Origin of the sequence: Mesorhizobium sp. ISC11 (assembly GCF_037162595.1) — a bacterium.
GTDB lineage: Bacteria > Pseudomonadota > Alphaproteobacteria > Rhizobiales > Rhizobiaceae > Mesorhizobium > Mesorhizobium ciceri.
Genome location: NZ_JAVSPW010000001.1, coordinates 6260581 through 6439071 on the forward strand (window position 1 = coordinate 6260581; position 178491 = coordinate 6439071).

Below are 178491 nucleotides of genomic sequence, written 5' to 3' on the forward strand. Positions count from 1 at the left end.
GACCTATGACGCCCCGGGCGGCGTCAAGTCGAACACCATCACGCTGCAGGGTGGCGACGTCAACGCCCCGGTCGTCATCTCCAATGTCGGCCCCGGCGTCAAAGGGACCGATGCGGTCAATGTCGACCAGATGAACCAGGGCCTGACCGCCGGCAAGAGCTATACGGACAACCGCGTGGCTTACGCTATCGATACGTCCAACGACTACACCGACAAGGTAGCCGCCACGACCCTGCAGCAGGCCAACGACTATACCGACCAGAAGCTCGGCCAGCTCAATTCGGACATCAACGGCATCCGCGACGAGGCCCGGCAGGCGGCCGCGATAGGTCTCGCCGCCGCCTCGCTGCGCTACGACGACCGGCCCGGAAAGCTGAGCGTCGCGGCGGGTGGCGGCCTCTGGCGCGACGCCGGCGCATTCGCCTTCGGTGCGGGCTACACCAGCGAGGACGGCCGCATCCGCGGCAACCTGTCGGGCACGGCAGCGGGTGGGCATGTCGGCGTCGGCGCCGGCATCAGCTTCACCTTGAACTGAGGCAGGGATGAAAGGACTTGTTGCCCTGACCTGCCTGGCGCTTTGCGGCGGCCTCGTGCCGGCCGCCGGGCAGGTTGCGTCGACCTACAGGATCAAGCCTTCGGACGTGGTGCTCCCGCCCGAGGTGAAGCTCGGAGACTACCAGCGCACCATACGCCCATTCGACAACTGGACGCTGATCTGCGACGAGAACCTCAAAGCCCGCAAGAAGGTCTGCAACGTCTCGCAGATCATCGAGGACGCGTCCGGCAAGATGGCCTTCAGCTGGTCGCTTGCCGCCACCCAGGACGGCAAGCCGTACATGATCCTGCGCACCGCCCCGAACGCCAGGAGCGATGGCCTTGTGTCCGTGAAATTCGATGGACAGAAGCAGCCGATCGACGTGCAGCTGAACGGCTGCAACGAAATGGTCTGTGTCGGCATGTTGCCGGTCGGCCCCGTCATGCGCCGGCAGATATCGCAGAACGCGACGCCGGCGATCTCCTACTCGACGGTCGACGGGCAGACGATCACCGTTACCGCAACGCTCAAGGGGCTGTCAGACGCCCTTTCACCACTCAAATAACCGAGGCGCCACCATGAGCCAGCAGGACCAGTTCACGTCCGCCAAACGCACTCCGAGCGTCGAGGCGGATCGGCAGAGGCGGGCCGAGCCCCCAAGGCGCTGGCCACGCGCGGCCGGATATTCACTGCTGGGATTGGTCGTGGCGGGGCTTGGCTTCGCCGCCGGGAATTACGCCGCGGTCGCCAATCTGGTCGGCGGCGCGACGGCCGCACCTGCAGCAACAGCGGCGGCCCCCGTGCTTCCGGACACGCCCTTCCTCGAGCATGTCAAGCAGGCCGGTGTGCAGGCCTGCTCGACCGTCTATCCAGTGCTCGGACAGATCCTGACGACCGGCACGAAATACAGCGTCAAATCCCTGTGGAACGACCAGGCCGCCGACAAGCACGCCATCCAGGCCTTTGTCGGCATGGACTATGCGTCGGAACGCTATAGCGGACCGGCCGCCGGCATCGTCTTCGCATCGCCCACCGCCACGGGTTGCGAAGGGGCGATGGTGCGGGTGGCGCCATTCGCCAGCCCGTGCGCCGACATCCCATCCATCCTGCCGCAGGGCAGCAAGATCACCGACCATCTCGGGCAGGTCGAGGTCTACGAGCTCGGCGGCAATGCCGGTGAAGCGCTTCTCCTGCCGACGGGCAAAAGCTGTGTGGTGATCTCCCTTGCTTCGGCGGCGAAGTAGGACGCGAAGCGAGTGAGGTCAAGGAAAGGATGCCGACCATGAGATTGCAGGCTTTGGCAGTTTTGGGCTTGACCTTGTTGTGGAGCGGACAAGTCGTCTCAGCCGACCTTGTGGCCCCATCGGAACCGCAACAGGAGGAAAAGGGTATATGGGCGGCCATTGCCTATTCGCAGGCCGATAGCAAATACGGCTTCTTCTGGGGCGCCGACAAGCGGCAGGAAGCGAAGGACATCGCACAGAAATATTGCGAGAACGCAGGCGGAAAGGCCTGCAACGTCGTCACCGTCTTCCGCAACCATCGCCATTGGAATGATGACGACGAGACCGGCTTTCCCTACAAGCACTGCGGTGCGCTTGCCGTGGCAGACAAAGTGGAGAACCGTTTCACGCCCTGGGGCGTGAACTCGGCCGAGACCCGTCGGGAAGCGGAGGATCTCGCTTTGCAGGCCTGCGAGGCGACGGGAGAGAAATGCAAGATCCGCGAATGGGTCTGCACATGAAGCTTGGCCCGAAGGCCGTCTCCGCATGTGGAGCAATTCTATTCTCATTGGTGTCGCCGGCGTCTGCCCAGCAACAGGTGGCGGCTGTCCCGGATGGACCCTCATCGCTGCGTGAGGTCTATCAGGACTGGAGCGTGACCTGTTCGGTACGGGAAAAGGCGAGAGTGTGCTCGCTTGCGCAAGACCAGGTCCAGCAGAACGGGCAGAGGCTTCTTGCCATGGAGATCGCGGCACGCCCGGACGGTTCGACGACGGCTACCCTGCTTCTGCCCTTCGGCATCCTCCTTGATCCGGGCGTGACGCTGCAGATCGACGATCAACCGCCGCTGTCCGCGCAGCGCTTCAGGACCTGCCTGCCGACGGGTTGCGTCTCCGTCTTTACGGTCGATCGGCCGACGCTTGGAAAGCTGAGGGGAGGCTCGGTGCTGAAGCTCAATGTCACGACGGACGCCGAGACCCCGCTGAGCTTCCCTGTGTCGCTTCGCGGCCTGACCGCGGCGCTCGACCGCATGGTGGCGTTGAGCGCAAATTAGGGTGCGCGCTGACCAGCTTTTGGCCGCAGTGAGCCACATGAAGCGTACGCCGGCCGCCGCGATGGAGTATTTTTGGGCGCGGCATCCAAAGGGGCGTGCCTGAAAAGGGCTCAACTTCAGGTTGGATCATCGACAGCCGCTATCCGAACCGGCCATGATTCTGGCCATACCGGCCCACTGGCCTGCCGTTTTTTGTGCTTTCCCACTGAATGCGGCGTCCGGATACAACCGCAGCGAGCCGACGTTATGTGCTATTTTTGCTACATCTCGCAGCCTTGTTGCCCAAAAAGGCTATTTAGCGATCTCTAAATCAATAATCGCTCACATATTTCGTGAATCTGTGAATAATCCACCGACGGGCAGGCCTTGGCTTGGTTAGCGCTCTGAAAAGGACGCTGGGGAAACGTTAGGGTGGGATTAATGAATACGACAAACATGTCGACCATAGGCAGGCGCCTTGGTCTTTTGATGGCGGCCACCATGCTGACCTGCGGCAGTGCTCACGCGCTCACGCTCAAGGAGGCGATGGCTGTCGCTGTGGAGTCCAATCCCGAGATTGGACAGGCGATCGAAAATCGCGAAGCCATCGAGTTCGAGTTGCGGCAGGCCAAGGGCCTTTATCTTCCCAGTGTCGATGTCGAGGCATCGGCTGGCGTTCGCCGGCTCGACAATCCGTCCCGGCGCTCTCTTTCCATCGAAGGCGATGCGCTCTATCCGGCTGAAACGGATCTTACCGTTTCGCAGACGCTTTATGACAGCGGCGGAAGGCGGGCCGAATTGAACCGTCAGGCATCGCGCGTCGACGGCGCTTCGTTCCGCGTTCTGGAACGGTCCGAATTCATCGGGTTGTCCGTTGTCCAGGACTATCTGGAATACATGCTGCAGGCCTCGATCGTTGCCGAAGCGAAGAAGAATCTCGGCTTCCACCAGGCAATTCTCGGCGACATCCGGCAAGGCATCTCGGGCGGCGCGCTGAACGAGGCCGACCGGCAACAGGCCGAGGAACGGCTGTTCGCCGCCAAGGCGCGCATGCAGGAGGCGACCGAGGAACTGGAAGCGGCCAAGATCCGCTTCTTCAAAACCGTCGGAAAGCCACTGACCAGCCCTTCGAGGCCCGGCGATGTTTCGGCCGCACTCCCGCGCTCGCTCGACGACGCGATAGGGTTGGCGCGGGAAAGCAATCCGCGCGTACACATGGCCAACAGCGACATCGACGCGGCGGCCTCCCTCGTGGACGCTGCGCGGGCAAAATTTGGCCCCTCCATCATCGCTGAAGGTCGGGCCCGGGCAGGAACCGACATTGACGGCGACGATGGCGACACCACCGACCTGCAGGCGCGCGTGGTCCTGCGCTGGAACCTCTACCGCGGTGGCATCGACAAGGCCAACGAGCAGGAGCAGATCCGCCGCACCAGTGAACAGCGTCTCGCGCTGCATCAGGTCCAGCGCGAAATCGAGGAAGCCGTTCGCACCTCATGGGATCGCCGTTTCCGGCAAGCCGATCTGGCAAAGACCCTGAGGCAACAAGCCGCTGCCAATGAGAAGCTGGTTGCTTCCTATCGCGAGCAGTTCAAGGTCGGACAGCGCTCGCTGCTCGACGTGCTCGATGCGCAGAATACACGGTTCAACACGGCAACGCTGGCGGATACCGCTTCCTACGCATCGCTGTTTGCCCAGTACCGGCTCCTGGCCGCGACCGGACAGTTGCTGAAAACGATGAATCTCGAGCCGGCAAAGCAAGCGACGGCCTATGCACGCACCGAGTTCGCAGCACCGGAAACCGCGGACACAGAAACCTATGCGCGGACGCCATCGGAGCAGAAGAACGACTTGCCATTCGATATTCTCGCTCCGGTGAGGAAGAAATAGGACAGCACAAGGTCCAGCGAGCGTCCTGACGGGCAGATCGTGAACCAGCAACCCAACATCCTCTCCCCGAAGGAGGCGTTCAAGGCCTGCTTCTCGGCCGTTGCCGGATATCTCGGCAGGCCGAGCGCGGAGACCGTGCTGTTTGCCGGCGTGCCGCTCTCGGACACGCGAATTGCGGCCGACGACATCAGGCACCTTGCCGAACGCATCGGCCTGGAAGTCACCGAGTTCAATCATCGCGATTTTCTCAGGGGGCGTATCGACCTGCCGGCCATCGTCTTTCGCGTCAGCCAATTGCCCGTCGCCCTGCTGGCTCTAGGCGAAGGCGATGCGTATATCACCGCGCCCCAGGAAGACGGCCGCACCACGATCGGCCGGTCGGAACTGGCTGCCAGCTACATCAGCGGCGGCGCTTCCTTTTCGATCACCTATGCCAATGCCGCCGAGACCATGTCGGTCGGCTCGGCGGCCAGGATCGAGCGAAGACATTGGCTTACAGGGACGATGGGCGCTTTCTGGCGCACCTACTCGAAAGTCGTCCTGGCGGCGGTGTTCATCAATCTGCTGGCCATAGCCTCGCCGATCTTCACCATGAACGTCTACGACAGGATCCTGCCGAACAAGGCGATATCGACACTGTGGGTCCTGGCTCTCGGCATCGGTGCGGTCATCCTGTTCGACCTGCTTTTGAAGACGGCCAGGGCTTCCCTCATCGACTATGCCGGGCGCAAGGCGGATCTGCGGATATCCTATCTGCTGTTCGAAAAAGTGCTGAACTCGTCGCTTTCGGCGCGCCCCGGCTCGACCGGTGAATACGCAAACAGGGTCACGCAATATGAGTTCGTCAGGGAGTTCTTCACCTCCAACACCATAAGCGTGTTCATCGACACGGCATTCGTCTTCGTCTTTCTCCTTGTGATCTATGCAATAGGCGGCTGGCTGGTGATCATACCGGCGCTGGCCTTCGTGATGTCCGTCATCGTCGGCCTGGTCACCCAGCGCCGCATCGGCAAGCGCGTCGCAGCCTCGATGAACGAAGCATCGCAGCGCCAGGCCCTGCTGGTCGAATCGATCTCGACGCTGGAGACCATCAAGTCGCTGCGCGCCGAGGCGTATCTGCTGCGGAAATGGGGCGAGCACTCCAAGAACGCCGCCAACACGTCCGAGAAAATCAAGCAGCTTTCGGCGGCAGCGGGCAACATCACCCAGTCCATACAGCAGCTGGTGACCGTCGCCCTGGTCGTGGCCGGCGCCTATGCCTTCTCAGAAGGGCATGTTTCGACAGGAGCAATCATAGGAACGGTGATGCTGGCGAGCAGGGCCGTGGCGCCGCTCGGCCAGATCGCCATAACGTTGTCCCGGTTCCGCCAGGCCATGCTCTCGCTGAGGATGGTGAATTCGATCATGGCTCAACCAGAAGATCGACCCGACACGGTGGGCTTCGTCAACCGCCCCATCCGCAAGGGGGCGATGGTGTTCAGGAATGTCGGGTTTGTCTATCCAGGCTCGGAAAACGAAGTTTTGACCGGCCTGAATTTCTCGGTCAAGCCGGGTGAGCGGATCGGCATCATCGGCCGCATAGGATCGGGAAAGACGACGATGGGTCGGCTGGTCGGCCGGCTCTTCCTGCCGACTTCCGGTGAGTTGCTGCTGGATGGGATCGACATTCGCCAGTATCACCCGTCCGAGGTTCGCGCCGCGGTCGGCATCGTTGCGCAGGCCGGCGACCTGTTCTCGGGCACCATCAAGGAGAACCTCCTGATGGCATGCCCCGAGGCTACAGACGAACAGATCATCGAAGCGGCAAAGGCTGCCGGCGTCGATGATTTCGTTTCACGCCACCCGCGCGGCTACGACATGAATGTCGGCGAGCGCGGCACCAATCTTTCGGGCGGCCAAAGGCAGACGGTGGCGATCGCGCGCCTGCTGCTGACCAAACCGAAAATCGTCTTTCTGGACGAGCCGTCGGGCTCGATGGATCTTGCTTCCGAACGCCAGTTGATCAAGCAGCTCAAAGTCGCCTTTGACCGCGACACCACGCTGATCGTCTCCACACATCGGTTCAGCATGCTTGAACTGGCCGACCGCCTGATCGTTATCGAACAGGGCAAAATCGTTGCCGACGGACCGAAGGACCAAGTCATACAGGCGTTGCAGAAAACAAGCGCCTGACAAAACAATTATTGCTGCATCCAATGCGTTGGGGCGTGGGAAATGCTTGCCAGGGAAGATCGACCGCCGCTGTTTGCGTCGGCGTCCATATTCATCATCGGAGCGCTCTTCGTCGTTTTTGTCGCCTGGGCGTCCTTTGCCGAAGTCGATGAGATCGCACGCGGCGACGGCAAGGTCATACCTGCTTCCAAGACCCAGATCATCCAGGCGAGCGAGGCCGGTGTGGTTCAGGAAATCGCCGTGACGATCGGCCAGGTCGTCAAGAAGAACGATCTCATCATCCGCCTGGACAACACGCTCAACACGTCCAGCCTCGGCGAGCAGCAGGCCAAGGCGCGCGCGCTCGAAGTTCGCATAGCGAGGCTGAAATACGAACAGGCCGGCAATCTCTCGGGCCCATTTCCGTGCCCGCAGGACATCCAGTCGGTCGCTCCGCAAATCTGCGACAATGAACAGAAGCTGCTCATCGCCCGGCGCGGGAACTTCGACAACAAGCTGTCCGTGCTCAAGTCACGCCTCGATCAGCGCGAGAAGGAACTTGCCGAGGCGGAGGCCAATTCCGATCGTCTTTCTAAGAACCTGGTCGTCAGCGACCAGGAGGCAAAACTCGTCGACGCGATGGTCAAGAAAGGCCTGATGGCAAGGACCGAGCAGCTCCGGGTAGAGCGCGAGCAGACCGAACTCAACGGCCAGCTGAACCTTGCCGGCGAAACGATAAAGAAGATCAAATCGTCGATCACGGAAGCTCAGCTTCAGGTCGAGGAACTCGGCCTGCAACTGCAGCAGGAGGCGCTGGACGACCTTACCCAGGCGCTGGCGGACCTTTCGGTGGTGGATGAGACCATAAGGGGAGCCACCGACAAGGTCGCGCGCACCGATATCCGGTCTCCCGTGGACGGCATCGTCAACACGCTGGAACTGAACACGGTCGGCGCCTTCGTCCAGCCTGGCGCCGTCGTGGCCGGCATCGTGCCAACCTCCGAAACGTTGCTGGTGGAGGCACGGGTCTCGCCGCGGGATGTCGCCTTCATCCGGCCCGACCAGGAAGCCCTTATCAAGGTCACCGCCTATGATTTCTCGATCTTCGGCGGCATCGAGGGCAAGGTCTCCAACATCACAGCCGACAGCCTGGTCGATCAGAAAACGGGGGAGCCCTATTATCAGGTGCGCGTGGCGACGGACAAATCGACGCTTCAAAGAGACGGCAAGGCCTATTCGATCATCCCCGGAATGATCTGCTCGGTCGACATCAAGACCGGGCGCAAGACGATCCTGCACTACCTCCTGAAGCCGATCAACAAGGCGCGTGAGGAGGCGATGAGTGAGCGGTAGCGCCAGCCCTCATCATTCCGATCGCGAGCGGCTGCTTGCGCCAGTCGCCGCCGAGGATTTCGGGCTGGAGTTTCGGGTCGTGGCGCGAGGCGGCATACGGCGCGGCATTCGTCTGGAGCGGGCATTCTGGATGTCGCTGAAGCAGATGGCCGAAAGCAGGAAGTGCACGATCGGAATGCTCATCGACGAGATCGCCGAAAGCCAGGCCCAGACAGGCAATCTGACATCCGCGATCCGGGTGGCCTGCATGCGTGGGTTGGGGGACGAAAACCTGACCTTGCGAAGGCTTGCATCGATCAACACCATCAACGCCATACTGGTCGCGTGCCCGTCTCCGGCCTTTGCCCTGGCTTCTTCGAAGAAGATACTGTCGTTCAACGCGCCGTTCCAGCAACTGGTCAAGCGCCAATTGCCGATCGCCCCAAGCGATGACGCACGGCACGACCTCAAGCTGGCGCTGGATCTCAATGTGGCCGACATCTTCACGCGGCTCGACGCCAATGGCGAATCGCCGGTGGCCACCGGTTTTGTCATCGGCGCGGGTGACCGTCGTTACCGGGGGCAATTGAATGCGGTGCGGGCTCCGGTGCTCGAGCCGGAGCTGCTGATGGCGTTCGTCTTCGGCGGCTGAATGCCCGCCAGTCCTTGGCGAGAACCTATGGCTTGGACTGGCCGAAACCCTATGGCTGAAAACCTTCGCCGGGTGCGACGGTTGCGAAACCGCCCTTGATGTCGGCCATCTGGGCGCCGCCCGGTCTTGAACCGTGGATCCAGGCCCGGTCGGTGCTGAACGAATAGAGCGGGACGTAATCCGGGAGATCGCTGTCACGCATAACGGTGTTGCTGAGGCTGTCGAGAATGAAGGTGCCGCTGCCTGTGCTCACCGACAGCACTGCGTGAAAGAAGCCTCTCTTGCGATCCTGGAGGACGACAAGCGCCATGCTTTGCGTCGGAATGCCGGCCCTCAGCAGGGCCGTCATCTTGAGGATGGCAAAATCCTCGCAATCGCCGGCTCGCCGCTCGAGAATCTCCGAAGGCTTCGCCCAATAGTCGAGCTTGCCGTAGACGAGGCTGTCTTTCCTGTAGGCGATCAGGCGATTGACGCTGCTGTTGACGAAGGACAGCTTCTCGCTGAATCCCTTGCCTTGAGCGGCGGCGATCATGCCGGCAAAAGCCGTGCTCTTGTGCTCGCAGGGGCTGCCTGCCGAGCAGGCGGTGATTGCCCGGTAGACAGGCGCCCAGCGCGCCGCGACGGGAAAATTGCGCATGGACAAGGCAACCGATCCGAAGACCCCTGGAATAATCGACGCGGTCTGCACCGGATCTATCCCGGCGTCATCTCGCGCCGTTGACGAGCCGTCCCCGCGGCCGACATCCGGGCCATAGCTGCCGGTGACCATGCCGATCCGGTAAGCGTCCGCAGGCTGCCAGGGCTGGGGCCTCGTCAGTGAAACACCGCCGAGACAGGGCGGCGTCTGGACCTTCTCCTGAGGCCTGCCGGGTGCGGGGATATCGCTGGCGAATGACGGCCCCGCCAGGCCGACAAGCCCGATTGCCAGCAGGAGCATCTGGAGCCCGGTTTTTCCCGGAACCGATTTTTGCTTTTTCATAACGCCCACCTTTGACTGTGGACGCTACCAATCTTGTCTCAAATTATTGGAAAGGAAGGTGGATAAATATCCAGCAACTGTCTTCATCTATTTTATTTAAAATTCTATTCAATTTTATACTTTGATTTACCAAAAAATCCCGGCCAGTACTCCGTCAGGGAAGCCTCTGGGAGCCAGCATATATCAGGTTATATTGTCGCGGTTTACCACGTGTAAAAAATGCCGAGCAATGCATATCATAATATATGAAATAGATTAGGGGGCAGTTGCAAAGTAGAAATGGCCGCTGTCTCTATCCGGTAAATATCGGAGGGGTTTCAGCCATGACGAACAATATCGAGTTGGACAGCTTTTCGGGTTCCTTGAACGAGCATTCCGCGTCCAGTGAACACGGCGATCAGACATCGCCGGCGGAGATCCGGGTCGCACAGGCAAATTCGACGCAGCAGGCCGCACCGGCAGCGTCCGAACCGGTGCCGGTCGATGTCGGCGGCGGAGCGCCCGTCAAGCCGGAAGCCCCCGCGGAAGCGAAGACGCTGCCGGCAGCTGCGCAGCACGAATATGTAGCCGACGCCAGCCACGTGGTAAGGCTTCCGGCCAACGCTTCCATCGACAACATCAAGGTCGACGGCCAAAACCTTGTGCTCGAGCAGGCCGACGGCTCGGTGATCGTGATCAAGGATGGCGCCCTGAACGTGCCGACCTTCATCATCGGCGACGTCGAGGTGCCGCGCGTTGCGCTGCTGGCGGCGCTGGAAGCCAGCCATGTCGATGTCGCCTTCGGCGCCGACGGTTCCATGTCGGCTGGTCCTGGTGGTTCGAATTCAAGCGCGGGCGGAGATTTCTCGGTTCCCCCCGGCGGCATCGGCGACGGGTTCGACCTGTCGGCATTGCTGCCGCCGACCGCCTTGCAGTTTGGGCTTCTGGATCGCCGCGAACTGTTCCCGTCCATCGTCGACAGGCCGGTTTCAGTGGTGGCCACGTCACTGCTTGCCCCGACCGAAGCGGCCAGTGAAACTGGCCTCGATGGCAACCAGACACAATCGCCCGGCAGCGACGCGCCAAGCAATTCCGAAACCTCAGGCATCGGAACGATCAGCATCGACGCACCGGATGGAATCGGGTCGATCGTTATCAACGGTGTCGCCGTCACCGGCGTCGGCCAGCAGATCCCGGGCCAGTTCGGCTATTTGGAGATCGTCTCCTACAATCCGAGCACGGGTGCTATCCAATACAATTACACGGTGACCGAATCGGTCACTCATCCCGAGCACACGAACGGGTTCGATCCCAACGACACGGTTCCGGACAATTTCAGCATCACTGTCACGGACGTCGACGGCGATTCGGCCAGCACCACCTTTGCCGTCGCCATTGTCGACGACGTGCCGACAGCGGTTGCCGATACGGACAGCGTGACGGAAGACGGCGCGACGGTCGCGGACGGCAACGTGATCACGGCCAGCGGCGGCGCGGACGCGAATGTGACGGACGGCGTCGCCGACGTTAAGGGCGCGGACGGGGCGACGGTAACGGGCGTCGAGGCAGGCACGGTTACATCGGCCTCGGGCCATGTCGGGTCGGCCGTGGCGGGCAGTTACGGTTCGATCACGATCGATGCGGACGGCCACTACAGCTACACGCTGAACAACGGCGCTGCGGCGGTCCAGGCGCTGACCACCGGCCAGCATCTGACGGACACGTTCACGTATACGCTGACCGATGGCGACGGCGACACCTCGACGACAACGGTCGAGATCACCATCAACGGCACCAACGACGTGCCACAGGTCGTCGTCGACCAGGGCAATCCGGCCGGCGCGCATGACCAGGTCTATGAAGCAGGTCTGGCGGCGGGTTCGGCGGCCGGCGACGGCAGCACGGTTGCGACAGGCACCTTCACGGTGTCGGACGCCGACGGGCTCGACGACGTGCAGAGCGTCACCATCGGCGGCGTCACGGTTGCCATTGGCAGCCTTAACGGTTCGGTCTTCCAGGGCGACCACGGCACGCTGCTGATCACCGGCTACAACCCGGCAACCGGCGTTGCTGCCTATCAGTACACGCTGACCAGCCCGACCACGGACGTTCCGGCAGTCACCGAGACCGACAGCTTCTCGCTCACCGTCTCTGACGGCACCTCGTCGTCGGCTCCGGCAGCCATCGTCATCGACATCGTCGACGACGTGCCCAATGCGGTCAACGACACCAACAGCATCAGCGAGGACGCGCTTTCGCCGGTCAACGGCAATGTGCTGACCAACGACCTGCATGCCAACAACCAGCCGGGCGCCGACACGCCGACGAGCTTCGTCAGCTGGGATGGCTCGACGACGGGCGCGCACGGCACCTTCGTGGCCAATCCCGACGGCACCTACACCTATACGCTCAACAACGCCGATCCGGCGGTGCAGGCGCTGGACGCCGGCCAGACGCTGACCGAGACCTTCAACTACACGATGAAGGATGCCGACGGCGACACCGATGCGGCAACGCTGACCATCACCATCAACGGCACCAACGACGTGCCGCAGATCGTCGTCGACCAGGGCAATCCGGCCGGCGCGCATGACCAGGTCTATGAAGCAGGTCTGGCGGCGGGTTCGGCGGCCGGCGACGGCAGCACGGTTGCAACAGGCACCTTCACGGTGTCGGACGCCGACGGGCTCGACGACGTGCAGAGCGTCACCATCGGCGGCGTCACGGTTGCCATTGGCAGCCTCAACGGTTCGGCCTTCCAGGGCGACCACGGCACGCTGCTGATCACCGGCTACAACCCGGCAACCGGTGTTGCGGCCTATCAGTACACACTGACCAGCACGACGACGGACGTTCCGGCAGTCACCGAGACCGACAGCTTCTCGCTCACCGTCTCTGACGGCACCTCGTCGTCGGCCCCGGCAGCCATCGTCATCGACATCGTCGACGACGTGCCGACGGCGCATGCCGACACCAACAGCGTGTCGGAAGGCGCGTCGGTCGGGGGCAACGTGCTGACGGACGGGACGGCGGACGTTCTGGGCGCCGACGGTGCTGCACCTGGCGGCGCGGTGACGGGCGTGGCAACCGGTTCGAACGTGTCGAACCCGGTGAGCGGCAATCTCGGCGGAGCCGGGATCGCGGGCCAGTACGGCACGCTGGTCCTGGGCGCCAACGGCGCCTACACCTACACGGCCAACCCCAACGCGGTGACCACCAATGCGGTCGATCACTTCGTCTACACCATCACCGACGGCGACGGCGACACCTCGACGGTGACGCTGGACATCACCGTCAACAATGTGACGGTGACGGCATCCGACACCGATGCTCTGGTCAGCGAGAAGGGCCTTGCAACGGGCAGCGACGCGGCCGGCAACAGCGAGATCTTCAACGGCGCGATCACGCCGGCCGGCGGCACCGGCCCGTACACCTATACGCTGACCTCGCCGGCCAGCGGCAGCTACGGCAATCTGGTGCTCAACGCCAACGGCACCTACACCTACACGCTGACCCAGACCTATGACGGTGCGACGACCAACAATGGCATCACCACCGAGCAGGACAAGGACAGCTTCACCTATACGGTGACCGACGCCCACGGCAACACCACCACCGGCTCCATCCTGGTCGACATCGTCGACGACATTCCCACGGCGCATGCCGACACCAACAGCGTGTCGGAAGGCGCGCAGGCCTCGGGCAACGTGCTGACGGACGGGACGGCGGACGTCCTGGGCGCCGACGGCGCGGCACCTGGCGGCGCGGTGACGGGCGTGGCAACCGGTTCGAACGTGTCGAACCCGGTGAGCGGCAATCTCGGCGGAGCCGGGATCGCGGGCCAGTACGGCACGCTGGTCCTGGGCGCCAACGGCGCCTACACCTACACGGCCAACCCCAACGCGGTGACCACCAATGCGGTCGATCACTTCGTCTACACCATCACCGACGGCGACGGCGACACCTCGACGGTGACGCTGGACATCACCGTCAACAATGTGACGGTGACGGCATCCGACACCGATGCTCTGGTCAGCGAGAAGGGCCTTGCGACGGGCAGCGACGCAGCCGGCAACAGCGAGATCTTCAACGGCGCGATCACGCCGGCCGGCGGCACCGGCCCGTACACCTATACGCTGACTTCGCCGGCCAGCGGCAGCTACGGCAATCTGGTGCTCAACGCCAACGGCACCTACACCTACACGCTGACCCAGACCTATGACGGTGCGACGACCAACAATGGCATCACCACCGAGCAGGACAAGGACAGCTTCACCTATACGGTGACCGACGCCCACGGCAACACCACCACCGGCTCCATCCTGGTCGACATCGTCGACGACATTCCGACGGCGCACGCCGACACCAACAGCGTGTCGGAAGGCGCGCAGGCCTCGGGCAACGTGCTGACGGACGGGACGGCGGACGTTCTGGGCGCCGACGGTGCTGCACCTGGCGGCGCGGTGACGGGCGTGGCAACCGGTTCGAACGTGTCGAACCCGGTGAGCGGCAATCTCGGCGGAGCCGGGATCGCGGGCCAGTACGGCACGCTGGTCCTGGGCGCCAACGGCGCCTACACCTACACGGCCAACCCCAACGCGGTGACCACCAATGCGGTCGATCACTTCGTCTACACCATCACCGACGGCGACGGCGACACCTCGACGGTGACGCTGGACATCACCGTCAACAATGTGACGGTGACGGCATCCGACACCGATGCTCTGGTCAGCGAGAAGGGCCTTGCAACGGGCAGCGACGCGGCCGGCAACAGCGAGATCTTCAACGGCGCGATCACGCCGGCCGGCGGCACCGGCCCGTACACCTATACGCTGACCTCGCCGGCCAGCGGCAGCTACGGCAATCTGGTGCTCAACGCCAACGGCACCTACACCTACACGCTGACCCAGACCTATGACGGTGCGACGACCAACAATGGCATCACCACCGAGCAGGACAAGGACAGCTTCACCTATACGGTGACCGACGCCCACGGCAACACCACCACCGGCTCCATCCTGGTCGACATCGTCGACGACATTCCGACGGCGCACGCCGACACCAACAGCGTGTCGGAAGGCGCGCAGGCCTCGGGCAACGTGCTGACGGACGGGACGGCGGACGTTCTGGGCGCCGACGGTGCTGCACCTGGCGGCGCGGTGACGGGCGTGGCAACCGGTTCGAACGTGTCGAACCCGGTGAGCGGCAATCTCGGCGGAGCCGGGATCGCGGGCCAGTACGGCACGCTGGTCCTGGGCGCCAACGGCGCCTACACCTACACGGCCAACCCCAACGCGGTGACCACCAATGCGGTCGATCACTTCGTCTACACCATCACCGACGGCGACGGCGACACCTCGACGGTGACGCTGGACATCACCGTCAACAATGTGACGGTGACGGCATCCGACACCGATGCTCTGGTCAGCGAGAAGGGCCTTGCAACGGGCAGCGACGCGGCCGGCAACAGCGAGATCTTCAACGGCGCGATCACGCCGGCCGGCGGCACCGGCCCGTACACCTATACGCTGACTTCGCCGGCCAGCGGCAGCTACGGCAATCTGGTGCTCAACGCCAACGGCACCTACACCTACACGCTGACCCAGACCTATGACGGTGCGACGACCAACAATGGCATCACCACCGAGCAGGACAAGGACAGCTTCACCTATACGGTGACCGACGCCCACGGCAACACCACCACCGGCTCCATCCTGGTCGACATCGTCGACGACATTCCCACGGCGCATGCCGACACCAACAGCGTGTCGGAAGGCGCGCAGGCCTCGGGCAACGTGCTGACGGACGGGACGGCGGACGTTCTGGGCGCCGACGGTGCTGCACCTGGCGGCGCGGTGACGGGCGTGGCAACCGGTTCGAACGTGTCGAACCCGGTGAGCGGCAATCTCGGCGGAGCCGGGATCGCGGGCCAGTACGGCACGCTGGTCCTGGGCGCCAACGGCGCCTACACCTACACGGCCAACCCCAACGCGGTGACCACCAATGCGGTCGATCACTTCGTCTACACCATCACCGACGGCGACGGCGACACCTCGACGGTGACGCTGGACATCACCGTCAACAATGTGACGGTGACGGCATCCGACACCGATGCTCTGGTCAGCGAGAAGGGCCTTGCGACGGGCAGCGACGCGGCCGGCAACAGCGAGATCTTCAACGGCGCGATCACGCCGGCCGGCGGCACCGGCCCGTACACCTATACGCTGACCTCGCCGGCCAGCGGCAGCTACGGCAATCTGGTGCTCAACGCCAACGGCACCTACACCTACACGCTGACCCAGACCTATGACGGTGCGACGACCAACAATGGCATCACCACCGAGCAGGACAAGGACAGCTTCACCTATACGGTGACCGACGCCCACGGCAACACCACCACCGGCTCCATCCTGGTCGACATCGTCGACGACATTCCGACGGCGCACGCCGACACCAACAGCGTGTCGGAAGGCGCGCAGGCCTCGGGCAACGTGCTGACGGACGGGACGGCGGACGTCCTGGGCGCCGACGGCGCGGCACCTGGCGGCGCGGTGACGGGCGTGGCAACCGGTTCGAACGTGTCGAACCCGGTGAGCGGCAATCTCGGCGGAGCCGGGATCGCGGGCCAGTACGGCACGCTGGTCCTGGGCGCCAACGGCGCCTACACCTACACGGCCAACCCCAACGCGGTGACCACCAATGCGGTCGATCACTTCGTCTACACCATCACCGACGGCGACGGCGACACCTCGACGGTGACGCTGGACATCACCGTCAACAATGTGACGGTGACGGCATCCGACACCGATGCTCTGGTCAGCGAGAAGGGCCTTGCGACGGGCAGCGACGCAGCCGGCAACAGCGAGATCTTCAACGGCGCGATCACGCCGGCCGGCGGCACCGGCCCGTACACCTATACGCTGACTTCGCCGGCCAGCGGCAGCTACGGCAATCTGGTGCTCAACGCCAACGGCACCTACACCTACACGCTGACCCAGACCTATGACGGTGCGACGACCAACAATGGCATCACCACCGAGCAGGACAAGGACAGCTTCACCTATACGGTGACCGACGCCCACGGCAACACCACCACCGGCTCCATCCTGGTCGACATTGTCGACGACGTGCCGACACTCGGGGTCTTTATGCCGGCCTTGATCCCCAACGAAGTTGGGTCAGTCAACGGCTTGTTCTCCCTTGTCTCGGGCGCTGACGGTATTGATCACTTCAACATAACCGGACCGGCCATCGCGGGCATCGTTTATTCGTCGCTCACTACCACCGACGCGTTCGGGAACACGAGCACTACGTTAACTGCGAGCGTGGACTCTGACGGTCCGGGAGGCAACCCGGCGGTGCCAGTCTATACGCTGACGGTTAACGAGGACGGGACCTACAATTTCAACCTCGTCACACCTGACGCCGGCACAACAATCACCTATTCGCTCCAGAACCTTCCAGCAGGTGGACCCAATTGGCGCGAAACCAGCGATGGCCATATCGAATTTTCAAGCCCTGGCGGAATCAACTCCAATAATAATGGATTCGGAGTCGCCAACACCTTCGTTGGCGCAAATGAGACCTTCACAATGGAGTTCCATAACCCTGGAGCCATCGGAGATAATCCCGCAAGCACCAATGCTGAACTGAACGACTCTGTAAATCTGGTCGTCAATTCGTTGAATGGAGCCGGGGGAACCTACCATTGGGTCGCCACAAACACGCTCACTAACACCTCCGTATCCGGTGACATCGTCATCACGTCGACCGGAACATTTCTGATTGACCCGTCGATCAGCTTCAACCAGCTGCAGATCAGTGCGGTCAACGTCCCCGGACAGGGCGCGCAGTTCTCGAGTGTTTCGCTCACACAGAATGTTTTGCCGCACGATCAGAATTTGACCTTCACGATTTCGGCAGTAGATGGTGACGGCGACATTACAACGACCAGTTCGCTCGGCGTGCACGTCACAGCCAACGCGGCTGATGGAACTTACGCGCTCACCGGCACATCTGGCGACGATGTAATTGCCGGAAGCTCTCATATCGATACGATCATAGGCGGCTCCGGGACCGATATTGCCGACTACACCGGGAGCGCGGCTATATCGGTAAACTTGACAGATGCAGGTGGCGCCGCCGGTGTTCATGGCACCCCCAGCAATCCGAGTGATGGCAACATCACCGGGGGCGATGCCACGGGAGATACGCTGACTGGCATCGAGGGCTTGATCGGCGGTTCCGGCGATGACTATCTCTACGGAAACTCCGGCGCCAATTACCTAGCCGGCGGATTGGGCAACGACACGCTCAGAGGCGAAGGCGGCGCCGACACTTTGATCGGCGGCGCCGGAAACGACCTGCTGGTCGGTGGTGCCGGGAGTGACACGCTCACCGGCGGGACGGGCGCCGACACGTTCAGACTTGAGAACCTCGACATCAAGGATCTGATCACGGACTTCAATGGCGGCGACGGCGACAAGATCGACCTGACAGCGCTGTTCGACTCGACTCCTGCGAATGTCGGCAACTTCGTCAATTACGACGCAGGGACCGGCGTGCTGAGTGTCGACATGAGCGGATCGGGAGATCCGGTCAATTTTGTCCAAGTGGCGGAACTCACGAACCACCCCGCGGCCAACACGATCACGCTGCTCTACGACGACGGCATAACCCAGCATCAGACAACGGCAAACCTGGTCTAACGGCATAGCGCACAACCACGCGATTATGTTATACGTCGCTAATATTTAGGGGAGCTCAACATGAAACGTTCTGCAAGACTGCTTGTTTCCGCTGCGACGCTGTTGCTGGCAGTCGGGTCGACGGGGTATGCCGCCGACATCATCGAAGGTCCGACAGGCGATTATTGCCGGGTCGTCGGCACGTCCAATCTGGTCTTGAACGACAACATCGTCGATCTGAAGCAACAGGTGGTGAAGCTGATGGACGAGTCGGTCGCCGCCGCCAACAGCTCGGAGTGGATCAACTCGTCCCGGCCCGTCTTCGTCTGGGCATCGGAAGCCAAGGTCGCCTGCGGCATGGCTTACGGCTACCTGAAGACGAACTACAAGGACGAAGACACCCTCAACAAATGCGAGTGTTTTCACGATCGCATGGTCGAGTACATGCACTGACCGGATAGGCGAACCGACGCCTGTTGGCCATCATGACAGCCGACGGATCCTTCCTGAAGGCGGTCGCGGGCGCGATCGTGTTGTTTGGCTTTGTCCAAACGGTCACGCCGGCCAGTGCCCACTGGCTGGAACGACCATCCGTGAAACCACAGCTTTCGTCCGGCCTGAAGCAACCAGTGCGCTGTGATCCGGCCACGGAGTGGACCCGGCAGGCTTTCAAGGCATTTGCGAGTTGCCAGGCATCGATCTATGGCCTGGAGCCGATGCTGGCGCATGCGGTGATGGAGATCGAAAGCGGCTTCGATCCCGACGTGCAAGGCGGTGACGGCGAAGTCGGCCTGATGCAGGTGATGCCGGCGACGGCCAGGATGCTCGGCTTTCGAGGTTCACTGGACGATCTGAGCGCGCCGGCGGCCAACATCGCGCTGGGGGTCAAATATCTTGCACAGGCCAACAGGCTCGCCGCGGGTGATCTCTGCACCACCGTCATGAAGTATCGCGCCGGGCACAATGAAAGCCGGTTCTCGGCCCTTTCAGTCCGCTACTGCCAGCGTGCGCGGGCAATCCTGGCAAGGGAAGGGATCGAAGTGACCGGCCCCTTGCCGGTGGCGACATTCGGCTTTTCCGCGTTTTCGCCAGGCGGGGAGGGTGGAGCCCCTGCCCAGGGAAAGGGCGTTTGCGTGCGCCGCGTGTTCGTGCCCGGGCCGCGATACATGAAATGCGCCGACTATCGAAGTGCCGGGCAAGCAAGGCAGATCAGGGCGCTCAGAGGCAGGCTGTTCGGCGGCTAAAAGAACTACAGACGGCACTGCAAGTCCGCCGTAACATGCGTTGAAGACCAGACCGGGAACAATATCCGGCGGCACATAGGGGGGAGCATTCATGGAAGCTGGCCGACAGGTCCACCGTCCGCGGACATGGGCAATCGCCTTGGCGCTCGCCGCGATCGTGTCGGGCTGCCAGTCGAAGGGCGGCGTGTCCGAAGTGCTCGATCCGGCGGCGGTTACCGCGCCTGCCGGGCAGAACGGCGCCGCCGGCGCCGGTCCCGTCCAGGCGACCCAGTCGCTGGGCACCGGGTCGACCAAAGTCACGATGCTGCTGCCGCTGTCCGCCCCTGGAACGGCCGGGGAAAACGGCAGGAAGATGCTCGATGCGACCAAGCTGGCGATGACGGATATCGGCAACGGATTGCTGGCGCTAACGGTAGAAGACACCAAAGGCGACAGCGCACTGGCCGGCAAACTGGCGGTTACGGCCATTACGACGGGGTCTAAAGTCGTCATCGGCCCGACCGAGCTGCCGGCGGCCCAGCATATTGCCACGCTGTCGGGGTCGAAGCGGCCACCGGTCCTGGCGCTCGCCGACAATTTCGCTGGCGGCCCCGGGGTCTATGCCGTGCTCCTTGGCGAAGCGGACAGCGCCGCCGCGGGCGCCGCGGGACTGGCCGCGAAAGGCAGCAAGAAGTTCGTACTGCTTGTCGCGGATGGCCCAAACGCCGGCGCCATGGAGAAGCGGGTCGCAAACAGCCTCAGCATCTACGGCGCGGCGCTCGCGGTCACTCTCCGATATTCTGCCGGCGACGGCGCGAAGACGGTCGACGAAATGGGCTCACTCGTGGACGCCCCCGACGCCGTCATCGTCGCCAGCGGCAATGGCAGTCCGTCGCCTGTCCTTGCCGCCCTCAAATCGAAGGGCATTCCGGGAAAGACGATCTCCGTCGTCGGGACGAACCGTTGGCTGGAGCACCCCATGGATCCGCTCTTCGAGGGGGCGTTTATCGCCACGCTCGATCCAAGCGAAACCGGGCCGATCGCCGACCGCTTCAGGACGACATACAACTATCCGGCTGACGTCAATGTGGCCTACGCCTATGATATGGTTGCCCTGACGGCAGGGATTGCCAGCGCGGTCGGGCCCGATGGTTTCAGCAAAAAGGTTCTTGAGAATCCAAACGGCTTTCGGGGGTCAACCGGCCTGTTCCGGTTTCGGGCCGACGGATCCAGCCAACGCTCGATGCCGTTCTATCGGATTGAAAAAGGTGCGCTCAAACTGGTTGCCAAATCGACGTCGGGTTTCTGACCGGCGCAAATCCCTGGGATCCTGTTCAAGCTGATGGCCAGGCCGGGCCGCAGCCGCTTGGCGATCGCACTTGGAAGCCTCCTGCTCCTGGCGGGGATACTGCTGATCATTCAGGGCGGGGCGTTGCTTTCGGTCGATCGGCCTGTCCGTGCCCGGTCGCGGGATGTTGACGATACCCAGCCTATCCGGCCGGTTGCCCGGGTTGCCGGCGCACAACGCCTGGAGCCGGCGCGCAAGGTTGCTCAAGACCTGATCGCTCCGCCACGGCTTGGTCCAGCTGAGATCGAACGGACCGAGCCCCGTCCGCCGCTCAGCGAGCTCGGTCTCGCCGTGCCCCCGAAATCGCCGATGCCCAGGGATTGGCGGGAGGTCTTGCTCTACCGCCCGGTTGCCACATCATCGGCGATGTTCGAAGCCATGGGCCGCAAGGTGGTCATCAGCGGAGTGCGAGGCATCGATCTCGACAGCTCCTGCTCGTTTCATGACGTCACCTGGCCTTGCGGCGTGCGCGCCCGCGCCGTTTTCAATTCCTGGCTGAGGGGACGTGCGCTGCACTGTTTCGTACCGCCGGACGTCGAGCGTTTTGCCGTCGCCGCACCGTGCAAGCTGGGCAAGCAGGATGTTGGCGCCTGGCTTGTCTCCAACGGCTGGGCCACGGCGCTGCCGAGCGGCATCTACGGCAAGGCGGAGGCGACAGCCAGGGACGCGGAGATGGGCATGTTCGGCCCGGCACAATAGGCTGTCATTCAATCCCTGATGTTTTGTTTGTTAACCGCCACGGGCGCAGCCTTGATGGGGTCATCGCGCAATCGATTAAATTGCAATGTTCCTTGAAACTGAAATTGCAACACACCGGCCTTATACAAGTCCATCCACAGGAGATCGGCCAGTGACAAAGACTATGGCGAGCACCACCGACCAGGCATGGAAAGGCGTCGCTTTGCTGACCTTTCTGGGAACCGCTGCAATCCTGGGCGTTTCCGTCGGTCTCAATTATCTGCTTCTGTTCTCCGAGGCGCTGACGCCATTTGGGCGCAGCATGGTCACGGCAATCCTGTTGCCTGTTGTTCTTGGTGTTCCGCTTTTTCTGTTCGTTGGATTGAAACAGATCGAGCTTCGTCGCTATCGCCGGGAACTCGACAAGTCGGCAACCTTCGACACCACGACCGGCTGCCTGAACGGAGCGGTCTTCACGTCGATGGTCGAAAAAAGAACCGCAAGGCCGTCGGTGCCGGGGCCGAAATCCGGCGCCTTCCTGGTCATCCATTCGGAGCATCTGCGGTCCATCAACCTGCGCTTTGGTCTTGAATGGGGCGATCAAGCCTTGCGGCTCATAGCCTCAACCATACAATCGTCAGTGCGCGCGGAGGATCTGGTTGGACGCATGGGGACGTCGATGTTCGGGGTTTTCCTCGCCGGCGCGACCGAAGCAGAAGCCAGGGAAATCGGCGAGCGTATCAGGGCGCGCATCGCACAAGTCTATTTCGCGCCAAAAGGCACCGAGGATGCCTTGACGGTCAAGGTCGGCGGCGTGGTGTTCGAGAACCAGGTGGAGTTCGCGGACATGTTCCGGTCCGCCGAGCAGCGCATGGCCGGCGTCCAGGACGGAGCGGCGTTTGAGCTGACGCATCTCCATAGCTGATAGTCGCCGGGAACCGGAGCCAGGGAATTGTCGGACGCGGACGCCCTCACGCTGCCGGCGGGGTAACCCGTGAAGACGCCGCCCAGGTTTCGGCGATGGCGACGATCGCCGCGTTGATCGGTCCGCTCGGGATCGCCGGCATCACCGAGGCGTCGACGACAAAGGCATTGTCGAAGCCGTTCAGCCGCAAGTCAGGATCGACGACGGCCTCAGTGTCACGACCCATCCGGCAGGTGCCGGCCGGATGGTGATGGGTGGAAGCAGCCCTGGCGATGAAAGCATCGAGTTCGGCATCGGACCGAACCGGTGCGCCTGGCAGGATCTCCGTATCGCGCCATTCGTCCAGGGCCGCATGATGGCCGACCATGCGCGCCCGCTTCAACGCCATCCTGAATGTCGCGCGATCGTGTTCGGTTTCCAGATAATGCGGATCGATGACCGGCGCATCGTTGCGGCCCGGGCCGCTCGGTGTGATGCGCCCGCGGCTTGTCGGATGGGTGACGCCGCAAAGGATGGTAAAGGCCGAGCCATAAAGCGGGGCATTCAGGCCCTCGGCCGCCGACGGAGCGACGACGCAGGCGAGCACGATATCGGGACTTCCCGTCGAGCGGGTCGGGTCGTCGCTGTGCAGATACATCAGCGATTCGGAGTGCTGCAGGCGGGAAGGCGGCACCGGCTTTTTGGTGCTGTAGACATTTCCAAGAGCCAGCAGATGATCCTGCAGGTTGCGGCCCACCTCGCTGCGATCGGCAAGGCAGCGTATGTCAGCCTGCTTCAGCGTATCCGGGCAACCAATGCCCGACCGCATGAGGATGAGCGGCGTGGACACGGCGCCCGCGCAAAGGACAATCCGGTCGGCACAGAGCGTTCTGGTCTGGCCCTCGCAGACCACGCTCACGCCCGTGACCTTGTGGCCGTCCAGCACCAGATGCTCGACCTCGTGGCCGGCGAGCAAGGTCAGGTTCGGCCGCGCCATGACCCGCGGCGGCAGATAGGCGTCGGCGACGCTCAGGCGCTTGCCGTCGCGTATGTTGAGTGAATTGGGGCTGGTGCCGACCAGCTCGCCGCTGTTGTGGTCGCTCAGGGCGGGAGCCCCCATGGATCGCCCGGCGGCGATGTAGGCACGCACGACCGGACTGACCTCGGCGTCCGGCAGATAGACGTCCAGCGGGCCGCTCCTGCCGCGTGTTGGCCCGTCGAAGGCGGTGAAGGCTTCGCTGCGGATGAAGCCCGGCAACAACCCCCGATAGGACCAGCGCTCGCCGCCGGCCTGTGCCCAGGATTCGAAATCATCGGCATGGCCGCGCACATAGGCCATTGCATGCAGGCAGCTCGAGCCGCCGACGATTTTGCCGCGCGGCCATTCATGGACGCGGTTGGCGGTGAAGGGCTGGGGCACGGTCCGGTAGCTCCAGTCGTAGGCGCGGCCCTGGAGCATCGTCCATTTCAGCGGGTCGGCGATGTCGGGATCGGCCGGCATCGTCCCGGCTTCGATGAGGCCGACCTGGTACGACCGGTCTTCACTGAGACGGCTGGCAACAACCGAGCCAGCGGATCCCGCGCCGATGACCAGCACGTCGAAATGACGTTTCAATTTGAAATTCCCCGCACAGGCTCGATGTCAGAGGTGATGCGATCACGCGGCAAAGGCGCCGGCATTCGACCGTTCCATGATCTGTCTCTGCACCGACAGAAGGTGCGCGCGCATTGCGGCCTCTGCCGCTTCGGGGTCGCGCTGCGAGATCGCTTCGGCGATCAGGCGATGCTCGCCGTCGCGGTGGGCGATCCGCTTGGGGCAGGTGGGTGCCGCGGTGCGCGCAACCTTCACCCGCGCATCGACACCGACCTGGCGCAGCATCTTGTAGAATTCCGCGGCGAGGTGGTTGCGGGCCGCGGCAACGATCGCGAGATGGAAAGCGAAATCGACCTCACCCGACGGGGCGTTCTCCGGCGTGGTTGCCGCGTCGAGGATCCGCGCCGTCTCGAAAGAGGAGGCGCGCAGCGACGCCAGTCGGGCAAGGCCCGGCTCCATGATCAGGCGCAATTCCAGGACCTCGATCGGATTGGTTACCCTGACCAGTTCCTCGCCATATCTCGGAAGGGCGGTCGGCGCCCGCCTGGCTCGCGCCGGTTTGAGGTCGCCCGAAAGGCGCAGCACTTCAAGCGCCTTGCGAAGCTGATGGCGCTTGACGCTCAGATGTTCCGCAAGATCGCGCTCGGACGGAAGCTTGCCGCCGCCCTGCTGCAACTGGCGGACCGCAGCGATGATGTCGTCGAGATCAGATGGTCCGACCTGCGGCTCGAATGCGCTCAAAACCAAATCTCCTGTCCGATCGGCAGACCGCCGACTCAACGTCCCGACATCATATTGTGACACGAAAACCTGTTCGACGGCACTCAACCAATTCAACCAATCTACAACTGTACGCAATGGTTGACAACACCAGTTGCGCGATGGTTGACTGCCCAGGTCGACGGTTGCCATCGCGGCAGACGTCTTTCTCCCGAGGATCACGCATGCCGGCTGGCGAAACCTTTGACTACGTCATTGTCGGTGCGGGATCGGCCGGCTGCGTGCTGGCGAACCGGCTGAGCGAAGACCCTGCCGTGTCGGTGCTTCTGCTGGAGGCGGGGGATTGGGACCGCGATCCGATGATCCACATCCCGCTCGGCTGGGGCAAGATACTGACGGAGCGCCGCCACGACTGGATGTATTTCTGCGAGCCCGAGGCCAATGTCGGCGGCCGCAAGGTCGAATGCGCGCGCGGCAAGGTCATCGGCGGCTCTTCCTCCACCAACGCCATGGCTTATGTGCGCGGCAATCGCGGCGACTACGATCGCTGGGCGGCAAGCGGCCTGACGGACTGGTCGTTCGACAAGGTGCTGCCCTACTTCAAGAAGCAGGAGCGCTGGGAAGCGGGCGAAAGCCGGTACCGTGGCGGCAGCGGGCCGCTGAACACCCAGTTCTGCCGCTACAAGGACGAACTGATCGATGCCTTCGCCACAGCCAGCCGTGATGCCGGATACCCGCAGACCGATGACTATAACGGCGCCATACAGGAAGGCTTCGGCCGGCTGCAGATGACAATTGCCAACGGCCGCCGCTGCTCGACCGCAACCGCCTATCTGCGGCCCGCCATGCGGCGCGGCAATGTCAAGGTGCTGACCGGCGCGATGGCGACGAAGATCCTGCTCAGGGATGGCCGCGCAGCCGGCATTGCCTACACCAGAGGCGGGGCGAGCCATGAAGTTCTGGCGCGGCGCGAAGTTCTGCTTGCCGGCGGCGTCATCAATACGCCGCAGCTGATGATGCTGTCAGGCATAGGCGACAGCGGCGAGCTGGCGGCGCATGGCATCGAGACGAAGGTCGATCGTGCGCAAGTCGGCAAGAATCTGCAGGACCACGTTTCGGTTATCGTGATGTATCGGCGCAAACAGCCTGGACCGTTTCTCAAGATGATGCGGGCCGATCGTATCGGGCTGGATTTCGTCAGGACTTATCTCACCGGAAAGGGCTTTTCGGGAGATGTGCCTGGCGGCGTCGTGGCATTCCTGAAAAGCGACACAAGCCGGCCGTTGCCGGACGTACAGCTGCTTTTCACCGCCGCGCCGCTTGGGGCATGGCCTTACATGTCGCCGTTCAAGGCGCCGTTCGCCGACGGCTTTGCGACCCGGATCGTTGCGGTGCAGCCGGAGAGCCGCGGCAGCGTCAAGCTGGCGTCGAGCGATCCGGTCGCCGCGCCCCTGATCCATCAGAATTTCCTGTCCTCGCAGCGCGACTGGCAGTCGCTTCGCGCCGGCTTTCGTGTTGCACGCAACCTTGCCAGCCAGCCGTCCATGACCCCGTTTGTCGGCGCGGAGTTCTTCCCCGGCCCGAAATGCGAGAGCGACGAAGAGATCGACGAGCATATCCGCAAGACCTCGATCACCGTGCATCATCCGGCCGGCACGTGCCGCATGGGCGTCGATGCGGCATCGGTGGTCGATCCGGAATTGCGGGTGCGCGGCATTGCCGGGCTTCGTGTCGTGGACGCCTCGGTCATGCCCGACCTCGTCTGCGGCAACATCAATGCGGCGGTCATCATGATCGCCGAAAAGGCCGCGGATCTGATCGGCAGCCGCGCTCAACAGAGCGTGGCGGCCTGATAAGGCGGCCGGAGTACAACCAAAGTCTTTTGGTTGAGACTGAAAAACTGCGTTGGTTGGACTGTCATGCACATCAGCATGGCCGTGACGAAGCGGTTTCACGCCCTGATTGTGAGCTGAATTTCGTGCATTTCCAGGCTGTTTCTGCCTATTTCTGGGCATTTGCCTCTCAAGAATGCACCTCAACCAAAAACTTATAAAATTCGCAATTTGGGTATTGTCGAGCAAAACCAATGCGAATACGGTTGAGTTGGTTAGAAGTATTTTCTTCGTGACGAGAGGTGTCCGATATGTCCCTGGCGCAACCAGCTAACGATGTGCTCACCAACAAGAAGGCTGCACTCAAGGGCCTCTATGACGCCCTCTACGCAAAGAACATGTTTCCGTTCTGGGCGACGTCGGAAGGCGTCGACCATGACGAGATCAAGCAGTTGATGGCGACGTCGAAAGCCGTTCCCTTCGTGTGGTCCTATTCGGACATCGAGCCCCTGCTCCAGCGCGCCGCCGAACTGGTGACCATGGACGACAGCGAGCGCCGTTCGCTGATCCTGGTCAATCCCGGCCTTGCGCCCAAGCGCGCATCGGTCAGCACCATGTACACCGCCTACCGCCTGAATGATCCCGACGAGATCATGCCGCCGCACAAGCACTCGCCGAGTGCTATCCGCTTCGGCCTGACGGGCAAGGGCAACTTCACCGGCGTCGAGGGCGAAGACGTGGTCTTCGGCCCGGGCGACATGGTGCTGACGCCCAACGACGCCTGGCACAATCACGGCACCGTTGGCGGCGAGCAGGCGGTCAACCTGTCGGTGCTCGACCTGCCGCTGGTCGAAACGCTGCATGCCGTCCATTTCGACCACAAATACACCGAGATGGTCGATGGCAAGGAAGTCGAGAAGAAGGTGCAGACCGCCCGCTATCCCAGCGACTACTCACAGCGCATCTATGGCGAAGGTGGCCTGATGCCGCGTTTCGTCGACCACAAGCGCGGCGGCGGCCTGTCGTCGCCGATGTATGTCTATCGCTGGGAGAAGATGGAAGCGGTTCTCGACGCCCACAAGGATTGGGATGGCGACCCCCATGAAGGCATCGTCATCGACTATGTCGATCCGACGACCGGCGGACCCGTCTTCCACACCATCAATTTCTACGTGCAGATGCTGCGCCCCGGCGAGAAGACCTTGCCGCAGCGTGAGACCGCCAGCCTGCTCTTGGCGCCGTTCCGCGGTAACGGCCATTCGATCATCGACGGCAAGCGCTATGACTGGAACCAGTTCGACACCATCGCCATACCCGGCGGTTCCTGGGTCGAGCATGTCAACGGCTCGTCGAGCGAGCCGGTGATCTTCTTCGGCGCCACCGATGCGCCGACGCAAAAGGCGCTGCTCCTCTACAAGCGCTGGGGCCGCAACCAGGCCGGCGATCTGCTCCGTCTCGTCTAGTTCCGGTCCTCCGGCAGGCAATGTCCGCGCCGCCATTGGCGGCGTGGACATCGAAATGGAATTTCAGCAGCAAGGGCGTATGCATTTGGTTTCGGCGTTCAACACAAAGCAGATCGGCCATGTCGACTGCCCAGGCGGCGGTCAGGTCTGGGTCGACGGCAACATCCTCTATATCGGCCACATGCGGCCGCCGAGCGGCACGACGCTGGTCGACATTTCCGACCCGCGCAATCCGCGCAAAATTACGACGATCGATGTCCCGCCCGGTTGGCACTCGCACAAGGTTCGCGCCAAGGACGGACTGATGATCATCAACCACGAGCGCTTTGGCGACGCCGGCCCGGCTGATTTCGGCGGCGGACTGGCGCTCTACGACACCACCAAGCCGGCACAGCCGAAGCTCATCTCGAAATGGATAACCGGCGGCAAGGGCGTCCACCGCTACGATTTCGACGGCCGTTACGCCTACATATCGCCGACCGCCGACGGTTATGTCGGCAACATCGTGATGATCCTCGACCTGATCGATCCCGCGAAGCCGGTCGAGGTCGGACGCTGGTGGATACCGGGCCAGTGGACCGGGGGCGGCGAAGAGTATCCTTGGCACGACTATGTCACGCCGCGCTGTCACCATCCGCTGCGAATGGGCGACAGGCTCTATGTCAGCTACTGGCATCATGGCCTGTTCATCCTCGACATTTCGGACATCACCAAGCCGAAGCTGGTCTCGCACGTCAATTCGAGCCCGAGCTTTCCGCATCCCACGCACACCTGCCTGCCGATTCCACAGCCGCTCAAAGGCCGCAACATCATGGTGGTGGCGGACGAGGATGTCGCCAAGCTTCGGCCATCGCCGCCGGCCTTCACCTGGATTTACGACATCACCGACGAGACCAACCCGTTGCCGATCTCGACCTTCCAGGTGCCGGGCCTCGACACGGACGGTTCACCGCAGCCGCAGATGACCGGCTGCCATCAGCCTTCCGAGCGGTTCAATGGAACCGTCATTCCGTTTGCGTGGTTCGCGCAGGGGCTGCGCCTCGTCGACATCGCCGATCCGTTCGCGCCAAAGGAAGTCGGTCATTTCATGCCCGACGCGCCGGAGGGCGCGGAGCGTTCCTCGTCCAACGACGTGACCATCGACGACCGCGGCATCGTCTACCTGATCGACCGCATCCGCGGCGTCGACATCATCGAAACCAGCGTTCTCTAGGGGGATATGTTGAGCGACAGCACGCGAAAGTCCGCCAGCCACTACGCCATCGGCAACAAGAACCCGAACCTGCCGTTTCATCCGGCGGTGCGTGCCGGCGATTTCATCTTCGTCTCGGGCCAAGTGCCGAAAGACGAGAACAACAACATGATCAGCGGCACGATCGAAGAAGAGACGCTGGCGACGCTGAAGACCATCGCGCGCGTCATCGCGCATGAAGGCGCGACGCTGTCGGATGTCGTGCGGATCACCACCTATCTCGAGGATACGCGCGATTTCGGCCGCTACAACAAGGCGTTCCTCGAAGGGATCGGCGACGCCGTTCTGGCGCGCACGACCGTCGAGGCAAAAGCGGTCATCAACACCAAGATCGAAATGGACGCCATCGTCTACAAGCCGCTGCCGGCGAGCAAGTAGGCCCTGGACACTAGCGAGGAGAAGACATGTACAAGCTGTTAGGCCGCCAGACATCAGGCAACGTCCAGAAGGTGCTCTTCATGCTCGAAGAGCTGGGAGCGTCCTACAAGCGCGAGGATTATGGCCGCCAGTTCGAGAACACGCAGACGGCGGAATACAAGGCGCTCAACCCGACCTCCAAGGTGCCGACGCTGGTCGACGGCGACACCGTGATCTGGGAGTCCAACACCATCCTGCGCTATCTCGCGGCATTCGGCGGCGAACAGTTGAATGGCGCTACGCCGGCGGAAAAGACCGAGGTCGAGCGCTGGATGGACTTCCTGCTGGCGGCAGTCAATCCGGGCTACCTGGCGGCCTTCAAAGGCGCCAAGCTCACGCCCGAGGAACAGACCGCCGAATACAAGGAACAAGTGAAGGACCTTGTCGCGCAGCTCAAGATCGTCGACGGCCACCTGGCCGGCAAGGACTTCCTGGCGCTCGGCAAGCTGACCCTTGCCGACATTGCCTGCGCGCCGATCCTGAAGCGCTGCGTCGACTTCAAGATCGACCGGCCGTCAATGCCCAATCTGGAGCGCTGGGTGGCCGCGATCGCCGCTCGGCCGGCCTTCAAGGCGGCAACCACTGCTGCTCCCGCAAAGGCCGCATGATGATCAAGCGCGCCGCTCTCATCGGACTGGGAACGATGGGTCCAGGCATCGCCGCGCGGCTTTCGCGCGGCGGGCTCGATGTGACGGCGTATGACGTTTCGCCAGGGGCAATCGAGCGCGCCCGCGGCATGCTCGATCTTGCCGGCGGCGTGCTCGACCGTCTCGACATCGAGGCGCCCGGGACTGGTGCCGGCAAAGTGCGTTTCGTCGAGACGATCGCCGAGGCCGTCGATGGCGCCGAACTGGTGATCGAGAACGTGCCCGAGAATATCGACATCAAGGCGCAGACCTATCGTGACATCGATCCGCTGATCGGCCCGTCCGTCATCGTCGCGTCCGACACGTCGGGCATTCCGATCACCAAGCTGCAGGCGCATATCTCGCATCCCGAGCGGATGGTCGGCATGCACTGGTCGAACCCGCCGCACATCATCCCGATGATCGAGGTGATCGGCGGCGAGAAGACCGCGCCTGAAACCGTGGCTGCTATCCGCGATCTCATCCGCTCGATCGGCCTGCTGCCGGTGGTGGTGAAGAAGGACGTTCCAGGCTTCGTCGAGAACCGCGTGCTCTATGCGCTGCTGCGCGAGGCGGTCGATCTTGTCGAGCGCGGCGTCATCGAGCCGGAAGACCTGGACACCTGCGTGTCGTGGGGCATCGGCTACAAGATCGCCGTCATCGGCCCGATGGCGCTGCTCGATATGGCGGGGCTGGATATCTACAAATCCGTCTCGTCCTTCCTGAACGCCGATCTCTCCAACCGCGACGATGTCGCGCCGATGGTGCTGGAGAAGGCGGCTGCGTCGAAATTCGGCATCAAGTCGGGCGAGGGCATGTTTGCCTACACGCCCGAGCAGACAAAGGCGCTGCAAGGTGAACGGGCGCGCAAGCTCGTCGCGGTGCGGCGCATCCTGGAAGGCCGGGAGTAGCCAATGTCACATGGTGCGCACAGGGCCAGCCGGTTTGAGGAGTTCCACCGGTCGGCTGTTTGTGTGAAGGGCGCCTTCGCCATCAAGATGGTGCGGGTGCGGCAGAAAACAGCGCGCGGGGCGACAAGCCATGCGCATTGAAATCATCCGAGCCGCCGGCGACAGGCCGGCCCATATCCGCCATGACGATCTAATCTCCGCCAAGGGCGTTTCGGTGGTCATGGCCCGTCAGCTGATCCTCAGGAACATCGATCTTTCGGTGCCAAAGGGATCATTCGTTTCCCTTATCGGTCCTTCCGGATGTGGCAAGAGCACCTTGCTCAAGGTGCTGGCCGGGCTGGTGCAGCCTACCCAGGGCAGCGTTTCGATCGCCGGGCTCGCGCCGGTCGAGGCGGCGCGCAAGCGGATGATCGGCCTCGTCTTCCAGGACGCCAACCTGCTCCCCTGGAAAAACGCCGTCGACAATGCCTCGATGCTGCTCGGCATCGCCGACAAGTCGCTCTCGCGCTCGGATCTGCGGGCGCGCGGGCAGGAGATGCTGGAACTGGTGGGGCTGGGCGACAGCGCCCACAAGCGGCCAAACGAGCTGTCGGGCGGCATGCGGCAGCGGGTCGCCATTGCACGGGCCCTGGCGCTCGATCCGGCGGTCCTGCTGATGGACGAACCGTTCGGCGCGCTCGATGCCATCACCCGCGATTCGATGGGCCAGTCGCTGCTGGAGATCTGGCAGCGGACCGGCAAGACGATCGTGCTCGTCACCCATTCCATCGACGAGGCCATCCATCTGTCGCGCCATGTTCACGTGCTGGGGATCAAGCCGGGACGGATCACCGAGAGCCTCGACATTGCGCTGCCTTACCCGCGCGACCTGTCGGTCACCGAAGATCCGGAGTTCGTCAGGCTGGTGGTCCAGTTGCGAACGATGCTGCGCTCCAGCCATCAACCGGGAGGCGCGTCTTGAGCGACCAACCCATAATCGACCTTTCCGAGCCGCGCCTCGCCTCCAGCTGGAGTGCGGCGACCGGCAGCTGGCTGCCGGCTGTCATCCTCCTGCTGGTGACGATCGTGCTGTGGGAAGCCGCGGTGCGGATCTTTGCCATATCCGCCTTCATCATTCCCGCCCCGTCCGAAATCGCGAAGTCGCTGGTGGCGCAATGGGGCACGCTGATGCAGGCGACGCTGGTGACGGCGGGCGAGATCCTGTTCGGCTTCCTGGTCTCGGTCGTGGTCGGCATTGCCATTGCGCTGGTCATCGTGCGCTTCGATTGGTTGGGACGCGCGCTGTATCCACTGGTGGTGCTGTTCCAGAACGTGCCGAAAGTAGCCCTCGCGCCGATCTTCATCCTCTGGTTCGGCTATGGGCTGGCGCCCAAAATCGGCCTGATCCTGGTCATCGCCTTCTTCCCGGTGACGCTGTCGATGCTGGCGGGCATGCAATCGGTCGACCGCTCGCTGCTGTCGCTGATGAATTCCGTCGGGGCCAGCCCGACGCAGATCCTGTTCAGGATCCGCGTTCCGCACTCGCTGCCGAACCTGATGGCCGGAACCAAGATCGCCGCCACGTTGAGCGTGATCGGCGCCATCGTCGGTGAGTTCGCCGGGGCGTCGGACGGTCTCGGCTACGTCATCCAGTTCGCGTCGACCCAGCTCGACACGGCGCTGGTCTTCGCAGCGCTGCTGCTCGTTTCCGTGCTTGGCATCGCCTTCTACTACGCCGCCGAAATCCTAGAACGCATCGTGGTGCCGTGGGCGCCGAAATTCAGCCAATCCTAGGCCCGCTCGATCAACCAAATTCATAAAAGGGAACAAAAATGCTGAGACGCTCACTTATCAAGGCCGCTACCTTCGCGGCGTTTGTCACGGCACTCGGCTTCTCCAGCGCGGCTCTGGCGGCGGACAAGGTCAACGTCCAGCTCGACTGGGTCGTGCGCGGCAATCACGCCATGTTCTTCGTCGGCAACGAAAAGGGCTTCTTCGCCAAGAACGACATCGATGTGGCCGAGATCCGCAAGGGATCCGGCTCGCCGGACGCGATGCGGCTGGTGGGCAATGAGAACGCGGATTTCGGGTTCGGCGATCTTCCCACGCTTGCCGTCGCACGGTCGCAGAATGTCCCGGTCGTGGCGCTGGCAGCCGTCAATCAGCACTCGCCGCTGGGGATCATTTCGCTGGCCAAGACGCTGAAGCTCACCAAGCCGTCCGACCTCAAGGGACTGACCATCGGCATTCATCCGGCCGGTTCCACCTACATCTTCTTCAAAGGCTTCCTGGCCGCCAACGGCCTGACCGAAAAGGACATGACGCTGAACAGCGTCTCGCCTCCCTATGAAAGCTATTTGCTGCTTGGCCGGGTTCAGACGGTCGTCGGCTATATCGATGCGGAGGTTCCCGAACTGGAAGCGAAGGCCGGGGGCCCCGGCTCGCTCAGCATCATGATGGGGGCGGACTATGGGTGGAAAGCCTATGGCTCGGGCCTGTTCACCTCGCAGGCGATGATCAAGGACAAGCCGGACGTCGTGCGCCGCTTCGTCAAGGCATATAGGGAGGCCTTCGACTATGTCGTGGCTCATCCGGAAGAGGCCGCCGAGATCACGGCCAAGGCAGCGCCCGGCTATGCGGACAAGAAGGACGTACTGCTGGCGCAGATCAACGCCGACATCGCCTCGACGTTCACCAGCCCCGACACCAAGGAACACGGTCTCGGCTGGATGACGAAGACGCAGTGGGAGGAGACTCTGAAGACGCTGACGGACCAGGGCGTGCTCAAGGCGGCTCTGTCGGCGGACGACGTCTTCACCGACGCGTTCCTGGCGAAAGAATAAGAGGCTCGCGATGTTCGAACGGACGCAGGAATGAGCGCCTACCGGCAGACCAGGCTGTCCTGCGCCATGGCGCAGGACACATCACGCTCGCCTTTCACCGCATCGGTGCGGTCGAGCGTGATCTGCACGCGGGTGGCATATGCTCGGCTCGCCAGACCGCACCACAGCCGCTCGACGGGCAGGTTCTCGCGCTTGTCGTTGAGGATCGTGAACGTGCCGGTCTTCGCATCGAACCAGAGCTCGACGCGGGTCTTCTTGCCCGGCTCGATCGTTGCGATCCCGGCCGAATACCAGTGGGCGAAGTCGGCGTTGCAGGAGAGGCCTTCGCTGCCCGCATTCGAAATCGTCAACGGAACCATGTCGAGCCCGTCAGTGCCGGTGCGGACGGCGACATGGTGCAACTCAACCGCGTTGGCGAAGGACGATAACGCCAGCATCACCGGAAGGGCATAACGGATCTTCACTTTGCCTGAGCTCCACAATGTAATTTTTCCTAGGCAGTCTATCTCGCTTTTGCGCAATAACAATAAGAATATTGATTGGTGAAACAACAGAGAGGGTAACATGTTAAAGCTTCTTAAGAGCAGTGTAAGTGCAGTTATATTGACCAGTGTCTTGTTGAGCGGCGCGCTTGCCGGCGAGGTCAAGTCGATCGCCATCCTCACGCCCGAAGAAGGCACGGACTATGGCTGGAACCAGCAAGGCATCGATGCCGCCAAGGCGGCTGGCAAGGCCGCCGGCGTCGAAGTGGTCGTGGCCCAGGGCCTCGGCTATGGCGATGTTCGTCCGACCTTGCGGGAACTTGCCTCCGACGGCGCCAGCCTGCTGATCGCGCATGCCAGCGGCTACAACACCTCGGCGCCTGAAATCGCCAAGGAATTGAAAGTTCCGGTGGCAATCGTCGACACGCCAGCCGGCCTGGAGAAGGGCCTTGTCGCCGACTATACGCTGAGCGGCCACGAGGGCGCCTATCTCGCCGGCCGTCTCGCCGCCAAGGTGTCGCGTTCCAAGTCGGTCGGCATCGTGGTGTCGGGCGAACCGCCATCGTGGAATTCGCAGTCGGCGGCGTTCGCGCAAGGCGTGAAGGCGGAGAACCCGGACGTCAAGATCACCTACGCGGTGATCGGCCCGGCCGCCTACAGCGATGCGGCCGGCGGCAAGCGCGTCACCGAAAGCGTGATCGCATCGGGCGCCGACATCATCTTCGGCCAAGGCAACGGTTCGAGCTTCGGCATGCTGCAGGCGGTCGAGACGACCAAGGCAGCCGATGGCGGCAAGGTCTATTTCATCGACGTCATCGGCGACAAGTCACCGATCGACAAGGGCTTCCTGCTGTCGTCGGTGGTGTGGAATATCGAGCCGGTCTATGCGGCGATGATTGCCGACCTGAAGGCGGACACGTTCGGCACCAAACACTATACGATCGGCCTCAAGGACGACTCGGTCAAGTTGCTGAAGACCGCTGCGATCCCGGACAATGTCTGGACGGAAATCCAGGCGCTGCGCGAGGACGTCATTTCCGGCAAGATCAAGGTCGAGCCGGTCTATGACGCGGCCGCCGTAAGGGCACTGATGACCAGCGTCGCCCAGTAAGGCGATCATGGTCGGCTGCCGGAGGGGTGATCCGTTCACCCCTCCGGACGATTCCTGTTTTTTGGTGCTGGGCTTCATGAGCGGTTTTTCTTCATCGTCCGTTGCCGGGCGCGACATCGTCGCGCTTGAAGGCGTGACCAAACGGTTCCCCGGCATCGTTGCCAATGACAGCGTCGACCTGTCGATCCGCCCGGGCGAAGTGCATGTGCTGCTGGGCGAGAACGGCGCTGGAAAATCGACATTGATCGGCATGTTGTCCGGCCTGCAGCAGCCTGACGAAGGACGCATACTGGTCGACGGCAAACCGACGCCGATCACCTCGCCACGCCATGCGCTGGCACTCGGCATAGGCACCGTATTCCAGCACATGATGCTGGTGCCGACGCTAACGGTGGCGGAGAACCTCCTGCTTGGCGGGCCGTGGTGGCAGCGCCCCAGGACCGAGGAACTGGCGGCGCGCGTCGCCGAGATCACCGGCACGCTCGGCATCACCGTCAAGCTTCAAGCCAAGGTATCGGAGTTGTCGCTCGGCGAGCAGCAGCAGGTCGAGATCCTGCGCGCGATGCTGCGCAACAGCCGGCTGCTCATCCTTGACGAGTCCACCTCCATGCTGACGCCGAAAGGTATCGACGAACTGGGCGCGCTGATGCGCCGCCTTGTCGAGCAGGGCCTTGCGATCGTCTTCATCACCCACAAGCTCAAGGAGGCGGCTGCCTTCGGCGACCGCATCTCGGTGCTGAAGCTTGGCCGCAAGGTCGGCGAGATTCCACCCGAGCGGTTTCGCACGCTGGGCGAACAGGAGATCGTCTCGGAGATCGTGGAATTGATGTTCGGCAAGCAGAAGGATGACCCGGAAGCCGTCGAGCGTCCTGTCCGCACTGCCCGCGCCGGCGCTGACCCGCTTCTTCAGGTGACGGACCTGGCGGTAGCGGCGACGGACAATGCGCCGGGCCTGTCGTCGATCTCCTTCGACATCCGCCCGGGCGAGATCCTCGGCATAGCCGGCATCGACGGCAACGGCCAGAAGCAGCTGGCGGAAGCGCTGGCCGGCCAGCGTACAGCCACAAGCGGCTCGGTGCGGCTGGACGGCGCCGCCATCGAGACGCTGAGCGTCGGCGAGCGCCGCCGGCGCGGCCTTCGCTACCTGACCGACGACCGACTGGGCGAGGGCACTGTCGGCACCTTCCCGGTCTCGATCAATTTCTTCCTCAAGCAGGTCGGCGCGGCCCCGTTCTGGCGCAACGGCGTCGAGCAGCGCGCGGAGATCGACAAGCGCGCCGCCCAGCTCGTGCGCGAATACGACGTGCGCACGCCGAGCCTGAAGACGCCCGTCGCGCGGCTGTCCGGCGGCAACATCCAGAAGGTGCTTCTGGCACGGGAACTGGCTGAAGGCGCCAAGCTGGTGATCTTCAACAAGCCGACCTATGGGCTCGATCTCGCCAACACATTGGCGTCGCGCCAGCGCATTCGCGATACGGCGGCGCGTGGCCTTGCCGTGCTGCTGATCTCCACCGACCTCGAGGAATTGCTTGGCATGTGCGACCGCATCGCCGTCATCGCCGACGGCGCTTTGGTCGGCACCGTCGAGAACGTAGACGACGCCCGCACAAAGGTCGGTCGCCTGATGATCGGACTTGCCGCATGAGCATCGACACCGCACCCACGGTCAGCGCCACCGCACTCGATGCCACGAGCGGGGCAGCGACGCGCCGCGACATCCTGCATCGGCTGCTGATGACGCTCGGCCCGATCCTTATCGCGCTGGTCATAGCCGGCTGTATCCTGCTTGCCGTCGGCGTCGACCCGCTGGCCTATTATGGCTTCGTGCTGGAGAAGGGACTGTTCTCGCCGCTCGGCATCCAGCAGACACTGACGCGCATGGCGCCGCTGCTGTTTCTCGCCGCCGGCCTGATCGTCGCCTTTCGCGCCGGCATGTGGAATCTGGGCGGCGACGGCCAGTTCCTGCTTGGCGCGGTGACGGCGGCTGCCAGCGCTCCCGTGTTCGTGCAGATCATGCCAGCCTGGCTGGCGCTGGTCTGCTCGTTCCTCATCGCCATGGTGGTGGCGATGATCTGGTCGCTGGTGCCGGCGCTGCTGCGTGCCTATCAGGGCGTCAACGAGATCATCACCACCCTGATGATGACGTTCCTCGGCACCTCGCTCGCCAATGTGCTGGTCAAGCTGGCGTTTCGCGACCCAAGCACGACCGTGCCGCAGACGCGCACGCTGCCGGTGGAGGACCGGCTGCCGCGCCTGTTCGAAACGACCATCACCAGTGGCCTGCTGCTTGGGCTGGCGGCGATCGTCATCGTGCATCTGGTGATGACGCGCACGGCGTTCGGGCTGAAGCTGAGGATCGTCGGCGCCAATCCACGAGCGGCGGTTCACTCGGGGCTCGGCGTTCCCGGCCTGACCGTCGCCGTCTTCGCCATTTCGGCCGGGCTGGCCGGGCTTGCCGGCGCCGTCGACATCATCGGCGTCCAGGGCAATGTCCGCGCCGACTGGAATCCCGCCTACGGGCTTGCCGTAATACCCGCCGTGTTTCTCGCCCGTATGAACGGCTTTGCGGCCATCGGCTTCGTATTCCTGCTTTCGGTGCTTTCGATCGGCGGCGAGAGCGCGGCGCGCCGGCTCGGCGTGCCCAATCATTTCACGCTGGTGCTGGTTTCCATCGTGCTGATCGTGCTCGCGCTCGCCGAATATTTCGATCACCGATACAACCAGTCGCGGAGGGCCTAGGGCATGACCGGGCTGTTCAGCGAGGTCTTTCTCAGCGCGCTGCTGTTCGGCGCCGTCACCGCAGCGATCCCGCTGCTGCTTGCCGGGCTCGGCGAGCAGATCTCCGAGAAGGCTGGCGTGCTCAATATCGGCATCGAAGGCATGATGCTGGCCGGCGCCTATCTCGGCTTTGTCGGCGCTTTCTATTCCGGGTCGCTGTGGCTGGGCTTTCTCACCGGCGCCGCCGGGGGTGCTGCGGTGGCGCTTGTCATGGCGCTGCTTTGCGTGCGCATCGGGCTCAACCAGATCGTCATCGGCATCGCGCTGACCTTGGGGCTGGAAGGCCTGACGGCGCTGCTCCACCATTTCCAGTTCTCGCGCAGCTACCCGCGCCTGCCCGCGGCGGATGCGACTGTCATTCCGCTGCTTTCGGACATCCCGGTCATCGGGCCTGCATTCTTCAAGCATCATCTGATCGTCTATCTGGCGGTCGCGCTGGTTTTCGGCATGGGCTACATCTACCGGCGCACGCAGCTGGGCCTCAATTTGCAGGCGGCAGGCGACAAGCCGGCCGCGCTCGATGTCGCCGGCATCGATGTCGTGCGGACCCGCACCATCGCCGTGCTGACGACCGGAGCGCTGGCCGGGCTCGGGGGCGCGTATCTCGCCAATGTCGGGGCCGGCCTGTTCATTCCGTTCATCACCAATGGCGCGGGCTTTCTCGGCATCGTGCTGGCCATGCTGGCGCGCGGTCGCCCGATCTGGGTGCTGTTCGGCGCGTTGCTGTTCGGTGTCTGCCTTTCGCTGACGACGGCCATGCAAGTGGCCGGCATCAACATACCGACCGACATCATCCAGATGCTGCCGTTCCTGGCGGTGATGATCATGCTGGTGCTGTTCGGCCGGCGCGCCAGCCTGCCGGCGGCGCTCGGCATTCCATATGAGCGCGGCGCGCGCTGAGGACAATTCATGCGCGGACGGGACCCGCGCCAATAAAGGAGGCAAGAATGTCGGATACCAAGGTCTACCTGCTCGACGGCGGCTCGCTCGTTCTCGACGGCTATCATGTGTTCTGGAACCGCGGCCCTGGCGGCGAAGTGCGCTTCCCCGTCTATTCGATCCTGATCGAACATGCCGAGGGCCGGTTCCTCATCGACACCGGCTACGACTACGATCACGTGATGAAGGTGCTGCCGTTCGAAAAGCCGATCCAGGAAAAGCACCAGACCATTCCCGGTGCGCTGGCGCTGCTCGGCCTCGAGCCGAAGGACATCGACGTCGTCGTCAATTCGCATTTCCACTTCGATCATTGCGGCGGCAACAAGTATTTTCCGCACGCCAAGAAGATCTGCCACCGGACCGAGGTGCCGCAGGCGTGCAATCCCGAACCTTTCGAGCACCTCGGCTATTCCGATCTGAGTTTTTCGGCGGAGGCTGCCGAAGCGCGTGGCGCGACCGGGCAATTGCTTGCGGGAACGACACGGGCGAATTCGACCTTTGAAGGCATCGATGGCGACGTCGAGCTTGCCAGGGGCGTCCGGCTGATCTCGACGCCCGGCCATTCGATCGGCCATTACAGCCTGCTGGTCGAGTTCCCCAAGCGCAAGCCGATCATGTTCACGATCGATGCGGCCTATACGCAGAAGAGCCTCGAGACGCTGTGCCAGGCGGCCTTCCACATCGATCCGGTGGCGGGCGTCAATTCGATGCGCAAGGTGAAGAAACTCGCCGAAGACCATGGCGCCGAGCTGATGTACTCGCACGACATGGACAACTTCAAGACCTACAAGACCGGCACGCAATTCTACGGCTGACCGCCGCCAATCCGGAGACAAGACGATGCGCTATCTCGAACACGCCGATCCGGTCATCACCCTGACCGCGGGACCGGTGAACGCCTATGCCGAAGTGCTGCGCGGTCTCGGCCGCACGGTGCTCTACGACTACGACCCGGCGTTCCAGCTTTTCTATGAGGGTGTGGTCGACAAGGCGCAAAAGGCGATGCGGCTGTCGAACAAGCCGGTCATCCTGCATGGCGAGCCGGTGCTTGGCCTGGAGGCCGCCGCGGCCTCGCTGATCACGCCGGACGATGTCGTGCTCAACCTTGCCTCCGGCGTTTACGGCAAGGGGTTCGGCTATTGGGCGAAGCGCTATTCGCCACATCTGCTTGAGATCGAGGTGCCCTACAACGAGGCGATAGATCCGCAGGCGGTCGAGGCAATGCTGAAGGCGCACCCGGAGATCACCGTCGTTTCCGTCTGCCACCACGACACGCCGTCCGGCACCATCAATCCGATCGACGCCATCGGCGCGCTGGTCTCAGCGCATGGCGGCTATCTCATCGTCGACGCCGTCTCGTCCTTTGGCGGCATGCAGACGCACCCGGAGGACTGCAAGGCCGGTATCTATGTCACCGGCCCGAACAAATGCCTGGGCGCGCCTCCCGGCCTGACGATGATGGGCGTCAGCGAGCGGGCCTGGGCCAAGATGAAGAGCAACGAGGCAGCCCCCCGCGCGTCGATGCTGAGCATCGTCGATTGGGAGCATGCGTGGTCGCGGGATAAGCCGTTTCCGTTCACGCCGTCGGTCTCGGAGATCAACGGGCTCGATGTCGCGCTCGACCTCTATCTCAATGAGGGACCGGAGGCGGTATGGGCGCGCCACGCGCTCACCGCCAAGGCCATGCGCGCGGGCATTGCTGCGATGGGCCTGTCGATCTGGGCGGCCAGCGACAGCATCGCGTCGCCGACCACGACCGCTGTCCGCACGCCCGAAGGTGTCGACGAGAAGGCGCTTCGCCAGGCTGCCCGCGCCCGTTACGGGGTGGTGTTTTCGTCTGGCCGCGGCGAGACCTTGGGCAAGCTGACGCGCATCGGCCATATGGGTCCGACCGCCCAGCCGATCTATGCGATCGCGGCGCTGACGGCACTTGGCGGCGCCATGAACGCGGCCGGCCAGAAACTGGCGATCGGCAGGGGTATCGACGCGGCGCTGGCCGTGATCGACGCCGACGCCTGAACAGATATCACCACGGATTGAGGGAGCATTTTCATGACTGAACGGCTTGCGGGGAAGACGGCCCTGGTTACGGGCGCTGCGCAGGGTATCGGCAAGGCGATCGCCGCGCGGCTCGCCGCCGACGGGGCAACCGTCATCGTCAGCGACATCAATGCCGAAGGCGCCAAGGCGGCGGCCGCGGCAATAGGCGGAAGGGCGAGGGCGATTGCCGCCGACATTTCCGATCCGGCCTCCGTCAAGGCACTCTTCGCCGAAATCCAGACCCTGACCGGGGGCATCGACATCCTGGTCAACAATGCCAGCATCGTGCCGTTCGTCGCCTGGGACGATGTCGACCTCGACCATTGGCGCAAGATCATCGACGTCAATTTGACAGGCACCTTCATCGTCAGCCGCGCCGGCACGGACCAGATGCGTGCGGCAGGCAAAGCTGGGCGGGTGATCAGCATCGCATCCAACACCTTCTTTGCCGGCACGCCGAACATGGCGGCCTATGTCGCGGCCAAGGGTGGCGTCATCGGCTTCACCAGGGCGCTCGCCACCGAACTCGGCAAATACAACATCACCGCCAATGCGGTGACGCCCGGCCTGATCGAGAGCGACGGCGTCAAGGCGAGCCCGCACAATGAGGCGTTCGGCTTCGTCGAGATGCTTCAGGCGATGAAAGGCAAGGGGCAGCCGGAACATATCGCCGATGTGGTCTCGTTCCTGGCCTCCGACGATGCGCGCTGGATCACCGGCCAGACGCTCAATGTCGACGCCGGGATGGTGCGCCACTAAAGCATTCCGCACCCCAAACCCCTGTACGCTTTCGGGCGATCTGCACCCAGGTCGCGACGGGCGGACAGGCGCGGCCAAAAAATGTATTCGCAAGGCCGCAGTCGGCCAATCAAGGAAAAATCACAGTGGACTTCGGATTCGACACGTCGGTTTTCGACGGGCTGACGATTGCAATGCTGGTCGCCGGTCTGGCCATGACCGGAATGGCCTCCGGCGTGCTCGCCGGTCTGCTGGGGGTCGGCGGCGGCATCGTCATCGTCCCGGTGCTGTTCTGGGTGCTTAGCCTGTTCCACTTTTCGCCTGCTGTGATCAGCCATCTGGCTGTCGCGACGTCGCTTGCGGTCATCATCCCCACCTCGATCTCGTCAATGCGGTCGCACAACAGGCGCAACAATGTCGATCGGCCTCTGCTCACTCTGTGGGGACCGGCCGTTTTCGTGAGTGCCCTGATCGGTGGCATCACGTCGAAGTTCATCCCGGGCGCCGGCTTGCGGCTGGTTTTCGGCGTCGTCGGCCTGCTGGTGGCCCTCAACATGGCGTTGCCGAAGCACCTCGTGATCTCCGATCACTTGCCGCAAAGCGGCTGGATCAACCGCGCGATCGCCTCTGTCATCGGCTTTGTCTCTTCGCTCATGGGAATCGGTGGCGGCACGCTCTCGGTGCCGACGCTTTCCAGCTTTTCCTTTCCTGTGCACCGGGCCGTCGGCACATCGTCGGCGCTTGGCCTGCTTATTGCGCTTCCGGCAGTGGCTGGCTTCATCTGGTCGGGTCTCGCAATCGCAGGCAGGCCTCCGCTCAGCCTGGGTTACGTCAGCCTGCCGGCGGTTGCCATCATAGCGCCCGTGAGCTTCCTCTTCGCACCCTTGGGCGCAAGGCTCGCCCACGCGCTCAATCCGCGCTACCTGAAACTTGCCTTTGCATTCTTCCTGGCGATCACGGCCGGGCGAATGCTGCTGTCTTGAATTTCGCTGGGCGGCGTACGCCTATTTTTCCCGCATCGCCCGGCGGAAGTTCTGCGTGATCGGCTCGGCGAGATAAGAGAGAACGGTGCGAGCCCCCGTCCGGATCATCGTCTCGCTCGACATGCCGGGCAGCAGCTTGCGGCCCTCCAGCTTGCCGAGTTCGCTTTTGTCGATCACAACCGTCGCGGCGAAATACGGTGCGCCGCTGCGCTCCTCAACCATGCGGTCGGCCGACACGATCTCCACGACACCCTCGAGCGGCGGCAGGTTGTAGCGGGCGAAGGCCGGGAAGCTGACGCGCGCGGGCTGTCCGGGTGCGATCGTCTCGACATCCTCCGGTTTGACCATGGCTTCGACCACGAGTTGTTGTCCGAGCGGTACGATCGTCATCAATGTATCGCCGGGTTTCACGACACCGCCCGCGGTGTGGACCTTCAGATCCATGACGATGCCGTCAACCGGTGCGACGACATCGGTACGGGTAAGCACGTCCCTGGCGGCACGCTCCTCCTGTCTCAGGTCGAACAGTTCCGCCTCGACCTTGCTCAACTCATCGACGGACTCGTTGAGCCGCACCGTATCGAGGTTCAGGATCTGCATGTCGATCTCGGCCATGGCGCTTCTGGCGCGGGCGATTGCGGCGATATTGGTGGCGCGCTCGCCCTCGATCTCCTGCTGCTGGCGTCTGAGCAACAGGTTCCGCTCGCGGGTGGTCAACCCCTTCTTGAGGAGACTCTCGAGGTCTTTGGTCTCACCCTCGATTGCCTCGATCTGTTTGTCCTTGGTGACGATAAGCTCTTCCAATCCCTTTATCTCCTCCTCGGTCTGGTGGCGGCGCTGGCTGAGGATTTCCCGCTCGTCCGCCAGATTGTGGTGCTTCGCAGCGAACACGTCACGCTGTGCGGCCACCGCGTCCCTTGCGGCGGTGGCGGGGTTGGCGAGCAACGCCGGATCGAACTCGATCTCGGCCCTGCCGTCACGCTCGGCCCTGAGACGCGCGGCCAGCGCCTCGCGCGTTGCTATCCGGTTCTGAATCAGGTCGAGCTGCGCCTTTGCCTGCGTGTCGTCGAGCCGGACGAGGATCTTGCCGGCCTTGACAATATCCCCGTTGGCTGCGTTCAATTCCGCGATGATGCCGCCCTCGAGGTGCTGGATCAGCTTGCGGTCGCCGGCGACCTTGATAACGCCCGGCGCCACAGCGGCGCTGTCCAACGGTGCCAGGGCCGCCCAACCTCCCGCGACGCCGAAGAACAGGAACATGATCGCGAACCCGGTGCAGGTCACGCCAGTGAGACGCAGCGGCATCGGTTGCAGCAGGGTGGGCGGCGGAAGGGGCAGCGGCACGACGTTCAATTCCGGGGGGCGGCTCATGCTTCCTTGACCTCTTTGGTTTCCTTGACCACTTCGAGGGCAGGCAACTGGGCAGCCTTGGGCAGATGGGCCACCTTGCTGACGCGGTTGGCGAGTTCGTTGAAGACATGGTCGCGCGGCCCGAAGAGATCTTGCTGACCCCTGTTGAGGACCAGTATCTTGTCTACCTTCTCCAAGATGTTGGCGCGGTGCGCGATCAGGATAACGGTTGTGTTCGTCGCCTTGGCCACGCCGAGAGCGGCAATCAATGCCTCCTCGCCCTCCCTGTCGAGGTTGGAATTGGGTTCGTCGAGGATAAGCAGCGTGGGGTCGCCGTAAAGTGCCCGCGCCAGCCCGATGCGTTGGCGCTGCCCGCCCGACAGTATCGCACCCGCCTCGCCGATCTCGGTGCCGTAGGCCTTCGGCAGCCCCTTGATGAGTTCGTGGACGCCGGCCAACTGCGCTGCCTTGATCACGTGCTGGAAGACCGCCGGATTGACCGTCGCAAAGCGGGCGATGTTGTCGGATACGGTGCCGGCGAAGAGTTCGATGTCCTGCGGCAAATAGCCGACATAACGGCCACGGTCTTCCGCCGCCCATTGGGCAACATCCGTTCCGTCCAGCAAGGCACGCCCCCCCGACGGGCGCCAGGCACCGGCAAGTATGCGCGCCAGGCTCGTCTTGCCGGCCCCGCTCGGACCGATCAGGGCCATCGCTTCACCCGGCTCGAGACGGAAGCTGATGCCTTTCAGGATGTGCTCGCCACCCTGTCGGGCAAGCACAAGGTTGTCGGCCTCAAACCTGCCTTTCGGACGGGGCAGTGGCAGGACCGGTGTGGCTTCCCGGTGCTGTCCGGCGACCGCGGTGAGGCGTTTGTAAGCGGCACGCGCTCCCACCGTCGCCTTCCATGTGCCGATCGCTTGCTCGACCGGCGACAAGGCGCGACCCATCAGGATCGAGGCGGAGATCATGATGCCTGGCGAGGCCTCGTTGCGAAGAACCAGATAGGCGCCGAGGCCGAGTATGGCCATTTGCAGGGCCAGCCGGTGGCAACGCGCGATGGCCGCGATGACGCCGCCACGGTTGGCGGCAAGAACCTGTCCCTTGTTGGCCTCGTCCTGTTGGGCCTTCCAGCCTTCCAGCAATGGCTTCAACATGCCCATCGCCTGGACGACCTCGGCGTTGCGGATCGCCGCCTCGGCTTGCACATAGGCCCGCGACTGTGCGCTTGCGGCCTCGGTCAGCGGCTTGCGTGTGAGGTATTCGTTGAGCAGCGCCAAAGCAAACAGCACGATCCCGCCGCAAAGCGCCAACCAGCCCAGCCATGGGTGCATGAAGAATATGGCAACGAAGAACAACGGTGCCCAAGGCGCGTCGAGGATCGGGAAGATGCTGGGGCTGGTGAAGAAGTTGCGCACTTGATCCAGGTCGCGCAGCGGACGGGCGTTGGCTTGGCCTGGCGCCGAGGCGGCATATTCCACCGATGCGGTCAGGAGAACCGGTGCCAATCGCGCGTTCATCCACGATCCGACGGTAGCCAGCAGGCGCCCGCGCACCACCTCCAGCCCCGCCATTGCCGCGAGCGCCCCTGCCGCCATCAGCGACAGCATCACCAGCGTCTCCAGGCTGTGGCTGGACAACACGCGGTGGTAGACTTGGAGCATGTAGAGCGCTCCGGTCAGCATCAGCACGTTGATGCCGCCGCTGAACCAGACAAGCGGCCGGATGGCACGTCTGGCCTCTTTCATCACCACCTGCAGGGCAGGGGGCTGTTGTTTGGTTTTCATCGTTATTTCTCTGGTGTGCGGGATGACATCTCGTGCGGGAAGGTTGGGGGCAGCATTGGCTGCCCCCCGTTGGCCAGTGTCAGGCGACGTCGACAAGTATGTGCTGCATCGCCGTCTGGTCCGCGTCCGCGTCCGCCACTTTGAAGGCGAAGTCGAGGTGGGCATCCGGCGTCTGGGTCGAGGTCGAGGTGAAGCCGATGTCCGTGATCTTCAGCACGTCGTTGTCGGTGGGGTCGAAATTCACCAGGTTGGTGGTCGCATCGCTGCCGCCACCGGCGCCGGTCGTCGGGTTCAGGTTGATTGCCGTGTTGTTGCCGGTGATGCCGTTGCCCGACTGCATGATCTGGACACCCTGCAACACGAAGTGCTCGCCGGCTGCGTTGTAGTCGTTCTGCTCGATGATCACGAGGCCGTCATTGTTGTCGAGCGTGAACTCGCCGCTGTACGGGGCCGGGACGTGACCCATCTTGAAGATGTCGGCATTCTGCACGTACATCGCCCTCGTAATCGAGACATCGTCGAGCGTCGACGCCGTGCCCTTGTCGTCGATCAGGTTGAGGATCAGCATCAGATCCTCGCTGTTGCCGATGCCGTCGAACTTGATGGCCATGGTGCCGGCGGTCGCTGTCGGCTGGGTAGCTTCGTTCTGACTGTTGATACCGACGTTGCTGTCGAAGAACCGCAATGTGAGCAGTTCGCCTTTCTGGATCGTGTCACCGGCGACACCGTTGGTACTCTGCGTCGCGGATACCCAGCTTTCATTGGCGTTGCTCACCATCTCGTGACCACCTAGGGTGAAGGTGGCGTCGCCGGATGACCCCTCGCCATTGGCTGTCAAGCTGAACGGGTTGGCTTTGTTGATCAAGTTGCCCGTGAACTGCACGTAGAAGTTTTCGTTAGCCGGCGTATTCGGATCATCAGCCTGCAATTTTTCCAGCACGATCTGTGGGTGGCCCGTATTGCCGAGGGGCTCCTTGGACAAGAGTTGGCTGGTGTGGATAACGTCGAAGCTGAAGCCTTCGAGAGGGTCGGTCAGGTGGATGGTATAAGTATCGGCAATCTTGTCGAAGACGAGGGTGCCGCCCGCCGTTCCGGTCTGGGTGCCAGCCGCCGGATCCTTGTCGTAGGTGAAAGTGAAGTTGAACGTCGCGGAGGTAAGGCTCTCCGACGCCAGCGTCACCTCCGAGGTGAGAATGTTACCGCCGCCGCCGCCGGTGATCGTGCCGGCGAGCCCGATCCGGACGCCGGCAAGCGCGCCATTCTGGTCGACAAAGTCAGAACCACTCGCATAGAACGCGGCCGGATGAGCATCCGCGCCGATGTCGTACCCGAAGGCTCCGGTGGCCGACGCGTTGAGCGTGTTGGCCAGAGTCTCGGGGGTCCCGATACCGTTGCCGGCGTTCTGGTCACCGTCGAACGGCACTGTGATCGTCGGCGCATCATCCTTGAAGACGAGGCTTGTACCGATGTTGACACTGTCCGAGGCCTGGTCGCCGTCACCGTCGGTGATGATCGCCGTCAAGGTTACGAGATCATCGGCTGCCAGCGATGTTTGCTGATCCGGTCCGGTGTCGGGCGAGTGTATGACGGCACGTGCCTGATCGAGCGTCACGGTCCCGTCAACAGCCACGCTCACCGTGAACACAATATCGCCAGCGGCTGAACCGGCACGACCGACCACCTCGCCGCCTTCGACGAAAAGCAGGACGGACAGGCCGGTCAAGGTGTCAGTGAGGCCGCTAACGTTCGTAACCTGATTGATGCCGAGCGCATAGCTGATAGCGTCACTATCCGCGCCGGCGTTTGGGGTGAAAACGGTCGCGAAATCCGCACTGTTGGCACCCAAGTTGGACTCGTCGACGGTCAGCGTCGGCTCGGCGCCGCTGGTCGAGATGCTCGGGCCATCATCCTTGAAGTTGAGGTTCTGGCCGATGTCGAGGCTGGCCGACAGGTGGTCGCCATCCTTGTCGGTGACAGTCGCGGTGAGCGTGACCAGATTGTCGGCGGCCAGGCTGGTGCTGTCGTCGGGGTTGCTGGCGTCGGCATGGACCACCGCCCGGAGCTGGTCAAGGGTGACGGCGCCGGCGGCGCTGACGGAGACGGTGAATACGAGGTCGTTGGAGCCGATGGTGTGGCCTTCAACGACGCTGCCATTGAGCGAGAGGATGACCGCCTGACCGGTCGCCGTGTCGATCAGACCCGAAGGGCCTGCCACGACGCCCAGTGCGTAGGTCAGCATGCCGGCCCCGTCGGCACCGAAGCCCGAACTGAAGTTGGCGGCAAAGCTCTGCGTGTCGTTGGTGGTAAGAACCGACTCGTCGACGGTCAGCGTCGGCTCGGCGCCGGTGGTCGAGATGCTCGGGCCATCATCCTTGAAGTTGAGATTCTGGCCGATGTCGAGGCTGGCCGACAGGTGGTCGCCATCCTTGTCGGTGACGGTCGCGGTGAGCGTGACCAGATTGTCGGCGGCCAGGCTGGTGCTGTCGTCAGGGTTGCTGGCGTCGGCATGGACCACCGCCCGGAGCTGGTCGAGGGTGACGGCGCCGGCGGCGCTGACGGAGACGGTGAATACGAGGTCGTTGGAGCCGATGGTGTGGCCTTCGACGACGCTGCCATTGAGCGAGAGGATGACCGCCTGGCCGGTCGCCGTGTCGATCAGACCCGAAGGGCCTGCCACGACGCCCAGTGCGTAGGTCAGCGTGCCGGCCCCGTCGGCGCCGAAGCCCGAACTGAAGTTGGCGGCAAAGCTCTGCGTGTCGTTGGTGGTAAGAACCGACTCGTCGACGGTCAGCGTCGGCTCGGTGCCGGTGGTCGAGATGCTCGGGCCATCATCCTTGAAGTTGAGATTCTGGCCGATGTCGAGGCTGGCCGACAGGTGGTCGCCATCCTTGTCGGTGACAGTCGCGGTGAGCGTGACCAGATTGTCGGCGGCCAGGCTGGTGCTGTCGTCGGGGTTGCTGGCGTCGGCATGGACCACCGCCCGGAGCTGGTCAAGGGTGACGGCGCCGGCGGCGCTGACGGAGACGGTGAATACGAGGTCGTTGGAGCCGATGGTGTGGCCTTCAACGACGCTGCCATTGAGCGAGAGGATGACCGCCTGACCGGTCGCCGTGTCGATCAGACCCGAAGGGCCTGCCACGACGCCCAGTGCGTAGGTCAGCATGCCGGCCCCGTCGGCACCGAAGCCCGAACTGAAGTTGGCGGCAAAGCTCTGCGTGTCGTTGGTGGTAAGAACCGACTCGTCGACGGTCAGCGTCGGCTCGGCGCCGGTGGTCGAGATGCTCGGGCCATCATCCTTGAAGTTGAGATTCTGGCCGATGTCGAGGCTGGCCGACAGGTGGTCGCCATCCTTGTCGGTGACGGTCGCGGTGAGCGTGACCAGATTGTCGGCGGCCAGGCTGGTGCTGTCGTCAGGGTTGCTGGCGTCGGCATGGACCACCGCCCGGAGCTGGTCGAGGGTGACGGCGCCGGCGGCGCTGACGGAGACGGTGAATACGAGGTCGTTGGAGCCGATGGTGTGGCCTTCGACGACGCTGCCATTGAGCGAGAGGATGACCGCCTGGCCGGTCGCCGTGTCGATCAGACCCGAAGGGCCTGCCACGACGCCCAGTGCGTAGGTCAGCGTGCCGGCCCCGTCGGCGCCGAAGCCCGAACTGAAGTTGGCGGCAAAGCTCTGCGTGTCGTTGGTGGTAAGAACCGACTCGTCGACGGTCAGCGTCGGCTCGGTGCCGGTGGTCGAGATGCTCGGGCCATCATCCTTGAAGTTGAGATTCTGGCCGATGTCGAGGCTGGCCGACAGGTGGTCGCCATCCTTGTCGGTGACGGTCGCGGTGAGCGTGACCAGATTGTCGGCGGCCAGGCTGGTGCTGTCGTCGGGGTTGCTGGCGTCGGCATGGACCACCGCCCGGAGCTGGTCGAGGGTGACGGCGCCGGCGGCGCTGACGGAGACGGTGAATACGAGGTCGTTGGAGCCGATGGTGTGGCCTTCGACGACGCTGCCATTGAGCGAGAGGATGACCGCCTGACCGGTCGCCGTGTCGATCAGACCCGAAGGGCCTGCCACGACGCCCAGTGCGTAGGTCAGCGTGCCGGCCCCGTCGGCGCCGAAGCCCGAACTGAAGTTGGCGGCAAAGCTCTGCGTGTCGTTGGTGGTAAGAACCGACTCGTCGACGGTCAGCGTCGGCTCGGCGCCGGTGGTCGAGATGCTCGGGCCATCATCGTCGAAGTTGATGTGGGAGCCGACCTCTTCGCTATAGGCGTTGGTGCTCGTCGCCGAGAAATGGAACTCGGAGATGTCGCACCCCTCGTTTGCATCGACCCCTTTGACCGTCAGCCGATCCATTGGGCTGCCGGTGGTGATATCGACGGTGGTGGTGTTGTCGAGCCCGGTGATGGTGACGGCGTTTCCGGTCCCGCTGAGCCCGGTGACGGTGATGTTGCCGCTGCCGGTCGCATAGGTGCCATCGACAGTGATGACGGACGCAAACCCCGATGTACCCGTCAACTTGATGCCGGTGATATCCACGGGGCTGGTCGTGGTGCCGTCAAAGAAGTTCGTGCCTTGGTCGTTGCCCGTATTGTTGAAGGCGCTGACGGTGACGTCCACACGCGCAGTCGGAGTGGAAGGTGTGATCTGGCTGATCGTGAACCCGGCCTGCGTGATGGTCTCGATGTGGTTGCCGTACTGGATTTGCGACGCACTCCCTGCGTTCAGGGTACCGCCGGTGACAAAATCGACCTGCAGCGTTTCGTTCGGATTGATGCTCTGGTTGTTGATGCCGAAGCCCTGTTCGCTGACGTTGGCACTGCCACCGTTCAAACCGATTACCAGCAGCTGCTTGGAAGCGTCATTGGCCGAATTGATCAGATAGAAATCATTGTTGCCGGGCGCGGCGGCTGAGCCCAGAAAACTAGCCACGGAGGTGCCGGTGACCGACGCGAACACCTTGTTGGTCAAACCGATACGGTCGTCCGGATTGGTCGCGTCCGGATTGAGCAACGGCACATACTCGACCGTGTACAGGTCCGCATTGGTGGCGCTGGTGCTGACCAGCCCAAACGAGAAAGCGAGCGGGCCGGTTGCGGCCGGTGCGGCGGACGGGTCAGAGGTGCCGATGACACCGATTACGACGTTTGCATGGGTCGGGTCTGCGTCTTTGAACAGCCAGACATAATTGCCATCGACCGTCTGAATGCCGCTGTTGACGCCGACGGTGGTGGAAAACGGGGTTCCGGTGAGATTCTGGGAGAGGACGACCGAGGTGATGGTTTCTCCCGCGCTCGCCGAGGCCACGACGAAGTTGGCCTGGAAGGCGACCTCCGGCGAGGTCAGCCCACCCGGATCGTCGAGACTTAGGAGATATTGCACCGTGGGGTTGGTATCGTAAGGCGGAATGGCCGGATTGATATCATCGTCCGTAAAACCGGTGGTCTCGTCGAGGACGATGTCCTGGGTCAAGATGTCGAGTGCCATGGAGATTCTCCTTGGTTCAAAATTCTCTCTGGAAAAGGGATGCAGCCCCTAATGCCGGAAATGCACCTACCCCGGTGCAGCCGGTCGCATACTGAAATGCGCCCCTCCAATTTCATTGTGCCGCCGGCGCAGAGGGCGCGTCCATTCCCGCTTCGATAGTATTGCGGTCAATGTCCGCACCTGATCGAACGATATATATCCATCGATAGGTCAGGTTGACCGGCGCTGCGGGAGGTCGCGCAGGCACGCGCCAGATGCCGTCAGACGGCTCTGCGGCCGTTGCCGTGCGTACAATGTCGGTGCGAGTGGAGAGTGTTCAGAGCAGGCCGGTTCGGCCCATTCCCGGACGCTCGGCGGCTTTGCCGTGCGTCATCCAGGCCAGTTCCGCCCGGCCGCCTAGGTGCAACTTCTCGTAGACGTGATGCAGGTGCATCTTCACCGTGCCTTCGGATAAATGCAGCCGCTGCGCGATGGTCTTGTTGCGCAGCCCGCGCGAGACGAGATCGGCGATTTCGGTCTCCCGCCCGGTCAGCCGGGACATTGGCTGCGGCTGCGAACCGGGCATCAGCAGCTGCTGGACGATCTTGTTGTCGATCCACTTCTTGCCCGCCGCCACCGCATTCACGCATTCGATGAGAAAGCGGTGGCTGATGCCGTCCAGAAACAGGCCATCGACGTCGAGCGTCTGTATTTCCCTGACATCGAGCCTGCCGGTTGGCTGTACGATGAAGATGATGCCGAGAGCGCTGTTGCCGGCCTTCAGCCGTGAGGAAAGACCTGATGTCTGCTGATCCGCGAGATCCACGCCTACGATGACCATATCAGGCTGATGGCGCTCCACATGAGCGAGAACGTCCACAGGGCGGCGACACTGGGCGACAACATCGTGTCCAGCCTTCTGCAACACCCATTCCAGACCGGCGAGATATACCCCCCGCGGGTCCGCGACAACCACTGTTGACATGCGAACACCGTCCGTAAAAAACGCAACGAACTTGGTTAAATACCCGTAAAATCAGGAAACCAGAGCCCACATCGATTGTCAAGGAATAGCTAATATACATATTGCTATAATCTACGACGGACCGGCGGGCTCCCTCGCAGCGTAGCAGGCCGGCTGACGATTCTGCGGAGGCGATGCTGGACCTGGTTGAAATGCCAGCATTCGATCGCACGATGATCCGCGGAATCGAAGTCGAAATCGCCGGACGTCTCACCGCACTCCTGGGTGAGAAATTTGCTAGCGCCAGCGCGCTACCGCCTTTCCCCCCACGCGTCGAGCTGCCAATTCAGGCTTCGACGCTACGGCTGAACGGGCCGAGCTTGTGCGGTGAGACGGCGTTACCTGGTCGACCGCAAGCGAGCATTTGCCGGTGAAGGCTGACAGCGAAAGCAATCCGACGGCGGCTTCAAATATTCAGGTTGAACTGCGGGTATGCCGTCGGCAACCGGGGGCATTCCGAAAAACGCTGCGAAGTGAAAGTCTCACCCAAGATACGGATGAGGCAAGAGACATCTGACTGAGCGGGTTGCTGCTCGCAGGAAGCCGTCCCTGCGGTCTGTGCTTGGATGGTTTCGTTTCCATGGCGCGAGGTGCGCTGTTCTTCAGCCGTTGTCGTCGAATGTCGCAGCAAAGTGCCTTGCGACTGGGAGGAGACCTGGAATGAACGACATCAAATTCACGTCCGGCCTGAGCGTGGTGGCAGATGCCCATGTCGCCTTTCGCGGCACGCCCTTCGTCGAACGGACGGCGCCACTGAACCAGAACGCACTCTGGATGCGCTGGGACAGGAACATGGTCGTCGATTGCTACTCCGATATGGTCGAGGAACTGGCGGCTATCCGCAACAGGGTGGCCATGGGCGACATGTCACCACTGTCGAAATATGTCATTGCCGGTCCGGATGCCGAGAGGATGATGGATGCGCTCATCCCGCGCGACATCAAGAAGCTGCAGGTCGGCCAGATCTACTATGCACCGTGGTGCGACGAGAACGGCCATGTCATCGGCGACGGTCTGGTTTTCCGCATGGATGAAACCACCTTCCGCGTTTCCGCCGATCCCGGCCTTTCCTGGTGGAAGCAGCATGCCGAAGGCCTCGACGTCCGTGTCACCGACATATCCGATAGCTACGGCATCCTCACCTTGCAGGGACCGCGTTCCCGCGAAGTGCTGGAGGCTGTCACCCAGTCCGTGCAGGAATTGCCGTTCTCTCGCTTGGCCATCGTCACAATTGCCGGCAGACGGGTCGAGATCCTGCGCCAGGGTTTTACCGGCGAGCATGGCTATGAATTGTGGGTCAAGGCGGATGACGGCGCCGCCGTGTGGGACGCGGTCGAGGCGGCAGGCAAGCCTTTTGGCATCCTTCCTGCCGGCGCCTGGGCGCTCGACATAGCACGTCTCGAAGCCGGGCTGCTGATCGTTGGCTACGACTATACAAGTGCCGGCCCAGACCATGGCGGCGCCGGCATTCAGGCAGCTGGAAAGTATCGTGCGTCGCCCTTCGACCTCGGCCTGGGCCGGCTGGTCGACTTTCGCAAGGCCGATTTCATCGGCAAGGCCGCGCTGCAGCGCATGTCGAACACGGGTGACCATCGCCAGCTCGTCGGGCTCGACATCGACTGGTCGCAAGCCCTCGACGGCAAGGGGCTTGAGAGCAATGCGCCCGGAAATCTGCGGCGCGTGCAGTGGTATCCGCTGAAAGCCTTTCGCGGCGGGAAGGAAGTTGGGCACGCCAGCAGCGTCGCCTGGTCACCTTCGACCGGCAGGATGATCGGCTTCGGCCATCTGCGGCGTGAGGCCGCCGAGACCGGCACCGAGCTCACGCTGAAGTGGAACAAGGATGGCGTGGCGGCCGATGTCAGGGCGCGTGTCGTGGCGCTGCCGTTCCTGTCGCTCAAACGCGCCGCCAACGGGTAGCGAAACGCTGTTTCAGAACTGAGAGTCCTGTCGTTGCATCCTCCCGCGACGACAAGCCGGGCAGCTGGTCTGCCCGGCTCCCATTGCCGCGGCCTAGGGTGCCGCGAAATCGTGAAGCTGGTCGGGAGAGACCTGGAAAGATCATGAACGACATGCGCCAAGAGCTTATCCAGACGCGAGGTTCGGCTACATTTGCGTTCGACGCGGAGGTGTCGATTGAACTGGCACCGGCGCAGGCACGCACCTTTGCGCCACCAGCCGACTGCTTCCCGCTTGGCTCGCGCGTCTTTCTTACTCACCTTCCCGGCAAGCCCGAGGCTTTGCAAATCGAAGCAGCGCGCCGGATCAAGGAGTTGGGCTTTGTGCCGGTGCCACATCTGGGCGCGCGGAACTTCAATTCGGAGCAGGACTATGTCGATCTTGTCACCGCCCACAGTCGAAACGGGATAAGTGAAGCGCTCTTTCTTGGCGGCAATCCGGCTCTCTTTCCGGGGCCGTTGGGAGAGGCAACCCAGTTGCTCGCCCATCCCGTGGTCAAAGACAGTGCGATACGAACCGCCTTCGTCGCCGGCTATCCGGAAGGGCATCCAAGCATCGTCGAAGCCGTGCTGACGGACGCATTGCGGCGCAAGCTCGAGATCTGTGCCGAGCGGTCGCTGGAAGCCAGGGTCGTATCGCAATTCGCCTTCGATGGCGACATGATCGCCGCCTGGGCGAGCAGTCTGCATACGGCGCATCCCGGGCTGCCGGTTCATGTTGGTCTGGCCGGTGTGACCAGCCTTACCAAACTCATCCGGTTCGCCATGATGTGCGGTGTCGGCCCTTCGATCGCGGCGCTGCGGCGTTCCGCCAGCGGCCTCTTCAACATCGTGGCCGACCGGAACCCAGCCGAGATCTTACAAACCATGGCGGCAAGCTACCCGGCGCCGACCGCGCCACTACACCTCCATTTCTTCCCATTCGGCGGATGGGAAAAGACGCTTGCCTGGTTCGCCGATTATCGCGAGGCGTGCTGGCCGCGGGTCAACGAACGATGAATTGTGCAGCGCTTCGACTGTCGTTCATTCTGACGCTGTCCTGCGAAGACCAGGCCGGGATCGTAGCGGCAGTGACGACCGAACTCGCCAACCTTGGCACGAACATTGCTGAAAGCAGCCAGCATTGGGACAGGGCCTCGAACCGTTTCTTCATGCGCATTGCCTTTTCGGCGCCCGCCTGGGTGTCTGCCGATGCCATCACCAAGGGACTTGCGCCTGTGGTGGATCGCTTCGGCCTGAGCAGCCGCCTGCTTGAGCGGAGCCGTCGGCCGAAAATCGTCATCATGGTCTCGAAGTTTGACCATGCATTGCTTCACCTCATCTACCAGATCCGTGTTGGCTGGCTCGAAGCCGAGGTCGCAGCGATCATCTCCAACCACGAAGACAGCCGCGAAACTGCGGCATGGGCTGGCATTCCCTACCACGTCTTGCCCATCTCGAAGGAGAACAAGCAGGAACAGGAAGGCCGGATACTGGCGGTGATCGAGGACGTCGGCGCCGACCTCGTCGTCCTGGCTCGCTACATGCAAGTGTATTCCGACGACCTCGCGGGGCGCCTGTTCGGCAAGGTCATCAACATCCACCATTCGTTCCTGCCAAGCTTCAAGGGCGCGCGGCCGTATCACCAGGCTTTCGAGCACGGAGTGAAGCTGATCGGCGCCACGGCTCACTATGTGACCGCTCAACTCGACGAGGGGCCGATCATCGAGCAGGAAACCGAGCGGGTAACGCATTCCATGAGCGTCGAGGATTTTATCGCGGCCGGCCGTGACATCGAAAGCCGCGTTCTGGCGCGTGCCATCAAACGGCACCTCGAAGCCCGCGTGATGATCAACGGACGAAAAACGGTTGTGTTCGCGTAAGGCGGCAACACCGACCCGTGTGTGGCGATGCTCATATCAACAGGAGAACCAGATCATGAAAAATGGAACGGCGCATCTCTTTATCCCGGGTCCGACCAACATTCCCGACGCTGTGCGGCGGGCCATGAACGTGCCGATGCAGGATATGCGCGCATCGGATTTTCCGGAACTGGTGCTGCCCTTGTTTCGCGACCTGAAGCAGATCTTCAAGACCGAAACCGGCAGCGTCTTCATCTTTCCGGGCTCAGGCACCGGCGCCTGGGAAGCGGCAATCTCCAACACGCTCAACCGCGGCGACCGGGTGCTGATGTCGCGCTTCGGCCAGTTCTCGCATCTTTGGGTCGACATGGCCGAGCGCCTTGGACTTGAGGTCGATTGCATCGATGTCGAATGGGGTGAGGGGGTTCCGCTCGACGCCTATCGGCAACGGCTGGGCGACGACAAGGGCAGCAAGATCAAGGCGGTATTCGCCACCCACAACGAGACCGCGACCGGCGTGACGTCCGACGTCGCCGGCGTGCGTGCCGCGCTCGACGAAACGGCTCACGATGCGCTGCTGTTCGTCGACGGCGTCAGCTCGATCGGCTCGATCGATTTCCGGATGGACGAATGGGGCGTCGACCTCGCCATCACCGGTTCGCAGAAAGGGCTGATGCTGCCTGCCGGTCTCGGCATCCTGGCGGTGAGCGCCAAGGCTCTGGAAGCGCACAAGCAGTCGCGCATGGAGCGTTGCTATTTCAGCTTCGAGGATATGCAGGCTTCGTCCAAGACCGGCTTCTTCCCCTATACGCCGCCAACGCAGTTGCTGCTTGGCCTGAGAGCCAGCCTCGACCTTATCTTTGCCGAGGGACTGGAGCAGATTTTTGCCCGGCACCACCGGCTCGCCGAAGGTGTGCGCCGCGGCGTGCATGCGTGGGGACTAAAGCTCTGCGCCAACGAGGAAAAATGGTGGTCGGATACGGTTTCGGCGATCGTCGTCCCCGAGGATGTCGATGCCAGACAGGTCATCGCCAACGGATATTCCAGATATCGCACATCCTTCGGCGCGGGCCTCAGCAAGGTGGCTGGCCGCGTGTTCCGCATCGGCCATCTCGGCGACCTCAACGAGGTCATGTGCCTCGCCGCCCTGGCCTCGGCGGAAATGTCGTTACGCGACGCCGGAGCCCGAATCGAGGCCGGCTCCGGTGTTGCCGCTGCGCAGGAATGGTACCGCGCCGAGATCGGCCGGACCTTGCAGCCGCGGCACGAACGCGCGGCTTGAGAGGATCGTAGCCATGAGCAAACCGAAGGTAATCGTTACCCGGCGCTGGCCGCATGAGGTCGAACAGCGCCTTGGCGACCATTTCGATGTCACGCTGAATGAAGCCGATCGGCCCTATGAGCAACAAGAGCTTCGCCAGGCCCTGCTGCTTGCCGATGCCGTGCTGCCGACCGTAACCGATCGGCTTGGCGCGGATCTCTTTGCAGGCGGGGTCAGGGCAAGAATACTTGGCAATTTCGGTGTCGGCTTCAACCACATCGACATTGCCGCCGCCAGCGCAGCAGGGCTGATCGTCACCAACACGCCCGCCGTGTTGACCGATGCCACCGCCGATCTCGCCATGACGCTGCTTTTGATGTGCGCGCGCCGTGCCGGAGAGGGCGAGCGCGAGCTGCGCTCCGGCAAATGGACCGGCTGGCGGCCGACGCATCTCTGCGGCACCCAGGTCAGCGGCAAGACCGTCGGCATCATCGGCATGGGAAGGATCGGCCAGGCCATGGCCAGGCGCTGTCACTTCGGCTTCGGCATGGAGGTCGTCTTCTTCGACAGCCAGCCGGTTCCCCACCCCGGCATGCCGGCGCGGCAGCTGGCGACTGTGGACGAGGTGCTGGCGGCCTCGGATTTCGTGTCGCTGCATTGTCCGGGCGGTGGCGAAAACACCCGCCTCATCAACGAACGTCGTCTTGCCCGCATGAAGAAATCAGCCTTCCTGGTCAACACCGCGCGTGGCGATGTGGTGGATGAGGACGCACTGGTCCAGGCGCTGCGTGAGCGTCGGATTACTGGTGCCGGGCTCGACGTGTTCGAGACGGAGCCGTTCGTGCCGCGCGCCTTGACGGAGCGTGAAGATGTCGTGCTGCTGCCCCATCTGGGTAGCGCCACCAGCGAAACGCGCATCGCAATGGGCATGCGGGTGATCGACAATCTGTCGGCCTTCTTCGAAGGCCGCACCCCGCCTGACGCAGTGAACTAGCTCCCCGTTTCAGTTCCAACACCAGGCATGGCGACGCCGAAAACCGTGTCCGCCTTTTGCCGCCAGGAGACGAGCAGAATGACCGGCTTTTTCCAGAGGAACCTCAAGCTCCAGGATGCGGTGGTCGCCGATGCGATTGCACGCGAGATGGGCCGGCAGCGGTCCGAAATCGAGCTGATCGCATCCGAAAATATCGTTTCGCCGGCTGTGCTGGAGGCACAAGGCTCGGTGATGACCAACAAATATGCCGAGGGCTATCCGGGGCACCGCTACTACGGCGGCTGCCAATATGTCGATCTGGCCGAAGCGGCTGCCATCGACAGGGCCTGCCGGCTGTTTGGCGCGGCGCACGCCAATGTGCAGCCGCATTCCGGCGCCCAGGCCAATGGCGCGGTGATGCTCGCCATGCTGAAGCCGGGCGACACCTTCATGGGTCTGTCGCTCGCCGCCGGCGGGCATCTGACGCACGGTGCCCGGCCGACACTGTCGGGAAAATGGTTCAACGCCGTGCAATACGGCGTGCGCCAGAGCGACTGCCTTATCGACTATGAGGAGCTGGAGGCCAAGGCGCGGGAAATACGGCCAAAGCTGATTATCGCGGGTGGATCGGCCTATCCGCGCATCATCGACTTCAAGCGCATCCGGGCGATCGCCGATGCCGTCGGCGCGCTGATGATGGTCGACATGGCGCATTTCGCCGGCCTGGTCGCCGGCGGCGTGCATCCCAACCCGGTCGAGGTCGCCGATATCGTCACCACCACGACGCACAAGACGCTGCGCGGCCCGCGCGGCGGCATGATCCTGACCAACAACCAGGACATCGCCAAGAAGCTGAATTCGGCGGTGTTCCCTGGCCTGCAGGGAGGCCCGCTGATGCATGTCATTGCTGCCAAGGCCGTTGCCCTGGGTGAAGCCTTGGAGGACGGGTTCAAGACCTATGCCCGGCAGATGGTGGCGAATGCCAGAAAGCTGGCCGCGACGCTTGGCGAGCGCGGATTCGACATTGTCTCCGGCGGAACCGATACGCATCTGCTGCTGGTCGACCTGCGCGGCAAGGGCCTGTCCGGCAAGGACGCGGAGGAGGCGTTGGGCAGGGCAGGGCTGACCTGCAACAAGAACGGCATTCCTTTCGATCCGGCGCCGCCTGCCGTCACCTCCGGTATACGGCTGGGCACACCGGCCGCCACCACGCGCGGTTTCGGCGAGGGCGAGTTTGCCCGTGTCGGCAATCTCATAGCCGACGTGCTGGATGCGGTCGGAACGCAATGGGGCGCCGAACAGGAGAAGGCGGCTCGGCGGTCGGTCGAGGAGCTTTGCGAGGCATTCCCGATCTACGAGCCCAGACCCGGTTGACCGTCCGGGGAGCGCGCCACAGGCAGATACATGGCTGCCGCGGACAGGGCATTAGCCACAGATATGGTTTTGCGTAGCAGCGCCATTCGTGACGAGTTGCGCCTGTCCTAACGTCATCGCGAAATCACCGCATACATCCACCGCCAAGTTTGTCGTCCGAGCCATTTTGCAAGCAATTTCCGTCGATTGACGGAAGTGGCGCCTTCGGCTGCGGACGGCAGGAGGAGCTTGGATCCATGGGTGCGGCGTTTTCCGGGGAGCGGGTTGCCAGCCTCGAAAGATACCCTGGCTTTTTTTGATCTTTTGAATGGAGAGGAAAATGAACATCAAGAGCCTTCTTTTCGGCTCAGCTGCGGCTCTGATCGCAGTTTCCGGTGCGCGCGCCGCCGACGCCGTCGTTGTTGCCGAGCCGGAACCCGCTGAATACGTCAAGATCTGCGACGTCTACGGCGCTGGTTACTTCTACATCCCCGGCACCGAAACCTGCCTGCGCATCGGCGGCTATGTCCGCTACGACGTCGGCGTGGGTGATGCCGGTTCGTTCGATGGCGTCAATCACGTTCCTGACAGCATGGGCGAAGACGACCACTCGACCTACTGGAAGAATGCCCGCTTCAACCTGAAGACCTGGACCGGCCAGGAAACCGAACTCGGCACGTTGAAGACCTACACCGAGACCCGCTTCAACTTCGGCAACAGCTTCGGCGACTATGCCAACCAGGCCACGACCAACGACAGCCGCAACAACTGGCAGGCCCGCAACACGGGCATTACGCTGAACTTCGCCTGGATCCAGATCGGTGGTCTGCGCGTCGGTAAGGACGACCCGGCCTTCGACACCTTCATCGGTTACGCCGGCAACGTCATCAACGACACGATCGTCCCCTATGGCGGCTTCGACAGCAACGTCGTCCAGTACTACTTCGACCTCGGCAACGGTTTGTCGGGCGTGGTTTCCCTCGAAGAAGGTAGCGGCAGCGCTGGCCCGACCGGCGTCCCGCCTTTCGCGTACATCAGTTCGGGTTACGACACGATCGACAGCTATGTCCCGCATGTCGTCGGCGGCGTGAAGTACACGCAGGGCTGGGGCGCGATCACGGGCGTCGCTGCTTATGACAGCACCTTCGAAGAATATGCCGGCAAGGTTCGCTTGGACGTGAACGCTTCGAGCGCTCTGTCTCTGTTCTTGATGGCCGGCTACGGCACCGACAAGAACATCGACCGCAACTTCTATAAGCAGTGGGGCGGCAACTGGGCAGTCTGGGGAGGCGGCACCTACAAGTTCAACGAGAAGACCTCGTTCAATCTCCAGGTTTCCGCTGACGATGACAAGAATTACGGTGTCGCGGCAAACGTTGCCTACGATGTCGTCCCCGGCTTCACGGTCACGGCCGAAGTTGACTATAACCACGATGGCAAGTTTGGCCAGATTGACAACCGTAACTGGGTCGGCGCTACGAAAGAGAATAGCGTCGGCGGCCTCCTCCGCTTCCAGCGCGACTTCTAGCGGATTGTTGTAGCACTTCGCCGAAATATACGAATGCTCGCTGGGCAAGCCGGCCCAGTGAGCTCATCGGGTGGCTCCTCTCAAAATGCTTGAGTCCGTACCTCCAGGACCGAAGCGCGCCGCCGATGCGAAGGGCGCCTTTGACCAAGGCGCCCTTCATTCCGGCTATGTCCACCAGTGTGATCCCACCCGAGTGACGACGACTGGCCAGCGCGGCTCGACGTCGATCTCGACAAGCCGTTGACCAGCGAGCGTTCAAGGGCGGCCTCTCTGCAGATCGCCTGGCGGATCGCCTCGGCTAGCCTGGGCCTGTGCGCGTGGAAGCATCGGTCTGCCGCCATGAGCAGGTTGATTGGCGGTATCTTGCGTCACGAGGCCATAGCTTCGACAATTGGAGACGCAGCCGGAACGCGGATCGACTTCATTTGCATGGCACCGGCAGTCTGACAGGGGGAAGCCGATATGCGCCTGCCACCGATCGACCTTAGCCGCGAGAACACCTTCGGCGAACTAACCTATGAGAATGGCGGCGACTACGGGCCGATCGGTGGCGACTATCTGGCCTTCATGCTTGTCCACGTCGGATCCCTGACGCTCGAGGCGGATGACAGCGTCCTGCAACTGGAGGCAGGACAATGTGCTCTGTCGCTCACGCGTGATCGCTACATGACGTCGGTGGCGCCGGAAACGCTGACCCATGTCAGCTGGTGCGATGGCCGGCCGCAGAACGCGGCGTGGCTGTACAAGGAGCGCGAGAAGTTCGCGCCGTTCATCGTCGCCTCGCCGATGGTCCACACCCTCATGCAGTTGGGTGTTGATCTTGGCCTCGGCGAGCGTGGCGGCCGCAGTGGTGTTCGCGAGTCGCTGACCAACGCCTTGCTCCACGCCTTCATCTACGAGGCCGAGGTGATCGAGGCGGAGCGGCCGATCCCGCAGACGATCCTGCAGGCACGCCGTTTCCTCGAAGAGAACTTTGCCGCCGATCTGTCGATCGAGCGGGTGGCGCAGCAGGTGCGCGTCAGCCCGCAATATCTGGTCTCGGCGTTCAAGAAACATCTCGGCATGACGCCGGCCAAATATCTGTGGCGTTGCCGCCTCGATTACGGCACGCATCTGCTGCAGCGGACAGGACTGTCGATCAGCGAGATCGCCTACCAGGTCGGCTACAAGAACCCCTATCATTTCTCGCGGCAGGTCAAGCTGGCGTTCGACTGTTCACCGACCGAGCTCAGAGAGCAGAAGCGCAACGCCTGATGGTTGCCCACGTGCCTCCGGGTGACGAGGCAAGCATTGCCTCCAGAACCGGCGGGTGAACTGGCGATATGCTTTCCTCAAGAGCGGACATGGCGGTTTTCCAGGCACAAATGAATTGTCGGGCAATCAGGGTTGATCCGGCGTCAGGCAACGGACCGATGTCTTGCAACCTGGTTGCCGGTCGCGCCTTGGCCAGATCCGTTCACCGACAACAGACATTCCAGGCTGGACAGCACCATGAGCAATTTCTCTCATCTCGATCCCGTTGCGCTCAACGACTGGCATGTCGTCGCCTGTGTCGAGGACTTGCCGATCGATCGGGCGGTGAGGACGGTCCTGCTCGGTGAGCCGATTGCCGTTGGCCGGCGCGAGGGCAAGGCCGCCGTCTGGCAAGGCCACGCTACCGTCGAAGCTGCCCAAACAGAGCTACCTGTCATCGAGCGGTTCGGCTATGTCTGGACGACGCTCGGCACGCCGGAGCGCGACCTGTTCGAGATTCCGGAATTTTCCGAAGCCGATCGCCGCCACATCATCCAGGGCGTCGTAAGGGTAAACGTATCGGCGCCCAGGGCCGTCGAGAACTTTCTCGACATGGGGCATTTCCCATTCGTCCACACCGGCATTCTCGGCGAGGAGCCGCACACCGAGGTCAAGCGTTACAAAGTGCAGGTTTCGGCCGAGCCACCCGAAATAATGGTCACCGATTGCGAGTTCTACCAGCCGCAGGCGAATGCGGGTTCGACGACAGGGGCCGATACGGAATACATCTACCGGGTGCCGCACCCGTTCTGCGCCGTCCTTTACAAGACGGGGTCTCGGCAACGCGACCGACGCGACGTCATCGCGCTGTTCGGACAGCCGGTCGAAGAGGACTGGGTGCTCGTCCATATCGTCATCTGCTTGCTGGATGAGATCCGCGACCTCGCGACGCTGAGGCGATTTCATCAGACCATCCTGGGTCAGGACAAGCCGATCCTGGAGAATCAGGTTCCGAAGAGGCTGCCGCTGGATCCCCGTTCCGAGGTGCCGATCCGCGCCGACGCCGCGTCGGCCGCCTACCGCCGCTGGCTGCGCGAAAGGGGCCTGCGTTATGGCGTCGTGGCCGGCAACGGTATCGGCGCACACTAGAGCCGGATGATTTCAGGTCGAATCGACCTGAAATCGGAATCCGCCTCTAGATCAAAGAGATAGAGCATGATGTCTGGACAAACGGTTTCCGTTTGTCCGTGAAAACCGCTTCACACTTTTCGGCACTATGCTCTAGTCATGGGCGCATTTTCGGACATGATTAATTGTGGATATGCGCGAAAGAAATCGCAGCCATTGTTAGCCGACCTTCGCCGTGGAAGTTTCGGACCTAAGCCCGAAGACCGGCTGCCAACAACGCCATGGGGACGTTGTCCAGGCGATCGCCGCCTCCAAGTAGGCAACCGGAAAAGACAAGAACATCCGGATGACGACAGGGCGGCATTGGACAGTTCTCGGACTGGAATGAGAGGATCAAGCGATGACGAATACCATTACGCGACGCACGGCAATCCTGGGCACGGCGGGCGCCCTGCTTCTGTCGGGGCTTGTACGCTCATTCGCGGATGTTCCAAAGACGCTGAAACTGGCTGTTATCCTGCAGGACCTGCCTGACGTCGGCTGGGACCGGACACTGCTCGACGCGCTTGAGCAACTGAAACAGGAAAGGCCCGAGGGGCTGGAGATTGCATGGGAACATACCGATCCGCTGTACGGAGACGATGCTGAGAACGCCATGCGTTTCTACGCAGAGAGTGGTGAATACGACATCATCTGGGGCCATGGCACCTATTCGGACCAGGTCCAGAAGCTGAGCGTCGAGTTCCCCGACCTGATGTTTGTTGTCACCGGCTCCGGCAATCACCCAGCCGGGCCAAATCAATACTGGATCTACAAGCGGCTGCATGAGCCTTCCTACCTGCTTGGGATGCTGGCTGGCCATACCACCAAGACAGGCATGGTTGGCATCGTCGGCACCTTTCCAGCCAATGACGTCAACGACCAGATCAATGCGTTCTTCGAGGGTGCAAAGTCGATCAGGCCGGACATCCAGCATCGGCTTTCGTTCATCGGCTCGTGGTCCGACAATGCGCTGGCGGCTGAGCATGCCAATGTGCAGATCGCGGCCGGCGCCGACGTCGTTTTCATGCTGACCGACAATTTCAAGCCCTGCCAGGAGCACAAGATCATGTGCTTCGCCAACATCAACGACCAGAGCAAGGTCGCGCCCGACGCCATTGCGTCCAGCGCCATCATCAGCTGGAAACCCGATCTCAACTGGATCATCGGCGAATGGCTGAAACACAAGGCCGGTGCGCAATTCAATGGCAACGCCGAACCGAAATGGTTTTCGATGGCCGAAGGCGGCACCGACATCGCACCCTATCATGATTTCGACGGCAAGATCCCGCAGGCGGTGAAGGGCGAAATATCTGCCAAGCGGCAGGAGATTCTTTCCGGCAAGTTTGTCGTTCCGCTCAACACCGCCGAGGTGAAGTAAGACACATCAACCAGGCAGCCCGGTGCGACCCAATGGAAGACCTGCTGAACGTTCAGAACCTTACCAAGCGATTTGGCCGCGTCATTGCCAATGACGGGGTTAATCTCGATATCCGCAAGGGTGAGATCCACTGCCTTTTCGGTGAAAACGGGGCAGGCAAGTCGACGCTGTCGTCCTGCCTCTACGGCTACTACAAAGCCGATAGCGGCGAGATACGCTTCAAGGGCGAGGTGGTGGAATTGAACTCTCCCGCCGATGCCTTGCGGTTAGGCATCGGCATGGTTCACCAGCATTTCGTGCTGGTGTCGAACTTCACCGTGCTCGAAAACATCATCGTCGGCAGTGCCGATGTCGGGTTGCTGCTGAGGAAGGCCGATGCCCGCCGCAGGGTTCTCGGCCTCTGCAGGGACTGCGGCATCGACATCGACCTCGATCGCGAAATCTGGCAATTGTCGGTCGGTGAACAGCAATGGGTGGAAATCCTCAAAGCGCTCTATTTCGGTGCCGAGCTGCTGATCCTGGACGAACCGACGGCGGTCCTGACGCCGCAGCAATCCGACCAGCTCTTCGTCATCCTTGATGGGATGCGCAAGCGTGGATTGTCGATTGTCCTGATCAGTCACAAGCTGCGCGAGGTGATGCAATCCGACAGGGTCACCATCCTGCGCAAAGGCAAGGTCGTCGCTACGGTGGACACCGCCAATACGACAGCCGAGGCGATTACCGCCCTCATGGTCGGGCACAAGGTGACGAAAAACGTCAGGGACAATTCCGTCACGCCGGCGGGAGAAATCCTCTCGGTCGAAAAGGTGTCGGCGGTTGGCGAATGGGGCGAGGATGTCCTCAAGGACGTGACGTTTACCGTCGCCGCCAACGAGGTTCTCGGGCTGGCTGGCGTTGCCGGCAACGGCCAGAAGGAACTGTTCGAGGTATTGATGGGAGTCCGCGCGCTTCAATCGGGCGGTTTCTCGCTGGAAGGAAGCCCGGTCACCGCGCCGACGTCTCGCCAGATTCTCGACAGCGGCGTGGGTTTCATTCCGGACGATCGTTTCCTCGAAGGGTTGATCCCGGAGTTCGGAACCGCCGAAAACCTTGTCCTCGGCTGGCAGCGATCGCCGGAATATTGTCGTGGTCCGTTCCTCGATCGCCGCAAACTGGCTGAGTTGGCGAGGCGCAAGATCGACGAATACAAGGTCGCGACCGCCTCGGCGGACCTCCCGGTGGAGCGACTGTCGGGGGGCAATGCGCAGCGTGTCATTCTTGCCCGCGAGTTCCAGCATGCGCGGCGGCTGTTGCTGGCCAACCAGCCGACGCGAGGGCTCGACGTTGCGGCCTCCGAATTCGTCTACGAGAAAATCCTGGAAAAGCGGGCCGCGGGCTTTGCGATCCTCCTGGCCTCAGAGGAACTCGAAGACCTGCTGCGCCTTTGCGATCGCATAGCGGTCATGTTCAAGGGCCGGATCATGGGCATCGTGCGACCCGAGGAGACCAGCCTCCTCGAACTTGGAATGATGATGGCAGGCGATGCCAGCCAGCTTACGCAGGGAATTCAATGATTTCATTTCAACGACGCTCGGGCAGCAGCCTGGGATGGAACGTCGTCTGCTATTCGGCGGCGATATCAGGTGCTCTCCTGGCTTCCGCTGTTTTGCTGAGGCTTTCCGGCGGCGATCCTGCAAGGGCCTTCACGGCCCTGATCGTCGGCGCATTCGGCAGCCAAGGCGCATTGCTCGGTTCGCTGGCGAAGGCGACCCCGCTGTTGCTTGTCGGGCTGGGCACGGTGTTCGCATTCAGGGCCAAGATCTGGAACATCGGCCAGGAGGGGCAGGTGTTCGCCGGCGCGATGGCCGCCTATTGGGTGAGTTTCTGGATAGCGCCATTGCCAGGCTGGCTGGCCGTCTGCACACTCGCGCTGGCCGGAATGGCGGGCGGCGGCGTGCTCGGCCTGTTGGCCGGCGCACTGAAAACCAGGTTCGGCACCAGCGAGATCATTTCGACGGTGATGCTGAATTACGTCGTCATGTACCTGCTCGCCTACCTTCTCGATGGCGGCCCCTGGATGGCGACAGGCGTGACCGTATCCTATCACCAGTCGCCGCCCATCGATCCAAGTCTGGAGTGGCCGATCCTCTTGGCCGTTGGGGCGGGAAAGCTGCATGTCGGCTTCCTGTTCGCTCTCGCCGCCTCGGCATTCGCAGCGGTGCTGCTCGACAAGACGTCGCTGGGCTACGAAATCCGCGCGTTCGGCTCAAACCCGACCGCGCTGACGTTTCGCGGCACCAATGTGCGCCGGCTTCTGCTGACCGTCATGCTGATGTCGGGGGCCCTGGCGGGACTGGCTGGCGCCGGCGAGCTTTTCGGTGTCTCGCACCGGCTGCGTGCCGAGACGCTGCTTGGCATCGGCAGTTCGGGGATCGTCGTTGCCATGGTGGGAGGACTGCGCCCGAGCGGCGTGATGATCGCCGCCCTGTTCTTCGGCGCGCTGGAAAGCGGCACGATCTACATGCGGCTGAAGAGTGGCACGCCGGCAGGCCTGGTGTCGGCGATGGAAGGGCTGGTGCTTTTGTTCTTTCTCAGTGCCGCCGTCGCAACGCGCCTTCAGATCGTGAGGAGGGAAGTCCATGCTTGAGCTGCTGCAGGGCCCGCTTCTGATAAGCCTCCTGGCGGCGATGGTCCGCATTGCCACGCCATTGCTTTTTTCGGCAATGGGCGAACTTGTCACGCAGCGCGCGGGCATCTGGAACATCGCTGTCGAAGGCACCATGCTGATTGGCGCCATTGTCGCCTACATGGTTGCCTCAACAACCGGATCGCCTTGGCTGGCTCTGGCGATAGCCATCCTGGCCTGCGCCGCGAGCAGCCTGATCATGTCGTTCGTCACGATTGTTTTGAAGGCCGAGCAATTCGTAGCCGGCCTTGCCCTTAATCTCCTGGCATCGGGCGTGACGCTGTTCTGGTTCCAGGCCTATATTGGCGGCCGCGAGGCGCCGACCTTCATCGGCTTCGACCAGGTTCCGATCCCCTATCTGTCGGATATTCCGATCCTGGGGCCGGTGCTGTTTTCCCAACGCCTGCTGACCTATGTCAGCTTCCTGGTGCCCATCCTCGTCTGGTTCTTTCTCTACCGAACGAAATACGGCCTTGAGGTGCGCTGTGTCGGCGAAAATCCGAAGGCGCTTGACGTCAAGGGCCTGCACGTCGGCCTCAGGCAGTGCCTCGCGATCATGTTCGGCAGCATGATGTCCGGCTTCGGCGGCGCCTTCCTGATGCTTGGCTATTCGGATAAGTTCGTTCCCGATCTCATTGCCGGCCGCGGCTGGCTGGTCGTGGTCGCGATCATCGCCGGCAACTGGATGCCGTTCCGGATCGTTGGAGCGATCTTCATCTTCGCGTTTCTGGAGGCGTTGGGCATCCATGCGCAAGTGGTGGGGATTCCTGTCCCCCACCAGTTGTTCCTCGTCTTGCCCTATGTGGCGTCACTTGTGCTGCTTGCGGGCTTGCGGTCGCGCACCCATCAGCCAGTGGCGCTCGGCATTCCCTACAACAGGGAATAGACCCTGCTGCTCAACCCGCCGGACGGAAAGGCCTTGCTAGCGAAGCCGGGAAGTGTAGCGCCAGCATTTGCCGGTTTCGCGAGATCAGCACCAGAACGATGATTGTCGCGAGATAGGGCAGGGCCGAGAGCAGTTCGGACGGCACTTCCAGTCCGAGCGCCTGTCCCTGCAGCTGGAGGATCGTCATGCCGCCGAACAGCCAGGCGCCAAGCAGGATGCGCAGCGGGCGCCATGTGGCGAAAACCACCAGCGCCAGTGCGATCCAGCCTTTGCCGGCAGTCATGTTCTCGACCCAGAGCGGTGTGTAGGCGACGGACAGATAGGCGCCCGCCAGGCCAGCCATCGCCCCGCCAAACAGCACGGCCATGTAGCGGATCCTGATCACGGGATAGCCGATCGCATGCGATGTCTGCGGTGACTCGCCGATCGTTCGCAGGATCAGCCCGGCCTTCGTGCGGTAGAGAAACCAGCTGATGGCAGCGAACATCACCAGAGCCAGGTAGACCATCGGATCGAAGCGGAAGAGCAACGGACCGATCAGCGGCAGATCGGACAGAACAGGGACGTTGATGCCGTGCAGCGCCTCGATAGGCTCGCTGCCGAAGCCGCGGCCAAGGAAGGCCGACACGCCGGAACCGAAGATGGCCAGCGCCAGTCCGGCCGCATACTGATTGGTGAGGAAGGTCAGTGCCAGAACGCCGAACAGCAGCGAGGCGGCGGCACCTGCCAGGGCGCCGGCAAGGATCGCAACCGGCATTGGATAGCCCGCTGTGACGGCCCAGAAAGCCAATGCCGCGCCCATCAGCATCATGCCTTCGATGCCGAGGTTGAGCACGCCGGACTTCTCGACCACCAGTTCGCCAAGTGCCGCGAATATCAGCGGCGTGGCGGCGATGACGGTGCCGGTGAAGATGGCGATGAACAAATCCATCAGGCTGTCTCCAGCGCGTGCGTGTCTCGGGCCGGCCGTATCAGGCAGATGCGATAAAAAATGAAGAAGTCGGCGGCGAGCAGGAAGAACAGAAGGATGCCCTGGAAGATGCGCGTCAGCGCCGAGGGCAGGCCCAGCGTCATCTGCACGCCTTCGCCGCCGAGGAAAAGCAGCGACATCAACAGCCCGCCAAGCACGATGCCGAAGGCGTTCAGCCGGCCGATGAAGGCGACGATGATGGCCGCGAAACCGTAGCCGGGCGAAATCTGCGGCGAGAGCTGGCCGAGCGGCCCGGCGGCTTCCGCCATGCCGGCGATGCCGGCGGCCGCACCACCCGCCATCAGCCCGATCCAGACGGCGGCAGATTCGCGAAAGCCGGCATAGCGGGCGGCAAGCGGTGCCGCTCCGCTCACCGACATCTTGTAGCCAAGGAAGCTGCGGTCAGTGAACAGCCACATCACGAACACGGCGACGACGGTGATGAAGATCGAAGGGTTGAGCCGATAGGCCGGGTCGAAGGATTCGAACAGGGCGGCTGTCGGCAGAAGTGCCGTCTGCGGGTAGTTGAAACCGGCCGGATCGCGCCACGGTCCATGCACGAGATAGGACAGGAACAGCGTCGCGATGTAGGTCATCATCAGCGTGACCAGGATCTCGTTGGTGTTCATGCGGGCGCGCAGGAAGGCAGGGATCGCCGCCCATGCCATGCCGGCGCCCATGCCGGCAACGAACATCAACGGCAACAGCAGCACGCTGTCCGGGTTCGGCCAGAAAAGACCGACGCCGCTCGCCGCAATCGCGCCCATGGTGAACTGGCCCTCGGCGCCGATGTTCCAGACATTGGCGCGGAAGCCGATAGCCAGCCCACACGCAATGAGGATCAGCGGCGAAGCCTTGAGCAGCCATTCCGACAAACCGTTGAGGGAATTCAACGGCTCGACAAAGAAGGCGTAGAGCGTCGGCAGCGGATCGTGTCCGAGCGAGGCAAAAAAGATCGAGCCGACGACCAGCGTCAAAACCGACGCCAGCACCGGCGCCGCGACGCGCATTGTTGCCGAAGGCTCCGGCCTTTGTTCAATCCTGAAGCGCAACGTCGCCACTCCCAATTGCCATTTGATCCGTGCCCATCGTTCGACCGGTCATCAGCAGCCCGACCTCTTCGCGGTCGGTCGTCTTGCGTACCAGCGGCGGTGACACGCGCCCCTGGCAGATCACCAGAAGCCGGTCACAAATCTCGAACAGCTCGTCGAGTTCTTCGGAGACGACGAGCACCGCCGCGCCGGCGCGGCTGAGGTCGACGATGGTCTGGCGGATGAAGGCGCTGGCGCCGACATCGACGCCCCAGGTCGGCTGGGAGACAAGCAGAAGCTTCGGCTCGAGCGCGATCTCACGGCCGACGATGAATTTCTGCAGATTGCCGCCCGACAGGCTCTGTGCCGTCGAAGCCGGACCGTTGGCCTTGACCTTGAACCTGTCGATGATGCCAGCTGCGAAGGCGCTGGCTTTGCGCCGGTCGACCAGGCCGTTGCGGACGGTGCCGAAGCGATGGGCGGTCAGAACCGCGTTCTCCCACAGCGTATGCGACGGCACCGCGCCACGGCCCAGCCGTTCCTCGGGAACGAAGGCGAGACCGAGCTTACGGCGCTCGTCGGCACGAAGGCGAGCGGCAGCGGTACCGCAAATCCTGATCGCGTCGTTGTTGTGATGCGTGCGTTCGCCGCTGAGCAAGGCGATAAGCTCCGCCTGGCCGTTTCCGGACACTCCCGCCAGGCCGACGATTTCCCCGCCATGAACGTTGAAGGAGACGTCCTTCAGATCCACGCCGAAATGGTCTCTTGCCTTGACCGAAAGGTTGTTGACCTCAAGCACTGGCTTCTCGCTCGGGGTCGGCGGGCTGACATGCATTTCCGGCAGCTTCGAGCCGACCATCATGCGGGCGAGCTCGAGCGAGGTCGTCTCTTTCGGCCGAGCGGTGCCGGTGACCTTGCCGTTGCGCAGCACGGTTGCGGTGTCACAGAGCTCCTGCACCTCGTCGAGCTTGTGGCTGATGTAGACGATGCTGCAGCCTTCAGCGGCGAGTTGTCGAAGCGTCTCGAACAGTTTGACCACCGCCTGTGGCGTCAGCACGGAAGTCGGCTCGTCGAGGATAAGAAGCTTGGGCGCCTGCAGCAGACAGCGCACGATCTCGACACGCTGCCGCTCGCCGACAGAGAGGTCATGCACCTGGCGATGCGGATCGATCGGCATACCGTAGCGAAGCGAAAGCTCGCGGATCTTGGCGGCAAGCGAGGGCAGATCGAAGGCGCTGCTTGCCGAGAGCGCAATGTTCTCGACCACTGAAACGGATTCGAACAGCGCGAAGTGCTGGTAGACCATCTCGATGCCGAGCGCGCGCGACGTCGCCGGGTTGTGCGCCGCGATCGGATTGCCGTCGCAGAAGATCTCGCCGGAATCGGCCTGCGCCGCGCCATAGATGATCTTCATCAGGGTCGATTTGCCGGCGCCGTTTTCGCCCAGCACCGCGTGGATTTCGCCGGGCTGGATAGACAGCGAGACGTCGTCATTGGCGACGACGCCGGGATAGCGCTTGCAAATGTTGCGCAGTTCTAGACGCGGATGCATGGCGGGTCCTGCCGTGGCGTGAAGCGAGGTTGGACGGGAACCAGGCAGAGAGACGCCGAAGGTCGGTCTCGGCGCCTCCCTGGTTCTTTGATGGCGTTCAGCTCAGCTTGCCGATCATGCCTTTGACGAACCAGTTCATGCCGCGAACATCGTCATCGGCCAGGACGGAGCCTGCAGCGACCTTGAGGTTGCCGGCCTGGTCCTTCAACTCGCCGCCATAGGGGTGCACCTTGCCGCTGCCGATGTCGGCCTCGAGCTGCTTCAGCTTGGCCTTGGTGTCGGCCGGTATGCCGTCATTGTAGGGCGCCATCTTCACGACGCCCGCCGCCAGTCCATCCCAGCGCACTTCCGGCTTCCAGGTGCCGGCGGCGACGGCCTTGGCGGCGCCGACATAGTCGCTGGTCCAGTCGAGGACAAAGGACGTCAGCTGTTTGCCCGAAGCGAACTTGGCCATGTCGCTGGCGTAGCCGATCGACCAGGCGCCGCCTTCACCCGCGACCTGGACGCCCGTCGCCGTGTCGGTCATCGAGCAGATGACATCGCAGCCTTGCGAAAGCAGCGTCTTGGCGGCCTCCTTCTCTTTGCCCGGATCGAACCAGGAATTCAGGAAGATGGCGTTGCAGGTGGCGTTCGGATTGACGCTTTGCGCACCGAGCAGCAGCGCGTTGGCCGGGCCGACGATATCCGGAATCGGAAAGCCGCCGATGAAACCAATCTTGCCGGATTTCGACATGTAGCCGCCGGCCGCGCCGGCGACGAAAGTGCCCTCGTAATATTTGGCTTCAAAGGTACCCAGATTGGCAAGGTGGACGATGCCGGAGCAATGTTCGAAAGCCACCTTGGGGAACCGCGGCGCCACTTTCTGCATGGGCGTTCCGTGCGAAAAGCTGGTGCCGAAGATCAGTTTGTTGCCGGCGCTGGCCAGCTCGCGGAAAATGCGCTCCGCATCCTGCGGCATGAAGATGTTGTCGATGACGGTGAGTTCGGCCTTGTCGCCGAACGCGGCTTTGATCGCCTCGACGCCAAGGCTGTGCTGCTTGGTCCAGCCGATTTCGGCGATCGGCGAGACGTAGACGACGCCGATCTTGAGCACCTCTTGAGCCTTGGCGACCGTGCTCAGCCCTCCAGCACCGAGCGCAGCACCCAGCGCACCGCTGTATTTCAGGAATCCGCGCCTTGTCAGGTCGTTCATGTCGGTAACCCTCTGTTGGTTTTTTTGGTTGATGCCCGGCTTGTCGATGCCCGGTCTTTGTTAGGGAGATGGACGTGCGCGTGCACCGCGCCGTCGCCATTCCCGGATGGTTTTGCCTGCCTCAATCCAGCCGATATCGTTGCTCCGTCGGCCTTGCCGTCGAGATAGGGTGCGAGCGCTTCGGCAGGCGTCATCTCCGGAAACACCTCGCGATCCATGATGTAGCCGCGCACCACGGTGCGGTGATGCGTGTCGATCAGGTCCATGGCCTGTTTCAGGCGGCCCTTTTCCAGGAGGTCGACGACCCTCGAATGATCGTCGAGCAGATTGCAATAGTCGAAATCGGCTGAAATGAGCGAGCGCAGCAGCGTCGTGCGGCGCACCAGCTGGGCATGGATTTCCTGCATCACCTTGTTGCGGCTAAGGCGCACGAACACCGTGTGGAATTCCTGGCCGAGCACGTCGGCCAGCGCATCGTTGCCGGCGGCGACTGCCTGGCGCTGGCGTTCGACATGCTGGCGCAGCTCGGCCCATCCGGCGGGGCCAAGGCGATCGCTGAGCTGGGCCGCCACCCCCTGTTCGACAAGGGTCAGCGCGTCGTAAATCTCCATTGCCTCCTGCATGCTTGGCCTGGCGACGAAGGCGCCGCGGTTGCGCTCGATCTGCGCCAGCCCGTCATCGGCGAGCCGTATCAGGGCCTGACGCACCACGATGCGGCTGACATCGAATATCTCGGCAAGCTCGCGCTCGCCGAGCTTGCAGCCGGGCACCAGCCGATGGTCGATGATGGCGCGGGTCAGCGTGTCCGCGATCGTCTGGGAGCGGCTGCTCAAGGCACGGTTCTCCGCCTTTGCGACGACATGATCAGCAGGCTTTCCATGATGAAGACATGACGCTTCGGGATGTGCCATATCCCAGGTTCAGGTTTTCCATATCGGAATTCAATCATCATAGTCTGTCAACACAAAAAATGATTTTGGCTGACAAAAAATCATTGATTGGTATCCAATCTTGTGATTTCGTCATTGCGAAACGTCAGGCTAGGTTCGTGGTGAAGGGCTAGCCGAGTTGGGAGGGATGCCGATGGCAACCCGTTGCGTCGACCGCGAGCTTCTGAACGACTGGCATATCGTCGCTGACCAGGAATCGCTCAGCCAGGATGTGCCCTTTTCGACCCGCCTGCTTGGGGTCGATCTCGTCGTTCGAAAACATTCAAACAAGATCGAAGTCGTTCGCAACGATACCGGCGACGTGTTGAAGAGCGCCGAGCGCTATGGCTTCGTCTGGACCTGTCTGGACAAACCCTGGCGCGACATCATCTACATCCCCGAGGCCAACGAGGCGGATCGACATCTGGTCAGCGGCGGCTCGATCGCGGTCAAGGTGTCGGGCCTTCGCGCCGTCGAGAATTTTCTCGACATGGGGCATTTCCCCTTCATCCACACAGGCTGGCTCGGCGAGGAGCCGCATACCGAGGTCGTGCCTTACAAGGTGGAAATCACGCCCCAGGACGAGGTGCTGGCGACCGAATGCAAATTCTACCAGCCCATCGCGTCGCCGACCGCGAAGGAAGGGTTCGTCGTCGAGTACATCTACAAGGTGATCCGGCCCTATACGGTGGCGCTCTACAAGAGCAATCCGATCCAGAAGGGGAGGCTGGATGTCATCACGCTGTTCGTGCAGCCGGTCGACGAGGAGAACTGTGTCGCGCATCCCTATCTCTGCTACCTCAAGGAGGGCATGGATGCGGCGACGGTGCGCAGTTTCATGCAATTGATCTTCGCGCAGGACAAGCCGATCCTGGAAAACCAGGTCCCCAAGCGCCTGCCGCTCGATCCGCGCGCCGAGACGCCGATCCGCGCCGATGCCGTCTCGGTTTCCTATCGGCGCTGGCTGCGTGACAGGGCGGTCACCTATGGTGCGATACCGGCACAGATCTGATGACGTCCGAGGGTATTTGAAGGGATAACATGATGACGAAATGCGCTGATCCCGTGATCCTCAATCTCTGGCATCCCGTGGGCGCCATCGCGGAAGCTGCTCCCGGCGCCGTCCAGGAGACCGTTCTGCTCGAGGAGCGCCTCAGCTTTGCGGTGGACGCGGATGGCGAGCCCGTCGTCTGGCGCTCGCGTCCCGATGTGCAAAGGGCTGACCATATTCCACCCGCCGACAGGCTGCCTGCAATAAGCGCCTATGGCTATGTCTGGACTTCGCTCGGGTCGCCGCCGGCCGAGCTGTTCCCGATCCCCGAATATCAAGAGCCGGACCGCCGCAAGCTCAATGCGGCAACGTTCGGCGTCAACGTCTCGGCGCCGCGCGCCATCGAGAACTTTCTCGACATGGGCCACTTCCCCTATGTGCATACCGACATACTCGGCGTCGAGCCGCATACCGAAGTCAAGGAATACGACGTCGAGATCTCCGTCGATCGCGACGAGATCCTGGCCACGCGCTGCCGCTTCTTCCAGCCGATGGCGTCGACGGCGTCCGATGGCGGCGCCGACGTCGACTACGTCTATCGCGTGCCGCATCCCTATTGCTCGGTGCTCTATAAATCGAGCCCGGTCGACGAGACCCGGCGCGATGTCATCGCCGTCTTCCTGCAGCCGGTCGACCAGGAGCATGTGCGCGCCCACATGCTGCTTTGCGTGCTCGACGAAGACAATGAAGACAAGGTGATCAAGCGTTTCCAGCAGACGATCTTCGGCCAGGACAAGCCGATCCTGGAAAACCAGGTGCCGAAGCGCCTGCCGCTCGATCCGCGCGCCGAGACGCCGATCCGCGCTGACAAGTCGGCCATCGCCTACCGGCGCTGGCTCAGCCAGAAGGGCGTGACCTACGGGGTCATCCCGGCTGCAGCCTGACAGACATTTTGGAGACGATTGATGTTGGAAGAAGCCAGAAGCCGGTGGCATCCGATCGCCGCTGCCCATGATTTGCCGTTTCGCCACGTTTTCCACGGCCAGTTGCTCGGCCGGGAATTCGCCGTGTGGCGGGCCGATGACGGTTACGTCAACATCTGGGAGAACCGCTGCCTGCATCGCGGCGTCAGGCTGTCGATCGGCATCAATGACGGGCGCGAACTGAAATGCCAGTATCACGGCTGGCGTTATTCGAACCGCACCGCTGGCTGCACCTATATCCCGGCTCATCCGGCCGATGCACCCGCCCGCACCATCACCAACCGCACTTTTCCGGCGGTCGAACGTTATGGCTTGGTCTGGTCCTCGGAAGAGCCGCGCGGGGAGGTGCCTGAGATTGCCGGCCTCGCCGAAGGCAAGCTCGTCGCCTTGCGCGGCATCGCGGTCAACGCGCCGGCCGACAAGGTCGTCGAGAGGCTGAGAGCCTATCGCTTTCAACCCAACGGAGCGATCGATGGCGAGGGCGCCGACATTCTCGTCGAAGCCGCCCAGGATTTCGCTGTGGCGCTTCGCTCGCGAGCCAGCGGCGCCGAGACGCAGGGCGTTTTCTTCGTGCAGCCGGTCGATTCCAACCGTTCGGTGATCCGCGGCGTGCTCGATCAGGAGGCCGAGGGCGCCGCGCGCATTGCCATTCTGCGTCACCACAATGAGCGGCTTTCCAAGCTGCGCGACGAGGTCGAGCGCGACGTGGCGAACGCGCCGGCGCCGGCGCCGCTCGAGCCGGTCTACGAACGGGTCTCGGCCGAACTCGCCGAAATGCCTGAGGTGACCACGCATGGCCGCAAGGCTGCGCTGCGTGTCAGCGTGGCCAGAAAATGGCAGACCGCTGACGGGATCGCAGGCTTCGAGCTTCGTCCGATCAAGGGCATCCTGCCGACGTTCCAGCCTGGAGCTCATATCGACGTCCACATGCCCAATGGCGAGATCAGGCAGTATTCGATCACCAACGGTCCTGGTGAAACCGACAGCTTCACCATCGGCGTCAAGCTGGAACGGGACTCCAAGGGTGGCTCGAAATGCATGCATGAGACGGTGCGAGAGGGCGACGTGCTGGCGATTTCCGAGCCACGCAACAACTTCCCGCTGCGCCGCGATGCGATCAAGACGCTGTTCGTCGCCGGCGGCATCGGCATCACGCCGCTGCTCGCCATGGCGCAGGCGCTGAAGAACCAGGAGCTTGCGCACGAGCTGCATTATTTCGCGCAAGGCGAGGAACACCTCGCCTTTGCCGATCGGCTGAAGCATCTCGGCGATGCGCTGAAGCCGCATCTCGGCCTCTCGCCCGACGCGACCGGCGCCGAGCTTCGACAACTCCTCGCCGGTTATCGCAATGGCATGCATCTCTACATCTGCGGCCCGGGACCGATGCTGGAAGCCGCGCGCAAGATCGCGGCCGAGCAGGGCTGGCCGGATAGCGCCGTCCATTTCGAGTACTTCAAGAACACCAACAAGATCGACGACAGTTCGAGCTTCGAGGTCGCGCTGGCGCGCTCCTGCGTCACGCTTCAGGTGCCGGCGGGCAAGACGATCATGCAGGTCATGCGCGAAAGCGGCATCGATGTTCCGTCGTCTTGCGAGCAAGGCGCCTGCGGCACTTGCGTGGCGACGGTGATCGAGGGCGAACCGGACCATCAGGACGTCTACCTCAACGATGCCGAGAGGAAGGCCGGAACCAAGATCATGACCTGCGTTTCGCGCGCCAAATCGGCACGCCTCGTGCTGGACATCTAACTGTTTGTTTTACGCAATTCCGGACGGAAAACCGTTACACACATTTCCTGGAATTGCTTTAGGAGCTGCCGATGATCACGCTTTACGACTACGAACTGTCGGGCAATTGCTACAAGCTGCGGCTGCTGATGAGTTTTCTCGGCATCGACTACAAGACCGTGCCGGTCGACTTCTACCCCGGCCGCGAACACAAGTCGGAATGGTTCCTGAAACTCAATCCGCTTGGCCAGCTGCCGGTCATCGAGGATGAAGAGCTGATCTTGCGCGATGCCCAAGCGATCCTTGTCTATCTCGCCTCGAAATACGATCCGTCGGGCACCTGGTATCCGCGGGACAATCCCGCTCTGCTGGGCGAGATCAGCCAGTGGCTGGCCTTTGCAGACGGTATCACTTCGACGGCGTCGGCCGCCCGCCTGCACGATGCGCTGTTTTATGACTTCGATATCGACGCCGCGCGTGCCGGCGCGCATCGCCTTTTCCGTATCCTCGACGAGCATCTGTGGTTCGGCGAACAGCAGGGCCGCAACTGGATCTGTTCGGCCAGTCACCCGACCATCGCCGACATCGCCTGTTTTCCTTACATCATCCTGTCGGAGGAAGGCGGGGTTCCGCGCCAGGACTATCCGGCTATTCGGCGCTGGTGCGACCGTGTCAAGCGCATCAAGGGCTTCACCGTCATGTCGGGTGTGTTTCCCGCCGGCCCCGGCAAGATCGCCGCATAGTCCTGATCATAAGCGCCGCGTTCTGGCCCGGCAAAATAGAGATTTGGGAGAGAAAAAGAATGAAAACCCGCGCCGCTGTCGCTGTTGCCGCCGGAAAGCCGCTGGAGATCATGGAGGTCGACCTCGAGGGCCCGCGCGAGGGCGAAGTGCTGGTCGAGATCAAGGCGACAGGCATTTGCCACACCGACGAATTCACACTGTCGGGCGCCGATCCGGAAGGTCTGTTTCCGGCCATCCTCGGCCATGAGGGTGCCGGCGTGGTGGTCGATGTCGGCAAGGGTGTCACCTCGCTCAAGAAGGGCGACCACGTCATCCCGCTCTATACGCCCGAATGCCGGCAGTGCCCGTCCTGCCTGTCGAGAAAGACGAACCTCTGCACGGCGATCCGCGCCACGCAGGGCCAGGGCCTGATGCCCGATGGTTCGTCGCGCTTCTCGATCGGCAAGGACAAGATCTTTCACTATATGGGCTGCTCGACCTTCTCGAACTTCACCGTGCTGCCCGAGATCGCGCTGGCCAAGGTCAATCCGGACGCGCCCTTCGACAAGATCTGCTACATCGGCTGCGGCGTCACCACCGGCATCGGTGCCGTGATCAACACCGCCAAGGTCGAGATCGGCGCCACCGCGGTCGTCTTCGGCCTCGGCGGCATCGGCCTCAATGTCATCCAGGGCCTGAAACTTGCCGGCGCCGACATGATCATCGGCGTCGATTTGAACAACGACAAGAAGGAGTGGGGCGAGCGGTTCGGCATGACGCATTTCGTCAATCCGAAGGAGATCGACGGCGATGTCGTGCCCTACCTCGTCAACATGACCAAGCGTGGCGCCGACCAGATCGGCGGCGCCGACTACACATTCGACTGCACGGGCAGCACCAAAGTCATGCGTCAGGCGCTGGAAGCCTCGCATCGCGGCTGGGGCAAGTCGGTGGTCATCGGCGTTGCCGGCGCCGGCCAGGAGATCTCGACCAGGCCGTTCCAGCTGGTCACCGGCCGCACCTGGATGGGCACCGCCTTCGGCGGCGCGCGCGGCCGCACCGATGTGCCGAAGATCGTCGACTGGTACATGGACGGCAAGATCCAGATCGACCCTATGATCACCCACACGCTCAAGCTCGAGGACATCAACAAGGGTTTCGATCTCATGCATGCCGGGGAGAGCATTCGCAGCGTCGTGGTTTACTGACCGGCTCACACGACACGCCCGCGTCGAAGGCTCTGTGTTCCCAAAATACCGTGCCTCCCCGACATCGGGCGTTAGGCCGGCGGCGCGACTGACATTCCGGATGTCCGCGTCGCCGGTCGGTTCGACCCCACCTGATCCGCCCGGGTTGCCGCGATCATGGTCGATGCCGTAGACACCGGCCCATTGGTGTTTGAAATCCGTGGAGAGGGAATATGCCGGAACCCATGAAGACCATCTCCCAGTCAAAATCCCATGGCGGAGTGCAGGGCATCTATTCGCACCTGTCGACGAGTTGCTGCTGCGACATGACGTTTGCCGTTTTCGTGCCTCCACAGGCCCGGGAAACGCCTTGCCCCGTGGTGTGGTATTTGTCGGGACTGACCTGCACCCATCAAAATGTCATGGACAAAGGCGAATACAGGCGCATGGCCGCCGAACTTGGCCTGATCGTCGTCTGTCCAGACACCAGTCCGCGCGGCGCCGACATCCCTGATGACAAGGACAATTGGCAGTTTGGCGGCGGCGCCGGCTTTTATCTTGATGCAACGCAGGAGCCTTATGCGAAGAACTACCGGATGTATTCCTACCTCGTCGAGGAACTACCCACGCTGATCGCCGCTAATTTTCCGGCAGACATGTCGCGCCAAGCCATAACGGGCCATTCGATGGGCGGACACGGCGCGCTGACGATTGCTTTGAAAAACCCGCAGCGGTTCAGGAGTTGCTCGGCATTTGCGCCGATCGTGCAGCCAAGCGCTGCCGGCTGGTCAAGGCCGGCTTTCGAAAAATATCTCGGCACGGATGAGGCCTCGTGGCGGGCCTACGACGCTACTTCGCTTGTTGAAGACGGGCGCCGCTTCCCGGAATTTCTCGTCGATCAGGGAACATCGGACGGGTTCCTGAATGACGGGCTGAGACCCTGGCTTTTGGAGGCGGCCTGCGCCAAAGCCGGCATTCCGCTGACGTTGCGCATGCAGGACGGATACGACCATTCGTATTTCTTCATTTCGACATTCATGGACGACCATTTGAGATGGCATGCGGAACGGCTTGCATAGGTCGAGGTCCGAGCGATGCAATCGGATTAATCCTCGTCCAGCGAGGACCGCGTTACTCTTTCTCGTCTCTACCGGGGCGAGGAACACGATGGCGCCGCATTGAAATTATTGAACAATTTCAACCGGAAGCGCTACCAACGCGTATAAATTTTTAGCCATTTCAATGGTTTAACTGGATTGTGGTAGCGGGAGACCGTTCTCTCCGCTTTCAACACTCTCACCTATCCCCTTCGAACTAATTGTCGCTGCATAGGCGACACGAGGCTACAACGTCGCGCGGCATAACAGAAGCCGTAGTTTGCGCGAGTGGCGCAACGCGGTCGCTTGGGCTAGGGATGTGTCCTCGCTCTCGGGCAAACGTCAATGATTTCCGACGACAAATTCATCGAACTCATTACCGCTGCAATCAATCGGCTGACGATGGAGAGCGCCGAGGTCCAGTGGAACGTGAAAATCGAGCGCCGACAGTTTGACGTTCTCGCCACCATTCAGGCCGGATTTTATCACGTGCTGATCGGGTTCGAGGTAAAGCACAAGAGGCGATCAATCTCGGTTGAAATGATCGATGCCTTTGTAACCAAAGCCAAGGACGCGAAAGTCCATAAGGCGGTTTTCGTTAGCACCAGCGATTATCAAGAGGGTGCAATTCGAGTTGCCAAGCGCCATGATGTTGATCTCTTTAAGATCGCCTTCCCGACCAATGAATTTAGGCTACCTCCCATCACCGTGTTGGCTGAAGATGGGTCGCCACCATTCGTGGTTCAACCCGAGGTAAGAGACCTAGGCGAGACAGATGCTCATCGGGTCGTTCGCGTTACCCTCGAATACCGCGATGGATCGAAGGCAAACCTGCCCGACGAGCCTTCTCAGATGACCTACTATCTTCGAAAGACTTCAGTGGAGGGAGGGAGCAGTTTGCTGGAAGCGGTGGACCCGCTCGCATCACAGCCATTTACCAACGGAACGTCACTCGTCCGCCGGGTGGTATTTGGTCGCTCGGTCACTCCACCGGACAACTACTTTTTCAGGTCCGGGATAGTCGCGGCGATTGAGGTGGAAATCATGCGCATCCGTGCCCGCGTACTGGACGCTAACGTCAGAGTGGAGCTGTCGGCTGTTTCCGCTCAGGTTTCATACGAGAACGTGCTAACAGGCCAGAAATTTGAAACGGACCTTTCGACTTTGCCACTTGGCGGAACGTCATTCGAGGCCGGAAAGTTCTATTTCCTGTACCATCCCCTTCGCTACTATTACGCGGACGAAGTCGTCGGAGATCGTATTACGCTGTATCTCGTTGAGAGCTTTCAGGACGGCGATCTGGTCGCGGCTATCTTGGGCGCGAGCCCTAAGCATTCAGCTTTCTACATTCCGCTGGCCGACAAGACGATTACGAAAAGGTTGGAGGAGCGCCTAGCAAAAATGAAGTCTTCTCGGTAGCTCATCGGCGACTAGCTACAATCGATCACTGATGTTGTTGTTCTGGACGTTGCGGGGATGTAGCGAGACATGGTCGTCCCTGTGGAGAGACAACCCGCGTAAGTGGTAACTCGATGTGCCCTCCTTAGCAGATAGCCTATGCATCTCAGCCGGTTGGCTATTTGAGCATCCGAGCATTTCGACATGTCCTCAGCTTCGCAACGGCAAGGGGCAAAGTCGGGAAGGACAAATTCAGCAGCAAGTGTGTCCCGGCACCAGCCACCGGGTGTCCCTGACGCGAAAGCCCCCTCTTCCGTAAGAAACAAGCGCTGGATTTGGACCCGTTGGTGCTGCGCTCTCTTTCTCCCAAAAATAATAGTCATTTCCTCCCAGAAATTCCTCCCTGTCCCAGCGTTTTGAGGCCAATGTCTGGAGAAGCCCTCTAACATGGTGATACGCCAAATGATGGGAGATACAAATGATCGGACACTCAATTCATATCAGCTCCGCTATCTCACGCGACTTTCTAGGCGAAGGCGAGATGGATGTGTCCCGCCACGCGCAGCGACGAATGCAGCAACGCGGACGGCGACCCGCCGAGATTTGTTTCGTGCTTGAGCATGGCACTCACACATCCGCAGGCGTCATGCTCACAGGGCGAGATGCCGCATTGCTTGAAAAAGAGGCGCGCTCGGTGATCGAAATGGCGCAACGGTTGAAAAACGTGGTGATCCCCTGCGGGGGTGCAACTGTCAAAACCGTGTTCAAGGCACGGCCAAAGCAACAGTCGCGCATCCTATAGGGGGGCGACCGACCGATCAGCCAGTTCGGTTCAATCTCCCGCTATCAAGAACAGGCGCGCCGTGAAGGGGAATTTGATGTCTGGAAAAGTTATAGACTTTTATTCGAAACGCCCGCTTGCCGCCACGTTCGATGGAATACCCGCGAGCACGGTAGACGACACAATGTTAAGGAAGGGGTCTGCGAAGGCCAATCTAATCCTCACGCTCAATGAGGAAATGAGAACGCCTCGAAAGACCAAGCTCTGCGTTGATGATCGTGTGCCTGTGGCGCAATACGTGGACAAGCTCTTTCGGGAAGCCAAGCTCAAAAACTCTACTCGACAGACCATTGAGGCGCGCATTCCTGCCAATTTGGCCGGGTATAAGCTTGATCGTTTAAAGCTCGACAGCCGCCTTGAGCGAGCTGTTGCCCGTAAGAAAATCAAGCGCGATCAATGTCCTTACCTTCAGCACTATGTTGAGATCGTGAAAACCTTGGCATCAGTGCTTGATATCGCCGAACATGAAGCCCTCTACGAGGCTTTCCGCGACACAAGCCTTATGCACATCGGCGGCGTTCCCGCTGGCAATGAAAATGTTGAATTTTCTGATTTACTACACGAGGTTACAAAACAGCTTGCCCGATCCCCACTCTTTGATCGCTTCTTCCAAGAGCTTAGGAACCTCCCCGGCTGCTACGATGCGACCACTCATCGCTTCGTTCCCGCGTTCAAACCAACTTTCATGACCATCCCCAAAACAGTCGCACCGACGAAGCCCTGCGATATACCATTGGCAGAAGAGTTCGACGCCATGCAGGCGTCTTATGAGGACGAGTTCAACACTTGGGAGTTTTCTTCACCACTGCCATCCACTCCCATCCTTGAGGTTCTATGCGGCGAATGGACAGGACAGCTCATGATTGAGCGCAAGCCTATCGCCGAAGAAGGTATGTCGAAGGAGGCTGTAGCTGAGATCGTCTCTTGGCGTGATGGTCCGCATAAGATCGCTGACCCGTATCCCCTCACCGCAAGGGTCGCTCTGTTTACCCAAGTCCGTCTGGCAATCGGGCCTATGAGCAGCCCTGACGATCTCGGCCCGATTTGGGAAGTATGCTCCAGAGTACAGGTATTTGCCGAGGGAGTGGATCGGCTTCTTACGTGTGACCGCTCCCTCACGCCGCTGGCAGCTCTAGCAGAATACGATCTCGACGAGTTTGTAGGAACCTGCGCTCTTCGCCTCAGTGGCGGGTGGCATCGAGTGACCGGCCTTGCCTCTGGCCGTTGGCAGGCGAGCGAAACCTCTCCGCGCGATGCCAGCCAACAATCCGCCGGAGACAGCACCGAGCGGTGGCTCGGAAGCGAAACTCTGACGCCGGGGATAGGTCTCTGTTACGACGACGGCGTCTATGTGAAAACCTTTGTGGGTGCCAGCAGTGTGTTTCCATCGTGGTCAAGTTGGAGACCTGAATTTTGCACGCACTGGCACCGGGTTAATGGATACACGGTCGAGCAAGTCGTATCTGTGCTTGAGCGGACCGACAGGTCTCAGACCCAGAATGTTCGGTTTTGCCACGGCAAACCGGGTTCGCGAAAAATCGCGTTTAACAACGACAGCTTCAGGTTCCGGGGGGATGCTCGCAGGCTCGAGATAGCTCTAGCTACGGGTGCCATTGAGGAGGACATCACGTTTTCTTGTCGTCGCTTGAAAGAAGCGCTGCACCGCCGCTTGGATGAGAAACGGAGCGCGGTGCTGGAGGTCGATGCTGCCATTCGGGCTGCTGTGTCAGGCGTCATCCTAGAAGGTGATGGGGACGAGAATGCGTTACGGTAGCATTGAATACATTTACGCCAACCCCATCGCCTCAGCGCTAGTGGCTAGTGCGAGCTTTCGGCATTGGTTTGTTGCCAAAACATGTTTTGCCGAACATGCCTCCACTGCTCGCCTTCTGTGGAAAGAACAATGGGCGCAGCGAACACCCGGTTCGCTGGATTGGTGGAGAAGCTATTGGACAACTCGTTGCTGTTGCGGAGGTTGCGGGCAACGCGAGACCGATCTGCTCGCGGTGTTTGAGACACCACGGCAGTTTCGCTTTGCGGTTCATGTCGAGGTGAAGTCTCCCGCAGACAGGCTGGGTAAGGATCAAGTCGGAAGCTATAAGCGAAGAGCTGAATGCTGGGCGGGTCGCGGACGAGCGCCGAAAACTGTGATGGGCCACGACGCCGCAACTACATTTCTGGTCTGCGGACCCTCGTTTCTTTTTCGATTTCCCGAGGCACGGAGGTTTCCGGTTATCGCCCCATACGCCGAGGTTGGAGCACACGTTGAACCTTATCCAAGCCTGCCTGAGTTAGACTGCCAATGGCGTGAAGAGAGAAAACCGCATCTCTTTTAGCACCATTGTGAGCGTGCTCCCGGGGAGACATTTCTGAAGCCAATCGCTGTGATCCGGGTCGATTTAGTTGGTATGCTGGGCGCTGGTCTGCCATGCGTAATGGTGGGCCGCAGGCTTATGGCCTCCCTCGAAAACAGGGAGACCAACATGCAACTGCCTCTGTTCGACCCCACCCCGTCGATCATCGAACAACTCGCCGAGCAACATCGCTATGACCGGCCCGCACAGCTCACGATCCCGATCTATGGGGCGCTGGCGCTGATCCAAAAAAGCGTGCGCCGGGGTGAGTTGTCCTTCGCATTGTCCGCCGCGTCTACCTTGCTCGACCAGTCGCCCGACCGTCTGTTCCGAAGGTTGGTGGCCATCGCTACCGAGGATGTCGGGCACGCTGACCTATCCGTGGTCGAGTTGGTCGTGTGCGGGGCATCGAGCAAGACCCTACGCAAACGCCTCGGTGACGACTGGCGGGTGGCGGCTTCTCTCGTGTCCGCCTTGTGCCGTTCGACCAAGGATCGCTCGACGGACGATTGCTATATTGTCGCAAAGAACCATCCCGAACTGGCTGACCTCCGTGCCTCGCTCGGAGAGCTGACCGCCGCCGAGTTGATTGACCTGCTTCGCGACCCCTGCGCTCTATTCACGCGAGCGATGGCGGCATGGCGGGCGGCGGGAGCCGATTGGAGCGAGCGCCACAACGCGGTCGGCAGGCCCGACCCGAAGGCCGTGTTCGAGGCCCTGCGCAATACCGGCACCAGCGCCGCGACCGCGACTTTGGCCACCCGCGCATTTGCGCAAACCCGCGAAGCCTTGCCCTTGGTTCTAGCGGTGCTGGGGCCTTTGCGACCTGCTGGTTCTCTCAAAGAACTCGATGACGCCTTCCCGCCAGTTTCCGTGGGCCGTGACGGGCTTCCGCTATGGAGGCATGACAAATTCAGCCACGCCGGTATCGCTGCCCTTAAGGGCTTCCTTGGCCGCCCCTGCGAGTTCAATCGCTGGGTCTGCGATCATATCGAACCCCGGCAGCGTTTGCGTTTCGCGGGTGAGGCCCTGTTCCGCGTCGAAAGCCAAATGTGCCTGCGCCGGGTTCAGTATCCCGCTGCGCTCACCTTGCGCCGCCTTGCCGACGAGGGCTTCCACGGACTGCGCCTCGCAGACCCGAAAGTGCCGCTGGACCTCCTGCGCAACGATCTCGGCCTTCTCGATGAGTTTCGCTATGACCTTTGAGCCGCATACTAACAAAGGGAGCTTGATCGCCGTCAGCCACGATGCACTGCCGGGCGACATGCCCCTCGGTGTCCAGCGTCTGGTCTCCAACTCCCTTTCCAATGCGACCAAGCGCGCATACGGGCTCGACGTCGCCCATTTCGAGGGGACCGGTAGGCGGCTCCCTGCGTCCCCGGAAATGGTCGCGGCGTATCTGGCCGAAGGCGCTGAGACTTATGCCGTGGCCACCTTACAGCGGCGGCTGGCCTCGATCAGCAAAGCCCATCGTGCCATCAGTGCAGAGGACCCGACTAAGAGCGAATTGGTCCGCGCGACATTGCGCGGAGTGCGCCGGACCCTCGGGGTCAAGCAACGGCAGGCGCAGGCCATTCTCCGCGATGACCTGTTCGCAATTCTCGACCGCCTCGGAGATCGCACGAAGGATGTGAGGGATCGGGCGATGTTGTTGTTGGGCTGGGGTTGTGCCCTGCGCAGGTCGGAACTGGTGGCTCTGGACGTTGCGGATATAGCGTTCACAAGCCAAGGCGCGCTGGTGACAATCCGCAAGAGCAAGACTGATCAAGAAGGTGCCGGGCGCGAAATTGCTATGCGTTTCGGGCGCACGCGGCACTGCCCGATTGCCGCTCTGAAACGCTGGCTGGAGGTCGCGAGGATCGAGGCCGGGCCGATCTTCCTCGGCATGGACAAGCACGGCAACATCGTTCCAGAGCGCGTTTCCGGTGAGGCCGTCAGCGACGTGGTCAAGGTTCGTGTCAGTTCAGCAGGCTACGATCCTGCCATCTTCTCCGCTCACTCTCTGCGCAGCGGCTTTGCAACCTCGGCAGCAATGGCGGGTGCGACAAGCTATAAGATCAGGCAGGTTACGGGACACCGCAGTGACGCCGGTCTTGCACCTTACCTGCGTGCTGTCGATCTGTTCGATGACAGCGCAGCGGCTCGGGTTTTGTGAGATAGTCGTTTTTCGACAGCGCGCTTTGACTGTCAGCCTTTTACGTGCTCGATGAACTCGATTGACCTCCCCCCGCTTGTGATGGCATCAAAAACTTCTAGGCCCGACATTTTCATCAATTCAGACCAGATTTCCTGCATATCCTTATAGGCCCTTTCGACAAATTCTATGTCTACAAATTTCTCCCATTCACCCTGCAGATAACTGCTTTTGTCGAGTTCCTCTTGAGTAGTGATAGCTTCGAACTCTCGCGTAAGTTCGATGGGTTTGCCGTGCGCCAACGCATCCCGAAATTGCTTTAGCTCTGTGACAGTTTGATAGGGACGCTTGCCAAAGTCGGCACCAAAGCCGAGCTTCTGAGAAACCAATTTCATTTTTTCCTTCGTAGGCAAAGCTTCATCCCACGGGTTCATAACTTTAGAGCCTATAAAGTTGACGTTCGCCTCAATCGCGAACGCAATCATAGTAAGACATGCCATTACTTCATGCCCCAATCCCTCGTGATCACGTGCTTTGAAACGTTCCCTAATTCGGGCGCGAAAATAATAAGCGGCGTTGGAGAGATCGTTGTGAATGTAAACTTTCTTGTTTTCTTTAATTCTCACCCTAACTTTTTCTATGGTTTTGCTCATGCCGATATCCAATCAATCAAGGCGACGGGAGCTGCCCCCCGCAAGTTGGGTCCGAGACACGCTTAACCTCATTTGGCTAAGACGGCGAGAACATTTCGGAGGTAAGCAAAGGCCGACGGGGAATACATCCCATAGGCGAGACGGATGATATGGCGGGATGAGTAAGTGGTGAAACACCAGATGGTAGTTGGTTGCCTACACGCTGGCCTCAGCATGAAGCGACGAGATACCGTTCTAACTCACTCGGGATAACTTCAATTAACTAGAGCTACGAGCGGGCACCGAAGGGTACACAGCGTGGCGGGATTTTTGGAAGCCGCAGCCGTTGCCTTCGTCAAAGCTGTGGCGGGTAGCTGGGAAAATTTTTGGGATTTTGTCGCTTGCCCAAAAATGGGCAGCTACAGCCCCCGAGAGGCTTTTTGAAGTGGCACGACGTGTCCGTCGTGCAACTAGTGACATTGCCTTTTCCTATAATGTCGACGACCGTGGGCGGGCAACCGGCGAGCTAGCTGCTGTTCAAAACTTGGTCGGCGAATGCGTTCAGTTTATCATCCGCGCGGTGACCGACGCCCCGGCAGACAGTCGCGAAAAGCTTGTGCCCCGTGAACTGCCGGCATCATTGCCGCAACGTTGAGGGACGGAAAAGTGGCAACAACTCGCATTGGAGTTCAAACGACGCAACACCTCACAGCGGATGGTAGAATAGTGGCATGGTTCTTTGTGGTCGGACCATTCATCTCTGGGCGCTGAATACCTGCTCGTGGGGTGGGAAGCTGGACCGCGACAGCGACGGCAGGCCATGCGAGAGTATTTGCTGAGAGCAAAGGGGGACATGATGAATTTCAGGTTCTTCGACCTCTCGACTATTGAGGGTGCCCTATGAGAGTGAAATTGGCTTTGCTCTGGAGCGTATTGGCGGCGGCTTCCGCTAACGCCCAACAGGTGCTTGATGACAGTGTGGGCAAGGTTGGGGAAGCGAACGCTAAGACCGCGATGGCCGCCGTAATGTCCAAATTGAAGGATCCGATGTCCGCGCAGTTCATGTCGTTTAGGCATCCTGACCCGATGTATGCCCAGTATCCACAAAACGTGGTCTGCGGGTTGGTCAATGCGAAAAATGGGTTCGGTGGGTACGGCGGTTTCTCTCCCTTTGCCTATCAGGTTCTGACCAAGTCGACCATTATACTGACGCCTGAAATTCTATCGAGCGTGGCTGGTAACTTGTCAATTTTGGCGTTTCGATCAACAAGTTGCGCGTCGGCCCTCGGGGTCGAGCTCCCGGTGGACCAGTAGACCCGGCCCCCCCTTGGTGTACCCCACCACCCGTCTGCTTGCTGGGTCCAGCGTTTGTATCCGGCGACATGGGATCGGTTCTATTCAATCGCAATTAGGCCGATGCAGAACCCATCTCGTTTAACAGCGTCCTGACTTGTGCAACCGAAAGCCAAGGTTTGCGGCGATGGATCATCCGATGGCAATTTGCGCATACCAGCGCGAGGTCGCTCAAAGCCGTTTTGTCGCCCTCACGGAGCGTATGGAGGGGTCGAATGTGATGCACCTCGATGAAGCCGTCGCCATGCGGGCCATACCGGTCCCCGAAAGAAAGGTCGCAAGCCTCGCAACGAAGCTCGTGCTTCTCCTCCAGCGCCTTCTGCTTGCGAGCCTCCACTAGCTTTCTGTTGCGCTCTCTTCGCTGGTGCATGGCAGTCAGCAGGCGGCCTTCCTCCGCTTCCTCCATATAACCTAGGTCAGGCTGGGCCGCCCCCTGCAGCGCTCCCGCGAGGATGGCAGCGCGGATAGCGGACGCGACGGCGTGCAGTCGTTCGGGAGCTTGCGAGAACTCTGTCCAGACCAGCTCTTCCTCTCGTCCACCATGGCTCAGACCGGATTTGCCCACGGCAGCGAATGCGGGATCGAAACGGCGGAAATTCATCACCTTCATGTAGACGCCGTTTGGGTTCCGGAACTCTGTGTCCCCCGAAACACCGAGGATCGCGGCCAGCTTGCTTAGCTCTTCCGAGAGCTTAGCGATCTTCCTGCTGGTCTTGCCGGGCGGAGAGGTTGGGTTCTCCATATAGAGGTCGAGCGCTAGGATCAGTTCATCGCGCGTCCAAGTCGGATTGCGAGGCTTCGCTTCAATGGAGCGCATGTCGAAACCGAGATTGCGTAGCACGTGTGCCACCGTGCTCTCGCCGCCCGAAAAATCTTCAGAGCGCAGCGGCATAGGCTGCCCGGGAAGAAAGCCATGGGCTGCTCCCGCGATGGCCTTTGAGTGGTACTCACGATTTCCGACGACGAGAAAGTACTTTCGGGCTTTACCAAAACCATACTTTTCCAAGAAGCGCTCGGGACCGATCTCATCGTATTCGGATATAGCCAACTCAACGGCTGACCGGGTCAGATCAGAAAGGCTCATGTGCTCCCCCCGAATTTCCGAGCAAAAATCTGGATGGCTGTGACAGTGGCCCGGCTATGCGGAACGTGACCGGGTTTGATATCAGCTTCAAGGTGTGGTTTCCGCTCAGCAGATAAAACTCGAAAATAAGGCTGACAGCCTCGTCCAGCGCGGCCCTGTGTGAGCAAGCCATCCAGCGTGGCTAAGCAGGTGGAGTTGGGCCATCACCTGCCATCCCGACTGCGGCTGACGACCATCCAGCGCTACGACAGTACACGAACGATTGTAAGGGTGCTCACAATCAATACACTTAAATTTCTGCCTCAGTTGCTTACGTTCCAGCCTTAGTGTTTGTATGCAGCAGGGGGACGCATTTCCATGAAAGTACTAGGCACACCAAAACCAACTGATGAACAGCTCAAAATCATAGCAGACACTCGAACGGGAACGGAAATCATCCGGGGTGCTGCGGGTAGCGGCAAAACAACCACTGCGCTCCTCCGATTGCGAAATCTCACGGACATGTTCCGAGCTCGGCACAAGCGCATGGGGATCGCAGAGCCGGTAAAGACCTTAGTGTTGACGTACAACCGCACTCTTTGCGGTTATGTCGAGGCTTTAGCCGAGGAGCAGGCCACCCGTGGTGGTGGTGTATCGCTTGAAGTACGCACTTTTGCCCAGTGGGCTCGTCAGTTCGCTATACACCCAAACATAATCAATGACCGAACCGGACGTATTTCACGATTGGCTGCCCTTGAGGGTGTCAAGTTGCCCTCAAAATTTGTGGCATCTGAGGTTGAGTACGTAATGGGGCGGTTCTTGCCCGGCAGCAGCGGAGCTTACTTAGATGCGGAAAGAGCCGGACGCGGCATTGCACCTCGCGTAGAGCGTCCAAACAGAGAGCTGATCCTGAAGGTCATTGAAAAATACAGGGCAGAGATAGCCAAAGCAGGCTTTCTAGATTGGGAAGACCTTACCGCCGCTGCACTTAGCGCGCCTCCTCGTGGATATCAGATTATTGTTGTAGATGAGGCGCAAGATTTTTCCGCCAATCAAATAAGGGCGTTGCGTCGCCATTTGGCTAACGAGTACGCCCTAACTCTTGTCATCGACACCGCTCAACGCCTTTATCCGCGCGGATACACTTGGTTGGAAGCCGGTATTGTCGCGAGACAGGCACAATTCTATCGACTAGCGCAAAATCACAGAAATACCGTTGAGATTGCAGAGTTTGCCAGCGGCATCGTGTCGGGACTGAAAATAGATGATGATGGTACCTTACCCGACCTGACTAAAGCGACGAGGAGAGGTCCTTTGCCTCTGGTGCTAAAGGGAAAGTACAGCGGTCAGCTTGACGCAGCAATCGATAATATTCGGAAGAATGTGGACCTTAAGAGTGAAACAGTGGCCTTCCTGAAACCTCTAGGAGGGCTTTGGTTTCGTGAAGTTGAGGGCAGGCTAAAACGCGAAAAGCTGCCGTACGACGATATAACGAGGTCTAGGGAGTGGCCCGACAATGACACAAACATAGTGCTGAGCACGATGCACAGCGCGAAGGGGCTTGAGTTCGATCACGTGGTCATCCTCGGTTTGAGTGAAGAGGTCACCCCTCATGGATCAGATGAGGACGACGACCAGCTTCTGACGTTACGACGGCTGCTTGCCATGGCTGTAGCTCGCGCTCGAAAATCAGTGACAATCGGTTACAAGGCGAGCGAAGCCTCGGGCCTTGTCCGCTATTTTCGGAGCGGCACATTCACGGAAAGGGCAGTCTGAATGCCCACAATTCCTGAGATTGTGAACGAACGCGGTATCCGTGAGGTCCTGCATTTTACAACTAACTTAGGGCTAACTGGGTGCTTGCATTCAGGGAAACTGTTCGCCAGAAGCCATCTAAAAAAAGAAGAAAATCTCAAGAGCATACTTACTCTAAATGCTCCCTTCCGCTCCGAAGAAGAGGATTGGTTTGACCAAACCGTCAAATGGATCGACTATGTAAATCTAAGCATTTCGGAAATTACGACAAACCTGTTTAAACATTCTTTGAAGTGGCATGCGGGTAGAGACCTTTATTGGATAATTTTGTCTTTTGACCCGGAAATTCTGGCGCACGATGGAGTATATTTTTCTACCACAAATAACATTTACGACCTGACAGTGAGGGGCCTTGGACCAAAGGGGCTACTGGCCCTGTTTGATGATGTTGTGCCACGAAAGCGACATAACGGATGGAAGGCATATCGCGGGCGGCGAGCCGCGCACCTTTCGACATGCGAGCAGGCAGAAGTGCTATATCCCGACGCGGTTCCGATGGAATATCTTCGTCGTGTATACGTTCGCCAAGGCGAAGAAGCCGACCGGGTGGCTGCCGTGCTCGGAAATTTTGGCAGAGCTGATGTAGAGGTGATTGTCGATGAAGCGAAATTCCGCGGAAATCCAAATTAGATGAGGGGACCAGAATTGGCGGTGGCGTCGAAACAGCGGACGGCAGTGATTGGTTCAGCCCTGTGGGCCGCCGCTGGCGACGCTATGGGCTGGATCACAGAGCTGGGGAGTGAAGATACGGTACGGTACCGGACCGGGAACCATATTGTCGATGCCCCTGTCGAATGGAGGCGCAGGATTGGTGGACGTTTTGGTCCAACAGTCGTTCTTCCCGCCGGAACGTACTCGGATGACACCCAGTTGCGACTGGCTGTGTCTAGAGCAATTCGCGGGAGCGGAGAGTTCGACGTCGAGGTTTTTGCTAAGGTCGAACTCCCCGTTTGGGCATCCTATTCCCTAGGCGCGGGGAGAGGCACCACTGCGGCTGCCGCCAACCTAACTAAGAACAGTGTAAACTGGTTCAATAATTTCTTTGGCTCTGGTCAAGAGCGGGGCTATTTTCAAGCGGGCGGCAACGGAGCAGCGATGCGGATACAGCCGCACGTTTGGAAAGGCGATCCCTCTCGACCAGATACATTTTTGGCAGATGTCCTAAGGGATGCCGTGACCACACACGGACATCCAACCGGGTTTTGTGGTGCTGTTTTTCACTCACAGTGCGTAGCGTATGCACTCTCGTCGGGACGGGTGCCGGGACCCCGTGAATGGGTCGAATTCATTGGAGACCTTGAATACTGCACGTCCATTATCCGCTCAGACGAGAAATTGGGCCTCTTTTGGCTGGGGGCTTGGGAGGAAAGGGCGCGAATAACACTCCCAGAGGCAATAAAGCGTCAGATTGACTTCGGCCTCAGTTCAGTTGCTCGGATAGAAAAACTGCTCGGAGATAGAGGGAGCAACTACAGCGAGATACTCCAAGTTGTTGGTGGTTTCGCGGATGAAACTCGCGGCGCTGGATTTCACACAGCCATAGCTGCTGCAGCTCTAAGCACCTTTGCGGACGTGATGTCTAATGAGGACGTGCTGCGACTGGGTGCGAACTCGGTCGGCAGTGATACAGATACCATTTCATCGATGTCAGGCGCTATTATAGGCGCTGTTCGGCCAACTTCTCCAAACTGGCCTCTGCAGGATGCAGAATATCTAGTTAGCGAAGCAACCCGATTGGTTGATGTGTCTCAAGGGAAGCCCGCGCAAAGTTTTGGCTACCCCGATCTCATTTCTTGGTCGCCCCCCGGCACACAAAGCGATGCCGTCGGTTTAATTGGTGATCATTTCGTCCTCGCGGGTCTTGGTACGGCTGTTCCTTTTGGGCAAGAATGGCAAACAAATGATGCCGTTTGGCAATGGATGCGTTTAGAATTCGGGCAGACTGTTTTCACTAAGCGTCGTCAGAAACCACGCAAGTTGGATCGCCGGAATTTACCGTCGGCCTCATCCACCGAAACGCGTGCGCCCGATCAGCCCGGCCTTTTTCCAGAGCAGGCCGTCAAACCAGACGAACGGAAAATTGACCCCAGAAAAAATTACTCGCTACGCCGGAATGCTGACGCAAATGATCGTTCTGGAAATTTAGATGACATAACGAGCTTTGTGATCGAACGAGACTTCGCCCCTGAGGTAATCGGCGCAGCATTCCTAGAGCTTTCTGAAAGACCAGATGGCATAAACCTCTCGGTCGCTTTCGCAGCAATTATCTCAAAGGCCCTGATAGCTCGTCGCAAAAGAGGCAGGCGATAGGCGGGCCATTGTGGATATTGCGATTGCGCCTTTGCCTTGCTCTTGCTCGCGTGTCAGATCACATGAGCAACGACTACTGAGCCTTGAACTGACCGCGAGGATCGTCGCGGGCATCCGGCACCAGTTCGTAGCTCTCCAGATTTGCCATATCCAGAAAATACTTCGACTTTCGTCTTGGCGCTCCCCGAAGCCAATCAGCCAGTTCTGATTGCGTGACCTTCAGCCAATCTGGAAATTCGTCGGGGCTGCCGAACTGTCCTTCAATCAAACCGACCAAAGCGCTGATGTAGACGACACGACCAACGGCGGGAAACTCGTAAATCTCAATTCGTCGGCCGTGAACTATCCGCAAGCCATTGATCTGGCCTGTTGATTGAGGCGGATAGCGGCTTTGGAATTGCAGGATTAGCGGTATTTGGACGCTGTTTTCCTGCAATTCGGTTTTGCGATTCCCTTGTGGCGCGGAGCGTGATTCACTCGGTTCGGCGGCGGCGAATCGAGGGGACAGCGAATGTCCAGGCCACGCGAGAAGCGCGAGACGGGAGAGCAGGACCTGTTCCGCTCCCGGCTCGACCAAATCATCAACATGAAGCACGAGCTGGTGCGGCTGGCGCAGGCGATCGACTGGCCGGTGCTGGAGGAGCGTTTCGGCGCCGTCTATTCGGACGGCCCCGGCATGCCGCCGCTGCCGACCCGGCTGATGGCGGGGCTGGCGATCCTCAAGCACACCTTCAACCTGTCGGATGAGGTGCTGTGCGAGCGCTGGGTGGAGAACCCTTATTTCCAGTATCTCACCGGCGAGACGTTCTTTTGCCATACGCTGCCGTTCGACCGCTCCTCGATGACGCGTTGGCGCAGCCGTATGGGCGAGGAGCGGATTATGGTGCTGTTGCAGGAGAGCCTCAGCCTCGCGGTCAAGACCGGGGCGATGAAACCGGCCGACACGCGCCAGGTGATCGTCGACACCACCGTGCAGCCGAAGAACGTCATGTTCCCGACCGACGCCAAGCTCATCCATCGGGCACGCGAACGGCTGGTGCGGCTGGCCAAGAGGACGGGTCTCCATTTGCGCCAGAGTTATGTGCGGGTCGGCAAGCTGGCGCTGATCAGCCACCAGCGCTATGCCCACGCCAAGCAGTTCAAGCGGGCCAACAAGGCGCTACGCAAGCTCAAGACCTATCTCGGCCGGACCATTCGCGACATTGGTCGCCAGATCGCCGGCGATCAGGGGCTGGACGCGCTGTTCAAATGGCCGCTCTACCAGGCCGCCACCGTTCTCGAGCAACGCCAGCGCCAGCGCGGCCGCAAGATCTACAGCCTGCACGCACACGAGGTGGAATGCATCGGCAAGGGCAAGGCGCATGCGCCCTACGAGTTCGGGGTGAAGGTGTCGGTGGCCACCACGCTGAAGCGCTCCAGGGGCGGCCAGTTCGCCCTGCATGCAAAAGCACTGCCCGGCAATCCCTATGACGGCCACACGCTGGCAAGCGTCATCCCCGACATGGAAAAGACCATCGGCAACGAGATCGGCCGCATCCTCGCCGACGCCGGCTATCGCGGCCACAACGCACCGCAGAGCCACAAGCTCAGGGTCTTCACCGCGGGCCAGAAACGCCGCGTCACCCCAGCCATCAAGCGCCAGATGCGACGGCGGTCGGCGGTCGAGCCCGTCATCGGCCACATCAAGAGCGAACACAGAATGGGCCGCAACTACCTCGCCGGCCAGCAGGGCGACACCCTCAACGCCATCCTGGCCGCCGCCGGCTACAACTTCTCCCTCCTGCTCAGGTGGCTGAAGGGGTTTTTGTCGCTCTTGATTGCCCTGCTTCAAATCCGGCCGAAGCCGGTCGCCGCTTAGGGCTCGGATTGTTCACGGTCGACCAATTCCCCGACTGCCTTGGAGGCGATGTTCAATCAGCCGGTTCGCGATTTCCAAAACGATATTATCCTCCGGGTATCGCTCATCCACGAGAAGCCAATTTACAATCTCCTGTCTTCGGTCGTTGTCGGTTGAACCGTGGAAGGCACCAAGCCCCATGTTGCAAATGGTACAACAGGGGACCAGTTTGCACTGGCCAAACCTATCCCGGATTGCCTTCTTGGTGACCAATCCGCCGTCAGCGAACCTGTGAAGCACGTAAACCGGGGGTTGATGATCAAACTTCCCGTCATTCGGCATCCCGCAGTAAATGCACTGTGCGCCAGCGATCCTTTCATATGCACGCTCGAAACGCAGTTCAGCTTGGCGTCGGTTGTACCGTTGCTTTACCCGGCCCATAGGACCATCCAAACTCAGAGCGTTGAGACCCAGCGCCATCCAATGATATGAATGGGACACGATCAAGTTGTAAGGCAAAAAAGGAAACAGTTCCTTGGGTCTCTTCGCCGAGGTCGGGATAATCCACGAAGCCAGTACGAACACAGGAAGTTCCGATGAGCGTAAGGATCGTGGTGGCGGTAACGGATGGCGACTGGTTCGACCAGTTGCGTCGCCAACCCGATCTTGCCGAGGTCAATTTTTGGTCTCCCTCGCCAAAATCCTTCCGCGCGTTGCAACCCGGCGAGTTATTCCTGTTCAAGCTCCACTCACCGATCAACATGATTGTCGGCGGTGGTGTCTTCGCTTCATCGACGATCATGCCTTTGTCACTTGCATGGGAAGCGTTCGGGATCGCGAACGGCGTCACCAGCCTTACAGAGATGCGCTCTCGCATCCTGCGTTATCGCAAGGTCGATCCTGCGACGGCAGGTCCGATAGAAATAGGATGCCGCATCCTCACACAGCCTTTCTTCTTCCCAGAAAGCAGGTGGTTTTCTCCGCCAGCATCGTGGTCACCGAACATCGTCAGCCTTCGTGGCTATGATACCTCGGAACCAGAAGGGAAAGCGCTGTGGGAGGCCGCACAGGCCGCTATGGCCCCTTCGTTTGGTCCTTATTCGCTCGCGGAGGAGCAGGCGCGTTACGGCGAACCGACGTTGATCCGTCCGCGTCTCGGTCAGGGGGCCTTTCGGTTAGTCGTTACCGACCTATATGGTAGGCGCTGCGCAATCACTCAGGAGCGCACCCTCCCGGCCTTGGAAGCCGCCCATATTCGGCCATACGCCGACGGCGGAGAGCATTCCCCAAGCAACGGCATCCTTATGCGGCGGGACATTCACAGCCTCTTTGACCAAGGCTACGTGACCGTCACGCCCGAACACCGCTTTGAGGTCAGCCGCCGCATCCGAGAAGAGTTCGACAACGGGCGGCATTATTACGAACTGCATGGCTCAGCTATCACATTGCCAGCGATCCAAAATGCGAAACCGGAAGCAGAGGCGCTGAGGTGGCATAATGAGAGCCGGTATCTTGGCTAAATGTCGCCAGATTTTCGGAAGGGCTTTCTGTAGCCTTCCTGATCGATGGATGGGCAGCTGGGGGCGTGCGAACCATTTGTCTCCAGTTTCCCCGGTGTCGTTTTCGAAGAAACCTCTTGCTGCCATGTGCGCAGGCACGGCGGTAGTCATTGCACTGATTGTAAGTGCCGAAGCTAGTGCGAAGGAGTGCCCTCCCGGACATGCTGCAAACGAGCAGGATGACTGGAAATGGATTGCCAATAACGCTCGCCGCAATGCCGACTGGTACGTGGTGGATCATGGTGTGCCCGAAGTGGCACCAGCAATAGGCGACGTCTCGGTGGTCTATCAGGGTGGTGGTGAGTACGAGGGGCAGTACCTCGTGATTGTCAAGCAAGAAGGCCAAGCCGGAATTGTCTTTATGATGCTTAGGCCACGCTTCGATTTCTGTGCCGACGTGTCTTCGCTCGACGATGCGAGACCCGATCTGTTCGAGGTCGTTGTCGCCAAGTTCAATGGCAGGAAATTCTGAACAGAAGCGGCAGAGCGAAACGCCGCAGTCCCCCAATCCGGTCGGTGTCCGACTAGGTCAACGAGGTCCGTTGTTCAGAGCCGCTTCGATGACCCCTTTTGAGCCATTGCAGATCATTTGCGGATAGTGCAGCCAAACGTGTCGTTAGCTCTAGGAGCGGGCCGCGCCGCAATGCCCCGGATGGGATTTCTGGGCTGAAAAGCTCGGCGGGATCGACCCCACTCCTGCGCCCGAGGCTCACGGACCCGGAACCGCCAACAACGCTGTCGCGAGGTGTGCGATCTTGATTTTTTCCGAGTAGCCACCTGATTTCTTGGGGGTCTTAACGATCTCGTGTACGAATGCGCCCCCGACCAGTTTCTTAGCGTAGGCCACGGGAACGTCATGCTTGAGGCAGAGTTTCACGAACCGCTCGATTGCTTGCTCCAGCATAAGGGGAAAATGGTCGGCTGCTCTGAATGCAATCGCCCATGCGACGCGATACAGGCAGTAGTCGGCGATGGCCTCAGCGACAATGGCCTTGTTGATCTTGGCTATGTAGGCAACTCTGCGCTCGCGTAGTGTGCATTCCTTCTTGTGCATGTTCTTCGCTTCGTAGGTCGGCGAGACCAGCAGGTTCTTGGTCCCCGGAACGAACCAGAGATAGTATCCGAGGAAGCGCAAGCCGCCATCGTCCAGCGTGTCCTCGGATAGGTGGAACGTGAAATCTCCAGCCGCACTCTCCTCGAAGGCGAGGAGCAGAGCATTCTCTGCGAGCTTCAAGTCGTCGGCGTTCTTCGCCAGCAGGCAAATGTCGTCCACATACATGGTGAGCACGACCCCTGCGGGGACAACGATGTCGAGGGCTGACACGACATAGGCGGCGACGATATTGGAGCACGCCGAACCCTGCGGCAGCACGGTCGGGCTGGGGATAGGATACGTATAGCTATTAGATGCGCATCCCGGTGCATTACATGTGGCTTGCGTCCCTCCTTTTTTCGGTTTGAGTTTCAGGTTGTCGGGGATCACCACGTTGGTGATTATTGATTTCGGCAGAGGCAGGAGCGTCGTCAATGCATCACGCGAGAAGCTGTTGAAGAAGTCCCTTAGGTCGAGCGTCATGCCGTGGTGGTAGCCACTCAGGATCAACTTCCTAATAAGCTCTACCGCGTCAGCTTGTCCGCGCTTGCGCACGCCGTACTGAAAGGGTTTTGGCTCCCAGCGCGCCGATATCACTCGCAAGACCATGTGTTGAGCAGCCCGGTGCAGGGGGCCGAAATCGTGCAGGAGACGAAATCCCTGTCCGCTCGCTTTCGGTTCATGCCAGCACGCGACTGGTTCTGTGATTGGCTGGGATAGAGACAGCTTCTTTGAGAGGTCGAGGCAGGTGGAAATGGGGAGGCGCTTCCACCTCGGGAGACGCTTCGCCTGTTCGACCATGCTGACAAATCGACAGGCAATGGATGCGAAGTAGACCTCGGCCTTCTTCCTGAAGGCGCTTTCGGTTGGCGCTGATCTCAGTTGCTTGTGCAGCTTGCGCTCGCGTTTCGAGCAAATGGCATACTCAAGAAGAGCTTCGTCCTCGTGCTCAGCGCCCAGTTCGGTAAGAGGAAAGGCGACGCCATCGCATAGTACCTGCCCGGCGAGTGTCGCGCTCATGACCTGAACGCTTTCAGTTCGGAAACACGGTAGTAAACTCTGCTGCCGAGCTTGGTCCATGTCGGACCGTTCCCGGTACTGCGCCAACGGTTCAACGTTGGGACGCTGACGCCCAAGTAGCGGGCAGCCTGTTCTACCGTTAGCCGAGGATCGTCGGCGTCCTCAGCCTGCCGCTGGGCGATCTGTTGCTCACCAAATTGGAAGTTGCGGGTGTTTCTGCGAGATTTCATGTCGGGCGCTCCGCTTGGCTGGGCGCTCGATACGGATGAAACTACCGTTCCGACATGGTCAATCGAGTAATGGAACGCCTATCCGATCCGGTCTGAGCGATCAAGTTCGATTTCCTTTGGTAGCATTCAACCATAACTAGTAACCTTTAATTGTCCGATAGTTAGCCTGTGAGTAACGGGGAAAAGTGGCGAGGAGTGAATTCGATTTCAGAGTTTTATCAATCGCTATCACATCGACCCCTTTGACTTACGGAGCGTCCCGCATAACGTGAGGGGGCTGTTGAGTAAGTGCTGCTCGTGTGACGAGTAGCCGTCAGATCGCGAGATCAAGCGGACATGCCTGCAAGTGCGCATCAGTTAGTGGCGCACAACGCTCCGATTGGAGAGGTGTGTCGTGATCCATAGTCCCTAGAATAAGAAAGCGCCGCGAGTTTGACTTACAGACCCGCGAGTGCTGGCATTGAACCGCTTGTGGAGTAAGCGCCCGTCCGCTGAATGCGGCGGGCCGTCGGACCGGGAGGGCACCCGGACAGGCACCTAGCAGCAGCATGCAGACGCATGCACCGTCAGGTGGAGCCTTCGAGTGCCCCTCAAACTCAACAAGCGGCGGAAGACGATCCGTCAAGATGACTATCAGCATGCGGGCCGGGACCGCGACAAAGTGGCGAGCTTCCCGATGGCACTCGACCCGCTGGACCGACTGGTGGTTTTCCTAGCAATGCGAACAGCGGAGCAGGATCACCGGAGTGCACAGGGGGAGGACCAATCATGCGAGCCGTAACGTACAGTCGCTACAGCACTGACCTCCAGAATGATCGCTCTATTGAGGATCAGGTCGCCCTATGCACGGCTTACGCGGTTCGTCATGGGTATCATATTGTCGGACATTATGAGGATCGCGCGGTATCTGGAGCGTCACTTCATGGCCGCAAGGTCCACGAACTCCTAGCGGCGGCGGAGCGACGAGAGTTCGATATGGTGCTGACCGAGGCTTTCGACAGACTGGCCCGCGACACTGGCGATAGTATTTTCGTTCTGAAGCGCCTGAACTTTCTCGGGGTCAAGCTGGTATCGGTAAACCAAGGCGAAGCGGAGACGCTTAATCTGGTGATCCACGGGTTGATGGGTCAACTCCAGCGGGAGGAAGGAGCTAGAAAGGTTCGCCGAGGCATGGCCGGGGTCGTGCGGGAAGGGCGAAACCCCGGTGGGCGACCCTATGCCTACCGCCCGGTTGCCGGGCAGGTGGGGCGTTTGGAAATCGTGGAGGAGGAAGCTGCTGTAGTTCGCCGCATCTACGCCGAGTTCCTTGCCGGAAGCTCCTCCCGAACCATTGCGCATGGCCTCAACCGCGACAGCGTGCCGCCGCCTCGTCGCAGCCTGTGGAATGCATCCACTATTCACGGCAACGCCAAGCGCGGCATCGGCATCTTGAACAACACCATCTATGACGGTCGCCTGACATGGAACAAGCTCAGGATGGAGAAGAACCCCGACACGGGCAAGCGTGTATCACGTGAGAACCCATTAGATCAGCGGCAAGAGGTCGAGGTCGCTGAACTCCGCATTTTGGACGTGGGGGTATTCGAGGCGGCAAGAGCGCGCCGCGAGGCTACAAGGAAGCCGCGACCCGAAATGCACCGCCGACCCAAGCGACTGTTGTCGGGCCTGCTTCGCTGCGGCGTCTGCGGGTCAGGTATGTCAACGTCAGGAAAGGACAAATCCTGTCGTGTTCGTATTCGTTGCTCCGCGCACAGGGAGAGCGGCAACTGTCCCGATGCCAAGACCTGCTATCTCGACAGCGTGGAGGAGTTGGTAGTGAGTTCCCTGCTTGACGAGCTTCGGGAGCCTTGGAAGGTTACTCTCTTCATTGAGACCTATGTGGCCGAACGCAAGCGTCTGGTCGCGTCATCACATCGCAACCGTTCGACGCTGGGAGCCAAGCTCGCGCAGGTTCAGCGGGAGACCGACCGCATAGTAGAATTCGTCGCTAAGGGTGTCTTTTCGGAGGAGGATGTTCAGAAACAACTTCCCGCACTTCGGGCAGAGAAACAGCGGTTGCAGCAGGAACTGGAGCGCGTTCCAAACGAGGTCGAGAAAGTCGTGCTGCATGACCGGGCGTTGTCTCAGTTCGAAGTCAAGCTCGCCCGCTTGCGGAACGAACTCCAGCGAGGAATTGACGACGGCAACAGTGAGGGAGCAGATGCTATCCGGGAACTGGTGGACAGCGTCACAGTCTACCCGAACCGAAAGGGCGGTGTGAGCGTCAACATTCGGGGAAAATTGGACGCTCTGGTAGGAGCAAGAGGCTTCGGAAGCCTCGGTATTGTTAATGGTGATAGCGGAGGACCTTTCGTTCCGCCTTCAATATTGTGCACCGGCCACTCTGTCGGTGGGAACGGTGGTAGCGGGAGAGGGACTTGAACCCCCGACCCCAGGATTATGATTCCCGTGCTCTAACCAACTGAGCTACCCCGCCAGGGCGGCGAAAGGCCCGAAATCCGCCTCAAATCGAAAGGCATGTCAGGGGCGTTCGCCAAGGTCGCGCGGATATAAGGTTGGGAGGGTGAGCCTGTCAAGCTTCGAAGCAACCGGCTTGCCGGCTTATCGTCATTATCGAAAAGCTTTGCCGCGGCGACATTTGGTTGTCGCCGCCGGGGTTGAGTTCGAAGGGGCACGTCGCTATGTCTCGGCCACGAGTTTTTAGAGTTTGAAACAGATGAAGCCGCGCATAGCAGTCCTCGGTTGCGGATACTGGGGCAGCAACCACATCCGCACTCTCAAGGCGCTCGGCGCGCTGCACGCGGTCTCCGATACCAACCGGGCCCGCGCGGAAGGCTTTGCCAGCGAGCAGGACTGCCTGGCGATCGAGCCGGACCAGCTGTTCGTCCGTGACGATATCGACGCCATCGTCATGGCGCTGCCGCCGCAATTCCATGCCGACCTTGCGGTACGTGCCGTCGAGAACGGCAAGGACGTGCTGGTGGAAAAGCCGATCGCGCTGACGGTGGCGGATGCCGAGCGTGCGGTGCAGGCGGCCAAGGACAATGGCCGCGTCTTCATGGTCGGCCATGTCCTGCGGTTCCACCCCGCCTTCGAGACGCTGAAAGGGCTGATCGACAAGGGAGAGCTTGGCGAAGTCCGCTACATCCACTCTCACCGGCTCGGCCTCGGCAAGTTCCACACAGAGAACGACGCGCTGTGGGACCTGGCGCCGCACGATCTATCGATGATCCTGGCGATCACCGGCACAGAGCCGATCGAGGTGCGCGGCGAGGGGGCCGCCCTGCTCGACAATCTCAGCGACTTCGCGCATCTGCACATGCGCTTCCCCAACGGCCTGCGCAGCCATCTCTTCACCTCGCGTCTCAATCCCTATCGCGAGCGGCGGCTGACCGTGGTCGGCACCAAGGCAATGGCGGTGTTCGACGACGTCGAGCCATGGGAACGCAAGCTGGCCGTCTACCGCCACGCGGTGTGGCAGGACAGCGGCCAATGGGCCTTCACCACCAATGAGCCGTCCTATGTCGCGGTTGCCCAGGGCATGCCGCTGACGCGCGAGCTGGAGCATTTCATCCAGTGCATCGAGACGCGTGCCGAACCGCGTACCAGCGGCGAGGAAGCGATCCGGGTGCTGCGCATCCTGACCGCCGGCACGGTCACCCACACCAAGTCGAATTCCTGAAGCGCGGATTATTCGGCAGGAAACTTATTCGGCAAGAATCTTATTCCGCGGGAATCTTATTCCGCGGGAATCTGGGCCGGCCGGGCGGCAAGCCGGGTCAGCATGGCCTCGGCCTCGGCGCCACGCTCCGATCGCTCGATGAAGCCGCCGCCGAACACGCGGGCCTCGTTGCCGTCATCGGAGTAGAGCACGCAGGCCTGGCCCGGCGCGATGCCGGACTCGCCGTCTACCAGTTCCACCCATGTGGCACCGGCACGATGATGCAGCACGGCCGGGCGCGGCGGCCGCGTCGAGCGGACCTTGGCGAACAGTTCCAGGCCGCCGGCAGGGACGTCTGTGAGCGGTCCGTCGCCCAGCCAGTTCATATTGCGCAGATAGATCTTGTGCGTCTCCAGCGCCTCGCGCGGGCCAACCACGACGCGAGCCCGGTCGGCATCGAGATGGACGACGTAAAGCGGCTCGCCGGAAGCGATGCCGATGCCGCGGCGCTGGCCGATCGTGTAGCGCAGGATGCCCTCATGGCGGCCGAGCACGCGGCCGTCGATGTGGACGATGTCGCCCGGATTGGCCGCAGTTGGCTTCAGCTTGGCGATGATGTCGGAATACTTGCCCTGCGGCACGAAGCAGATGTCCTGGCTGTCCTGCTTGGCGGCAACCGCCAGCCCCATCTCCTCGGCGATGGCGCGAACCTGAGGCTTCGACAGGCCGCCGAGGGGAAAGCGCAGATAATCGATCTGCGCCTGCGTGGTGGCGAACAGGAAGTAGCTCTGGTCACGGTCGGCGTCGACCGGACGGTAGAGCGCGCGCTGGGCGCCATTGGCGCCGGAACGGATGTAGTGGCCGGTGGCCAGCGCGTCGGCGCCGAGCTCCTTGGCGGTGGCCAGGAGGTCGGCGAACTTCACCGTCTGGTTGCAGGAAACGCACGGGATCGGCGTCTCGCCGGCGACGTAGCTCTCGGCGAAGGGATCGATGACCGCCTTGCGGAAGCGTTCCTCGTAGTCGAGCACATAATGGGGGATGCCGAGCGTCTCGGAGACACGGCGGGCATCGTCGATGTCCTGCCCCGCGCAGCATGAGCCGGCCCGGTGCGTCGCCGCGCCGTGGTCGTAGAGCTGCAAGGTGACGCCGACGACGTCGTAGCCCTCGCGTTTCAGCAGGCCGGCGACGACCGATGAATCGACACCGCCGGACATGGCGACGACGATGCGGGTGTTTTCGGGACGTCCGGGAAGATCGAGACTGTTCATGATGCTTTCGTTCTGCGCGGCGCCTCAATGCCAATGTCGAGAATATAGGTCAAGCTTTACCGGCGCGCCAGCGTGCAGGGCGATTCACCGTTTGTCGCCGATCTTCGCCAAGGGATGCATTTTCCCCCGGCAAATCAGGGTTTGCGGGCAGATGTTTCAAATGCCGGCGAAAAGACTAACGCGGCGTTCATGATCCTTACCTAGTCATTAGGGTCTGCTTAGGCAATTTTTAAAGCTGTGGCGGTAACGTGGCGGGGATTGGGTCTTTGAGTTTTTTGTAGAGAGTACGATGACCGATCTGGTTAGACCGAGAGTCAAATATGTTATCGGGCCTGACGGCAGCCCTCTTACGATTGCCGATCTGCCGCCGACCAATACACGTCGCTGGGTTATCCGGCGTAAGGCGGAAGTGGTTGCGGCCGTGCGCGGCGGGCTTTTGAGCCTGGACGAGGCATGCCAACGCTACAAGCTCACCACCGAGGAATTCCTGTCCTGGCAGGCGTCGATCGACGAATACGGCCTTGCCGGGCTGCGCACGACACGCATCCAGCAATACCGGCACTGACCATTGCGAATTTAGACGAAGGGCGCGGCTAACTCCGCGCCCTTCTGTTTTTCACGGTCACCGTTCCGCTCAGAGCGACAGCACAACCTTGCCGATCGGCTTGGTGGCAAGGAAGGCGTGAGCGGCCCCCGCCTGGTCCAGTGGGAAGCTCTTCGCCACATGGACGGTGAGCTTGTGGGCATCGATCAACCGAGCCAGTTCCAGCAGGCCCTCCCTGTCGGGCACGACCGACATACGCTCGACCCGAATATCGCGCGCACTGGCCTGCGCCCTGGTGTCGTTGCTGACATCGAGCAATGACACCAGCACGCCGCCACGTTTGAGCACCTTCAGTGAGCGTTGGGCGTGGTCGCCGCCCATTGGATCCAGCACCAGATCGATGTCGCGAACATGTTCGGTGAAATCGCCCTTGGTGTAGTCGATGACCTCGTCGGCGCCGAGGTTGCGGACGAAATCGAGCTTGCCCGGGCTGGCCGTGGCGACGACGTAGGCGCCGCGCGCCTTGGCGATCTGCACCGCCAGATGACCGACGCCGCCGGCTCCCGCATGCACCAATACGCGCTGCCCCGATTTCAGCCCGCCGTGGCGAACAAGCCCTTGCCAGGCGGTGAGGCCGGCCAGCGGCAAGGCGCCTGCCTCGAGGTGGCCCGCGCCCTTCGGCTTCAGTGTGATTTGATCGGCAGGTACGGCAACCAACTCGGCATAGGCGGCGGCCTGCTTGGGAAAGCGCGGCATCCCGAACACCTCGTCGCCGATCTTGAAGCCGGTGACGCCGGCGCCGAGTGCTTCGACAGTTCCCGAGATATCCCACCCCAGGATGAAGGGCGGCTCGCCGAGCAAGGGGTAGTAGCCGGCACGGACGGCGCCATCGACCGGATTGATGCCCGCGGCCTTGACACCGACCAGCACTTCGCCGGCCTCTGGCGTGGGATCGGGCTGATCGGCGATGACAAGGACGTCGGGTCCGCCGACGGAATTCTGGATAGCGGCACGCATTGAGATATCTCCTGCTCGGTTGATGCCACTATCATTTGGATAGTAATAGTCCCTTGTCCAGTATGTACCTTTCTGATACATACGCACCTCATGGATAGTGAAGATGATTGCGGTTTCGGCTATGACGCGTTCCGGCGAACGTGTCCTTCGCACACGGTGCTGGAGATGCTGGCCAGCAAATGGGTCTATCTGGTGGTTTGCGCGCTGCGCAAAGGCCGGCTGCGCAATGGCGAGCTTGCCCGGAAGCTTGACGGCATCACGCCGAAGATGCTGACGCAGACGCTGCGCGTGCTCGAGCGCGACGGATTGGTACGGCGCGAGATCTTTCCGGTCATTCCGCCGCGGGTCGAATATGAATTGACCGAGCTCGGTCAGAACCTGGCGGGACTGCTTACCCAGATCAGGTCATGGGCGGAGCAGCATGCGCCGGATATCAAGGATGCCCGTGCAAGGGCAATTGCCGAGAATGAAGGGGATTGGGCCGCGTAGGGCGGTTTTCATTCTTCTGGGCGTATTCCGCCGGGCCGCAAGCCGCGACAATGCGCCAGTCCGATGGCGAGCGTTGACGTCGCCAGGGGCAGGGTTTTAGCCGATCATGGCGCTGCGGCCACCGACTTCGGCTTCGCGGATCTTCGTGTCGCGCGATTCCAGCATTTCCGCTTTGGAAAGCTCCGCTTCAGCTTCGCCGAGTAATGATTCGGCGGCGCTTCGCTGCTGGGCGAGGTCGCTTTGGGAATTCCTGAGATTGTCGCGGCGCAGGCGAGCCGCCTTGGCGAAGGTCGGATAGGCGAAATGGTTGATGTCGGTGATGCCGGCCTTCTTTTCCTCGGCGGTAATCTGAAGCTCCAGCTCGACGGCCATGCGTTCGAACTCGGCGATCATCATGTCGAGCTGCAGCAGCTGCCGCCGCTTCTCATTCACCTGAAACTGTTTCAGCCGAACGAGGTTTTCACGTGACTTCATGATTCGGTACTCCCGGAAACGCACACCCGCACTTATCGTCCAAACCACCTGGAAACGCCCAGGCCGCACCCGTGTCCACCGGCTTTCCCCCAACTATGGGAAACAAAACCCTAAAGTTTTTTGCCGGCGGTAACCATTCGTTTACGGGCATTGTTAATCATACGGGTCAGGACTTAAGGCCGGGTAAAAATTCCGGCCACCGATGCGGAAGCGACGTCGATGAGTCCCTGGAGTCGCTTAGTCCAGGTTGTTAATGTGTTGCATTAGGAATTTGGTTCTGAGATTCGTTATTAGATTCAAGAGGGTGTAGAAAGAGGTTAAAAAATCTGGTACCGTCATGGACGGGAAATTAGGATTTGTTAACCATTCAATGGCAGCCTCTGCACAAGGCAACCACTGCTCCGGGTCCGGACGGGTCGTGAAATGGTCCGGCAGCAGAAAAGGGGAATAAAATGCGTGTTCTGCTGATAGAAGATGACAGTGCAACCGCACAAAGCATCGAACTGATGCTGAAATCGGAAAGTTTCAACGTCTACACGACCGATCTCGGTGAAGAGGGCGTCGATCTAGGCAAGCTCTACGACTACGATATCATTCTTCTCGACCTCAACCTGCCTGACATGTCAGGCTACGAGGTCTTGAGAACGCTTCGCCTTTCCAAGGTCAAAACACCTATTCTCATCCTCTCCGGCATGGCCGGCATCGAGGACAAGGTGCGCGGCCTCGGCTTCGGCGCAGACGACTACATGACCAAGCCATTCCACAAGGACGAGCTGGTTGCCCGCATTCATGCCATCGTGCGGCGCTCCAAGGGCCACGCCCAGTCGGTCATCACCACCGGCGACCTGGTGGTCAACCTCGATGCCAAGACAGTCGAAGTGGGCGGCCAGCGCGTGCACCTGACCGGCAAGGAATACCAGATGCTGGAGTTGCTCTCGCTACGCAAGGGCACCACGTTGACCAAGGAAATGTTCCTCAACCACCTCTATGGCGGCATGGACGAGCCTGAGCTGAAAATCATCGACGTCTTCATCTGCAAGCTGCGCAAAAAGCTCGACGCGGCATCGGGCGGTCAGAACTACATCGAAACGGTCTGGGGTCGCGGCTATGTGCTGCGCGAACCGGAAGACATTCGCGTCAGCGCCTGAGCGACGAATCGTTCGAATCTTTTCAATAAAAAACCCGGCTTCGGCCGGGTTTTTGCATGATGGGCTGGTAACGGTCTGCTTTTGGGCTTCCGAGCAGAAGACCGTCACGCACTTTTTCTGGAGTTGCTCAAGGATGCCGAATCAGGTGCGCTCTTCAAGGTGCGAAAGCGCTCGAGCAGCTGCGGGCGGTTGAACGGCTTCAAGAGATAGCCCTGGGCGCCGGCTCGCTTGGCCCGCATGATCGAAGCAATATCGAGCTCGACCAGGGAAATCAGGATCTGCGGCCTTATCGGGCTCTCCATGGCGCGGACGCGACGGATGAGGTCGACTGCCGGTACGTCGGGCAAGGCGCCATCGACGACGATGATGTCGGGCATGTCGGCGGCGCACATCTCCAGCGCGTCAAGTCCGCTGGCGGCCTCGATGACAATCATTTCGGAGCCGCCCAGGATGCGTTTTGCAACCTTCCTGATAACGCTTGAATCGTCGACGAACATGCAGCGTTTCATTTCCGGGTCCTCTTTGCCTTCTGGCAGTCCGGCAGCGTCGGGGCATCCAGGACGCACCATAGGCCAATCTGGTAAAGAAGCCGAAAAGGCGTTAGGTAAAATTTTTACAAAGATGGGCAGGTGCCTACTTTTATTCACGAATGCTTTGGCACCGCCTGAACGACCAGACGCATCTCAAGTCGATGAGCTGGAATTACAGCGTTAAATGAAAAAATACTTCGCTTTATCGGCTGCGCATCAGGCCGCCGAAAGCACGATTTCTTCCGGCGTCGCGTGGATCGATATCGTCATGCCGGCTTCGCGCGCCAGGAGCAGCGTGTAATAGGGCTGCACGGAATGCGCGTCGATCGGCTCCTCCGGCTTGTGGCCGGAATGCAGTTCGAGGAATTTCGGCGGCACCCGCAGCATCGGGCCAGCCGACGTAAGCGCGAAACGCGGTTCGGTCTCAAGGTTTTCCAGCGTCACGGAAAGCTTGCCGCCGCGCGGAATGGCGGCATTGGCGACGAGGATCAGGTTGAGCAGCAGCTTGACCTTGTTCTTGGGCAGCAACGCGCGGGGCCCGTTCCAGGTCAGTTCCGGCTTTTCGTTCTTGAGGAAGGCGATGGCGACCGCTTCGGCATCGCCGGTATCGATCAACATGCCGGCCGAACCGGCGGCACCGAAGGCGATGCGGGCGAACTGAAGGCGGGCCGAAGCGTTGCGGGCGCTCTGACGGATCAGCTTCATGGCGTCCTCATCGGCGCCGCCTTCATCAAGCAATTCGAGCCCGTTGTTGATCGCGCCGACCGGCGAGATGATATCGTGGCAGACCCGGCTGCACAAAAGCGCTGCCAGATCGGGTGCGGAAAGGGTGAACAGATCGGCCATCGGCGAAAAATCCCTGCAAAATCTCACAACTCATGGCCGGGCGATCGATCGTCGCCTGCCACACGAATCACGCACTCTCTCCTCAGGCTTTCTGAATACACAGCGCCCGTGCGTGCAGCAACAAATCCAAATTGTGGTTGTGGCAAATGGCGTGTTCACACAGGCTGCCGACCCCAATTGAGCGACCCCAAACAGCCTTCGAACCGCCATGTTCATGTGGGAGCTTAATGGTTGAAAAAGGATTACGGCATAATTTGCCCCTAACAGTTACCCTTAACGGCCGGCTAAAAGAGCCGTACGGGGTGCGAGGCGTCGGCGAAGGTGCTCCCTGACGGAGATTGGAAGCATGTTTTCCCGATACTACGACCGGAGCTTTCTCCGTGTCTTCTCAATGGCGGTCACGCTCCTGGGCGTTCTCGTCTTCTCGACTTCAGCCTTGCGGGCCCAGGAATACACCGCTCAGGAGATTGTCGATTCCGGTCACAAATTTTTTGGCGCCACATCGGGCGGACTCGCCACGGTGATCGAGAAGATTCTTGCCTCCTACGGCCTGCCCAACGGCTATCTGCTGGGCGAAGAGGGCTCTGGTGCGCTGATCGGTGGCCTGACCTATGGCGAAGGCACGCTCTACACCAAGAATGCCGGCGACCACAAAGTGTTCTGGCAAGGCCCGTCGCTCGGCTGGGATTTCGGCGGCGAGGGGTCGCGGGTGATGATGCTGGTCTACAATCTCGATGATGTGGGCAGCCTCTACAACCGCTATGGCGGCGTTGCCGGTTCAGCCTATGTGGTGGCGGGCGTCGGCTTCAACGTGCTGAAGAACAACAATGTTCTCCTGGTGCCGATCCGCACCGGCGTCGGTGCTCGGCTCGGCGTCAATCTCGGCTATCTGAAGCTTACCGAGCGGGCCACGTGGAATCCGTTCTAGGCTGAAGTCCTTGGCTGTCGTTGTCCAATCCGGGACCGCTTTTGGGTCGACATGCATTAAACTCGTACCGTTGCGGCAAACCCTTGCCGCAACGCTGGATTTCCGCCATGTCAACGTGGCACAGTCAAAGCGATCTATGCGCTTTTGATGCTTGCCGGCCACAACGGGTAGTCACTTGGTCCAGTCGGTCCTGTTCTTCGTCCTCGGCTTTCTCTGCGCTGGCTTTCTGGCGCTCATGGTGGCTCCGGCCATATGGCGTCGTGCGGTCGCGCTTACACGCAAACGCATCGAATCCTCGATCCCTCTGACGCAGACCGAGATCCAGGCGGACAAGGATCGCATCCGCGCCGAATACGCCATGACGACGCGCCGCCTGGAAATCAGCGTCAAGGCGTTGCGTGAGAAGGCGGCCGAACAACTGGTCGAGATCAATCGCGGTCGCGAGGCCATGAAGGGCCTGGCGGTCGAGCGGACTGACAAGAACCAGGCGCTGACCGAGCTGGGCGCGAAGAACGAAGCGCTGCGTCAGCGAGAGGGCGAGTTGCAGCAGCTTTCGGAGCGTCTGAAGGAAACCGAACGCAAGCTGGAAAAGCGCGCCCTTGAGCTGGAAAAGCTGGAGCGCATGTATGACGACGCCAGTTTTTCCTCGAGCAGCCGGCAGATCGAGCTCGTGGCGCGAGAGTCCGAAATGCAGAAACTCGCCAGTGACATTGCGATGCTGCGCGGCCAGCGCAAGGAAGCCGACAGGCGCGGCCAGGAAATCGCGGCCGAAAGCAAGGCCGCGCGGGACGCCCTGAAAGCCGAGAAGAAAAAGACCGCCGAGCTCGACAAGAAGGTCGAACGGCTGCTGGCCACACTTGCCGATCGAGAAGACAAACTCGACCGCCGCGAAAAGGAACTGGCACGCATGCGCGAAAGATCGAAATCCGAGGACAGCGCGCCAGCCTTGCGGCTGGTCGGCAAGGGTGGCGATGTCGCGAGGAGCGATGATTTCGACAAGGCAATCGCCAAGCTCGACAGCGACCGTGAGCAGCTCGAGGCGAGGCTGACGGCGCTGGCGCGCGAGAACAAACGGCTGAAGGCGGATCTCACCGCACTGGCCGCCTCCAAGGCCACTGACAGCAGCTCCGCCTTGCGCGAGCAGATGAACGAGCTGGCGGCGGAGGTCGTCCATCTGACGGCCAAGCTCGAGGGGCCTGGTTCGCCGATCGCCATGGCATTGGCGGTACCGTCGGACGCACGCTCCGGCAACGGTGACCGCAGTCTTGCCGACCGCGTGCGCGCGCTGCAGAAGGCTGACGCGACAAGCTGAGATCAGGTCTCCTTAGAGCATTTCACCGTTTCACGGAAACGGCGAAATGCCCTAACTCTTTGCTTTGACGCAATTCTGGACGGAAAACCGCTTCACACTTTTCCTAGAATTGCTCTAGCCGAAAAATGATGCAGCGCGATGGCTGAAGCCGCGGCGACATTCAGGCTGTCGAAGCCTTCCGCCATGGTGATCCGCACGTCGTGCAGGCTTGCGAGCAGCTCGTCCGGCAAGCCTTCGCCCTCGGTGCCGAGATAGAGCGCCAGGCGCTCGCTGCGCTGCGCATCGCGGATGTCGGTCTCCCCGCGGGGCGAGAGCGCGAATTGTTCGAAGCCACGTCGGGCGAGCATCGTTGTGAAGCCGGCGGTGTCGGTGAACGATGCGAACGGGATCTTGAGCGCGGCGCCGACCGAAACGCGGATCGCCTTGCGATAGAGCGGGTCGCAGCACGTCGCATCCAGCAAAACCGCGTCAGCGCCAAAGGCGGCGGCGTTGCGGAAGATCGAGCCCACATTGTCATGATTGGCGATGCCGACGAGCACCACGACCAGCGCACGAGGCGGCAAGCCATCGAGCAGGGCTTCGGCCGGCTGCGGCGCTCCCTTGCGGCCCATGGCCAGGATGCCGCGATGCATGTGAAATCCGGCGATTGCGTCCATCACCGCGCTGGTTGCCACATAGACCGGGAGATCGGCGGGCGCCTTGCTCAGGATCTTGTCGAGACCCGCCAGCCGGTTTTCCAGGACGAGGACCGATTCGGCGGCAAAGCGTCCAGTTGTGAGCAGCAGGTCGAGCACCACCTTGCCTTCGGCGACGAAGCGGCCTTGCCGGCCGGCGAGGTCACGCTCGCGAATGTCGAGATAGGCAGCGACGCGCGGATCTTGCGGGTCGTCGATGCGAATGGGATCCATGCATTCCTCGCGACCGTCGCATCGGCCCGAAAATCCGGACCGCTTCCCGGCGCTCACCTTGTTTGGAAAGCACGATGCGACAATTCGGGACAATCAGCCAGCTTTGTGCGCCCCAAATCGGCGCATGCCGCTCTGAATCACCGGCGAGATCGGCGGCTGTGTGGTCAGGTTCCAGCACGGCGCAAGCGGTGCGCCATCTGGGACAGGTCATCCTTGCCGCTGCCGAAAATGCCGTCCAACATGACAAGCAGTTCTCGCACGGCGTCGGATTTGCAGGAGTAGTAAATCATCTGCCGGTCGCGGCGGGTGTCGACAAGGTCGAGCGCCCGCAACTTGGCGAGATGCTGGGACAGGGCGGATTGGCTGAGCATCACCTTCTCGGCTATGGCTCCCACCGACATTTCACCTTCGGCGAGGTAGCTCATGATCAACAGTCGCTTCTCATTGCCCATCAGCATGAGAAACTCTGCCGCCGATTCGGCGTTCACGATTAGCTTTGTCGAGACCATCGATCCCCCATGCTTCCTGTTCATCCCGACGCCATGGGGGCAATGGCGTCTGATTCCATAAATTCACTTATCGATCGGCGCTGGCGATTCAGCGTCACTAAAAGGTAGAGCATTTCACCTAAATCTCAAGCTTTGCTTTTGATCCAGCATAATTAAGTCTCAGTCCCGGCGTCGACAATGGCTCGGCCCGCCCTCGCCATATCGACCAGAACGTGCCGCAATTCACCTGCTGCGCCCAGAGGTTGCGGGTAAAAGACCCGGCAAGCATCGTCGCCCGACACCAGATCCATGCCATCGGCATCGAATCCGGCAATACGCCAGCCGTTGCCGGATACTTTGGCGAAATGCTGTGCGTAAACGGCGATCGCGTCGAGATGGTCGGCGTTCATGTGGTCGATGGCCGATTGTTCGCGCGCCGCGAGTTCCTCGACGACCGGTCCGCTGGCGAGCAGATCCGATCGGTCGAGCTGATAGGCCTTGCCGAAGCCGCCGTTGAGGCTGGCGCGTTGCGGATCGAGGCGAAAGATCGAAAAGTCACCGAGACCGGCGTAAAGTTTCGCCCTGGCATTGTGATTGAGGTAACGGCGCTCGGTGCGGGCGTGTTCGGCCGATCCGCGCTCGATCCTTACCGCCTGGCAGACCAGTGTCAGGCGCGGGTGCGCCAGCGGGTCGCCCTTGCCTGGTTCGCCGAGCAACAGGGAACAGCGCGGGTCGGCAAGCAGCGCGCCGGTGTGCGCCGAAAGCATCGACACCAGGATCAGCGGTGCGCCGTCGATGTCGGTGGCCACGCCAACCCTGCTGGCCAGCGGCGAGCCGGTTTGCGGTTCGATCACCGCCAGGGCGCCAAAGCGGGCGCTGCGCAGAAGCGTCTTCGCCAGCCGGATCGCTTCGGCGTCCGTCTCACGGATCACGTCCTTCTTCGGCTCGTCCAAGGCAGCACCGCAGTAAGTTGATCTTTGTTCTCTAGTTATCGGTCAGCAAGCCGGATTTGACAAGGTCGTCGATCTCGGCTTTCGCAAAGCCGAAACGTGCCAGCATTGTCGACGGCAACAGATCCTCATCGCCGGGCATAGTGGCCAATGTCGGTTGCGAACTCGAGAAACGCGGGGCCGGGGCCGGGCGCTCAAATGCACCTGCCGTCACAGAGGCATTGCGTGCCCGATTGTGCGGGTGGTGCTTTGCCTCTTGCAGCGACAGAACGGGTGCAACGCAGGCATCGGTTTGCGCGAACAACCGGTCCCAGTCGTCGCGTGGTTTCTGCCGGATCCGATCGGCAATGGCGGCGCGCATCGGCGGCCACAGGGCCTTGTCGTACTGGCCGGATGCAAAGCGCTCGTCGAGCGGCAGCAGCCTGGCGAATTCGGCGAAGAATTGCGGCTCGAGACAGCCGATGGCGATATGGCGTCCGTCCGACGTCTCATAGGTGTCGTAGAACGGGGCGCCGGAATCGAGCAGGTTCGCGCCACGCTTATCGCTCCACAAGCCGGCCGCCATCAAGGCGTGCAGGGGCACCGCCAGCATCGAGGCGCCATCGACCATCGCGGCGTCGATGACTTCACCCTTGCCTGTGCGCGAACGTTGGAAAAGGGCGGCCAGCACGCCGGCAACCAGCATCATGGCGCCACCGCCATAGTCTGCAACGAGGTTGAGCGGCGGGACGGGACGGCCGCCGGCATGGCCGATGGCGTGCAGCACGCCGCTATAGGCGAGGTAGGTTATGTCATGGCCGGCGCGGCCGGCGAGCGGACCGTCCTGGCCGAAGCCGGTCATACGGCCGTAAATCAGCGCCGGGTTACGCGCCAGCACCGTTTCCGGGCCGAGGCCGAGCCGCTCCATGACGCCCGGACGAAAGCCTTCGAGCAACATGTCCGCCTTTTCGGCAAGGCGCAGCAACAGATCGGTGCCTTCACGGCGCTTCAGGTCGAGGCGCAGCACGGCGCGGCCATGGCGGTCGATGTTATACTCATCCGGCAGCGGCAGGAGCTGGCTCGTCCCCGCCCGTTCGATGCGCAACACTTGCGCGCCCATCTCCGACAGCATCAGGCCGGCCAGCGGCACGGCGCCGAGCCCGGCCATCTCGATCACCTTCAGCCCGGTCAGCGGACCGGTTTTAGCGGCAGCGGACAGGCCGGCGCTCATGACCGGTTTATTTCGGCGCCATGCGAATGGCGCCGTCGAGGCGAATGGTCTCGCCGTTCAGCATCTGGTTCTCGATGATGTGCAGGGCGAGAGCGGCATATTCGGACGGTTCGCCCAGGCGCGACGGGAACGGCACGGCGGCGCCCAGTGAATCCTGCACCTCTTGCGGCATGCCGGCCATCATCGGCGTCTTGAAGATGCCGGGAGCGATGGTGCAGACGCGGATGCCGGAACGGGCAAGGTCGCGCGCCACCGGCAGCGTCATGCCGACGACGCCGCCCTTGGACGCCGCATAGGCGGCCTGGCCGATCTGGCCATCATAGGCGGCAACCGAAGCGGTGTTGACAATGACGCCGCGCTCGCCGCCCGGCAGCGGCTCGAGCTTCGACGCGCGTTCGGCGACGAGGCGGATCATGTTGAACGTGCCGATCAGATTGACCTCGATCACCTTGCGGTACTGATCAAGCGGATGGGGACCATCCTTGCCGATCGTCTTCACGCCGATGGCGATGCCGGCGCAATTGATCAGGATACGCGGCTCGCCAAGCTTGGCGGCGACGTCGGCGAGGGCAGCAGTCCCACTGTCGGCGCTGCTGACGTCGCATTGGACGGCAATACCGCCGATCTCGGCCGCGACCTTGGCCGCGCGGTCAATACCGACATCGAAGATGGCGACGCGGGCTCCCTTGGTGGCCAGCGCGCGCGCCGTTGCCTCGCCAAGGCCGGAGCCGCCGCCGGTGACGATCGCGATCTGGCCGTTCGGGTTCATGACGTCATCCTTTGATCTCAGGAACAGTGGACGGATCAGGCGCCAGATCGATGGGAAAGGTCAAGCCATCGCCGCGGTAGGATCGGTCACCCTGGCCTGATCGGCGTGGCAGACCTCGCCCAAGAGCCTGGCGACCGCGCCCGGCGCGATCTCGTGCGACAGCAGCCGGTCGAGGTCGACGGGGCGCGGCATCGAAATCTGGCCGCGCGGAATCCGCTTGAAACCGAGCGGCCCGTAATAGGGCTCGTCACCGACCAGCATGACGGCAGGTGCGCCGGCCCGGGCAGCGGCCTCCAGCGCGATCGCCACCAGCCGGCGGCCGATGCCGAGATTCTTGAAGGCCGGCCGCACGGCGAGCGGCCCGAGCATCAATGCGCGGCCGGCACCGGCGGCGATGCGGGTCATGCGCACCGAGGCGACGACGATGTCGCCATTGACGGCGACAAAGGACAGCGAGCGCTCGTGCCCTCCGGCCTCACGAATCTTGTAGGCGGCCAGCACAAAGCGGCCGGGCCCGAAGGCTTCGTCGTTGATGGCTTCGATCTCGGGTTCGTGCGCCGGGGTTTCCGGCAGGTATTTCACGTCGGCAAGGCTCATGGTCTTTGCGGTCCGGTACAAGGAGGAAAGGTTGCTGCAAACGGCAGCATTCGCCAGTCAGCGCTTCATCAAGCGCGGGCGCCCTTTCGTCGTCGGTCAAACCGGATCAAAGCAAAGTCGAACATGCGGATTGTCCGCTAGCATCAATTTCCCGCCGCTGCAATCGGCCGTTTCTGTCCGTCATTTCGGCCAAGTGACGGTCTGTTCAGCACCTGACGTCTTCGACAGGGCAGCCTTGCGCCTACATCAACCAGCAGGACGCAAGGAGATTCGCATGGGATTGCTGGTCGAAGGAAGATGGCAGGACCGCTGGTACGATACGGCGGACAATGGTGGCAGGTTCGTGCGGGCGCAGTCGCAATGGCGCGACTGGATCACCGTTGACGGGGCGCCTGCCGAAGGCCGGACGCGCGGTTTCAAGGCCGAGCCCGGCCGCTATCACCTCTATGTCTCGCTTGCCTGTCCGTGGGCCCACCGGACGTTGATCTTTCGCGCGCTGAAGAAGCTGGAGGGCATCATATCGGTGTCCGTGGTGCATCATTTCATGGGCGCCAACGGCTGGACGTTCGTAGCTGAGGACGGCGCCACGGGCGACACGCTCTACGGCCTCGACTTCCTGCACCAGATCTATGCCAAGGCCGATCCCGCCTATTCGGGCAGGGTGACTGTGCCGGTGCTGTGGGACAAAAAGGAGCAGACCATCGTCTCCAACGAGTCTTCCGAAATCATCCGCATGCTGAATTCAGCCTTCGATGAATGGGGCGACGCCAGCTTGGATTTCTATCCGAAGGCGTTGCGCGGCGAGATCGACCGCATCAATGCGCTGGTCTATCCCGCCATCAATAACGGCGTCTATCGCGCCGGCTTCGCCACCACGCAACGCGCCTATGAAGAGGCTTTCGGCGAGCTGTTCTCGGCGCTGGATACGTTGGAGGAGCGGCTGGCAAAACAGCGCTATCTCGTCGGTGGTCGTATCACCGAGGCCGACTGGCGGCTGTTCACCACGCTGGTGCGCTTCGATCCGGTTTATGTCGGCCATTTCAAATGCAATCTGCGCCGCATCGCCGACCACCCGAACCTGTCCAACTATCTGCGCGATCTCTATCAGGTGCCTGGCGTGGCCGGGACGGTGAACATGCATCACATCAAGGCGCATTATTACGGCAGCCACCAGACGATCAATCCGACGCGGATCGTGCCTGTCGGACCGGATCTCGATTATGGCGCACGGCATGACCGGGCGCGCTTCGAGAAAGCGGCGGCCTGATCTACCAGTAGGGCGAGGGCTGCTCGCCGTCAAAAACCTCGGCGATCCGGCGCAGCGTCGCCGGCGTCGTGCCCCGCGGCAAGCGGTCGAGCGGGAAGAAGCCGGCTTCGGCGATCTCGTGGTCCGGCAGCTTCGGCGCCGTCTGGCTGAAATGCTCGAGCAGATAAAGGCCGACATGATCGCGGCGGCTGGAGCGCCGGTTGAAATGCATCGATTTGAGCACCGGCGGGGCGGTCAGTGCGATGTTGCCTTCCTCGGCCAGTTCACGGGCCAGCGCCTCGTTCATCGTCTCGCCGACTTCGACGCCGCCGCCGGGAAGCTGCCAGCCCGGTACATAGGTATGGCGAATAAGGAAGACGGATCTGGACGCTGTGTCGTGGATCAGGCCGCGCACGCCAAGCGTCATCGGCCTCCGCAGCACGAAATAGAGATGGAACAGCCTGGCCCTCAACCCTGGCCAGCCGGTCTGGCGGAAGGCATCTTCAGGGCTCGTCATTGATAGCGAAACCGTGGGTGGAAAGCCGCGCGCGGGTCGCCTATGAAGGTTGTATGTTCAGGCTCGCGCATATTTCCGATGTCCATCTGGGGCCGCTCCCCGATGTATCCTATCGCGATCTCGCCTCCAAGCGCGTGCTCGGCTATGTCAACTGGCAGCGCAACCGCCGCCGCCATATGCATGATGCGGTCATTGACACGATCGTCGCCGACATCAAGGCGAACACGCCTGATCACCTCGCCGTCACCGGCGACCTGGTCAATCTGGCGCTCGACGGCGAGATCGAGATGGCCAGGCACTGGCTGGAGACGCTGGGGCAGCCGCATGATGTTTCGGTCGTTCCGGGCAATCACGACGCCTATGTGCCGGGCGCCTTCGACAAGGTCTGCCGGTCCTGGGCGGCGTGGATGAGCGGCGACGGCGTCAACACGCCGGTCGACCGCAACGCCTTCCCCTATCTGCGTGTACGCGGCAATGTCGCGCTGATCGGCGTCTCGACGGCGCGCGCCACGGCACCCTTCATGGCCAATGGGTTTTTCATGGAAGGCCAGGGGGATAGGCTCGGCAAAATCCTCCAGGACACTGCCGGACAGGGGCTGTTCCGCGTCATCATGATCCATCATCCGCCGGTGCGCGGCGCGGTCCCGCAGCACAAGCGGCTGTTCGGCATCGCCCGCTTCAACAAGATCATTCGCCGCCATGGCGCCGACCTTGTGCTGCACGGCCATTCGCATCTGCCGTCGCTGTTCTTCATCGGCGGTCGAGGCGTCAGGATCCCGGCGGTCGGTGTCGCTGCCGCCGGCCAGGCGCCGGGTGGCAAGCACCCGGCGGCGCAGTATAATCTGTTCGACATTGACGGTGAAAAGGGAAACTGGCGGATCCGGCTGACACGGCGCGGCCTGACCGGGCCGTCCATACCGCCATCCGATCTGCAGACGGTGGAGCTTGGCGCCGAGGCCGCTATGGCCGCAAATTGATAACCATGGCCACGATGCGGTCCCAGAACAGGACGACCGACACCACAAGGCCGACCAGTGCGCCGGCAGCGACCAGGCCAAGCCCGGACAGAAGGGCCGACCAGCGTTTGCCGCGCTCCGTCGCGCGCAGCGGCGGTTCGGCTTCTGGCACATACGCACGTTTCAGGCCGGCGACGGCGGGTTCGACGCCGCCTTCCAGCATCCTCTGACGCTCGACGATGCGCTCGGCGACATAGCGCGTCACGGAATCGGCAACCGATTTCATCTCAGTGGATTCGGCAAGCACCACCCGGCCGATGCGGGTGTCCTTGAGGAAGCGATAGGTGCGGCGGTCGCGCCCCATGGCGACATGGCTGATGGCGTCGATCCACAGGCGCGGCTGCAAGCCCGACGAGACGACAAAGTCGAAATTGTCCATGTCGGCCGGAACATCGGCAAAAACCGGCGCCAGCTCGGCGGCAAGCAGATCGAGGCGCATGCGATGCGCCTCGCGCATGTCGACGACGACATCGTCGCGGTCGGCGAAGGCATTTTTGACATCACGGATGGCATCGGACAGTTTCTTCGACTGGTCGATGGTCTTCTCGCCTGCTTCCTTCATCGGCGTCTGCCTCGTGGGTTTGGTTAACACTGGGTTAACACAGCCGCCAGCAAAATGCACTGGCGAGATCGACGGCGTCGGGATGCTCAGGAGGGTCGTCGTGCGCGAAAAGGTCAGCTTGCTGCTGCGGCGAATTTCTGGCGGTGCGGCCTGGCGCGGCGGCTGGTGTTGCGGCGAATGATCTCGGCAACGAGGTCGGGTGCTTCCTCGGCCAGCATATGGCCCGCCTCCAGCACGTGGTGCACGTGAAAATGCGCCGGCAGGTCATCCGCCTGGGTAAAGGGCAGCACCGCATCGCTGGTTCCCCATGCCACCATTACCGGCATGTTCAGCCGATCGAGGCGATCGTGCGGGATGACGCCTTGCCGATCGTCCACGGTCATGGCGGCCGCGATCCCGACGAGCTTTTCGAGTTGGCCGGGTCGCCTGCGCATTTCCCAAAGGATGTCTACCGTATGTTCGAGCGGCAGGGCTGAAGGTCCCGACATCACGGAGAGGCAGGAGCGGATCTCGGACCGATCCGCGGCTTCGGCATAGCGGCGCAACAGCGGCCCGTTGATTTCGGGGCCAAGGCCGCCCGGCGCCAGAAGCGTCAGCGAGGCTATCTTTTCGGGCTCGGCCAGCGCCATCAGCGCCGCCACGGCACCACCCATCGAGTGGCCCACGAGATGAACGCGCTTCAGCCGACGCTCCGAGAGGTCGGTCAGCACGGCCTTGGCCGCCACCCTGGCCGGACCGGCGGCGGGAAAGTCGAGCGACATCCCATGCCCAGGCAGATCATAGGCCAGCGTATGCGTGGAAGGCGTCAGGGCGGAAATCACCTCGCGCCATACATCGTGGCAGCCGCCGAAACCGTGCAGCAGGACGATGGCCTTCGAGCCAACACCCTCTTCGGCGGCAAAAAGTGATGCGGTCATGAAAGCTGATTTTTTGTTATTGCAGAATGCGCGACACCAATCGTGGCTGAATTGCTCCTAGTCCGACATGATGACCAGTAAAATTTTCGCGATTTGTACGGTTGTGTACAGAACTTGGGGATCAATCGACTTTCGGCGATCGGAGCGCAGTAAATCCATCGGGACACGGCGCAGCCAGTCCGCGGACGTCGATGGTGTCAGCTCGGGCTGCCGAGCCCGGCAGCGCGCAGTGCCTGAACCAGCCGGTCGGTCAGGTCGGCCGGATATTTCCGCTCGACGAAAGTCGCCCGCGGATCGGCGGCAAATTTGGGGAACTCGGTGGTCAACTGTTTCAGCAGCGTGCTCACCAAATGATCCTGTCCGGCAGCCTTGGCGCCGATCAGCCGTGCCGCCAGATAGTGTGATTTCGTTGCCGTCGTTCTCAGTGCCATGCTGGCCGCGACTGCCTTGTTCGTGTCGCCGAGCATGAGCTCACCGACGAACAGCCCATAGTCCCACCATGTCGGGTGTCCGCTGAAGGTCTCCGCCGCATGATCGAGGATCGGCGTTCCCTCGGCGTAGCGTCCGGCGAAGATCAGCCCGTAGCCGTAAGCGGCGGCCATGCCGAGATCGTAGGGGTTGAGTTCATAGGCCTTGCGCATCCAGCGGATTGATTCGTCCGTATTGCCGAGGCGCGAACTGACATAGCCGTAGGCGCGATGCGCATAAGGGCTGGTCGGACCCATCTGCACGCCGCGATGGGCAAACTCGACGGCTGTTTCAATCGTCGCGTTGGGAGGATAGGCGTAATGATCGGACACCGCCTCGAGATGCAGGGAAGCAAGTTCCGAATAGACGAGCGAGGACTTGGTTCCACCATTGGCCAGCTTCTCGAGGCAACGATAGGCCGCCTCATGGGTCCTGGCGTTCTGGTCGAGGTAATATTTGCCGTTGAGCAGCAGGCACTGCGTCAGACCGTTTGGCGTGCCGGTCTGCTCGATATAGTTGTAGATGGTGCCGGAGGCGGGGAGTGCCGAGCTCAGCATGTCGGCAATACGGTCTTCGACCGCCGCAGGTGCGCTGTCGGCAGGGGTGAGATTGCGCGATAGAAGCACCCGTCCGGACGCCATGCTTTGCAGTTCTATCGTGATATCGCCCGCGTCCGGTCCGGGCAGGATGTCGAATATGAAGCTCGCAGCGTCGTCGGCTGGATCGTTGACGGTGTCGCGGCCGATGAAGTCGATCGTATCGAAGCCACTCAGGCCGGCGCGCAGCGATGCGGCGACACGGCTGGCGTCGGAGCCGTCAGCCTTGAGTCCGATATAGACTTGCGGCAGGGCGTCAGCCCTTGCCGACGATGTGATGCTTGCGGTTGCGCCAGCGGTCTCCGGCGTTGCCGAGATGTCGCCGCCTGCCAGCAAGGCAGTGCTGCCCTGGCGAAGGATCAGTACGCCCAGCATGGCGATGACCAGGGCGATCGCCATCCAGAAAAAGCGGAGATGGCGCGCCACCGAGGGGGCAGGCGAAGTCGGTACGGAAGTCAGAGACATCGCCTCCGGCGTGCCCGTGCCGGCTTCGTTTGACCGACCGGCGGATGCGGCGCCGTCCAGCCTGAGTTCGGGAACAGCCTCGGCAATATCCGGCAGGCGGATCGCATTCGATTCATAGGCAGGAACATAGCCGCCGCGCGGAATGGCGATGCGGACCGGTTCGGCAATTCCCTCATTGGCGAAATAGTGCTGCAGAAGCTCGCGCAGCCTGCCTGCCTGCACCCGCACCACAGCATCGGTGGACGGGTCGAAATCGCCGTCCTTGCCGAAAACATCCATGGCAATGGAAAAGCCCTTGAGCCTGTCGGCTTCGCCGGCCTGTTCACGTTCGACAAGATAACGTAGCAGCTTGCGCGCGCGTTCGGATCGGCCGAACGTTTGGCTGGCAAGCAGTCGCTCCAGTGTCTCGCGCACTGCGGGGGCGGCAGGCGTGGCATGCTGCAAGTGTCGATCCTCTCGAAGTCGGCACAGGTTGAGGCGCGATCATATAGGTCCCGCACCACCACACAAGTATACACCCCATTATGCGATCACGTACCCACCGGATAATTCCGCGGTGGTTAACGGCCCGAAAGGTCGGAACCGATCACCAGATTGGGACGGTTCCGATCTTTGTTGCCGTCGGGCGTCAGCCGGCTTTTTTGCCGACGATACGGTTGGCGGCGGACATCACTGCTTCCAGCGAGGCAGCGACGATGTTGGTGTTGATTCCGGCGCCGAACAGCTTGCCGCCGGGATATTCCATCTCGACATAGGAAATGGCCGACGCGTTCGAGCCGCGCTGCATCGAGTGCTCGGAATAGTCGAGCACCGACATCTCGACACCGAGATGACGTGACAGCGCATCGACGAAGCCGTCGATCGGGCCGGTGCCTGTGCCCGATATCGTCAGTTCCTTGCCGTTGTCGAGGATGACCGCCTCGACGACGCGCCGGCCCTTGATCTCGGTGCTGGGATAGGTGTGGTGATCGAGGAATTTCAGCCGCGCGCCGGGCTGGTCGACATAGGTCTCGAGAAAGCGCTCGTAGATGCGCTTGGCCGGCACTTCCTTGCCCTCGGCATCGGTGATCGCCTGGATTTCCTGGCTGAACTCGATCTGCAGGTTGCGCGGCAAATTGAGGCCGTAATCGGCCTGCAGCACATAGGCGATGCCGCCCTTGCCGGACTGCGAATTGATGCGGATGATGGCTTCGTAGCTGCGTCCGACATCGGCCGGGTCGATCGGCAGATAGGGCACTTCCCACAGGCTCGTATTGGCCTTCTTCAGCGCCTTCATGCCCTTGTTGATGGCATCCTGGTGCGAACCGGAAAAGGCGGTGTAGACGAGTTCGCCGACATAGGGGTGGCGCTCGGGGATCTTCAACTGGTTCGAATATTCATAGACGTCCTTCATCCGGTTGATGTCGGAGCAGTCGATCAACGGATCGACACCTTGCGTGTACATGTTCAGCGCCAGCGTGACGATGTCGACATTGCCGGTGCGCTCGCCATTGCCGAACAGCGTGCCTTCGACGCGGTCGGCGCCGGCCATCAGGCCGAGCTCGGTGGTGGCGATGCCGGTGCCGCGGTCATTGTGCGGATGCAGCGAGACCAGCAGGTTCTCCCGGTTGTCGAGGTTGCGGCACATCCACTCGATGCGATCGGCATAGATGTTGGGTGTCGACATCTCGACCGTCGAGGGCAGGTTGATGATCAGCTTGTTGTCAGCGGTCGGCCTGACGATGTCGGTGACGGCGTTGCAGATCTCCAGCGCCACTTCCAGCTCGGTGCCGGTAAAGCTTTCCGGCGAATACTCGAAACGAAAGCCTCCGCCGGCCTTGGCCGCCATGTCGGTGATCATCTTGGCCGCGTCGGTGGCGATCCGCTTGATGCCGCCGACGTCCTTCTCGAAGACGACGCGACGCTGCAATTCGCTGGTCGAATTGTAGAAATGGACGATCGGGTTGGTGGCGCCCTTCAGCGCCTCGAAGGTGCGGGTGATCAGCTCCGGCCGGCACTGCACCAGCACCTGCAGCGAGACATCGGCGGGTACGTTGCCTTCCTCGATGCACCAGCGGGCAAAGTCGAAATCGGTCTGGGAGGCCGACGGGAAGCCGATCTCGATCTCCTTGAAGCCCATGTCGAGCAGCAGGCCGAACATGCGTGCCTTGCGCTCATGGCCCATAGGATCGATCAGCGCCTGGTTTCCGTCGCGCAGGTCGACCGAGCACCAGATCGGCGCCTTGTCGATAACCTTCGAGGGCCAGGTGCGATTGGTGAGACCGACGGTCGGATAGGGCTGATATTTGCGAGCCGCGTCGGGCATGCCTTTGGCCGAATCCGTGTCGGCTACCGCGGCATCGGAGCGGATCTCTTCTCGTGCGTTCATCGTCGTTTCTCCCGGCGGCTCATGGATCCACCTTCAGGTGGATTGATGGCGAGCGGCGCCTTTACCAGAATTTCGTTCGCTTGATGTGATTGCCAAGGAGCATGCGCTTGCGCGGCGGTTCGACCGCCGGGCGCTCCTTCAGCGAACCCGGCGATCGCCGATAAGGCCGAGAAGAAGCAGGGTCGAAGCCAGCGCGCGCACGGTCTCGCCGGAAAAACCGGTCGGACGGGAAGCGTTGCTGGCGCGCGTGTTCATGGCGGTTCTCTTACAGGAGCGGCTTGTGGGAGGCAAGTGGGCCGCGGGCCGTGTCGTAAGCACATGAGTTGTCCGGATTAGCACGTGAGTTGTCCGGTTTTATCGCCAGCGAATGGAGGCTGGGGATGAAGCGGGCCGCAGGCCGTGCAGGACAACGAATCCGGGTTAACGGGCTTCGGAGCCTTTGCCGGCGCGTTGGCCGACGAAGCGTCAAACGAAAAACCCGCCTGTGCGGCGGGTCACTGGCGCAAATCAGCACCATGGATGAAAATGTACCTTAGCTGAGGGCAGGGAGTCAAGAAAAAATTCCTATCATTAAAAAACTTTCGGCACAAAAGCTGCCAACACCGCCGAACTGACTGCCGCCGCCAGGCCTTTGTTCAGCTGAGTTCGGCAGGCCGTGTCGTAAGCAGTCGTCCGGATTAGGCAGCAGATGAGTTGTCCGATTTGTCTGTCGGCTGGTTGAGACGGGCGGCACCCCGACGCGCGTGCTCTTCCCCAGGCGCGGCAAATGCGCCAGACTTGGGCGACGGGTTGCGATGTCCAGTCGCCGGGAGGGGTCGTCCATGAATTTCGTGTTCTTCTCGCCGCATTTTCCCGCCAATGGCGCGGATTTCTGCGACCGTTTGAAGAAGGCCGGGGCCAGGCTGCTCGGTATCGGCGACGCGCCCTATGACGCGCTCGACGCCAAGCTGAAGGCGGCGCTCAGCGAGTACTACCGTGTCGCCGACATGGAGGACTACGATCCGGTGTTCCGGGCAATGGGGCATTTCATCCACAAGTGGGGCCGCATCGACCGCTTTGAATCGCTCAACGAACACTGGCTGGAGCTGGAAGCCAACATCCGCACCGATTTCAACATCTACGGCACCAAGCTCGATTTCGTGAAGAACCTGAAGCGCAAGAGCCGCATGCGTGCCTTCTTCCGCAAGAGCGGCGTCGACACCATCGCGCAGCGCAAATGTTCCGACCGCGCCGGGGCCATGACCTTCATCCGGCGCGTTGGCTATCCGGTGGTGGTCAAGCCCGACAGCGGTTCCGGCGCATCGAACACCTTCAAGATCTCCAACGCCAAGGAGCTCGACCAGTTCTTCCGGGACAAGCCCGAGGACGTGACCTTCGTCATGGAGCAGTTCATCGAGGGGCTGGTGGTGACCTATGACGGGCTGGTCAACCGCGACGGCGAGGTGGTGCTGGCGGCCAGCCACCGCTACGACCAGAGCGTCATGGAGGTGGTCAACAAGGACCGCCACATGAGCTATACCTGCTTTCCCAGGATCAACCCGGCGGTCGAGGAGGCCGGTCGAAAGATCCTGAAAGCATTCGACGTGCGTGAACGCTTCTTCCACATCGAGCTGTTCGAGACCAAGGACGACCGTGTCATCGCGCTGGAGGTCAACATGCGCCCGCCCGGCGCCTGGATGACCGATGCGATCAACTATACGTTCGACATCGATGTCTATGCGGCGTGGGCCGACATGGTGGTCAGGGATGCCGCCGGCGGCCCTTACGAGGGCAAATATTTCACCGCCTATGCCAGCCGCAAGCGACGCCTCCACTATTTGCACAGCCATGAGGACGTGCTAGCCGCGCACCGCGACAAGATCGTCCACCATCAGGCCATCGAAGAGGTTTTCAGCCGCGCCATGGGAAATTACGCCTACCAGATGCGCTCGAAAGACGAAGCAGCGCTGCGCGAAGCAGTCGCGTACATCCACGCGGAAAAGGCGTGAGGCGATGGACATTTCCTATCACAAGAATTTCTCGAGCCAGCTCGGCCGCGACATGGAATACAAGCGCTACGGCCATGCCGGCCGGCCGGTGGTGGTGTTTCCGACCTCGCAGGGCCGGTTCTACCAGTTCGAGGATTCCGGCGGGGTGGGCGCACTGGCCGAATTCATCGACACCGGCCGCATCCAGCTGTTCACGGTCGACGGCGTCGATTCGGAATCCTTCTTCGACAAGCATGCCGACGCGGCCCATCGCATTGCCCGCCACGAGGCCTATTTCCGCTATGTGCGCGAGGAAGCGCTGCCGGACTTCCTGACCACGGCCGAGCAGGCCAATGGCGGGCGCAAGCTGAAGCCGCTGTTCTCGGGCTGTTCGATGGGCGGCTATCACTCCTCGAACTTCGTCTTCCGCTTTCCCGAACTCGCCAGCGGCGTCATCGCGCTGTCGGGCGTCTATTCGGCGCGCGATTTTTTCGGCAGGGCGCTCGAGGGCGACATCTTCTACAACTCGCCACTCGACTATCTGCCCGGCATCGTCGATCCCAAACTGCTGGCCCGGCTGAAGACGCTCAGGCTGATCTTCTGCTGCGGGCAGGGCGCGTGGGAAGAGCGGATGCTGGTCGAGACGCGCAGGTTGGAACAGATCCTGCGCGACAAATCCATTCCCGCCTGGGTTGATTACTGGGGCGGCGATGTCAGCCACGACTGGCCGTGGTGGCACAAGCAACTGGTCTATTTCTTCGGCCGTTGGCTGGATGAGGACCTGATGCACAGGCTGGATTGATAGCGAGGCCCGTCCGCTGACGGCTACCCTTCCTGGCATGCCGGCAGGGCGGCGGTTTCGCGCTCCGAAGCCGATACGCGACGCAGGCCAAGGAAGACGACAAGGGCGGTGACGACGGTGATCGCCGCCAACACGATCAGCAGCCTGTCGAACGCCGTCTCGTAGACCTGGACCAGAACAATGGCTCCGGCTTGGGGCAAATGTTGTGCTGCTTCGCCGAGATTGCCGGTCACCAGCAACTGGGCTGCCGCCGCTGCGTCCGTCGAAGATGCCATTCCTTGTGCGGCGAGCTGCGCGGCGGCAAAGCCGGAAAGCGTCGCCATGACGATCGCCAGCGCCACACCCTCGCAGGCGACGCGGGTGGTGTTGAAGATGCCGACCGCCATGCCGGCGCGCTCCCTTGGCACGACGCTGACCGCAAGCCCGTCCATCAATCCCCAGGGCAGAGCGATGCCGACGCCGATCAGCATCAGCGGCGCCATCAGCGCACTATCGACCGGTGGTGTCAGGCTCAGCCAGACAAGCCCGGCGGCAGCGACGAGCAGGCCGACGCCGCAGATGGTGGCCGGTGCGATCCAGCGCGCCAGCTGGCCGGCGAGCATCGGCAGGATCAGCAGCGGACCTGAGAGGCAGATCATCAATTGCCCGGCCTTGATCTCGTTCATCCCTTCGATGCCGATGAAACGGATCGGCAACAGGACGAGCAGGACGACGAAGGCGTAAGCGGGTGCCGCAGCCAGGAACTGGACGCCGACGAAGCGGGGGTAGGCAAACAGCGTGAGATCGAGCATCGGCCGTTGTGCTTGCCGCTCGACAACGACGAAGGCGACAAAACAGATGATAGAAGCGGCCAGAAGCGTGACGACGAGGGGATCAGCCCAGCCGCTCTGCGGCGCCTGGAGCACGCCATAGGTCAGCGACGCCAGCGCGATCGTGAAGGTGCCGGCTCCCGCCCAGTCGAGGTCCGTCGCATCCGGGTCGCGCGATTCCCTGATGGTGCGCAGGCCGAGCATGGCGGCGGCAATCGCGAGTGCCGCAACCAGAAGAAAGATCGACCGCCAGCCGAATGCGGAGATGAGCAGGCCCGACGCGATCGGGCCGAAGGCGAGGCCGATGCCGAAACTGGTGCCGAGGAAGCTGAAGGCGCGCAGCCGCAATGGCCCTTCGAATTCCTGGGCGAGTGCCGAGGCGCCGCCAGCGAAGGCGGCCGCACTGCCGATCCCCTGCACGGCCCGGAAGATGTCGAACCAGATGATGTCCGGCGCCAGCATCGCGCCCAGTGATGCCAGGATATAGAGGGAGAGGCCGACGAGGAAGAGGCGCTTGCGGCCGTGGTTGTCGGCCAGGGCGCCCGACGCCATCAGGGTGGCGCCGAAGGTCAGCATGAAGGCGTTGGTCACCCAGTTGAGCTCGATGGGACTGCCGCCGAGATCGGCGGCGATGCGCGACAGAGCGACGGCCGGACCGGTGAAGGTCAATGGCATCGTCATCGCGGCAAGGCACACGGACAAGAGCACGAGCCATCTCTCGGCAGAGCCGGTTGTGGTCCTGGAAGTCATGGATTTTCCTATCTGAAACAGCACTCGCCGGTGGGCCGCGATTGCGGAGCCGGTCGTGATGACAAGATAGGTCGTCGGCATTTCAGGAAGAATAGTGTTATATCTCCTGGTATATCGGACTGAAACGCTCGAATGGAATGACACGATGGATCGTCTCAACGGGCTCCTGGCCTTTGCCCGCACCGCCGAATTCGGCAGTTTCGTCGCTGCCGGACGGGCGCTTGGCATCTCGGCTTCCGCTGTCGGCAAAAGTGTCGCCCGGCTCGAGCAGGAACTCGGCGTGCGGCTCCTGCAGCGCAGCACGCGGCGCATTGGCCTGACGGAAGAGGGCAAGCTGTTCAACGAGCGGGTGCGCCGCATCCTCGACGACATCGACGATGCCGAGGCGATGCTGTCGCGGACACGGGAAACACCGCGTGGGCGGCTGCGCATATCCACCCCGATCGTCACCTATCATCTGTTGCTGCCGGTGCTGTCGGAGTTCATGGCCCGCTATCCCGAGATCGAGCTCGATATCGATTTCAACGACCGGATCGTCGACGTCATCGACGAGGGCATCGATGTCGCGATCCGCAGCGGCGAGCTGCCTGATTCGCGCCTCGTGTCGAGACCCGTTGCGCCCTTCCGCATGCTGCTGTGCGCGGCGCCCTCCTACCTCGAGCGCCATGGCACACCCGGCGAGCCGGCGGATATCATCAGGCATTTCGGCATAAACTTCCGCTTCCTCAACAGCGGCAGGCTGCTGGAGTGGCCGTTCATAACCGGAAGCGCTGAACCGCAGATCCGGTCGATGCTGACCTGCAACAACATGGAAGCATTGAAGGGCGCCACGATCGCCGGCCTCGGCATCGCCTGCATGCCGGATTTCCTGGTGCGTGAGGCGCTGCACGAAGACAGGCTGCGTACCGTTCTCGACGGTCATGTCGACGGCCGTGGCCAGTTCCGGATGCTGTGGCCTTCCAACCGCCATTTGTCGCCGAAGGTGCGCGTGTTCGTCGATTTCCTTCCCGATCGCCTTGCGGCGCGCTAGGCGTTCATCGCATAATATGACTGTGATAGTCATGTTTGTGTGGAAGCGCTTGAGCGGCTGTGGCATGCCGCTGACCGCGGTGGCGCTGCGGCGCTTGCCCCGAACTGTTGCAAAGGACTTGAATGATGGACCAATTGAGCGCGCAAACCCGGATCAGCGACGCGGCGATCAGGTCGGTGATGGACCGGCTGCGCGCCGAGCACAGCGAATTCGAGATCGACACCGGCGTCGCCGACCAATGGGAGCTTCGCCTCTATTATGGTTCGTTGAGCGCCACGCTCGATGATGAAAGCGTACTGATCCGCGTCGCGGCGTCCGACGAAACCTGCCTGTCCTACATGAAGATGACGGTTGCCGGCCATGTCGCCGAACATCTCGGCACGACCAGGGGCATCCATTGGCAAGGCGACGGCATTGACGCCGGCATGCCGGTCTTCTTCCGCGAGATCACGGTGATGTCGTCGACGCGGATCTCGGCGCATATGCAGCGTCTGCGCTTCGCCGGTAAGGATCTCGGCCGGTTTAGCCATGGCGGCCTGCACATACGGCTGCTGCTGCCGCCGGCTGGCCGCCAGCCGCTCTGGCCGTCGATGGGTGCCGATGGCTTGATTGTCTGGCCTTCGGGCGACGATGCGCTTGCCGTGCGGGTCTACACGATCCGGGCGCTGGATGCCGCAAGCGGCTGGCTCGATGTCGATTTCGTGCTGCACCCCGGCCAGGAGACGCCCGCCGCCAGCTTCGCGCAAAATGCACGGGCGGGAGATGTCATCGGCATGATCGGACCCGGTGGCGGCGACGCTCCGGTGGCGCAGACCTTGCTTCTGCTCGGCGACGACACAGCACTTCCCGCCATAGGCAGGATTCTGGAAGATCTGCCGCCGTCAACACGCGCTGAGGCGCTGATCGAGATCGATGGGCCGGACGACCGGATGGCGCTGGCGCAAGGGGATAATATCGACATCACCTGGCTTTACCGGCACGGCCGCGAGGCCGGCACCGCGGGCCTGTTGTCGACCGCCTTGCGTGAGCGCAATCAGATGGCGCTTGCCGACGGCCTATACGTCTGGGCCAGTTGCGAATTCGGTGATTTCCGGGAGATCCGCAAGATCGTGCGTAAACAGTGGGGCCTGCCGCGCGACCGCCACCTGGTTACGGCCTACTGGCGCCGGGACGCGCACAGCATGGGCGAGGGCGGCGAGGACTAGTCGCTGCCTATTGCCTGACGCTTCTCGCCACCAGCCGCGCCATGCTCGGGCCGATCAGCAGCACGATCAGGAAGCGTGCTGATTGCAGGGCCATGACGAAAGAGATGTCGACGTTCTGCGCTGCTGCAGCGATGATGGCGATGCTGTCCATGCCGCCGGGGCTGGTCGCCAGATAGGCGGTCAGCGGATCGATGCCCAGGAGATGGCTGATCATGAAGGCAAGGCCGCCGCAAAAGGCGATCAAGGCCACGATCGAGGCGATGATCTGCGGCAAGGCGCGCGCCGCATGGCGCAGGATCGCCCTTGTGAAGTTCAGGCCGATCGACCAGCCGACCATGGCGTAGCTGACGGCCAGCAGCCATTGCGGCAATTGCATTTCCACGCCCAAGCCGAGATGGACGACGGTGCCGAAGATGAAGGTGCCGAGGAAGAAGGGCGAGGGCAGTCGGCACAACTTTCCCGCCAGGCCGCCTACGACCGCGATGCCGATGGTGGCGGCGAAGGCTTGGGCATCGATCGGCGGAAACCAGACGATGGCGGGGATTTCGACCTTAGACGTGTCGACCCACATCTTGGCAACGAGTGCCGCCGTCATCGAGACGAAGATGACGCGCAGATATTGCATGAAAGCGACGAGCCGCTGATCGGCGCCGAAGGCACCCGCCATCAGCACCATGGCGGTGGCCGCACCCGGCGACGAGCCCCAGACGGCGGTGGTGCCGGGGAGGATGCGCCAACGGCTGATCAGCCAGCCGAGCAGGCTGGAGGCTGTGACGGTGGCCACCACGACGCCAAGAAACAGCGGCCATTCCTTGTAGAAGACCGGAAAGATGTCGGCCGAGATCGACGCCGCGACGAGGCAGCCGACGATCGCCTGGGCGGCGCCGAACAGAAGACGCGGCACGCGCACCGTGGCGCCATTGGTGCCGGCGACGATGGCGGCCAGCATCGGCCCGATCAGCAGCGCCGCCGGCAGGGCGGCGAGTTCCAGCGCGCCGGCAAACAGCAAGGAAACAACCAGCAGGGCAAGCCACTGCCAGAGCTTGCGCATCCGCGCCATGCGCTCGAGTGTGGGCAGGTCCGGGGAGGGCTGCTCGGCCGAGGAATCCATGTTTCGCTCTTAGACCCGCAGGGCGAAAAATGCGAACCGCGATTCACAGAAAAATGATTGTTTCACCCGCCCAGGTGTCGAGTAACAGGTCTCGCAAGCCGGCGTTGAACCGTTGCTCGATCTCATTGCGACCCATGCGGTCGAAATCGTCGGGGACGGAAAACTGGCCGGCCATAAAACCGACCCGTCGCGCCTGCAGCGTCGGCTGTTCGATCGGCACGATTCTGGCCAACGGCTTGCCGGCTTTGGCAATAACAAACGACTCGCCTTGGGCTGCACGTCTCACAAGGCGCGACAGATGAGCTTTCGCATCGCGAATGTTTACTGTCTGCGTCAAAGATTGCTCCTCAAAATTGGCATCGAACTCACCCCGTCTTGCTGTCGGCTAGGCCGAAGCCGCCGACGGGGTGGGTCTCGACCTGGAATTCGAAGCCGGCGATGAACGGCCGCGCCTTGGCGATCGCCGCCTGGACTTCGGGAAGCTGCAGCGAGGCCTTGTGGCTTTCGGCGTCGGTCCACACTTCGGTGACCCAGATCGCGTCGGCGTCCGCGGGATCGCGCGCGATGATATAGCTCAGGCAGCCCGGCAGGGCGCCGGTGCTGGCGCGCAGGAGGTCCATGACCGCGTCGCGCTGGCCGCGCGACGCCCGCATCTTGCCGATCAGTCCGTACATTCCGTTGTCTCCCTTTGAGGTTTCGACAAGAGCGTGCAGATCGCCAGTATGCCGATAGCCGTTCAAGGCATCAACTGGCCGCCATTCACCTCGATCACCTGGCCGGTGATGTAGCCGCTGAGAAGGTCGGAAGAGAGGAACAGATAGGCGCCGACGCAATCCTGCGCCGTGCCGGCGCGTCCCTGCGGAATGGTGGCGACCATGCCCTTGATCTGCTCGTCGGTCGAATAGCGCTCGTGGAACGGGGTGAGAATGGTGCCGGGCGCCACTGCGTTGACGCGGATGCCGAAGCCGATCAGCTCCTTGGCCATGCCACGCGTCACATTGGAGACGAAAGCCTTGGCCGAGCCGTAAAGCCCGGCGCCGCCGCCCGCACCATTGCGCGCGGCGATCGAGGAGGTGTTGACGATGAAGCCGCCCTGTTTCTTCAGCCACGGGATCGCCTTGCGCGAAGCAGTCAGCACCGAACGGGCGTTGAGGTCCATCACCGCATCGTAATGCGCCTCGGTCTGCTCGGCATAGGGGATGCGGCCGAGCATGCCGCCGGCATTGTTGACCAGCCCGTCGAGGCGGCCGAAATATTGCGCACTGTCCTCGACGACGCGCTCGACATCGGCGGCAACGGAGAAATCGCCCTGGACGAGAAACACCTCGCCGCCCTTGTCGGCAATCGTCAGGCCGAGCTTCTCGGCGGCGTCGCGGCTCGAGTTATAATGCAGCGCCACCTTGCATTTCTGCGCTGCATAGGCCAGCGCGAGCGCCGCCCCGATGCCGGTCGATGCACCGGTAACCAGCACTGCCTTGCCGGCAAGATCGGGTATGCTGAGTGTGGTGGCTGGCACGGTTCTTCCTCCGGGATGTCTGCCTGCCCTTCGTAGGCCCTTGCCACCCCGGTGTTCAAGCCTTGGAGCAATTCAAGGAAAAGTGTGAGCGCTTTCCCCGGGGGATTTGCGTCAAACAAACCGCCTACGGACGCAGATAGGCGTAACCCTGGCCTTGCAGTTCGGCGAGTTTGACGACGCCGCCCTTGTCGGCGGCATGAAATCCGGCGAGCAGGTCGGGGAGTGTAATGTCCATGCCGTGCATGGTGTTGGCGCAGGCGTGGGGTTCCAATCCCTGCTGCACCAGGCCGGCGAAGCGCCCGGAAATCGCGGCCGATATGCCTTTCGACTTGAAGGCCGCGAGCGCGGGACCATGCACGACCAGCACGATGTCGACCTTGCCGCCGGTGCCTTCATAATGGTTCTTGATGTTGCCGAGCACGAAATTGACCTTGTCGGTGTCGCTCAAGTGGTAGGCGACTTTTTGCCTTGTGGGCTCGGTGGCGGCTGCCTGTGCTGCCCGCAGTCCGAGAAGCGTTCCGGTTCCGGCAAGAACCGCGCGGAACATATCGCGCCGGCGCATGGCATCCTCCTCCGCTTGGCGGCTGACCGCGAATTGCGTGACTCCAGCCGCAATACTAGCATAAATTGCCGTTGCGTCCTTTCGATGCGGAGGAGAGGTCACATGGCGTTGAAGGAATGGGCGTTTGGGTTGGGGGAATGGAAGACGGTTGCCGGCGCCGGGTTTTGCGCCGTGCTGCTCGGCGCGCTTGCCGGATCGGCCTCCGCCGACGATGCGCTGAAGCTTACCGAACTCAGTCCGAACGGCGCTGATGCCTGTTTCGGCCGCGTCTATGATGCGGCGCATCTCAAGGCGCACCCGAAGCAGAAGGTGGCGCGGATCTTCTTCTACTACGGCCATGATCCGGTCAGCCGGCCGAACGAGGAACCGACCGGGAATTCCGACACGTCCTACAATGCCTTCATCGCCACCACCGTCCGCGGCGCCAAGTCGCCTGAATGGGCCGGCGGCTGGTGCAATCATGCTTCCGAGGACGGCAAGACGGGCCCGGTCCATTGCGGCATGGAATGCGACCGGACGCTTGCGTCGCTGAAGGTCGATGACAAGGGTCGGCTGTTCCTCTCGGATCTGCAGCCCGACATCTATCTCGATGCCGGATCAGAAGAGGAGCTTGGCGCAGCGGAATATGACAGGCGGGCGCTCGGCTCGGAGGATGACAATTTCCGCCTCGACCCGATGCCGGCAGCGACCTGCCAGGCGGAGTTCGCGCGCATCGACCCAGTCGCCGCTGCGCTCGGAGCTCCGCTACGCGAGCGGCTGAAGCCGGACCAGGCGTTCTGCTATGGGCGCGACTACGATGCAGCGCATCTCGGCTCGCACCCCGATCAACTCACCCAGTCGATCCGGGTTTTCCGCGGCAAGGTAGAACTGGCGTCCTTCGCCTCGGGCGGTGACACTGCCAATTGGCCAGACGGCGCCGACATTGCCGTTACCGTCACCACACGGCAGAAATCGGCTAAGGTGACGCAGACCTATTCCTGCCAGGGCGAAGCCGACCAGTGGCGCTGCGCGGCCAGCACGAAGATGAGCGATTTCTCCTGCGACATCGCGCAGAAGGAGATTTTCCTCAAGCGTGGCGCCAACGGCACGATGATGCTGGCCAACCCAAACAGCGCGCTTGCAATCGTCGACCTGTGTTCGAAGGCGGACGCCGGAAAGACGAAATCCGACGACAAGGTCTATCGGCTGAAGCCAATGCCGCAATCGGCCTGCTCGCCCTGAGCTCGGACTTGTCTACGTCGCCATGAAGGGATATATCTTTGCTATATCTCATTTGAGGATAGCGTGATGGACAAGGCGAAAGTGTTCTGGTCGGGCCGGTCACAAGCTGTGCGTCTGCCCAAGGAGTTCCGTTTCGAAACAGATGAGGTTTCGATCCGCCGTCACGGGCAAACCGTCATTCTGGAACCGCTTGCGCAGGACTGGGCGTGGCTAGACCAAGTGATCGGACCGCTTGATAACGATTTCGCCGAGGCGGCGCTCGAACGTCAAGACGGGCAGGATCGACCTGCCTTGGATGACGTTTTCAAGTGATCTACCTGCTCGACACCAATGCCGTCATCGCGGTCATCAAGGGCGACGCGGGTCTGTTGGCGCTGCTAAAACGGCACAGGCCGCAGGACTTTGCCCTCTCTGCGATCGTCGCGCACGAACTGCACTATGGTGCTGAAAAGAGCCAGCGAAGGGCTGAAAATTTGGCGCGCATCGAAGCTCTGCTGTTCCCGGTGCTCGAATTCGACCGAGAAGACGCAAGACATGCTGGGGAGATTCGGGCAACGCTTGCGACGTTAGGAACTCCGATCGGTCCCTACGATGCGTTGATCGGAGGGCAAGCGCGCGCTCGGAACCTTGCGCTGATGACCCGTAATGTCCGGGAATTCGAGCGGATCAAAGATCTCTCAATCGAGACCTGGTGAACCGCCTCATGCGAACGGCACGGCCGTGGTGCCCTTGGGCAGCTTGGCCTCGTCGTCGGGCTCGACATGGATGGTGACGCGCACCGAGGGGATTTCGGCCTTCAGCGCATCCTCGATGCGGTCGCAGATGACATGGCTGGCGCCGACCGACATGTGTGCGTCGACGACCAGATGAAACTCGATGAAGGTGGCGCGGCCGGCGATGCGCGTCTTGAGGTCGTGCACTTCAAGTGCGCCCTTGCAGTTGGCCGAGATGACGTCGCGGATGCGCATGTGCTCCTGGGTGTCGACGGCGCGGTCCATCAGGCCGTTCATCGACGAGCCTATGACATGCCAGCCCTGCCACAGGATGTTCAAAGCCACGAGGACGGCAAGTGCGGGGTCAAGGATCTGCCAACCGGTCAGGATCGCCCCGACCAGGCCGCCGAAGACCCCGATCGAGGTCACCACGTCGGTCATGATGTGGTTGCCGTCGGCGACCAGTGCCGGTGATTTCTCCGCCCTGCCGGCGCGGATCAGCGTCCAGGCCCAGAAGGCGTTGATAATCGTGGCAACGCCGTTGACCGCAAGACCTTCCCAAGGCTGTTCCAAGGGTGACGGAGTCTGCCAGGAGCGCCAGACCTCGTTGAGGATCAATAGCGCGGCAAGCACGATCAACACGCCTTCCAGCACTGCCGAGAAATACTCGGCCTTGTGATGGCCGAAGGGATGATCCTGGTCGGCCGGCTTGTGGCTGATCTGGATCGCCCAGAAGGCGGCGACCGAGGCGATGACGTTGACGATCGATTCCAGTGCGTCCGAATAGAGTGCGACTGAGCCGGTGACGTACCAGGCGGCAGCTTTCAGCGCGAGCACGACAAAGGCGACGATGATCGACCAGAAGGCGAGGTTCGCGACCTTGCGCTTCGCGGCCGCCTTGGCCGCGATCGCCATCGTGTTCCCGGCTTCGGCCATGATCGTCAGGCGGCCTTTTCCTTGGCCTTGCGCGGCAGGTGGGCGACGATGTTCTCGATGATGCGCATGCCGGCATTGTGCCCGAGCGTCATGATCGATTCCGGGTGGAATTGCACTGCGGCGATCGGCTCCTTGCGGTGCTCGAAGGCCATGATGACGCCGTCCTCGGTCTCGGCCGTGACGATGAAATCGTCGGGCAGCCGCACCGGATCGGCAAAGATCGAGTGGTAGCGGCCGACGGTGACTTCCTTGGGCAGGCCCGAGAAGATGATGCCGGGCTTGGAGACGCGGATGCGCGACGGCTTGCCGTGCATCGGTATGTGCAGCTGCCGCAGTTCGCCGCCATAGGCCTCGGCCAATGCCTGCAGGCCAAGGCAGACGCCGAAGATCGGCAGTTCGCGGGCGCGCGCCTTCTTGATGGTTGCGGCGCAATCGAAGTCCTTCGGCGTGCCGGGGCCGGGCGACAGCACGACGAGGTCGGGTTTCAGCCGGTCGAAGACTTCCTCAGGCACCGGCGAGCGAACGGTCGAGACGTTGGCGCCGGTCTGGCGAAAATAATTGGCCAGCGTGTGGACGAAACTGTCCTCGTGGTCGACCAGCAGGATGTTGACGCCGTCGCCGACGCGCGCGGTGGTGCGCTCGGTGCTGGCGGAATTGCCTGTCTTGGCGTCGCGGATGGCGGAGAGCATGGCGGATGCCTTCAGTTCGGTTTCGGCTTCTTCTTCCTCGGGAATGCTGTCGAACAGCAATGTGGCGCCGGCGCGCACTTCGGCAATGCCGTCCTTGATACGGATGGTGCGGAGCGTCAGGCCGGTGTTCATGTCGCCGTTGAAATTGACCATGCCGATCGCGCCGCCATACCAGGCGCGCGGGCTCTTCTCGTTCTGCTCGATAAAGCGCATGGCCCATAGCTTCGGCGCGCCGGTGACGGTGACCGCCCAGGCATGCGACAGGAAGGCATCGAAGGCATCCATGCCTTCGCGCAGCCTGCCTTCGATGTGGTCGACCGTATGGATCAGGCGCGAATACATCTCGATCTGGCGCCGGCCGATGACGCGCACCGAACCCGGCTCGCAGACCCGCGACTTGTCGTTGCGGTCGACGTCCGAGCACATGGTCAGCTCGGATTCGTCTTTCTTCGAGTTGAGCAGTTTCAGGATCTGCTCTGAGTCGGAAATTGCGTCGTCGCCGCGCTTGATGGTGCCCGAGATCGGGCAGGTCTCGACGCGGCGGCCGTTGACGCGCACGAACATTTCGGGCGAGGCGCCGATCAGATATTCACCTTCGCCCAGATTGATGAAGAAGGAATAGGGCGACGGATTGATGGCCTTCAGCTTGCGCGAAATCTCGGACGGCTGCGTCTCGCAGCGCTCGTAGAACATCTGGCCCGGCACGACCTCGAACAGGTCGCCGCGCTTGAACGAATCCATCGCCTTGCGCACCAGGTCGGCATACTCGCCGGGTTCATGGTCGCCGCGCGGCGGGATGCGGTCGGGGCTCTTGAACGGCTCGGAGATTTCGTCGCGCGGCAGCCCTTCGGTCGAAAAACCCTCGCCGGCATAGTCGTAGCGGTCGGTCCATGCCTTGGCCGAATAATGGTCGACGACCAGGATCTCGTCAGGCAGGAACAGCACCAGGTCGCGCTGGCTTGGCTTGCGTTCGAGCTTGTAGTCGACCGGGTCGAACTGGAAGGCGAGGTCGTAGCCGAAAGCGCCGTAGAGACCAAGATTGGCGTCTTCCTCGGTCTTGAACAGAGCGGTGATGGCGCGCAGTACGGTGAACACCGAAGGAACACGGCTGCGCTCTTCTTCCGTGAAGACACGGCCGGGCTTGGCGACGTCGAGACGGATGAGCCTTTTCGATGTCTCGGCGATGGTGATATCGGCCAGGCTATCCAGCGCCTTGCCGATGACCGGCAACAACACCTCGCCACGGCCGTTGAGCGCCTCGATACGCATGGCGCGGCCGCGCGCGGAGACAACCAGAGGCGGGTCGATGATGGCGGTGTCCCAGCGCGTGTAGCGGCCGGGATATTCATAGTTGGAGGAAAACACCGCGCCGCGGCGCGAATTCAGGCCGTCGACGTAAGCGTCGATCGCGCCCGCATACGGCCGGTCGTGGCGCGCGCGGGTGATGGTGATGCCACCCGCGGTCACGAAACTTTCCGCGCCGTTTTCCAGAACCTTCATCGTCATTGCCGTCTCCATCAGCTTCTTGGGGCAACGGACCCGGGAATGGCTTGGAAAAAACAAATGGCCGCCCGGACTTTCCGTTGCGGCCACCCTCTCTATTCACGCGCACGTGTTCGAACAGGCCGCTGTCAGCAGGCCCACCACCAAATGGTCTTGATCGAACGCATATTCATGGCGAAATCCATAGCTGCGAAAAGAAGGATGCGCAACAGGTTTGAAAGTCTGTTCGTTGGCCGCCGCTTCTCAGGCTCATGGCACATCGCCAGAGCCGACAGTGCCGCTTAGAGTGCTCATCCAACAGCAGGAAGACGGGAAAATAACCATGACCGAGCAGATCGAGCGTGCGCGGACGTTTCATTCCCTCCACGTCAAGGGCAACCCGGTCGTCCTCTACAATGCCTGGGATCCGGGTTCGGCCAAGATCATCGAGAAAGCGGGTGCCAAGGCGATCGCCACCGGAAGCTGGCCGGTCGCGGCCGCGTTCGGCTACGCCGATGGCGAGAAAATCCCGCTGGAACTGGCGCTCGACAACATCAAGCGCATCGTCGGGTCGGTCGACCTGCCGGTGACCATGGACCTCGAGGGCGGCTACGGCGTTGACCCGGAAATCGTCGCTCGCACGGTGACGTTGGCGCTGCGGGCCGGCGCTATCGGTTTCAATTTCGAGGATCAGATTGTCGGTGGCAGCGGCCTGCATGACATTTCCGTGCAGGCAAAGCGCATCGAAGCCGCGGCGGCGGCCGTCAAGGCTTCCGGCATACCGGCGTTCATCAACGCTCGAACCGACATCTTCCTCAAGGCGAAACCGGATGCGCATGATGACGTTCTGCTCGACCAGGCCATCGAGCGCGCACAGGCCTTCGAAAAAGCCGGCGCGCACGGCTTCTTTGCGCCGGGCCTTGGCGACGAAGGCCTGATCGAGACGCTCTGCAAGGCAATTGCGTTGCCGGTCAACATCATTGCGCTGGCGCATGTGCCGCCGCGCCAGCGGCTGGCGGAACTGGGTGTCGCCCGCATCAGTCACGGCCCGGTGCCTTACCGGCAGATGGCGGAATGGCTGGAGGCGAAGGCGCGACTGGCTATTTCGGGCTAAGTCAGTCCTCCAGCGTTCCCGATCGGGCATCAGTGCTCTTCCTGTCGCCGACCAGCTTCAGAAGATCTTCGCCGGCGCGGATGATGCGGCGCGAGCGGCGGGTCAGGATGATGCCGTCCTGCGGCGCGAACACTTCGGTGCGGCCATCGGCTTCACCCGGTGCATGGACGATGGTGGCGAGGCGCGCGCCCTTGGCGACGCGGTCGCCGGGCTTCACGTCATAGAGCACGGCACCGGCCCGTGGCGCCGGCATCATGTCGATGTTTTCCAATGGCGCCACGAAGCCGGTGAAAGGACCCGGCGCGGGCAGGGCGCTGTCGGCGATCACGCCGCGCGCCACCAGCAGCCGGTAGAGGCCGTCGGCGTCGGCGGCGGCCAAGGCACCATCGACATCGAGGATGCCGCGATATTCGACGGTGGTGGCGACGCGACGGTCGAGCTTGGCCACATCGGCGGGGACGTTCTGATAGGGCATGATCGAGGCGCCCTCGAAGGTGCCGTCGGTGTCTTCGCTCCACAGCACGACCGCGTCGACGCCCATGGCCGCGGCGCAATCGGCCATACCAGGCCACAGGCTTGTGTGGACGTAGAGATAGGCGAGGCCCTCGTCATCGCAGTGCAGGTCGAGCACGATGTCGTGGCCGAGCGACAGCTGCACCAGCCGCGTCTTCAGCCGCTGGTCGACGCTGCCAAGGGTGGTGTCGGGCAAGAGCGCTGTGTCGGGCGCCGCAAGCAGCGGAAAGCCGCGGTTGAAATTGGTGCGCGTGCCGAGATGAAAGCGGCCCTGATGCTCGCCGAAATGATATTGCGCCCGGCCGATCGGATTGGCCCAGGGCACGATGGTGAGATTGCCCTTGATGCGGCCTTCGGCTTCAGCCTTGTTGAGCATCGGCATCAGCGCGTCGATGGCGACGACACCCGGCAACTCGCCGGCATGGAGTGCCGCCTGCAGATAGGCCGAAGGAGCAGCCTTGTCGGAACCAGTGAAGCGGAACAGCGGGAATTCGTAGGAAACCCCTTCGCTTTCGCCGGCGATGCGTTCGATCGATTTCTGCATGACTTCCTCCATCAGGAGCGAGAGACATGCGATTTGAAGGCGCCGATGTCGATTGGTCCAGCCTGCCGCGCTATGGGCGCAAGAGACTATTCAGCCGGAAGCGGGATGACCGGCGCGCGCCGGTCCAGCGCCTGCGACAGCACAGCGACGGTGACTGCCAAAACAGCGAGTGCTGCGCCGACCAGCGGCAAATTGGCATAGGAAACACCGGCGGACAGGGCCACGCCGCCTATCCAGGCGCCGCTGGCATTGCCGATATTGAAGGCGCCCTGGTTCAGCGTGGCGGCGAGGTTCGGTCCCTCGGAGGCCGCCTCGACGACCCGGATCTGCAACGGCGGCACGACGACGAAGATGAGCAGGCCCCACAGGAAGACGATGCCGATGGCAACGCTGGCGATTGCGCCGAACTGCCTGAATCCAACGAAAAGCAGGGCCATCAGCAGCAGGGTGCCGATCACTGTCGGCATCAGTTTCCAGTCGGCCAGTCTGCCGCCGATGATGTTGCCGATGGTCATGCCCGCGCCGAACAGCAGCAGAACCCACGTGACTGCCGAGGTCGACAAGCCCGATACCTCGGTGAGGTAGGGTTTGATGTAGGTGAAGACGGTGAACAGGCTTGCGGAGGTCAGCGCCGCGATCAGCATGGCCAGCCAGACCTGCAGCTTGCCCAGCACGCGCAGCTCGCCGCGCAGGCCGCCACCGCTTGGCTCGGCGACATCGGACGGCACCAACCAGGCGATCGCTGCCACCGAGATCAGGCCGATACCGACCACGGCAACGAAGGTGGAGCGCCAGCCGAACGCTTCGCCAAGTGCGGTTCCGGCGGGAACACCCAGGATGTTGGACAGCGTCAGCCCGGCGAACATCAGCGCGATAGCGCTGGCGCGCTTGTTGCGCGGCACCAGGCTGGCGGCAACGACCGAGCCGATGCCGAAGAAGGCGCCGTGGCCGAAAGCGGTGAAGACACGCGCGGCCATCAGCGTCCAGTAGTTGGGCGAGATGGCGCAAAACAGATTGCCGACGACGAACAGCACGGCCAGCCCGACCAGCACCGGCTTGCGCGGCAAATGCGCAGTGGCCATGGCGACGATCGGGGCGCCGAAGACGACGCCCAGCGCATATCCGGTAACCAGCAGGCCCGCCGCGGGGATCGACACGCCGAGGTCGGCGGCGACCTCAGGCAGCAAGCCCATGATGACGAATTCGGTGGTGCCGATGCAGAAGGACGCAATGGCAAGCGCAAGGATCGGCAAGGGCATGGTGCGTCCAGACTGAATCGGTTCAATTCCAGACTGCGCGAAGCACGCCACCGTGCGCAAGCTGCATTGCTGCATTGCAGCGATGCAGAAAAGGAAGAGCTTTAAAAATGGGTCTTCAACGGGCTGTCACGCCAGCGGCTTCAGCTCCTGGGCAATGGTGGGCAGCAACTCCGAAACATTGGGATGGATGTGCACGGCACGCGCCAGCGTGTCGACGGGCGCCTTGGCGTACATCAGGTCGAGCACACAATGGATAGCCTCGTCGCCGCCGGGGCCGAGCACCGAGCAGCCGAGGATCTCCCTGGTGTCGGCATCGACCAGGATTTTCATGAAACCCTGCGTCTCGCCCTTTTCGATAGCGCGGCCGACGCGGGTCATCGGCCGCTGGCCGACCAGCGCGCGACGGCCGGATTTCTTCACTGCGGCCTCGGTCATGCCGCAGCGGCCAAGCGGCGGGTCGATGTAGAGCGCATAGGCTTCGATCCGGTCGCTGACCCTCCGCGGATCGTTGTCGAGCAAATTGGCGGCGACGATCTCGTAGTCGTTGTAGGAGGTGTGGGTGAAGGCGCCCCTGCCGTTGCAGTCGCCCATCGCCCAGATGCCGGGCACGCTGGTGCGCAGCTGGTCGTCGACGGTGACAAAACCGCGCTTGTCGACCTCGACGCCGGCCCTTTCCAGGCCGAGATCGTCGGTGTTGGGCGTGCGCCCCAGCGCCAGCAGCACATGCGAGCCGACCGCCGGTGGCTTGCCGGCGGAGAAGGTCACGGCGATGTCGTCACCCTGTCTGGCGAAGGCAATGTCGTCGGCGCCGACATGGACCGCGATGCCTTCGTTTTCGAGGATCGACAGGATGGCGGCGGAGACATCCTCGTCCTCGCGGCCGGTCAGGCGCGGGCTCTTCTCGACGACGGTGACTTCCGCGCCGAAGCGGCGGAACATCTGAGCGAATTCGAGCGAGATGTAGCTGCCGCCGACGACGACGAGATGGCGCGGCAGCACGTCGAGATCCATCATCGACGAGTTGGTCAGATAGTCGATGTCGTGGATGCCGGGAAGGTCGGGCACCGAGGCGCGGCCGCCGGTGTTGAGGAAGATCTTTTCGGCGGTCAGCAGATCGTCGCCGACGCGCACCGTGTTGGCGGATTCGAAACGCGCATGGCCGCGATAGAGGGTGCACTTGTCCATGCCGGCAATCCAGGTCTCGAGATTGCCGCGAGCGTCGTTTGTGACCTTGTCCTTGCGCGCCTTGATCACCTTGTAATCCACGCCGACCGGCCCGGAGAGCGTCACGCCATAGTCGGCGGCGCGGCGCGCCAGATGCGCGGCATAGGCGCTGGCGACCATGGTCTTGGTCGGCATGCAGCCGGTGTTGACGCAGGTGCCGCCGACCAGCTTGCGCTCGATCAGCGCGACGCTCATGCCGGCGGCCGTCAGCCGCCCGGCCAGCGGAGGGCCAGCCTGTCCGGCACCGATGATGATGGCGTCGAAGGTTTTCGTCGTCATGCCACCGCCGCTACGATCAGCAGGCCGCCGATGATCGCCACCGCGTCCTCGATAAAGGCGGCGGGCGGATCCTTGCCGAAGGCGGCCGCGAGCCGGCCGCGAGCTTCGGCGCCGCCCAGCGTGCCGATGACAGCGCCGATGGCGCCCGCGATCAGGCCGCCGATGGTGGCGCCACCGGTGGCGCCGATCACCGCGCCGGTGAAAGCGCCCGTAACGATGCGGGCGCCGAACTGCTGGGGTACTTTACGGCTCGGCGTCGACGGCAACTGGTCGGTGACCAACTCGACAATGGCCAGGATGGTGAAGATGCCGACAGCCGCCCAGTGGCTCATGAAGCTCGCCCAGGTGCCGGCAACCGTCAGCCAGCCGAGATAAGCGCCCCAGGCAATGGCGGCCGGCGCCGTCATGGCGCGAAGACCGGCAATGACGCCGATCAGAAGTGCGAGAATGTAGAGCATGGTCGATCCCCCTCGATCACGGGCCAAGACGGCCTTGAGTCACAGGCTACCATAGGTCCAATATTTGACCAGTACTGGCATCGGCGCTTTTGGCTGCACTTGTGCTTTGCAAGGACGTGAACTGGAGACCGCATCATGGCTGAGAGCGAGCGCGTGAAGATGGTGGCCGGCGAATGGTATACCTGCCTCGATGACGAACTGGAGTCGTTGCGGATGATAGCGCGCGATGCGGTGTTCGAGCACAACTTGCTGCCGCCTCGTCAACGCGGCAATCTCGGGCCGGGTCTGAAGGCACTGCTGGGAAGAGCCGGCGAGGGCGCCCGTATCGAGGCGCCGTTCCACTGCGCCTATGGCTTCAACATCTTTCTCGGCGACGGCGTGTTTCTCAATGCCGGCTGCACCATCCTCGACACGGCGAGCGTGCGCATCGGCAAGGCAACGCTGCTCGGCCCGAACGTGCAGATCTACTGCGCCGAGCATCACAAGGAGGCCAGTGGGCGGCAGGCCGGACTGGAGGTCGCCCGACCGATCGAGATCGGCGCCAATGCCTGGATCGGCGGCTCAGCCGTCATCCTTGGCGGCGTCAGCATCGGTGAAGGCGCCATCGTCGGCGCCGGTGCGGTGGTGACGCGCGACGTGGCGGCGAACGCCACGGTGATCGGCAATCCGGCGCGGCCGGTCAAGCGGGGCTGAACAGGTCAGGACGACAGGACATACGTCATGCGCTCTTCCTGATCGCCTCGCCTGGAAAACTCGCGCCGGTATTGCGCCGGCGATGTCCTCAGTCTCGCGGCAAAATGCTGGCGCAGCGAGGTGGCGCTGCCGAAGCCGGCTTCGAAGGCGATCATGTCCATCGATTTCTCCGTCGCTTCCAGCAAACGCTGCGCCAGTTCGATCCGCTGGCTGGTCAGCCAATCGCCAAAGCTGGCGCCGATCGATTTCTGAAAGCGACGGGTAAAGGTGCGGCGGGTCAGGCCGGCGGCCTCGGCGACGCGGTCCAGGCTATGCGCCTCGCCAAGCGTCGCGCGAACCGCGTCGAGGGCCTGGGTGAAGCGGTCGGCGTCCGCGCTTCTTGCCACCGGATGCTCGATGAATTGCGCCTGGCCGCCCTGGCGATGCGGGGAAAGCACGATCTGGCGAGCAAGCCGCAGTGCTGCTTCCGCGCCATAGCGGGCGCGCACGATGTGGAGACAGCAGTCGAGGCCGGCGGCGACGCCGGCCGAGGTCACGACATCGCCATTGTCGACGTAGAGCACCGCGGCATCGACAGCGATGTCGGGATGGAGTGTTTGCAATTGTTCGCAATAGGCCCAGTGCGTCGCGGCACGTCGGCCCGAAAGCAGCCCGGCCGCTGCAATGGCGAAGGTGCCGAGGCACAGGCCGACAATCAAGGCGCCGCGTTGGTGCGCATGGCGCAGCGCTTCCATCAGCAGCGGCGATACCGGTTCGCTCAGATGATGCCAGCTCGGGATGATGACGATATCGGCGCCGTCGAGCCCTTCGAGCCCATGCGGCGCGGCAATTGTCAGCCCGGCTTCGGTATGGATCGGGCCGGCCTTGACCGCGCAGATGCGGAAGTCGAAGCGCGGCAGGCCAAGCGCCGTCCTGTCCTCGCCGAAGACCAGGCACGGTACGGAAAGATGGAACGGGCTGATGCCGTCAAAGGCGAGGACGGCAATGATCGGGTCGGTCATGAGTGCTTCCAGCGGTTGAATGCGGATTGTCCCAATTCTTTCGAATGATGTCAATCGGGCCACTTTCGGCTGTCTGGCAGCCCGCCTATCTTCCATCCATCGAATTCAAGCCGGAAAGGAAACACCATGTCTGACCCAGCCAACACCACGCCGCGCCGGGCGCTGATCGTCGTCGATGTGCAGAACGATTATGACGGCGGCAATCTCGCCATCCAGCATCCGCCATTCCGCGACAGCGTCGTCAATGTGGCACGCGCCATGGATGCAGCGACTGCTGCCGGCATCAAGGTGGTGGTCGTCAAGCAGATGGCGCCCGAGACCTCGCCGATCTTCGCCAAGGGCAGTCACGGCGGCGAACTGCATCCCGAAATCGCTAGGCGCGAGCGCGACCATTATGTCGAAAAGAACCTGCCCTCCGCCTTCACCGGCACTGATCTGGAAGACTGGCTGCGCGCCAATGCCATCGATACGATCACGGTGGTCGGCTACATGACGCATAATTGTGACCTGTCGACCATTATCCACGCCGTGCATATGGGCTTTGCCGTCGAGTTCCTGTCGGATGCGACCGGCTCGGTGCCTTACGCCAACAGCGCCGGCTACGCCTCGGCCGAGGAGATCCATCGCGTGGTCACGATCATCCTGCAGTCGCGCTTCGCCGCCGTGCTCAAGACCGCCGAATGGGTCGAGTGCCTGCAGACCGGCGCGCTGCCGGAGCGCGACACGATCTTCGGCTCCAACCAGCGGGCGCTGTCGCGCAGCGCTGCTTAGGGCTATCCGAAAAAACAGAAAGGGCGCCGCATCGCTGCGGCGCCCTTTCTGTTTGAATTGAAGGATTTTAGAACAGGCCTTCGATATTGCCGGCCTCATTGAGGAAGATCTTTTCCGAGGACGGCGCCCTCGGCAGGCCCGGCATGGTCATGACCTCGCCGCAGATGATGACGACGAAGCCGGCACCGGCCGAAAGCCTGACCTCGCGCACCGGCACGGTGTGGCCGGTCGGCGCGCCGCGCAGGTTCGGGTCGGTCGAGAAGGAATACTGGGTCTTGGCCATGCACACCGGCAAATGGCCGTAGCCGGCGTCTTCCCACGCCTTGAGCTGGTCGCGCACCGACTTGTCGGCGATCGCTTCCGAGCCGCGATAGATGCGCTGGACGATGGTGTTGATCTTCTCGAACAGCGGCATGGCATCGGGATAGAGCGGCGCGAACTGCGAGGCGCCGGATTCGGCCAGTGCCACCACCTTGTTGGCGAGATCCTCGATCCCGGCCGAGCCGTGTGCCCAGTGCTTGCACAGGATCGCTTCTTCGCCCATCGAGGCGACATAGTCCTTCATCGCCTGGATCTCGGCGTCGGTGTCGGAATAGAAATGGTTGATGGCAACCACCGCCGGCACGCCGAACTGCCTGATGTTCTCGATGTGGCGGCCAAGATTGGCGCAGCCCTTCTTCACCGCTTCGACGTTTTCCTTGCCGAGGTCTTCCTTCTTGACGCCGCCATTCATCTTCATGGCGCGCACGGTGGCGACGATGACCGCCGCTGCCGGCTTCAGGCCCGCCTTGCGGCACTTGATGTCGAAGAACTTTTCAGCACCCAAATCGGCGCCGAAGCCGGCTTCGGTGACGACATAGTCGGCGAGCTTGAGCGCCGTCGTGGTGGCGACGACCGAGTTGCAGCCATGCGCGATGTTGGCGAACGGCCCGCCATGCACGAAGGCCGGGTTGTTCTCCAGCGTCTGCACCAGGTTCGGCTGCATGGCGTCCTTCAGCAGCACAGCCATGGCGCCGTCGGCCTTGAGGTCGCGGGCATAGACGGCTGACTTGTCGCGGCGATAGGCGACGATGATGTCGCCGAGGCGCTTTTCCAGGTCCTTCAGGTCGGTCGACAGGCAGAGGATCGCCATCACTTCCGAGGCGACGGTGATGTCGAAACCGCCCTCGCGCGGGAAGCCGTTGGCGACGCCGCCGAGCGAGCAGATGATCTCGCGCAGCGCGCGGTCGTTCATGTCCATGACACGGCGCCAGACGACCCGGCGGGTGTCGATGCCGAGCTCATTGCCCCAGTAGATGTGGTTGTCGATCAGCGCCGAAAGCAGGTTGTGTGCGGTGGTGATGGCGTGGAAGTCGCCGGTGAAGTGGAGGTTCATGTCCTCCATCGGCACGACCTGCGCATAGCCGCCGCCGGCGGCACCGCCCTTGACGCCGAAGTTCGGGCCGAGCGAAGCCTCGCGGATGCAGACGATCGCCTTCTTGCCGATGCGGTTCAGGCCGTCGCCGAGACCAACCGTGGTCGTGGTCTTGCCTTCGCCGGCCGGCGTCGGGTTGATGGCGGTTACGAGGATCAGCTTGCCGTCCTTGTTGCCCTTCACCGATTTGATGAATTCGGCTGATATCTTGGCCTTGTCGTGGCCGTAGGGCAGCAGGTGTTCGGTCGGGATGCCGATCTTCTGGCCGATCTCCTGGATCTGCTTTTTCCTGGCGCCGCGCGCGATCTCGATGTCGGACTTCACTTCGGCCATGACGGCTTTCCTCTGGATTGGACGGTGGAGGGGACGGGTTTGGTCTTACTGGCAAGCAGGTTGGAACCGGGCGCGGGCATGTTCTAACCCTGTCGCTGCCGCGGCGTCAACTTGTATGCAACTATGTTTCCTCTTGAGAAAATTCTTCTGCGGACCGGCCGACCTGTCGTCGGTTCTTCCTGGCTCCGTTGCCGCGCCGTATAGAAGCCAGAGGACGCGTCGTTCCGCCGTCTTAAAACAGCCGCACAATGCACGGAATGCGACAGAGGCGACGGCGCAAATTCACCATCGCCTGGTCCCTAATGGAACAGCGCTACTGCGTCAGAACGTTGCTGATTTCGACCATGTTGGAGCGCACCCTGAGCACATAGAAGCCCATCGTCGTCAGATGCGTCGGCAACAGCCAGCCATCCTCGCGGCCATTGGCGATGATGAAAGGCTGGATCTTCAGCGCCGAAACGAACTGCGAGTCCATCGTGTCCCAGAGGTTCTGCAGATGCTTTTCCTTGATGACGTCCTCGAAGTCGGCCTGGGCGCCCTTCATCAGGCCGTAATAGCCATAGAGCTGGCCATAGGCGAACCAGTAGCGGTCGTCGGCGCGGAAGTCGAACCAGCCATTGTTGTGGTTCTCGGCGCGTTCCTTGAGGATCGCCGAGGTCGAGCCGATGTCGGACGAGATGCGGTCGATATACTGTTTCAGATTGTCGGCGCGGGCGTCGAATGTCGCCTGGCAGGTGGCAAGGCGAGCGTTGAAGGAACGCAGCATGCGCACGGCGTCGCGATAGTAGCTCGGCGTCGGTGTCTTGGGGCCGAACGGGTTCAGGCCGAAATACCAGGTCTCCTCGTCGAACTGCAGGTTGCCGCGGGCATTCTGCAGATCGCTGTCGATCTGCGAGGTGGTGCGGACGCGGCCGAGATTGTCGGCGAGTTCAGTCGCCGTGCGCCGCACCGCCTGGTTGATGCCGCGCTGGAAGGAGGCCTTGTTGTCCATCCACGGCGTGTTGTCCCAGTCGATGCCGAACAGGCCGAGCTTGTAGAGGATCATCGACGAGATCCAGGCATTCTGGTTGACGTTGAAGTCGGTCAGGTCGGCGGCGATCTGGGCAATGCCGGAGTTGCCGCAGGTCTTGGCCGTGTCGGTGCCGGCGCCGGCGGAGACCTGTTCGCCAGCGGAGACATTGCGCTTCTCGAACGTGTAGGTGTCTGGATAGTTCGGGTTGAAATTGTTCCACCACTGGGTGGCGTAGAAGAAATTGGCATAGAGGCCGATCAGCACCAGCAGAGCAAGGCCGACCGCCGCCTTGAGGATCCAGCCGCGTTGCGTGTACCAGCGTCCGGCCCACAGGAACGGCCACAGGATGACGCCGATCAAAAGCCCGATACCGCGGCCGATCCACTGGAAAATGCGGGTGAAGAAGTTCACGATCGGATCGAGCATGGCTGTGTCACCCCCCTCAAGCATGATGCCAAAAAGTTGCAGACTTTTTGGATAACATTATGCGCCAAAACAAGAAGTCAGAACGAAATAACGGTTCATTTCGTTCTAGTCAGTCAGGCCGTAGAGGCGCGTGCGAAACGCCACCTTGTCCTTCAAATATGTGGTTTTGAGAACGTCCACAACATGCGATCGCCAGGCGTCGCTGAAGCCGCCATAGTCCTTGTAGAAGCCGTCTTTGTTGAAGATGTAGCGCGAGACGAAGTCCGACGGTACGAAATCCGAGATCAGCCGGTTGGTCAGCCAGGCGTCAGGATGGTCAGGCTTGGCGCGGATCACCAGGAAGCGCTGCTGCGGGAAGACATCCTCGATCTTCAGGTGGCCGAGCTGGGAGATCTCGCGCTTGGCGGCGTTGAGGAAAGGGAAATTGCCGTCCCTGGTGATCAGGTCGGCATGGCTCTGGATCCAGGTCTGCAGCCAGACCTTGTCGACATTGGTCAAGTTGCGGTTCGGCTCGGCATCGCGGATCAGCGCGCGCACCACCATCTCGGCGCGGTGCTCGAGATAGCCCGAGGCCTCGACCCAGGAGGCGCGCGGCAACTCGATGCGGCCGGTGGTGGCGAGGAACTTGAACACCTTGTCGGCGTCGTTAATGGAGAGATAGCTGACCTGCCACGGCCGCGAACGGCGGAAGCCTGGCGCCGCAGGATCGCTGATCACCGTCGTCACATCCGGGTCGACGAAGACGTAAAGGCCACCGAAATGGCTGGTCCAGTAGGCGTTGTGGCGGAAGATCACCTGGTCGGGCACCAGCGCGTTCTCGCGGATGTCGCCGCAGATCTTGGCGAGCTCGACCATGCGGTTCAGCATGGCGCTGTCGCGCCAGGCGTCGGGCTCCTGCTTCAACCGGTCGACGAGCTTGCCGAGCTCGGCGGCCTTGCCCAGCACATCCTCAGCCGACAGCACCTTGAACTCGACCTGGCTGATCGACAGCAGGTCCTCGATATCGTTGACCTTGGGAACGGAATCCTCGATCTCGCCGTAGATGACATCCTTGATCGTCAGCGCATCGATGGTGCGCTGGTTCTTGGACATGAACTCGAACATCAGCTGCGAGGTGTTGGAGAAGGCGGTGTGCACCACCGGCAGGTCGATCTGCGACGGCGTCAGGATGATGAAACGGCGGTTGACCTCGTTGGGATCGAGATAGTCGTAGTCGTCGCATTCCTCGGCCACTTCGGGCGAAAAGCCGGTGCGATCGATCTGGAAGGTCTTCAGCTTGGTCGGCTTCAAGCCGAATGCGGCGAGCGCCTTGTTGTAGCGCTGGATCAGATGCGGCTCGTCGACCGTCAGCAGCCGGCCATAGATCAGCTCATTGTCGCGCAGGAGATCGGGTTTTTTGGCGGGGCTCATCTTGCCTTCTCCCACAAGGGGTGAAGGGAAGGCCGGCGCAGCTCACGCATTCCATAGCCCCTTCTTCTTCATCTCCTCCATCTCGCGCGCAGCCCGTTCGCGCAGGCGGGCGTCGCGCAGCAGTTTTTCCACGGCGGAGTCGTCGGACTTGTCGGAATAGCGGAACTCCGAGTCGGCGTAGCGGTTGATCTCCTGCATGACCATGTCCATCGAGAACGGCCCGCGCAGTTCCTCGATCATCGCTTTCTTCTCGTCGTAGCCCTTGTGCATGAAGACTTCCGGCTTCTCGAACCAGTCGTCGGGAAGCTCGATGTCCATGGCGCGCATCTTGATGGCGTCGGTGACATTCTTGATGGCGCGACCGGTGAAGCGGGGCTCGGCATCCTTGATCAGGTGCAGATAGGTGCCGATATCGGCCATCGATTTCGGCGCGCCGTTCTCCTTCATGTAGCGCTCGTAGACCTTCATCAGCCCATCTTCCTGCGGCTTCTCGTGCTCCTCATAGGCTTCGGTCACGGCGCGCTGGATTTCCTGCGCGGCGTAGAGGTCGTGTTCGCCGAGCGGGATCTTGTGGTTTTTCCCCGCCAGCAGGACAAAAATATCGATGTAGTCGTCGCGGCTCTGCGGCCCGTCGACCAGCCAGCGGGCGCCGGCGCGCTGGCGCAGCGCGTCGTCGACATTTTCGGGGTAGTTGGAGAACATGCCGAATGAGCAGTTGCCGCGCACCACGGTGGCGGCGCCGGCGAAGGCGTCCATCAAGACGCCTGTTATTTCCTGCTGGCCGGCCGAGGCGCGGTCGTCGGAGCGGCGCGCCGCCACCTGGTCGATGTCGTCGATGGTGCCGAAGCCGATGACGCGCGGGTTCAAGACATTGTTGATGAACTGGCGGCAGTTCTGGCCCGACTTGCCCTGGTAGGACGAGATCTGGTCGACGCCGAAATTCTCGTAGGCGAAGGGATAGCCGGCGACCTGGCAATAGCCGTTGACGAGGCCGGCGATCATCTGGATCAGCGTCGTCTTGCCGGTGCCGGGGGCGCCGTCGCCGATGAAGGTGAACAGGAAGCCGCCGAGCTCGACGAACGGATTGAGTTCGCGCTCGAAATCATAGGCCATCAGCATCTTGGCGAGCTTGACCGACTGGTATTTGGCGATGTGGTTGCCGACGACCTCTTCCGGCTTCTTGAAGGTCATCACCAGCGGTTTTGAGCGCTTGCCCGGCGCGACGTCGAAACCATCGAGAGTGAAATCGTCGGCATCGATGCGGATATGGGCGTTCTCGAACGGGCCGATGCCGTCGAAGCGGCCCTTGCGGGCCAGAAGCCCGTCGATGGCGACGCGGGCGAAGGCGCGTGCCCTTGTCATCAAATCGGCATCATCGGACGATCCCGAGATCGCCTTGTCGAGGCCAGCGAGGATCGACTTCACCGCATCCTGCGGCGTGTCGAACAGGAAGTCCGGTTCGGGGATGTCGTTGGGTGCCTCGCCGTCGCTGTCGATCAGCTGGAACAGGTAGGAGGCGAGGCTGAAGGCGGAGATGTAAGCCGAGGCCGACAGAAGCTTCTTGAAGGTGGCCGCTTCGTCGCCTTCGAGCGGCGCGCGGGTATTCCTGGCCTGCAGGCTTTCGAGGTCGGAGCCTTCGGCAAAGACGTCCGATATGGCCAGCGCGATCGCCGTGCCGCGCCGGGCGCGAAACAGGAGCGTGTGCTGCGGGATGGTCAGCAGCTGGTCGTCGGGATGAACGGCGCCGACGGTCTTGGCCAGCTCGACCTCGCGCGTGCGACGCACCGAGCCGACCGAGACGGTCGAGACGAAGCGGCGGTTGGTGCCGGCAAGCGCGGTGCCGGACTCCCGTGACGGGTCCTCCAGCACGACGATGCGGGTGATGAAGCTCTGCGCGGTGGCGCGGTGCTTCTCGATGGCGGCTTCCGGAATGGTGGTCAGGCCGGTATCCATGAAGGGTGCTCCGTGGTGTGACGGTCAGACGTCTGAGATGACCTGTCCGTTGGACAGGATATGAACCTTGTAGCCGGCAAAAATCTTCTGTGCTTCGCCGGCGGCGTAGAGTGCCTGATAGGCCTCGTGCGGAATCAGCGCATGGTTTTCATAGCTCGACACGCCCTGACGCGCGGCTTCCAGATCATCAGTGTTGATGAAGAATTCCTGCGTTGTCTTCTCACTCGAAAACAGGCCCTTGCGGCCGGGTTTCTCGCTCTTGGAATAGACCTCCTGGATCGTCCAGGTCAAAAGCCAGGCATTTTCCGGCTTGCGCACCTTGGCCAGAACCTCGGTCACCGTCGAATTGTTGTCGGTAATCCCCACCGAATAGAACGGGCCGAGCACGACGCGGCGCAGCTGCTTGGGGTGCAACGGTTCGAAATCCTTGTCGAGGTTGACCGCGATGGTCGCCGGCGACAGCGTATAGGCGGAGTTCTTCTCGGTGAAATCGTCGAAACGATGGGCAAGCTCGGGATTGAGCAGGCCGTCGACCGGCAGCGGAATGTCGACCGTCTCGTTGAGTTTGCCGTTTCTGTCGACAAGCTGGCGGATCATCGCGTCGGAAGAATCCTCCACCGTCACCATGTAGACCAGAGGCAGGTTGGCGCTGCCGTCGAACGTCGCCCAATGGACGAGATAATAGGGCCGTCCCGTCTTCGGATTGACCGAGACCTTGGCGGTTTGCGCCAGCGTGAAGGGACCGAACGTGTTCTCGCTTTTCACGTCCTCGAGATAGAGCCGCTCGGCCATCGACTTCTGCAGCGCCTCGGGGAATTCCTTGTGGCGCAGGATGAAGTCGGCCATTTCCTCGCGCAATTCGCCGGCGAGCGGGATGTTGGCAAGCCGCGCGTCGGCCTGGCGGCGGTCGTTTTCCAGTTCGAGCAGGTTCTGGAACACCGGGAATCCGCTTTCGGCCCGCGAAATGCGGAACGTGTCCATGAAGCCCAGCCGGTTGCGCCAGCAGGAAAACGACTTGTCGAGCCGGGCGATGTATTCGGCGACGATCTTGGCGACGATGCCGTGCCGGTAAAGCGGCGAGCGATCGTCGCGCATGAACACTTCAAGGCCGCTCAGCGCGGCCGTGATGGCGGAGAAATATCGTGCCGCCGCTTCGTTTTCGGGGGTCATGCCTGTGCGCTCGCGGGCAGTCCTGTCACTCTAAGACTGCACGTAGTTTGCCGAATTGTGCTTCTTCAGCACCTCGTCGAAGCGGCGGGCAAAGGCATCGTCGGCCAGCTTCTTGCGGCGCTGGATGTCGGCGGTGGCGACCATGTTCTTCTCGTGCATCTCGAGTAGGTCGCCGATGTGTTTTTGCGAAGCAGCACCGATGCCGGCCATGGTTTCCTCGGCGGTGTTGTCGACCTGGCTGCCCAGCGTGTTGATCTTGTGGGCGACGTCCTGCTGGGCGGCGGTCTTCAGCGAATCTTCCAGCGCCTTGTAGAGCACGATGCGCTGCTCGGTATCGATGGTCAGCTTGTTGATCAGCGTCGATTGCGCGGCGATCTGGTTGTTGAGCGAATCGACGAAGGTCTGGAACATCGAGGTGTAGCGCTCGAGCGTCTGGCTCTCGGCCAGCAGCTCCTGCTCCTTGGCCTGTTTTTCGTTGTATTCCGTCGCCAGCTTGGAGCGTTCGCCTTCGAGCTGCGTGCGGTCCTTCTGGCTGGTCGAAGCGGCGATCTTGTTTTCGATGTCGAGCAGCATCGGGTTGAGCTCCTCGATGCGCTTCTGCACGGCTTCGAGGTTGGTCATGGTGGTCTTGCGGCGCTCGATCACCTGCGACAGGCTGGTTTCCGAGGTCTTGTAGCGCTGGTCGAGGACCTCTTTCTGCGCCTTCAATATGCCGACGATGGTGTCGGATTTGACCAGCAATTCCTGCAGATTGCCCGCCAGCGACATGTTGCGGACGCGGTCGGTGCGCATGCGCTGCTTGCTCTGGCTGGAGAAGATACCGATGAATTTTTCCCAGCCGGTGTAGTTCTTCATGCTCTCGAACTCGGAGCCGAAGACGTTGGTGGCGTCCTCCAGGCCGATGATCAGGTCGGCAATGTTGCCTTCCATCACCTTTTGCTGCTTCAGCACATCCTCGATGCGGGCGTTCTCGAGGTCGAAATTGGCGTCGCCGATCTTCTTGTCCGATGTGGCGAGCGTATCAAGCATGGTGCCGGACTGCTCGATCTTGGAGCGCATGTCCTGCACGACCTGCTTGGTCTTGGCAATTTCGGCGTCGAAATTCTGCAATGTCGCCATTGGGGCCTCCCGCTTCGGCATGACGTCGCTGGTCGCGAACAGCGGCGAATATATGTGGGGCATCGGGGGATTGAAAGACGTGAAGACAAGGGCAGCGTGAAAACAAAAGAATCCATCAGGGTCTTGAAAACCAGTGAAGGCGGGGGCCTGGCGTGATTAGCTTGCCTGCCAGCCGTAGTTCAGCTGTCATTGAACTTTCATGCGGCAAGCCGATGGCGCACGGATGCCTTTGTATTCGGCAAATCACTGAAGCAATCGCGGCCGCGATATGCGAGGGGAAAGCCGGTTTTACAGAGCTGACGAACAGCGGATCAGGGCTTGGGATCGGCCTTCAGATAGGCGATGACATTGGCGATGTCGTCGTCATTGGTCAGGCCGCCGAAGGCCATCTTGTTGCCCGGCACCTTCAGCTTTGGGGCCTTGAGATACTCGGCGAGATTGGCTTCATCCCAGACCAGGCCGGCGGCGCCGGCACTCTTCATCGCCTCGGAATAGTGGCCAAGAAAGCTCTCGGCGCTGCCGGCGGTGCGGCCAACGACGCCCAACAGATGCGGACCGACCTTGTCGCGGTCGGTGGCTGCGTCATGGCAGGCCATGCATCGGTTGAAGACCTTCTTGCCCAGGGCAGGGTCACCGCCGGCATGGGCTACGAGCGAGCTGGCAAGGAGAAGGATACTGGCGAACGAAGCGGCTCGAAGCATGGCTGACCCCGGGGAGCTCTGGCTGGCTGCGTTATAGTACCGAGGCCTTAAGAAACGCTGCATCGGGCCGGGGTCAAGGCCGCCGACCGTCAGCCCTTGATAAAGCCGATGAAGTCGTCTGGCGCGGCGCGGCCCATCTCTTCCTCCCAGTGGCGGCGGCAGAGCGAGACATAGACGTCCTTGCCGATCGCCACCTGCTCGCCCTGGCGCGCCACCTTGCCATCGGGGCCGAGGCGCACGACCATCGTCGCCTTGCGGCCGCATCGGCAGATGGTGCGCACTTCGCGCAAATCGTCGGCGATGGCCAGCAGCGCGCGCGAGCCGGGAAACAGCTTGCCCTGGAAATCGGTGCGCAGGCCGTAGCACATGACCGGGATGTTCAGCCGGTCGGCGATGCGGGCGAGCTGCCAGACCTGCTCTTCCTCGAGGAACTGCGCCTCGTCGACGAAGACGCAATGCACCGACGTATGCGCGTGATGAGCGGCGACGCGGGCGAACAGATCGTCGCCGTCGCGAAACATCTCGGCTTCCGTCTCCAGGCCTATGCGCGACGAGATCAGGCCTGTATCGCCCTTGCGGTAGTGGCCGGCGACGAACAGCATCGTGCCCATGCCGCGCTCGCGGTAATTGTAAGAGGCCTGCAAGAGCATCGTCGTCTTGCCGGCGTTCATCGTCGCGTAGTGGAAGTAAAGCTTGGCCATGCCGCTCTTTTAAGCCGACTTGGCCTGACACGGGGAGGGGCCAGAGCGGCATTCCCCTGAAAAAGCCGGCTGGCCAGACAAAAGCGCCTGATGTGTCGCTGATTGGCCAGCCCGCGCCGTTGATCGTGATTGCCTTAATGCTTGAAACCACACCAGAATGGTGTTTGGCTGACGAAACAAGGCGGGCATAGAAACCGTAGCTACGCTTCGCCAAAGAATCACAATGGGAGACTGTCTATGTCGCGTATGAACTCTTTCGTCGCCGGCCTCGGCCTGGCGGCTTTTTTGTCAACCAGCGCTGCCTACGCCGGTGATCCGGCAAGCTGCAAGGCGGTGCGCCTTTCCGATGTCGGATGGACCGACATCCAGGCGACGACCGGCGTCGCCTCCGTGCTGCTGACCGCGCTCGGCTATGAGCCGCAAACGATCCAGCTGTCGGTGCCGGTGACCATGGCGTCGCTGAAGAACAAGGATCTCGACGTGTTCCTCGGCAACTGGATGCCGTCGATGACCAACGACATCAAGGACTATACAGCCGACGGTTCGGTCGAGACGATCAGCACCAACCTGACCGGCGCCGGCTATGGCATCGTCGTGCCGACCTATGTCGCCGACGCCGGCGTCAAATCGCTGACCGATATCGGCAAGTTCAAGGACAAGTTCAACGGCAAGATCTATGGCATCGAGGCCGGCAATGACGGCAACCGCATCATCCTCGACATGATCAAGAACCCGAAGGACAATCTCGAAGGCTTCGAGCTGGTTGAATCCTCGGAAGCCGGCATGCTGACGCAGGCCGAGCAGTCGATGAAGAACAATGAATGGATCGCCTTCCTCGGCTGGACGCCGCATCCGGTGATGGGCGCCATGAAGATCACCTATCTCGACGGCATGGGCGACAGCGGCTTCGGCGCCGCCACCGTCTACACCAATGTGCGCAAGGGCTACACCACCGAATGCCCGAACGCCGGCAAGTTCATCGCCAACCTGAAGTTCAACCTGGACATGGAAGGCGAGATGATGGACGCGATCCTCAAGGGCGGCGACGCCAATACGGTTGCAACCGACTGGCTGAAGAAGCACCCGGATGCCGTTGCCCCGTGGATTGCCGGCGTGACCACCTTCGACGGCGGTGACGCTGCCGCCGCCATCAAGACCGCGCTCGGAAGCTGAGCCGACTGAATTCGGCAAAGCCGAACCAGGAAGGGCAGCCATCTTAGAAAAGGCTGCCCTTTTTCATATCCTGTGACAAGATGACGACGGCCGAGGCCGAGGGGCAGGGCGGTCTCCTGCACGAGAGGGGCGATATGGATCCGATTTCGAAATTCATGGTCGATCACAAGATTCCGATCGGCGCCTGGGGAAAGGCCTTCTTCGGTTTCCTCACCGACAATTTCGACACTGTGTTCAGGGCCTTTTCGAATGGCCTCAATTTCCTGCTCGACGGGCTGGTCGGCATCCTCTTGATGGTGCCGCCGGTGCTGCTGGCGCTGGTCATCGCTGTTATCGCCTGGCTGCTGCAACGCTCGCGGCCACTTGCCATCGGCGTCTTTCTCGGCCTGATCTTCATCATCAACCAGAACCTTTGGAAGCAGACGGTGCAGACGCTGGTGCTGGTCGTCGCGGCCGCTGCCATGGCCATGGCCATCGGCGTGCCGCTCGGCATCTGGGCAGCGCACAAGCCGAAGGTCTACCGCGTCATGCTGCCGGTGCTCGACCTGATGCAGACGCTGCCGACCTTCGTCTACCTGATCCCGGTGCTGACGCTGTTCGGCCTCGGCAACGCGCCCGGCCTCATCGTCACCATCATCTTCGTCATCCCGACCGCGGTCCGGCTCACGCATCTGGGCGTCGTCTCGGTGCCGAAGTCGATCGTCGAGGCCGGCGAGGCTTTCGGCGCCACCAAGAGCCAGCTGCTGTGGAAGGTGGAACTGCCGTCGGCGCTGCCCACCATCATGGCCGGCCTGACGCAATCGATCATGCTGTCGCTGTCGATGGTGGTGTTTGCCGCACTGATCGGCGCCGGCGGGCTCGGCACCGAGATCAACCGGGCGCTCGGCTCGCGCCGCATCGACCTCGGGCTTGAGGCGGGGCTTGCCATCGTCGTTTTGGCCATCGTGCTCGACCGGATGACCCGCATCGCCGTTGGAGGCAAGAAATGACCGTCGCCGTCGATTTCAGGAACGTCGATATCGTCTTCGGCGCCGACCCGGCCGGATCGCTGAAGATGATCGACGCCGGCGCCAGCCGCGCCGAGATCCTCGAAAAGACCGGCAATGTACTGGGCTGCGCCGGCGCCAGCCTGACCGTGAACGAGGGCGAGATCTCCGTTCTGATGGGCCTCTCCGGTTCGGGCAAGTCGACATTGCTGCGGGCGGTCAACCGGCTCAACGTGGTGTCGCGCGGCCAGGTGCTGGTCAAGGATGGCGACAAGACCGTCGATGTCGTCACCTGCGACGAGGCGACCTTGCGGCGCCTGCGCCAGAAACAGGTGGCGATGGTGTTCCAGCAGTTCGGCCTTTTGCCATGGCGCACGGTGGAGGAGAATGTCGGTCTCGGCCTCGAACTCGCCGGCGTCCCGGAAGCCGAGCGCAAGGAGCGCGTGCAACGCCAGCTCAAGCTGGTCAATCTCGACCAGTGGTCGAAGAAATACGCGCATGAGCTTTCGGGCGGCATGCAGCAGCGCGTCGGCCTGGCGCGGGCCTTCGCCACCGAGGCGCCGATCCTGTTGATGGATGAGCCGTTCTCGGCGCTCGACCCGCTCATCCGCACCAAGCTGCAGGACGAATTGCTGCAGCTGCAGGCTGAATTGAAGAAGACCATCATCTTCGTCAGCCACGACCTCGAGGAGGCGCTGAAGATCGGCTCCCACATCACCATCATGGAGGGTGGGCGCATCGTGCAAACCGGCGCGCCCGAAGACATCGTGCTGCGGCCTGCCAACGACTATGTCCGAGACTTCATCGCCAATGTGAACCCGCTGTCGGTGCTGACCGCCTGGAACGTGATGCGCGACCGTCGCGATCTGGAGCACGGCAAGGACGGCTGGGTCTGGCTCGACCGCCGCAAGACGACGCGCTTCAAGATCGACGACCACGGGCTGGTGGCGGCGGCCGAACGCGACGGCAAGCCGGCGGTCTGGGTGTCGTGCGCCGACGTTGAAGGCCAATCCGAGGAAGCCGCGCAAGTGTTCTGGGCCAACCCGGGCACCTCGCTGAAAACCGTCATGCTGGCCATGCACCGTTCGCAGACCGCTCCGGTAGCGCTGTTTGACGACCAGTCGCGCTTCGTCGGCGCCATCGGCATTCGCGACGTGCTGAGCGCGGTGTTGCGGCGGTAGTTTCTCCGGAATCCAACGGCGCGAGGCGCGGCGACCGGGCGCGCCTTGTTTTTATGCCGCCAGCGGCAGGCGCAGTTGCGTCAGCAGGCCGCCGCCGGGATTGTTGGACAGGCGGATCTCGCCACCTGCGGCGCGCGCGATGTTGCGGGCAATGGTCAGGCCGAGACCAAGACCGCCGGTCTGGCGGTTGCGCGATTGTTCGAGGCGCACGAACGAGCCGAACACGGCGTCGATCTGCGCCTGCGGTATGCCAGGCCCTTCATCGCGGATGGTGAGCAGGATCATGTCCTCCGACCGGCGCAGCGAAAGATGCGCCTTCTTGCCGTAGGTGACCGCGTTCTGCACCAGATTGGTGACGCAGCGCTTGAGCGCGACCGGCCGCGCCATGCAGATCAGCCCGCGCGAACGGGTCTCGTCGTCGAACGAGACGTCGTCATAGCCGTCGGCGATCGATTCCACGAGCGACCAGAAGTCGATGCGTTCGTTCTTTTCCTCGGTCACTTCGAAGGTGGCGAAGTCGATCACCGAGCTGGCGATGCTCTCGACATCGGCGAGGTCGTGCGCCAGCGCCTCGCGGACCGCCGATTTGCGCAACAGCTCCAGGCGCAGGCGCATCCTGGTCATCGGCGTGCGCAGATCATGCGCCAGTGCCGCCGCCAGATGTTCGCGGTCCTCGACATATTCGCGCAACCTCGCCTGCATGGCGTTGATCGCCTTGGCGGCGGCACGCACCTCGCGGCTGCCGCCCTCGGCGATCGGCGGGCTCTTCAGATCCTTGCCAATCCGGTTCACGGCGGTTTCCATCATCCGGTAGGGCGCCGTCAGCCGGCGCAGCGACCAGATCGACATGATCACCACCAGCCCTGCGATCAGCGAATAGAGCGGCAGGCTGTCGAAGCTCAGGATCGGGCCGACGGGCGTGATCGGTTCGGTGAAATTCAGCCATTGGCCATCGGCGAAGCGCAGCGATGCCGTCAGCTTGTCGCTCTGGGCGAAGTCGGCGGCCAGCACCAGAAGGTCGCGCTCGACCTGGCCGATGTCGGGTCCTGGCGTCGTGCCGTCCGCGTCGTCGGCCTCGCGCGTCGCCGGATCGCGGCGCACGCGTGCATCGGTGATGCCGAATTTGGACAGCCGGCCGACGAGGATGTCTTCGAGTTCGGCCAGTTCGTCGTCGCCGGCGATCGACGAAGTGACCGCCGGCGTGTCCGAAACGGTGAGCGCGTAGGTCGAGTTGAACAGGCCGGTCGCCGTCGCCTTGCGCTCGTCCGGACTGGCGTCATGCATGAGCTGCACCAGCGAGAAGGCACGGTCGTTGAGCCGGTAGAGGTCGACGACGTCGTTGGCGGCAGCGCGGTCGCGCGAGACGATGTAGAGGGTCGCGACCTGGCTGATCAGCAGGCCGGCAATGACGATCAGCAGCACCCAGACAGGCAAGGTCTGCGGCAGGAAACGTCTCATTCGGAGGTCGTCTCGGGCAGGAACTGGTAGCCGCCGCTGCGTACGGTCAGGATCAGCTTGGGCGTCTTCGGGTCGTCCTCCATCTTGCGCCGCAACCGGCTGACCAGGATGTCGATGCTGCGGTCGAAGGAATAGTCGCTGTCGCCGCCGGACAGTTCGATGAGCTGGTCGCGGGTCAGCACACGCTGCGCACTCTTGACGAAGGTCTGCAGCAGGTTGAATTCGGCCATGGTCAGCTCGACCCTGACATCGTCGGGTGCGATCAGCCGGCGCCGGGCACAGTCCATCGTCCAGCCGGCGAAGCGGTAGATCTGCTTGGTGGTGGCGCGCTTCGGCTCGGCGGCGCCATTGCGCCTGAGCACGGCCCGGATGCGCGCCAAAAGCTCGCGCGGGTCGAAGGGCTTGGGCACATAGTCGTCGGCGCCCATTTCCAGGCCGACGACGCGGTCGGTCGTCTCGGTGACGGCGGTCAGCATGATGATCGGCGTCGAATACTGGGCGCGCAGGTCGCGGCACAGCTCCAGCCCGCTTTTGCCGGGCAGCATCACGTCGAGGACGATGAGGTCCACCTGGACGCGCCGCAGGATGGTCTCCATCTCGATGCCGTCGGCGGCAACCGAGGTGTGCAGGCCCCGCTTCTGGAAGAATTCCTGCAGCAGGTCGCGGATGCCCTTGTCGTCGTCGACGATCAGTATGTGTGCATCGGATTTCACAGCAGCCCTGTCATTGTTGCCAAGCCCTTCTGTCTTTGATTGCCAAGCCCTTCGGTCGCAACCCACACGATAGAATTCAGGCCATATGTTGGCCAGTGGCTATGATGGGGTTCACACCGGCTTTCTCAGACACACTCCAGAAACAAAATTCTACAGTTCAGAAAAACTCCTGAAAAATTTCAAAGGCATAACTGATCTCGTGGCGGTCAGGTCATCGGCTGCGACGCTAGTCTCCGGGTTTACGGATAAACCGATGCCAAGGTTGTCGATCAGTTTGTTGGGTGCGTTGCTGGGCTTCTGCCTGGTCACTGCCGCTGTCGGACAATCGGACGCAAAGGCGACGCTCACAACCCGGAGCGAACGGTGCGCCAATCTCAGCCACCAATTTGATGAAGCCCTCGAAACCCATGCCACGGCAACGCAGGTCACCGCGGCAAAGGCACTTCAGAGAAAGGGCAACCGGTACTGCGCCGCCAAGAAACAGGCACAGGGCATCCGGATGCTCGCCAATGCTTTGAAGCTGCTTGGAGTGACGCCGAACGACCCGGTTCAGTAACGCTCCGAAACTTGACCCGCATAAAAAGGAAACGAAGCCATGAAAAAGTCCATCCTCTCCGCAACCGGCCTCGCCGTCGCTCTCGCTTTCGCGATGCCGGCTCTCGGCAACGCCGCCGCCACCACGACCGCTGCTCCGGCTGCTTCGACGACCACCGCTCCGGCGACTGCCGCTCCGGCCAAGGCTGCTCCGAAGAAGGTCGTCAAGAAGACCGTCAAGAAGCACAAGAAGGCTGCTGAGAAGGCCGTCAAGAAGGACGCCCCGAAGACCTGATAAGGTCCGGCATAAAATGCCGGCCTGTTGACCAAGGCCGCTCCAGCTGGTTTCGGTTGGAGCGGCCTTCTTCCTGTCCGAGCCGCTGAAGCCCTGACATTGGCGATGAAGCGGTCGATGGGTTCAACTGATCTTTGGCGAAGTCTGGCACCGGCAGCTTCCGCCTCGACTGACACTTAACCCGTTTGCAACGCCGGCCGTGTAGGACAATCCGCATGAAGAAGCGGCTTTCGTCCATTTTGCGCTCGATGGTGATCGGCGGTCTGGTTGCCTCCGGCCTCGCCAGAGTGCTTATCCTGTTCACCGCCAGCCCGGTCCCCGATCCGGCCAGCGGACGCACCGAGCCTTCGCTGTTCGCGCCGGCGATTTCCACCAACTGGGACTACATAACGCCGGCACAGACCTGGCTGCTGGTCGTGCTGACCGGCGCGACGTTGATCTGCGTCGCCGCGTGGCCGATCGCGACCTGGCTGGAACGCCGGGCGGATGCCGGCGGAAACCGTTTTCGGTCCGATATACCGCCCGCTGCGGCCGTGCGGCAGATTCCCGGCCGTCGCATGTTCGGCCGCCAAGGCCGTTGAACGGCAACCGACACCTTCCCACATGATTGTGAATGGCCGCGTCGGCGGACACCGGTTTCGCGCGTCGATCAAAATGGACGACCGTTTTCACCGGTGCCAGAATGGCGGTCACGTCGCTTACGCAAAACTGTCGGTTCCGATGCCTGAAATCACCACAAAACCGCGTACCCAGATCAAGCCGCAAGTCGAACGGCCAAAACTCTACAAGGTCATCCTCATCAACGACGATTTCACGCCGCGCGAATTCGTGGTGACGGTGCTGAAGGGCGAGTTCAAACTCAGCGAGGACCAGGCGCACCGGGTGATGATCACTGCGCATCGGCGTGGCGTCTGCGTCGTCGCCGTGTTCACCAAGGATGTCGCCGAGACCAAGGCGACGCGCGCCACCGATGCCGGCAAGGCCAAGGGCTATCCGCTGATGTTCACGACGGAGCCGGAGGAGTAGAGCAGGGGGCTTTCCCTTCTCCCCCAAGGGGAGAAGGAAAAAGAGCGCCGCGCTACCGTCCCTCTCGGTACCACATCGAACCCATTGCCAGAAGCAGCAGGCCGAGGCCGAGAAAGCCGCCGAACAGCGGCACGCGCGAGACGGCTTTGAGCACGCTGTCGTCTGTCGTGCGCAGGCCGATCCAGTCGCTGCCGGATGCGGCACCAGCCGAGCGCACCGGCACGATGGAAGGCAGCGTCACGTCGCTGCCAAGGGCTGTGGAAGACGCCAGCCGGCGCACGCTGCCGCCGGTGGCTTCCGCCGGCGCCTTCAGCCGGTTTTCGGTGGAAATGACGTCGGCGAATTCCGGTGCGTTGACCGGCCCGACATGGGCGAGCGCGGTGAGGTCGCCATTGGCGACCTGGTAGAGCCCGATCTCGCTGGTCTCGACGCTGCCGAGGAAGACCCCGGGCTCGGCTTTGTCGAGCTTGACGGTCAAGGTTTTGCCGGACGGGGTGATGATCTGCGCGGCGCCGGGATCGTCGGCCATCGTCTGGCGGCGGATTTCCAGCACCATGCCACGACCATCGGCGGTCAGCCGCTCCTCCTCGAGCTCCGGCTCCTTCATCAGCCAGTGCGCGATGCGCCGATAAAGCTGGACATGCGGGCCGCCGCCCTCGAAGCCGCGCGCCCACAGCCAGCCCTGATCGGACAGCAGCATGCCGACGCGGCCTTCTCCCTTGCGGTCGAGCAGCAGCAGCGGCCGGTTGTCGGCGCCCTTCATGACCACTTCGCCTTCCGGGTTCTGCACGCCTATGGTGCGGAACCAGCGGCTCCAGTGCGGCGGCTCGGTGGCCGAGCCATCGAGCCCACGCGTCACCGGGTGGCGCTGGCCGAGTTCGGTGAGGCGCGGATAGAAGGCCTTGTCGACAACTTCGCCGGTCGGCATCGCCGGCAGGGCGGCCATCAGCGGCGTGCGCGCGATCGAGCTTTCGCCGGCATATTCGGGGCCGGCCGCGATCAGCAGCGCGCCGCCCTTTTCGACATATTCGGAGATGTAGTCGTAATAGAGGATCGGCAGCACGTCGCGATGCTGGTAGCGGTCGAAGATGATGAGGTCGAAATCCTTGATCTTCTCGACGAACAGTTCGCGGGTCGGGAAGGCGATAAGCGACAATTCGTTGATCGGCGTGCCATCCTGCTTTTCCGGCGGCCGCAGGATGGTGAAATGGACAAGATCGACCGAGGCGTCGGATTTCAGCAGGTTGCGCCAGGTGCGCTCGCCGGCATGCGGCTCGCCGGAGACGAGCAGCACACGCAGGTTCTCGCGAATGCCGTCGATCAGTGCGATGGCGCGGTTGTTGGTGTCGGTCAGTTCGCCCGGCTCGCGATCGATGGCGAGTTCGACGATGTTGCGGCCGGCACCCGGAATGGTGACCTGCAGCGGCATGGCCTGGCCAACGGTGGCGTGCTCGACGGCGACCTGCTCGCCATTGACCGAGACGCGCACATCGACCGGGCCAGTCTCGTTTTCGGTCGAGATGACGCGGTAGGTCATGTCGAGCGGCTTGCCAACAAGGCCGAAGCGCGGCGCGTTCTCGAAGCGGATGCGGCGGTCCTTTTCGTGGTCGTTGCCGGTGATCAGCGCATGCAGCGGGGCGTTGAAATCGGGCGCGCCCGGCGGCGCGTCATGGACCTCGCCATCGGTGATCATGATCGCGCCGCCGATGCGTGACGGCGGCACGTCGCGGAAGGCGCCTTCAAGCGCGCCGAACAGCCGTGTCTCGGTGCGCTCTTCGGCGGCCTCGGATTTGCCGGCCTCGACGACCCGCACGTCGAACTGCTTGAAGCGGCCAAGCCGCTGCTGCAGCCCGGCCAGCGCCTCGTCGGTCTGCTTGGTGCGATCGCCGATATCCTGGCTCTGGCTGCGGTCGACGACGAGGGCGACAACGCTTTTCAGCGGCTCGCGCTCCTCGTTGAGGAACACCGGGTTGAACAAAGCGGCGGCGAGCGCCAAAAGGGCGATGAAGCGGAAGACCGAGCCGCGCTGGCGAAACCACAGGCCGACAAGCGCCAGCAGCGCCAGCGGCACCAGCGCCAAGGCCAACAGGGGCCAGGAGATCAGTGGTTCGAAGGAAATCGACCAGTTCATTCCTTACCCTCCTCTTTTTGGGGAGGCTTATCCGCGACCGGAGGGCACCAAACAAACTCATCTTACTGCCCCAGCCGTTCGAGCAGTATGGGCACGTGCACCTGGTCGGATTTGTAGTTGCCGGTCAGCATGTACATCATGATGTTGACGCCGGCGCGCAGCGCGTAGACGCGCTGCATCGGGTCCGCCGGTACGGTCGGCAGCAGCGGATCGCCATTCTCGTCGACCGCCCAGGCGCCGGCAAAATCATTGGCGGTGATCATGATAGGCGAGACGCCGTCGCCGGTGCGCACCGGCCGGTTCTCGGCATTGCTGGCGTCGAGCGACGCCTCGACCCACAGTGGGCTGCCGGCGAAGCGGCCGGGGAATTCGGGCAGGATGAAGAAGGATTTGGTCAGCACGTGGTCGGACGGCACCGGCTCCAGCGGCGGCACGTTGAGGTTGCCGAGGATGTCGCGCAGCCGCTCCGTCGCCGGGCTGGTCGAATCGGCGCCGATGCCGTTGGCGAACTGGTCGCGGGTGTCGAACAGCACCGTGCCGCCCTGCTGCATATAGGCGTCGATGCGGGCGATGGCGGCCTGGCTCGGCATCGGGGCGGCCGGATCGATCGGCCAGTAGATCAGCGGATAGAACGACAGCTCGTCCTTCGAGATGTCGACGCCGGCTGGCGCGCCCGGTTCAAGGGCCGTCTTTTCGACCAGGAAACGGGTCAGGCCCTCGAGCCCGGCACGGCTGATCGAATCGTCGCCCGGCACACCGGTCAGCACATAGGCGATGCGGGTCTTCGAAATCGCCTCGATGGCAATTTCGTCACCCGGCTTGGCGTCGTCGGCGCGGGCAAGGTCGGCATGACCGAACAAGCTACCCAGCGCAATCAGGACCGCGGCGGTGGTTGCCATGGCACCGGCGCGGCGCGGTCGGCGTGAGAACAGGCCGCCCATCCAGAACACCGCCAGCGTATCGAGCAGCATCAGCACCAGGGCGGCCGCGACCAGCGCGCCCTTCAAATTGCGCGATTCGTCAAAGGCATACTGGATCGAGGTGACGGGAACAGTGATTTGCGGGCGCGCCAGCGGGGCCAGCGTGCTGTCGGCTTCAAGCAGATTATGGGCAAACACACCCGTCTCGGAACCATAGAGGCCGGGCGGGTTTTCAAAAGTCACCGGCAGCGCGCCGGCGCCCGGTACCAGCGGCCGTGCATCCGGTGTCGGCGGCACCAGCGAGCCGTCGGCTGCAATCATGCGATAGGGCGCCAGCGACGCCGCGGCGGCTTCGGCATTGGCGATGGCCGCGCCCTGGTTGCGCGACAGCTGCACGATGCGGCGCAGCATCTCGACGAAGCTGCCGGAGATCGGCAGGTTCGACCAGGTTGCTTCAGGGGTGACGTGGAACAGCACCAGCGTGCCCTTGCCTTTCTTCAGTCCGGTGACCAGCGGCGTGCCGTCGGCAAGGGCCGCCCAGGTGCGCTCGACGATATCGGGTGTCGGCTCGGCCAGCACCTGTCTGCTGACAGTGACCTCGGCCGGCGGCGCCAGATCGGCGAACGGGCCGGCCTTGGGGAATTCGGTGACAGGCTGCGGCGACGTCCATGACAGCGCGCCGCCGAGCGAACGCTCGCCGGTGCGCAGGCGGACCGGCAGCAAATCGTCGTCATCGCCTGCGGTGGCCAGCCGCGAACCGGCGAAACGCACCAGCGTGCCGCCATTGTCGACCCAATCGACAAGTCTCTGCCGGACCTGTCCGGGAATGGTGCCGATATCGGCCATGACAATCATCGCGGGCTTCTGGTCGAGAATCTGCGGGATGGCGTCAGCGAGGTCGGCGCTGGAGGGTTCGACCAGATCGGCGAAGGGCTGCAGCGCCCGCCTGATGTAGTAGAGCGGCGACAAAAGCGGCTGCGCCTGGTCGGCCTCGGCCTGCGACAGCAGCCCGACGCGGCGACGCTTGGAGCTTTCGTCGAGCACGCGCACCGCACCGGCCTGCCGCTCGCCGTCGAGCGCGATCGAAGCGAAGTCGTTGCGCAGCTCGAACGGCACCGCCATGGTGCCGGTGGCGGTGGCTTCGCCAGGCGAAAAGGTCAGCGTCGCATCGGCGATGCGGCGGCCCTTGTCGTCGAAGGCGCCGGCGGTGACCTGCGCCGGGGCAGGGTCGCCCGGCGCGCGGATGGCGGTCAGCGCAAAGCCGTCGACCTGGTTGTCGGCGGCGGTCAGGCCCGTCAGCGACAGCCTGTCGGCGGTTGCCCAGACGACACGGGCGGCATTTTTCGACAAAAGCGTGTTGAAGGCGGCTTCATCGCCTTTTGCCGCCAGGCCGTCGGCAAGCACGGCGACACTGGCCCCGGGCAAGGTTTCCAGCACGCCGGCGACGCGGGCATAGACGGCGGGCCGGTCGGTCGGGATCGGCCGCGGCTTGGCGGCGCGCAGCCGGTCAAGGGCGGTGGCGGCATCGAACGGGCCGATCTCGGCATTGGCTTTTTCGGCAGTGAAGGCGATGACGACCGGCACGCCGTTGGAGCCGGCGTCGTTGATCAGCCGCTCGGCGGTGGCGACGCGTTTGCCCCAGTCGGCGGCACTTGCCCAGTCATTGTCGATGACCAGGGCAAGGGCGGCTCCTTCGGCCGGCAGCTTTTCACGCGGATTGAAGACCGGGTCGGCCAATGCCGCGACGATGAGGGCCGCCATCAAGAGCCTGAGCAGCGTCAGCCACCACGGACTCTGCTGCGGCGTCTCCTCGCGCTTCAGCACGCGCGCCAGGATCTTCAGCGGCGGGAAGATCTCGGTCTGCGGCTTGGGCGGCGTCAGCCTGAGCAGCCACCAGATCACCGGCAGTGCCAGCAGGCCCCACAGCACCATGGGGGCGCCAAAGGAGAGCGGCAGCCAACTCATGCGACAGCCTTTCCTGGCCGATCGCCACCAGCGATGCCTGCACGACCGCCAGCGGTCGGCCTGACCGAGGGGCCATCAGTGGTCATCGCCATGTGCAGCCGCACCAGCGCGTCGGAGGCGAGGCGATCGGTGTGGTTGACGGTAAAGCTCCAGCCAAGCCGCTTGCACCAGGCGGCCAGTTCGTGGCGGCGGGCGGTGTAGAGCAGGCGATACTCATCACCCAGCATTTCGGCGCGGCAGGCGGTCAGCTTGTCGCCGGTCTCGGGATCGGTGAATTCGGTGCGGCCGGCATAGGGGAAGGTCTCCTCGGCCGGGTCGGCGACCTCGATCAGGTGGGCGCGCACGCCGTGGCGGGCCAGCACGTCGAGCCAAGCCATCGTCTCCTCGACGGGATCGAGGAAGTCGCTGACGATGACGATGTCGCAGAAGCGCCTGATGTCGGACAGGTCGGGTTTTGCCGGCAGCTCGCCGGCATGCATCAACTGGGCGGCAATGCGTTCGGCGCCGTTGCGGGCGGTGAACGGGTCGGTGAGGCCCGGCCAGGCGATGCGTTCGCCGCTGCGCGACAACAGCTCGGCCATGGCCAGCGCCAGCACCAGCGCGCGCGATTGCTTGGAAACGCTGGCGCCTGTCGATTTGTAGAGCATCGACGGCGAGGGGTCGGCCCACAGCCAGACGGTATGGGCGGCTTCCCATTCGCGGTCGCGCACATAGGTGTGGTCGTCGCGGGCCGAGCGGCGCCAGTCGATGCGCGAGGAATCGCCCTCGACATAGGGCCGGAACTGCCAGAAATTTTCACCGATGCCGCGCTTGCGGCGGCCGTGCCAGCCGGCGATCACGGTGTTGACGATGCGCCGCGCCTCGACCAGCAGGTCTGGCACAAGCGAGGCCCGCAACCGGCCACGGGCGAGCGCGTCGCGCGTCGCTGCCGGAGCCTGGACCTCGCCGATGCGCGGCATCAAATCCCTTTCACGAGTTTCGCTACCACGTCACGCACGCTGGTGCCTTCGGCGCGGGCGGCGAAGGTCAGCGCCATGCGATGCTGCAGCACCGGCTCGGCCAGCGCACGGACGTCGTCGACCGAGGGCGCCAGCCGTCCGTCGTAAAGCGCGCGCGCCCTTGTGCACAGCATCAGCGCCTGGCTGGCGCGCGGGCCGGGACCCCAGGCGACGTTCTTATCGGTCTCGGCATTGCCTTGGCCGGGACGCGCCGAGCGCACCAGCGTCAGGATCGCCTCGACGACGCTTTCAGGCACCGGCATGCGGCGGATCAGCGTCTGGATCTCCTTCAGCCGCACCGGCTGCAGCACGTTTTGCGCTTTCGCGTCCTCGATGCCGGTGGTTTCCAGAAGGATGCGGCGCTCCGCCTCGATTTCGGGATAGAGGATGTCCACCTGCATCAGGAAGCGGTCAAGCTGTGCCTCGGGCAGCGGATAGGTGCCCTCCTGCTCCAGCGGGTTCTGGGTTGCCAGCACGTGGAAGGGCGCCGGCAGGTCATGGCGGGCGCCGGCAATGGTGACGTGGTATTCCTGCATGGCCTGCAGCAGCGCCGACTGGGTGCGCGGCGACGCGCGATTGATCTCGTCGGCCATCAGCAGCTGGGCGAAGATCGGCCCGGAGATGAAGCGGAAGGAGCGTTTTCCGGTCTCGTCCTGCTCCATCACTTCGGAGCCGAGGATATCGGACGGCATCAGATCCGGCGTGAACTGGATGCGACGCGAATCGAGGCCGAGCACGATGCCAAGTGTTTCGACCAGCTTGGTCTTGGCGAGACCCGGCACCCCGACCAGCAGCGCATGGCCACCGGCCAGCAGCGCCACCAGCGTGCGCTCGACGACGCTTTCCTGTCCGAAGATGACCCGGCCGACCCCGTCGCGGATCCGGGAGATGTCGGCAAGCGCCTTTTCGGCCTCGGCGATCATGTCCTTTTCGCTGATCGGGCTTTCCTTGACCATCACGCTCATGCCGCATCGATCCTTGTGGTTGGAATACCATGGCTGGAACAACGGCTGCACCATACCATAAGTTGCCGCGATTCGGCCTCGCGTGGCGCCTACATCGAAACTTAAATCACAGACCTAGGCTGACAAGCGGAACAACAGTGACTATTTCGTGACCATGACGGGACCCTTGGGACATCGTGAAGAAAGCCTGACTGATGCCACCGAGGTGCGTGGTCTCGAGGCGCTGATCTCGCGCGCCGCCCGTGCCGGCAAGGGCGCGGCACCTGTCGAACGCTGGAATCCCGACTTCTGCGGCGATCTGGACATGGAGATCAAGGCCGACGGCACCTGGTTCTATCTGGGCACGCCGATCGGGCGCATGCCGCTGGTGCAGCTTTTCTCCTCGGTGCTGCGCAAGGACGCCGATGGCAGGACCTATCTGGTGACACCGGTGGAAAAGGTCGGCATCCGCGTCGCCGATGCGCCGTTCATCGCCGTCGAAATGGACGTTTCGGGCAGCGGCGAGGCGCAGACAATCACCTTCCGCACCAATGTCGGCGACGTCGTCGAAGCCGGGCCGCAACGGCCGCTGCGGTTTGTCGACGAGAACGAGACCGGCGGGTTGAAGCCCTATGTGCTGGTGCGTGGCCGTCTGGAGGCGCTGGTGGCGCGGCCGGTGATGTATGAACTGGTCGGGCATGGCGAGGAGATCGAAATCGACGGCGAGACGATGTTCGCGGTGCGCTCCAAGGGCGCCGTGTTCCCGATCATGCCGGCGGACCAGTTGAAGCGGTTGAGCGCGTGATGGACCAGGCGACGCCGGCGCCGTTTTCATCCGCGGATTTTCGCGCGCGCTTTGCCGTGCAGCCCGATGCGCATGCAGGCGACGACGACTATGGCGACCATCGCTTCAACCCCGGCCATCCGCGCCTCAACCAGGGCAAGGCGCTGCGCAATGCCGCGGTGCTGATCCCGGTGGTCGATCATGAGGGCGATGCGACGGTTCTTCTGACCAAACGGGCCGAAAAGCTGCGCAGCCATTCGGGGCAGGTGGCCTTTCCCGGCGGCACTATCGATCCGACCGATCCGAGCCCTGAGGCGGCGGCGCTGCGCGAGACCTTCGAGGAGATCGGGCTTGGCCGAGATCGCATCGAGATCATCGGCCGCATGCCCGACTATGTCGCCGGCAGCGGCTACCGCATCGCCCCGGTGCTTGGCATCGTGCGGCCCGGTTTCCAACTGACGCTCAACGCAGACGAGGTCGATGCCGCTTTCGAAGTGCCGCTGCGCTTCCTGATGGACCCGGCCAACCACAAGCGCGACAGCCGTATGTGGAACGATCTCGAATGGTTCTTCTACGACATGCCTTACGGCGACCGGCGCATCTGGGGCGTCACCGCCGGCATCATTCGTACTCTCTATGAAAGGCTCTATGCGTGAGTGTCTCGATCGCGGGCAGGGCCGATTGGCTCACCGACAAGCATCTGCAGCGCCTGCTGTTCGCACTGGCCGAAGGCGGTGAAGAGGCGCGAGTCGCCGGCGGCGCGGTGCGCAACACACTGATGGGCCAGCCGGTCGCCGACATCGACATCGCCACCACCTGCTTGCCGCAGGAAACCCTCCGCCGCGCCGAAGCGGAAGGGTTCAAGGCGGTGCCAACCGGTATCGAGCATGGGACAATCACCGTGGTTGCCGGTGGAAAGCCCTATGAAATCACCACCTTGCGCGCCGATATCGAAACCGACGGGCGGCGCGCGAAAGTGTCGTTCGGGCGCGACTGGAAGCTCGATGCCGAGCGGCGCGACTTCACCATCAACGCGCTCTATGCCGTGGCCGATGGCAAGGTGGTCGACCTGGTCGGCGGCATTGCCGACATCGAGGCGCGCCGGCTGCGATTCATCGGCGACCCGGAAGCGCGCATTCGCGAAGACTACCTGCGCATCCTGCGCTTCTTCCGCTTCTTCGCCTGGTACGGCGACGGACGGCCGGACGCCGAGGGGCTGAAAGCCTGCGCCCGTCTGAAGGAAGGGCTGGCCCAGCTTTCGTCCGAGCGAATCTGGTCGGAACTGAAGAAACTTTTGTCGGCGCCCGATCCGTCACGGGCGCTGCTTTGGATGCGGCAGGCAGGTGTCTTGACCGCGGCGCTGCCGGAAAGCGAGAAATGGGGCATCGATGCCATCCATGGGTTGGCCAAGGCCGGCAAGGATCTGGGCTGGGCACCCGACCCGCTGCTCAGACTGGAAGCGATCGTGCCGCCCGATGCCGCTCGCATGAAGTCGCTCGCCGAGCGGCTCAAACTCTCGACCGCCGAAGCGGATCGCCTGCGCCACTGGGCGCTCGCCACCGCCGTCGAGCCGAAGACGACCGAGGGCGAACTGGCAAAAAGGCTCTATCGCGGCGACCGGCAGGGGTTTGTCGACCGTCTGCGGCTGTCGCTTGCGGCAGCCAGGATGCGCGCCGTCGAGGACAATGAGGCGCTGCTCGAAGCCGGTGGCTTTTCGCGCCTGCTTGGCTTCGCCACCAAATGGGAAGAGCCGTTGTTTCCGCTGAAAGGTGCCGATCTGACGGCGCTCGGCGCAATTCCAGGCCCGAAACTCGGCGAAATCCTCAGGAATCTCGAAGCGGAATGGGTCGAAGCCGGGTTTGCCCCTGATCGCGACGCGCTCCTCAAGCGCGCCGCCGAAGCCTTGCAGGCCGGGTAGATCAGGCCGCGTCGCGGGTCTTTTCGATGCGCGAACGGATCGCCTCGATCATCGTCTCGCGGATGACCGTCTCGCCATGTGTCTCGCGCATGTGCTCGACGGCACGGCGCATGACCTCGGCTTCCTCGTCGGCACGTGTGTGCCAGTCACAGCCGGGCACGAGCGACCCGCAGTGAAATTCCTTCATGAGATTTCTCCTTTTCCTCCGTGGAGCCTGGTCGAGGCTCCGGCACTTTTTTTGGCTCATGTCCGGTTCCAGGGTTGAAACCGCGGACCGCGAACGGGTGAGAAGCATAACACAGATGGGGTGGTATTGGTTGCCGTCAACGGCAAAAGGGCGGAGCAGCATCGCTCCGCCCTCTAAACACTACCCCGAAACAGGGCCAGACATCGTCTCGTCCCGTTTTGGCGGGCAGGCCTTCACTTGGCGATCTTGACAGCCTCGGCAATCTTTTTCTTGCCGCTCATGTCCCATGAGACACGGACCTTTTCACCGACCTGCAGGCCAGGATCCTTGAAGGTCTTGGGAAGCGTAAAAGACGATCCATCGTCGAGGACCAGGCTCATGGCCGTCGTGTCAAAGGTCTTGATCGTCCCGGTGGTGTGCTTGACGGCGGCGAACGCCACCGAACCGGAAGCGAGAAGGGCAGCGGCGGCCGCCGAAACAATGATCTTGCGCATTGCGAAGTACTCCTGGAAAGGCGGGTATCTTTTTGACGAAGATGTCCCGCGTCGTCTTGGGCCGTCCGGTCGCGTCGGGTCGCGGCTCGCTTTGTCTTGACGCAATTCCGGTCGGAAAGCCGTTTCGCACTTTCCTGAAATTGCGCGCAGGCGAACCGCCGGCGCTTCCCGACCCCGCGCCACAAATAGACCAGTCTTTTCAAGAACCTATTAGACGAAAAAGAAATTTTTCGCCGCACCGTGTGCCACATTCCTTGCCCATTTCGAGCGAATGGGACATCAATGCGGCTCACGCCGGGCTCACCATTTTGTTACGGCCAGCGGACCTCGGGCGGCAGGCTGGAGAGGATGGCGGCGACATTGCCGCCGGTCTTCAGTCCGAATATGGTGCCGCGATCGTGAAGCAGATTGAATTCGACGTAGCGGCCGCGGCGAATGAGCTGTTCGTCACGGTCGCCATCGGTCCAGTTCTCGTTGAAGTTGGCGCGCACAAGGTGGCCGTAGACGACGAGAAAAGCGCGGCCGACATCCTGGACGAAGTTGAAATCGGCATTCCAGCCGCCCTTGTCCTCACCCGAATGCAGCCAGTCGAAGAAGATGCCACCGGTGCCGCGCGGCTCGTTGCGGTGCGACAGATAGAAGTACTCGTCGCACCAGGCCTTGAATTTTGGGTAATCGGCCACCGCGACATTCTTCTCGCAAGCGAATTGCATGGCGCGGTGGAAGGCGACCGTGTCGGGGTCGTCCTGGGTGCGGCGGCGATCGAGCACCGGTGTCAGATCGGCACCGCCGCCGAACCATTGGCTGGATGTGACCACCATGCGCGTGTTCATGTGCACGGCCGGAACGTTGGGATTCCATGGGTGCGCGATCAGCGAAATGCCGGATGCCCAGAAGCGCGGGTCTTCTTCGGCACCGGGCATCTGCTTCCTGAATTCGGGTGAGAACTCGCCATGGACGGTCGATGTGTGGACGCCGACCTTTTCGAAGACGCGACCGTGCATCATCGACATGGTGCCGCCGCCGCCGCGCCCCTCGTCACGTTCCCATGGCGTCTTTTCGAAGCGGCCGGGCGACCACGAGGCCAGCGGCCCGCCAAGATCCTGCTCGATCTGCTCGAAGGTGGCGCAGATGCGTTCGCGCAGCGCCTCGAACCAGAGGCGCGCCTTCATCTTCTTCTGTTCGATGTCGGCGGGCAGGCCCGCCGGTATTTCTGGTCGTTCCAAATGCCGTCTCCGGTTGGGGCGGCGAGTCCCACAAATGACTCGTCTTTTGCCGGCGCGATCCCTAATCTCTTAGGGGACAGGGTCAAGTGTCATTACGGTGCAAGGAGTTGTTTCGTGCGCACCCCGGCAAGACCGCCGCTGGATGGCCTAAAGAAAAGGCTCGACCAAAGCCGT

At 62.1% G+C, this 178491-nt stretch carries 156 protein-coding genes and 1 tRNA gene (1 of these 157 only partly in view); 92 read left to right on the forward strand and 65 right to left on the reverse strand.

The features are described 5' to 3' along the window. The 9 genes from RPF88_RS30240 to RPF88_RS30280 form a co-directional block, all read left to right on the forward strand. Positions 1-535: the end of a beta strand repeat-containing protein gene (locus RPF88_RS30240; protein ID WP_337123773.1), read on the forward strand. Its footprint begins 4460 nt before the window's first position; the window shows 535 of its 4995 coding nt (coding positions 4461-4995); the start codon falls outside the window, past its left edge; its stop codon occupies positions 533-535. A 7-nt stretch (positions 536-542) separates the two neighbouring features. Continuing rightward, positions 543-1100 carry an invasion associated locus B family protein gene (locus RPF88_RS30245; protein WP_013529840.1) on the forward strand — a complete coding sequence of 186 codons (558 nt, stop codon included), beginning with the start codon at positions 543-545 and terminating at the stop codon, positions 1098-1100. Between the two features lie 13 nt (positions 1101-1113). Continuing rightward, positions 1114-1779, forward strand: a complete 666-nt coding sequence (locus tag RPF88_RS30250) for a hypothetical protein (protein ID WP_013529841.1) — start codon at positions 1114-1116, stop codon at positions 1777-1779. A 38-nt stretch (positions 1780-1817) separates the two neighbouring features. Continuing rightward, entirely contained in the window at positions 1818-2279 is a 462-nt protein-coding gene (locus tag RPF88_RS30255) for a DUF4189 domain-containing protein (RefSeq protein WP_013529842.1), read from the forward strand. Continuing rightward, positions 2264-2812: an invasion associated locus B family protein gene (locus RPF88_RS30260; RefSeq protein ID WP_337123774.1), complete on the forward strand. Its 549-nt coding sequence runs from the start codon at positions 2264-2266 to the stop codon at positions 2810-2812. Before RPF88_RS30255 ends, RPF88_RS30260 begins: the two co-directional genes overlap by 16 nt. 420 nt (positions 2813-3232) lie before the next feature. Beyond that, positions 3233-4681, forward strand: coding sequence for a TolC family protein (locus RPF88_RS30265; RefSeq protein WP_013529844.1), 1449 nt, complete (start codon positions 3233-3235; stop codon positions 4679-4681). 39 nt (positions 4682-4720) lie between these two features. After that, entirely contained in the window at positions 4721-6853 is a 2133-nt protein-coding gene (locus RPF88_RS30270; RefSeq protein WP_013529845.1) for a type I secretion system permease/ATPase, read from the forward strand. 42 nt (positions 6854-6895) lie between these two features. Beyond that, complete coding sequence (locus tag RPF88_RS30275; RefSeq protein ID WP_013529846.1) at positions 6896-8185, forward strand: HlyD family type I secretion periplasmic adaptor subunit; 1290 nt, start codon at positions 6896-6898, stop codon at positions 8183-8185. Further along, positions 8175-8816, forward strand: a complete 642-nt coding sequence (locus RPF88_RS30280; protein ID WP_024502654.1) for a ribbon-helix-helix domain-containing protein — start codon at positions 8175-8177, stop codon at positions 8814-8816. Before RPF88_RS30275 ends, RPF88_RS30280 begins: the two co-directional genes overlap by 11 nt. A 49-nt stretch (positions 8817-8865) precedes the next feature. Here the strand turns inward: RPF88_RS30280 and RPF88_RS30285 are convergent, their stop codons facing one another. Then, positions 8866-9795 (reverse strand): transglutaminase-like cysteine peptidase, encoded by a 930-nt coding sequence (locus RPF88_RS30285; protein ID WP_064995657.1) that lies wholly within the window; start codon positions 9793-9795, stop codon positions 8866-8868. A 323-nt stretch (positions 9796-10118) separates the two neighbouring features. Here RPF88_RS30285 and RPF88_RS30290 point away from each other — a divergent pair, with 323 nt between their 5' ends. The 6 genes from RPF88_RS30290 (at position 10119) to RPF88_RS30315 (ending at position 22635) form a co-directional block, all read left to right on the forward strand. Then, the gene (locus RPF88_RS30290; protein WP_337123775.1) at positions 10119-18482 is read left to right on the forward strand and encodes a VCBS domain-containing protein; all 8364 of its coding nucleotides are present in this window, start codon (positions 10119-10121) and stop codon (positions 18480-18482) included. A gap of 60 nt (positions 18483-18542) precedes the next feature. After that, complete coding sequence (locus RPF88_RS30295; RefSeq protein ID WP_027163714.1) at positions 18543-18914, forward strand: hypothetical protein; 372 nt, start codon at positions 18543-18545, stop codon at positions 18912-18914. A 32-nt stretch (positions 18915-18946) separates the two neighbouring features. Further along, complete coding sequence (locus RPF88_RS30300; protein ID WP_337123924.1) at positions 18947-19705, forward strand: lytic transglycosylase domain-containing protein; 759 nt, start codon at positions 18947-18949, stop codon at positions 19703-19705. A gap of 91 nt (positions 19706-19796) precedes the next feature. Next, positions 19797-20993, forward strand: a complete 1197-nt coding sequence (locus RPF88_RS30305; RefSeq protein ID WP_027163713.1) for an ABC transporter substrate-binding protein — start codon at positions 19797-19799, stop codon at positions 20991-20993. Positions 20994-21026: 33 nt separating this feature from the next. After that, complete coding sequence (locus RPF88_RS30310) at positions 21027-21731, forward strand: thermonuclease family protein (protein ID WP_337123777.1); 705 nt, start codon at positions 21027-21029, stop codon at positions 21729-21731. Between the two features lie 151 nt (positions 21732-21882). Further along, positions 21883-22635 carry a GGDEF domain-containing protein gene (locus tag RPF88_RS30315; RefSeq protein WP_082826542.1) on the forward strand — a complete coding sequence of 251 codons (753 nt, stop codon included), beginning with the start codon at positions 21883-21885 and terminating at the stop codon, positions 22633-22635. A 46-nt stretch (positions 22636-22681) separates the two neighbouring features. On the opposite strand, the gene RPF88_RS30320 is transcribed toward RPF88_RS30315, so the two are convergent. Together RPF88_RS30320 and RPF88_RS30325 are read right to left on the reverse strand one after the other, a co-directional pair. After that, positions 22682-24229, reverse strand: a complete 1548-nt coding sequence (locus RPF88_RS30320) for a GMC family oxidoreductase (protein WP_337123778.1) — start codon at positions 24227-24229, stop codon at positions 22682-22684. A gap of 42 nt (positions 24230-24271) precedes the next feature. Further along, positions 24272-24949, reverse strand: coding sequence for a FadR/GntR family transcriptional regulator (locus tag RPF88_RS30325; protein ID WP_013529856.1), 678 nt, complete (start codon positions 24947-24949; stop codon positions 24272-24274). 203 nt (positions 24950-25152) lie between these two features. Between RPF88_RS30325 and RPF88_RS30330 the strand changes: the two genes are divergently transcribed. The 9 genes from RPF88_RS30330 (at position 25153) to RPF88_RS30370 (ending at position 34251) form a co-directional block, all read left to right on the forward strand. Then, positions 25153-26781 (forward strand): GMC family oxidoreductase, encoded by a 1629-nt coding sequence (locus RPF88_RS30330; RefSeq protein ID WP_337123779.1) that lies wholly within the window; start codon positions 25153-25155, stop codon positions 26779-26781. A 290-nt stretch (positions 26782-27071) separates the two neighbouring features. Further along, a complete protein-coding gene (locus RPF88_RS30335; protein ID WP_024505127.1) occupies positions 27072-28223 on the forward strand; it encodes a cupin domain-containing protein in 1152 nt (383 codons plus the stop codon). Between the two features lie 55 nt (positions 28224-28278). Beyond that, entirely contained in the window at positions 28279-29436 is a 1158-nt protein-coding gene (locus RPF88_RS30340) for an LVIVD repeat-containing protein (RefSeq protein WP_013529859.1), read from the forward strand. A gap of 6 nt (positions 29437-29442) precedes the next feature. Beyond that, entirely contained in the window at positions 29443-29853 is a 411-nt protein-coding gene (locus RPF88_RS30345; RefSeq protein ID WP_013529860.1) for a RidA family protein, read from the forward strand. 26 nt (positions 29854-29879) lie between these two features. After that, complete coding sequence (locus RPF88_RS30350; protein WP_013529861.1) at positions 29880-30500, forward strand: glutathione S-transferase family protein; 621 nt, start codon at positions 29880-29882, stop codon at positions 30498-30500. Then, positions 30500-31429 (forward strand): 5-formyl-3-hydroxy-2-methylpyridine 4-carboxylate 5-dehydrogenase, encoded by a 930-nt coding sequence (gene fhmpcd1, locus RPF88_RS30355; protein ID WP_027163704.1) that lies wholly within the window; start codon positions 30500-30502, stop codon positions 31427-31429. Before RPF88_RS30350 ends, fhmpcd1 begins: the two co-directional genes overlap by 1 nt. A 130-nt stretch (positions 31430-31559) precedes the next feature. Further along, positions 31560-32390, forward strand: coding sequence for an ABC transporter ATP-binding protein (locus RPF88_RS30360; protein ID WP_337123780.1), 831 nt, complete (start codon positions 31560-31562; stop codon positions 32388-32390). After that, on the forward strand, positions 32387-33202 hold the full coding sequence (locus RPF88_RS30365; RefSeq protein WP_013529864.1) for an ABC transporter permease: 816 nt from the start codon (positions 32387-32389) through the stop codon (positions 33200-33202). Before RPF88_RS30360 ends, RPF88_RS30365 begins: the two co-directional genes overlap by 4 nt. A 38-nt stretch (positions 33203-33240) precedes the next feature. Beyond that, positions 33241-34251, forward strand: a complete 1011-nt coding sequence (locus RPF88_RS30370; RefSeq protein ID WP_337123781.1) for an ABC transporter substrate-binding protein — start codon at positions 33241-33243, stop codon at positions 34249-34251. Positions 34252-34289: 38 nt separating this feature from the next. Here RPF88_RS30370 and RPF88_RS30375 read toward each other — a convergent pair whose 3' ends face one another. After that, positions 34290-34715, reverse strand: coding sequence for a hypothetical protein (locus RPF88_RS30375; protein ID WP_337123782.1), 426 nt, complete (start codon positions 34713-34715; stop codon positions 34290-34292). A gap of 100 nt (positions 34716-34815) precedes the next feature. On the opposite strand from RPF88_RS30375, the gene RPF88_RS30380 reads away from it, so the two are divergent. From RPF88_RS30380 to RPF88_RS30415, 8 genes are all read left to right on the forward strand, one after another. Next, the gene (locus RPF88_RS30380; protein ID WP_013529867.1) at positions 34816-35844 is read left to right on the forward strand and encodes a putative B6 ABC transporter substrate-binding protein; all 1029 of its coding nucleotides are present in this window, start codon (positions 34816-34818) and stop codon (positions 35842-35844) included. Positions 35845-35920: 76 nt separating this feature from the next. After that, a complete protein-coding gene (locus tag RPF88_RS30385) occupies positions 35921-37489 on the forward strand; it encodes a putative B6 ABC transporter ATP-binding protein (RefSeq protein ID WP_337123783.1) in 1569 nt (522 codons plus the stop codon). Beyond that, positions 37486-38583, forward strand: coding sequence for a putative B6 ABC transporter permease subunit 2 (locus RPF88_RS30390; protein ID WP_013529869.1), 1098 nt, complete (start codon positions 37486-37488; stop codon positions 38581-38583). Before RPF88_RS30385 ends, RPF88_RS30390 begins: the two co-directional genes overlap by 4 nt. 3 nt (positions 38584-38586) lie before the next feature. Continuing rightward, the gene (locus RPF88_RS30395) at positions 38587-39522 is read left to right on the forward strand and encodes a putative B6 ABC transporter permease subunit 1 (protein ID WP_027039488.1); all 936 of its coding nucleotides are present in this window, start codon (positions 38587-38589) and stop codon (positions 39520-39522) included. A gap of 47 nt (positions 39523-39569) precedes the next feature. After that, positions 39570-40376 carry a 4-pyridoxolactonase gene (gene pldA, locus RPF88_RS30400; protein WP_013529871.1) on the forward strand — a complete coding sequence of 269 codons (807 nt, stop codon included), beginning with the start codon at positions 39570-39572 and terminating at the stop codon, positions 40374-40376. Between the two features lie 25 nt (positions 40377-40401). Next, the gene (gene ppaT / locus RPF88_RS30405) at positions 40402-41580 is read left to right on the forward strand and encodes a pyridoxamine--pyruvate transaminase (protein ID WP_337123784.1); all 1179 of its coding nucleotides are present in this window, start codon (positions 40402-40404) and stop codon (positions 41578-41580) included. 33 nt (positions 41581-41613) lie between these two features. Continuing rightward, on the forward strand, positions 41614-42360 hold the full coding sequence (gene pldH, locus RPF88_RS30410) for a pyridoxal 4-dehydrogenase, SDR-type (RefSeq protein ID WP_013529873.1): 747 nt from the start codon (positions 41614-41616) through the stop codon (positions 42358-42360). A gap of 125 nt (positions 42361-42485) precedes the next feature. Next, positions 42486-43322 (forward strand): sulfite exporter TauE/SafE family protein, encoded by an 837-nt coding sequence (locus RPF88_RS30415; RefSeq protein ID WP_127366123.1) that lies wholly within the window; start codon positions 42486-42488, stop codon positions 43320-43322. Positions 43323-43343: 21 nt separating this feature from the next. Here the strand turns inward: RPF88_RS30415 and RPF88_RS30420 are convergent, their stop codons facing one another. The 4 genes from RPF88_RS30420 to RPF88_RS30435 form a co-directional block, all read right to left on the reverse strand. Then, positions 43344-44693: an HlyD family type I secretion periplasmic adaptor subunit gene (locus tag RPF88_RS30420; RefSeq protein ID WP_337123785.1), complete on the reverse strand. Its 1350-nt coding sequence runs from the start codon at positions 44691-44693 to the stop codon at positions 43344-43346. Then, positions 44690-46459, reverse strand: coding sequence for a type I secretion system permease/ATPase (locus RPF88_RS30425; RefSeq protein WP_337123786.1), 1770 nt, complete (start codon positions 46457-46459; stop codon positions 44690-44692). The genes RPF88_RS30420 and RPF88_RS30425 overlap by 4 nt, the downstream gene beginning before the upstream one ends. Positions 46460-46538: 79 nt before the next feature. Then, positions 46539-51932: a DUF5801 repeats-in-toxin domain-containing protein gene (locus RPF88_RS30430; RefSeq protein WP_337123787.1), complete on the reverse strand. Its 5394-nt coding sequence runs from the start codon at positions 51930-51932 to the stop codon at positions 46539-46541. Between the two features lie 316 nt (positions 51933-52248). Next, entirely contained in the window at positions 52249-52752 is a 504-nt protein-coding gene (locus tag RPF88_RS30435; protein WP_032809607.1) for a response regulator transcription factor, read from the reverse strand. Positions 52753-53595: 843 nt separating this feature from the next. Here RPF88_RS30435 and RPF88_RS30440 point away from each other — a divergent pair. The 13 genes from RPF88_RS30440 (at position 53596) to RPF88_RS30500 (ending at position 69181) form a co-directional block, all read left to right on the forward strand. Continuing rightward, on the forward strand, positions 53596-54852 hold the full coding sequence (locus tag RPF88_RS30440) for an aminomethyltransferase family protein (protein WP_337123788.1): 1257 nt from the start codon (positions 53596-53598) through the stop codon (positions 54850-54852). Positions 54853-54995: 143 nt separating this feature from the next. Next, the gene (locus RPF88_RS30445) at positions 54996-55889 is read left to right on the forward strand and encodes a methylenetetrahydrofolate reductase (protein WP_063172976.1); all 894 of its coding nucleotides are present in this window, start codon (positions 54996-54998) and stop codon (positions 55887-55889) included. After that, positions 55886-56752 (forward strand): formyltetrahydrofolate deformylase, encoded by an 867-nt coding sequence (purU, locus tag RPF88_RS30450; RefSeq protein WP_013529881.1) that lies wholly within the window; start codon positions 55886-55888, stop codon positions 56750-56752. The genes RPF88_RS30445 and purU overlap by 4 nt, the downstream gene beginning before the upstream one ends. Before the next feature lie 55 nt (positions 56753-56807). Further along, positions 56808-58013: an aminotransferase class V-fold PLP-dependent enzyme gene (locus tag RPF88_RS30455; protein WP_337123789.1), complete on the forward strand. Its 1206-nt coding sequence runs from the start codon at positions 56808-56810 to the stop codon at positions 58011-58013. Between the two features lie 13 nt (positions 58014-58026). Beyond that, entirely contained in the window at positions 58027-58986 is a 960-nt protein-coding gene (locus RPF88_RS30460; protein ID WP_337123790.1) for a 2-hydroxyacid dehydrogenase, read from the forward strand. A gap of 78 nt (positions 58987-59064) precedes the next feature. Next, positions 59065-60339, forward strand: a complete 1275-nt coding sequence (gene glyA / locus RPF88_RS30465; RefSeq protein WP_337123791.1) for a serine hydroxymethyltransferase — start codon at positions 59065-59067, stop codon at positions 60337-60339. A gap of 319 nt (positions 60340-60658) precedes the next feature. After that, complete coding sequence (locus tag RPF88_RS30470) at positions 60659-61846, forward strand: porin (RefSeq protein ID WP_063172972.1); 1188 nt, start codon at positions 60659-60661, stop codon at positions 61844-61846. A 462-nt stretch (positions 61847-62308) separates the two neighbouring features. After that, positions 62309-63100: a helix-turn-helix domain-containing protein gene (locus tag RPF88_RS30475; RefSeq protein ID WP_013529886.1), complete on the forward strand. Its 792-nt coding sequence runs from the start codon at positions 62309-62311 to the stop codon at positions 63098-63100. Between the two features lie 237 nt (positions 63101-63337). Then, positions 63338-64228, forward strand: a complete 891-nt coding sequence (locus tag RPF88_RS30480; protein WP_337123792.1) for an aromatic ring-hydroxylating dioxygenase subunit alpha — start codon at positions 63338-63340, stop codon at positions 64226-64228. A 379-nt stretch (positions 64229-64607) separates the two neighbouring features. Further along, positions 64608-65627: a BMP family protein gene (locus RPF88_RS30485; RefSeq protein WP_013529887.1), complete on the forward strand. Its 1020-nt coding sequence runs from the start codon at positions 64608-64610 to the stop codon at positions 65625-65627. A 32-nt stretch (positions 65628-65659) separates the two neighbouring features. Continuing rightward, on the forward strand, positions 65660-67183 hold the full coding sequence (locus tag RPF88_RS30490; protein WP_337123793.1) for an ABC transporter ATP-binding protein: 1524 nt from the start codon (positions 65660-65662) through the stop codon (positions 67181-67183). After that, the gene (locus tag RPF88_RS30495; protein WP_013529889.1) at positions 67180-68256 is read left to right on the forward strand and encodes an ABC transporter permease; all 1077 of its coding nucleotides are present in this window, start codon (positions 67180-67182) and stop codon (positions 68254-68256) included. The genes RPF88_RS30490 and RPF88_RS30495 overlap by 4 nt, the downstream gene beginning before the upstream one ends. Continuing rightward, positions 68249-69181: an ABC transporter permease gene (locus RPF88_RS30500; protein WP_013529890.1), complete on the forward strand. Its 933-nt coding sequence runs from the start codon at positions 68249-68251 to the stop codon at positions 69179-69181. Before RPF88_RS30495 ends, RPF88_RS30500 begins: the two co-directional genes overlap by 8 nt. 10 nt (positions 69182-69191) lie before the next feature. Here RPF88_RS30500 and RPF88_RS30505 read toward each other — a convergent pair whose 3' ends face one another. From RPF88_RS30505 to RPF88_RS30525, 5 genes are all read right to left on the reverse strand, one after another. Next, positions 69192-70112 carry an ABC transporter permease gene (locus tag RPF88_RS30505; RefSeq protein ID WP_127368539.1) on the reverse strand — a complete coding sequence of 307 codons (921 nt, stop codon included), beginning with the start codon at positions 70110-70112 and terminating at the stop codon, positions 69192-69194. Beyond that, a complete protein-coding gene (locus RPF88_RS30510) occupies positions 70112-71203 on the reverse strand; it encodes an ABC transporter permease (protein ID WP_337123794.1) in 1092 nt (363 codons plus the stop codon). The genes RPF88_RS30505 and RPF88_RS30510 overlap by 1 nt, the downstream gene beginning before the upstream one ends. Further along, positions 71187-72734 carry an ABC transporter ATP-binding protein gene (locus tag RPF88_RS30515; protein WP_337123795.1) on the reverse strand — a complete coding sequence of 516 codons (1548 nt, stop codon included), beginning with the start codon at positions 72732-72734 and terminating at the stop codon, positions 71187-71189. The genes RPF88_RS30510 and RPF88_RS30515 overlap by 17 nt, the downstream gene beginning before the upstream one ends. 97 nt (positions 72735-72831) lie before the next feature. Then, entirely contained in the window at positions 72832-73926 is a 1095-nt protein-coding gene (locus tag RPF88_RS30520) for a BMP family ABC transporter substrate-binding protein (protein ID WP_013529894.1), read from the reverse strand. Beyond that, the gene (locus RPF88_RS30525) at positions 73923-74759 is read right to left on the reverse strand and encodes a GntR family transcriptional regulator (RefSeq protein WP_013529895.1); all 837 of its coding nucleotides are present in this window, start codon (positions 74757-74759) and stop codon (positions 73923-73925) included. Before RPF88_RS30525 ends, RPF88_RS30520 begins: the two co-directional genes overlap by 4 nt. 250 nt (positions 74760-75009) lie before the next feature. Between RPF88_RS30525 and RPF88_RS30530 the strand changes: the two genes are divergently transcribed. The 11 genes from RPF88_RS30530 (at position 75010) to RPF88_RS30580 (ending at position 88311) form a co-directional block, all read left to right on the forward strand. Further along, positions 75010-75867, forward strand: a complete 858-nt coding sequence (locus tag RPF88_RS30530; protein ID WP_032809603.1) for an aromatic ring-hydroxylating oxygenase subunit alpha — start codon at positions 75010-75012, stop codon at positions 75865-75867. A 29-nt stretch (positions 75868-75896) separates the two neighbouring features. Continuing rightward, the gene (locus RPF88_RS30535) at positions 75897-76790 is read left to right on the forward strand and encodes an aromatic ring-hydroxylating oxygenase subunit alpha (protein ID WP_013529897.1); all 894 of its coding nucleotides are present in this window, start codon (positions 75897-75899) and stop codon (positions 76788-76790) included. Positions 76791-76811: 21 nt separating this feature from the next. Continuing rightward, a complete protein-coding gene (locus tag RPF88_RS30540; RefSeq protein ID WP_024505098.1) occupies positions 76812-78578 on the forward strand; it encodes a Rieske 2Fe-2S domain-containing protein in 1767 nt (588 codons plus the stop codon). Between the two features lie 71 nt (positions 78579-78649). Next, positions 78650-79300 carry a glutathione S-transferase family protein gene (locus tag RPF88_RS30545; protein WP_063168879.1) on the forward strand — a complete coding sequence of 217 codons (651 nt, stop codon included), beginning with the start codon at positions 78650-78652 and terminating at the stop codon, positions 79298-79300. A 59-nt stretch (positions 79301-79359) separates the two neighbouring features. Beyond that, positions 79360-80487 carry an S-(hydroxymethyl)glutathione dehydrogenase/class III alcohol dehydrogenase gene (locus tag RPF88_RS30550; protein ID WP_013529900.1) on the forward strand — a complete coding sequence of 376 codons (1128 nt, stop codon included), beginning with the start codon at positions 79360-79362 and terminating at the stop codon, positions 80485-80487. 212 nt (positions 80488-80699) lie between these two features. Continuing rightward, positions 80700-81545: an S-formylglutathione hydrolase gene (gene fghA, locus RPF88_RS30555; protein WP_337123796.1), complete on the forward strand. Its 846-nt coding sequence runs from the start codon at positions 80700-80702 to the stop codon at positions 81543-81545. A gap of 363 nt (positions 81546-81908) precedes the next feature. Further along, positions 81909-82982 carry a restriction endonuclease gene (locus RPF88_RS30560; RefSeq protein WP_337123797.1) on the forward strand — a complete coding sequence of 358 codons (1074 nt, stop codon included), beginning with the start codon at positions 81909-81911 and terminating at the stop codon, positions 82980-82982. Positions 82983-83439: 457 nt separating this feature from the next. After that, complete coding sequence (locus tag RPF88_RS30565; RefSeq protein ID WP_337123798.1) at positions 83440-83763, forward strand: hypothetical protein; 324 nt, start codon at positions 83440-83442, stop codon at positions 83761-83763. Positions 83764-83839: 76 nt separating this feature from the next. Beyond that, entirely contained in the window at positions 83840-85576 is a 1737-nt protein-coding gene (locus RPF88_RS30570) for a hypothetical protein (protein ID WP_337123799.1), read from the forward strand. Positions 85577-86285: 709 nt separating this feature from the next. After that, the gene (locus tag RPF88_RS30575; protein ID WP_337123800.1) at positions 86286-87362 is read left to right on the forward strand and encodes a hypothetical protein; all 1077 of its coding nucleotides are present in this window, start codon (positions 86286-86288) and stop codon (positions 87360-87362) included. A 22-nt stretch (positions 87363-87384) separates the two neighbouring features. Further along, positions 87385-88311: a site-specific integrase gene (locus RPF88_RS30580; RefSeq protein WP_337123801.1), complete on the forward strand. Its 927-nt coding sequence runs from the start codon at positions 87385-87387 to the stop codon at positions 88309-88311. Positions 88312-88343: 32 nt separating this feature from the next. Here RPF88_RS30580 and RPF88_RS30585 read toward each other — a convergent pair whose 3' ends face one another. Continuing rightward, a complete protein-coding gene (locus RPF88_RS30585; RefSeq protein WP_337123802.1) occupies positions 88344-88943 on the reverse strand; it encodes a hypothetical protein in 600 nt (199 codons plus the stop codon). Positions 88944-89834: 891 nt separating this feature from the next. On the opposite strand from RPF88_RS30585, the gene RPF88_RS30590 reads away from it, so the two are divergent. Beyond that, the gene (locus RPF88_RS30590) at positions 89835-90236 is read left to right on the forward strand and encodes a hypothetical protein (RefSeq protein WP_337123803.1); all 402 of its coding nucleotides are present in this window, start codon (positions 89835-89837) and stop codon (positions 90234-90236) included. 94 nt (positions 90237-90330) lie between these two features. Here RPF88_RS30590 and RPF88_RS30595 read toward each other — a convergent pair whose 3' ends face one another. After that, the gene (locus RPF88_RS30595; RefSeq protein ID WP_337123804.1) at positions 90331-91359 is read right to left on the reverse strand and encodes an HNH endonuclease; all 1029 of its coding nucleotides are present in this window, start codon (positions 91357-91359) and stop codon (positions 90331-90333) included. Positions 91360-91716: 357 nt separating this feature from the next. On the opposite strand from RPF88_RS30595, the gene RPF88_RS30600 reads away from it, so the two are divergent. The 3 genes from RPF88_RS30600 to RPF88_RS30610 are packed head-to-tail and all read left to right on the forward strand — an operon-like array spanning position 91717 to position 95463. Then, positions 91717-93114, forward strand: coding sequence for a 3'-5' exonuclease (locus RPF88_RS30600; RefSeq protein WP_337123805.1), 1398 nt, complete (start codon positions 91717-91719; stop codon positions 93112-93114). Then, positions 93115-93783 carry a DarT ssDNA thymidine ADP-ribosyltransferase family protein gene (locus tag RPF88_RS30605; protein WP_337123806.1) on the forward strand — a complete coding sequence of 223 codons (669 nt, stop codon included), beginning with the start codon at positions 93115-93117 and terminating at the stop codon, positions 93781-93783. It begins immediately after the preceding gene. Positions 93784-93804: 21 nt separating this feature from the next. Further along, entirely contained in the window at positions 93805-95463 is a 1659-nt protein-coding gene (locus RPF88_RS30610) for an ADP-ribosylglycohydrolase family protein (protein ID WP_337123925.1), read from the forward strand. A 73-nt stretch (positions 95464-95536) separates the two neighbouring features. Here the strand turns inward: RPF88_RS30610 and RPF88_RS30615 are convergent, their stop codons facing one another. Continuing rightward, positions 95537-95899 (reverse strand): hypothetical protein, encoded by a 363-nt coding sequence (locus tag RPF88_RS30615; protein ID WP_337123807.1) that lies wholly within the window; start codon positions 95897-95899, stop codon positions 95537-95539. 75 nt (positions 95900-95974) lie between these two features. Between RPF88_RS30615 and RPF88_RS30620 the strand changes: the two genes are divergently transcribed. The 3 genes from RPF88_RS30620 (at position 95975) to RPF88_RS30630 (ending at position 99331) form a co-directional block, all read left to right on the forward strand. Next, a complete protein-coding gene (locus RPF88_RS30620; protein WP_063169227.1) occupies positions 95975-97321 on the forward strand; it encodes an IS5 family transposase in 1347 nt (448 codons plus the stop codon). 575 nt (positions 97322-97896) lie between these two features. After that, complete coding sequence (locus RPF88_RS30625) at positions 97897-98820, forward strand: HNH endonuclease (protein WP_337123808.1); 924 nt, start codon at positions 97897-97899, stop codon at positions 98818-98820. A 124-nt stretch (positions 98821-98944) separates the two neighbouring features. Continuing rightward, on the forward strand, positions 98945-99331 hold the full coding sequence (locus RPF88_RS30630) for a hypothetical protein (protein WP_337123809.1): 387 nt from the start codon (positions 98945-98947) through the stop codon (positions 99329-99331). Between the two features lie 237 nt (positions 99332-99568). Here the strand turns inward: RPF88_RS30630 and RPF88_RS30635 are convergent, their stop codons facing one another. Further along, positions 99569-100972, reverse strand: coding sequence for a reverse transcriptase domain-containing protein (locus RPF88_RS30635; RefSeq protein WP_337123810.1), 1404 nt, complete (start codon positions 100970-100972; stop codon positions 99569-99571). Beyond that, on the reverse strand, positions 100969-101202 hold the full coding sequence (locus tag RPF88_RS30640) for a helix-turn-helix domain-containing protein (protein ID WP_337123811.1): 234 nt from the start codon (positions 101200-101202) through the stop codon (positions 100969-100971). The genes RPF88_RS30635 and RPF88_RS30640 overlap by 4 nt, the downstream gene beginning before the upstream one ends. Positions 101203-101970: 768 nt before the next feature. Here RPF88_RS30640 and RPF88_RS30645 point away from each other — a divergent pair. After that, the gene (locus tag RPF88_RS30645) at positions 101971-103623 is read left to right on the forward strand and encodes a recombinase family protein (protein WP_337123812.1); all 1653 of its coding nucleotides are present in this window, start codon (positions 101971-101973) and stop codon (positions 103621-103623) included. On the opposite strand, the gene RPF88_RS30650 is transcribed toward RPF88_RS30645, so the two are convergent. Then, a tRNA-Met gene (locus tag RPF88_RS30650) sits at positions 103602-103678 on the reverse strand. The two genes, RPF88_RS30645 and RPF88_RS30650, sit on opposite strands and share 22 nt — an antisense overlap. A gap of 240 nt (positions 103679-103918) precedes the next feature. Here RPF88_RS30650 and RPF88_RS30655 point away from each other — a divergent pair. Continuing rightward, entirely contained in the window at positions 103919-104884 is a 966-nt protein-coding gene (locus RPF88_RS30655; protein WP_013529902.1) for a Gfo/Idh/MocA family protein, read from the forward strand. A 56-nt stretch (positions 104885-104940) separates the two neighbouring features. Here RPF88_RS30655 and mnmA read toward each other — a convergent pair whose 3' ends face one another. Then, positions 104941-106131 carry a tRNA 2-thiouridine(34) synthase MnmA gene (gene mnmA / locus RPF88_RS30660; protein WP_013529903.1) on the reverse strand — a complete coding sequence of 397 codons (1191 nt, stop codon included), beginning with the start codon at positions 106129-106131 and terminating at the stop codon, positions 104941-104943. Between the two features lie 289 nt (positions 106132-106420). On the opposite strand from mnmA, the gene sciP reads away from it, so the two are divergent. After that, on the forward strand, positions 106421-106696 hold the full coding sequence (gene sciP / locus RPF88_RS30665) for a CtrA inhibitor SciP (protein ID WP_013529904.1): 276 nt from the start codon (positions 106421-106423) through the stop codon (positions 106694-106696). A gap of 69 nt (positions 106697-106765) precedes the next feature. Here sciP and RPF88_RS30670 read toward each other — a convergent pair whose 3' ends face one another. Beyond that, positions 106766-107692, reverse strand: coding sequence for an NADP-dependent oxidoreductase (locus RPF88_RS30670; protein ID WP_337123813.1), 927 nt, complete (start codon positions 107690-107692; stop codon positions 106766-106768). A 90-nt stretch (positions 107693-107782) separates the two neighbouring features. Here RPF88_RS30670 and RPF88_RS30675 point away from each other — a divergent pair, with 90 nt between their 5' ends. Further along, complete coding sequence (locus RPF88_RS30675; RefSeq protein WP_013529906.1) at positions 107783-108181, forward strand: winged helix-turn-helix transcriptional regulator; 399 nt, start codon at positions 107783-107785, stop codon at positions 108179-108181. A gap of 96 nt (positions 108182-108277) precedes the next feature. On the opposite strand, the gene RPF88_RS30680 is transcribed toward RPF88_RS30675, so the two are convergent. After that, complete coding sequence (locus RPF88_RS30680) at positions 108278-108655, reverse strand: flagellar export protein FliJ (protein ID WP_013529907.1); 378 nt, start codon at positions 108653-108655, stop codon at positions 108278-108280. 452 nt (positions 108656-109107) lie between these two features. On the opposite strand from RPF88_RS30680, the gene ctrA reads away from it, so the two are divergent. Further along, a complete protein-coding gene (gene ctrA, locus RPF88_RS30685) occupies positions 109108-109803 on the forward strand; it encodes a response regulator transcription factor CtrA (protein WP_006203583.1) in 696 nt (231 codons plus the stop codon). Between the two features lie 104 nt (positions 109804-109907). Here the strand turns inward: ctrA and RPF88_RS30690 are convergent, their stop codons facing one another. Then, positions 109908-110312 carry a response regulator gene (locus tag RPF88_RS30690; protein ID WP_024504503.1) on the reverse strand — a complete coding sequence of 135 codons (405 nt, stop codon included), beginning with the start codon at positions 110310-110312 and terminating at the stop codon, positions 109908-109910. A 237-nt stretch (positions 110313-110549) separates the two neighbouring features. Further along, a complete protein-coding gene (gene chpT, locus RPF88_RS30695; protein ID WP_027162205.1) occupies positions 110550-111179 on the reverse strand; it encodes a histidine phosphotransferase ChpT in 630 nt (209 codons plus the stop codon). Between the two features lie 391 nt (positions 111180-111570). Between chpT and RPF88_RS30700 the strand changes: the two genes are divergently transcribed. Together RPF88_RS30700 and RPF88_RS30705 are read left to right on the forward strand one after the other, a co-directional pair. Further along, positions 111571-112107 (forward strand): DUF1134 domain-containing protein, encoded by a 537-nt coding sequence (locus RPF88_RS30700; protein ID WP_337123926.1) that lies wholly within the window; start codon positions 111571-111573, stop codon positions 112105-112107. Positions 112108-112282: 175 nt separating this feature from the next. Next, positions 112283-113419 (forward strand): hypothetical protein, encoded by a 1137-nt coding sequence (locus tag RPF88_RS30705; protein ID WP_024504506.1) that lies wholly within the window; start codon positions 112283-112285, stop codon positions 113417-113419. A 92-nt stretch (positions 113420-113511) separates the two neighbouring features. Here the strand turns inward: RPF88_RS30705 and RPF88_RS30710 are convergent, their stop codons facing one another. The 6 genes from RPF88_RS30710 to RPF88_RS30735 form a co-directional block, all read right to left on the reverse strand. Then, a complete protein-coding gene (locus tag RPF88_RS30710) occupies positions 113512-114327 on the reverse strand; it encodes a TrmH family RNA methyltransferase (RefSeq protein WP_337123814.1) in 816 nt (271 codons plus the stop codon). Positions 114328-114491: 164 nt separating this feature from the next. Further along, on the reverse strand, positions 114492-114836 hold the full coding sequence (locus RPF88_RS30715; RefSeq protein ID WP_013529913.1) for an ArsR/SmtB family transcription factor: 345 nt from the start codon (positions 114834-114836) through the stop codon (positions 114492-114494). Between the two features lie 152 nt (positions 114837-114988). Then, positions 114989-115768, reverse strand: coding sequence for a HugZ family pyridoxamine 5'-phosphate oxidase (locus RPF88_RS30720; RefSeq protein ID WP_064994473.1), 780 nt, complete (start codon positions 115766-115768; stop codon positions 114989-114991). Positions 115769-115799: 31 nt separating this feature from the next. Then, positions 115800-116975 carry a CaiB/BaiF CoA transferase family protein gene (locus RPF88_RS30725; RefSeq protein ID WP_337123815.1) on the reverse strand — a complete coding sequence of 392 codons (1176 nt, stop codon included), beginning with the start codon at positions 116973-116975 and terminating at the stop codon, positions 115800-115802. Between the two features lie 7 nt (positions 116976-116982). Continuing rightward, positions 116983-117744, reverse strand: coding sequence for a 3-hydroxyacyl-CoA dehydrogenase (locus tag RPF88_RS30730; RefSeq protein WP_013529916.1), 762 nt, complete (start codon positions 117742-117744; stop codon positions 116983-116985). Positions 117745-117804: 60 nt separating this feature from the next. Continuing rightward, positions 117805-118341, reverse strand: coding sequence for a GNAT family N-acetyltransferase (locus tag RPF88_RS30735; RefSeq protein ID WP_337123816.1), 537 nt, complete (start codon positions 118339-118341; stop codon positions 117805-117807). Positions 118342-118615: 274 nt separating this feature from the next. Between RPF88_RS30735 and RPF88_RS30740 the strand changes: the two genes are divergently transcribed. After that, the gene (locus RPF88_RS30740) at positions 118616-119608 is read left to right on the forward strand and encodes a glutathione S-transferase family protein (RefSeq protein ID WP_337123817.1); all 993 of its coding nucleotides are present in this window, start codon (positions 118616-118618) and stop codon (positions 119606-119608) included. Position 119609: 1 nt separating this feature from the next. Here RPF88_RS30740 and RPF88_RS30745 read toward each other — a convergent pair whose 3' ends face one another. Further along, complete coding sequence (locus RPF88_RS30745; RefSeq protein WP_063168869.1) at positions 119610-120104, reverse strand: NUDIX domain-containing protein; 495 nt, start codon at positions 120102-120104, stop codon at positions 119610-119612. A 53-nt stretch (positions 120105-120157) separates the two neighbouring features. Here RPF88_RS30745 and RPF88_RS30750 point away from each other — a divergent pair, with 53 nt between their 5' ends. Continuing rightward, positions 120158-121081 (forward strand): metallophosphoesterase family protein, encoded by a 924-nt coding sequence (locus tag RPF88_RS30750; RefSeq protein ID WP_337123818.1) that lies wholly within the window; start codon positions 120158-120160, stop codon positions 121079-121081. On the opposite strand, the gene RPF88_RS30755 is transcribed toward RPF88_RS30750, so the two are convergent. From RPF88_RS30755 to leuA, 4 genes are all read right to left on the reverse strand, one after another. Beyond that, entirely contained in the window at positions 121065-121682 is a 618-nt protein-coding gene (locus RPF88_RS30755) for a hypothetical protein (RefSeq protein ID WP_224675208.1), read from the reverse strand. The genes RPF88_RS30750 and RPF88_RS30755 overlap by 17 nt on opposite strands. Before the next feature lie 113 nt (positions 121683-121795). Next, complete coding sequence (locus RPF88_RS30760) at positions 121796-122599, reverse strand: alpha/beta fold hydrolase (RefSeq protein WP_027162195.1); 804 nt, start codon at positions 122597-122599, stop codon at positions 121796-121798. A 197-nt stretch (positions 122600-122796) separates the two neighbouring features. Beyond that, a complete protein-coding gene (locus RPF88_RS30765) occupies positions 122797-124572 on the reverse strand; it encodes a tetratricopeptide repeat protein (protein WP_013529923.1) in 1776 nt (591 codons plus the stop codon). Between the two features lie 184 nt (positions 124573-124756). Next, a complete protein-coding gene (gene leuA / locus RPF88_RS30770) occupies positions 124757-126496 on the reverse strand; it encodes a 2-isopropylmalate synthase (RefSeq protein WP_337123819.1) in 1740 nt (579 codons plus the stop codon). Between the two features lie 821 nt (positions 126497-127317). Between leuA and RPF88_RS30775 the strand changes: the two genes are divergently transcribed. Continuing rightward, on the forward strand, positions 127318-128484 hold the full coding sequence (locus RPF88_RS30775; RefSeq protein ID WP_063168866.1) for an ATP-grasp domain-containing protein: 1167 nt from the start codon (positions 127318-127320) through the stop codon (positions 128482-128484). A gap of 4 nt (positions 128485-128488) precedes the next feature. After that, positions 128489-129265 carry an esterase family protein gene (locus tag RPF88_RS30780; RefSeq protein ID WP_024504515.1) on the forward strand — a complete coding sequence of 259 codons (777 nt, stop codon included), beginning with the start codon at positions 128489-128491 and terminating at the stop codon, positions 129263-129265. Between the two features lie 23 nt (positions 129266-129288). Here the strand turns inward: RPF88_RS30780 and RPF88_RS30785 are convergent, their stop codons facing one another. Next, on the reverse strand, positions 129289-130824 hold the full coding sequence (locus RPF88_RS30785) for an MFS transporter (protein ID WP_337123820.1): 1536 nt from the start codon (positions 130822-130824) through the stop codon (positions 129289-129291). 145 nt (positions 130825-130969) lie between these two features. Between RPF88_RS30785 and RPF88_RS30790 the strand changes: the two genes are divergently transcribed. Together RPF88_RS30790 and RPF88_RS30795 are read left to right on the forward strand one after the other, a co-directional pair. Beyond that, a complete protein-coding gene (locus RPF88_RS30790; RefSeq protein ID WP_337123821.1) occupies positions 130970-131854 on the forward strand; it encodes a LysR family transcriptional regulator in 885 nt (294 codons plus the stop codon). A 125-nt stretch (positions 131855-131979) separates the two neighbouring features. Beyond that, positions 131980-133059, forward strand: coding sequence for a siderophore-interacting protein (locus tag RPF88_RS30795; RefSeq protein ID WP_224621501.1), 1080 nt, complete (start codon positions 131980-131982; stop codon positions 133057-133059). A 7-nt stretch (positions 133060-133066) separates the two neighbouring features. On the opposite strand, the gene RPF88_RS30800 is transcribed toward RPF88_RS30795, so the two are convergent. The 5 genes from RPF88_RS30800 to RPF88_RS30820 all read right to left on the reverse strand — a co-directional run bounded on the left by RPF88_RS30800 (position 133067) and on the right by RPF88_RS30820 (position 136248). Next, complete coding sequence (locus tag RPF88_RS30800) at positions 133067-134170, reverse strand: AbrB family transcriptional regulator (protein ID WP_337123822.1); 1104 nt, start codon at positions 134168-134170, stop codon at positions 133067-133069. A gap of 43 nt (positions 134171-134213) precedes the next feature. Continuing rightward, a complete protein-coding gene (locus RPF88_RS30805; RefSeq protein WP_224675202.1) occupies positions 134214-134507 on the reverse strand; it encodes a type II toxin-antitoxin system Phd/YefM family antitoxin in 294 nt (97 codons plus the stop codon). A 28-nt stretch (positions 134508-134535) separates the two neighbouring features. After that, on the reverse strand, positions 134536-134844 hold the full coding sequence (locus RPF88_RS30810) for a putative quinol monooxygenase (protein WP_013529933.1): 309 nt from the start codon (positions 134842-134844) through the stop codon (positions 134536-134538). 62 nt (positions 134845-134906) lie between these two features. Beyond that, a complete protein-coding gene (locus RPF88_RS30815) occupies positions 134907-135686 on the reverse strand; it encodes an SDR family NAD(P)-dependent oxidoreductase (RefSeq protein ID WP_013529934.1) in 780 nt (259 codons plus the stop codon). Positions 135687-135810: 124 nt separating this feature from the next. Then, positions 135811-136248, reverse strand: a complete 438-nt coding sequence (locus RPF88_RS30820; protein WP_064994484.1) for a DsrE family protein — start codon at positions 136246-136248, stop codon at positions 135811-135813. A gap of 102 nt (positions 136249-136350) precedes the next feature. Between RPF88_RS30820 and RPF88_RS30825 the strand changes: the two genes are divergently transcribed. The 3 genes from RPF88_RS30825 (at position 136351) to RPF88_RS30835 (ending at position 138164) form a co-directional block, all read left to right on the forward strand. Next, the gene (locus RPF88_RS30825; protein ID WP_275952411.1) at positions 136351-137469 is read left to right on the forward strand and encodes a hypothetical protein; all 1119 of its coding nucleotides are present in this window, start codon (positions 136351-136353) and stop codon (positions 137467-137469) included. A 66-nt stretch (positions 137470-137535) separates the two neighbouring features. Then, positions 137536-137781 carry an antitoxin gene (locus RPF88_RS30830; RefSeq protein WP_023760667.1) on the forward strand — a complete coding sequence of 82 codons (246 nt, stop codon included), beginning with the start codon at positions 137536-137538 and terminating at the stop codon, positions 137779-137781. Then, complete coding sequence (locus RPF88_RS30835; RefSeq protein WP_127366666.1) at positions 137778-138164, forward strand: type II toxin-antitoxin system VapC family toxin; 387 nt, start codon at positions 137778-137780, stop codon at positions 138162-138164. Before RPF88_RS30830 ends, RPF88_RS30835 begins: the two co-directional genes overlap by 4 nt. Before the next feature lie 6 nt (positions 138165-138170). On the opposite strand, the gene RPF88_RS30840 is transcribed toward RPF88_RS30835, so the two are convergent. Together RPF88_RS30840 and RPF88_RS30845 are read right to left on the reverse strand one after the other, a co-directional pair. Beyond that, positions 138171-139118, reverse strand: a complete 948-nt coding sequence (locus tag RPF88_RS30840; protein WP_337123823.1) for a cation diffusion facilitator family transporter — start codon at positions 139116-139118, stop codon at positions 138171-138173. Between the two features lie 5 nt (positions 139119-139123). Next, a complete protein-coding gene (locus tag RPF88_RS30845; RefSeq protein WP_024504524.1) occupies positions 139124-141313 on the reverse strand; it encodes an anthranilate synthase in 2190 nt (729 codons plus the stop codon). 319 nt (positions 141314-141632) lie between these two features. Between RPF88_RS30845 and RPF88_RS30850 the strand changes: the two genes are divergently transcribed. Further along, positions 141633-142403 (forward strand): isocitrate lyase/PEP mutase family protein, encoded by a 771-nt coding sequence (locus tag RPF88_RS30850; RefSeq protein WP_024504525.1) that lies wholly within the window; start codon positions 141633-141635, stop codon positions 142401-142403. Position 142404: 1 nt separating this feature from the next. On the opposite strand, the gene RPF88_RS30855 is transcribed toward RPF88_RS30850, so the two are convergent. From RPF88_RS30855 to RPF88_RS30870, 4 genes are all read right to left on the reverse strand, one after another. After that, on the reverse strand, positions 142405-143460 hold the full coding sequence (locus RPF88_RS30855) for a succinylglutamate desuccinylase/aspartoacylase family protein (protein WP_337123824.1): 1056 nt from the start codon (positions 143458-143460) through the stop codon (positions 142405-142407). An 86-nt stretch (positions 143461-143546) separates the two neighbouring features. Further along, positions 143547-144719 (reverse strand): MFS transporter, encoded by a 1173-nt coding sequence (locus RPF88_RS30860; protein WP_024504527.1) that lies wholly within the window; start codon positions 144717-144719, stop codon positions 143547-143549. Between the two features lie 126 nt (positions 144720-144845). Further along, a complete protein-coding gene (locus RPF88_RS30865) occupies positions 144846-146222 on the reverse strand; it encodes an FAD-containing oxidoreductase (RefSeq protein WP_337123825.1) in 1377 nt (458 codons plus the stop codon). After that, the gene (locus RPF88_RS30870; protein WP_013529944.1) at positions 146219-146680 is read right to left on the reverse strand and encodes a membrane protein; all 462 of its coding nucleotides are present in this window, start codon (positions 146678-146680) and stop codon (positions 146219-146221) included. The genes RPF88_RS30865 and RPF88_RS30870 overlap by 4 nt, the downstream gene beginning before the upstream one ends. Positions 146681-146815: 135 nt before the next feature. Here RPF88_RS30870 and RPF88_RS30875 point away from each other — a divergent pair, with 135 nt between their 5' ends. Then, complete coding sequence (locus tag RPF88_RS30875; RefSeq protein WP_127370748.1) at positions 146816-147373, forward strand: sugar O-acetyltransferase; 558 nt, start codon at positions 146816-146818, stop codon at positions 147371-147373. Positions 147374-147378: 5 nt separating this feature from the next. Here RPF88_RS30875 and RPF88_RS30880 read toward each other — a convergent pair whose 3' ends face one another. Then, positions 147379-148374, reverse strand: a complete 996-nt coding sequence (locus tag RPF88_RS30880; RefSeq protein ID WP_127367389.1) for a GlxA family transcriptional regulator — start codon at positions 148372-148374, stop codon at positions 147379-147381. Between the two features lie 126 nt (positions 148375-148500). Between RPF88_RS30880 and RPF88_RS30885 the strand changes: the two genes are divergently transcribed. Continuing rightward, a complete protein-coding gene (locus RPF88_RS30885) occupies positions 148501-149145 on the forward strand; it encodes a cysteine hydrolase family protein (protein ID WP_127367390.1) in 645 nt (214 codons plus the stop codon). A gap of 67 nt (positions 149146-149212) precedes the next feature. Here the strand turns inward: RPF88_RS30885 and RPF88_RS30890 are convergent, their stop codons facing one another. The 8 genes from RPF88_RS30890 to RPF88_RS30925 form a co-directional block, all read right to left on the reverse strand. Continuing rightward, positions 149213-150892 carry a formate--tetrahydrofolate ligase gene (locus tag RPF88_RS30890; protein ID WP_013529948.1) on the reverse strand — a complete coding sequence of 560 codons (1680 nt, stop codon included), beginning with the start codon at positions 150890-150892 and terminating at the stop codon, positions 149213-149215. A gap of 313 nt (positions 150893-151205) precedes the next feature. Further along, positions 151206-152330 carry a DUF2333 family protein gene (locus RPF88_RS30895; RefSeq protein WP_013529949.1) on the reverse strand — a complete coding sequence of 375 codons (1125 nt, stop codon included), beginning with the start codon at positions 152328-152330 and terminating at the stop codon, positions 151206-151208. Positions 152331-152435: 105 nt separating this feature from the next. Then, positions 152436-153740 carry a DUF6638 family protein gene (locus RPF88_RS30900; RefSeq protein ID WP_337123826.1) on the reverse strand — a complete coding sequence of 435 codons (1305 nt, stop codon included), beginning with the start codon at positions 153738-153740 and terminating at the stop codon, positions 152436-152438. A gap of 42 nt (positions 153741-153782) precedes the next feature. Further along, positions 153783-155693 (reverse strand): AAA family ATPase, encoded by a 1911-nt coding sequence (locus tag RPF88_RS30905; RefSeq protein WP_127366409.1) that lies wholly within the window; start codon positions 155691-155693, stop codon positions 153783-153785. 24 nt (positions 155694-155717) lie between these two features. Beyond that, the gene (locus tag RPF88_RS30910; protein WP_013529952.1) at positions 155718-156863 is read right to left on the reverse strand and encodes a hypothetical protein; all 1146 of its coding nucleotides are present in this window, start codon (positions 156861-156863) and stop codon (positions 155718-155720) included. Positions 156864-156893: 30 nt separating this feature from the next. After that, positions 156894-157982: a hypothetical protein gene (locus RPF88_RS30915; protein WP_024504535.1), complete on the reverse strand. Its 1089-nt coding sequence runs from the start codon at positions 157980-157982 to the stop codon at positions 156894-156896. Between the two features lie 311 nt (positions 157983-158293). Beyond that, complete coding sequence (locus tag RPF88_RS30920) at positions 158294-158683, reverse strand: c-type cytochrome (RefSeq protein WP_027162174.1); 390 nt, start codon at positions 158681-158683, stop codon at positions 158294-158296. 89 nt (positions 158684-158772) lie between these two features. After that, positions 158773-159384 carry a thymidine kinase gene (locus RPF88_RS30925; protein WP_027162173.1) on the reverse strand — a complete coding sequence of 204 codons (612 nt, stop codon included), beginning with the start codon at positions 159382-159384 and terminating at the stop codon, positions 158773-158775. Between the two features lie 237 nt (positions 159385-159621). Here RPF88_RS30925 and RPF88_RS30930 point away from each other — a divergent pair, with 237 nt between their 5' ends. The 3 genes from RPF88_RS30930 to choV all read left to right on the forward strand — a co-directional run bounded on the left by RPF88_RS30930 (position 159622) and on the right by choV (position 162724). Beyond that, positions 159622-160557, forward strand: a complete 936-nt coding sequence (locus tag RPF88_RS30930) for a choline ABC transporter substrate-binding protein (protein ID WP_013529956.1) — start codon at positions 159622-159624, stop codon at positions 160555-160557. A gap of 134 nt (positions 160558-160691) precedes the next feature. Continuing rightward, the gene (gene choW / locus RPF88_RS30935) at positions 160692-161546 is read left to right on the forward strand and encodes a choline ABC transporter permease subunit (protein ID WP_337123927.1); all 855 of its coding nucleotides are present in this window, start codon (positions 160692-160694) and stop codon (positions 161544-161546) included. After that, a complete protein-coding gene (gene choV / locus RPF88_RS30940; protein WP_127384912.1) occupies positions 161543-162724 on the forward strand; it encodes a choline ABC transporter ATP-binding protein in 1182 nt (393 codons plus the stop codon). The genes choW and choV overlap by 4 nt, the downstream gene beginning before the upstream one ends. A 51-nt stretch (positions 162725-162775) precedes the next feature. Here the strand turns inward: choV and RPF88_RS30945 are convergent, their stop codons facing one another. Beyond that, positions 162776-164182, reverse strand: coding sequence for an ATP-binding protein (locus RPF88_RS30945; RefSeq protein ID WP_063168853.1), 1407 nt, complete (start codon positions 164180-164182; stop codon positions 162776-162778). Beyond that, a complete protein-coding gene (locus RPF88_RS30950; RefSeq protein ID WP_013529960.1) occupies positions 164179-164895 on the reverse strand; it encodes a response regulator in 717 nt (238 codons plus the stop codon). Before RPF88_RS30950 ends, RPF88_RS30945 begins: the two co-directional genes overlap by 4 nt. Before the next feature lie 253 nt (positions 164896-165148). Here RPF88_RS30950 and RPF88_RS30955 point away from each other — a divergent pair, with 253 nt between their 5' ends. The 4 genes from RPF88_RS30955 (at position 165149) to clpS (ending at position 166750) form a co-directional block, all read left to right on the forward strand. Then, on the forward strand, positions 165149-165451 hold the full coding sequence (locus RPF88_RS30955; RefSeq protein WP_024504541.1) for a hypothetical protein: 303 nt from the start codon (positions 165149-165151) through the stop codon (positions 165449-165451). Positions 165452-165490: 39 nt separating this feature from the next. Further along, a complete protein-coding gene (locus RPF88_RS30960; RefSeq protein ID WP_013529962.1) occupies positions 165491-165724 on the forward strand; it encodes a hypothetical protein in 234 nt (77 codons plus the stop codon). Between the two features lie 215 nt (positions 165725-165939). After that, positions 165940-166305, forward strand: coding sequence for a hypothetical protein (locus tag RPF88_RS30965; RefSeq protein WP_337123827.1), 366 nt, complete (start codon positions 165940-165942; stop codon positions 166303-166305). Between the two features lie 139 nt (positions 166306-166444). Beyond that, the gene (clpS, locus tag RPF88_RS30970; protein WP_013529964.1) at positions 166445-166750 is read left to right on the forward strand and encodes an ATP-dependent Clp protease adapter ClpS; all 306 of its coding nucleotides are present in this window, start codon (positions 166445-166447) and stop codon (positions 166748-166750) included. Between the two features lie 52 nt (positions 166751-166802). Here the strand turns inward: clpS and RPF88_RS30975 are convergent, their stop codons facing one another. The 4 genes from RPF88_RS30975 to RPF88_RS30990 form a co-directional block, all read right to left on the reverse strand. Next, positions 166803-168881, reverse strand: coding sequence for a membrane protein (locus tag RPF88_RS30975; protein WP_027162170.1), 2079 nt, complete (start codon positions 168879-168881; stop codon positions 166803-166805). 62 nt (positions 168882-168943) lie between these two features. Further along, positions 168944-171766, reverse strand: coding sequence for a DUF4159 domain-containing protein (locus RPF88_RS30980; RefSeq protein ID WP_337123828.1), 2823 nt, complete (start codon positions 171764-171766; stop codon positions 168944-168946). Further along, positions 171763-172725 carry a DUF58 domain-containing protein gene (locus RPF88_RS30985; protein ID WP_337123829.1) on the reverse strand — a complete coding sequence of 321 codons (963 nt, stop codon included), beginning with the start codon at positions 172723-172725 and terminating at the stop codon, positions 171763-171765. The genes RPF88_RS30980 and RPF88_RS30985 overlap by 4 nt, the downstream gene beginning before the upstream one ends. After that, positions 172725-173729: an AAA family ATPase gene (locus RPF88_RS30990; RefSeq protein ID WP_013529968.1), complete on the reverse strand. Its 1005-nt coding sequence runs from the start codon at positions 173727-173729 to the stop codon at positions 172725-172727. The genes RPF88_RS30985 and RPF88_RS30990 overlap by 1 nt, the downstream gene beginning before the upstream one ends. Before the next feature lie 154 nt (positions 173730-173883). Between RPF88_RS30990 and RPF88_RS30995 the strand changes: the two genes are divergently transcribed. The 3 genes from RPF88_RS30995 to RPF88_RS31005 are packed head-to-tail and all read left to right on the forward strand — an operon-like array spanning position 173884 to position 176410. Next, positions 173884-174513, forward strand: coding sequence for a DUF1285 domain-containing protein (locus RPF88_RS30995; protein ID WP_337123928.1), 630 nt, complete (start codon positions 173884-173886; stop codon positions 174511-174513). After that, entirely contained in the window at positions 174513-175148 is a 636-nt protein-coding gene (locus RPF88_RS31000; protein ID WP_027162168.1) for a CoA pyrophosphatase, read from the forward strand. The genes RPF88_RS30995 and RPF88_RS31000 overlap by 1 nt, the downstream gene beginning before the upstream one ends. Beyond that, positions 175145-176410: a CCA tRNA nucleotidyltransferase gene (locus RPF88_RS31005; RefSeq protein ID WP_337123830.1), complete on the forward strand. Its 1266-nt coding sequence runs from the start codon at positions 175145-175147 to the stop codon at positions 176408-176410. Before RPF88_RS31000 ends, RPF88_RS31005 begins: the two co-directional genes overlap by 4 nt. A gap of 1 nt (position 176411) precedes the next feature. Here the strand turns inward: RPF88_RS31005 and RPF88_RS31010 are convergent, their stop codons facing one another. The 3 genes from RPF88_RS31010 to hemF all read right to left on the reverse strand — a co-directional run bounded on the left by RPF88_RS31010 (position 176412) and on the right by hemF (position 178317). Then, entirely contained in the window at positions 176412-176597 is a 186-nt protein-coding gene (locus RPF88_RS31010; RefSeq protein WP_013529972.1) for a DUF1059 domain-containing protein, read from the reverse strand. 233 nt (positions 176598-176830) lie between these two features. Further along, on the reverse strand, positions 176831-177091 hold the full coding sequence (locus tag RPF88_RS31015; RefSeq protein ID WP_013529973.1) for a DUF1344 domain-containing protein: 261 nt from the start codon (positions 177089-177091) through the stop codon (positions 176831-176833). A 311-nt stretch (positions 177092-177402) separates the two neighbouring features. Continuing rightward, positions 177403-178317 carry an oxygen-dependent coproporphyrinogen oxidase gene (hemF, locus tag RPF88_RS31020; protein ID WP_024504549.1) on the reverse strand — a complete coding sequence of 305 codons (915 nt, stop codon included), beginning with the start codon at positions 178315-178317 and terminating at the stop codon, positions 177403-177405. Positions 178318-178491: the final 174 nt, after the last annotated feature.

Bases quoted from the DNA above. Each gene is read 5' to 3' on its own strand.
- RPF88_RS30245 (WP_013529840.1), top strand. From the start codon at position 543: ATGAAAGGACTTGTTGCCCTGACCTGCCTGGCGCTTTGCGGCGGCCTC.
- RPF88_RS30250 (WP_013529841.1), top strand. From the start codon at position 1,114: ATGAGCCAGCAGGACCAGTTCACGTCCGCCAAACGCACTCCGAGCGTC.
- RPF88_RS30255 (WP_013529842.1), top strand. From the start codon at position 1,818: ATGAGATTGCAGGCTTTGGCAGTTTTGGGCTTGACCTTGTTGTGGAGC.
- RPF88_RS30260 (WP_337123774.1), top strand. From the start codon at position 2,264: ATGGGTCTGCACATGAAGCTTGGCCCGAAGGCCGTCTCCGCATGTGGA.
- RPF88_RS30265 (WP_013529844.1), top strand. From the start codon at position 3,233: ATGAATACGACAAACATGTCGACCATAGGCAGGCGCCTTGGTCTTTTG.
- RPF88_RS30275 (WP_013529846.1), top strand. From the start codon at position 6,896: ATGCTTGCCAGGGAAGATCGACCGCCGCTGTTTGCGTCGGCGTCCATA.
- RPF88_RS30285 (WP_064995657.1), bottom strand. From the start codon at position 9,795: ATGAAAAAGCAAAAATCGGTTCCGGGAAAAACCGGGCTCCAGATGCTC.
- RPF88_RS30290 (WP_337123775.1), top strand. From the start codon at position 10,119: ATGACGAACAATATCGAGTTGGACAGCTTTTCGGGTTCCTTGAACGAG.
- RPF88_RS30295 (WP_027163714.1), top strand. From the start codon at position 18,543: ATGAAACGTTCTGCAAGACTGCTTGTTTCCGCTGCGACGCTGTTGCTG.
- RPF88_RS30300 (WP_337123924.1), top strand. From the start codon at position 18,947: ATGACAGCCGACGGATCCTTCCTGAAGGCGGTCGCGGGCGCGATCGTG.
- RPF88_RS30305 (WP_027163713.1), top strand. From the start codon at position 19,797: ATGGAAGCTGGCCGACAGGTCCACCGTCCGCGGACATGGGCAATCGCC.
- RPF88_RS30310 (WP_337123777.1), top strand. From the start codon at position 21,027: ATGGCCAGGCCGGGCCGCAGCCGCTTGGCGATCGCACTTGGAAGCCTC.
- RPF88_RS30330 (WP_337123779.1), top strand. From the start codon at position 25,153: ATGCCGGCTGGCGAAACCTTTGACTACGTCATTGTCGGTGCGGGATCG.
- RPF88_RS30335 (WP_024505127.1), top strand. From the start codon at position 27,072: ATGTCCCTGGCGCAACCAGCTAACGATGTGCTCACCAACAAGAAGGCT.
- RPF88_RS30340 (WP_013529859.1), top strand. From the start codon at position 28,279: ATGGAATTTCAGCAGCAAGGGCGTATGCATTTGGTTTCGGCGTTCAAC.
- RPF88_RS30345 (WP_013529860.1), top strand. From the start codon at position 29,443: ATGTTGAGCGACAGCACGCGAAAGTCCGCCAGCCACTACGCCATCGGC.
- RPF88_RS30350 (WP_013529861.1), top strand. From the start codon at position 29,880: ATGTACAAGCTGTTAGGCCGCCAGACATCAGGCAACGTCCAGAAGGTG.
- fhmpcd1 (WP_027163704.1), top strand. From the start codon at position 30,500: ATGATCAAGCGCGCCGCTCTCATCGGACTGGGAACGATGGGTCCAGGC.
- RPF88_RS30360 (WP_337123780.1), top strand. From the start codon at position 31,560: ATGCGCATTGAAATCATCCGAGCCGCCGGCGACAGGCCGGCCCATATC.
- RPF88_RS30370 (WP_337123781.1), top strand. From the start codon at position 33,241: ATGCTGAGACGCTCACTTATCAAGGCCGCTACCTTCGCGGCGTTTGTC.
- RPF88_RS30380 (WP_013529867.1), top strand. From the start codon at position 34,816: ATGTTAAAGCTTCTTAAGAGCAGTGTAAGTGCAGTTATATTGACCAGT.
- RPF88_RS30385 (WP_337123783.1), top strand. From the start codon at position 35,921: ATGAGCGGTTTTTCTTCATCGTCCGTTGCCGGGCGCGACATCGTCGCG.
- RPF88_RS30390 (WP_013529869.1), top strand. From the start codon at position 37,486: ATGAGCATCGACACCGCACCCACGGTCAGCGCCACCGCACTCGATGCC.
- RPF88_RS30395 (WP_027039488.1), top strand. From the start codon at position 38,587: ATGACCGGGCTGTTCAGCGAGGTCTTTCTCAGCGCGCTGCTGTTCGGC.
- pldA (WP_013529871.1), top strand. From the start codon at position 39,570: ATGTCGGATACCAAGGTCTACCTGCTCGACGGCGGCTCGCTCGTTCTC.
- ppaT (WP_337123784.1), top strand. From the start codon at position 40,402: ATGCGCTATCTCGAACACGCCGATCCGGTCATCACCCTGACCGCGGGA.
- pldH (WP_013529873.1), top strand. From the start codon at position 41,614: ATGACTGAACGGCTTGCGGGGAAGACGGCCCTGGTTACGGGCGCTGCG.
- RPF88_RS30420 (WP_337123785.1), bottom strand. From the start codon at position 44,693: ATGAGCCGCCCCCCGGAATTGAACGTCGTGCCGCTGCCCCTTCCGCCG.
- RPF88_RS30425 (WP_337123786.1), bottom strand. From the start codon at position 46,459: ATGAAAACCAAACAACAGCCCCCTGCCCTGCAGGTGGTGATGAAAGAG.
- RPF88_RS30430 (WP_337123787.1), bottom strand. From the start codon at position 51,932: ATGGCACTCGACATCTTGACCCAGGACATCGTCCTCGACGAGACCACC.
- RPF88_RS30435 (WP_032809607.1), bottom strand. From the start codon at position 52,752: ATGGTCATCGTAGGCGTGGATCTCGCGGATCAGCAGACATCAGGTCTT.
- RPF88_RS30440 (WP_337123788.1), top strand. From the start codon at position 53,596: ATGAACGACATCAAATTCACGTCCGGCCTGAGCGTGGTGGCAGATGCC.
- RPF88_RS30445 (WP_063172976.1), top strand. From the start codon at position 54,996: ATGAACGACATGCGCCAAGAGCTTATCCAGACGCGAGGTTCGGCTACA.
- purU (WP_013529881.1), top strand. From the start codon at position 55,886: ATGAATTGTGCAGCGCTTCGACTGTCGTTCATTCTGACGCTGTCCTGC.
- RPF88_RS30455 (WP_337123789.1), top strand. From the start codon at position 56,808: ATGAAAAATGGAACGGCGCATCTCTTTATCCCGGGTCCGACCAACATT.
- RPF88_RS30460 (WP_337123790.1), top strand. From the start codon at position 58,027: ATGAGCAAACCGAAGGTAATCGTTACCCGGCGCTGGCCGCATGAGGTC.
- glyA (WP_337123791.1), top strand. From the start codon at position 59,065: ATGACCGGCTTTTTCCAGAGGAACCTCAAGCTCCAGGATGCGGTGGTC.
- RPF88_RS30470 (WP_063172972.1), top strand. From the start codon at position 60,659: ATGAACATCAAGAGCCTTCTTTTCGGCTCAGCTGCGGCTCTGATCGCA.
- RPF88_RS30475 (WP_013529886.1), top strand. From the start codon at position 62,309: ATGCGCCTGCCACCGATCGACCTTAGCCGCGAGAACACCTTCGGCGAA.
- RPF88_RS30480 (WP_337123792.1), top strand. From the start codon at position 63,338: ATGAGCAATTTCTCTCATCTCGATCCCGTTGCGCTCAACGACTGGCAT.
- RPF88_RS30485 (WP_013529887.1), top strand. From the start codon at position 64,608: ATGACGAATACCATTACGCGACGCACGGCAATCCTGGGCACGGCGGGC.
- RPF88_RS30490 (WP_337123793.1), top strand. From the start codon at position 65,660: ATGGAAGACCTGCTGAACGTTCAGAACCTTACCAAGCGATTTGGCCGC.
- RPF88_RS30495 (WP_013529889.1), top strand. From the start codon at position 67,180: ATGATTTCATTTCAACGACGCTCGGGCAGCAGCCTGGGATGGAACGTC.
- RPF88_RS30500 (WP_013529890.1), top strand. From the start codon at position 68,249: ATGCTTGAGCTGCTGCAGGGCCCGCTTCTGATAAGCCTCCTGGCGGCG.
- RPF88_RS30505 (WP_127368539.1), bottom strand. From the start codon at position 70,112: ATGGATTTGTTCATCGCCATCTTCACCGGCACCGTCATCGCCGCCACG.
- RPF88_RS30515 (WP_337123795.1), bottom strand. From the start codon at position 72,734: ATGCATCCGCGTCTAGAACTGCGCAACATTTGCAAGCGCTATCCCGGC.
- RPF88_RS30520 (WP_013529894.1), bottom strand. From the start codon at position 73,926: ATGAACGACCTGACAAGGCGCGGATTCCTGAAATACAGCGGTGCGCTG.
- RPF88_RS30530 (WP_032809603.1), top strand. From the start codon at position 75,010: ATGGCAACCCGTTGCGTCGACCGCGAGCTTCTGAACGACTGGCATATC.
- RPF88_RS30535 (WP_013529897.1), top strand. From the start codon at position 75,897: ATGATGACGAAATGCGCTGATCCCGTGATCCTCAATCTCTGGCATCCC.
- RPF88_RS30540 (WP_024505098.1), top strand. From the start codon at position 76,812: ATGTTGGAAGAAGCCAGAAGCCGGTGGCATCCGATCGCCGCTGCCCAT.
- RPF88_RS30545 (WP_063168879.1), top strand. From the start codon at position 78,650: ATGATCACGCTTTACGACTACGAACTGTCGGGCAATTGCTACAAGCTG.
- RPF88_RS30550 (WP_013529900.1), top strand. From the start codon at position 79,360: ATGAAAACCCGCGCCGCTGTCGCTGTTGCCGCCGGAAAGCCGCTGGAG.
- fghA (WP_337123796.1), top strand. From the start codon at position 80,700: ATGCCGGAACCCATGAAGACCATCTCCCAGTCAAAATCCCATGGCGGA.
- RPF88_RS30560 (WP_337123797.1), top strand. From the start codon at position 81,909: ATGATTTCCGACGACAAATTCATCGAACTCATTACCGCTGCAATCAAT.
- RPF88_RS30565 (WP_337123798.1), top strand. From the start codon at position 83,440: ATGATCGGACACTCAATTCATATCAGCTCCGCTATCTCACGCGACTTT.
- RPF88_RS30570 (WP_337123799.1), top strand. From the start codon at position 83,840: ATGTCTGGAAAAGTTATAGACTTTTATTCGAAACGCCCGCTTGCCGCC.
- RPF88_RS30575 (WP_337123800.1), top strand. From the start codon at position 86,286: ATGCAACTGCCTCTGTTCGACCCCACCCCGTCGATCATCGAACAACTC.
- RPF88_RS30585 (WP_337123802.1), bottom strand. From the start codon at position 88,943: ATGAGCAAAACCATAGAAAAAGTTAGGGTGAGAATTAAAGAAAACAAG.
- RPF88_RS30595 (WP_337123804.1), bottom strand. From the start codon at position 91,359: ATGAGCCTTTCTGATCTGACCCGGTCAGCCGTTGAGTTGGCTATATCC.
- RPF88_RS30600 (WP_337123805.1), top strand. From the start codon at position 91,717: ATGAAAGTACTAGGCACACCAAAACCAACTGATGAACAGCTCAAAATC.
- RPF88_RS30605 (WP_337123806.1), top strand. From the start codon at position 93,115: ATGCCCACAATTCCTGAGATTGTGAACGAACGCGGTATCCGTGAGGTC.
- RPF88_RS30620 (WP_063169227.1), top strand. From the start codon at position 95,975: ATGTCCAGGCCACGCGAGAAGCGCGAGACGGGAGAGCAGGACCTGTTC.
- RPF88_RS30625 (WP_337123808.1), top strand. From the start codon at position 97,897: ATGAGCGTAAGGATCGTGGTGGCGGTAACGGATGGCGACTGGTTCGAC.
- RPF88_RS30630 (WP_337123809.1), top strand. From the start codon at position 98,945: ATGTGCGCAGGCACGGCGGTAGTCATTGCACTGATTGTAAGTGCCGAA.
- RPF88_RS30635 (WP_337123810.1), bottom strand. From the start codon at position 100,972: ATGAGCGCGACACTCGCCGGGCAGGTACTATGCGATGGCGTCGCCTTT.
- RPF88_RS30640 (WP_337123811.1), bottom strand. From the start codon at position 101,202: ATGAAATCTCGCAGAAACACCCGCAACTTCCAATTTGGTGAGCAACAG.
- RPF88_RS30645 (WP_337123812.1), top strand. From the start codon at position 101,971: ATGCGAGCCGTAACGTACAGTCGCTACAGCACTGACCTCCAGAATGAT.
- RPF88_RS30655 (WP_013529902.1), top strand. From the start codon at position 103,919: ATGAAGCCGCGCATAGCAGTCCTCGGTTGCGGATACTGGGGCAGCAAC.
- mnmA (WP_013529903.1), bottom strand. From the start codon at position 106,131: ATGAACAGTCTCGATCTTCCCGGACGTCCCGAAAACACCCGCATCGTC.
- sciP (WP_013529904.1), top strand. From the start codon at position 106,421: ATGACCGATCTGGTTAGACCGAGAGTCAAATATGTTATCGGGCCTGAC.
- RPF88_RS30670 (WP_337123813.1), bottom strand. From the start codon at position 107,692: ATGCGTGCCGCTATCCAGAATTCCGTCGGCGGACCCGACGTCCTTGTC.
- RPF88_RS30675 (WP_013529906.1), top strand. From the start codon at position 107,783: ATGGATAGTGAAGATGATTGCGGTTTCGGCTATGACGCGTTCCGGCGA.
- RPF88_RS30680 (WP_013529907.1), bottom strand. From the start codon at position 108,655: ATGAAGTCACGTGAAAACCTCGTTCGGCTGAAACAGTTTCAGGTGAAT.
- ctrA (WP_006203583.1), top strand. From the start codon at position 109,108: ATGCGTGTTCTGCTGATAGAAGATGACAGTGCAACCGCACAAAGCATC.
- RPF88_RS30690 (WP_024504503.1), bottom strand. From the start codon at position 110,312: ATGAAACGCTGCATGTTCGTCGACGATTCAAGCGTTATCAGGAAGGTT.
- chpT (WP_027162205.1), bottom strand. From the start codon at position 111,179: ATGGCCGATCTGTTCACCCTTTCCGCACCCGATCTGGCAGCGCTTTTG.
- RPF88_RS30700 (WP_337123926.1), top strand. From the start codon at position 111,571: ATGGCGGTCACGCTCCTGGGCGTTCTCGTCTTCTCGACTTCAGCCTTG.
- RPF88_RS30710 (WP_337123814.1), bottom strand. From the start codon at position 114,327: ATGGATCCCATTCGCATCGACGACCCGCAAGATCCGCGCGTCGCTGCC.
- RPF88_RS30715 (WP_013529913.1), bottom strand. From the start codon at position 114,836: ATGGTCTCGACAAAGCTAATCGTGAACGCCGAATCGGCGGCAGAGTTT.
- RPF88_RS30725 (WP_337123815.1), bottom strand. From the start codon at position 116,975: ATGAGCGCCGGCCTGTCCGCTGCCGCTAAAACCGGTCCGCTGACCGGG.
- RPF88_RS30730 (WP_013529916.1), bottom strand. From the start codon at position 117,744: ATGAACCCGAACGGCCAGATCGCGATCGTCACCGGCGGCGGCTCCGGC.
- RPF88_RS30735 (WP_337123816.1), bottom strand. From the start codon at position 118,341: ATGAGCCTTGCCGACGTGAAATACCTGCCGGAAACCCCGGCGCACGAA.
- RPF88_RS30740 (WP_337123817.1), top strand. From the start codon at position 118,616: ATGGGATTGCTGGTCGAAGGAAGATGGCAGGACCGCTGGTACGATACG.
- RPF88_RS30745 (WP_063168869.1), bottom strand. From the start codon at position 120,104: ATGACGAGCCCTGAAGATGCCTTCCGCCAGACCGGCTGGCCAGGGTTG.
- RPF88_RS30750 (WP_337123818.1), top strand. From the start codon at position 120,158: ATGTTCAGGCTCGCGCATATTTCCGATGTCCATCTGGGGCCGCTCCCC.
- RPF88_RS30755 (WP_224675208.1), bottom strand. From the start codon at position 121,682: ATGAAGGAAGCAGGCGAGAAGACCATCGACCAGTCGAAGAAACTGTCC.
- RPF88_RS30760 (WP_027162195.1), bottom strand. From the start codon at position 122,599: ATGACCGCATCACTTTTTGCCGCCGAAGAGGGTGTTGGCTCGAAGGCC.
- leuA (WP_337123819.1), bottom strand. From the start codon at position 126,496: ATGAACGCACGAGAAGAGATCCGCTCCGATGCCGCGGTAGCCGACACG.
- RPF88_RS30775 (WP_063168866.1), top strand. From the start codon at position 127,318: ATGAATTTCGTGTTCTTCTCGCCGCATTTTCCCGCCAATGGCGCGGAT.
- RPF88_RS30780 (WP_024504515.1), top strand. From the start codon at position 128,489: ATGGACATTTCCTATCACAAGAATTTCTCGAGCCAGCTCGGCCGCGAC.
- RPF88_RS30785 (WP_337123820.1), bottom strand. From the start codon at position 130,824: ATGACTTCCAGGACCACAACCGGCTCTGCCGAGAGATGGCTCGTGCTC.
- RPF88_RS30790 (WP_337123821.1), top strand. From the start codon at position 130,970: ATGGATCGTCTCAACGGGCTCCTGGCCTTTGCCCGCACCGCCGAATTC.
- RPF88_RS30795 (WP_224621501.1), top strand. From the start codon at position 131,980: ATGGACCAATTGAGCGCGCAAACCCGGATCAGCGACGCGGCGATCAGG.
- RPF88_RS30800 (WP_337123822.1), bottom strand. From the start codon at position 134,170: ATGGATTCCTCGGCCGAGCAGCCCTCCCCGGACCTGCCCACACTCGAG.
- RPF88_RS30810 (WP_013529933.1), bottom strand. From the start codon at position 134,844: ATGTACGGACTGATCGGCAAGATGCGGGCGTCGCGCGGCCAGCGCGAC.
- RPF88_RS30820 (WP_064994484.1), bottom strand. From the start codon at position 136,248: ATGCGCCGGCGCGATATGTTCCGCGCGGTTCTTGCCGGAACCGGAACG.
- RPF88_RS30825 (WP_275952411.1), top strand. From the start codon at position 136,351: ATGGCGTTGAAGGAATGGGCGTTTGGGTTGGGGGAATGGAAGACGGTT.
- RPF88_RS30830 (WP_023760667.1), top strand. From the start codon at position 137,536: ATGGACAAGGCGAAAGTGTTCTGGTCGGGCCGGTCACAAGCTGTGCGT.
- RPF88_RS30840 (WP_337123823.1), bottom strand. From the start codon at position 139,118: ATGGCCGAAGCCGGGAACACGATGGCGATCGCGGCCAAGGCGGCCGCG.
- RPF88_RS30845 (WP_024504524.1), bottom strand. From the start codon at position 141,313: ATGACGATGAAGGTTCTGGAAAACGGCGCGGAAAGTTTCGTGACCGCG.
- RPF88_RS30850 (WP_024504525.1), top strand. From the start codon at position 141,633: ATGACCGAGCAGATCGAGCGTGCGCGGACGTTTCATTCCCTCCACGTC.
- RPF88_RS30855 (WP_337123824.1), bottom strand. From the start codon at position 143,460: ATGCAGAAATCGATCGAACGCATCGCCGGCGAAAGCGAAGGGGTTTCC.
- RPF88_RS30860 (WP_024504527.1), bottom strand. From the start codon at position 144,719: ATGCCCTTGCCGATCCTTGCGCTTGCCATTGCGTCCTTCTGCATCGGC.
- RPF88_RS30865 (WP_337123825.1), bottom strand. From the start codon at position 146,222: ATGACGACGAAAACCTTCGACGCCATCATCATCGGTGCCGGACAGGCT.
- RPF88_RS30870 (WP_013529944.1), bottom strand. From the start codon at position 146,680: ATGCTCTACATTCTCGCACTTCTGATCGGCGTCATTGCCGGTCTTCGC.
- RPF88_RS30875 (WP_127370748.1), top strand. From the start codon at position 146,816: ATGGCTGAGAGCGAGCGCGTGAAGATGGTGGCCGGCGAATGGTATACC.
- RPF88_RS30880 (WP_127367389.1), bottom strand. From the start codon at position 148,374: ATGACCGACCCGATCATTGCCGTCCTCGCCTTTGACGGCATCAGCCCG.
- RPF88_RS30885 (WP_127367390.1), top strand. From the start codon at position 148,501: ATGTCTGACCCAGCCAACACCACGCCGCGCCGGGCGCTGATCGTCGTC.
- RPF88_RS30890 (WP_013529948.1), bottom strand. From the start codon at position 150,892: ATGGCCGAAGTGAAGTCCGACATCGAGATCGCGCGCGGCGCCAGGAAA.
- RPF88_RS30895 (WP_013529949.1), bottom strand. From the start codon at position 152,330: ATGCTCGATCCGATCGTGAACTTCTTCACCCGCATTTTCCAGTGGATC.
- RPF88_RS30900 (WP_337123826.1), bottom strand. From the start codon at position 153,740: ATGAGCCCCGCCAAAAAACCCGATCTCCTGCGCGACAATGAGCTGATC.
- RPF88_RS30905 (WP_127366409.1), bottom strand. From the start codon at position 155,693: ATGGATACCGGCCTGACCACCATTCCGGAAGCCGCCATCGAGAAGCAC.
- RPF88_RS30910 (WP_013529952.1), bottom strand. From the start codon at position 156,863: ATGACCCCCGAAAACGAAGCGGCGGCACGATATTTCTCCGCCATCACG.
- RPF88_RS30915 (WP_024504535.1), bottom strand. From the start codon at position 157,982: ATGGCGACATTGCAGAATTTCGACGCCGAAATTGCCAAGACCAAGCAG.
- RPF88_RS30920 (WP_027162174.1), bottom strand. From the start codon at position 158,683: ATGCTTCGAGCCGCTTCGTTCGCCAGTATCCTTCTCCTTGCCAGCTCG.
- RPF88_RS30925 (WP_027162173.1), bottom strand. From the start codon at position 159,384: ATGGCCAAGCTTTACTTCCACTACGCGACGATGAACGCCGGCAAGACG.
- RPF88_RS30930 (WP_013529956.1), top strand. From the start codon at position 159,622: ATGTCGCGTATGAACTCTTTCGTCGCCGGCCTCGGCCTGGCGGCTTTT.
- choW (WP_337123927.1), top strand. From the start codon at position 160,692: ATGGATCCGATTTCGAAATTCATGGTCGATCACAAGATTCCGATCGGC.
- choV (WP_127384912.1), top strand. From the start codon at position 161,543: ATGACCGTCGCCGTCGATTTCAGGAACGTCGATATCGTCTTCGGCGCC.
- RPF88_RS30945 (WP_063168853.1), bottom strand. From the start codon at position 164,182: ATGAGACGTTTCCTGCCGCAGACCTTGCCTGTCTGGGTGCTGCTGATC.
- RPF88_RS30955 (WP_024504541.1), top strand. From the start codon at position 165,149: ATGCCAAGGTTGTCGATCAGTTTGTTGGGTGCGTTGCTGGGCTTCTGC.
- RPF88_RS30960 (WP_013529962.1), top strand. From the start codon at position 165,491: ATGAAAAAGTCCATCCTCTCCGCAACCGGCCTCGCCGTCGCTCTCGCT.
- RPF88_RS30965 (WP_337123827.1), top strand. From the start codon at position 165,940: ATGAAGAAGCGGCTTTCGTCCATTTTGCGCTCGATGGTGATCGGCGGT.
- clpS (WP_013529964.1), top strand. From the start codon at position 166,445: ATGCCTGAAATCACCACAAAACCGCGTACCCAGATCAAGCCGCAAGTC.
- RPF88_RS30975 (WP_027162170.1), bottom strand. From the start codon at position 168,881: ATGAACTGGTCGATTTCCTTCGAACCACTGATCTCCTGGCCCCTGTTG.
- RPF88_RS30980 (WP_337123828.1), bottom strand. From the start codon at position 171,766: ATGAGTTGGCTGCCGCTCTCCTTTGGCGCCCCCATGGTGCTGTGGGGC.
- RPF88_RS30985 (WP_337123829.1), bottom strand. From the start codon at position 172,725: ATGCCGCGCATCGGCGAGGTCCAGGCTCCGGCAGCGACGCGCGACGCG.
- RPF88_RS30990 (WP_013529968.1), bottom strand. From the start codon at position 173,729: ATGAGCGTGATGGTCAAGGAAAGCCCGATCAGCGAAAAGGACATGATC.
- RPF88_RS30995 (WP_337123928.1), top strand. From the start codon at position 173,884: ATGACGGGACCCTTGGGACATCGTGAAGAAAGCCTGACTGATGCCACC.
- RPF88_RS31000 (WP_027162168.1), top strand. From the start codon at position 174,513: ATGGACCAGGCGACGCCGGCGCCGTTTTCATCCGCGGATTTTCGCGCG.
- RPF88_RS31010 (WP_013529972.1), bottom strand. From the start codon at position 176,597: ATGAAGGAATTTCACTGCGGGTCGCTCGTGCCCGGCTGTGACTGGCAC.
- RPF88_RS31015 (WP_013529973.1), bottom strand. From the start codon at position 177,091: ATGCGCAAGATCATTGTTTCGGCGGCCGCCGCTGCCCTTCTCGCTTCC.